The organism is Actinoallomurus oryzae, assembly GCF_039541955.1.
In the GTDB taxonomy this organism is placed as follows: Bacteria; Actinomycetota; Actinomycetes; order Streptosporangiales; family Streptosporangiaceae; genus Actinoallomurus; species Actinoallomurus oryzae.
In genome coordinates, this window is record NZ_BAABHF010000043.1 from 1 (window position 1) to 230,686 (window position 230,686).

At 69.8% G+C, this 230,686-nt stretch carries 206 protein-coding genes and 1 tRNA gene (1 of these 207 cut by a window edge); 94 read left to right on the top strand and 113 right to left on the bottom strand.

Annotation, left to right across the window (positions count from 1 at the left end; all coding sequences use genetic code 11):
* Positions 1-78: 78 nt before the first annotated feature.
* A complete protein-coding gene (locus ABEA10_RS33895) occupies positions 79-1,290 on the bottom strand; it encodes an FAD-dependent monooxygenase (protein WP_345470953.1) in 1,212 nt (403 codons plus the stop codon).
* Between the two features lie 75 nt (positions 1,291-1,365).
* Between ABEA10_RS33895 and ABEA10_RS33900 the strand changes: the two genes are divergently transcribed.
* Positions 1,366-1,920, top strand: a complete 555-nt coding sequence (locus ABEA10_RS33900; RefSeq protein WP_345470955.1) for a TetR/AcrR family transcriptional regulator — start codon at positions 1,366-1,368, stop codon at positions 1,918-1,920.
* A gap of 16 nt (positions 1,921-1,936) precedes the next feature.
* Here ABEA10_RS33900 and ABEA10_RS33905 read toward each other — a convergent pair whose 3' ends face one another.
* Positions 1,937-2,407 carry an MSMEG_6728 family protein gene (locus ABEA10_RS33905; protein WP_345470957.1) on the bottom strand — a complete coding sequence of 157 codons (471 nt, stop codon included), beginning with the start codon at positions 2,405-2,407 and terminating at the stop codon, positions 1,937-1,939.
* A 256-nt stretch (positions 2,408-2,663) separates the two neighbouring features.
* On the opposite strand from ABEA10_RS33905, the gene ABEA10_RS33910 reads away from it, so the two are divergent.
* The 4 genes from ABEA10_RS33910 (at position 2,664) to ABEA10_RS33925 (ending at position 7,248) form a co-directional block, all read left to right on the top strand.
* Positions 2,664-3,908: an RNA polymerase sigma factor gene (locus ABEA10_RS33910; protein WP_345470959.1), complete on the top strand. Its 1,245-nt coding sequence runs from the start codon at positions 2,664-2,666 to the stop codon at positions 3,906-3,908.
* Positions 3,909-3,969: 61 nt separating this feature from the next.
* Positions 3,970-4,809 (top strand): helix-turn-helix transcriptional regulator, encoded by an 840-nt coding sequence (locus ABEA10_RS33915; protein ID WP_345470960.1) that lies wholly within the window; start codon positions 3,970-3,972, stop codon positions 4,807-4,809.
* A gap of 311 nt (positions 4,810-5,120) precedes the next feature.
* Entirely contained in the window at positions 5,121-6,653 is a 1,533-nt protein-coding gene (locus ABEA10_RS33920) for a DHA2 family efflux MFS transporter permease subunit (protein ID WP_345470962.1), read from the top strand.
* Positions 6,637-7,248, top strand: coding sequence for a TetR/AcrR family transcriptional regulator (locus ABEA10_RS33925; RefSeq protein WP_345470964.1), 612 nt, complete (start codon positions 6,637-6,639; stop codon positions 7,246-7,248). The genes ABEA10_RS33920 and ABEA10_RS33925 overlap by 17 nt, the downstream gene beginning before the upstream one ends.
* A 52-nt stretch (positions 7,249-7,300) precedes the next feature.
* On the opposite strand, the gene ABEA10_RS33930 is transcribed toward ABEA10_RS33925, so the two are convergent.
* Together ABEA10_RS33930 and ABEA10_RS33935 are read right to left on the bottom strand one after the other, a co-directional pair.
* Positions 7,301-8,473: a S53 family peptidase gene (locus ABEA10_RS33930; RefSeq protein WP_345470966.1), complete on the bottom strand. Its 1,173-nt coding sequence runs from the start codon at positions 8,471-8,473 to the stop codon at positions 7,301-7,303.
* 176 nt (positions 8,474-8,649) lie between these two features.
* Entirely contained in the window at positions 8,650-9,897 is a 1,248-nt protein-coding gene (locus ABEA10_RS33935; RefSeq protein WP_345470968.1) for a S53 family peptidase, read from the bottom strand.
* A 267-nt stretch (positions 9,898-10,164) separates the two neighbouring features.
* Between ABEA10_RS33935 and ABEA10_RS33940 the strand changes: the two genes are divergently transcribed.
* Together ABEA10_RS33940 and ABEA10_RS33945 are read left to right on the top strand one after the other, a co-directional pair.
* Positions 10,165-10,716, top strand: a complete 552-nt coding sequence (locus tag ABEA10_RS33940) for an RNA polymerase sigma factor (protein ID WP_345470970.1) — start codon at positions 10,165-10,167, stop codon at positions 10,714-10,716.
* The gene (locus ABEA10_RS33945) at positions 10,713-11,831 is read left to right on the top strand and encodes a CU044_5270 family protein (RefSeq protein WP_345470972.1); all 1,119 of its coding nucleotides are present in this window, start codon (positions 10,713-10,715) and stop codon (positions 11,829-11,831) included. The genes ABEA10_RS33940 and ABEA10_RS33945 overlap by 4 nt, the downstream gene beginning before the upstream one ends.
* A gap of 49 nt (positions 11,832-11,880) precedes the next feature.
* On the opposite strand, the gene ABEA10_RS33950 is transcribed toward ABEA10_RS33945, so the two are convergent.
* Positions 11,881-12,708 carry an SDR family NAD(P)-dependent oxidoreductase gene (locus tag ABEA10_RS33950; protein ID WP_345470974.1) on the bottom strand — a complete coding sequence of 276 codons (828 nt, stop codon included), beginning with the start codon at positions 12,706-12,708 and terminating at the stop codon, positions 11,881-11,883.
* Positions 12,709-12,786: 78 nt separating this feature from the next.
* Here ABEA10_RS33950 and ABEA10_RS51360 point away from each other — a divergent pair, with 78 nt between their 5' ends.
* The 9 genes from ABEA10_RS51360 (at position 12,787) to ABEA10_RS33990 (ending at position 19,602) form a co-directional block, all read left to right on the top strand.
* Positions 12,787-12,870 carry a putative leader peptide gene (locus ABEA10_RS51360; protein ID WP_425551000.1) on the top strand — a complete coding sequence of 28 codons (84 nt, stop codon included), beginning with the start codon at positions 12,787-12,789 and terminating at the stop codon, positions 12,868-12,870.
* A 77-nt stretch (positions 12,871-12,947) separates the two neighbouring features.
* On the top strand, positions 12,948-13,772 hold the full coding sequence (locus ABEA10_RS33955) for an ABC transporter permease (RefSeq protein ID WP_345470976.1): 825 nt from the start codon (positions 12,948-12,950) through the stop codon (positions 13,770-13,772).
* Entirely contained in the window at positions 13,745-14,491 is a 747-nt protein-coding gene (locus ABEA10_RS33960; RefSeq protein ID WP_345470978.1) for an ABC transporter ATP-binding protein, read from the top strand. The genes ABEA10_RS33955 and ABEA10_RS33960 overlap by 28 nt, the downstream gene beginning before the upstream one ends.
* Entirely contained in the window at positions 14,488-15,483 is a 996-nt protein-coding gene (locus ABEA10_RS33965) for an ABC transporter substrate-binding protein (RefSeq protein WP_345470980.1), read from the top strand. The genes ABEA10_RS33960 and ABEA10_RS33965 overlap by 4 nt, the downstream gene beginning before the upstream one ends.
* A complete protein-coding gene (locus tag ABEA10_RS33970; protein ID WP_345470982.1) occupies positions 15,480-16,586 on the top strand; it encodes an LLM class flavin-dependent oxidoreductase in 1,107 nt (368 codons plus the stop codon). Before ABEA10_RS33965 ends, ABEA10_RS33970 begins: the two co-directional genes overlap by 4 nt.
* A gap of 64 nt (positions 16,587-16,650) precedes the next feature.
* On the top strand, positions 16,651-17,172 hold the full coding sequence (locus tag ABEA10_RS33975; protein ID WP_345470984.1) for an NADPH-dependent FMN reductase: 522 nt from the start codon (positions 16,651-16,653) through the stop codon (positions 17,170-17,172).
* The gene (locus ABEA10_RS33980) at positions 17,169-17,657 is read left to right on the top strand and encodes a flavin reductase family protein (protein ID WP_345470985.1); all 489 of its coding nucleotides are present in this window, start codon (positions 17,169-17,171) and stop codon (positions 17,655-17,657) included. The genes ABEA10_RS33975 and ABEA10_RS33980 overlap by 4 nt, the downstream gene beginning before the upstream one ends.
* An 81-nt stretch (positions 17,658-17,738) precedes the next feature.
* Complete coding sequence (locus ABEA10_RS33985; protein WP_345470986.1) at positions 17,739-18,620, top strand: MEDS domain-containing protein; 882 nt, start codon at positions 17,739-17,741, stop codon at positions 18,618-18,620.
* A 64-nt stretch (positions 18,621-18,684) separates the two neighbouring features.
* Entirely contained in the window at positions 18,685-19,602 is a 918-nt protein-coding gene (locus ABEA10_RS33990) for an anti-sigma factor RsbA family regulatory protein (RefSeq protein WP_345470988.1), read from the top strand.
* A gap of 37 nt (positions 19,603-19,639) precedes the next feature.
* Here ABEA10_RS33990 and ABEA10_RS33995 read toward each other — a convergent pair whose 3' ends face one another.
* The 5 genes from ABEA10_RS33995 to murI form a co-directional block, all read right to left on the bottom strand.
* On the bottom strand, positions 19,640-20,116 hold the full coding sequence (locus tag ABEA10_RS33995; RefSeq protein WP_345470990.1) for a hypothetical protein: 477 nt from the start codon (positions 20,114-20,116) through the stop codon (positions 19,640-19,642).
* 94 nt (positions 20,117-20,210) lie between these two features.
* Positions 20,211-20,789, bottom strand: coding sequence for an RdgB/HAM1 family non-canonical purine NTP pyrophosphatase (rdgB, locus tag ABEA10_RS34000; RefSeq protein ID WP_345470991.1), 579 nt, complete (start codon positions 20,787-20,789; stop codon positions 20,211-20,213).
* Positions 20,786-21,505: a ribonuclease PH gene (gene rph, locus ABEA10_RS34005; RefSeq protein ID WP_329253135.1), complete on the bottom strand. Its 720-nt coding sequence runs from the start codon at positions 21,503-21,505 to the stop codon at positions 20,786-20,788. Before rph ends, rdgB begins: the two co-directional genes overlap by 4 nt.
* Positions 21,506-21,619: 114 nt before the next feature.
* On the bottom strand, positions 21,620-22,369 hold the full coding sequence (locus ABEA10_RS34010) for an MBL fold metallo-hydrolase (protein WP_345470995.1): 750 nt from the start codon (positions 22,367-22,369) through the stop codon (positions 21,620-21,622).
* 111 nt (positions 22,370-22,480) lie between these two features.
* Positions 22,481-23,335 (bottom strand): glutamate racemase, encoded by an 855-nt coding sequence (murI, locus tag ABEA10_RS34015; RefSeq protein WP_425550996.1) that lies wholly within the window; start codon positions 23,333-23,335, stop codon positions 22,481-22,483.
* Positions 23,336-24,130: 795 nt separating this feature from the next.
* On the opposite strand from murI, the gene ABEA10_RS34020 reads away from it, so the two are divergent.
* The 4 genes from ABEA10_RS34020 (at position 24,131) to ABEA10_RS34035 (ending at position 28,935) form a co-directional block, all read left to right on the top strand.
* Positions 24,131-25,438, top strand: coding sequence for a helix-turn-helix domain-containing protein (locus tag ABEA10_RS34020; RefSeq protein ID WP_345470997.1), 1,308 nt, complete (start codon positions 24,131-24,133; stop codon positions 25,436-25,438).
* A 67-nt stretch (positions 25,439-25,505) separates the two neighbouring features.
* A complete protein-coding gene (locus ABEA10_RS34025) occupies positions 25,506-26,114 on the top strand; it encodes a toll/interleukin-1 receptor domain-containing protein (RefSeq protein WP_345470999.1) in 609 nt (202 codons plus the stop codon).
* Positions 26,111-28,207, top strand: coding sequence for a hypothetical protein (locus ABEA10_RS34030; protein ID WP_345471001.1), 2,097 nt, complete (start codon positions 26,111-26,113; stop codon positions 28,205-28,207). Before ABEA10_RS34025 ends, ABEA10_RS34030 begins: the two co-directional genes overlap by 4 nt.
* Before the next feature lie 11 nt (positions 28,208-28,218).
* Positions 28,219-28,935, top strand: coding sequence for a hypothetical protein (locus ABEA10_RS34035; protein WP_345471003.1), 717 nt, complete (start codon positions 28,219-28,221; stop codon positions 28,933-28,935).
* 7 nt (positions 28,936-28,942) lie between these two features.
* Here ABEA10_RS34035 and ABEA10_RS34040 read toward each other — a convergent pair whose 3' ends face one another.
* A complete protein-coding gene (locus tag ABEA10_RS34040) occupies positions 28,943-29,731 on the bottom strand; it encodes a thioesterase family protein (protein WP_345471005.1) in 789 nt (262 codons plus the stop codon).
* Positions 29,732-30,091: 360 nt separating this feature from the next.
* Here ABEA10_RS34040 and ABEA10_RS34045 point away from each other — a divergent pair, with 360 nt between their 5' ends.
* The gene (locus tag ABEA10_RS34045; RefSeq protein WP_345471006.1) at positions 30,092-30,790 is read left to right on the top strand and encodes a GAF and ANTAR domain-containing protein; all 699 of its coding nucleotides are present in this window, start codon (positions 30,092-30,094) and stop codon (positions 30,788-30,790) included.
* A 29-nt stretch (positions 30,791-30,819) separates the two neighbouring features.
* Here ABEA10_RS34045 and ABEA10_RS34050 read toward each other — a convergent pair whose 3' ends face one another.
* The 6 genes from ABEA10_RS34050 to clpS form a co-directional block, all read right to left on the bottom strand.
* A complete protein-coding gene (locus ABEA10_RS34050) occupies positions 30,820-31,548 on the bottom strand; it encodes a Clp protease N-terminal domain-containing protein (protein ID WP_345471008.1) in 729 nt (242 codons plus the stop codon).
* A gap of 75 nt (positions 31,549-31,623) precedes the next feature.
* Positions 31,624-32,571, bottom strand: coding sequence for a PLP-dependent cysteine synthase family protein (locus ABEA10_RS34055; RefSeq protein ID WP_345471303.1), 948 nt, complete (start codon positions 32,569-32,571; stop codon positions 31,624-31,626).
* A gap of 1 nt (position 32,572) precedes the next feature.
* Positions 32,573-32,845 (bottom strand): MoaD/ThiS family protein, encoded by a 273-nt coding sequence (locus tag ABEA10_RS34060; protein ID WP_329253107.1) that lies wholly within the window; start codon positions 32,843-32,845, stop codon positions 32,573-32,575.
* A gap of 204 nt (positions 32,846-33,049) precedes the next feature.
* A complete protein-coding gene (locus tag ABEA10_RS34065) occupies positions 33,050-33,481 on the bottom strand; it encodes a M67 family metallopeptidase (protein ID WP_329253104.1) in 432 nt (143 codons plus the stop codon).
* Between the two features lie 35 nt (positions 33,482-33,516).
* Entirely contained in the window at positions 33,517-34,065 is a 549-nt protein-coding gene (locus tag ABEA10_RS34070; RefSeq protein WP_345471013.1) for a DUF2017 domain-containing protein, read from the bottom strand.
* A complete protein-coding gene (gene clpS / locus ABEA10_RS34075; protein WP_345471014.1) occupies positions 34,065-34,355 on the bottom strand; it encodes an ATP-dependent Clp protease adapter ClpS in 291 nt (96 codons plus the stop codon). Before clpS ends, ABEA10_RS34070 begins: the two co-directional genes overlap by 1 nt.
* Before the next feature lie 57 nt (positions 34,356-34,412).
* On the opposite strand from clpS, the gene ABEA10_RS34080 reads away from it, so the two are divergent.
* The 3 genes from ABEA10_RS34080 (at position 34,413) to ABEA10_RS34090 (ending at position 36,971) form a co-directional block, all read left to right on the top strand.
* Positions 34,413-35,720, top strand: a complete 1,308-nt coding sequence (locus tag ABEA10_RS34080; RefSeq protein WP_425551001.1) for a nicotinate phosphoribosyltransferase — start codon at positions 34,413-34,415, stop codon at positions 35,718-35,720.
* A gap of 137 nt (positions 35,721-35,857) precedes the next feature.
* Positions 35,858-36,436 carry an isochorismatase family protein gene (locus ABEA10_RS34085; RefSeq protein ID WP_329253072.1) on the top strand — a complete coding sequence of 193 codons (579 nt, stop codon included), beginning with the start codon at positions 35,858-35,860 and terminating at the stop codon, positions 36,434-36,436.
* A gap of 28 nt (positions 36,437-36,464) precedes the next feature.
* A complete protein-coding gene (locus ABEA10_RS34090; RefSeq protein ID WP_345471017.1) occupies positions 36,465-36,971 on the top strand; it encodes a gluconokinase in 507 nt (168 codons plus the stop codon).
* 26 nt (positions 36,972-36,997) lie between these two features.
* On the opposite strand, the gene ABEA10_RS34095 is transcribed toward ABEA10_RS34090, so the two are convergent.
* The 6 genes from ABEA10_RS34095 to ABEA10_RS34120 all read right to left on the bottom strand — a co-directional run bounded on the left by ABEA10_RS34095 (position 36,998) and on the right by ABEA10_RS34120 (position 42,682).
* The gene (locus tag ABEA10_RS34095) at positions 36,998-38,410 is read right to left on the bottom strand and encodes a dihydrolipoyl dehydrogenase family protein (protein WP_345471018.1); all 1,413 of its coding nucleotides are present in this window, start codon (positions 38,408-38,410) and stop codon (positions 36,998-37,000) included.
* Between the two features lie 139 nt (positions 38,411-38,549).
* A complete protein-coding gene (locus tag ABEA10_RS34100) occupies positions 38,550-38,858 on the bottom strand; it encodes a GNAT family N-acetyltransferase (RefSeq protein ID WP_345471020.1) in 309 nt (102 codons plus the stop codon).
* A 43-nt stretch (positions 38,859-38,901) separates the two neighbouring features.
* On the bottom strand, positions 38,902-40,665 hold the full coding sequence (locus tag ABEA10_RS34105) for a DEAD/DEAH box helicase (protein ID WP_345471022.1): 1,764 nt from the start codon (positions 40,663-40,665) through the stop codon (positions 38,902-38,904).
* A gap of 131 nt (positions 40,666-40,796) precedes the next feature.
* Positions 40,797-41,777, bottom strand: a complete 981-nt coding sequence (locus tag ABEA10_RS34110; protein WP_345471024.1) for a zinc metalloprotease — start codon at positions 41,775-41,777, stop codon at positions 40,797-40,799.
* 82 nt (positions 41,778-41,859) lie between these two features.
* Positions 41,860-42,102: a DUF3039 domain-containing protein gene (locus ABEA10_RS34115; RefSeq protein WP_329253054.1), complete on the bottom strand. Its 243-nt coding sequence runs from the start codon at positions 42,100-42,102 to the stop codon at positions 41,860-41,862.
* 4 nt (positions 42,103-42,106) lie between these two features.
* Entirely contained in the window at positions 42,107-42,682 is a 576-nt protein-coding gene (locus ABEA10_RS34120) for a YqgE/AlgH family protein (protein ID WP_345471029.1), read from the bottom strand.
* A gap of 152 nt (positions 42,683-42,834) precedes the next feature.
* Between ABEA10_RS34120 and ABEA10_RS34125 the strand changes: the two genes are divergently transcribed.
* The 5 genes from ABEA10_RS34125 to ABEA10_RS34145 all read left to right on the top strand — a co-directional run bounded on the left by ABEA10_RS34125 (position 42,835) and on the right by ABEA10_RS34145 (position 47,308).
* Entirely contained in the window at positions 42,835-43,512 is a 678-nt protein-coding gene (locus ABEA10_RS34125) for a hypothetical protein (protein WP_329253049.1), read from the top strand.
* A gap of 199 nt (positions 43,513-43,711) precedes the next feature.
* On the top strand, positions 43,712-44,104 hold the full coding sequence (locus ABEA10_RS34130) for a GntR family transcriptional regulator (RefSeq protein ID WP_345471030.1): 393 nt from the start codon (positions 43,712-43,714) through the stop codon (positions 44,102-44,104).
* Positions 44,101-44,970, top strand: coding sequence for an ABC transporter ATP-binding protein (locus ABEA10_RS34135; protein WP_345471032.1), 870 nt, complete (start codon positions 44,101-44,103; stop codon positions 44,968-44,970). The genes ABEA10_RS34130 and ABEA10_RS34135 overlap by 4 nt, the downstream gene beginning before the upstream one ends.
* A complete protein-coding gene (locus ABEA10_RS34140) occupies positions 44,967-45,941 on the top strand; it encodes an ABC-2 transporter permease (protein WP_345471034.1) in 975 nt (324 codons plus the stop codon). Before ABEA10_RS34135 ends, ABEA10_RS34140 begins: the two co-directional genes overlap by 4 nt.
* An 11-nt stretch (positions 45,942-45,952) precedes the next feature.
* Positions 45,953-47,308 carry a S53 family peptidase gene (locus ABEA10_RS34145; RefSeq protein WP_345471036.1) on the top strand — a complete coding sequence of 452 codons (1,356 nt, stop codon included), beginning with the start codon at positions 45,953-45,955 and terminating at the stop codon, positions 47,306-47,308.
* A 24-nt stretch (positions 47,309-47,332) separates the two neighbouring features.
* On the opposite strand, the gene ABEA10_RS34150 is transcribed toward ABEA10_RS34145, so the two are convergent.
* Positions 47,333-47,752, bottom strand: coding sequence for a MarR family winged helix-turn-helix transcriptional regulator (locus tag ABEA10_RS34150; protein ID WP_345471038.1), 420 nt, complete (start codon positions 47,750-47,752; stop codon positions 47,333-47,335).
* Positions 47,753-47,850: 98 nt separating this feature from the next.
* Between ABEA10_RS34150 and ABEA10_RS34155 the strand changes: the two genes are divergently transcribed.
* A complete protein-coding gene (locus ABEA10_RS34155) occupies positions 47,851-48,705 on the top strand; it encodes an NAD(P)H-binding protein (protein ID WP_345471039.1) in 855 nt (284 codons plus the stop codon).
* On the opposite strand, the gene ABEA10_RS34160 is transcribed toward ABEA10_RS34155, so the two are convergent.
* The 5 genes from ABEA10_RS34160 to ABEA10_RS34180 form a co-directional block, all read right to left on the bottom strand.
* The gene (locus tag ABEA10_RS34160; RefSeq protein ID WP_345471041.1) at positions 48,702-50,093 is read right to left on the bottom strand and encodes an NAD-dependent malic enzyme; all 1,392 of its coding nucleotides are present in this window, start codon (positions 50,091-50,093) and stop codon (positions 48,702-48,704) included. The genes ABEA10_RS34155 and ABEA10_RS34160 overlap by 4 nt on opposite strands.
* 91 nt (positions 50,094-50,184) lie before the next feature.
* Positions 50,185-50,817, bottom strand: coding sequence for a cytidylate kinase-like family protein (locus ABEA10_RS34165; RefSeq protein WP_345471043.1), 633 nt, complete (start codon positions 50,815-50,817; stop codon positions 50,185-50,187).
* 27 nt (positions 50,818-50,844) lie between these two features.
* Positions 50,845-51,762: a tetratricopeptide repeat protein gene (locus tag ABEA10_RS34170; RefSeq protein ID WP_345471045.1), complete on the bottom strand. Its 918-nt coding sequence runs from the start codon at positions 51,760-51,762 to the stop codon at positions 50,845-50,847.
* 89 nt (positions 51,763-51,851) lie between these two features.
* Complete coding sequence (gene icmA, locus ABEA10_RS34175) at positions 51,852-53,519, bottom strand: coenzyme B12-dependent isobutyryl-CoA mutase large subunit (RefSeq protein ID WP_345471047.1); 1,668 nt, start codon at positions 53,517-53,519, stop codon at positions 51,852-51,854.
* A 138-nt stretch (positions 53,520-53,657) separates the two neighbouring features.
* A complete protein-coding gene (locus tag ABEA10_RS34180) occupies positions 53,658-54,164 on the bottom strand; it encodes a MarR family winged helix-turn-helix transcriptional regulator (protein ID WP_329253019.1) in 507 nt (168 codons plus the stop codon).
* A gap of 276 nt (positions 54,165-54,440) precedes the next feature.
* On the opposite strand from ABEA10_RS34180, the gene ABEA10_RS34185 reads away from it, so the two are divergent.
* The 5 genes from ABEA10_RS34185 to ABEA10_RS34205 all read left to right on the top strand — a co-directional run bounded on the left by ABEA10_RS34185 (position 54,441) and on the right by ABEA10_RS34205 (position 59,801).
* On the top strand, positions 54,441-55,124 hold the full coding sequence (locus ABEA10_RS34185; protein WP_345471050.1) for an ATP-binding cassette domain-containing protein: 684 nt from the start codon (positions 54,441-54,443) through the stop codon (positions 55,122-55,124).
* On the top strand, positions 55,117-56,364 hold the full coding sequence (locus ABEA10_RS34190) for a hypothetical protein (RefSeq protein ID WP_345471052.1): 1,248 nt from the start codon (positions 55,117-55,119) through the stop codon (positions 56,362-56,364). Before ABEA10_RS34185 ends, ABEA10_RS34190 begins: the two co-directional genes overlap by 8 nt.
* A 120-nt stretch (positions 56,365-56,484) precedes the next feature.
* Entirely contained in the window at positions 56,485-57,258 is a 774-nt protein-coding gene (locus tag ABEA10_RS34195) for a DUF2127 domain-containing protein (protein ID WP_345471053.1), read from the top strand.
* Positions 57,259-57,314: 56 nt separating this feature from the next.
* Entirely contained in the window at positions 57,315-58,001 is a 687-nt protein-coding gene (locus tag ABEA10_RS34200; RefSeq protein WP_329253005.1) for a DUF4230 domain-containing protein, read from the top strand.
* Between the two features lie 72 nt (positions 58,002-58,073).
* Positions 58,074-59,801, top strand: a complete 1,728-nt coding sequence (locus tag ABEA10_RS34205) for a bifunctional lysylphosphatidylglycerol flippase/synthetase MprF (RefSeq protein ID WP_345471056.1) — start codon at positions 58,074-58,076, stop codon at positions 59,799-59,801.
* A 74-nt stretch (positions 59,802-59,875) separates the two neighbouring features.
* Here the strand turns inward: ABEA10_RS34205 and meaB are convergent, their stop codons facing one another.
* A complete protein-coding gene (gene meaB / locus ABEA10_RS34210) occupies positions 59,876-60,835 on the bottom strand; it encodes a methylmalonyl Co-A mutase-associated GTPase MeaB (RefSeq protein ID WP_345471058.1) in 960 nt (319 codons plus the stop codon).
* Positions 60,836-60,840: 5 nt separating this feature from the next.
* Positions 60,841-62,019 (bottom strand): acetyl-CoA C-acetyltransferase, encoded by a 1,179-nt coding sequence (locus ABEA10_RS34215; RefSeq protein ID WP_345471060.1) that lies wholly within the window; start codon positions 62,017-62,019, stop codon positions 60,841-60,843.
* Between the two features lie 84 nt (positions 62,020-62,103).
* Between ABEA10_RS34215 and mce the strand changes: the two genes are divergently transcribed.
* The 3 genes from mce (at position 62,104) to ABEA10_RS34230 (ending at position 65,862) form a co-directional block, all read left to right on the top strand.
* Complete coding sequence (gene mce / locus ABEA10_RS34220; RefSeq protein WP_345471061.1) at positions 62,104-62,559, top strand: methylmalonyl-CoA epimerase; 456 nt, start codon at positions 62,104-62,106, stop codon at positions 62,557-62,559.
* Between the two features lie 192 nt (positions 62,560-62,751).
* A complete protein-coding gene (locus ABEA10_RS34225) occupies positions 62,752-64,035 on the top strand; it encodes a DivIVA domain-containing protein (RefSeq protein ID WP_345471062.1) in 1,284 nt (427 codons plus the stop codon).
* A 126-nt stretch (positions 64,036-64,161) separates the two neighbouring features.
* The gene (locus ABEA10_RS34230; RefSeq protein ID WP_345471064.1) at positions 64,162-65,862 is read left to right on the top strand and encodes an AI-2E family transporter; all 1,701 of its coding nucleotides are present in this window, start codon (positions 64,162-64,164) and stop codon (positions 65,860-65,862) included.
* Between the two features lie 68 nt (positions 65,863-65,930).
* Here ABEA10_RS34230 and ABEA10_RS34235 read toward each other — a convergent pair whose 3' ends face one another.
* Positions 65,931-66,557 carry an FMN-dependent NADH-azoreductase gene (locus ABEA10_RS34235; protein ID WP_345471066.1) on the bottom strand — a complete coding sequence of 209 codons (627 nt, stop codon included), beginning with the start codon at positions 66,555-66,557 and terminating at the stop codon, positions 65,931-65,933.
* A gap of 115 nt (positions 66,558-66,672) precedes the next feature.
* Here ABEA10_RS34235 and ABEA10_RS34240 point away from each other — a divergent pair, with 115 nt between their 5' ends.
* Positions 66,673-67,302: a TetR/AcrR family transcriptional regulator gene (locus tag ABEA10_RS34240; protein WP_345471068.1), complete on the top strand. Its 630-nt coding sequence runs from the start codon at positions 66,673-66,675 to the stop codon at positions 67,300-67,302.
* Between the two features lie 3 nt (positions 67,303-67,305).
* Here the strand turns inward: ABEA10_RS34240 and ABEA10_RS34245 are convergent, their stop codons facing one another.
* The 4 genes from ABEA10_RS34245 to ABEA10_RS34260 form a co-directional block, all read right to left on the bottom strand.
* Complete coding sequence (locus tag ABEA10_RS34245; protein ID WP_345471070.1) at positions 67,306-68,091, bottom strand: alpha/beta fold hydrolase; 786 nt, start codon at positions 68,089-68,091, stop codon at positions 67,306-67,308.
* A 394-nt stretch (positions 68,092-68,485) separates the two neighbouring features.
* Positions 68,486-69,196: an alpha/beta hydrolase gene (locus ABEA10_RS34250; protein WP_345471072.1), complete on the bottom strand. Its 711-nt coding sequence runs from the start codon at positions 69,194-69,196 to the stop codon at positions 68,486-68,488.
* A 10-nt stretch (positions 69,197-69,206) separates the two neighbouring features.
* Complete coding sequence (locus tag ABEA10_RS34255) at positions 69,207-69,518, bottom strand: ATP/GTP-binding protein (RefSeq protein WP_329252965.1); 312 nt, start codon at positions 69,516-69,518, stop codon at positions 69,207-69,209.
* Between the two features lie 83 nt (positions 69,519-69,601).
* A complete protein-coding gene (locus tag ABEA10_RS34260) occupies positions 69,602-71,236 on the bottom strand; it encodes a 3-hydroxyacyl-CoA dehydrogenase family protein (RefSeq protein ID WP_345471074.1) in 1,635 nt (544 codons plus the stop codon).
* A gap of 116 nt (positions 71,237-71,352) precedes the next feature.
* Between ABEA10_RS34260 and nucS the strand changes: the two genes are divergently transcribed.
* On the top strand, positions 71,353-72,012 hold the full coding sequence (gene nucS, locus ABEA10_RS34265; RefSeq protein WP_345471076.1) for an endonuclease NucS: 660 nt from the start codon (positions 71,353-71,355) through the stop codon (positions 72,010-72,012).
* A gap of 9 nt (positions 72,013-72,021) precedes the next feature.
* Here nucS and ABEA10_RS34270 read toward each other — a convergent pair whose 3' ends face one another.
* Positions 72,022-72,891, bottom strand: coding sequence for an NAD(P)H-binding protein (locus ABEA10_RS34270; protein WP_345471078.1), 870 nt, complete (start codon positions 72,889-72,891; stop codon positions 72,022-72,024).
* Between the two features lie 70 nt (positions 72,892-72,961).
* On the opposite strand from ABEA10_RS34270, the gene ABEA10_RS34275 reads away from it, so the two are divergent.
* The 10 genes from ABEA10_RS34275 to ABEA10_RS34320 all read left to right on the top strand — a co-directional run bounded on the left by ABEA10_RS34275 (position 72,962) and on the right by ABEA10_RS34320 (position 80,054).
* The gene (locus tag ABEA10_RS34275) at positions 72,962-73,759 is read left to right on the top strand and encodes a TetR/AcrR family transcriptional regulator (protein ID WP_345471081.1); all 798 of its coding nucleotides are present in this window, start codon (positions 72,962-72,964) and stop codon (positions 73,757-73,759) included.
* A 68-nt stretch (positions 73,760-73,827) separates the two neighbouring features.
* A complete protein-coding gene (locus ABEA10_RS34280) occupies positions 73,828-74,226 on the top strand; it encodes a DUF3224 domain-containing protein (protein WP_345471083.1) in 399 nt (132 codons plus the stop codon).
* Between the two features lie 27 nt (positions 74,227-74,253).
* Positions 74,254-74,826, top strand: coding sequence for a TetR/AcrR family transcriptional regulator (locus ABEA10_RS34285; protein WP_345471085.1), 573 nt, complete (start codon positions 74,254-74,256; stop codon positions 74,824-74,826).
* Positions 74,827-74,837: 11 nt separating this feature from the next.
* On the top strand, positions 74,838-75,632 hold the full coding sequence (locus ABEA10_RS34290; RefSeq protein WP_345471087.1) for a site-2 protease family protein: 795 nt from the start codon (positions 74,838-74,840) through the stop codon (positions 75,630-75,632).
* 97 nt (positions 75,633-75,729) lie between these two features.
* Positions 75,730-76,575, top strand: a complete 846-nt coding sequence (locus ABEA10_RS34295; protein WP_345471089.1) for an ABC transporter ATP-binding protein — start codon at positions 75,730-75,732, stop codon at positions 76,573-76,575.
* Positions 76,572-77,384, top strand: a complete 813-nt coding sequence (locus tag ABEA10_RS34300) for an ABC transporter permease (RefSeq protein WP_345471091.1) — start codon at positions 76,572-76,574, stop codon at positions 77,382-77,384. Before ABEA10_RS34295 ends, ABEA10_RS34300 begins: the two co-directional genes overlap by 4 nt.
* A complete protein-coding gene (locus ABEA10_RS34305) occupies positions 77,342-78,544 on the top strand; it encodes a sensor histidine kinase (RefSeq protein WP_345471093.1) in 1,203 nt (400 codons plus the stop codon). Before ABEA10_RS34300 ends, ABEA10_RS34305 begins: the two co-directional genes overlap by 43 nt.
* Positions 78,541-79,167 (top strand): response regulator, encoded by a 627-nt coding sequence (locus ABEA10_RS34310; protein ID WP_345471095.1) that lies wholly within the window; start codon positions 78,541-78,543, stop codon positions 79,165-79,167. The genes ABEA10_RS34305 and ABEA10_RS34310 overlap by 4 nt, the downstream gene beginning before the upstream one ends.
* A gap of 120 nt (positions 79,168-79,287) precedes the next feature.
* The gene (locus ABEA10_RS34315; protein WP_345471096.1) at positions 79,288-79,740 is read left to right on the top strand and encodes a hypothetical protein; all 453 of its coding nucleotides are present in this window, start codon (positions 79,288-79,290) and stop codon (positions 79,738-79,740) included.
* Complete coding sequence (locus ABEA10_RS34320) at positions 79,737-80,054, top strand: winged helix-turn-helix domain-containing protein (protein WP_329252918.1); 318 nt, start codon at positions 79,737-79,739, stop codon at positions 80,052-80,054. The genes ABEA10_RS34315 and ABEA10_RS34320 overlap by 4 nt, the downstream gene beginning before the upstream one ends.
* On the opposite strand, the gene ABEA10_RS34325 is transcribed toward ABEA10_RS34320, so the two are convergent.
* Positions 80,048-80,725: a CHAP domain-containing protein gene (locus ABEA10_RS34325; protein ID WP_345471099.1), complete on the bottom strand. Its 678-nt coding sequence runs from the start codon at positions 80,723-80,725 to the stop codon at positions 80,048-80,050. The two genes, ABEA10_RS34320 and ABEA10_RS34325, sit on opposite strands and share 7 nt — an antisense overlap.
* Positions 80,726-81,054: 329 nt before the next feature.
* On the opposite strand from ABEA10_RS34325, the gene ABEA10_RS34330 reads away from it, so the two are divergent.
* The 3 genes from ABEA10_RS34330 (at position 81,055) to ABEA10_RS34340 (ending at position 83,464) form a co-directional block, all read left to right on the top strand.
* Positions 81,055-82,554 carry an aldehyde dehydrogenase family protein gene (locus tag ABEA10_RS34330; RefSeq protein ID WP_345471101.1) on the top strand — a complete coding sequence of 500 codons (1,500 nt, stop codon included), beginning with the start codon at positions 81,055-81,057 and terminating at the stop codon, positions 82,552-82,554.
* A gap of 130 nt (positions 82,555-82,684) precedes the next feature.
* A complete protein-coding gene (locus tag ABEA10_RS34335) occupies positions 82,685-83,062 on the top strand; it encodes a VOC family protein (protein WP_345471103.1) in 378 nt (125 codons plus the stop codon).
* A 246-nt stretch (positions 83,063-83,308) separates the two neighbouring features.
* Entirely contained in the window at positions 83,309-83,464 is a 156-nt protein-coding gene (locus ABEA10_RS34340) for a hypothetical protein (RefSeq protein ID WP_345471105.1), read from the top strand.
* A gap of 10 nt (positions 83,465-83,474) precedes the next feature.
* On the opposite strand, the gene ABEA10_RS34345 is transcribed toward ABEA10_RS34340, so the two are convergent.
* The gene (locus ABEA10_RS34345; RefSeq protein WP_345471107.1) at positions 83,475-84,515 is read right to left on the bottom strand and encodes an SGNH/GDSL hydrolase family protein; all 1,041 of its coding nucleotides are present in this window, start codon (positions 84,513-84,515) and stop codon (positions 83,475-83,477) included.
* A 114-nt stretch (positions 84,516-84,629) separates the two neighbouring features.
* On the opposite strand from ABEA10_RS34345, the gene ABEA10_RS34350 reads away from it, so the two are divergent.
* Positions 84,630-85,220 (top strand): DUF4126 domain-containing protein, encoded by a 591-nt coding sequence (locus ABEA10_RS34350; protein WP_345471109.1) that lies wholly within the window; start codon positions 84,630-84,632, stop codon positions 85,218-85,220.
* Positions 85,221-85,545: 325 nt separating this feature from the next.
* On the opposite strand, the gene ABEA10_RS34355 is transcribed toward ABEA10_RS34350, so the two are convergent.
* Positions 85,546-87,456, bottom strand: coding sequence for a GMC family oxidoreductase N-terminal domain-containing protein (locus ABEA10_RS34355; protein WP_345471111.1), 1,911 nt, complete (start codon positions 87,454-87,456; stop codon positions 85,546-85,548).
* A gap of 195 nt (positions 87,457-87,651) precedes the next feature.
* Between ABEA10_RS34355 and ABEA10_RS34360 the strand changes: the two genes are divergently transcribed.
* Complete coding sequence (locus tag ABEA10_RS34360; protein ID WP_345471113.1) at positions 87,652-89,151, top strand: M20/M25/M40 family metallo-hydrolase; 1,500 nt, start codon at positions 87,652-87,654, stop codon at positions 89,149-89,151.
* A 241-nt stretch (positions 89,152-89,392) separates the two neighbouring features.
* Complete coding sequence (locus tag ABEA10_RS34365) at positions 89,393-89,986, top strand: cob(I)yrinic acid a,c-diamide adenosyltransferase (protein ID WP_345471115.1); 594 nt, start codon at positions 89,393-89,395, stop codon at positions 89,984-89,986.
* 1 nt (position 89,987) lies between these two features.
* On the opposite strand, the gene ABEA10_RS34370 is transcribed toward ABEA10_RS34365, so the two are convergent.
* On the bottom strand, positions 89,988-91,034 hold the full coding sequence (locus ABEA10_RS34370; protein ID WP_345471117.1) for a HEAT repeat domain-containing protein: 1,047 nt from the start codon (positions 91,032-91,034) through the stop codon (positions 89,988-89,990).
* Between the two features lie 10 nt (positions 91,035-91,044).
* Complete coding sequence (locus tag ABEA10_RS34375; protein WP_345471119.1) at positions 91,045-92,094, bottom strand: saccharopine dehydrogenase family protein; 1,050 nt, start codon at positions 92,092-92,094, stop codon at positions 91,045-91,047.
* A gap of 97 nt (positions 92,095-92,191) precedes the next feature.
* On the opposite strand from ABEA10_RS34375, the gene ABEA10_RS34380 reads away from it, so the two are divergent.
* Entirely contained in the window at positions 92,192-93,142 is a 951-nt protein-coding gene (locus tag ABEA10_RS34380; RefSeq protein ID WP_345471121.1) for a helix-turn-helix domain-containing protein, read from the top strand.
* Here ABEA10_RS34380 and ABEA10_RS34385 read toward each other — a convergent pair.
* From ABEA10_RS34385 to ABEA10_RS34445, 13 genes are all read right to left on the bottom strand, one after another.
* Positions 93,135-93,572 (bottom strand): DUF2550 domain-containing protein, encoded by a 438-nt coding sequence (locus tag ABEA10_RS34385; protein ID WP_345471123.1) that lies wholly within the window; start codon positions 93,570-93,572, stop codon positions 93,135-93,137. The genes ABEA10_RS34380 and ABEA10_RS34385 overlap by 8 nt on opposite strands.
* Positions 93,573-93,606: 34 nt before the next feature.
* On the bottom strand, positions 93,607-93,996 hold the full coding sequence (locus ABEA10_RS34390; protein ID WP_329252873.1) for a F0F1 ATP synthase subunit epsilon: 390 nt from the start codon (positions 93,994-93,996) through the stop codon (positions 93,607-93,609).
* A gap of 26 nt (positions 93,997-94,022) precedes the next feature.
* Positions 94,023-95,462 (bottom strand): F0F1 ATP synthase subunit beta, encoded by a 1,440-nt coding sequence (atpD, locus tag ABEA10_RS34395; protein ID WP_329252870.1) that lies wholly within the window; start codon positions 95,460-95,462, stop codon positions 94,023-94,025.
* Between the two features lie 8 nt (positions 95,463-95,470).
* A complete protein-coding gene (locus ABEA10_RS34400) occupies positions 95,471-96,394 on the bottom strand; it encodes a F0F1 ATP synthase subunit gamma (protein ID WP_345471126.1) in 924 nt (307 codons plus the stop codon).
* Between the two features lie 3 nt (positions 96,395-96,397).
* The gene (gene atpA, locus ABEA10_RS34405; RefSeq protein WP_345471128.1) at positions 96,398-98,035 is read right to left on the bottom strand and encodes a F0F1 ATP synthase subunit alpha; all 1,638 of its coding nucleotides are present in this window, start codon (positions 98,033-98,035) and stop codon (positions 96,398-96,400) included.
* 38 nt (positions 98,036-98,073) lie between these two features.
* The gene (locus ABEA10_RS34410; protein ID WP_345471130.1) at positions 98,074-98,889 is read right to left on the bottom strand and encodes a F0F1 ATP synthase subunit delta; all 816 of its coding nucleotides are present in this window, start codon (positions 98,887-98,889) and stop codon (positions 98,074-98,076) included.
* Positions 98,890-99,088: 199 nt separating this feature from the next.
* Positions 99,089-99,649 carry a F0F1 ATP synthase subunit B gene (locus ABEA10_RS34415; RefSeq protein WP_425551002.1) on the bottom strand — a complete coding sequence of 187 codons (561 nt, stop codon included), beginning with the start codon at positions 99,647-99,649 and terminating at the stop codon, positions 99,089-99,091.
* A 38-nt stretch (positions 99,650-99,687) separates the two neighbouring features.
* Entirely contained in the window at positions 99,688-99,927 is a 240-nt protein-coding gene (gene atpE / locus ABEA10_RS34420) for an ATP synthase F0 subunit C (RefSeq protein WP_285579650.1), read from the bottom strand.
* 68 nt (positions 99,928-99,995) lie between these two features.
* Positions 99,996-100,784 (bottom strand): F0F1 ATP synthase subunit A, encoded by a 789-nt coding sequence (gene atpB, locus ABEA10_RS34425; RefSeq protein ID WP_345471134.1) that lies wholly within the window; start codon positions 100,782-100,784, stop codon positions 99,996-99,998.
* 82 nt (positions 100,785-100,866) lie between these two features.
* A complete protein-coding gene (locus tag ABEA10_RS34430) occupies positions 100,867-101,085 on the bottom strand; it encodes a hypothetical protein (protein ID WP_329252853.1) in 219 nt (72 codons plus the stop codon).
* A 60-nt stretch (positions 101,086-101,145) separates the two neighbouring features.
* Complete coding sequence (locus tag ABEA10_RS34435) at positions 101,146-101,574, bottom strand: Cg1360 family ATP-synthase-associated protein (RefSeq protein ID WP_345471137.1); 429 nt, start codon at positions 101,572-101,574, stop codon at positions 101,146-101,148.
* 123 nt (positions 101,575-101,697) lie between these two features.
* Positions 101,698-102,846, bottom strand: coding sequence for a glycosyltransferase family 4 protein (locus ABEA10_RS34440; RefSeq protein ID WP_345471139.1), 1,149 nt, complete (start codon positions 102,844-102,846; stop codon positions 101,698-101,700).
* A gap of 155 nt (positions 102,847-103,001) precedes the next feature.
* Positions 103,002-103,262 (bottom strand): hypothetical protein, encoded by a 261-nt coding sequence (locus tag ABEA10_RS34445; protein ID WP_345471141.1) that lies wholly within the window; start codon positions 103,260-103,262, stop codon positions 103,002-103,004.
* A gap of 262 nt (positions 103,263-103,524) precedes the next feature.
* Between ABEA10_RS34445 and ABEA10_RS34450 the strand changes: the two genes are divergently transcribed.
* Positions 103,525-103,926 carry a hypothetical protein gene (locus ABEA10_RS34450; protein WP_345471143.1) on the top strand — a complete coding sequence of 134 codons (402 nt, stop codon included), beginning with the start codon at positions 103,525-103,527 and terminating at the stop codon, positions 103,924-103,926.
* A 153-nt stretch (positions 103,927-104,079) separates the two neighbouring features.
* On the opposite strand, the gene ABEA10_RS34455 is transcribed toward ABEA10_RS34450, so the two are convergent.
* The 5 genes from ABEA10_RS34455 to ABEA10_RS34475 form a co-directional block, all read right to left on the bottom strand.
* The gene (locus ABEA10_RS34455) at positions 104,080-105,045 is read right to left on the bottom strand and encodes an L-threonylcarbamoyladenylate synthase (RefSeq protein ID WP_345471145.1); all 966 of its coding nucleotides are present in this window, start codon (positions 105,043-105,045) and stop codon (positions 104,080-104,082) included.
* Positions 105,046-105,173: 128 nt separating this feature from the next.
* Positions 105,174-106,037 (bottom strand): peptide chain release factor N(5)-glutamine methyltransferase, encoded by an 864-nt coding sequence (prmC, locus tag ABEA10_RS34460; RefSeq protein WP_345471148.1) that lies wholly within the window; start codon positions 106,035-106,037, stop codon positions 105,174-105,176.
* An 80-nt stretch (positions 106,038-106,117) separates the two neighbouring features.
* The gene (gene prfA, locus ABEA10_RS34465; protein ID WP_345471150.1) at positions 106,118-107,173 is read right to left on the bottom strand and encodes a peptide chain release factor 1; all 1,056 of its coding nucleotides are present in this window, start codon (positions 107,171-107,173) and stop codon (positions 106,118-106,120) included.
* A 90-nt stretch (positions 107,174-107,263) separates the two neighbouring features.
* Positions 107,264-107,488, bottom strand: coding sequence for a 50S ribosomal protein L31 (gene rpmE, locus ABEA10_RS34470; protein ID WP_345471152.1), 225 nt, complete (start codon positions 107,486-107,488; stop codon positions 107,264-107,266).
* Between the two features lie 175 nt (positions 107,489-107,663).
* Positions 107,664-109,877 (bottom strand): MMPL family transporter, encoded by a 2,214-nt coding sequence (locus ABEA10_RS34475; protein ID WP_345471154.1) that lies wholly within the window; start codon positions 109,875-109,877, stop codon positions 107,664-107,666.
* Positions 109,878-110,086: 209 nt separating this feature from the next.
* Between ABEA10_RS34475 and ABEA10_RS34480 the strand changes: the two genes are divergently transcribed.
* A complete protein-coding gene (locus ABEA10_RS34480) occupies positions 110,087-111,355 on the top strand; it encodes a sensor histidine kinase (protein ID WP_345471156.1) in 1,269 nt (422 codons plus the stop codon).
* Positions 111,356-111,371: 16 nt separating this feature from the next.
* On the top strand, positions 111,372-112,019 hold the full coding sequence (locus ABEA10_RS34485) for a response regulator transcription factor (RefSeq protein ID WP_329252814.1): 648 nt from the start codon (positions 111,372-111,374) through the stop codon (positions 112,017-112,019).
* Positions 112,020-112,025: 6 nt separating this feature from the next.
* On the opposite strand, the gene ABEA10_RS34490 is transcribed toward ABEA10_RS34485, so the two are convergent.
* Both ABEA10_RS34490 and ABEA10_RS34495 read right to left on the bottom strand, forming a co-directional pair.
* Complete coding sequence (locus tag ABEA10_RS34490; protein WP_329252812.1) at positions 112,026-112,673, bottom strand: response regulator transcription factor; 648 nt, start codon at positions 112,671-112,673, stop codon at positions 112,026-112,028.
* 28 nt (positions 112,674-112,701) lie between these two features.
* On the bottom strand, positions 112,702-113,157 hold the full coding sequence (locus ABEA10_RS34495; RefSeq protein ID WP_345471159.1) for a winged helix-turn-helix transcriptional regulator: 456 nt from the start codon (positions 113,155-113,157) through the stop codon (positions 112,702-112,704).
* A 91-nt stretch (positions 113,158-113,248) separates the two neighbouring features.
* Here ABEA10_RS34495 and ABEA10_RS34500 point away from each other — a divergent pair, with 91 nt between their 5' ends.
* Both ABEA10_RS34500 and ABEA10_RS34505 read left to right on the top strand, forming a co-directional pair.
* Complete coding sequence (locus ABEA10_RS34500; RefSeq protein WP_345471161.1) at positions 113,249-113,842, top strand: dihydrofolate reductase family protein; 594 nt, start codon at positions 113,249-113,251, stop codon at positions 113,840-113,842.
* 14 nt (positions 113,843-113,856) lie between these two features.
* Positions 113,857-114,243 (top strand): PPOX class F420-dependent oxidoreductase, encoded by a 387-nt coding sequence (locus tag ABEA10_RS34505; RefSeq protein ID WP_329252801.1) that lies wholly within the window; start codon positions 113,857-113,859, stop codon positions 114,241-114,243.
* 43 nt (positions 114,244-114,286) lie between these two features.
* On the opposite strand, the gene ABEA10_RS34510 is transcribed toward ABEA10_RS34505, so the two are convergent.
* From ABEA10_RS34510 to thrC, 4 genes are all read right to left on the bottom strand, one after another.
* Complete coding sequence (locus ABEA10_RS34510; protein WP_345471164.1) at positions 114,287-115,588, bottom strand: sensor histidine kinase; 1,302 nt, start codon at positions 115,586-115,588, stop codon at positions 114,287-114,289.
* A gap of 174 nt (positions 115,589-115,762) precedes the next feature.
* Entirely contained in the window at positions 115,763-117,676 is a 1,914-nt protein-coding gene (gene rho, locus ABEA10_RS34515) for a transcription termination factor Rho (protein WP_345471166.1), read from the bottom strand.
* A 363-nt stretch (positions 117,677-118,039) separates the two neighbouring features.
* Positions 118,040-118,936, bottom strand: coding sequence for a homoserine kinase (gene thrB / locus ABEA10_RS34520; RefSeq protein WP_345471305.1), 897 nt, complete (start codon positions 118,934-118,936; stop codon positions 118,040-118,042).
* Entirely contained in the window at positions 118,936-119,976 is a 1,041-nt protein-coding gene (thrC, locus tag ABEA10_RS34525; protein ID WP_425550997.1) for a threonine synthase, read from the bottom strand. Before thrC ends, thrB begins: the two co-directional genes overlap by 1 nt.
* Before the next feature lie 114 nt (positions 119,977-120,090).
* Here thrC and ABEA10_RS34530 point away from each other — a divergent pair, with 114 nt between their 5' ends.
* From ABEA10_RS34530 to ABEA10_RS34540, 3 genes are read left to right on the top strand one after another with little or no spacing between them, the layout of a single operon-like run.
* Positions 120,091-120,738 (top strand): hypothetical protein, encoded by a 648-nt coding sequence (locus ABEA10_RS34530; protein WP_345471168.1) that lies wholly within the window; start codon positions 120,091-120,093, stop codon positions 120,736-120,738.
* On the top strand, positions 120,735-121,373 hold the full coding sequence (locus tag ABEA10_RS34535; protein WP_345471170.1) for a hypothetical protein: 639 nt from the start codon (positions 120,735-120,737) through the stop codon (positions 121,371-121,373). The genes ABEA10_RS34530 and ABEA10_RS34535 overlap by 4 nt, the downstream gene beginning before the upstream one ends.
* Positions 121,370-121,894 carry a hypothetical protein gene (locus ABEA10_RS34540; RefSeq protein ID WP_345471172.1) on the top strand — a complete coding sequence of 175 codons (525 nt, stop codon included), beginning with the start codon at positions 121,370-121,372 and terminating at the stop codon, positions 121,892-121,894. Before ABEA10_RS34535 ends, ABEA10_RS34540 begins: the two co-directional genes overlap by 4 nt.
* Here ABEA10_RS34540 and ABEA10_RS34545 read toward each other — a convergent pair.
* Positions 121,815-123,029: a hypothetical protein gene (locus ABEA10_RS34545; protein WP_345471173.1), complete on the bottom strand. Its 1,215-nt coding sequence runs from the start codon at positions 123,027-123,029 to the stop codon at positions 121,815-121,817. The two genes, ABEA10_RS34540 and ABEA10_RS34545, sit on opposite strands and share 80 nt — an antisense overlap.
* A gap of 274 nt (positions 123,030-123,303) precedes the next feature.
* Between ABEA10_RS34545 and ABEA10_RS34550 the strand changes: the two genes are divergently transcribed.
* Both ABEA10_RS34550 and ABEA10_RS34555 read left to right on the top strand, forming a co-directional pair.
* Complete coding sequence (locus tag ABEA10_RS34550) at positions 123,304-125,604, top strand: N-6 DNA methylase (protein WP_345471174.1); 2,301 nt, start codon at positions 123,304-123,306, stop codon at positions 125,602-125,604.
* A complete protein-coding gene (locus tag ABEA10_RS34555; protein WP_345471175.1) occupies positions 125,601-125,921 on the top strand; it encodes a hypothetical protein in 321 nt (106 codons plus the stop codon). The genes ABEA10_RS34550 and ABEA10_RS34555 overlap by 4 nt, the downstream gene beginning before the upstream one ends.
* A gap of 16 nt (positions 125,922-125,937) precedes the next feature.
* Here the strand turns inward: ABEA10_RS34555 and ABEA10_RS34560 are convergent, their stop codons facing one another.
* The 4 genes from ABEA10_RS34560 to ABEA10_RS34575 all read right to left on the bottom strand — a co-directional run bounded on the left by ABEA10_RS34560 (position 125,938) and on the right by ABEA10_RS34575 (position 129,884).
* A complete protein-coding gene (locus ABEA10_RS34560; RefSeq protein WP_345471177.1) occupies positions 125,938-127,236 on the bottom strand; it encodes a homoserine dehydrogenase in 1,299 nt (432 codons plus the stop codon).
* Complete coding sequence (gene lysA, locus ABEA10_RS34565) at positions 127,233-128,612, bottom strand: diaminopimelate decarboxylase (protein WP_345471179.1); 1,380 nt, start codon at positions 128,610-128,612, stop codon at positions 127,233-127,235. Before lysA ends, ABEA10_RS34560 begins: the two co-directional genes overlap by 4 nt.
* Positions 128,613-128,686: 74 nt before the next feature.
* Positions 128,687-129,445, bottom strand: a complete 759-nt coding sequence (locus ABEA10_RS34570; protein ID WP_345471181.1) for a DALR anticodon-binding domain-containing protein — start codon at positions 129,443-129,445, stop codon at positions 128,687-128,689.
* Positions 129,446-129,494: 49 nt separating this feature from the next.
* A complete protein-coding gene (locus ABEA10_RS34575; protein ID WP_329262207.1) occupies positions 129,495-129,884 on the bottom strand; it encodes a response regulator transcription factor in 390 nt (129 codons plus the stop codon).
* 218 nt (positions 129,885-130,102) lie between these two features.
* On the opposite strand from ABEA10_RS34575, the gene ABEA10_RS34580 reads away from it, so the two are divergent.
* Positions 130,103-130,174, top strand: a tRNA-Arg gene (locus ABEA10_RS34580).
* Between the two features lie 269 nt (positions 130,175-130,443).
* On the opposite strand, the gene ABEA10_RS34585 is transcribed toward ABEA10_RS34580, so the two are convergent.
* Complete coding sequence (locus ABEA10_RS34585) at positions 130,444-130,824, bottom strand: helix-turn-helix domain-containing protein (RefSeq protein ID WP_345471183.1); 381 nt, start codon at positions 130,822-130,824, stop codon at positions 130,444-130,446.
* A gap of 190 nt (positions 130,825-131,014) precedes the next feature.
* Entirely contained in the window at positions 131,015-131,545 is a 531-nt protein-coding gene (locus tag ABEA10_RS34590) for an ATP-binding protein (RefSeq protein ID WP_345471184.1), read from the bottom strand.
* 318 nt (positions 131,546-131,863) lie between these two features.
* Here ABEA10_RS34590 and ABEA10_RS34595 point away from each other — a divergent pair, with 318 nt between their 5' ends.
* Both ABEA10_RS34595 and ABEA10_RS51365 read left to right on the top strand, forming a co-directional pair.
* Positions 131,864-133,177, top strand: coding sequence for a helix-turn-helix transcriptional regulator (locus ABEA10_RS34595; protein ID WP_345471186.1), 1,314 nt, complete (start codon positions 131,864-131,866; stop codon positions 133,175-133,177).
* Positions 133,178-133,211: 34 nt separating this feature from the next.
* Positions 133,212-133,841, top strand: coding sequence for a 2'-5' RNA ligase family protein (locus ABEA10_RS51365; protein WP_425551003.1), 630 nt, complete (start codon positions 133,212-133,214; stop codon positions 133,839-133,841).
* A gap of 137 nt (positions 133,842-133,978) precedes the next feature.
* On the opposite strand, the gene ABEA10_RS34600 is transcribed toward ABEA10_RS51365, so the two are convergent.
* From ABEA10_RS34600 to ABEA10_RS34630, 8 genes are all read right to left on the bottom strand, one after another.
* Positions 133,979-135,547: a hypothetical protein gene (locus ABEA10_RS34600; RefSeq protein ID WP_345471188.1), complete on the bottom strand. Its 1,569-nt coding sequence runs from the start codon at positions 135,545-135,547 to the stop codon at positions 133,979-133,981.
* A gap of 116 nt (positions 135,548-135,663) precedes the next feature.
* Positions 135,664-136,209, bottom strand: coding sequence for a HEPN domain-containing protein (locus ABEA10_RS34605; protein WP_345471190.1), 546 nt, complete (start codon positions 136,207-136,209; stop codon positions 135,664-135,666).
* 852 nt (positions 136,210-137,061) lie between these two features.
* Positions 137,062-137,514 (bottom strand): DUF4282 domain-containing protein, encoded by a 453-nt coding sequence (locus ABEA10_RS51370; protein ID WP_425550998.1) that lies wholly within the window; start codon positions 137,512-137,514, stop codon positions 137,062-137,064.
* A 474-nt stretch (positions 137,515-137,988) separates the two neighbouring features.
* Complete coding sequence (locus ABEA10_RS34610) at positions 137,989-138,171, bottom strand: hypothetical protein (RefSeq protein WP_345471192.1); 183 nt, start codon at positions 138,169-138,171, stop codon at positions 137,989-137,991.
* Positions 138,172-139,384: 1,213 nt separating this feature from the next.
* Positions 139,385-147,949 (bottom strand): golvesin C-terminal-like domain-containing protein, encoded by an 8,565-nt coding sequence (locus ABEA10_RS34615; protein WP_345471194.1) that lies wholly within the window; start codon positions 147,947-147,949, stop codon positions 139,385-139,387.
* 675 nt (positions 147,950-148,624) lie between these two features.
* Entirely contained in the window at positions 148,625-148,921 is a 297-nt protein-coding gene (locus ABEA10_RS34620) for a hypothetical protein (RefSeq protein WP_345471197.1), read from the bottom strand.
* 222 nt (positions 148,922-149,143) lie between these two features.
* On the bottom strand, positions 149,144-149,377 hold the full coding sequence (locus ABEA10_RS34625; RefSeq protein WP_345471199.1) for a helix-turn-helix domain-containing protein: 234 nt from the start codon (positions 149,375-149,377) through the stop codon (positions 149,144-149,146).
* A 293-nt stretch (positions 149,378-149,670) separates the two neighbouring features.
* Complete coding sequence (locus ABEA10_RS34630) at positions 149,671-149,973, bottom strand: ATP-binding protein (protein ID WP_345471201.1); 303 nt, start codon at positions 149,971-149,973, stop codon at positions 149,671-149,673.
* Positions 149,974-150,026: 53 nt separating this feature from the next.
* Between ABEA10_RS34630 and ABEA10_RS34635 the strand changes: the two genes are divergently transcribed.
* The 3 genes from ABEA10_RS34635 to ABEA10_RS34645 all read left to right on the top strand — a co-directional run bounded on the left by ABEA10_RS34635 (position 150,027) and on the right by ABEA10_RS34645 (position 156,618).
* Entirely contained in the window at positions 150,027-152,186 is a 2,160-nt protein-coding gene (locus ABEA10_RS34635) for a hypothetical protein (RefSeq protein ID WP_345471203.1), read from the top strand.
* 470 nt (positions 152,187-152,656) lie between these two features.
* A complete protein-coding gene (locus ABEA10_RS34640) occupies positions 152,657-152,911 on the top strand; it encodes a hypothetical protein (protein WP_345471205.1) in 255 nt (84 codons plus the stop codon).
* Positions 152,908-156,618 carry a protein kinase domain-containing protein gene (locus ABEA10_RS34645; RefSeq protein WP_345471207.1) on the top strand — a complete coding sequence of 1,237 codons (3,711 nt, stop codon included), beginning with the start codon at positions 152,908-152,910 and terminating at the stop codon, positions 156,616-156,618. The genes ABEA10_RS34640 and ABEA10_RS34645 overlap by 4 nt, the downstream gene beginning before the upstream one ends.
* On the opposite strand, the gene ABEA10_RS51375 is transcribed toward ABEA10_RS34645, so the two are convergent.
* Positions 156,594-156,986 carry a dihydropteroate synthase gene (locus ABEA10_RS51375; protein ID WP_425550999.1) on the bottom strand — a complete coding sequence of 131 codons (393 nt, stop codon included), beginning with the start codon at positions 156,984-156,986 and terminating at the stop codon, positions 156,594-156,596. The two genes, ABEA10_RS34645 and ABEA10_RS51375, sit on opposite strands and share 25 nt — an antisense overlap.
* Positions 156,987-157,140: 154 nt before the next feature.
* Between ABEA10_RS51375 and ABEA10_RS34650 the strand changes: the two genes are divergently transcribed.
* Positions 157,141-157,782, top strand: a complete 642-nt coding sequence (locus ABEA10_RS34650) for a hypothetical protein (protein WP_345471209.1) — start codon at positions 157,141-157,143, stop codon at positions 157,780-157,782.
* A 126-nt stretch (positions 157,783-157,908) separates the two neighbouring features.
* Here ABEA10_RS34650 and ABEA10_RS34655 read toward each other — a convergent pair whose 3' ends face one another.
* A complete protein-coding gene (locus ABEA10_RS34655) occupies positions 157,909-158,703 on the bottom strand; it encodes a GH25 family lysozyme (protein ID WP_345471211.1) in 795 nt (264 codons plus the stop codon).
* 440 nt (positions 158,704-159,143) lie between these two features.
* On the opposite strand from ABEA10_RS34655, the gene nadE reads away from it, so the two are divergent.
* The gene (gene nadE / locus ABEA10_RS34660) at positions 159,144-159,995 is read left to right on the top strand and encodes an ammonia-dependent NAD(+) synthetase (protein WP_425551004.1); all 852 of its coding nucleotides are present in this window, start codon (positions 159,144-159,146) and stop codon (positions 159,993-159,995) included.
* On the opposite strand, the gene ABEA10_RS34665 is transcribed toward nadE, so the two are convergent.
* Both ABEA10_RS34665 and ABEA10_RS34670 read right to left on the bottom strand, forming a co-directional pair.
* A complete protein-coding gene (locus ABEA10_RS34665) occupies positions 159,983-160,339 on the bottom strand; it encodes a DoxX family protein (protein ID WP_345471214.1) in 357 nt (118 codons plus the stop codon). The two genes, nadE and ABEA10_RS34665, sit on opposite strands and share 13 nt — an antisense overlap.
* The gene (locus tag ABEA10_RS34670) at positions 160,336-160,950 is read right to left on the bottom strand and encodes a TetR/AcrR family transcriptional regulator (RefSeq protein ID WP_345471215.1); all 615 of its coding nucleotides are present in this window, start codon (positions 160,948-160,950) and stop codon (positions 160,336-160,338) included. Before ABEA10_RS34670 ends, ABEA10_RS34665 begins: the two co-directional genes overlap by 4 nt.
* A gap of 435 nt (positions 160,951-161,385) precedes the next feature.
* Between ABEA10_RS34670 and ABEA10_RS34675 the strand changes: the two genes are divergently transcribed.
* The gene (locus ABEA10_RS34675) at positions 161,386-162,141 is read left to right on the top strand and encodes an EamA family transporter (protein ID WP_345471216.1); all 756 of its coding nucleotides are present in this window, start codon (positions 161,386-161,388) and stop codon (positions 162,139-162,141) included.
* A gap of 74 nt (positions 162,142-162,215) precedes the next feature.
* On the opposite strand, the gene ABEA10_RS34680 is transcribed toward ABEA10_RS34675, so the two are convergent.
* From ABEA10_RS34680 to ABEA10_RS34740, 13 genes are all read right to left on the bottom strand, one after another.
* On the bottom strand, positions 162,216-163,055 hold the full coding sequence (locus ABEA10_RS34680) for an RICIN domain-containing protein (RefSeq protein ID WP_345471217.1): 840 nt from the start codon (positions 163,053-163,055) through the stop codon (positions 162,216-162,218).
* 57 nt (positions 163,056-163,112) lie between these two features.
* Positions 163,113-163,901 (bottom strand): carbohydrate-binding protein, encoded by a 789-nt coding sequence (locus tag ABEA10_RS34685; RefSeq protein ID WP_345471218.1) that lies wholly within the window; start codon positions 163,899-163,901, stop codon positions 163,113-163,115.
* 132 nt (positions 163,902-164,033) lie between these two features.
* Positions 164,034-185,354: a scabin-related ADP-ribosyltransferase gene (locus ABEA10_RS34690; protein WP_345471219.1), complete on the bottom strand. Its 21,321-nt coding sequence runs from the start codon at positions 185,352-185,354 to the stop codon at positions 164,034-164,036.
* Entirely contained in the window at positions 185,351-189,469 is a 4,119-nt protein-coding gene (eccCa, locus tag ABEA10_RS34695) for a type VII secretion protein EccCa (protein WP_345471221.1), read from the bottom strand. Before eccCa ends, ABEA10_RS34690 begins: the two co-directional genes overlap by 4 nt.
* Before the next feature lie 75 nt (positions 189,470-189,544).
* Positions 189,545-190,027 (bottom strand): WXG100 family type VII secretion target, encoded by a 483-nt coding sequence (locus tag ABEA10_RS34700; RefSeq protein ID WP_345471223.1) that lies wholly within the window; start codon positions 190,025-190,027, stop codon positions 189,545-189,547.
* A 30-nt stretch (positions 190,028-190,057) separates the two neighbouring features.
* On the bottom strand, positions 190,058-190,387 hold the full coding sequence (locus tag ABEA10_RS34705; RefSeq protein ID WP_345471225.1) for a WXG100 family type VII secretion target: 330 nt from the start codon (positions 190,385-190,387) through the stop codon (positions 190,058-190,060).
* A 70-nt stretch (positions 190,388-190,457) separates the two neighbouring features.
* Positions 190,458-191,087 carry a hypothetical protein gene (locus ABEA10_RS34710; RefSeq protein WP_345471227.1) on the bottom strand — a complete coding sequence of 210 codons (630 nt, stop codon included), beginning with the start codon at positions 191,085-191,087 and terminating at the stop codon, positions 190,458-190,460.
* Between the two features lie 40 nt (positions 191,088-191,127).
* On the bottom strand, positions 191,128-193,860 hold the full coding sequence (locus tag ABEA10_RS34715; RefSeq protein WP_345471229.1) for a right-handed parallel beta-helix repeat-containing protein: 2,733 nt from the start codon (positions 193,858-193,860) through the stop codon (positions 191,128-191,130).
* A 4-nt stretch (positions 193,861-193,864) separates the two neighbouring features.
* Complete coding sequence (locus ABEA10_RS34720; protein WP_345471231.1) at positions 193,865-195,223, bottom strand: EsaB/YukD family protein; 1,359 nt, start codon at positions 195,221-195,223, stop codon at positions 193,865-193,867.
* Positions 195,224-195,287: 64 nt separating this feature from the next.
* Entirely contained in the window at positions 195,288-195,602 is a 315-nt protein-coding gene (locus tag ABEA10_RS34725) for a WXG100 family type VII secretion target (RefSeq protein ID WP_345471233.1), read from the bottom strand.
* Positions 195,603-195,634: 32 nt separating this feature from the next.
* On the bottom strand, positions 195,635-196,003 hold the full coding sequence (locus ABEA10_RS34730) for a WXG100 family type VII secretion target (RefSeq protein WP_329252663.1): 369 nt from the start codon (positions 196,001-196,003) through the stop codon (positions 195,635-195,637).
* 257 nt (positions 196,004-196,260) lie between these two features.
* The gene (locus ABEA10_RS34735; RefSeq protein ID WP_345471237.1) at positions 196,261-199,098 is read right to left on the bottom strand and encodes an ATP-binding protein; all 2,838 of its coding nucleotides are present in this window, start codon (positions 199,096-199,098) and stop codon (positions 196,261-196,263) included.
* Between the two features lie 173 nt (positions 199,099-199,271).
* A complete protein-coding gene (locus tag ABEA10_RS34740) occupies positions 199,272-199,679 on the bottom strand; it encodes a winged helix-turn-helix transcriptional regulator (protein ID WP_345471239.1) in 408 nt (135 codons plus the stop codon).
* Between the two features lie 123 nt (positions 199,680-199,802).
* Between ABEA10_RS34740 and ABEA10_RS34745 the strand changes: the two genes are divergently transcribed.
* From ABEA10_RS34745 to ABEA10_RS34765, 5 genes are all read left to right on the top strand, one after another.
* Positions 199,803-200,630, top strand: a complete 828-nt coding sequence (locus tag ABEA10_RS34745; RefSeq protein ID WP_345471242.1) for an enoyl-CoA hydratase/isomerase family protein — start codon at positions 199,803-199,805, stop codon at positions 200,628-200,630.
* Positions 200,631-200,801: 171 nt separating this feature from the next.
* Positions 200,802-201,773 (top strand): trimeric intracellular cation channel family protein, encoded by a 972-nt coding sequence (locus tag ABEA10_RS34750; protein WP_345471244.1) that lies wholly within the window; start codon positions 200,802-200,804, stop codon positions 201,771-201,773.
* Positions 201,774-202,032: 259 nt separating this feature from the next.
* Entirely contained in the window at positions 202,033-202,479 is a 447-nt protein-coding gene (locus ABEA10_RS34755; protein ID WP_345471246.1) for a hypothetical protein, read from the top strand.
* A gap of 83 nt (positions 202,480-202,562) precedes the next feature.
* The gene (locus ABEA10_RS34760; protein WP_345471248.1) at positions 202,563-203,150 is read left to right on the top strand and encodes a DUF4240 domain-containing protein; all 588 of its coding nucleotides are present in this window, start codon (positions 202,563-202,565) and stop codon (positions 203,148-203,150) included.
* Between the two features lie 529 nt (positions 203,151-203,679).
* The gene (locus ABEA10_RS34765; protein WP_486303804.1) at positions 203,680-204,987 is read left to right on the top strand and encodes a PQQ-binding-like beta-propeller repeat protein; all 1,308 of its coding nucleotides are present in this window, start codon (positions 203,680-203,682) and stop codon (positions 204,985-204,987) included.
* A 125-nt stretch (positions 204,988-205,112) separates the two neighbouring features.
* Here ABEA10_RS34765 and ABEA10_RS34770 read toward each other — a convergent pair whose 3' ends face one another.
* The 3 genes from ABEA10_RS34770 to ABEA10_RS34780 all read right to left on the bottom strand — a co-directional run bounded on the left by ABEA10_RS34770 (position 205,113) and on the right by ABEA10_RS34780 (position 208,245).
* Entirely contained in the window at positions 205,113-205,997 is an 885-nt protein-coding gene (locus ABEA10_RS34770) for a sigma-70 family RNA polymerase sigma factor (protein WP_345471250.1), read from the bottom strand.
* A 121-nt stretch (positions 205,998-206,118) separates the two neighbouring features.
* Positions 206,119-206,853: a hypothetical protein gene (locus tag ABEA10_RS34775; RefSeq protein WP_345471252.1), complete on the bottom strand. Its 735-nt coding sequence runs from the start codon at positions 206,851-206,853 to the stop codon at positions 206,119-206,121.
* Between the two features lie 156 nt (positions 206,854-207,009).
* Positions 207,010-208,245 (bottom strand): epoxide hydrolase family protein, encoded by a 1,236-nt coding sequence (locus ABEA10_RS34780; RefSeq protein WP_345471254.1) that lies wholly within the window; start codon positions 208,243-208,245, stop codon positions 207,010-207,012.
* Here ABEA10_RS34780 and ABEA10_RS34785 point away from each other — a divergent pair.
* From ABEA10_RS34785 to ABEA10_RS34795, 3 genes are all read left to right on the top strand, one after another.
* Positions 208,244-208,399: a hypothetical protein gene (locus ABEA10_RS34785; protein ID WP_345471256.1), complete on the top strand. Its 156-nt coding sequence runs from the start codon at positions 208,244-208,246 to the stop codon at positions 208,397-208,399. The genes ABEA10_RS34780 and ABEA10_RS34785 overlap by 2 nt on opposite strands.
* A gap of 76 nt (positions 208,400-208,475) precedes the next feature.
* Complete coding sequence (locus ABEA10_RS34790; RefSeq protein ID WP_345471258.1) at positions 208,476-209,285, top strand: NAD(P)H-dependent oxidoreductase; 810 nt, start codon at positions 208,476-208,478, stop codon at positions 209,283-209,285.
* Between the two features lie 83 nt (positions 209,286-209,368).
* On the top strand, positions 209,369-209,896 hold the full coding sequence (locus ABEA10_RS34795) for a PadR family transcriptional regulator (RefSeq protein ID WP_345471259.1): 528 nt from the start codon (positions 209,369-209,371) through the stop codon (positions 209,894-209,896).
* A gap of 43 nt (positions 209,897-209,939) precedes the next feature.
* Here ABEA10_RS34795 and ABEA10_RS34800 read toward each other — a convergent pair whose 3' ends face one another.
* From ABEA10_RS34800 to ABEA10_RS34835, 8 genes are all read right to left on the bottom strand, one after another.
* A complete protein-coding gene (locus ABEA10_RS34800) occupies positions 209,940-210,749 on the bottom strand; it encodes an FHA domain-containing protein (RefSeq protein WP_345471261.1) in 810 nt (269 codons plus the stop codon).
* A gap of 67 nt (positions 210,750-210,816) precedes the next feature.
* Positions 210,817-212,676 carry a serine/threonine-protein kinase gene (locus tag ABEA10_RS34805; protein ID WP_345471263.1) on the bottom strand — a complete coding sequence of 620 codons (1,860 nt, stop codon included), beginning with the start codon at positions 212,674-212,676 and terminating at the stop codon, positions 210,817-210,819.
* A gap of 168 nt (positions 212,677-212,844) precedes the next feature.
* A complete protein-coding gene (locus ABEA10_RS34810; protein WP_345471265.1) occupies positions 212,845-213,729 on the bottom strand; it encodes a right-handed parallel beta-helix repeat-containing protein in 885 nt (294 codons plus the stop codon).
* A gap of 15 nt (positions 213,730-213,744) precedes the next feature.
* Positions 213,745-215,220: a hypothetical protein gene (locus tag ABEA10_RS34815; protein WP_345471267.1), complete on the bottom strand. Its 1,476-nt coding sequence runs from the start codon at positions 215,218-215,220 to the stop codon at positions 213,745-213,747.
* 3 nt (positions 215,221-215,223) lie between these two features.
* On the bottom strand, positions 215,224-216,105 hold the full coding sequence (locus tag ABEA10_RS34820; protein ID WP_345471269.1) for an OmpA family protein: 882 nt from the start codon (positions 216,103-216,105) through the stop codon (positions 215,224-215,226).
* Positions 216,105-218,582, bottom strand: a complete 2,478-nt coding sequence (locus ABEA10_RS34825; RefSeq protein ID WP_345471271.1) for an Hsp70 family protein — start codon at positions 218,580-218,582, stop codon at positions 216,105-216,107. Before ABEA10_RS34825 ends, ABEA10_RS34820 begins: the two co-directional genes overlap by 1 nt.
* Positions 218,579-219,127, bottom strand: a complete 549-nt coding sequence (locus ABEA10_RS34830) for a nucleotide exchange factor GrpE (protein ID WP_345471273.1) — start codon at positions 219,125-219,127, stop codon at positions 218,579-218,581. The genes ABEA10_RS34825 and ABEA10_RS34830 overlap by 4 nt, the downstream gene beginning before the upstream one ends.
* Before the next feature lie 166 nt (positions 219,128-219,293).
* Entirely contained in the window at positions 219,294-219,857 is a 564-nt protein-coding gene (locus tag ABEA10_RS34835) for a TetR/AcrR family transcriptional regulator (protein WP_345471275.1), read from the bottom strand.
* A 215-nt stretch (positions 219,858-220,072) separates the two neighbouring features.
* Between ABEA10_RS34835 and ABEA10_RS34840 the strand changes: the two genes are divergently transcribed.
* The 5 genes from ABEA10_RS34840 to ABEA10_RS34860 all read left to right on the top strand — a co-directional run bounded on the left by ABEA10_RS34840 (position 220,073) and on the right by ABEA10_RS34860 (position 224,307).
* Positions 220,073-221,164: a nitroreductase family protein gene (locus ABEA10_RS34840; RefSeq protein WP_345471277.1), complete on the top strand. Its 1,092-nt coding sequence runs from the start codon at positions 220,073-220,075 to the stop codon at positions 221,162-221,164.
* Positions 221,165-221,329: 165 nt separating this feature from the next.
* Positions 221,330-221,929, top strand: a complete 600-nt coding sequence (locus ABEA10_RS34845; protein WP_345471279.1) for a dihydrofolate reductase family protein — start codon at positions 221,330-221,332, stop codon at positions 221,927-221,929.
* 120 nt (positions 221,930-222,049) lie between these two features.
* Positions 222,050-222,847 carry a helix-turn-helix domain-containing protein gene (locus tag ABEA10_RS34850; protein ID WP_345471312.1) on the top strand — a complete coding sequence of 266 codons (798 nt, stop codon included), beginning with the start codon at positions 222,050-222,052 and terminating at the stop codon, positions 222,845-222,847.
* Positions 222,848-222,858: 11 nt separating this feature from the next.
* Positions 222,859-223,578, top strand: a complete 720-nt coding sequence (locus ABEA10_RS34855) for an SDR family oxidoreductase (RefSeq protein WP_345471280.1) — start codon at positions 222,859-222,861, stop codon at positions 223,576-223,578.
* A 255-nt stretch (positions 223,579-223,833) separates the two neighbouring features.
* Positions 223,834-224,307, top strand: coding sequence for a MerR family transcriptional regulator (locus tag ABEA10_RS34860; protein ID WP_345471281.1), 474 nt, complete (start codon positions 223,834-223,836; stop codon positions 224,305-224,307).
* A 173-nt stretch (positions 224,308-224,480) separates the two neighbouring features.
* Here ABEA10_RS34860 and ABEA10_RS34865 read toward each other — a convergent pair whose 3' ends face one another.
* Complete coding sequence (locus ABEA10_RS34865) at positions 224,481-225,698, bottom strand: MFS transporter (protein ID WP_345471282.1); 1,218 nt, start codon at positions 225,696-225,698, stop codon at positions 224,481-224,483.
* A 61-nt stretch (positions 225,699-225,759) separates the two neighbouring features.
* On the opposite strand from ABEA10_RS34865, the gene ABEA10_RS34870 reads away from it, so the two are divergent.
* Together ABEA10_RS34870 and ABEA10_RS34875 are read left to right on the top strand one after the other, a co-directional pair.
* Positions 225,760-226,077 carry an ArsR/SmtB family transcription factor gene (locus ABEA10_RS34870; protein WP_345471284.1) on the top strand — a complete coding sequence of 106 codons (318 nt, stop codon included), beginning with the start codon at positions 225,760-225,762 and terminating at the stop codon, positions 226,075-226,077.
* 187 nt (positions 226,078-226,264) lie between these two features.
* Positions 226,265-227,470, top strand: coding sequence for an MFS transporter (locus ABEA10_RS34875; protein WP_345471286.1), 1,206 nt, complete (start codon positions 226,265-226,267; stop codon positions 227,468-227,470).
* Here ABEA10_RS34875 and ABEA10_RS34880 read toward each other — a convergent pair.
* On the bottom strand, positions 227,467-228,249 hold the full coding sequence (locus tag ABEA10_RS34880) for an SDR family oxidoreductase (RefSeq protein WP_345471288.1): 783 nt from the start codon (positions 228,247-228,249) through the stop codon (positions 227,467-227,469). The two genes, ABEA10_RS34875 and ABEA10_RS34880, sit on opposite strands and share 4 nt — an antisense overlap.
* Before the next feature lie 58 nt (positions 228,250-228,307).
* Complete coding sequence (locus ABEA10_RS34885) at positions 228,308-228,553, bottom strand: DoxX family protein (protein WP_345471290.1); 246 nt, start codon at positions 228,551-228,553, stop codon at positions 228,308-228,310.
* Between the two features lie 147 nt (positions 228,554-228,700).
* Here ABEA10_RS34885 and ABEA10_RS34890 point away from each other — a divergent pair, with 147 nt between their 5' ends.
* Positions 228,701-229,279 (top strand): TetR/AcrR family transcriptional regulator, encoded by a 579-nt coding sequence (locus tag ABEA10_RS34890; protein ID WP_345471292.1) that lies wholly within the window; start codon positions 228,701-228,703, stop codon positions 229,277-229,279.
* Positions 229,280-229,333: 54 nt separating this feature from the next.
* On the opposite strand, the gene ABEA10_RS34895 is transcribed toward ABEA10_RS34890, so the two are convergent.
* Positions 229,334-229,711 carry a hypothetical protein gene (locus ABEA10_RS34895; RefSeq protein ID WP_345471294.1) on the bottom strand — a complete coding sequence of 126 codons (378 nt, stop codon included), beginning with the start codon at positions 229,709-229,711 and terminating at the stop codon, positions 229,334-229,336.
* 117 nt (positions 229,712-229,828) lie between these two features.
* On the opposite strand from ABEA10_RS34895, the gene ABEA10_RS34900 reads away from it, so the two are divergent.
* Both ABEA10_RS34900 and ABEA10_RS34905 read left to right on the top strand, forming a co-directional pair.
* Positions 229,829-230,431, top strand: coding sequence for a DUF4291 domain-containing protein (locus tag ABEA10_RS34900; RefSeq protein WP_345471296.1), 603 nt, complete (start codon positions 229,829-229,831; stop codon positions 230,429-230,431).
* A gap of 129 nt (positions 230,432-230,560) precedes the next feature.
* Positions 230,561-230,686, top strand: the beginning of a protein-coding gene (locus tag ABEA10_RS34905) for an NAD(P)/FAD-dependent oxidoreductase (protein WP_345471297.1). Its footprint extends 966 nt past the window's final position; 126 of the gene's 1,092 nt are visible here — the first part of the coding sequence; the start codon lies at positions 230,561-230,563; its stop codon lies off the right edge, out of view.

Here is a 230,686-nt window from a genome sequence, read left to right on the forward strand (position 1 = left end):
AACGGCCAACCCGCCCACTCCGAACGCCTCACCCCAGAACTGATCATCCGCGCCTCCACCGACCCCGGATGACCGGGGTCAGCTGCCTCTCGTGGCCGTGTAGTCCTTGACGGTCATCGAGTCGTGCAGGCGCACACCCTTGGAGTTGAGGTGCGCCGCCGCGCGGCTGACTCCGGCGGGCAGGGCGGATACCAGCCGTACGCCCTGCGTCAGGGCCCAGAGGCCGGCGCGGGAGCCCGGGATGAGGCTCTTGGCCGCGGTCAGGGCGAACCTGCGGCTGCCCTGGACGAGATCCATGATCGCGTGCTCGTACGCGGGGAAGGCGCGTTCGTGGTCGCCTCGCGCCTCGGCCAGTTCGCCCGCGAGCACGTACGCGCCGAGGACGGCCAGGCTCGTGCTGCCACCGACGGCGGGCCCGGGGCAGTAGCCGGCGTCGCCCGCGAGCGTCACCCGCCCCCGCGACCAGGTGTCCATGCGGAGCTGGGTGATCGAGTCGAAGTAGAACGCCGGTGTGTCGTCGAGCAGGGCGAGCCAGCCGTCCACGTCGGCGTGCATCCCGGCGAACGCCTCGCGCAGGATCTCCTTCTGCCGCCGTGCGTCGTGATGGTGGTAGTCCAGTTCGCGGGCGCTCCGGAACAGGAAGCTCACCCGCGCGTCGTCCAGCTGCCGCGCGCCGTACATGCCGGCCATCCGGCCGACGTCGATGTGCCCGATCGACTCCCCGTCGAGATCCCGGTCGTTGGGCGCCGACATCACGGCCAGGTAGGCACCGATGAACCTGCTGAACCGGGACTCCTCGCCGAAGACCAGGCGCCGCACGTTGGAGTGGAGCCCGTCCGCGCCGATCACCAGGTCGAAGCGCCGCGGCGCGCCGTTCTCGAAGGTCACCTCGCCGTCGTCCGAGATGGAGGTGATGGAGTCGCCGAAGACGTACTCGGCGTCGTCGCGGGTGGCGTCGTAGTAGATCTCGCTCAGGTCGTCCCGCATGATCTCGACGTGCCGGTCGGAGGTGGCCTGGAACACCTTGGTGAGGTCCACGGTCACCGGCCGCCGGGCGCCCGGCCGGTGGACGGTCATCCGGTCCGTGCCGGTCTTCATCTCCTCGATGCGGGATATCACGCCCATCTTCTCGGAGATGTCCATGGCGGGTCTGAACAGGTCGACGGCGTGGCCGCCCGCCTTGCGCAGGCGGGGCGCGCGCTCGACCACCGTGACGGTGAAGCCGTACCTGGTCAGCCAGTAGGCCAGCACCGGCCCGGTGATGCTGGCGCCGGACACGAGGATGCGCATGAGACTCCTTACTTAACGATAGGTAAGGAGCCGCATCGTAGCTTACCTATCGTTAAGTCAGCTAGTGTGAGATCCGTGCCCAAGCCGTCCGACACCAAGCAGCGCATCCAGATGGTCGCGCGGGAGCTGTTCGCCGAGAAGGGCGTGCAGAAGACCAGCCTGCAGGAGATCGCGAACCGGCTCGGCATCACCAAACCGGCGCTGTACTACCACTTCGCCTCACGCGAGGACCTGGTGCGCAGCATCGTGCAACCGCTGATCGACGACGGCGAGGCGTTCGTCTCGCAGCAGGAGGCGCTGGACGAGGTGGAGCCGCGGGCTCTGCTCGAGGGCTACTTCGACTTCCACCACCGGCACCGCGACGGCATCGTGTTCGTCCTGACGGAGCTGACCACGCTGACCGAACTCGGCCTGACCGAGACGGTGCTGACCTGGCGCGAGCGGCTCGCGACCCTGCTGTTCGGCCCCGAGCCCACGCTCGACCAGGCGACCCGGGCCGCGCTGGCCCTGGGCGGGCTCCAGGACTGCACGATCCAGTTCCCGCACGTGCCGACCGAACCACTGCGCAAGGCCACCGTCGACGCCGCCTGCGCCGCACTCGGGCTCTGCGAGGACGGTCTGGCCGGGTGACCGCCGATCCGCCTGGTCAGGACGACACGCCGGCCGGGCCGGGCCACACGTACGGCAGGTCGGCGGGGACCCCGGGAAAGAGAGGGCCGTAGTAAGCCGGGTCCTTGCGCACCAGGGCCGACTGGTGGCTGCGGTGGAACTCCGGATCGCCCAGCCAGCGGGGCAGAGCGCCGGCCCGGCCGAGCGCGGCCTGGCTCCGGGGCGCGTCGAGATCGAACGTCGCGCGCAGCTCCGCCACCAGCGCGGCGGCGCACGTGTCACGCCGGCCCGCGCGGCACCACTGGCGGCAGATCTCCAGGCCGTAGCGGGTCAGCGCCTCCTCACAACCCGCCCACATCCGCACCGCCGGATGATGCCGCCAGCCGTAGCCCGGCACGGTTAGACCGCGCAACACCTGCAACGCCTCGACCCGCTGCTTGCCCAGCCGCCGCTGGTCGAGCACCCGAGCGCTGGCGGCGAAGCCGGCATACGGCAGAAATGTCTGCACGGCGCCTCCTGTCCCCATGGCGCCGGACACGCTCGGCGACGCAGAAGACGCGACGAAGACGTACGCCGCGCAGGCGACTCCGGCACCGACCACGCGCCCCCGACGGAACGCCGCCCGCCCCCGGCCGGCGGGCCGATCCTGTCCTCCGGCCAGGCTATCGTCCGACGCATACGGAACCGCCCAGGTCATCCGGCCGGGGCGACCCAAGCCGTCGGAAGGGAGCGCCGGTGAGCGCGATCTCAGGTAGGGCGGGGCGGTGAGTGAGGAGTCTCTGGAGGGCCTGCTGCGTCGCCTCGCGCCGCAGGTGCTCGGGGCGCTCATGCGGCGGCACGGGGCGCTGGATCCCTGTGAGGACGCCGCGCAGGAGGCGCTGCTCGCCGCCGCCACCCAGTGGCCGCAGGACGGTGTTCCGGACAATCCGTACGGCTGGCTGGTCACCGTCGCCACGCGGCGGCTCGTCGACTGGGTGCGCAGCGACAGCGCCCGGCGCCGGCGCGAGGACGCCGACCTGTTCACCACGCCGCCGTCGATGCGCGTCGCCCCGCCCGCCGACGAGCCGCCGGCGGGCCGGGACGACTCGCTCACGCTGCTGTTCCTGTGCTGCCACCCGGCGCTCTCCCCGCCCTCGCAGATCGCGCTCACCCTGCGCGCGGTCGGCGGTCTGACCACGGCCGAGATCGCCCGGGCGTTCCTCGTGCCCGAGGCGACGATGGCGCAGCGCATCAGCCGCGCCAAGCAGACCATCCGCAAGGCCGGGGCGACCTTCTCCCTGCCCCCGCCGAACGAGCGCGAGGAGCGGCTGCGGGCGGTGCTGCACGCGCTCTACCTCATGCTCACCGAGGGGCACACCACGACCGCCGGGCCGGTGTTGCAACGGCACGACCTCACCGGCGACGCCCTGCGCCTGACCCGCCTGCTGCACCGGCTGCTGCCGGACCACGGCGAGGTGGCGGGGCTGCTGGCGCTGATCCTGCTCACCGAGGCGCGCCGCGACGCGCGTACCCGCGAGGACGGTTCGCTGATCCCGCTGGCCGAGCAGGACCGCGGCGGGTGGGACCGCGCGCTCATCGAGGAGGGCGTCGCGATCGTCACCGCGGCGCTGTCGGGCGACGACCGGCTCGGGCCGTACCAGATCCAGGCGGCGATCGCCGCGGTGCACGACGAGGCCCCGAGCGCCGAGGAGACGGACTGGCCGCAGATCGTCGCGCTGTTCCGCCTGCTGGAGGGCATCGCACCGGGGCCGATGGTGACGTTGAACCGGGCCGTCGCCGTCGCGATGGTGGACGGGCCGGAGGCCGGGTTGAAGATCGTGGACCCGCTGGAGGCGGACGAGCGGATGGCCCGGCACCACCGGCTCCATGCCGTACGCGGCCACCTGCTGGAACGGGCCGGCCGGCCGGACGAGGCCCGCGAGAGCTACCGCACGGCCGCGCGGTACGCGGAGAGCGCGCCGGAGAAGCGTTACCTCCAGGACCGCGCGGAGGCCGTCACCAGCGGTTGAGCAGAAATGTCGGACTCCGTCCGTACGGTGGTGGGTCGGGGAACCGAGGTGAGGGGCCACCGTGACGACCGACGCCGCCATCCGACCGCGCCGTGCCGAGCTGGCCGGCTTCCTCAAGACTCGCCGGGCCCGGCTGAGCCCCGAGGAGGTCGGCCTGCCGCCGGCACCTCGCCGCCGCACACCGGGGCTGCGGCGCGAGGAGGTCGCGATGCTCGCCGGCGTCGGCGTCACGTGGTACACCTGGCTCGAGCAGGGCCGCCCGATCAACGCGAGCGGCCAGGTGCTCGACGCCGTGGCCCGCACGCTGCGGCTCGACCGGGCCGAGCGGGAGCATCTCTACCGCCTCGCCGAGGCCACCCCGCTGCGCGCCTGGGACGCCGCGACCGCCGTCTCCGACGCGGTGCGCGGCGTCCTCCACGGCCTCGACCCGATGCCCGCCACGCTGATCAACAGCCGCTTCGACATCATCGAGTCCAACACCGCGCACCTCTCCCTGTTCGCCGAGTGGCACGCCCTGCCGTGCGTCCACAAGAACCTCCTGTGGTGCTGCGTGACCGAGCCGCGGGCACGCGAGTGGTTCCTCGACTACGAGCGGGAGATCCCCTATCTCGTAGCGCGGCTGCGCTCGTCGTACGGCCGGCACATCGGCGACCCGTCGTGGGAGGAGGACCTCCGCCGTCTCCGGGAGATCAGCCCGGAATTCGCCGAGCTGTGGTCCCGGCACGAGGTGGCCGAGCCGAGGGATCGCGTGCTGCGGTTCCGGCACCCGGCCGCGGGCGAGCTGACCTTCAACCGGACCGAGCTGACCTTTCCGGCCGCCGCCGGTCTGTCCATCGCCGTCTACACGCCGCGGGACGGATCCACCCGCGAACGCCTCCGCCTCACGCGCACACCCGGCTAAGCCCCCATATAGAGCTTTCAACCGGGGGACGTCACGAGGTCGTGACTGAGCCGCCCGCCGCCACGGGCAACCTGCCGACCAGCGCGTTACTTCGGCAGCGCGGGCCGCCGATATGCGGATGGTGAAGGGCGACCGTGCGGGACACCGAGACCGGTGGCGCCACCGGCTCCTGACGAGGCAGCGTCGCCCCGTCCGCGTACCGCGCCGATCGTTCTGTCACACCCGCTCACAGGTCCGTGTCACCCAGTCGCATTTTCTGGGAGTAGCATACGATTTAGTAGTTGACTTTCAAAAGATGGCGAGGTGTCACGATGGCCTCAGGGATGCGGCGTTGGTGGGCGGTCGGGGCGATGGTGCTCGCGGTGCTGGCGGTCGGGTTCGACGTGACGATCCTCAGCCTGGCGCTGCCGGCCCTCGCGACCGGGCTCGATGCCTCCACCTCCGAGCTCCAGTGGTTCGTCGCCGCGTACACCCTGGTGTTCGCCGCCGCGATGATCCCCGGAGGCATGCTCGGCGACCGGTTCGGCCGTAAGAAGATGCTGGTCACCGCGCTGGTCGTGTTCGGCGTCAGTTCCCTGGCGGCGGCGTACGCCCCGTCGGCCGGAGCGTTCATCGCCGCGCGGGCCGTGCTGGGGCTCGGCGGCGCGGTGATCCTGCCGATGGTGCTCGGTGTCGTGCCGACGCTGTTCGACGCTCGCGAGCGGCGGCGGGCGATCGCCATGGTCATGACGGCGGCCATGGTCGGCTATCCGGTCGGGCCGATCCTCGGCGGCTGGCTGCTCGGCCACTTCTGGTGGGGGTCGGTCTTCCTCATCAACGTGCCCGTCGTCGTGCTGGCGGTGGCCGCCGTCCTCGCGTGGCTGCCCGAGTCGCGTGCGGCGCGGGCGCGGCGGCTCGACCTGCCCGGCATCGCGACCTCCAGCGTCGCCCTCGCCGCTCTCACGTACGGCGTGATCCAGGCCGGGCAGTACGGCTGGGGCGACGTGACGTCCGTCGTGCCGCTCGCCGGAGGCGTCGTGCTCATCGCCGTCTTCGTGCTGTGCGAGCGCCGGACCGGCGAACCGCTGGTCGACCTCCGCCTATTCCGCGAGACGGGGTTCACGGTGGGCACGCTGCTCAGCACGGCGGTGAACTTCGTCATGTTCGGGGTCCTGTTCGCGGTGCCGCAGTACTTCCAGGCGGTCCTCGGCACCGACGCGATGGGCGGCGGCGTACGGCTCCTCCCGCTGATCGGCGGGATGCTGGCGAGCGCGGTGGTGGCCGACCGGTTCGCGGCGCGGGCGGGCGCGCGGGGCGCGGTCTGCCTCGGGTTCGCGCTGCTGGCCGGCGCCATGTTCGGCGGAGCCACGACGGCCGCGGACAGCGGGTTCGGCCTGGCCGCCGCCTGGACGACCGTCGCGGGTCTCGGGCTCGGCTTCGTGATGCCGGTCGCCATGGACGCCGCCATCGGCACGCTGGACGAGGAGCGGAGCGGTGTGGGGTCGGCGCTCATCCAGGCCGTGCGCATGGTCGGCGGCAGCCTCGGCGCGGCGATCCTGGGTTCGGTCCTCAACGCCGGTTACCGCGGGCGCCTGGACCTCACCGGGCTCGCCCCGTCCGCGGCGCGGGCCGTACGCGAGGGCGTCTACGGCGGTCTGGAGGTGGCGCACCGCACCGGGCGGGAGGCGCTCGCCGGGCAGGTACGCGCGGCGTACACGCACGGCATGGACCTGTTGCTCGTCGTCTCCGCCGTCCTCGGCCTGCTCTGCGCGCTGGGCGCCCTGCTCCTGCCGTCGCGGCGTGCCGGTCGGGTTGGGCCGGCCGGCTCCGAACGGCCACAATCGGACCATGAGGCAGCCGTCTGAGTCCACGGGGCTACGGGAACGCAAGAAGGCACGGACCCGGGCCACGATCCAGGAGCACGCCCTGCGCCTGTTCCTCGCGCAGGGCTATGACGCCACCACCGTGGAGCAGATCGCCGAGGCGGCCGAGGTCTCCCCCAGCACGGTCTTCCGCTACTTCCCGACCAAGGAAGACCTGGTCATCACCGACGACTACGACCCGGTGCTGATCGCCGCCTTCGCCGCCCAGCCGGCCGGGCTGAGCCCGATCCAGGTGCTGCGGAACGCCATACGAATGACGTTGGACGACATGCCGGCCGCCGAGCTCGCCTTCCACCGCGAACGCATGATGCTCGCGATCTCCGTACCGGCGCTCTGGGGCGCCAGTCTCCGCAACGTCACCGACGCCCTGCGGTTGCTGACCGAGATGGTGGCCGCGCGGGAGGAGCTCCCGGTGGACGACGCGGCGGTCCGTACGTTCAGCGGCGCGGTGCTGGGCGTGTTCATCGACATCATGCTCCGCTGGCCGCGGGATCCGGACATGGATCTCGGCGCCACGATCGACCGCGCGCTCGCCCACGTCGAGGCCGGCCTGCCGTTTCCGCCGAAGAACGGTTGACGCGGAAACGGGCCCGGCGCCGTGGCGCCGGGCCCGTTTCCGTGTGCGTGTCTCAGAAGGCTCCGGTGCCGTTCGGCGTGCCGAGGCCGGTCGGGCCGTCCCAGCCGGCCCGCGCGGTGCAGAGCTGCGCGGTCGAGCAGGAGCCGTTGGACCCGGACGTCACGTCGAACAGGGCGTCCTTGTGGGCGTACGGCGTGTTGTTGTCGACGTCGGAGGCGTTGCCGGCGAGACCGTACACGCCGCCGATGATCGGCGCGGCGACGCTGGTGCCGCCGAAGACCATCCAGCCGCTCTGGCCCTGGTAGGCGGTGCTGTCGTAGACGGCGACGCCGGTGGCCGGGTCGGCCACGGCGGAGACGTCGGCGACGGCGCGCCCGGAGCAGCCGGTGTCGGCGTCCGCCTGGCCCGACAGCGCTGGGTTCTGGTCCGAGCAGCCGCTGCCCGCGCCGTCCCAGACGGTCTCGTCCCAGCCGCGGCTGTTGCTCGCCTTCTTCAGCGAGGTGCCGCCGACCGCCGTGACGTACTGCGAGGAGGCCGGGTACTCCACGCCGTAGCCCGAGTCACCGGAGCTGACCGTCATCGCGACGCCGGGGTGGTTGTAGTACGAGCCGTAGTCGTCGTCGGAGGCGTCCGAGCCGCCGTAGCTGTTGCTGACGACGTTCGCGAGCCCGGCGGCCGTGTTCACCGCCGTGCCGAGGTCGGCGAAGGACGCGGAGTCCGCCTCGACCAGGACGATCTTGCAGTTCGGGCAGACCGCGGAGACCATGTCCAGGTCCAGGGAGATCTCCTGCGCCCAGCCGCCATCCGTCTTCGGGTAGGACGTGCCGCCGTTCTGGTCGACCTTCTTGAAGCAGCCGTTCGCGGTCGTGCAGGCCGGCAGGCCGTACTGGCTGCGGTAGACACCGAGGTCGGCCTCTGCGGTCGGGGCGTCGTAGGCGTCGACGATCGCGACCGTCTGGCCCGAACCGGCGCTGGAGGACGGCAGCTTGTACGCGCCCTGCAGGTCGGCCGGGGCGAGCCCGGACGGGGCCGCGGCCTTCTCCCGCAGCGACCTGGCGCTCATGGCGATGTCGCTGCGGACGAGCGCCGTGCAGCTCGCCCGTCCCTTGTGCACGGTGGCGCACGCGTGGTGGTAGGGCACCGCCGCCTGGGCCGGTGCGGTGAGGAAGGGGACCAGGGCGAGGATCAGTCCGCCCAGCACGGTCCCGGTGATGCGTCGTCGCATGTGCTCTCCTTCTCAAGAGCGAGCGGGGGGTACGACGCGACGATCTTTACACGATCCTTACCAAGGACAACAGGGACGAATTACGGATTAGTGCTGTCAACATCCCCCTCGTCTAAAGAGAACGGCCGTACGCGGCTCTCCGGAAAGAGCCACGTACGGCCTGGTCAAACCGACTGTCAGAAGCCTCCGGTCCCATTGGGCGTGCCGAGCCCGGTGGGCCCGTCGTAACCGGTTCCGGCCGTGCACAGGTAGGTGCCGCCGCAGCTTCCGTTCGAGCCGGAGGTGACGTCGAACAGCGACGAGGTGTGCGCGTAGGGATACGACCCGTACGTCGTCGAGCCGGTGTTGCCCGCCAGCGCGTACACGCTCGCGACGATCGGCGACGATGCGCTCGTGCCACCGACGGCGGCCCAGCCGTCCAGGCCCTGGGCGAGCCCGAGCGAGATCAGCAGGTCGCAGAAGGAGCTGGTCCCGCAGCTGTTGTAGGTGTCGTAGACGCCCACGCCGGTGGCCGGGTCGGCCACCGCCGAGACGTCGGCGACCGTGCGCTTGGCGCAGGCGGTGTCGTGCTGCCACGACGGCTTGGGCTCGTACGCCGAGCAGCCCGACCCCGCACCCGACCAGGCCGTCTCGGTCCAGCCGCGGCTGTTGCTCGCCTTCTTCAGCGTCGTGCCGCCCACCGCGGTGACGTACTGCGACGAGGCGGGCCAGCTGACGCCGTAGCCGGAGTCACCGGAGCTCGCCGTGACGGCGATGCCGGGGTGGTTGAAGTGGGCGTCCGCGGCGAGGATCGTCGAGTCCTCCGCGCCGCCGTAGCTGTTGGAGATGGCCACGACGCCGCTCGTGGCGGCGGCGGTGTCCACCGCGGCGCCGAGCGACGCGTCGGTCGGCTCGTCGGCCTCGACCAGCAGGATGTGGCAGCCGGGGCAGATCGCCGAGACCATGTCCAGGTCGAGGCTGATCTCCTCCGCCCAGCCGTAGTCGGCGGCGGGCAGCGGCGAGGCCTGGCCGTTCTGGTTGACCTTCTTGAAGCAGCCGTTGGCGGTCGTGCAGGCGGGCAGCCCGAGCTGGGACCGGTAGTGGGCGAGGTCGGCCTCGGCGTTGGGGTCGTCCTGCGCGTCCACGATCGCGACCGTACGGCCGGCGCCGCTCAGGCCGGCCACCTTGTACGCCGACTGAAGGTCGGCCGGGAGCAGCCCGGTCGGGCTGGTGACGGTCAGCGGCGCGATCCTTCCGTTGCTCGCGCGGTGCGCCCGGATGCGTCCGAAGCAGTGCAGTCGCCCGGCGCCCGTCGCCGTGGCGCACCCGAACCCGACGCTGAGCTTCGACGTGCTCGTGGCGGCGTCGGCAGAGGAGACGGAGGACAGAGTAAGGGCCGTTGTGATCATGACCGTGAGGACGACGGCGAGTCTTCGGGGGTGCAAATCCGACCTCCTGGACAGGGACTGGTCTCTATCCCGAACGCGGAATACCGCGTCACGGTCAATAGCCGTAAAGCCCTTGAGCAAGCCGAAACTAACCCATACACGCGGAAGGTCCTACGGCTTGGCCGGAAGCGGAAAGTTCCGGCGCGGACACGGGCGGCGACGCCCCCGTACGGTCCACTCGCGAGGAATCCTCGGTCGCTCACGTAATCCGGTAGGGCGTATCGCGACTTCTCGACGTATGGCCCCGAGAAGAAAGGAGGTGGCGTGGACGAGCGAGAGGCCCGATTCACCCGCCTCTATGAGACGTACTACCGCAACGTCTTCGGCTACGTCGTCCTGCGGGTCGCGCCCCAGGCCGCCGAAGACGTGACCGGCGAGGTGTTCGCGATCGCGTGGCGAAAGATCGATGAGGTTCCCGAGCGTGCCCTGCCGTGGTTGCTGGGCGTGGCGAAGAACCTCGCCCGCCGGTCGCACGGCGCGGCCGGCCACCAGCGCGGCCTGGTCGACCGGCTGGCCGGCCTGACCACCGACGCCGACCGGCACGCCTGGGACGCCGCGGACCACGTCGTGGCCCGCGACCAGGCGCTCGCCGCCCTGCGCGCGCTGTCCCCCAAGGAGGTCGAGGCGGTGACGCTGACCGCCTGGTACGGGCTCGAGCCCGCCGAGGCGGCCAAGGTCGCCGGCTGCTCACGCACCGCCTTCACCGTCCGGCTGCACCGTGGCCGCCGCCGGCTGGCCAGGGCACTCGACGCGTCCCCCGACCCCGCCACGGAGGCACCCGCTCCGCGTTCCCGAGTCATTCAGGAGAAGCCGTGAAGCACGACGAACTCGACCGGGTGGTCAACGCCCTGCGGCCCGCGACGGTCGACGAACTCGCCGACGCCGCCTACGAACGGCGCCCCGACGCGGCGCTGGTCCGCGCGCGCGCCGGCACGTCCGCCCCGAGCCCGCATCCGGCACGGAGACGGCGGCCGGCCTACGCGCTCGGCGCGACCGCGGTGGCGGCGGCCGCGGCGGTACTGGTCGCGGGCTCGCTGTCCGGCGGTCACGGTGGTGCCCGCAACGGACCGAACGGCACGGGCGGTGCCCGTACGTTCCTGCTGGCCAGCGCGGAGACGGCCGCCAGGCAGCCCGCCACCCACGGGACCTGCTGGTACTCCCGTACCCGCATGTGGCAGGACCTGGTGCCCTTCAAGCTCGGCCCCGGCGTCCCGACTCCCAAGGTGGAGCGCCGCCGCACGTTCCAGGCACGGACCGCGAGCAGCACCGAGGACTGGAGGTGCACCCTGCCGGGCGGGACCGGCATGCGGTTCCGTACACACCTGCCGCTGGACGTCCGGGTCACCTTCCCCACCAAGAAGGACGAGGCGGCCTGGAAGGCCGCGGGCTCTCCGCCACTCGACGTCAACGGCGGCACGACGGCCACCAAGCCGCACACGGTCACGTACGACAAGGGCTCCCACCTGGTGAACCCCGAGATCGGCTCCCACGAGATCGAGTGGCGTACCGTGCCGAAGCTGCCGGCGACCAAGAGCGGCCTGGAGGCCTACCTGCGGAGGCTGTGGCAGCAGGACCGCGAGGGCGGCGCGCACGGCTACACGGCCCCCGCCGACTTCGGCCAGTACGTCTTCGTCAGCGCCTGGGACCTGTTCATGGCCCCGACCACCCCCGGCACACGCGCGGCCCTCTACCGGATCCTCGCGGACTCCTCCTCCGTCCACCTCACCGGCCGGATCCGCGACCGTGAGGGCAGGTCCGGCGTGGGAATCACCGCCCAGGGAACGGACGTACGGCTCGTGGTGGATCCGGCGACCGGCCGGCTCCTCGACTACGAGCAGCTGCCCGACCTCGCGCGGGGGGCCGCCGGCGAGTACCTGGCCTTCGAACGCCAGGGCTGGGTGGACCGGATCGGCACCGTTCCCTCCTCCTGAGAAGCGATGGCGGCGGGCGCGCACCGCGACTCGATGGCGCGCCCGCCGTCTACGGGTTCGCCCGGAAGAACCGCCCGGCGAAGCGCTCCGCCAGGCGGAAGGGATCGTCGCCGCCGAGGCGGGCCAGCCGTCGCATCGCCGCGGGTGACAGGCGGGACAGGGCGTACGCGCCCCACGCGCCCGCGGTGACCGGCACCAGCGGGCGGTCGCGTTCGATGGCCCGCACGATCGCCCTCGCGACGGTCTCCGGGCCCGGCGCCCAGCGGCCCGCGAGGCGCCCGGCCAGCTCTCCCCGGCGCGTCCCCTCCGCCGGGTCGACGCCCGCGTAACGGGCCGCGCGGTAGATGCCGGTCGCGATGAACCCGGGGCACACCGCGCTGACGCCCACGCCCGTGCCGGACAGCTCGGCCCGCAGGCTCTCGCTGAGCATCAGCACGCCGGCCTTCGTCGCGCCGTACGCCGGCAGGACCCGCGTCGGTGTGTACGCCGCCGCGGAGGCGACGTTGACGATGTGCCCGCGCCCGCGTTCGAGCAGTTGCGGGCCGAAGAACAGGCACCCGTGCACGACGCCCATGAGGTTGACGTCGACGATCCGCCGCCAGTCCGCGACCGTGTGGTCGAAGAACGATCCGCCGATGCCGATGCCCGCGTTGTTGACGAGGACGGCCGGCGGGCCGTGCTCCTCGCGCACCCACACCGCGAACCGCTCCATCGCCGCCGCGTCGCTCACGTCGACCCGGTACGGGACGCCCACCTCGGCGGCGCGCTCCTCGTCCACGTCGGCGCAGATCACGGTGAGCCCGCGGGCGCCCAGGGCCAGCGCCGTCGCCCGTCCGATACCGCTCGCCGCCCCGGTGACGACCGCCACGACTGCCATGCCGTCGATCGTACCGAGCGGGCGATATTCCCTATATTGCAGGTTGACTTTGTCGGATTACTCGCTCACGATGGGCGCGTGAGTACAGGTCAGCTCCTCGTGACGCGCCCGCACGTCGATCTCCGGCGGCAGGCCAGCGCACTCTGTGCGCCGTCCTCCTGATCCCCGCAGCCAACGATCCTCGGCTTCCGGAGCGCCTTCCGCTCCGCACAACTCACGCTCAAAGGGTTCTGTCTCTCATGTCCTCACCTGCCCTCGGCCTCGGGCCGGCCCGGCGGGCCGTCCGAGAACGCGTCCGCGTTCCGCGGTCGCCCGGCCTCCAACGGCTCATCAGCCCGATCGTCCTTCTCCTCCTCTGGCAGGCCGCCAGTTCCTCCGGCCTGCTGCCCGAACGCCTCATCGCCGCGCCCGTGAAGATCGTCCGTACCGCGGTCGACCTGACCACCGACGGCACCCTCCCGAACGCGATCGGGGTGTCGCTCCAGCGAGTCGTCGAAGGCTTCGTGATCGGGACGGTGGCCGCGGTAGCGCTGGCCCTGGCCGCCGGCCTCAGCCGCGTCGGCGAGAACGCCATCGACCCGCCCATGCAGATGCTGCGCGCGCTGCCGTTCTACGGGCTCATCCCGCTGTTCATCCTCTGGTTCGGGATCGGCGAGACGCCCAAGGTCGCGCTCGTCGCGCTCGGCGTCGCGTTCCCGCTCTACCTCAACACCTACGCCGGCATCAGGGGCGCCGACGGCCGGCTCATCGAGGCGGGGCGGACGCTGCGGCTCGGCCGCACCGCGCTCGTCCGGCACGTCATCCTGCCGGGCGCGCTCCCCCAGACGCTGGTCGGGCTGCGGCAGAGCCTCGGCGTCGCCTGGCTCGCGCTGATCGTCGCCGAGCAGGTCAACGCCGACGCGGGCCTCGGCTACATGATCAACGACGCCCGCGAGTTCATGCGCACGGACGTGATCGTCGTGGGGCTGGTCATCTACAGCTCCCTCGGGCTGCTCACCGACGCCCTCGTACGCCTCATCGAGAGAAGGGCACTGGCATGGCGACGCGCCTTCCAACCCGCGTAGCGACCGAGCACGAAGCACCCGGGCACACCGCGCGGGTCCGCGGGCTCAGCCGCGCCTTCGGCGGACGCACCGTCCTCGACCGGCTCGACCTGGACATCGAGCGCGGGGAGTTCGTCGCGCTGCTCGGCCGCAGCGGCTCGGGCAAGTCGACGCTCCTTCGCGCGCTGGCCGGCCTCGACCGGGACACCACCGGCCAGCTCGCCGTCGACGGCACCGTGGCGGTGGCCTTCCAGGAGCCGCGCCTCCTGCCGTGGAAACGGGTGATCGACAACGTCGCCCTCGGCCTGCCGCCCGGCGGCCGGGCACGGGCCCGCGACGCGTTGGACGAGGTCGGCCTCACCGCCCGCGCCGACGCGTGGCCGCTCACCCTGTCCGGCGGCGAGGCGCAGCGCGCCTCCCTGGCCCGCGCCCTGGTGCGCGAGCCCGGCCTGCTGCTGCTCGACGAGCCGTTCAGCGCGCTCGACGCCCTGACCCGCATCACCATGCACCGGCTCGTCCTCGACCTGTGGGACCGCCACGCGCGCGACACCAGCGTGCTGCTGGTCACCCACGACGTGGACGAGGCGCTGCTCCTGGCCGACCGGGTCCTCGTACTCGGCGAGGGACGCATCGCGCACGAGTCACGGATCGAGGCCGAGCGGCCGCGCCGGATCACCGACCTGACCGCTCTGCGCGCCCGGCTGCTCGGGCAGCTCGGCGTCGAGGAGGGGACCCGATGAGACGGTTGCTTCCCCTGCTCGGCGCGTTCCTCGTCCTCGTGGGCTGCGGCGGTACGGACGGCGCCGAGAACGCCGCGATCCGCAAGGACGGCTCGGTCGACCTGAGCAAGGTGACGCTGCACGTCGGCGACCAGAAGGCGGGGTCGCAGGCGCTGCTCCAGGCCGCCGGCGGGCTCACCGGCGTCAAGTACCGGATCGCCTGGTCGCCGTTCACGTCCGGACCGCCGCTGCTCGAGGCCGCGAACGCCGGCGCCATCGACATCGGCGCCGTCGGCAACACTCCGCCGATCTTCGCCGCCGCCGCCGGATCCAAGATCAAGATCGTCGCGGCGGGCGCCCAGAACCTCGCGGCGCAGGCGATCCTGGTGCCGAAGAACTCCCCGATCCGTACCATCGCGGACCTCCGGGGCAAGAAGATCGCACTGGCCAAGGGCAGCTCCGCGCACGCGCTCCTGCTCGGCGTGCTGAAGAAGGCCGGCATCGCCTTCGGCGACGTCCGGCCGGAGTACCTCCAGCCCGCCGACGCCCTCTCGGCGTTCAGCGGCGGCAAGGTCGACGCCTGGTCCATCTGGGACCCCTACACCGCGCAGGCCCAGGCCCGGACCGGCGCCCGCATCCTGGTCTGGGGCAACGGGTTCGGCACCAACTACAACTTCAACGTCGCGGCCGCCAAGGCGCTGAAGGACAAGGCCAAGGTCGCGGCGATCCACGACTATCTGAGCCGTCTCGAACGCGCCACCCTGTGGGCCTCCACCCACCCGGACGAGTGGGCCAAGACGTGGTCGGCGCAGATCGGCCTGCCCCTGGCGGTCGCCAAGGTCGCCGCGCACCGGCGGATCACCAAGCCCGTGCCGGTCGACGACACCATGATCGCCGGCGAGCAGCCGCTCGCCGACGCCTTCGCCGACGCCAAGCTCATCCCCGGCCGCTTGAAGATCGCCGACTTCGTCGACCGGCGCTTCAACGACATCGTTCCCGGAGGCTCGTCATGACGACTTTTCACTGGTTCCTTCCTACGGGTGGTGACGGCCGCAACCTCGTCGGCGGGGGGCACGGCGCCGCGCGGCGCGGGGTGCAGCGGCCGCCGGACATCGAGTACCTCGCGCAGATCGCCCGCTCGGCCGAGCAGCTCGGCTTCGAGGGCGTGCTCACGCCCACCGGCACCCAGTGCGAGGACGCCTGGCTCACCACCGCCGCGCTCACCCGCGAGACCGAACGCCTGAAGTTCCTCGTGGCCTTCCGCCCCGGCGTGCTGTCGCCCACGCTCGCCGCGCAGATGGCGGCGACCTACCAGCGCCTGTCGCGCGGGAGGCTGCTGCTCAACATCGTCACCGGCGGCGAGACGGCCGAGCAGGCGCGCTTCGGCGACCACCTCTCCCACGACGAGCGGTACGCCCGTACGGATGAGTTCCTGGCCATCCTGCGCGGCGCGTGGAGCGGACGGCCGTACGACTTGGGCGGCGACTACTACGACGTGGAGGGCGCGACGGTCTCCAGGCCGCCGGACCCGCTGCCCCGGCTGTACTTCGGCGGATCCTCGGCGGCGGCCGGGCCGGTCGCCGCCCGGCACGTGGACGTCTACCTGACCTGGGGCGAGCCGCCCGTCCAGGTGAAACGCAAGATCGAGTGGATCCGCGAGCTCGCCGCTCGCGAGGGCCGTGAGATCAGGTTCGGCATCCGGTTGCACGTCGTGACCCGCGACTCGGCCAAGGAGGCGTGGCGGGCGGCGGAACGGCTGCTGGACGAGCTAGATCCGGCCGAGGTCGCCGCCGCCCAGGAGGGCCTGGCGCGCAGCGAGTCGGTCGGCCAGGCGCGGATGCGCGCGCTGCACGAGGAGTACCGGACCGGCGGGTCCGCCCACGACCTGGAGATCTACCCGAACCTGTGGGCCGGCGTCGGGCTGGTGCGCGGCGGCGCGGGCACCGCGCTCGTCGGCAGCCACGCCCAGGTGGCCGAGCGCATCGCGGAGTACGCCTCGCTCGGGCTGGAGGAGTTCATCCTGTCCGGCTACCCGCACCTGGAGGAGGCGTACTGGTTCGGCGAGGGCGTGCTGCCGGAGCTGGGCCGCCTCGGCCTGCTGAAGGAGGCCGCGTGAGATCGTCCCCGCTCGCACCCGCCGCGTCAGGCCGTACCGGTGCCGGCCGGGAAGGCGGGACCGCGTGAGCGCCCCGGGGCCGGCCCGGCACGGCGGAGGCGTCGTCGCGCTGGTCGGGAACCCGCGCCCGGCGTCGCGTACGCACGAGGTCGCCGTACGTGCGGCGCGCGCCCTCGCGCCGGGCACGACGCCCGAGGTCATCGACCTGACCGCGCTCGCCCCGGTCCTGCTGGGCCCCGCGCCCTCGGCCGCGGTCGAGGACGCCGTCGAGCGCGCCGGTTCGGCCGGGCTCCTGGTCGTGGCGAGCCCGACGTACAAGGGCACGTACACCGGCCTGCTCAAGGCGTTCCTCGACCGGGTGCGCTCGCTCGCCGGGGTCACCGCGGTTCCGCTGCTCGTGATGGGCTCCCCGCGCCACGCGCTCGCCGTCGAGGTGCACCTGCGCCCGCTCCTGGTCGAGCTCGGCGCGACCGTGCCCACCCCCGGCCTCGCGGTCGTCGAGTCGGACCTGGGACGCATCGACGAGCTCCTAGCGGAATGGGCGGCCGCGCTGCGGATACCGGGGGCGGTATGGGCTCGCGATTGAGTCAGACCCCGATCGTGGACGCGGGGCGGTTCCGCCGCGCGCTCGGCCGGCACGCCGCCGGGGTGGTCGTGGTGACGGGCCCGGGCCCGGTCGGGATGACGGCCACCTCGCTGACCTCGGTCAGCCTCGACCCGCCGCTGGTGTCGTTCTGCGTGAACCGCGACTCGGCCACCTGGCCGGACCTGCGCCAGGCGCCGTACTTCGCGGTCAACGTGCTCGGGAGCGGCCAGGCCGCGCTCGCGGCGCGGTTCGCCGGGCGTGGCATCGACCGGTTCGCGGCCCCGACGCGCTGGCGCGCGGGCCCGTACGACGTGCCGATCCTGTCCGGAGTGACGGCCCACCTCGTCTGCGAGCCGTACGACACCATCGCGCTGGGCGACCACTGGCTCGTCGTCGGCCTCGCCGTGGGCTCCGAACTCGGCGATTCGGGTGAACCGCTCCTGTACCACCATGGTCGGTATGGGCGCTTCGATCCGCATACGTAAGCAGTACGAGTGAAAGAGTCGTCACGGTGAGTCGTTGGCTCTAAGCTATGGTCACTGCCGGAGCCCGCCGGGGTGGAGCCCATGGAGACCTGGTTCGCCGAACGATCCGTTGGGCAGATGCTGCCCGGAGACCACGCCTGGTTCTCCTACTCCAGCCAGGAGGAGCAGGACCACGTCATCGGCACCTTCCTACGCGACGGGCTCCTGACGGCGGACAAGGTCATCTACGTGGCCGACGCCGACCCGCACGAGCTTCCCGGCCTGCGCCGGGGTGACGGCCTCGACCTCGACGGCTACGTCCGCACCGGACAGCTCACCGTCCTCCCCCGCGCGGAGACCTGTCTGACGGCCGGGGTCCTCGACCCCGGCCGGATGGCCGCCTCGTTCGAAGACGCGCTGGCCAGTGCGGCGCGCGACCGGTTCCGCGGCGTCCGCATCACCGCCGACATGACCTGGGCGATCCGGCAGCGCAGCGGCCGCATGCGCGTGCTCGACTGCGAGGCCGGCGTCGACGCGGCCATCGCCCCCAGCACCACCGCGATGGCGATCTGCCAGGTCGACCGGCGCTCCTGCACACGTGACGAGCTCGCCGCACTCAAAGAGACACACGAGGTTCTCGTGGGCGCCGATCCGGAATTCGACGATGGAGTCCTCACCATCACCCGCATGTTCGCGCCGCGCGGGCTCCGCCTGAAGGGTGAGCTCGACGGCGCGCGGCACACGGTGTTCGCCGAGGCCCTGCACGCCGTGACGGCCCAGGGCGGCGACATCCACCTCAACCTTCGCGACCTGCGCTTCATCGACCTGGGCGCGCTGAACATGATGGCCGGCGCGGCGATCCGCATGGCCAGCCGCGGCAGCCTGACCCTCGACGAGCCGCCACCCGACCTCACCGAGGTCGTCCGGCTCGTGGGCGGGCCGATGCTTCCCTGGCTGAAGATCGGCACGGGTGAGCGGCCATGACCGAGCGAAGCGAGGGAATCAAAGACGCGCCCCTGTGGTCACGCCCTCCGACGAAGGAGGGCCCATGACGAGGTTCACCCACCGGGCCATGATCTACGCCGACGAGCGGACCTTCCTCGACGCCGCGGCCCCGTTTCTCCGCGACGGGCTGGCCGCCGACGAGGTGGTGCTCGCCGTCGCGCCCGGCTCCTCCCTCGACCTTCTGCGCGAGGCCCTCGGCGCCTCGGGCGTGCAGTTCCGCGACGCCGTGCACTGGTACTCCCAGCCGACGCGCACCATCGCGGCGTACAGCGCCGTCATCGACCAGAACCCCGGCCGGCGCATCCGCGTCCTCGCCGAGCCCGGCTGGGCGGGCGGCTCACCGGCCGAGATCGCCGAGTGGGTCCGCTACGAGTCGATCGTCAACCAGGCGTTCGCGCAGATCGGCGCGTCCGTGCTGTGCCTGTACGACGCACGCACCACGGCCGCCGAGGTGCTCCACGGCGCGCTGCGCACCCACCCGGAGCTGCTCGGCGAGTCCGGCCCGCACGCCAACGAGGCCTACGCCGAGCCCGCCACGATCTACGCCGAGATCGACCGGCGGCCGCTGCCGCCCGTCCCCCCGGACGCGCAGGAGATGCCGGTCGACGACATCGACCTGCGGCGCCTGCGCGCCTTCGTCGGTGACCACGCCGAGCGCCACGGCATCTCCTCCGCCCGCCTGCACGACCTGCTCGTGGCGACGACGGAGGTCGCCACGAACGCGATCCGGCACGGCCTGCCCCCGGTCACCTGCCGCACGTGGACGGACGACGGCGACGTGGTGGTCGACGTGACGGACGGCGGCCACTGGCAGCCGGAGGGCCTGCCGGGTTTTCTGCCGCCGGACCCGTTGGTCCGCGCGGGCTTCGGCCTGTGGGGAGTCCGCATGCTGTGCCCGCTGGTCCAGCTGCGTACGGGCCCGGACGGCACCGACGTCCGCCTGCGCGTCCGCACCCGCTGAGTGCCGGCCCGGCGAGCAGCCGTGCGCGCGGAGGCGTCTAGATGTGGGCGCAGAGCATCTCCGCCCGTCCCCCGACCGCCTTCTGCAGGCGCTTGGCGGTACGCGCGGTGTCCGGCGTGACGTCCCACCGCCGGTTGTCGGAGACGGACGCGAGCTTGACGCCCGTGCCGCAGACGGCCTTCATCACCTGCTTGAAGACCTGCTCCGACGGATAGACCTCGATGTTGACCTGCTCGCCGTTGACCGTGCAGGTCACCTTCTTGCCTCCCGCCACTTCGGCCGGGCGGGGCTTCGCACAGCCCAGACCGGCATTCTTGATCTTCTGGGCGATCTGCATGGGCGTCGTGTAGCCGGTCTTCGCGGCACCGGCCGCGGCGGACTGGGTCTCGGCCGGTTGCGCCGGGGCGCCGGAGCCGCCGCCGTGCGGGTCGCCGGAGGACGAGCCACCGCAGCCCGCGACGAGGATCGGCAGGGCGAGGAGGAACGCCGTCCGGCGCATGATCAGTTTGAGCACGGTGTATTGACGTGCGGAGCGCCGTCGTGGTTGTCATTCCTCGACGTCACGACGGCGCCCGGCGCTCCGAGCCGGCGGGAGGCCGGGGGCAGGGTCAGGCGAGCAGGCGTTCGGCCAGGGCGCGGAACGCCTTGCCGCGGTGGCTGATGGCGTCCTTCTCCTCCGGGGAGAGCTCCGCGGTCGTACGGGTCTCGTCGTCCGGGACGAAGATCGGGTCGTAGCCGAAGCCGTGCGTGCCGCGGCGTTCGCCGATGAGGTGGCCGGACAGCTGGCCTTCGACCGTGTCCTCCTCGCCCGACGGCCAGGCGACGGCGGCCACGCAGACGAAGCGGGCGCCCCGCAGCTCCGGCGCGACGTCCGACAGCTGCCCCAGCAGCAGGTCGATGTTGGCCTCGTCGTCGCCGTGCCGGCCCGACCAGCGGGCGGAGAAGACCCCCGGCATGCCGTTCAGCGCGTCGACGCACAGACCGGAGTCGTCGGCGACGGCGGGCAGACCGGTGTGCGCGGCGATCGCCCGCGCTTTGAGCAGGGCGTTGCCCTGGAACGTCAGCTCGGTCTCCGGGACGTCGGGCGCGTCCGGGTACTCGTCGAGGCCGACCACGTCGACGCCGTCGAGGATCCGGCGCAGTTCGACGATCTTGCCCTGGTTACGGGTGGCGAGGACGACCTTCACGACGCCAGGACCTCCTGCTGGATGCGGGTGAGCTCGGCGCAGCCGCCGGCCGCCAGGTCGAGCAGCGTGTCGAGCTCCGTACGGTCGAAGGGCTGGCCCTCGGCCGTGCCCTGGACCTCGACGAAGCGGCCGTCGCCGGTGCAGACGACGTTCATGTCGGTCTCGGCCCTGACGTCCTCTTCGTAGCACAGGTCGAGGCGGGGCTCGCCGTCGATGATGCCGACGCTCACCGCGGCGACGGAACCGACGAGCGGACTGGACTTGAGCATCTTGCGGTCGCGCATCCAGGCGACCGCGTCGGCCAGGGCGACGTACGCCCCGGTGATCGCGGCCGTGCGGGTGCCGCCGTCGGCCTCCAGCACGTCGCAGTCGAGCAGGATGGTGTTCTCGCCGAGCGCCTTGAAGTCGACGCAGGCCCGCAGCGACCGGCCGACGAGCCGGGAGATCTCGTGCGTACGGCCGCCGATCTTCCCCTTGACCGACTCGCGGTCGTTGCGCGTCGTGGTGGCGCGCGGCAGCATCGCGTACTCGGCGGTGACCCAGCCGAGTCCGGAGTCGCGGCGCCAGCGGGGCACCGAGCCCTGCACCGTGGCGGCGCACAGGACACGGGTGCCGCCGAACTCCACGAGGACCGAGCCCTCCGCGTGGGTGAGCCATCCGCGACGGATGGTGACGGGGCGGAGCTGGTCGGCTGAACGATCGTCGGGACGAGCCATGTCGTTCACCCTATCGAGACCGGACCGCCGGTCGCGGCGGCCCGGCGCGATCTCCGGCACCCGTCTCGGAGCCCCCCGCCGCGCGGTGGGACGGCAGGGGCGTCGGGTCGGAGCCTAAAGCTCGTAAACGGCTCCTTGGCTGGCCAGTTCGATGTGACCTCGGTATCCGCTGGACTTCGCCTCGGCCAGGGTGTGGCCGGGGTCGTTCCACGGGACGAGGTGGGTGAGGACGAGCCGCCCGGCGTCCGCCCGCGTGGCGTACACACCCGCCTGCCGGGCGGTGAGGTGCAGGTCGTCCGGCAGCCCCTCCCGCTCGACGAAGGACGCCTCGGCGAGCAGCAGGTCGACGCCGCTCGCCAGGTCCACGAGCGCCTCGCACTCGCCGGTGTCGCCGGTGTAGGCGAGCGCCGCGCCCCCGTGCTCCACGCGGAAGCCGTACGCCTCGACCGGATGGTTCATCGTGGCGGCCGTCACGATGAAGGGCCCGACCTCGAACGTCCCCGGCGCCAGGGTGCGGAAGTCGAACGCCTCCGACATGCCCGGCTCGGGGTCCAGGTCGTACGCGCGCGCCATCCGCTCGGCCACTCCGTCCGGCCCGTAGACCGGGATGCGTGGTTTCAGGCCGTCCGGTGCGTACTTGCGCGCCACCCAGTAACCGCAGAGGTCCAGGCAGTGGTCCGCGTGCAGATGAGTGAACAGAATCGCATCGATGTCATAGAGGCCGATGTGGTTCTGCAGGGCGCCGAGGGCGCCGCTGCCGAGGTCGAGCAGCAGCGCGAAGCCGCCGGCCTGGACCAGATAGCACGAGGCCGGGCTGTCCGGCCCCGGAAAGCTCCCCGAACAGCCGATCACCGTAATCCGCACGTTGCCGGCCTCCTCACGTCGCCCGAAAGCAGGACGATCGGTTCCGCTGTCGCCTTCGTGCGTCATCCACCTGGATCGACGCTCCCCTCTCCAGTGTCCCGCGGGCCGTTCTCACGCCGAGAACGTGATGCCCACCGGTGCGGATTCGACAAGCCCGATCTCCGGGCCGAGGAAGCGGCGGCCGAGTGCGCCGAACGGCGCGGGATCCCCCGTCGCGAGGAACCGGTGGCTCGGTTCCGGGGAGCCCTCCGCTCTGGCCAGGCGGCGGTCGTGGAGTACCCGGTAGACGTCTTTGGCGGTCTCCTCGGCGCTGGAGACGAGGGTCACTCCGTCTCCGGCGACGTAGGAGATCACTCCGGTCAGCAAGGGATAATGCGTGCAACCGAGGATGAGCGTGTCACAGCCCGCTTCGACAATCGGTGCCAAATACTCTCGTGCGACGTCGAGTAGTTCGTCGCCCATGGTGATGCCCCGCTCCACGAACTCCACAAAACGCGGGCAGTCGACGCTTGTCAGTGTCACATGAGGCGCAGCGGCGAACGCATCGTCATAAGCGCGACTGGTCACCGTCGCATGAGTAGCGACCAATCCCACGTTTCCCGTACTCGTCGCGCTGACCGCCGCCCGCACCGCGGGCTGGATGACCTCGATCACCGGCACCTGATAACGCTCCCGCGCGTCGCGCAGCACCGCGGAGCTCGCGCTGTTGCAGGCGATCACGAGCATTTTCACGCCTTGTTCGACAAGGTGGTCCAGCACCTCGAGGGCGTTCGCGCGCACCTCGGCGATCGGCTTCGGCCCGTACGGGAAACGCGCCGTGTCCGCGACGTACAGGAGCGGCTCGTCCGGGAGCTGGTCGAGGATCGCGCGGGCGACGGTCAGCCCGCCGACGCCGCTGTCGAAGATTCCGATCGAAGCGTCAGACATGACCCCACAGGCTAGAGAACGCCGTGAGGAACACGGCATCAATGCGCTGCATGTCACACGGGTATTTCGACGACCTCACGACGACGCGCGCCCGGTCAGTGGCAGTTACGGCCCGCTCGGGCGGTCTGACGGGATCAGACCGCGGCCCGTACGGGAGGACGGCCGGGCACGGCCCCGTCCGACGGTCAGGCACGGCCCCGTCCAGCGGTCAGGCACAGCCACGTCCAGCAGCGGTCCCGTCCGGCAGCGGTCCCGTCCGGCGGCCGGGAGGGCCGCGGCGAGTGGAGCGCCGCTCGGGCCCGGGCATTCCATGATCGATAATTCCATGATCAATAATGGACCCCTCCGCGGAAATCGCTTGCCCGAATGCGCCATATTTCACATAGCGGAAATATCGCACGGCAGACACCGCCGGCCCGTACCGCCAAGGCGCCTTGTCCGGGTCCGGCCGCCACGCCCGCGGCGAGGGTTTTCCGGTCACCTCCTGCAGAAGGAAACGGGAAACCCACCCCGGCGACTCACTTTTCAGCGAGTCCTTCGACATGATTTGTCGCAGTGTTACCATCATTGACACTGCACGGGGGTCCGGAGTTCTTGCCACGAATCCACCACAGGGATGCGCCCCGCCGGGAGCGCCGAAACGCCCCGGGGGATTCCGTCGCCGTGGACTCCGGCTCGCCGGCCGCAGCCGCCCCTCCCCGCCGTGGATCACCGTCCCGGTCGCGACGACGCCGCGCCCAGCCCCACCGGCGTCCGGCCCGGCCCACCGGTCCGATCCCCGAACGAACTTTCCGGTACGCCCCGTTGATTCGGCAACGGGAAACGGAGGCCATTATGACGGAATCGCTGAAATTATTCGGTTCCGAGCTTCGGCGAATGCGAATGGAGGCCGGCCTCTCACTGGCACAGTTCGGTGAGCGCCTGCATTACAGCAAGGGCTATCTCAGCAAGATCGAGACCGGACGCAAATCACCTTCGGCGGAGTTGGCACGAATGTGCGACACCGAACTCCACGCCGACGGGGCGCTCCTTTCTCTTGTCGCCGAACGGCCGACCGAGGTCACGTCTTCCGAAATGCCGTCGCTCGAAATGGTCACCGACGATGGCGAGGTATGGCTGATGAATCTCGGGCCGGACGGGGCGGGCTGGTTCCGCCCGATCAGCCGACGGGACGCGCTCGCGGTGAGCGCGTCATCGATGGCTGGTCTCACCCTCAGCGCGCACGGCATCTCCGCGACCGCCAAGGAGCCGACGGCGCTCACGGCGTTCCGATCACTGTTCGACCACTACCGGACCCTCGGCCAGACGGCCAGCCCGGGCGTCGTGCTGCCGCCGGTCATCGCGCAGACCCGCATCCTGAGCGTCCTCGCGTCCGAGGCGCCGGCGGGCCACCGCGACGACCTGCTGACACTCGGGGCGCGCTTCGCCGAGTACGCCGGCTGGATGGCCCAGGAGTCCGGAGAGGAGAAGGCCGCTCTCTGGCTGACCGCCCGCGCGGTCAGCATGGCGGAGGCGGGCGACGACCACGACCTGGCGGTCTACGCGCTGATCCGCCGCGCCCTCGTGACGCTCTACCGCGGCGACGCCAGGCAGACCGTCGCGCTGGCGCGCCAGGCGCAGGCCCACTCGGAAACACCGCCCCGCATCCGCGGGCTGGCCGCGCAGCGCGAGGCCCAGGGCCACGCGCTCGCCGGCGACTACGACGCCTGCATGCGCAGCCTCGACCGGGCCCGCGAGCTCCTCGCCGCGCCCGCCGGGAGCACGGAAGCGCCGGTGCTCGGGTCGACGAACGTGCCCGACACCGTCATGACGGTCACCGGCTGGTGCCTCTACGAGCTGGGCCGGCCGAAGGAGGCGAGCGAGATCCTCGACGCCCAGGTCGCCCGCATCCGGCCCGAGGCGCTCCGCTCCCGCGCCAGGTACGGCGTGCGCCAGGCACTGGCGCACGCCGCCGCGGGCGAGATCGAGCACGCGTGCGCGCTGACGACGCGCCTCCTCGGCATCACCTCCGTCGTCAGCTCGGCGACGATCACCTCCGACCTGCGCCGCCTGGCCCGGACGCTGTCGCGCCGGCACTCGAATCCCACGGTGCGCGAGCTCTATCCCGCGCTCACCGCGGCGCTGGAGACCTCGGCGGTGTGAACACCACCCTGCGGGCGACCCACCAGAGACACGACTTCGGCCAGGCCGGCGATCAAGGGAGAGAGCCATGACCACCGTCTTCGTCAACTACCGTACGAGCGACGAGGAGAACGTCGCCGCACTGCTCGAGCACGCGCTGTCCGAGCGGTTCGCCTCCGACGTCTTCTTCCGCGCCGCCAAATCGATCAAGCCGGGCGACGACTTCGAAGAAGCGCTGCTGAGGGGCGTGCGCCGAAGCTCCGCCCTCCTCGCCGTCATCGGTCCCCGCTGGCTCGAGGTCCGCGACGAGCACGACGTCCGCAAGATCGACAAAGCGTCCGACTGGGTGCGGCGCGAGATCGTCGAGGCCTTCGACCTCGGCATCCGCGTGGTGCCCGTGCTGATCGGCGAGGCGGAACCCCTGCGGAAGGACGCTCTCCCCGCCGGGCTCGAACGCCTCGCCACGTGCCAGTACGTCCGGCTCCGCAGCCGCGACATGGAGGCCGACCTCGACCGGCTCGCCACCACGCTCATCGAGCTGGTGCCCGAGCTCCGCGACGCGAACGTGGTCCCGCCGGCGGGGAGCACGGTGAACAACGCCTACGGCAACGCACGGGTCGGCATGCAGGCGGGCACCATTGTCGGCGACATCAACTTCGGCGACTTCCTCGCGCGGGACGAACGGGACGGCCGATGAGCCCGGCTCGGGAACGGCGACGGCCCCGGCCGTCCACGGTCAACACCGCGTCGGACAACGCGCGCATCGGCATCCAGGGCACGGTCATCGGCGACGTCCGGTACGAGATCAAGGACGGCGACCCGCCCGAGAAGAAGTTCGCGGTCGCCAAGCGCTGCCTCGCCGGCAAGATGCCGCCCCAGGCGAGACGGCTCATCGAGGAGGCCGTCCAGGAGGCGCTCGTCACCCCGGAGTCGACCGGCTCTCTGGTGAACGAGGTCGCCTACTACTGGACCATCGCGGTGCTGAGCGACCAGCCCTTCGAGGTGCTCGAGCGGGAGGAGTTCGCCGCGCTCGACCGGGCGCGGTGGCTCTGCCAGAAGGGCCCCGCCGACGAGTGGCGCGACGCGCACCGCGCGGTCACCGGGCTCATCGCGTGCCTCCAGGGGCAGGAGCAGACCGGCACCTTCGACTCGGGCGCGCTCGACGCCTTCCTGTCCGCCTTCGACCGGCTCCCGGACGACCGCCGCCGTGAGATCTACCGCCACCTGGATCCCATCCTGTCCAACGTGCTGCGGGACCGGCGGGAGGCCGACCTTCTCGACATCGCCCGCAGGCAGCGCACGGCGGACGACCGCGAGGAACGGGTGTGGAAGTTCTTCGAGCCGGACCCGGAACCACCGCGGCCGAAGCCGTTACGACGGCCCGGCTTCGGGCCGTTCGAGCAGGCGGCGGCCGTCTGCGGAGCCGCGCTGGTCGCGGGCGGGCTCGCCCTGGCGTTCACGCTCGTCGCCCTCGGCAGCGCCGACACGGCCGTGATCACCGGAGGCGTCGTCCTCGCCGGCGCCTGGATCCTGCTGCTCTGGGGGCCCGGCCAGCTGCCCGGCCGGTACTCGGCGCTGTATCCCCGGCGGCCACGGCCCGCGTCGACCGACTTCAGCGTTCACGTGGAGCGGACCGTCCGGCAGCAGTTCGACAAGCACGCGCCGACGTCGGCCGCGCAGCGATCGCGGTGGGCGGTCGCGACCATGAGGGCCCGTACGCTGCTGGCGCAGGACATCGCCGACCGGTACGCCGAGCCGGAGGTGTCGCCCGGCGCGGTCGACTGGCTGATCGCCTGGTACGCCGAGAACACCGCACGCCGGTGGACCGCCCGCGAGCCGGAGGACCCCGACCGCCTGCTGAGGCTCTCGATGCTGGTCGTGGGGCTCGCCACGTTCGTCGGCGGCTGGTACTACGCGCTGGACGAGATGACCAAGGTCCAGAAGACGGTCGCGTTCGTGGCGGTGCTGTGGCTGGTGGCCGGTGCCGTCCTCCTGGCGCGGAGCCGGGCCGACGTGTACGTCGCGCGGCGGCACAGCGCCGCCGCCGACCAGGCCGAGGCCGACCGGATCCTGGAGGAGGAGACGTTCGCCCACGAGGAGCGGGTCGAGCTCCTCGCCGACCGGCCGGACGACGACGAGATGGCCCAGTGGCTGGACTACGACAAGATCTATCTCAAGACGCTGGCCATGAACCAGTACGGGCTGACGAACCGCGACCTGATCACCCACGCCGTCCTCCCCGAGGGCACCGAGACCGCGCGCCGCTCCCGCGTCAAGGGCGGGCAGCCGCGCTTCTCCGCATACGTCGTCTGGGTGTTCCTGCTCACCGTGTCCGGCGTACGCCAGGTGAAGATGCACCTGGACTTCCCGACCGGCGTCGCGAGCGACCAGCAGCGCACGGCCTTCCGCTATGACGCGATCGCCTCGGCCCAGGTGGAGGAGGTCGGCATCCGGTTCGACGACGGCCACCGCGAGGTCGTCCTCCCACGTACCGACGAGGAGAAGGACCGGATCAGGAAGTCCGCCGTGCCCATCTACCAGGAGTTCCGGCTGGAGCTCGTCAACCGGCACACCATCGGCATCACGGTGGACACGTTCAACGCGGTGCTGCTCGAACAGTTGCTGGAGGAGCAGCAGGCGCCGCCGTCGCCCGACCTGGCCGACCTCACCGGTGCGCTGAGCCTGCTGGAGACGGTCGCCGCGGACGGCCGGAAGTGGCTCGAACAGACGAGGATCCGGCGCGGCTACAAGCCGCTCGACACCGAGCCGGACTTTCCGGCCACTGCGTAAGGAGCCCGATCATGCAGTGCCCCTGGTGCTCCAACACGAACTTCCTGCCCCGCGTCCTCTGCGCGCACTGCAACGAGGAACTCTTCCCCAAACCGGTGACCGACGAGCAGACCGCACGGCACGAGAAGCCACCGGACGACGGCGAACGCACCCGGGCCGGCGCGGCGCAGTGGAAGAGCCTCGCCGTGTCGCTGTGCACGGCCGCGGGGCTCGGCCTCGGCGGCGTGACCTCCTACCACCACTGGCCCGTGAAGCCCGCTCCGGCGCAGGCCGTCCAGAATTCCGCGCCGCTGCCCGACCCGGCCGAAGAGCTGACGGCGATGAACACCTTCCTGCAGACCGTGCAGTCGACCCGGACGGAGATGCCCGACACTCTCGGCGCGTGCGAGTACGCCGCCTCGGACGTCGAGCTGCTCGCCGAGGTCGTCCAGGAGCGAACCCAGCAGGTGAGCGAGGCGACCGCCCTGCGGGTCGACGACATCGTCGACGGAGGCGGGCTCCGGCAGGCACTGATCTCGATGACCGTCGCGACGCTGACCGCGGACAAGAGGTACCTCACCTGGGCCCGCCGCGCCGGGTCGAGCAGCGTGTGCAGTGACGCCGGCGGGAACGACGCGATCAACAAGGCCAACCAGACGGCCGCCGACGCCAAACGCGCCTTCGTCCGGGTGTGGAACGCCGACGCCTCCAGGTACGGCCAGCCGACCTACGAGTGGAACGACTTCTAGCGGAGGTTCAGGAGGGGCGGCGGCCCGCGCGGGCGATCTGACGGCTCTGGGCGACCAGACGGCCGGCCGCGTCCCAGACCTCGACGTCCTCGTCGAACCAGCCGTCGCTGACGAGGCGGCCGCTGCCGTACAGGGCGAGCGGTCCGGGCGCCGGTACCGCCCGCATGTGCCAGGTCAGCTCGACCGTGGGCGACCAGCCGTACCGTCCGGTGTTGAGCACGACCGGCGGGAGCGCGTCGACGGCGAGCGCCAGCAGGACGCCGTCGGGCTCGTACGCCTCCCGGAGCCGGAAGTAGGAGCGCATCTCCGGCCGGCCGCCCGGGCGGCCGTCGAGCCAGCCCATGGTGGCCGGGTCGTACCGCATGTCGACCCGGGCGGTGAACCCGTCCTCCTTGTCGCCGCCGAAGGTGACGCACTCCTCGATCGCCGGGAGACGGCCGGGGTCCTCGGAGAAGAGAGGCTCGGCGTCGCCGTCGAGGGTTCCGGTGGTGATCAGGGCGTCGACGACCGGGGCGTCGTCCTGGACGAGGGAGACGCGGGCGACCTCGGCCGTACGCCCGGACTTGCGCGTCTCGACCAGCACCTCGGCGGGGCCGGGCTTGGCGACCCGCAGGAAGCTCGCGGCGGTGGAGATCGGGTGCGGACGGCCGGAGGCGTCCAGGGCGGCCCGCGCGAGGACGGCCATCAGGTAGCCGCCGTTGAGCGCCTGTTCGAACCCGAAGTCGCCGTCGAGCGCGACGGCGTAACGCCCCTCGCCCGTACGCCGTACCGCCGTCGCCTCGCCGAAGCCGTTCATGGGCCCTCCTTCGTCGGGGGAGTGACCAGGCGCGCGTGTTGATTGATTCGCTCGCTCCGCTCGCTCATGCGCCCTCCTTCGTCGGAAGAGCGACCATGCGCGCGTGTTCTTTGACTCGCTCACTCCGTTCGCCCATGCCAGCCCCCACCTAAAATTAGAACGACATTCGGCATGAACCATACCGGCATGCTCCAGAGCGGTCACTCGTGCGAGGGGTCCTTCGCTCTCCGGATAGTACGAGGCGGTCCGTTCGCGTCCTGGCTTTCCGGTCGGCCGCCCCGTTGGGATCGTTGGCTTGGAGAATGTCCGGGCGGTGTGCCCGGCCCGGATCAGAACCGCGAGGCGATGCCGTCTGACGAGATGACGCCGGTTGATGGAGTGAGCCATCACCTGGCGGGGCTGGCGCGGCTCTTGGAGGCTGAGGACGACGCAGCCCTCGTCGTCCAGCAGATCCTGCGGTTGGCCGAGAACGAGGTCCCCGGCGCCGTCCACGCGGGCGCGACCATGCTGGGCCAGGACGGTGCGCCGACGCCCGTGTACACCGGCGATCTTGCGGCGCGGCTGGACGCCCTGCAGTACGACGTCGGCCAGGGCCCCTGCCTGGATGCGCTGCTCGCCGACACCGTACGCGCCGACGACCTGGCCTACGAGTCGCGGTGGCCGCGGTTCGCCCCGGTCGCGGTCGCCCGGGGCGTGCGTTCGGTCCTGGCGTTCCGCCTGTCCGTACGGATCGGCACGGTGGGCGCCCTGAGCCTGTACTCGCCGAAGCCGTACGCCTTCACCGCGGGCGCCGAGCGGGTGGGCCGCTCGGTCGCGGCGTGCGCCGCCATCGCGATGGCCACTGTCGGCGAGCGGAGCCAGCTGCGGAACGCGCTGGAGAGCCGCGATGTCATCGGGCAGGCGAAGGGCATCTTGATGGAGCGCTACCGGATCGACGCCCAGGAGGCGTTCGCGCTGCTCAGCGCCTCGTCCCAGCACACGAACGTCAAACTGCGCGACGTCGCCGAACGGCTGGCCAAGACCGGCGAGTTCACACCCCCGCCGACCGACCGCGACTGACCCACGGACGGCCCGGACAGGCGCCCTCTCTACGGCCGCTCGCCGTCGCTCGTGCCGCCGGTCTCCGCCAGGGCGGCCCGCAGCGAGTCATAGCCCAGACCGAGGTTGACCATGACGTCGTGGGCCAGCCCGTCGCCGACGGTGAGCAGGCCCAGGGCGAGATGTCCGGTGTCGACGCTTTCGGTGCCGGCGCGCAGCGCCTCGCGCAGCGCGTGGCGCAGGACGGTCAGCGACAGCCGGGTGAAGGGCGTCTCGTCGGGCAGCGGATCACCGGTGGGTATGCCGACGCGGCCGTCGACCGCCGCGCGCAGGGCGGCCGGACCGGCGCCGCAGGCGGCCAACGCCCGGGTGGCGGGGTCGTCTTCGCGGGAGATCAGGGCGAGCAGGAGGTGTTCGGTGCCGAGGTAGGTCTTGCGACGGCGGCGCGCCTCCTCGCGGGCCTCACCGACGACCGCGCGCAGCCCATCGGTGGTCCGGCTCCAGAATCCCTCCCGGTCACCCTGGCGCGCGTCGCCGGCCGGGATGAACCTCTTCTGCACGGCCTGCCGGCTCACGCCGAGCCGGGTGCCGATGTCGGCCCAGGAGACGCCCTCCCGACGGGCCTCGTCGACGTAGTACCCGATGAGGTTCTCACCGAGCTCGCTGACTCGCGCCGCGACGTCGACGGCGCGGGTGAGCCGATCGAGAACGGGCGCCGCCTCCAACCCGGTGCGGACCTGATCGATCAGCGTGTCCAGGGTCACCACGGAATCACTCATGAGGCAACCATAGATTGCTTCATGAGTGGGTGCAACCACAGGTTGCCTATCCGTTGGAAGGCAACCCGTGGGCACCTACGCCCAGAGCTGGCCTTCCAGGCGTTTCTCCGCCTCGTCCAGCGTGCCGTCGTACGCACCCGTGGACAGGTACTTCCAGCCGGCGTCGGCGACCACGAAGGCGATGTCCGCGCGCTCTCCCGCCTTGACCGCCTTGGCCGCCATGCCCAGCGCCGCGTGGAGCGCGCAGCCCGTCGAGATGCCCGCGAAGATGCCCTCCGCCGCCAGCAGCTCGCGCGTGCGCCGCAGGGCGTCCTCCGACGTCACGGAGTAGCGCGTGGTCAGCACCGACTCGTCGTACAGCTCCGGCACGAACCCCTCGTCGATGTTGCGCAGGCCGTACACCAGCTCGCCGTAGCGCGGCTCGGCCGCGACGATCGCGACGCCGGGCACCCGCTCGCGCAGGAACCGGCCCACGCCCATCAGCGTGCCCGTCGTGCCGAGACCGGCGACGAAGTGAGTGATCGTCGGGAGGTCCTCCAGCAGCTCGGGCCCGGTGGACTCGTAGTGGGACCGCGCGTTCGCCTCGTTGCCGTACTGGTAGAGCATCACCCAGTCGGGGTGCTCGGCGGCGAGCCCCTTGGCGACGCGTACGGCCTCGTTGGAACCGCCCGCCGCCGGTGAGGGGATGATCTCGGCGCCCCACATCTTCAGCAGCTGGGTGCGCTCGGCGGAGGTGTTCTCCGGCATGACGCACACCATGCGGTAGCCGCGTAGGCGGGCGACCATGGCCAGGGAGATGCCGGTGTTGCCGGACGTGGGCTCCAGGATCGTGCAGCCGGGCGTCAGCAGGCCTTCCTTCTCGGCCTTACTGATCATCCAGTGCGCCGGCCGGTCCTTGATGGAGCCGGTGGGGTTCCGGTCCTCCAGCTTGGCCCACAGGCGTACGTCGGGCGACGGCGACAGACTCGGCAGGCCGACCAGAGGCGTGTGGCCCAGCGAGTCGAGCAGCGAGTCGTAGCGCACGTCAGCCGCCCGCGACGGCGGGCAGCACGGTGACGGTGTCACCGTCGGACACCTTGGTCTCCAGCCCGCCCAGGAAGCGCACGTCCTCGTCGTTCAGGTAGACGTTGACGAACCGGCGCAGGCCCTTGTCGTCGACCAGCCGGTCGCGCAGGCCCGGGTGCCGCCCTTCCAGGTCGGTGAACAGCTCGTCGAGCGTGGACCCACCACCCTCGACGGCCTTCGCGCCGTCGGTGTAGTTGCGAAGAATCGTCGGGATGCGAACCTCGATCGCCATGGCGATGTGCTCCTTCGTCGTACGGTCCCCGGCAACGCACGCCAACACATGGCATCGCCCGGGGATTCCAGGCCTCGGGGGAAATGCCTCAGTGACAGTCGTAGACGATCTCGGCCCGGCTGTGGCCGAACAGGAAGTTCTGCACGGGTGCGACGACACGCCCGCGTCCGCGGCGCTTCACCATCGTCGTCGTCATCACGTTGGTCAGTTTACCGAGTCGGATTCGCCGGCCTCCACGACGGAGACCTCCTCCTCGGTGACCTCGCCGTCGATGATCCGGTACGAGCGGAACTCGGTCTCGTCGGCCTCGCGCGTGGAGACCAGCACGTAGTGGGCGTTCGGCTCGGAGGCGTAGGAGATGTCGGTGCGGGAGGGGTACGCCTCCGTGGCGGTGTGGGAGTGGTAGATCACGACCGGTTCCTCGTCGCGGTCGTCCATCTCCTTCCACACCTGGAACTGCTCCATCGAGTCGAACCGGTAGAAGGTCGGCGAGCGCTCGGCGTTCGCCATCCGGACGAAGCGCGTGGGCCGGTCGGAGCCGATCGGGCCGGCCACGACGCCGCACGCCTCGTCGGGGTGGTCGGCACGCGCGTGCGCGATGATCTGGTCAACGATGGCGCGCTCGATCGTCAGCATGGGCACAGCGTAGCGACGGCCCCTCGGCGGCCGGATCACCAGAGGGCGCGTACGAGGCTCTCCTGGAGGTAGGTCAGCCAGTCGTACGCGGCGTACCCGGCATTGCGCGGATCGTCCCAGTCGAACGTCCGCATCTGGTCAAGCGTCTCCTCGGTGATGTCGAGGCGTACGCCGAGCGCCAGGCGAAGATCGTTGAGGGCCCGCAGCCACGCCTGCGCCTCGTCGGGGTCGAGGACGACCTCGCCGCCCTCGCCGAGCGTCGCGAGCACCGTCTTGGCCGCGGCGCGCTTGCCCTCGCGCAGCCCGGCCTCGGTGTAGCGCCGGAACTCGGCGGAGGCGTTCTGGTCCTCGCGGTAGGCGTCCGGGAAGAGCCGGGCCAGCACCGGATCGTCGGAGACGGCGGTGTTCTCCGACAACTGCAGGTCGGGCATGCCGACGTCGGCCCCGGACCCGGACTCCGGCTCGTCGCCCTCGCCGAGAAGGTCGAGCAGCTGGCCCATGAGCAGGCGCACGACGGCGGCCTCCTCCGATCCGATGCGCAGGCGCACACGTCCGCCGCGGGCGCTGGTGAAGCCGCCGTTCATCAGATGTCCTGCTTGACGGTCGCCCACAGCCCGTAGGAGTGCAGGATCTCGCAGTCGCGCTCCATCTCCTCGCGGGTGCCGCTCGAGACGACCGCGCGTCCCTTGTGGTGCACGTCGAGCATGAGCTTCTCGGCCTTCCGCTTGGAGTAGCCGAACACGGCCTGGAACACGTAGGTCACGTAGGACATGAGGTTGATGGGATCGTTCCACACGATCGCCACCCACGGACGGTCCGGTCGCACGTCATCGGCGGCGTCCGGTCGATCGAGCTCGACGGGAGCCGTGGTCACTTTGGTGCCTCCTTAACGGGAGCTCCCCTCAATCATCGTGCACACCTTCACCGTAATCTGCCATTCGTGGATCTTTCGACGACGGCTCTGCTGACCGACCGCTACGAACTCACCATGCTGCGCGGTGCGCTCGCCGGCGGCACCGCGGCACGCCGGGCGGTGTTCGAAGTTTTCGCGCGCCACCTGCCGGCCGGCCGGCGCTACGGCGTCGTGGCCGGGATCGGCCGCTTCCTGGACGCCCTGGAGGCCTTCCGGTTCGACGGGCCCGCGCTGGACTTCCTCACCTCCCAGGGCATCGTGGACGAGCCGACGGCCGCGTGGCTGTCCTCCTACCGGTTCTCCGGGAACATCTGGGGTTACTCCGAGGGCGACCTGTACTTCCCCGGGTCGCCGATCCTCGTCGTCGAGGCGGACTTCGCCGAGGCGGTCATCCTCGAGACGCTCGCGCTGTCGATCCTCAACCACGACGCCGCGATCGCCTCGGCCGCCTCCCGCATGGTGCACGCCGCGGGCGGCCGGCCCATCATCGAGATGGGCTCCCGCCGTACGCACGAGATGGCCGGCGTCGCCTCGGCGCGTGCCGCCTACCTCGCCGGGTTCACCTCGACCTCGAACCTGGAGGCCGGCCGGTCCTACGGCGTGCCGACGGCCGGCACCAGCGCCCACGCGTTCACCCTCCTGCACGACAACGAACGGCACGCCTTCCGCGCCCAGCTCGACGCGCTCGGCCGCGACACCACCCTGCTGGTCGACACGTACGACGTGGCCCGAGCGGTCGCCGTGGCGGTCGACCTGGCCGGGCCGGAGCTGGGCGCCGTACGGCTCGACAGCGGCGACCTGGCCGAGACCGCGCACGAGGTGCGCGCCCAGCTCGACTCCCTGGGCGCCTCGAAGACCCGGATCATCGTGACCGGCGACCTGGACGAGTACGCGATCGCGGGCCTGTCCGCCGCGCCCGTCGACGGGTACGGGGTCGGGACGTCGCTGGTGACGGGCTCGGGCGCGCCGACGGCGGCCCTGGTGTACAAGCTGGTGGCACGGGCGGAGTCCGACGAGGGCCCGCTGCGTCCGGTGGCCAAGCGCTCGGTCGGCAAGCCGAGCCGGGGCGGCCGCAAGTGGGCGGTCCGCCACATCGGCGACGACGGGAAGGCCATCGCGGAGATGGTCGCGACCGCCGAACCCGCGCCGGGCCCGTACGACCGGCCGCTGCTGACCGAGCTCGTACGGGACGGGGAGATCGTCGGCCGCGAGCCCCTGGCCGAAGCCCGCGCCCGCCACGAACGCGCCCTGTCCGAACTCCCACCCCGCGCCTTCCAGCTCTCCCGCGGCGACCCGGCCATCCCCACGGAGTTCCGCGATGCCTGACGGACGCCGCAGCGGATCTGGAACCCGGCCGCGGCGAGGTCGCGCGGGTCGCGCAAAGCTCGGCGGACGTTCGCTGATGTTCCGGCCCGCTGCCGGGGTAGCTTTCCCCGTGGGGGATCACTCTGGGGAGGGCAGTCATGAGTCGAGCGTTGATCATCGTTGATGTGCAGAACGACTTCTGCGAGGGGGGTTCGCTGGCCGTCGCGGGCGGCGCGGACGTGGCCGCGGCGATCTCCTCGTTCGTCTCCGCGCACCGCGGCGAGTACGACCACGTCGTCGCGACCCGGGACTTCCATCTCGATCCCGGCGATCACTTCGACGAGCACCCGGACTACGCCGACTCCTGGCCGCCGCACTGCGTGATCGGCACGCCCGGGGCCGACTTTCACCCGAACCTTGACCTGGCGCCGATCGAGGCCGTGTTCAGCAAGGGGGAGCACGAGGCGGCCTACAGCGGCTTCGAGGGCGTCGCCGACGACGGCACGCCGCTCGCCGAGTGGCTGCGCAAGCATGAGGTCGACAGCGTCGACGTCGTCGGGATCGCCACCGACCACTGCGTACGGGCGACCGCGCTGGACGCCCGGGGCGCGGGGCTGTCCACCCGTGTGCTGCTCAGAATGACCGCCGGTGTGGCCCTGCCGACCACCGAGCGCGCGCTGCAGGAGATGAGCGACGCCGGGGTCCGGCTCACCGGAGAGCCGGTCATCGCACGCTGATCACTTGCCGCCCGATACGTTGCGATCCATGTCTAATCCGATTTTGCTGCTGATGGGCGTTTCCGGCAGCGGAAAGACCACGATCGGCGCGCTGCTGGCCGGCCGCCTCGGCTGGACCTACGCCGAGGCCGACGACTTTCACCCGCGGGCGAACGTCGAGAAGATGCACGCCGGGATTCCGCTGAACGACGACGACCGCCGGCCCTGGTTGCAGGCCACCGCGAAGTGGATGAGGGAGCAGACCGCGCCCGCCGTCGTGACCTCCTCCGCCCTCAAGCGCAAGTACCGCGACGTGCTGCGGGAGGGCCGGCCGGACCTGCGCCTGATCTATCTCGAAGGCAGCAAGAACCTGATCGGAGAACGCCTGGCCGCCCGGCACGGGCACTTCTTCCCCAAGGAGCTGCTGGACAGCCAGTTCGCCGACCTCGAAGCCCCGGGCCCCGATGAGGACCCGGTCGTCGTGTCCATCGACGGCCCGCCGGACCAGGTCGTCCAGCGGATCATCGACCGCACGGGGCTGGTTCCGCGCGCCTGACCTCGGTGGTGCCGTACGTCACGGCCTCACAGGCCGTACTCCTCCAGCAGGCGGAGCCAGATCTCGCTCACCGTCGGGAACGCTGGAACGGCGTGCCACAGCCGGTCGAGGGGGACCTCCCCGACGACCGCGATCGTCGCGCTGTGCAGGAGGTCGACCACTCCCGGACCGGCGAACGTGACCCCGACGAGCACCCGCCGGTCCTCGTCGACGACCATCTTCGCCCGGCCGGTGTAGTGCTCGCCCCGCAGGTACGCGCCCGTGACCTCGCCCATGTCGTACTCGACGGCCCGTACGTTGAAGCCGTCGGCGCGTGCCTGCGACTCCGTCCGCCCGACCGCGCAGATCTGCGGGTCGGTGAAGATCACCTGCGGCGCGCCCTGGTCGTCCGCGGTGTCGCGGAGGTCCGGCCGGTCGTCGGGGGTGCCGGTGGCGCGGGCGACGATCACGTCGCCGCACACCCGTGCCTGGTACTTGCCCATGTGGGTGAGCAGGTTGCGCCCGTTGACGTCACCGACGGCGTACAGCCACGGCACCCCGGTCGCCCGCATGTCGGCGTCCACCTCGATCGGACGGTCCGCCGGCAGGCCGACCGTGTCCAGGCCGAGCTCGCGTACGGCCGGCCGCCGCCCGGTGGCGACGAGGATCTCGTCGGCCTCGACCGTCGCGCCGTCGTCGGTGCGGACGGTCACCGGGCCGTCCGGCACCGGCCGCCGGACCTCGGTGGTCGAACGGCCGAAGCGCACGTCGATCCCCGACTCCTGGAGCGAGGCCGCCAGCAGTCCGCCGGCGAACGGTTCGGTACGGGTCAGCAGCCGGTCACCGCGTACGAGCACGGTCGTCTCGTGAGCGCCGAGCGAGTGCAGGGCCTGGGACATCTCGCAGCCGACCGGCCCGCCTCCGATCACCACCAGCCGCTTCGGCACCTGCTGGACGCTGGTCGCCTCGCGGTTCGTCCACGGACGCGCCTCCAGCAGGCCGGGCACGCCCGGGACCAGCGGATCGCTGCCGGTCGCGATCACCACGGCGTGCCGCGCCCGCAGTGAACGGATGCCGTCCGGCGCGGTCACCTCGACGTGCAGCGGCCCGGCCAGCCGCCCCCGGCCCCGGACGAACGTCGCCGGCAGCCCCTCGATCCAGCTCACCTGGCCGCGATCGTCGAGGTGCGACACGGTCTTGTCGCGACGTGCCAGCACCGCGGGGGCGTCGATCGGCCCGCGCAGCTCCAGCCCCGGCATCCGGCCCACGTCGGCCGCCAGCTCCACGGGCCGCAGCAGGGCCTTGCTCGGAACGCAGGCGTAGTACGCGCACTCACCGCCCGCCAGGCGTTCTTCGACGACCGCCGCCGTCAGCCCGCCCCGCACGACACGTCCGGCGACGTTCTCCCCCACCGGCCCCGCACCGATCACCACCACGTCGAAGACGTCCTCGCCCGCCATCGCATCCCCCGGAGTCGTCCCAGGTCACCTTCTGTGACCGGGCACACACTTCAGTGTTTCCCGCCTGGCCGGGCGGGATGCGGCCGACTCCCGCCCGTCGATCCCCGCGTCGCTCCGCGAGGTGAGCGCCCGCGCCCACCTATCGGACGTGGTGCGCCATGATGACGAGGTCCATGAGAGCGCCGTCGGCCTCGGTGACCGCCCCGGTCAGCGTCTCGGTGACGGTGAAGCCCTCGGCCTCGTACAGCGCGCGGGCGCGGTGGTTGTGCGCCTTCACGTCCAGCCAGACGCTTCGCGCGCGGTGATGCCCGTAGGCGCGTGCGAGAACGCTCGTCAGCAGCGAGCGGCCCAGGCCCGTACGCCGATGTGCCGGGGAGATCACCATCCTGCGCAGTTCGACCCGCCAGGCCCCGCCGTCTTCCAGACAGGTCCCAGAGCCTGTCCTCAAAGCCCCGCTGTTCTACTGCGCGGCGCGGACTTTGAGACGGACCCTAGTCCTTTGTGCGCGGGGTCGGTCGGGCGGCCCATTCGCGGATCTTGGCGATGCGCTTGCGGACGTCCTCGGTGCTCGCCTGGGCCGACGGGGGGCCGCCGCAGGTGCGGCGGAGCTCGGCGTGGATCACGCCGTGGGGCTGGCCGGTGCGGTGGTGCCAGGCGCCGACCAGGTTGTTCAGCTCCTTGCGCAGCGCGTGGAGGTCCTCGGCGGCCGTACGGTCGTCCTGTTTCGCCGCCTTCCCGCCCTTCTTTCGCTGGGCGGCCAGTTGCTCGGCCTGCCGCTGCTTCAGCAGGCTCGCGACCTGGTCGGGCTCCAGCAGGCCCGGGATGCCCAGGAAGTCTTCTTCTTCGGCCGAGCCCGGCGCACCCCCCATGCCGAACTCGCCGCCGTCGAAGACGACCCGGTCGAAGTGGGCCGACGCCTCGACGGTCTCGAAGGGGAGCTCTTCGCCGACGTCGGGGTTGTCGCGCCTGCGGTTGGCCTCGGCGAGCAGGTCGTCGTCCAGGCCGTCCTCACGCTTGGGGCGGTCGAGGACGTGGTCGCGCTCGGTCTCCATCTCTGCGGCGTGGCCCATGAGGGTCGGCACCGACGGCAGGAACACCGACGCGGTCTCACCGCGCCGCCGCGCACGGACGAAGCGGCCGACCGCCTGGGCGAAGAACAGCGGGGTCGAGGTCGAGGTGGCGTAGACGCCGACGGCGAGCCGCGGGATGTCGACGCCCTCGGAGACCATGCGCACGGCGACCATCCAGCGGTCCTCGGACTCGCTGAACTGCTTGATCTTCCGGCTCGCCGACGGGTCGTCGGACAGGACGACGGTCGCCCCGGCGCCGGTCACGTTGCGGATCATCTTGGCGTACGCCCGCGCGGCCTCGTGGTCGCTGGCGATGACCAGGCCGCCCGCGTCGGGCACGCCGCGGCGCACCTCGGTCAGCCGGCGGTCGGCGGCGGCGATCACCTGCTGGATCCACTCGCCCTTGGGGTCGAGCGCGGCGCGCCATGCCTGGGACATCTGGTCCTGCGTGAGCGGCTCGCCGAGCGTCGCGGTGATCTCGTCGCCGGCGCGGGTGCGCCAGCGCATCTCCCCCGCGTACGCCAGGAAGATCACCGGCCGGACCACCCCGTCGGCCAGCGCCGGGCCGTAGCCGTAGGTGTAGTCGGCGCGGCTGCGGCGGACGCCGGCGACCTCCTCGTACGTGACGAAGGGGATCGGGTTGATGTCGGTGCGGAACGGCGTGCCGCTGAGCGCCAGCCGCCGCGTGGCCGGGTCGAACGACTCGCGGATCGCGTCGCCCCAGGACTTGCCGTCGCCCGCGTGGTGGACCTCGTCCATGATCACGAGGGTGCGGCGGTCCTCCGTGCGGTTGCGGTGCAGCGCCGGGTGGGCGGCGACCTGGGCATAGGTGACGGCGACGCCGACGAAGTCCTTGGCCGTACGGCCGTGCGCGTTCTTGAACTCCGGGTCGATCTTGATGCCGACGCGCCCGGCGGACTCGGCCCACTGGCGCTTCAGGTGCTCGGTCGGGCAGACGACGGTGATCCGGTCGACCACCCGGCGCCCCATGAGCTCGGCCGCCAGCCGCAGCGCGAAGGTCGTCTTGCCCGCGCCGGGCGTCGCGACGGCGAGGTAGTCACGGGGCTCGGTCCGGAAGTATTCCTCCAGCGCGGCCTGCTGCCAGGCACGAAGCGCCGGGGCGGTGCCCCAGGGCGCCCGCCCGGGCAGCGCGGGAGGGGTGTCGGATGCGGCGAACGTGCTCACGGTGAAGAGAGGCTACCCGTAAGCACCGACAGGACATGCCGAGCGTGATGTGATCCATGGCAACCCCGGCGGCTCGTGTTAGGGGTTCCCCAGGGTTTTCCGCGGCCCGGCGGCGGCCCGAAACCCAGCCCCTACCGCTGCCGGCGGACCTGGCCGAGCGAGAGGCGGGCGCCGCTCCCGCCCGCGCGGTAGGCCGCCCACATCGCGCGGATGCGCAGGCCCTGGCCCGGCGTGAACGAGGTCATGCACGGGTCCCAGGCGTAGTCCATGAAGTTGTGCACCAGATCCGTGCCCGGCTGCGGACAGGAGTCCTTCGCCGAGGGGCAGTTGGTGGTCGGCGTGCTCTCGTACGGGGTGTCGTCCACGCCGTCGCCGGGCGGGACGCAGCCGTTCTCGAACGGGTGGAACAGGCCGAGCCAGTGCCCGGTCTCGTGCACCGCCGTGTAGCCCCGGTTGAAGTGGGCGAACGATCCGCCGGGGACGCTGCGGTAGTCGACGACCACGGCGTCCAGCGTGGGGTGCAGGCGGTACGCCTGCGGGAACGCGGAGAAGCCGAGCACCTGCGAGCCGACCGCGGCGGTGAAGAGGTTCAGCGTGCCGGGGCCGCCTCTGACGAGGGCGCCGAGCATCGGGCCCTGGAGCTCGTGCGGGCGCTCGAACCAGTCGGTGTTGCGGACGACGTCGGCGCTGACGAGCCGGAACGACACCCCCGTGTCGGCGCCGCCCGTGGTGCCGCCGTAGGCGGCGTTGAGGCTGCGGATCTGCTGGTCGATGGTCGCCGTGGTCAGCCGGCCGCTCCGCCCGTCGGTGATGACGTGGAAGCGGACCGGGACGACGATGCGGCCCGCGAGCCGCCGGCTCGACTCCAGTTGCCGCTCGTCGGCGACTCCGTAGCGGCGGCGCAGGGTCTGGGTGAAGTCACGCAGCATCGCTTTGACCTGCGCCGGCGACAGGCCGTCGGAGTCACGCGGACGGCCGGTGCGGACCGCGGCGGCGGAGGCGCGCCGCAGGCAGGCCACTCCGCGAGGGGCCGGCGCGCAGGTGCTCGCCGGCACCGTGGCGCACGACGCGAGAACGACTCCGAACAGGCCCCACAGGACTCTCCGTCTCATGGATTCCCCCCGGGACGGAGAGGTTAGACCTCAGCGCCGCGCGGAGCGCCCGACGCGCGGGTCCGTCAAGCCGATTTGACGCTCACTCGTCGTCGCCGCCGGACATCGACTCGTAGATCTCCTTGCATTCCGGGCAGACCGGGTACTTCTTCGGGTCGCGGTTCGGCACCCACACCTTGCCGCAGAGCGCGATCACGGGCGTGCCGCTGACGGCACTCTCCATGATCTTGTCCTTCTGCACATAGTGCGCGAAACGCTCGTGACCGCCGTCGCCGTGGGAGAGGTCCGGCCGGGTGTCGCTCTCAGGAAGGATCTTCGTACTCACGGGCTCAGTTTAGTGACGGATCCTCGGGAAACGTTGCGACGAACGCCAGATCGCCGCCCTGACGCCGCAGGACGTCCTGCCACAGGCGCCCCGGGTCGTCGCGGAAGGCATCATCGGACTCGGCCGGCACGACGTACCAGGCGCCGTCTTCGACCTCTGACCGGAGCTGGCCAACCCCCCATCCGGCATACCCGGCGAAAACTCGCAGCTTCGCGACCTCGGTGGCGAGCAGCTCCGGCGGCGCGTCGAGATCGACGAGGCCGATGCGGGCCACCGCGGGGCTGCCGTTCAGCGCCCGCCAGCCCAGCGGCTCGTCGGTGCCGGGCACGTGTGCGAGCGCCAGCGCGCTGTCGAGCGCGACAGGACCGCCCTGGAACACCACGGACGGGCCCGTCACCAACTCCGACCAGGGCGGGAGCACCTGTTCGACGGGCACCTCGGTGGGCCTGTTGAGCACGACTCCCAGCGTGCCGCCCTCCTCCTCGTGCTCCACGAGAAGGACCACGCTGCGCCGGAAGTTCGGGTCGGCCAGCCGTGGGGTAGCGACGAGCAGCCGGCCCGCGATTATCCCGTCGTCCATGACTCAATCATCCTGTGCCGGGGCCCGCATGCGAACAGTGCACGGCCGAGTACGTCGGTTACGCGCCCTCGGCCCTTGGGTAATCGGCAGAATACGGGCCTAGATCACAAACTAGATCACGAAGGTGTGCCCCCCACCTACGGAGGACCCCGATGCAGGTTTCCCGGGTCGTCATCGCGGCCGTGTTCTTTGTCGTCGGGGCGCTCATCGTCATCCCGATGCTGTTCAACGGCTCCTCCCCCTCACAGCTGACGAGCGCCACGCCCTCACCCAACGTCTCGGCGTCGCCTTCGGCCTCTCACTCCAGGTCCGCCAAGCCGTCCCACACGCCCACGCACCGGCCCTCGCCGACGCGGTCGAGCCGGACACCGAGCAAGAACCCGGTCACGCCCCCGGCGCCGTCGGTGACGCCGAACGCGCCGCTGAAGGTCGCCATCGGCACCGTGCGGTGCCCCGGCCGCAGCGTGCTGGTGTCGGTCACCAACCGCGGCAGGTCGACCGAGGACTACACCATCACCACGGACGGCTCGATCTCGGTGGCCGACCGCATCCCGGCGGGCGCCACCCGCAAGTCCACCTTGACCATCAAGGAGGACCACGCGACCACGATCGCCGTGACCTGGCACAACGTCCCGGTCAAGAGCCTTGACCGTACGGCGCACTGCGCCCGCAAGGCACCGGGCCACACGCTGCCGCACACGGGCCCGAACAGCGGGATGATCGTCGCCAGGGTGGCCACGGGCATCGCCGCGATGCTGACCGGCCTGATCGTCTTCTGGTACGGCCGCCAGTGGCCGGGCCGCAAGGAGAAGATGTTCGGCGACAAGTGACCTCATCCCGGCCCTGAAGGGCCGGGATTCCTCCCCCCGGAGCCGTACGGGTCCGGGGGGTTACTCATGTGTCTCCGCCTGCCGGCGCCACCGGTCCGGCGGCCTTGCCGTTGATGACCGCAGATGAGCTCCCCCGCCTTGACGTGACCTCCGGGAGCTCACTACCGTTCTACTAACATCATAGTGAAAGGGAATGAGCATGTTCCAGTTTCGATTGGACGGCTCGAGCGGCGTCCCGCCCTACCTCCAGCTCGTGCAGCAGGTACGGCAGGCACTGCTGCTGGGATATCTGCGCTCCGGGGACCAACTGCCCACCGTGAAGGAGGTGGTCGCCTCCCTGGCGATCAATCCGAACACCGCGGTGAAGGCCTATCGCCAGTTGGAGCACGAGGGGATGGTGAGCGCCCGGCCGGGACAGGGCACGTTCATCACCGCCTCGGTCGAGCCGGTCGCCCCGGGACCGTACGCCCGGTTGCGCCGCTCGCTCGAACAGTGGGTCCGCGACGCCTACGCCGCCGGGCTGGACGACGAGACGGTCACCGCCATGTTCGCCACCATCCACAACGACCTGCGGGCGGAAGGGGTGGCATGAGCACGGCGCTGGAGACCAAGGGCCTCGGCATGCGCTACGGCAGGACCTGGGCGTTGCGGGGCTGCTCCCTGCGGCTGCCCACCGGCTCGGTGATCGCCCTGGTCGGCCCGAACGGCGCCGGGAAGACCACGCTGCTGCAACTGATCACCGGTCTGCTGCGCCCGGCGGAGGGAACGGTCGAGGTCCTCGGCCGGGACGCCCGCACCGGCTCGGCCGAGGCACTGGCCCGGGTCGGCTTCGTCGCCCAGGAGCACCCGCTCTACCGGGGCATGTCGGTGGCGGACCTGCTGCGGATGGGACGCTCACTCAACCTGCGCTGGGACCAGCCGATGGCCGAACGGCGGCTGGCCGACCTCGGCATTCCCCTGACCGCACGCGCCGGAGCGCTGTCCGGGGGCCAGCAGGCCCAGGTCGCCCTGGCACTGGCCCTGGCCAAGCGTCCCGCGCTCCTGGTGCTGGACGAGCCGCTGGCCAACCTCGACCCGATCGCTCGCCGCGACTTCATGCGCACGGTGATGACCGCCGTCGCCGAGGACGAGATCACCGTCCTGCTTTCCTCTCATGTGATCGCCGATCTGGAGAACGTCTGTGACCGGCTGGTGCTCCTCAGGGGCGGCAGGGTTCGACTCGCCGGCGCTATCGACGACGTCCTGGCCGGTCACCGGAGGCTGACCGGACCGCGCACCGGCGCCGAGCCACCGGTGCCCGGGCTCGTACGCGCCACCCACAGCGACCGTCACACCGACCTGCTGGTCCGCACCGGGACCGAGCGGCCCGACCTGCATCCGGCCTGGCGCTCTCACCCTGTCGGTCTGGAAGAACTCATCCTCGCCTACCTCGAAGCACCGACGGAGATCGCCCGATGATCTGGGTCACCTGGCGGCAGCACCGCGCCCAGGCGTTCGCCGGCCTGGCGTTGATCGCCCTTGCCGCCCTGGTCTTCCTGCCCTACGGCCGGGCGATCCGCGACGCCTACGCCCAGCACGGCGTCGGACCGTGCCTGGTCCGGGGCACCGGCGGGGACGGCTGTCAGTCGGCCATGACCACGTTCATGGAGCAGTTCAACGGTGTCGCGAACCACCTGCTGACCTGGTTCACTCCGATACCCGGCCTGATCGGCGCGATCGTCGGCGCGAGCCTGCTCGGCCGCGAGTACGAGCACGGCACCTGGCGCCTGGCCTGGACCCAGGCAGTGCCCCGTACCCGATGGCTGACGGCCAAGGTCCTGCTGGTCGGTCTCGGGATCATGGTGATCACCGGGAGCCTCAGCGCCGTCTTCGGCTGGTTCCGCAGCCCGGTGGACCACGTGTCCGGCAGGTTCTCCCCCGGGGCGTTCGACCTCGAAGGGCTCTCCCTCACCGGATACACGCTCTTCGCCTTCGCGGCGGGCGTCCTGGCCGGGCTGCTGATCCGCCGCACCGTCCCGGCGATCGTCGCGGCGTTCGCCGCCTTCATGGCGGTGCGTCTTCCGGTGGAGTACTGGCTGCGGCAGCGGTACCGGCCGCCGGTGACCCGCCTGCTCTCCCCCACCGGCCACTGGGGCGGCATCGGCCCAATGGCCGTACCCACCACGCCCGGCACGCCGGGCTGGATCCTCGACCAGGGACTGGTCGACAAGACCGGCCACCCCATCTCCGCGGTCCTCCAGACCCAGATCTCCCAGCGAGGCTCGGCCGCCGACGCCTACCTCCGCGGACTCGGACTCCACCTCAAGGTCGTCTACCAGCCCGCGAACCGGTTCTGGACGTTCCAGATCATCGAGGCGTCGCTGTTCGTCGGTCTCGCCGCAGCCCTCATCGGCGTCGGCATCGGGCTCCTACACCGCCGGAGCGCCTGATGAGGAGCAGCATGGTCAAGTTTCGAACGAGCGCCCGTCCCGGCTCGCCGAACCCTCGGCCACGGATCGCGACGGGTCTCGGCGCGGCGGGGATACTCTTCGCGGCGGCCGCATGCGCGCCCACCGGCGCCCAGACCGTCCGAGCGGTATCCGCCACTCCGCCCGAAAGCGCGGCGACGGACTGCGACTCCCTGACCACCTGCTACACCCCGCGCCAGATCCGAGTGGCCTACGGCATCCAGCCGCTGCTGGACCGCGGGATCGACGGCCGCGGCCAGACCATCGTGGTGCCCGCGCTCGCCGCCCAGCGGCCGCCGCCGCCGAAGGTCGGCGACATCCGCCAGGACCTGAAACGGTTCGACGGCCTGTTCGGACTGCCCGCCGCGCGGTTGAAGGTCGACACGGCACTGGCCGGGGAGGTCTCGCCCTGGCTCGCCAACCAGGAAGAGGTACAGGACGTCGAGATCCTGCACGCGGTCGCCCCCGCCGCGACCATCCGTGTCGTCCTGGTCGAGCCGACCGCCCTGAGCAGTCCGGCGAACGCCATGGCCGCCCTGACCGGTGCGCTGCGACGCGGCCTCTCCCACGCCGACGTGATCTCGATCAGCGCCGGCTGGGGCGAACACTGCCTCACCCGCGCCCAGGTCGCCCGGCAGCACGCGGTGCTGCGGTCGGCGCGGGACCGTCATGTCACGGTCGTCGCCGGCTCCGGTGACACCGGCGCCGTGAGCAGGCCCTGCCCGGGATCGACGTCCCAGGACGCCTGGACCCCGGTCAACGAGGTCAGTGCCCCGGCCTCGGACCCGCTCGTCCTCGCAGTCGGCGGCACCATCCTCACCGGCGACCGCAGGACGGGCGCCTACGTCGGCGAGACCACCTGGAGCGTCCCCTCGCACTCCCAGGGCACGGGTGGAGGGTTCAGCCACCTGTTCTCCCGGCCCGGCTACCAGGACGGTGTCGCCGACGCCGCACGGGCCGTGCCCGACGTGGCCGCGGACGCCGCTCCCGGCACCGGCATGGCGATGGTCGTCAGCGGCAGCGGCAGCGGCAGCGGCAGCGAAGACACCATCTTCGGAGCGAGCGGCACCAGCGCCAGTGCCCCGCTGTGGGCCGCGCTGATCGCCCTGGCCGACCAGGCCGCCGGACACGACCTGGGCTTCGTCAACCCCGCGATCTACCGCATCGGCCACAGCGGCGGCCGGCACACCGCCTTCCACGACGTGACCACGGGGAACAACACCGTGACGGCCTCCGGCGAAACGATCAGCGGCTACGGGGCGAGACCCGGTTACGACCCCGTCACCGGCTGGGGCGGCCCTGACGCGCGTGTGCTGGTTCCCCTGCTCACGCGCTACGCCGGAGGCTGAACAAGCCGACGCTCCGCGCTCCGGTCACAGCAGGTCGGTCGCCGACTTGTGGACCTTCGCCAGCGCGGTCATAAGACAGCGGCGCTCTGCCTCGGTGAGATCGGCGGTGACCTTCTCCTCCAGGCTGCGGCGCTCGGCCTCCACCGGCTCCTGAAGCGCCCGGCCCGCGTCGGTCAGCCAGAGCCTGACCAGCCTGCTGTCGCGTTCGTCGCGGCGGCGGGTGAGCAGACCGACGGCGCTCATCCGCGTGGCCATCTTGACGACCGTGGGCGTGGTGACGTGCAGCGCGGCGGCGATCTCGCCGGGCGTGCGGCCGTCGCGCTCCCACAGCGCGGCCAGGAGGTGATTCTGCCCCTGGTGCAGGCCGTGGCGGCGCATGGCGGTCTCGGCCAGCGCCCGCAGTACCTTCGTCGTCTTGCTGTGCAGGTCGAGGAACTCGGCCATCGCCGCCTCCGTACGAGCAGATCGATTGACGGCTAATCATTTGCCGGTTAACGTACTCCTCGCGTCAGTCGTTAGACGGCAAATGACTAGGAGCATCGATGATACTGATCACAGGAGCCACCGGCAGAATCGGCCGTGAGCTGGTGCGAGAGCTCGACGCGGCGAAGGCGGACGCCCGCATCCTCGTCCGCGATCCGGCCCGCGCGGCCGGCCTGCCCGCGAGCGCCGAGCGCGTGGTCGGCGACCTGGACGACCCCGCGACACTCGCCCCCGCCCTCGACGGCGTCGACCGGCTCTTCCTGCTCACCCCGGGCATCGGGGTCGACCAGGCCGCGAACGCCATCACCGCGGCCCGCGACGCGGGCGTGCGGCACATCGTGCTGCTGTCATCCATCTGGGCCGACGGAGACCCGGTGCCCGCGATGGGCCGCTGGCACCGCGAACGCGAGCGCCTCCTGGAGGCGTCCGGCGTGCCCGCGACGATCCTGCGCCCCGGCGGCTTCGCCACCAACGCCCTCGAATGGGTGCCCTCCATCCACGAGAACGGGTACGTCGTGGACGCGATCGGGCCCGGCCGGGCCGCGGCCATCGACCCGGCCGACATCGCCGCCGTCGCCGCCGCCGTCCTCACCCAGGACGGGCACGAGGGCCGGACCTACGTCCTCACCGGCGACGAGGCTCTCACCACGGTCGAGCAGGTTCAGATCATCGCCGACACGATCGGCCGCGACATCGAAGTCCGCGCCGCGACCACCCCGGAAGAGATCGTCCGGTCCCGCTATCCCGGCGGCGCTCCGAAGCCGCTCGCCGACGCCGTCCTCGAGGCCGCGGCGGTCATGCGCGCCGACATCACCGGAGTCCGGACCGACACCGTGGAACGCCTGCTCGGCCGCCGCCCCCGCACCTTCGCCGACTGGTGCGCGCGGAACCGCGACGCCCTGCTGAACCTCTAGCGCCCGGCGGTGGCGGCCTCCTGCACGGCCGCCGCCACCGCGTGCGCCACGTCCGCGTGGAACACGCTCGGCACGATGTAGTTCGGACCGAGCTCCTTGTCGGTGACGACCTCGGCGAGAGCGCGGGCCGCGGCGAGCAGCATGTCCTGGGTGACCGTACGGCTCTGGGCGTCGAGCAGGCCGCGGAAGACGCCCGGGAAGGCCAGCACGTTGTTGATCTGGTTCGGGTAGTCGCTTCGGCCGGTGGCGACCACGGCCGCGTGCTCGCGCGCCTCCGCCGGGTCGACCTCGGGGTCGGGGTTGGCCAGGGCGAACACCACCGAGCCCTCGTTCATCGTGGCGATGTCCTCACCGGTGAGGATGCCGGGCGCCGAGACGCCGATGAACACGTCGGCGCCCCGCACCGCGCCGCGCAGGTCGCCGGAGTAGCCGTCGTGGTTGGTGTTCTCGGCGATCCAGCGCAGCGACTCGTCCAGGTCGTCGCGGCCGGTGTGCACCGCGCCGCGGTAGTCGCAAACGACGATGTTCTTGGCTCCCGCGTGCATCAGCAGCTTGAGCACGGCCGTGCCGGCGGCGCCCGCGCCCGCCATCGCCACGCGCACGTCGGCGAGGTCCTTGCCCACCACGCGCATGGCGTTCATGAGCGCGGACAGCACGACGATCGCCGTGCCGTGCTGGTCGTCGTGGAAGACCGGGATGTCGAGCAGGTCGCGCAGCCGGCGCTCCACCTCGAAGCAGCGCGGCGCGGAGATGTCCTCCAGGTTGATGCCGCCGAACGCCGGCGCGAGGATCTGCACCGTACGGACCAGCTCGTCGGTGTCCTGGGTGTCGAGGCAGATCGGCCAGGCGTCGATGCCGGCGAACCGCTTGAACAGCGCCGCCTTGCCCTCCATGACCGGGAGGGCTGCCTCCGGGCCGATGTTGCCGAGGCCGAGCACGGCCGAGCCGTCGGTGACCACGGCGACGCTGTTGCGCTTGACGGTCAGGCGCCGCACGTCGTCGGGGTTGCGGGCGATCGCCAGCGAGACCCGCGCGACACCCGGGGTGTAGGCCATGGACAGCTCGTCGCGGTTGCGCAGCGGGACCTTCGACTGCATCTCGATCTTGCCGCCGAGGTGCATGAGGAACGTACGGTCACTGACCTTGTGGATGGTGACGCCGTCGACCTGCTCCAGCGCGTCGACGATCTCCTGGGCGTGCTCGGTGTCCCGGGTGGCGCAGGTGACGTCGATGCGGAGCCGGTCGTGGCCGGCCGGGGTGAGGTCGAGCGCGGTGACGATGCCACCGGCCTGCTCCACCGCACCGGTGAGCTGGCTCACCGCTTTGCCGCCGGCCGCCACCTCGAGGCGGACGGTGATCGAGTAGGACACGCTGGGCACGGTCGCCACGTCAACTGCTCCTTTTGCCTGGTCAGGGCTTCGCCTCGCGATGATTACACGCGTCCGGCGGGGTCCGGGCCTCGGGCGTCGGCTTTGTTGTTCAGAGGATGGCGAGCGCGGCCGTCACGATGATGTCGGCACAGGCCGGCGCCGCCAGCCGCGTACTGTCGATGACCAGATCATAGAGCGCCGGGTCGGCCGGGTCGGCCCGGTAGAAGTGCTTGACGTACGCGGTCCGCGCCCGGTCGTTGTCGTCCAGGAGCCGCTCGGCCTCCCGCTCGGACAGGTCCAGCGACTCCTGGACGCTCGCCAGCCGCCGCCTCCGCGGCCCGTCGAGGCGTACGTGCAGGGCGCCCGGGAGGCCGGCGAGCACGAGCTGGGAGGCGCGGCCGAGGATGACCCCGCCCCCGTGCTCGGCGATCTGTTTGATCACGTTCTCGGTGCGGACGAGGAACTCCTCCTCCGGCACGAAGCCGCGCTCCGGAAGGGTGGTGTCCATCCCGCCGAGGGTGACGTTGGGCAGCCGGGCGGCGCTGGACAGGAGGCGGCCGAGGCCGTGCTCGGTACGGTCGTCGTGGTCGAGGGCCTCTTCGAGCGAGCAGCCGATCTCCGCGGCGACGGTGTAGGGGATGGCGCGGTCGACGAAGGGCGCGCCGAGACGCTCGGCGACCGCGGGGCCGATGACGCTACCCCCCGCGCCGAACGCCGCGGAGATCGTCACGACGCCGGCCATGACCGGATGATTCCCGTCCGCGCGCGGTCAGAACAGCGCCGACGCGAGCCGGCGCCGTGCCTGTCCCACGCGGGGATCGTCGGGCGGCAGCACCTCGAACAGCGACAGCAGGTGCTTGCGCGCCAGGTCACGGTCGTCGCCGGAGGTACGGCGTACGGTGCCGATCAGCCGGTCGAACGCCTCTTCGACGCGCCCCTCGACGAGGTCGAGGTCGGCGACGCGGGTCTGGGCCTCGGCGTCGTCCGGGCGGTCGGCGGCGTCCTTGCGCGCCTGCTGCGGGTCGAGGTCGGTCACCCGGCGCTGCAGCTCGACCAGGGCCAGGCCGCTCTTGGCGTACGCGTCGCTCGGCTGCGACTCGAGGATCTTGCCGAACGCGCTCGCCGCCGCGTCGAGGTCGCCGCGCTGCAGCGCGGCCTCGGCCTCGTCCTGCAGAGGGTCGCCGGCGGGCTCCTGAGGCGCGGCGGGGGCGCCGGCGCCCTCGGGCATCAGACCCTGCTCGCGCAGCGCGTCGAACAGCTGGTCGAGGACCTGACGCACCTGCGGCTCGGGCGCCGCGCCGTTGAGCACGGGCAGCATCTGGCCGGCGACCACCGCGGCGACGAACGGGATGCCCTGCACGCCCATGCGGCTGAGCTGCTGGGCCAGGCCCGGATTCGCGTCGATGTCGACCTTGGCCAGCACCCAGCTCCCGGCCGCCTCGTTCGCGAGCTTCTCCAGGATCGGGCCGAGCTGCTTGCAGGGCTGGCACCAGTCGGCCCAGAAGTCGACGAGCACCGGAACCGTACGCGACCTGTCGATGACCTCGGCGTTGAACGTCGCATCGGTCACGTCGATGACGGAGGCGGAGCCACCCGCGGAGGCCGGACGCTGCTGCGCCCGCTTCGCCGCGGCCTGCCGGGCGCCCAGGTCGACGGCGCCGTGCAACGAGAAGTCCGATGACGTCATGACATCCATCCTGCCGCATACACCGGCGAATGCGTACGAGCGGCCTGCCGGTCGTCTCCCCCGGCCGGGCGCAGGGCCCGTCCGGGGGCTCAGAATCGGGCGGGCTCGGAGTAGCTCCCCCACTCGTCGCGCAGGGCGCCGCAGATCTCGCCCAGGGTGGCCTCGGCGCGGGCGGCGTCGAGCATGGCCGGGATGAGGTTGTGCTTCGTACGGGCGACCTCGACCATCCGGGCCAGTGCGGCGTCCACGGCGGCCTGGTCGCGCTCGGACCGCCGGGCGGCGAGGAGGCGGTTCTGCTCGCGCTCGACCTCGTGGCTGACCCGCAGGATCTCCAGCGGCTCCTCGATGCTCTGCGTGTGGCGGTTGACGCCGACGATGTGCTTGTCGCCCTTCTCCAGCTGCCGCTGGTAGGTGAAGGCGGCGTCGGCGATCTCGGCCATGAACCAGCCCTCCTCGATGCCGTGCAGGATGCCGCCGGTCATCGAGCCGTCCGGGCTCATGTCCTTGATGCGGGCGAAGATCTTCTCCGCGTCGGCCTCGATCCGGTCGGTGAGCGCCTCGACGTACCAGGAGCCGCCCAGCGGGTCGACGACGTTGACGACGCCGGTCTCCTCCATGATCACCTGCTGGGTGCGCAGGGCGATCTCGGCGGCCTTCTCGCTCGGCAGCGCCAGCACCTCGTCCAGGGCGTTGGTGTGCAGGGAGTTGGTGCCGCCGAGGACGGCGGCGAGCGCCTCCAGCGCGGTGCGCACGACGTTGTTGTCGGGCTGCTGCGCGGTCAGCGACACTCCGGCGGTCTGGGTGTGGAACCGCAGCCACTGGGCCTTCTCCGACGTCGCGCCGTACACGTCGCGCATCCAGCGCGCCCAGATGCGGCGTGCGGCGCGGAACTTGGCGATCTCCTCGAAGAAGTCGATATGGGAGTCGAAGAAGAACGACAGGCCGGGCGCGAAGACGTTGACGTCGAGCCCCCGCGACAGGCCAAGCTCGACGTACCCGAAGCCGTCGGCGAGCGTGAAGGCGAGCTCCTGGGCGGCCGTGGCCCCGGCCTCGCGGATGTGGTACCCCGAGACGCTCAGCGGCTTGTACGCCGGGATCTCGGCGGCGCAGTACTCCATCAGGTCGCCGATGAGGCGCAGGTGCGGCTCGGGCGCGAACAGCCACTCCTTCTGCGCGATGTACTCCTTGAAGATGTCGGTCTGCAGCGTGCCGTCCAGGCCGTGGATGTCGGCGCCCTGCCGCTCGGCCGCCACGAGGTACATGCAGAAGATCGGCACGGCCGGGCCGGAGATCGTCATGGAGGTCGTGGTCTCACCGAGCGGGATGCCGTCGAACAGCACGTCCATGTCGGCGGCCGAGTCGATCGCGACGCCGCAGTGGCCGACCTCGCCGAGGGAGCGGGCGTCGTCGGAGTCGCGGCCCATGAGGGTGGGCATGTCGAAGGCGACCGACAGCCCGCCGCCGCCGGCGGCGAGGATCATCTTGTAGCGCTCGTTGGTCTGGCGCGCGTTGCCGAAGCCGGCGAACTGCCGGATCGTCCAGGCCCGCCCGCGGTAGCCGGTGGCGTACAGGCCGCGGGTGTAGGGGAACTCCCCCGGCCAGCCGATGCGCTCGAACCTGGGGTCGGCGGCCGGCGGGCCGTAGACCGGCTCGACCTCGACGCCGGACAGGGTCGTGAAGTCGGCGTCCCGCCTGCGCGACGCGTCGAACCGCTCCTGCCAGCGCCGGCGGCCCTCCTCGATGTCCTGCATGTCCATGAGCGTTCCTCCGGGTTGCTCCTCACTCCAAAGGTACTAGGACGTCCTAGTAATTTGGGCCGCGGAGTCGGTGCGAGCCGGTCCGGAGGCTTTCCCGGGCCCGCGCGAATGGGTTCGCCGGCGGCGGGTGGAGCCCGATCAGTCCTGGAAGTCGCCCGCGGTCACCCGCAGCGACCGCAGCACATCGAAGATCCTTCCCTGCTCCTCCTCGTCGTACGCGCCGAGGCCGAAGTCGGCGGCCATGAGGTCGCGGGTGGCGCGCTCGACGGTGTCGCGGCCGCTCGGGGTGATCTCGGCGAGCACGCCGCGGCCGTCACGCGGATTCGGGCGGCGGAGGACGTACCCCTGTCTCTCCAGCCGGTCGATCGTGTTGGTCACGCTCGTCGGGTGCACCATCAGCCGTTCGCCGATCTTGGATAGCGGCAGGGCGCCTTTGCCGCTGAACGTCAGCAGGACAAGGGCCTCGTAGCGCGCGAAGGTCAGGTCGTACGGCTTGAGAAGGGCGTCGAGTTCGGCGATGAGGATCGCCTGGGCGCGCATGATCGACGTTACGGCGAGCATGGCGGGCGAGCGCCCCCAGCGGCGTTCCCAGAGGTCACCGGCGCGGGCGATGGGGTCGAAGGGGAGGTTGAGCGGCTTGGGCACCCGGACACGGTAGCGCCTGGGGAACGGCGGCCCCCGGCGGATCGGAGCAGACATCCGACATTTACTGAACTATGACAACAATTGTTTCCCGCATACTCCTCGAATCATTGCCGCCCACACCGGCGGACACAACAACGCTGACAGTCATCACCAAGGCAAGTTATAGTTCCGTTGTCGGTGCGTGCGGCGACGGCAAAGGGGGGCGTCGACGCGGCCGTTCATCGGGCTGATCCGCCTCAAGCCTCGAGCGCGCACCGAGATTTCGGGGGGTAGTAAATGATCGCGGATTTCTCCACGATCGTGGCACGGGACATGGGAATCCGCCGCGGGGGGCGGTGGATCCTTCGTCCCACCACGTTCGGCATCACCTCGGGGGTGGTGGGGCTCGCGGGTCCGCCCTGCTCGGGCAGGTCCGCCCTGTTGACGACGCTGGCCACGCTGCGCCGGCCCAGCGTGGGCGAGCTGGAGCTGCTGGGCCACGACGTGACCGGGCCGGCCGGGCAGCGCGCCGTGCGCCCGCGCCTCGGCCTGCTGCCGCACCGGTTCGGCTGGGCGGCCGGGGTCACCGCCCGCGAGTACGTCGCCTACGCCGCCTATTTCAAAGCCACGCCGAAGGACGCGGTCGAGGCGATTTTGGAGCGATTTGAATTGACCGATGCCGCGGAATTGGAGATGGACATGCTGCCCGCCGATCTGCGGTTGCGGGCGGGCCTCGCGGCGACCTGTGTGCACCGGCCGGATCTGGTGTTCCTGGACGAACCACTCGGGTCGGTCACCGATCCGGAGCGCGACGAGCTGATCGGCCTGCTGCGCGGGCTCGCGCCGGCCGTGGTCGTGACCGCGCCCGATCCGGCGGAGCTGACGGGGTGGTGCGACCGGGTCTTCACCATCGCCCGCGCGCGCCTCATCGAGTCCTTGGAGGTCTCCCGAACGTGGTCCCGGGTGCCGGCCGGTGTCTGACCTGGGGCGGGTGCTGCGGATCGACGCCCGCCGCACCGCCCCGTTCCTGGCCGTCCCCGCCCTGGCGCTGCTCGGCGGGGTCGCGGCCTGGCATGCCCTGCTGCCCGGGGTCGCGTACTGGGACGACGCCGTCGCGGCGCTGTTCGCCTCGGTGCGCGTGCTCGGGCCGGCCTCCGCGGCCCTCGCCGCCTGGGTGGCGCTGCGCGAACACCGGCTCGGCTACCTGCGGGGGCTGAGCGCCCGGTCGCCCGCGCTCGGGCCGCTGCTGGACCTGACCCTGCTCGGCGTCGTCTCGCTGAGCGCGTACGCGGTCGTGGCCGCGATCGTCGTGGTGAAGACCCTGCTGCACGTCGAGAGCGGGCATCCCCAGGTGGTCGGACTGCTGGCGGGCGCGCTCACGCTGCTCGACTACGCCGTGATCGGCTACCTCGCGGGCCGCGCGGTCCCCCGGCTGCCGACGGTCGCCGCCGCGGCGGCCGTCACCTGTCTGTGGGGGATCGTCCGCCCGGGCACGTGGACGTACCTGCTGCCGCCGCCGGGGGTCGAGCACATCCATCCGTTCGCCGGCCTGCGCACCGAGCTGCTCGCCGGGCAGGCCCTGTGGTCGCTCGGCATCGGCGGGCTCCTGGTCAGCGGCTACCTGTGGGTGCTCACGCGGCGGGCGCGGCTCGCCCTGCCTCTCGTGGCGGCGGCGGTCCTGATCACGGTCACCACCCTGTGGATCCACGCCCAGCAGCGCGCGCCGCTCGCGCCCCGCGCGTTCGAGTACTCCTGCCGCCAGTGGCCGCTGACCGTGTGCGTGCACCCGGCGTTGCGCTCGGCGCTCCCGTCGCTGGAGGCCGCCCTGACCCCCCTGGCCACACGCCTGAGCGGTACACCGGGCGGCTTCACCCGGGTCGAACACCGGCCCGACAACGACTTCCCGCGCCCCGGGCACGGCGTGGTCTACATCCACCTCAAGGACCTGTCCCCCGGGTACGAACACCGCGCGGAGCAGGAGATCCAGATCAGCCTCCTCGACGCCCGCACCTGCGCCAACCCCGCACACGCCGCCGGCGTGCGCTACACCGCGCTGGTGTCGGCCTGGCTGCTCGACGAGACCCCGCCCCGCATGCCCGACACGGCGGCCGCCCGCGCCTTCGGCCGCTGGGCCGAGTCGCGCCGCCGGCACTGGCTGCGCCTCCACTACGCGCGCTACCGCTCCTGCACGCTGCGCGGCCTCGACTTCCGCCTCCTCTGAGCGAACCCGCGGAGGCGGACCTCCGAGAGGGCGCGCACGGAGGCGGACCGCGCTCCTTCGGATGCGCCCGGTGATCGAAGAGCCCGCCGCCCGCGCGCAATGTTGACTATCGTCTGCGGCGTGGACTGGAGTTTGCTGACCTGCGCCCGCAAGGGCCACATCACGTACGCGCCGGACGAGACCGCCCTGCGCGACCGGCTGCACGTCGAGACGCCGGCCGGCGAGGCGTGGCGGTGCCTGCGCTGCGGCACATACGTCCACGGAAAGCCGCACGGCAAGGGTCCGGCCGACCGGGCGCCGCTCGTCATGCGCGGGCGCGAGCTGCGCGACGCGCTCGTCATGCGGTTCTTCGCACTGGAGCGGGTGATCCGCGGCCTGGTGATCGCCGCGGCGGCGTACGGCGTGTGGCGGTTCTCCGCCCACCGCGGATCCATCGAGAAGGTCTTCGAGAAGGAGATCCCGCTCCTCAAGCCCATCGCCCGTCAGGTCGGATGGGACCTGGACAACTCCCACGTCGTGGAGAGCATCCGCCACGTCTTCGTGCTCAAGTCCAGCACGCTGACCTGGTTCGCCCTCGGCCTGCTCGCCTACGGCCTCATCGAGCTGATCGAGGCGGTCGGCCTGTGGCTGCTCCAGCGCTGGGGCGAATACTTCGCCGTCGTCGCCACCGCCTGCGGGCTGCCACTGGAGATCTACGAGCTGACCGAGCGGATCACCGCCGTCCGCGCCGGCGCGCTGGTGATCAACGCCGGCCTCGTCGTGTATCTCCTGGTGTCCAAGCGACTGTTCGGGATCCGCGGTGGCAAGGAGGCGTACGAGGCCCGGCGGCGTGGTGAGTCGCTGATCGAGGTCGAACAGGCCGCCGTCACGTCACATGCGGAGCCGACTGGGTGACTTTCGCGTCTATCTGGGGAATAGCCGGGTTGAGCTGACCCCAGAGGTGATGCGAAATGGCGCACTCGGACACCACCGAGGACACCCAGATATCCGAGCGTCCCCGCAGGCCGGTCCTGCGTGCGGTCGCCGTCGTCGTCGTACTCGTCGCGCTGGTCTACGCCGGCCTGCAGGCGGCGCACAAGCTGCCGCACTGGCTCAACCCGTTCGGCGAGACGACCAAGGATCGCAGCGCGCCCGTCGTGCTGAACTCCATCCAGAACCTTTCCCGTTACGAGGCCGCGAGCGGTAACTTCCAGGTCGTCGTCGACCTGGAGAAAGACGCGAAGTTCCTGCCCAGCGCGCTGCGCGGAAAGCGCACGCTCTTCGTCGGGAACGGCACCGTCGACGCCTACGTCGACTTCTCCCACGTCGGCAACGGCGCCCTCACCGTCGACAAGGCGCGCGAGACGGTGACCGTCCGCATGCCCCACGCCCAGCTGGAGAAGACCAACCTCGACCCCAAGCACAGCTACGTCTTCGCCACCCAGCGCGGCCTGTTCGACCGTTTCGGCGACTTCTTCGGCTCCAACCCCAACCAGCAGCAGCAGCTTTACGTCCTGGCGGCACAGAAGATCCAGGACGCGGCGAACTCCAGCGGACTCGCGCAGCGTGCCGACGCGAACACGAAGCTGATGCTCACGAACATGTTGAAGGCTTTGGGCTTCAAAACCGTTACGGTGACTTTTGCCACAGCTTCCTGAATGAGGGCGAAGGATTACCGGGGGAATACCTCCTCATGAGGCGTGGTTGGTGACGAGTCGGGGTGATTCGCTGTGTCCATCGCAGCAGAAGCGGCAACGCTCGCGCATGACCCGGTGCGCCGGCCGACCTGGCCGTTCGCCGTACCCGTCGCGGCCGCCGCGGTCGCAGTGGGTCTCCCCGCGCTCGTCCCCTCCTTCTCCCCGCGGCCCGCGGAGCTTCTCGTGGGCGACCCGTTCCCCGGCGGGCAGGAGCTGCTCCTCGCGCTGATCCTGCTGGCCGCCGCCCGCGGTCTGCTGCTCCGCCGCCGTGTGGCGTACTACGTCGTCCTCGCGCTCACCATCCTGTCCATGCTCGACGCGGTCAACGTGCGCGACTTCGGCCGGCTGCTCATCCTCGGGGTGGCGGCGGCAGGCTTCGTCCGCTACCGCGGCGAGTTCGACACCACGCCGAGCCGGTTCCGTGCCGCGGTGCGCGCCGGCCTGGTCACGTACGGGGTGGCCGTCGCGTACGGGCTCGTCATCCTGATCGTCCAGCGGCACCACATCTCGCCGGGTCCCTCCGCGAGCGAGGCCGGGCGCGAGATCCTCGCCGGGCTGAGCGCCTCCGGTTCCGGGCCGCTGCACTTCGACGGCTCGGCCGACCACTGGTTCATGGCCAGCCTCGGCGTTCTGGGCGGCGGCGGCCTGCTCGCGATGTTCCTCACGCTGCTCTCACCCGCGCCCGCGCCGCCGCCCGGCACCGACGAGGAGCGCGCCGAGGCGGCGCGCCTGGTCGACGCCGACGGCTCCGACACCCTGGCGCCGTTCCTGCTGCGCGGCGACAAGTCCTACGTCTTCAGCCCCGACCGCCGCGCGGTGATCGGCTACCGCGTCCTGTTCGGCGTCGCCGCCGCGGGCGCCGACCCGGTGGGCGACCCGCACTCCTACCCCGACGCCGTGGCCGAGTTCGTCGCGCTGGCCCGCCGGTCCGGCTGGCGGATGGCCGTGCTCGGCGCCCGCGAGGACCTGCTGGACCTGTGGACCCCGTACGGCATGCGCGCGATCGGCATCGGCGACGAGGTGCTGCTCACGCCTGATGAGTTCGGGCTGAGCGGCCGGAGCATGCGCAACGTGCGCCAGGCGGTGCGCCGTACGCACAACGCCGGCGTGACCACCGAGGTGCTGCCCGAGGGCGCGCTGGCCGAGGACGACCGCGAACGGCTACGGGCACTCGCCACCGAGGCGCTCGGCGGCGTCGAGGAGCGCGGCTTCTCGATGAACATGGACGCGCTGCTCACCGGGCGGCACGCCTTCCCGGTGGTCGTGGTGGCCCGCGACGCCGACGGCACGCCGGTGGGCTTCCAGCGCTACCTGCCGAGCGCGTCGGCCCGCCGCCTGTCGCTCGATGTGATGCGCCGCGCGCCGGGCTCGCCGAACGGCCTCAACGAACGCATGATCGCCGACATCATGGAGTACGCCGCCGAGCACGGCGTGGAAGAGGTGTCGCTCAACTTCGCGGCGTTCCGCGAGCTGTTCGAGACCGAGGACCGCGGCGCGCTGGAGCAGGGCACGTACCACGTGATCCACCTGCTCGACCGGTTCGTGAAGGTCGAGTCGCTGTACCTGTTCAACCGCAAGTTCAAGCCGCGCTACGTCGGGCGCAAGGTGGTGTTCCCCTCGTGGGCGAGCCTGCTGCCGATCGCGGTCGCGCTGCTCACGCTGGAGTTCGGGCACTCGCGCACGGGCGGCGAGGGCGGCCGGCGGCACGCTGAGACCGCGCCCGACGACTCCTACGCGCTGCCGATCACCACGGGCTGGTGACGGCCCTCCCCCGACGGCCACTCAGCCGGACTCGGTAAGGCCTTCGGCCGGCCCGCCTCTTCCCCGACGGCCGCTCAGCCGGACTCGGTGAGGCCTTCGACCAACTCGTCGGCGGCGGCGTACGGGTCGCAGGTGCCGTCCAGCACCTTCTCGGCCAGTACGTCGAGGCGCTGGTGGCCGTGCAGGTCGCCCATGCGCTCGCGGAGCGCGGTGACGGCGATCGCCTCGATCTCGTCGCGCGCGCGGGCGTGGCGCCGCCGGCCCAGCTCACCGGACTCCTCCATCCACGCGAGGTGGTCGTTCAGCTTGCGTACGACGTCGGCGACGCCCTCGTCCTTGACCGCCACCGTCGGCACGATCGGCGGCTTCCAGCCCTCCGGCGCGGCCAGCGCGATCATGTTGCGCAGGTCGCGTACGGTCTGCTGCGCACCGTCGCGGTCGGCCTTGTTGACCACGAAGACGTCCGCGATCTCCAGGATGCCGGCCTTGGCCGCCTGGATGGAGTCGCCCATTCCGGGCGAGACCAGCACGATGGTCGAGTCGGCGAGCGAGGCGATCTCCACCTCCGCCTGGCCGACGCCGACCGTCTCGACCAGCACCACGTCGCAGCCGGCCGCGTCGAGCACCCGGATCGCCTGAGGCGCCGCCCACGCCAGCCCGCCGAGATGGCCACGGCTGGCCATCGAGCGGATGAAGACGCCCGCGTCGGAGGCGTGGTCCTGCATGCGCACGCGGTCGCCGAGCAGCGCGCCCCCGGTGAACGGCGAGGACGGGTCGACGGCGAGCACGCCGACCCGCAGGTCCTGACGGCGGAACGCGCGTACCAGCGCGTTGGTCGAGGTCGACTTGCCGACCCCCGGCGAACCGGTCAGGCCGATGACGCGTGCCCGGCCCGCGAGGGGGTTGAGCGCCGCCATGACCTCGCGGAGCTGCGGCGAGGCGTTCTCGATCAGGGTGATGAGCCGCGCGACCGCGCGAGGCTCGCCCTTACGCGCCCGCGCGACCAGATCGTCGACGTCGGCCGTACGCGCCACCGGGGTCAGACCTTCAGGATGAGAGCGTCACCCTGGCCGCCGCCGCCGCACAGCCCGGCCGCGCCCACGCCGCCGCCGCGACGGCGCAGCTCATGCGCCAGGTGCAGCACGATACGGGCGCCGGACATACCGATCGGGTGGCCGAGCGCGATCGCGCCGCCGTTGACGTTGACCTTGGTCTCGTCCACGCCGAGGTCGCGCATCGACTGGACGCCGACCGAGGCGAACGCCTCGTTGATCTCGATGAGGTCCAGGTCGCCGACGTCGAGGCCCTCCTTGCCGAGCGCGTGCTTGATCGCGTTGCTCGGCTGGGACTGCAGGGAGTTGTCCGGGCCCGCGACGTTGCCGTGCGCGCCGATCTCGGCGAGCCAAGTGAGGCCGAGCTCCTCGGCCTTGGCCTTGGACATGACGACGACCGCGCACGCGCCGTCGGAGATCTGCGAGGAGGACCCCGCGGTGATCGTGCCGTCCTTGCTGAAGGCGGGCCGCAGCCGTCCGAGCGACTCGGCGGTCGTGTCGGCGCGCACTCCCTCATCCTGCTTGAAGACGATCGGCTCGCCCTTGCGCTGCGGGATCTCGACGGGGACGATCTCGTCGTCGAACAGGCCGTTCTTGGCCGCCGCGGCGGCGCGCTGGTGCGAGCGCGCGGAGAACTCGTCCTGCTCCTCGCGGGTGATGCCCAGCTTGGCGTTGTAGCCCTCGGTCGACTCCCCCATCGAGATGCCGTCGAAGGCGTCGGTGAGCCCGTCGTGCGCGGTCGCGTCGAGCACCTCGATCGAGCCGTACTTGTAGCCGTGCCGCGCCTTGGGGAGCAGGTGCGGCGCGTTGGTCATCGACTCCATGCCGCCCGCCACGACGACGTCGAACTCGCCCGCCCGGATGAGCTGGTCGGCGAGGGCGATCGCGTCGAGCCCCGACAGGCAGACCTTGTTGATCGTCAGCGACGGGACGTTCATCGGAATTCCGGCCTTGACCGCGGCCTGACGGGAAGGGATCTGACCGGCTCCGGCCTGGAGCACGTGTCCCATGATCACGTACTCGACCTGGTCGCCGGTGACGCCCGCGCGGTCGAGCGCCGCCTTGATCGCGAGCGCGCCGAGATCGACGGCGGCGAAGCCCTTCAGCGAGCCGAGCAGACGGCCGATGGGCGTACGTGCCCCGGCGACGATGACAGATCCGGCCATGAACGAGACCTCCAGCACCCGATCGGTACGACGTTTGCCAACATACCCACACGGGGACAGTGCACTTCCTGGGAGGCCAACGCCATGTTCACCGGACTCACGCGCATCGATCACGTCGGGATCGCCTGTCACGACCTCGAGGAGAAGATCGCTTTCTACGAGTCGACGTTCGGCCTGGTCGTGGCCTCGCGCGAGGTCAACGAGGCGCAGGGCGTGAAGGAGGCGATGCTGCACGTCGCCGACGGCCCGTCCGGCTCCTCCTACGTCCAGCTGCTGGAGCCGCTGGGCCCGGACACGCCGGTGGGCAAGTTCCTCGCCAAGCGGGGCGAAGGCGTGCACCATGTCGGCTACGGTGTGGACGACGTCGCGGCCGCGCTCGAGGCGATCGGGGCGAAGCACGTGCGCCTGCTCGATGAGCGTCCCCGCCACGGGTCGATGGGAGCCTCCATCGCGTTCCTGCATCCGAAGGACGTCGGAGGGGTGCTGACCGAGCTGGTCCAGGCAGCGGAAGATCCTCGTAAGGGTCGACACAACGCCTGACTTCTCGTAACAACCAAGACATTTCACCCAGGGCGTCAAGTTGAGCCCCCAACACGGCAGTGTCCGGAGTACGCTGCTGTCGCCGGAAGTGGTCCAGCGCGTGCAATACCCCGTAACACGCAGTATTCGCGCGGCCATGATCCGACATCTCCACCCACCGGTAGCCGTCTCGTCACAGCAGGATTGAGCCTCATGCAGTCCGACATCGACGCCCAGCTCAGTAACTTCTTCGAAGACACGCCCCCACGCGAGTTCGACGTGGTGCTTCGCGGCTACGACCGGCACCAGGTCGAAGAGCACATCAAGCAGCTTGACAACGAGGTCCGCCAGAGCCGCGAGCAGGCCCAGGCGATGCAGCGCGAGCTGTCCGACGCGCATCGCCAGCTGCAGGAGCAGGAGCGGCCCACCTACTCCGGGCTCGGCGCGCGCATCGAGCAGCTGCTCCGCCTCGCCGAGGAGCAGGCCACCGAGCTCGTGCAGGCGGCACGGTCGGAGGCCAACGAGATCAAGGCCGCGGCCAAGGTCGACGCGGCCGAGCTCCGCGCCACCGCCGAGAATGAGGCCGCCGAGCTCCGCGCCACCGCCCAGCGCGAGGGCGAGGACATGCGCAACATGGCCGAGCGCGAGGCCGAGGAGGTGCGCACGTCCGCCCGTCGCGGGGCCGACGAGCTGACCTCCACGACCGAGCGCGAGGTGGCCAAGCTGCGCGCCACCGCCGACCACGAGGTCGCCGAGAAGCGCGCCGCCGCCGAGCGTGAGATCGCCAAGCTCCGCACCACGACCGAGCGCGAGGTCGCCCAGCTGCGGGCGTCCACCAAGCGCGAGCGCGACGAGATCCTCACCACGGCCAAGCGCCAGGCCGACGAGATGCGGGCCCAGGCCCAGCGCATCCTCGAGGAGAGCGAGGCCCAGCGCGCCCAGGCCGAGGGCGAGTTCGAGATCCAGCTCGCGGCCCGCCGCGAGGAGGCCGAACGCCAGGACGCCGAGCGTCACGCCGCCGCGCAGAGCGCGACGCAGAAGCTCGTCGCCGAGGCCGAGCAGCGCGCCGCCTCCGCCGAGCAGCGCGCCACCAAGGCGACCCAGCAGGCAGAGCAGACCCGCCGCGAGGCCGACAACCACGCCAAGCAGCTCGTCGCGAACGCCCGCAAGAACTCCGACTCGGTCATCGCCGAGGCGAAGGCCCAGGCCGAGCAGCTTCTGTCGGACACCAAGGCCGAGGCCGAGAAGATGCGCAGCACCGCGCAGCGCCAGGTCGACGAGCTCACCCGCCAGCGCGACAGCATCACCAGCCACCTCAACCAGCTGCGCCAGCTCATCGGCGGCGTCGCCACCCCGGGTGGCGACGAGGCCATCTCCGCGCCGCCGGAGAAGCCCGCGATCGCCGCTGCCGAGCCCAAGCCGGCCCCGGCGCCGAAGGCACAGCAGCAGTCCCAGCCGCGCAAGAAGGACGACGAGGACGACTGGTGGCAGGAGTGACCATCAGCGGTCGCGCCGAATAACGCGGCGAATCCCGCAACAGAACGCGAGACGGGCGGAAAGCCTAGAGGAGTTTTCCCTCTAGGCTTTTTGCCGTAATTTGGGGCACTCCACGGGAGGTGAAGGGTGCCTGAAGAACTCCCGGAGAGCGATCGGCGCGCGGACCGGGGCCTGCTGGCCCGGGCCCGCCGCCGTACGAAGGAGCCGGCCGATGAGGCCGGCTCCGATACGGCTAATTCCGAAACGCCGGAGACGGACGCGTCCGAAACCGGCGCGGCCGGAGCAGCCCATGAGGCCTCGTCCGAAACCGGCACGCCGCGCGAGGACGGTTGTGGTGCGTCCGATGAGACGGGAGACGGCCGGAGCAAGCCGGGCACCGCGGCGACGGACCAGGTGAAGCGCCTCGTGCTGTGGGGCCGCCGCATGTGGGCCCAGCGCCAGAAGATCTCCGGCACCACCGGCGGAACGACGGGAGGCGCGCAGCCCGGCGGCCTGGCCGCCACAGGCCGTCCAGGCCGGTCCACGGCGCCCGGCGCCGCGAGCACCACCACGGTCGCCGACGGCACGGCCGCCGCGACCACCACGGCCCCTGACGGCCCGGCCTCGACCGCCGCGGCGGACCAGACCATCGCGACACTCGCCGAAGGCACGGCCGCGATCCCCGAAGAGGACGGGGGGCTCGCGCGGCGGCGTAGCCGGGACGGCGAGGCGGATCCGATCACCGACATGAAGGCCCGTCAGCGCGAGGCGGGCGTGGACGAGCGGTTCCCGTTCGGGCGGCCCGGACGGCCGCTCACCCGGAACCATCCGTTCGTCTTCGGCTTCTACGGCGCGCTCGGCGTGCTCGCCGCGTACATCCTGGTCCAGGCGCTCACCAACGCCCGTTCGGTCATCATCCTGATCGTCGTCGCGCTGTTCCTGGCCGTCGGCCTCAACCCGGGCGTGGAGGCGCTCGAACGCATCGGCGTCGCACGCCGATGGTCGGTGCTGCTGGTGTTCCTGGCGCTGGTCGGGTTCTTCGTGGCGTTCGGGTTCGCCATCGTGCCGCCCCTGTCGGAGCAGACGACCGCGATCATCCACAACCTGACCAGCGGCCACGGCTACCTCGAACAGCTGCAGAACAACCCCAAGCTGCGGGACCTGGACCAGCGCTACCACCTCCTGGACAAGGCGCGGACGGCCCTGGAGAGCAAGGACCTGGGCACCCGGGCCGCGAACGGCGTCGTCGGCGTCGGCCAGGTCGTGGTCAGTGGCGTCTTCAGCACGCTGACCGTGCTGATCCTCACGCTGTACTTCCTGACCTCGCTGCCGAGCATCACCGGCTTCATGTACCGGCTGGCACCGCGGTCGCGGCGGGCGCGGGTGGCGCTGCTCGGCGACGAGATCCTCGCCCGGATCGGCGGGTACGTCGCGGGCAACCTGCTCATCTCGCTGATCGCCGGCGTGACGACGTACATCTTCCTGTTGATCGTCGGGGTGCCGTACGCTCTCGCGCTCGCGCTGCTCGTGGCGATCACCGACCTGATCCCGCTGGTCGGCGCCACGATCGGGGCGGTCTTCGTGACCGCCATATCGTTCTTCTCCGGCCTGTGGGTCGGCATCGCCACCGCGATCTTCTTCGTGATCTACCAGCAGGTCGAGAACTACGTCGTCCAGCCGAGAGTCATGAAGCGGTCCGTCGACGTACAGCCCGCGGTGACGATCATCGCCGCGCTGATCGGCGGCGCGCTGCTCGGCGTGATCGGCGCGCTCCTCGCGATCCCGGCCGCCGCGGCGGTGGCGCTGATCCTGCGCGAGGTCGTGATGCCACGCCAGGAGGAGTCGTAGGGCACGCCCACGCCGGCCCGCACAGCAGGCCGGCGTGGGCGGACGGAAGCGACATCGCCCCCGGGGCGTCAGAAGCCCTTCGCGATGTCGCGTGCCTGGGCGTCGGCCGCCCGCCGCGCCTCCTCGTAGTCGCCGGCGAGCGTGGGGTGGAACGGGATCTCGCTGATGTCGGTCAGCCCTGTCCAGCGCAGCCAGTCGTTGAAGAACGTCGACTGGAAGTCGCTGCCGAACTCCGGGCCGAGCGCCGGGCCCCACACGGCGCTGGTGTAGACGACGGCGACCCGCTTACCGCGCCCCGCCAGCAGGTGACCGTACCCGGTCGCCGGGTCGACGCTGAAGATCCAGCCGGGCTGGCTCACCACGTCGACGAACTGCTTCAGCACGTACGGCACTGACGCGTTCCACATCGGCACGCTGAACAGCAGCCGGTCGGCGGCGTCGAACCGCTCGAACGTGCGTCGTGCCGCGGCCCACGCCGCGGCCTCGGAGTCCTGCGGCTCGCCGCCGCCGAACACCGTCATCTTCGCCTTCGCGCCGACGGCGAAGTCCGGCAGCGTCCCGTCCCACAGGTCCCAGTGCTCCACCTCGTCGCCGGGGTGCGTCTCCCGGTACGCGTCCGTAAACACCTGTGCGATCCGCAGTGACTCCGAGGCGTCGTCGCGCGGCGAGGCGGAGATGTGCAGCAGCTTTCCCATGCGTTCGCTCCGATCGACCTTCCGGACTGTAGTCCGGTTACGTTGGCCGTGAATATACGGACTTTAGTCCGTATACGTCAAACCCCCGCGATCATCTGTACTAGAGTCCGGTTCCATGCACCGTGTCACCGCGGCCGACCGCAGAGACCTGCCGCTGCTGACGGGCGGCGCACCGCGGGAGCGAGCCGACGCGGCGCGCAACCGCACCAAGGTGCTCGCCGCCGCGGACGAGCTGTTCCGGCGCAACGGGGTGGCCGCCGTGAGCATGGACGATGTCGCCGCGGCCGCCGGCGTCGGCAAGGGCACGCTGTACCGCCGCTTCGGCGACAAGTCGGGCTTGGCGGCGGCCCTGCTCGACGAGCGCGAGTCCGAACTGCAGGCCGCGATCCTGTCCGGCCCACCGCCGCTCGGCCCGGGAGCGCCCCCGGCGGACCGGCTCGCCGCGTTCGTCTCCGCCTACCTGGCCTACGTCGACGCCCACCTCGATCTCGTGGCGCTGTCACAGACCGCCAGTCCGGGCGCGCGGCTGCGCACCGGCTCTCATGGGTTCTGGCGGCAGCACTGCGGGCTGCTGCTCACCGCCGCCGGCGTTCCCGACCCGGATCTCCGCGCCGACACGCTCCTCGCCGCGCTCACCGCCGAGCAGGTCCGCCACTGGCGCCGCGACGAGCGCCGTCCGCTGCCCGCGCTGATCGACGCGATCGACGCGATCGCCCGCCGCCTCGCCGTGCCGCCTTCTCCGTGACGCTCAGCGCACCGTACGGGTCAGGGCCGCGCCGAACTCGGTGACCGCGTCGTTGAACAGCTGTGGCTGCTCGACCGCGGTGAGATGGCCGGCCCCGGGGATCGTGATCAGTTCGGCGTTGGGCAGGGCCTCGGCCATGGTCCGGGCGTCGTCCTCGGTCATGATCACGTCCTCCGCCCCGTGCAGCACCAGGGTCGGCGCGCGGAACCCGGCGAGCGCGCCCACCGAGTCCGCGCGCGCGGCCATCGCCCGCTGCGCCCAGGCGGCGGCCTGCGGAGGCGTCGACTGCACCAGCCCCCGCACCCGGCCGTAGACCAGGGCGCGGCTGCGCATCGTCGTCGGGCCGACCAGCCGCGGCAGCAGGTCCTCCAAGAGCACGCTGACGTTCCCCTCGGCCTCAAGGCGCTCGGCGATCCGGATGCGGCCCTCGCGAGCGGCCGGGGTGTCCTCCGTGGCCTTGGTGTCGGCGAGGATGGCGCCGAGGACGCGGTCCGGATGGCGCCGGCAGAACGCGAGCGTGACGTACCCGCCCATCGACAGCCCGCCGACGATGGCGCGATCGATGTTCTTGGCGTCGAGCAGGGCCGCGACGTCGTCGGCCATGACGTCGATGGAGGGATCGTCGCCGCCGAGGGACGAACCACCGAATCCGCGCAGGTCAGGAGTCAACACCCGGAAACGCGTCGCTAAGCCCTCCCGCTGTGCCAGCCACATGGCCGACGACAGCGGAAACGCGTGCAACAGCACCAACGGCGTCCCGCCACCGATGTCGCGGGTGTACAACTGCACGGTGCCCCTCCCCGTTCGGCGACTCCCTGAGGCAGGGGAGCCCGCCCGCGGACGACGCTCACGCCCCACCCCGGCCCGGCACGCGCCGGACCCCGCTCATCGTCACCCGTGATTCCCGTCCTGCCGATAACCGTGGCCGTGATCGGTCTTCGACGTTTAGCGCCCGCGCGGACCGGGCTCGGCGGATCAGGCTGGTGACGATGGTGTCGGCGATTCGTCCGTGCCTGCGCTCAGGCGTCTTTCGATCGCGGTGACGATCAGGCACCAGACCGCGATCCCGGTCCTCTCCGGCCGGGCGGACTCGCCGAACCCTGATGTCGCGTCCTCGGCGATCACCAGCCGGTAGTCACGGGCGCTGGCGTCGTAGATCGTCGCCCGCCTGCACGGCCGGAGCCTAGGGGACCTCGGTGGGCAGCGGATACACCTCCGGCACCACGCGTTTCACGATCTCGTTCAGCACGATCCGGACGTACGGCTCGCCCACCCACAGGTGTTTGGCGCCGTCGACGCCCACCACCTCGGCCTGGGGCACCCGCTTGAACCTCTCCCGCGCCTCCGGCGGCCGCAGGTAGTCGTCGCGCTCGGGCACCAGCGCGACCAGCGGGCGGCCGAACTCCGCCCACGCGTCCAGGTCGGCGTCGGTGGCGCGGTGCAGCGGCGGCGACAGCAGGATCGCCCCCTCCACGAGCGGGTCGCGGCCCCACCGCAGCGCCAGCTCGGTGCCGAACGACCAGCCGAGCAGCCAGGTGCGCGGCAGGTCGTGGTACTCCGCCCACTCCAGGGCCGCCGCGACGTCGTACCGCTCGGCCTCGCCCTCGCCGAACTCCCCCTCACTCGTCCCGCGGTCGCTGCTCGTCCCGCGCGTGTTGAACCGCAGGACGGCCGGACCGGCGAGCGCGGGCAGCCGGTACGACGCCTTGCGCAGCACGTGGCTGTCCATCATGCCCTCGGCGGTGGGCAGCGGGTGCAGGCAGATGAGCGTCGCGACGGGCGGCCGGTCCTCCGGCACCGCGAGCTCGCCGACCAGTTTCAGCCCGTCGGCGGTCTGCAGTTCGATGTCCGTACGGCGCGCGGGCAGCACCGTGCTCGCCCGGATGTCCGGCATCAGTGTCCTCTCAGTAGCGCGGGCCGCGGCCGGACCGCTGGGTCTTGGGTGTGCGGTGCAGCCGGTGTTCCCAGCAGGGCCGGTGCCAGTGGCGCCGGTCCTCCGGGCCGCCGCCCTCGGCGGGCCACGCGACGACGTGCCCGACGCCCGGCGGGATCTCCTGGTCGCAGCCGGGGCAGCGGTAGGTCTTGGCGGCACCGGCCGCGGGCCGGACGATCCAGTCGCCGTCGGGCCCCTCTTCGATCCGCTGCGGACCGCCGAACGCGCCACGCCCGGTTTCCCGTGGCATGTCGCGTGTGCGGCGGTTTTTGCGCGGACTCATGCCGATCAGGGTACGGGCTGTGCCGGACGCGCCCGTGAGAGGCCGCCCGGAGTCTGTCGCCCGGCGCGCGGCACCGGGGCCTCTCAGCGGAAGGTCGCCCCGGCCGTACGGAGCCGGTCCAGCAGCGGCGCGGGCGCGAAGGCGGGCTCGCGGTACTCCGTGTACAGCGCGCGCAGCACCTCCACGGCCCGGTCGAGCCCGATGCGGTCGAGGTCGGCGATGGGGCCGATCGGGTACCCGCAGCCGTAGGTCATCGCGGCGTCGATCGCGTCCGCGTCGGCGTACCCGGACTCCAGCATCCGGACGGCGTCGTTGAGGTAGGGCACGCGCAGCGCGTCGACGATGAAGCCGGCCCGGTCCGCGGAGCGTACGGGACGTTTGCCGAGCCGGGTGAGGTACGCGGCGGCCCGCTCGGCGACGCCGGGGTCGGTCAGGACGGTGCTCACCAACTCTGCGAGCCCGCCCTCGGGGTCCGGCAGGTGCAGGCCCACGACGTCCTGCGGCCGGTCGGTGGCCATGGCCAGCTCGATGACCGGAACGGTCGCGCCGGTGGTGGCCAGCACCGCGCCCTCGCGCGCCACGTCGTCGACGGCGGCGAGCAGCGACCGCTTGACCGCGGTGTCCTCGGCCACCGCCTCGACGATCAGATCGCGGTCGGCGAGCAGCGACAGGTCGGTGCCGCCGGTGACCTCCTCACCGACGGCGTCCCGTACGGCGCGTGCCTTGTCGTCGTCGCCCGCGACGAAGCGGACGTCCGCCCCGGCGCGTACGGCGGCCTGGATCACGGCGACGGCGAGCGGCCCGGACCCGGCGACGCCGACGCTGGGCACGCCCTCCGTCTCCCGTTCTTCGGCCTGCTCGGCCCCGTCGTACGTGTAGAAGCCGCGGCCGGTCTTGCGGCCGAGCAGCCCGGCGGTGACGAGGCGCCGCAGGATCGGCGCGGGCGCGTGCCGCCGGTCGCGGGTCTCGCGGTAGATCGCCTCGCAGACCTCCAGCGACACGTCGAGGCCGATGAGGTCCATGAGCGTGAGCGGTCCCATCGGCAGGCCCGTGCTCGTCATCGCCGCGTCGATGTCCTCACGCGTGGCGTACCCGGCCTCGTACATCCCGGCGGCCTGGTTGAGATAGCCGAACAGCAGCCGGTTCGCGATGAAACCGGCCCGGTCGCCCACGGTGACGGCGACCTTGCCGAGGCCGCCGACCAGCTCCTGGACGGCCGTGAGCGCCTCGGGCCGGGTGAGGACGGTGTGGATCACCTCGACCAGCTTCATGACCGGCGCGGGGTTGAAGAAGTGCACGCCGACGATCTGCTCGGGCCGGCCGGTGGCCGCCGCGATCTCGGTGACCGACAGCGAAGAGGTGTTGGTGGCGAGCACCGCGTCGGGACGGCACACCTTGTCGAGCTCCTCGAACACCCGGCGCTTGAGGTCCAGCCGCTCGGGCACCGCCTCGATGACCAGGTCGCACTCGGCGAGCCCGGCGAAGGAGGTGCCGAGCTCCATCCGGCCGAGGATCGCCGCCTTGTCCTCCTCCGACAGCCGGCCCCGGCGTACGGCACGGCCGGTCGACCTCTCCAGGTGGTCGCGGCCACGCTGGAGCGCGTCGTCGTTCACCTCGACCCCGACGACGGAGTGGCCGCCGCGTGCCAGCACCTCGGCGATGCCCGCGCCCATCGTGCCCAGCCCGACGACTCCCACCCTGCTCACCGATGCGCTCATGCTCCGCAGTCTGGCACGCCCGCCACCGGCGAACACGAGGTGGTGGCGGCGCGGATCGCGGACGGATTGTCCGACGGGCCTGAGGGGTGGGCGCCGGACCACTAAGGTGGGCGACCGTGCGTCTCGTCATCGCCCGTTGCAGCGTCGACTATGTCGGCAAGCTCACCGCCCACCTGCCCATGGCCCCGCGGCTGGTCCTCATCAAGGCCGACGGGTCCGTCTCGATCCACGCCGACGACCGGGCGTACAAGCCGCTCAACTGGATGAACCCTCCCTGCACCCTCAGGGAAGAAGAGGGCAAGTGGACGGTCACGCACGGCAAGTCCGGTGAGCAGCTCATCCTGACGATCGAGGAGATCCTGCACGACTCCAGCCACGAGCTGGGCATCGACCCGGGGCTGCAGAAGGACGGCGTCGAGGCCCACCTGCAAGAACTGCTCGCCGAGCACATCACGACGCTGGGCGACGGGTGGAAGCTGATCCGCCGGGAGTACCCCACCGCGATCGGCCCGGTCGACATCCTGTGCCGCGACGAGGCGAACGCCACGGTCGCCATCGAGATCAAGCGCCGCGGCGAGATCGACGGCGTCGAGCAGCTGACCCGCTACCTCGAACTGCTCAACCGCGACCCGCTCCTGGCCCCGGTCCGCGGCGTGTTCGCCGCCCAGGAGATCAAGCCGCAGGCGCGCGTGCTGGCCGAGGACCGCGGCATCGGCTGCGTGACCCTCGACTACGACGCCCTGCGCGGCATCGAGCGCGACGACACCCTGTTCTGACCCGGGGCCCTATGCCGTGAGATCGGCCGCGTGGTCGCGGGCCCACTGGGCGAACGTGCGGGCGGGCCGTCCGGTGACCGCTTCGGCGGTCGGCATCGAAGACCAGCCGGACGCGCTGCTCGGCGGTGCCGCCTCGGGTTCGATCTCCCGGCCTCCGTAGTCGCGGAAGCCGAGCAGGAAGTCGGCGTTCGCCGCGGCGAACCCGCCCATCTTCCGGTAGATCTCCCGCGCCTCCTCCCGCCCGACCCGTTCGAAACGGACTTCCCGGCCGACGGCGGCGGCGATCGCGGCGACCTGCTCACGCCGAGTGATCCACTCCGGCCCGAGGAGCGTGTACGCGGCGCCGGCGTGGCCGTCGTGGAGCAGCGCTCGCACGGCGACGTCGGCGATGTCCCGCTCGTGCACCGGTATCCCGCCCTGGTCGGGATACGGGTCGCGGACGACGTCCTGCGCGCGGATCGACTCGCCCCACAGCCAGAGCCGGTTCAGCATGAACTCACCGGCCCGCACGTGAGTCCACTCCAATCCGGAGTCCTCCACGGCCCGCTCCACCGGCAGGTGGAAGTCCGTGTCCAGGCCGGCGGTCACCGCGCCCGACGACAGCACCACGATCCGCCGTACGCCCGCCCGCTTCGCCCGGTCGACCACCTCCCCGGCGGTCTCGGGGTGCGGGAACAGGTACAGGCGCTCGACCTCCGTCAGCGGCCCGGCCAGTGTCGCGGGGTCGGCGAGATCTCCGTAGCCGGCCTCCACGCCCGCGGGGAACACGGCCGTCTCCGGCCGCCGAGTGATCACTCGTACCCGCTCACCGGCCTCCACGAGTTGCTCGACCACGATCCGCCCGACGTTGCCGGTCGCCCCTGTCACCAGGATCGTCACGGTTCACTCCATTCTCGTATGCCCTACGGGAATATTAACCGTACGGCATACGAGAAAGTAGGATCAAGCCATGACGGTGGAGCGCAGCGGCGGTGGCGACCCGGAGCGGACGCTGGCGCTGCTGTGGCGCGACCATGCCGCCGGGCGGGCGGACGGCAGGCCGGCCCGCGGACGCCGGCCCAAGCTCACCGTCGACCGGATCGTCCGCGCCGCCCTGGCGGTGGCGGACCGCGAAGGCCTGGCGGCGATGTCGATGGTCCGGGTCGCGGAAGAGGCCGGCGCCGGCACCATGTCGCTCTACACGTACGTACCGGGCAAGGCCGAGCTGATCGACCTGATGGTCGACGCGGTGCTCGCCGAACGCGAGCTCCCCGGCCCGGGCGACCCACGGCCGGGGGGCTGGCGGGAGCAGATCGAGCTGTACGCGGAGCGCACGCGCGCCGCGTACCGGCGCCACCCCTGGCTACGGGAGATCTCCACCGTGCGGCCACCGCTCGGCCCCGGCCTGATGGCGCAGCAGGAGTACCTGCTGTCCGCGCTGTCCGGGATCGGCCTGTCGCCCCGGCAGATCACGGCGGCGGCGGGGACGGTCGTCACCTTCGTCCACGCGGCCGCGGCGACCGAGGCGGAGTACGAGCAGGCGGAGCGGGCGACCGGGGAGTCGGCGGACGCCTGGTGGGCGGCGCGCGGGTCGTTCTGGGAGGACTACTTCGACATGACCCGGCATCCGACGATCGCGAGGCTCTGGCGCGAGGGCGGCTTCGACGCCGGCACCTCGGGCGCGAACGCCGAGGCGTACGAGTTCGGCCTCCAGCGGATGCTGGCCGGCATCCAGACGGCCGTGGAGCGAGCCCGATCCACGCCTTAGGGCGCCCGTCTGACGCCGCACGGCAAAGCTGTCACGACGTGTCAGGTATCCCCGGCAGGATCGCCACCATGACAAAGCACGCAACCGGGACCTTCGTCCTTGACGTCTTCGACGCCGGCGAGCCGTACGACGTCCACCAGGAGACCAAGATCGCACGGGTGCACGTCGAGAAGACCTTCAGCGGCGATCTCACCGGCACCAGCACGGCCGAACTGCTCACGGTGGCCACCGGCGAGACGCCTCGCGCGTACGTGGCGATCGAACGCTTCGAGGGAACTCTGGACGGCCGCAGCGGAGGATTCGTACTCCAGCACAACGCCGGCGGGGAGAACGGCGACCCCTGGCTCTCCTGGAAGATCACCGAAGGCACGGGCACCGGCGACCTGACGGGCATCACCGGCGAGGGCCAGATCATCATCGGCCCCGACGGCGGCCACTCCTACACCCTCGACTACACGATCGCCTGACCCGGCCCGGCGGGTAGCCTGCGGGGCATGCCGCAGGCTACCGACGTCCGGACGAGGATCGTGAACGCCGCCGAAGAGTGCTTCGCGCGTTACGGCGTCGCCAAGACCACGGTCGAGGACATCGCGGCGTCCGCCGGGCTCTCGCGCGCCACCGTCTACCGTAGCTTCGCGGGCGGGCGGGACGAGGTGATCCTGGCCGTCGTCCTGCGCGACCTGCGGCGTTTCCTCGACCGGCTGTCGGGGCGGCTACGCCATGAGCGGTCGGTGCCGGACGCGATCGTCGAAGGGGTCGTGGACGCCGTCGCGTTCGTCCGCGGTGAGCCGCACGTCGCCGCGCTGATGGCGCCCGACGCGGCCGGGCACACCCAGGCCGCGGTCATCGGCGGCGCCGAGCGCCTGCTGCATCTCTGCGCCGACTACGTACGGCCGTACTTCGGCGCCGCTCAGCGGGCGGGAACCCTCCGGGCGGACATCACCGTTGAAGGAGCGGTGGAGTTCCTTTTCCGCATCATCTCCTCGATGATCGTCATGCCGCGCGAGGATGAGCCCCGCGAGTTCCTCCGCACCTACGTCGTCCCCGCCCTCGCAGAGAGCAGCTGAAGAGTTCACCGATGAGCAACGTCACCGCCCTGCGGTCCTCCGTGCGGCCCAGCCCCGTCTTCCTGTTCGTCCTCGGCCTGTTCGCCCTGTCCGGGCTGGCCGTGTGGCGGTACGGCACGGACGTGGGGCAGTCGGCCCGGATCCTGCTGTTCGTGTTCGTGGTCTCCGGCTGGATCGTGTCCCTGTGCCTGCACGAGTTCGGGCACGCGTTCTTCGCCTTTCGTTCGGGCGACCGCAGCATGGCCGCCAAGGGATACCTCACGCTCAACCCGCTGAAGTACACGGACATGGCGCTGAGCTTCCTGCTGCCGGTGCTGTTCCTGCTGCTCGGCGGCATCGGCCTGCCCGGCGGCGCGGTCTACATCAACCGGGGCGCGATCCGCGGCCGGCTGCGGCACAGCCTGATCTCGGCGGCCGGCCCGCTCGCCAACCTCGCCTTCGCGATCGTCCTGGGCGTCGTGCTGACGCAGCTCGCGACGAGCCTGGACCACGCCCTGTTCTGGAGTGCCCTGGCGTTCCTGGCGTTCTTGCAGGTCACCGCCGCGGTGCTCAACCTCCTGCCGGTGCCGGGACTGGACGGCTTCGGCATCGTCGAGCCGTACCTGCCGCGCTCGTGGGTGGCGCAGGCCAACCGGGTCGGGGGCTACGCGTTCATCGCCCTGATGGCGCTGCTGTGGATCGGCCCGATCAACCGCGGGTTCTTCTCGATCATTTACCACCTGACCGACCTGTTCGGCATCAACACCGACCTCACCACGGTCGGCCACGCCCTGTTCCAGTTCTGGCAGAAGGTCGGCCTCGGCTGATCATGTGAGCCGGGCCGCGCGTGTCCGTCGTTCGGTGGACACGGGAATGACCGGATCGCCGATCGCGTGAGGCGCCGGCCGCCGCGACGCTGTCGGTATGGACGAAACGGCGGTGCGCGTACGCGGCCTGCGCAAGCGGTACGGCGACGTCGACGCGGTGAACGGCGTCGACCTGGACATTCCCCGTGGTGAGGTGTTCGCCCTGCTCGGGCCGAACGGGGCGGGCAAGAGCACGACGGTCGAGATCCTCGAGGGACACCGGCGGCGGACCGGCGGGGAGGTCGCGGTGCTCGGCACCGACCCCGGGCGGCCCACGCGGCGCTGGCGGGCCCGCATCGGCATCGTGTCGCAGACCTCCGACGAGCGGCCCCAGCTCACCGTACGGGAGGCGGTGCGGCACTTCGCCGGCTACTACCCGGCCCCGCGCGATCCCGACGAGGTGATCGAGGCCGTCGGGCTGACCGAGAAGGCCGGGGCGCGCCTGTCGCAGCTTTCCGGTGGGCAGCGCCGGCGGGTCGACGTCGCGCTCGGCATCATCGGCGGCCCGGAGCTGGTCTTCCTGGACGAACCGACGACCGGCTTCGACCCGGACGCGCGGCGGCGGTTCTGGAAGCTGATCGAGAGCCTGGCGGGCGACGGCACGACGATCCTGCTGACCACCCACTACCTGGACGAGGCCGAGGCCCTCGCGAACCGGGTCGGCGTCATCGCGCGCGGACGGCTCGTCGAGGTCGCCACGCCGCGGGAGCTGGGCGGCCGGTCCGCGGCGAAGGCCCGCGTGAGCTGGACCGGCCCCGAAGGGCCGCAGACGATCGAGACCCACTCCCCCACCCAGGTCGTGGCCGAGCTGAGCCAGAAGTTCGGCGGCGAGGTCCCGGAGCTGACGGTCACCCGCCCCTCCCTCGAGGACGCCTACCTCACCATGATCGGAGCAGGCCGATGAGCAGCCTGGCGATGCCGTCCACCCTACGGATCGGGCTCTCGCGCGGTGCGCTGGAGCTGAAGGGCTTCGTACGCGAGCGGGAGGCGATGGCCTTCACCTTCGCGGTGCCGATCGTCCTCATGCTGATCTTCGGCACCATCTTCAAGGGCGAGATCCAGGGCACGGGCGTGGACTTCCGGCAGTACTTCGCCGCCGGGATCATCGCGAGCGGGATCGCGTCGACCACGTTCATCAGCCTCGGCGTCGGCATCGCGCAGGAGCGGGACGACGGCACGCTCAAACGTCTGTACGGCACGCCGATGCCGCCGTCCGCGTACTTCATCGGCAAGACGATCACCGCGCTGGTGCTGTCGGTGACCGAGACGGTGATCCTCTTCCTGCTCGGCCACCTGATGTTCGGGCTGAAGCCGCCGAGCACGCCCGAGCGCTGGCTCACCTTCGTCTGGGTGTTCGTCGCGGGCGTGGCCGTCTGCACGCTGCTCGGCATCGCGGTCAGCAGCGTGCCGCGTTCGGGCCGGGGCGCCGCGGCGGTGCTCAACGTGCCGTACATCGTGCTGCAGTTCCTCTCCGGCGTGTACCTCACCTTCACCGATCTACCGAAGGGCGTCCAGGAGGCCGGGGCGGTGTTCCCGCTGAAGTGGATCTGCCAGGGGCTGCGGTCGGCGCTACTACCCGACTCGCTGCTGTCCGCCGAGCCGGCCCACGCGTGGGAGCACGGCAGAACCGCTCTGGTGCTGGCGGCCTGGGGTGTAGCAGGCTTCGTCCTGTGCCTGACGACCTTCCGCTGGAAGCGACGCGACGACGGGTGAGCGGTGAAGACGCTTGGGAGCTGGGACTGGGACGATGGGAGGCGTACTTCGTCCTGGTCCTGGCCTGCACGGTCCTCTATGTGACGACGGAGAATTTCTCGTGGCCGAACGGCGCGGCCGCGGTCGTTCTCCTCCTCGCCATGGTCCCGTGGTACCTCCTCCTCGGCCGGCGGCTGCTCGGCGCGGGTCGGGGCGGACCGCTGCCCTATGTGTACGTCGCCGGGCTGCTCGTCCTGTCATTCGCGGCGTCGCTGGCCGCACCGCAGAGCGCGCTGATCCTGTTCGCGCTCTCCCCGCAGTGCTACATCATCACCGAGTGGTGGCGCGCGAGCATCGCGGTGGTGCTGCTCAACGCCGCCCCGGCCGTACGGTTCCTTCGGGGCGTGCACGACGGCGGTTCGGTCGCGTCGTTCGTGACCTGGACGATCGTGACCATCACCTTCTCGGTGTTCTTCGGGCTCTGGGTCGAGCGGATCATCCGGCAGAGCCGCGAACGCCGGGAGCTGATCGAGCAGCTGGAGGCGACCCGTGCGGAGCTGGCCGAGGTGAGCCGGGAGGCCGGGGCCATGGCCGAGCGCGAACGCCTCACCGCCGAGATCCACGACACGCTCGCGCAGGGCTTCACCAGCATCCTGATGCTGCTGCAGGCGGCCGAGCCGCGCATCGACTCCGATCCCGCGGAGGCACGGCGGCAGCTCGGCCTGGCCGTCCGTACCGCCCGGGAGAACCTCGCCGAGGCCCGCACCCTCGTGGCCGCCGTCCCGCCCGCCGCTCTCGGCGACTCATCGCTGGACGAGGCCGTACGCCGGCTGTCGGACCGTCTGGGAGAGGAGCTGGACGTGGACACCGAGTGCGTCGTCGCCGGCGAGCCGCGCCGGCTGGCCGCCCGGACGGAGGTGGTCCTGCTGCGCACCGCGCAGGAGGGGCTGGCGAACGTCCGCAAGCACGCCAAGGCCGGTCGCGTGGAGATCGCGCTCGACTACGGCGAGACGGCGGTGCGCCTGGAGGTAAGCGACGACGGCCGGGGCTTCGACCCGGCGACGGCGAGCGGCTTCGGCCTGCGCGGCATGCGTGATCGCGCCGGCCAGGTCGGCGGCACCCTTAAGATCGCCAGTCGGCCCGGCGAGGGCACCTCGATCATCGTGGAGGTACCGGCGTGATCAGGATCCTGCTGGTGGACGACCACCCGGTCGTACGCGAGGGGCTGCGCGGCATGCTCGCGGCCGAGGACGACCTGGAGGTGGTGGCCGAGGCGGGCGGCGCCGCCGAGGCGGTCGCGGCGGTGCGCGCGCACGAGCCCGACGTCGTGCTGATGGACCTGCGCATGCCCGGCGGCGACGGCGTGGAGGCGACCTCACGGGTGCTCGTCCAGCGGCCGGAGACCCGGGTCGTGGTGCTGACGACGTACGACACCGACGCGGACATCCTGCGCGCCGTCGAGGCGGGCGCGGCGGGCTACCTGCTCAAGGACGCGTCGCGGGCCGAGCTGGCCCAGGCGATCCGTGCGGCGGCGCGGGGTGAGACCGTGCTGGCGCCGTCGGTCGCGGCCAAGCTCGTGTCCCGCATGCGCTCGCCGGTGGAGCTGTCGCGGCGCGAGATCGAGGTGCTGCGGCTGGTCGCCCGCGGCCGTACGAACGCCGAGATCGGACGCGAGCTGCTGATCAGCGAGGCGACGGTCAAGACCCATCTCCTGCGGACGTTCGGCAAGCTGGACGTCTCCGACCGTACGGCCGCGGTCACCGCCGCGCTCGAACGCGGCATCCTGCCCCCTCCCGGCGGCTGAGCCACGATCGACCAGGCGGCCGGCGAGGCACTCCGGAAAAGTTTCCACCCTTTGACTTGCCTACCGGGAAAGTGAAGCGTTAACTTTCCTAGTAGGCAAGTCAAAGGGAAGGGGATCGACATGAACCACATCGAGGACGCCCAGGCCGGACTCGAGGAGATCGCCAAGCGCCGCAACCAGGTCATCGACGGCGCGACGCGCGGCCGGCACCGCGGCTGGGACGCCACCGGCATGGTCGTGATGCTCGCCGGCTTCGCGACACTGGATCTTCCCGGGCCCCTGGCCCTGCAGCTGAGCCTCTTCTTCGTCGCCGTGGTCGCCGCCCTGGCCTGCTTCACCCGTGCCGGTCGGCGCGCCAAGGCGGTCATGCACCGGTCCCAGCTGACCGGCCGGTTCTGGGCCGTCCTCGGCGGCGTCGCGGCCGTCAGCGGCGCCCTCGCCCTCGGCGGGCTCTGGCTGGTCGAGCGGATCGACGTGCCGATGGGGCACACCCTGATCGGCGTGCTGATCATCGCCTACGTCGCGGTCGCCCAGCCGGTGTACCGGGCGTTGCTGCACCGGAGGGCGGCGTGACCACCCCGGCGGGCTTCGACGAACTGATCCATCCGCCGACGCGGCTGAGCCTGATGGCGCTGCTCTCGGCGACCGAGTGGGCCGAGTTCGGCTTCCTCAAGGAAAGCCTCGAACTCTCCGACTCCGCACTCTCCAAACAGGTCTCCACCCTCGCCGAGGCCGGGTACGCCGAGGTCCGCAAGGAGGGCGCCGGCCGGCGACGGCGCACCCTGGTCACCCTGACCCCACGAGGCCGTACGGCCTTCGAGGGCCACGTCGAGGCCCTACGGCAACTGGTCGGCCGCGCGGCGCCGGCTCCCGCCGGAGATCAGTGACCGTAGTCGGGGTAGCCGTAGCCGACGACGCTGTCCGTGCTGCGGGTGCGGATCTTCACGGCGTCGTCCGTGTTGCCCTCGACGGTACGGATGGTGCCGTCGTGGTTGTCCCTGATGACCAGGCCGACGTGGTCGATGTCGTCGATGCCGCCGCCGCTCCAGGAGAAGAAGACGACCGCGCCGGGCTTGGGGACGGTCCCCCAGCGACCCTGGTCCTTGAACCACCTGGCGTGTGACGGGGTGAAGGCGTCGCCGCCCATCCCCTTGACGCCGGCCTTGTCGCCGACCCAGGTCACGAACATGTCGCACCAGCTGGCGTTCGCGTAGTCGCCGACCGATCCGCCGTCCCGCTCCACGCCGGCACGGGCGTACGGCGAGGACATGAACCACTGGTTGAACTTGCTGCCGCCGGCGGCGTCCTCCGTGGTACCGACCTGGGAGAGGGCGACCTTCAGCGCGTCGGCGGCGGTGGGGAGCGGGCGCTGGACCCCGACGAGCACCCCGATCACGATGGTCGCCGCCGCCACGACCGCCATGACGGCGGCGATGACGGCCGCGAGACGCCCCCGGATCGGGAGCGTGAGACGCCCGCGGAACGGGAGGCCCTCGCGGAACGGGAGCGTGAGACGCTCACGGAAGGGGATCGCTGTATATCGAGGGGAAAGGGACACGGGGGGACTCCTTGGCTTCCTGCCGCTCCGGAGCCGGCCGACGCGTGGAAGATGATCTAAGGCACGAGGGGCGCGCCGAACCGAGGACTTGCGGGGAGACTTAGGGGTGTACCACAAGATTTATCGCAACGTAGCAAGACAAAAGCCCAGGTCAGAAGCCATACGAGCGTGATCCGAGCCACATTGGCGCTCCTCGCTGTTACGGCGGGGAAAAGGGTGATCGCTGGTGCCTGCGTTGCTTCGACCGCAGGGCCGGAAACGTCCGGGCCGGGCTGGATCGGTTGCGGTAATTTACCTGCAACAGAATCCCCTTCTAGTGGGTGGTGGCGATGACAGCGACCATGGACGCCGAGACCACGGAGAGCTTCCAGTCCCTCGACCCGGCCACCGGCGAGATCGTCGGCGAGCATCCGGTCCACGGGAAGGAAGCGGTCGACGCCGCGATCGAACGCGCCCGCGGCGCGGCGGCGTGGTGGGCCGATCTGGGATGGAAAGAACGCCGGATCCGGCTGCTGAACATCAAGGGCGCGCTCACGCGGTCGCTCAACCGGGTCGCCACCCTCATCCACCGGGAGACCGGCAAGCCGATCGAGGACGCCCAGCTCGAGGTCGTCCTGGCCATCACCCACCTCGACTGGGCCGCGCGGAAGGCGGAGAAGGTCCTCGGGCCGCGCCGGGTGCCCTCCGGCCTGCTGTCGGTCAACCAGAAGGCCATCCTGGAGTACCAGCCGCTCGGTGTGGTCGGCGTCATCGGGCCGTGGAACTATCCGCTGTTCACGCCCGTGGGCTCGATCGGGTACGCCCTGGCGGCGGGCAACGCCGTGGTGTGCAAGCCGTCGGAGTACACCCCGGGCGTCGCGACGCTGTTCGCCGAGATGGTCGCGAGCGTCGTGCCCGAGCAGCCGATCCTGCAGGTCGTGACCGGCTTCGGCGAGACCGGCGCGGCACTGGCCGGCGGCGCCGTGGACAAGATCGCCTTCACCGGCTCGACGCCGACCGCCCGCAAGGTGATGGCCGCCTGCGCCGAGCGCCTCACCCCGATCGTGGCCGAGTGCGGAGGCAAGGACGCCTTCATCGTCGACGCCGACGCGGACGTGGAGGCCGCCGCCGAGGCCGCGCTGTGGGGCGCCATGTCGAACGCCGGCCAGACCTGCACGGGAGTCGAGCGCGTCTACGTGGTGGACAGCGTGTACGAGACGTTCGTCGACAGGCTGGCCGAGCAGGCGCGCGTCCTGCGCCCGGGCGAGGACCGCGGCGCGTCGTACGGGCCGATCACCATGCCGGGACAGCTCGACATCATCAAGCGCCACATCGACGACGCGGTCGCCCAGGGCGGCAGGGCGATCGTCGGCGGCCCCGCGTCGGTGAAGGAGCCGTACGTGGAGCCGGTGATCCTCCTCGACGTGCCGGAGGACTCGTCGGCGGTGTGCGAGGAGACGTTCGGCCCGACCATCACCGTGCACCGCGTGCAGAGCCTGGAGGAGGCCGTCACCCGCGCCAACGCGAGCCGGTACGCCCTGGCGGGCGCGATCTTCTCGGGCAGCAGGTCGGCCGCGATGAACGCCGCACGCCGTCTGCGCGGCGGCATGACCTCGATCAACGCGGTGATCGCGTTCGCGGCCGTCCCCTCGTTGCCGTTCGGCGGGGTGGGCGACTCGGGCTTCGGCCGCATCCACGGCGCGGACGGCCTCCGTGAGTTCGCCCGCGCCAAGTCGATCACGCGGCAGCGGTTCTCGGCGATGAACCTGACGTCGTTCAAGCGCACCGACAAGGACATGGCCCGGGCACTGCAACTGGTCAACCTGCTGCACGGACGACGCTACAAGTAGGCGCCGGCCGCTCCCCATCGACGAAGTCCATCGAGCGCGCGCCGCGCATCGGCGCCGCGCCATGTGACGTCGTGCATTTACTCTGTACGATGCACATTGTACGAAGTACAGAGATAAGGGAGTCGCCGCCTTGCGCATCACCGCATCCGCCGTGTCACTGAACGTCGACGACGTCGCGGCGTCCAGCGTGTTCCTCGCCGAGCACTTCGGGTTCCGAACCGAGATGTCCGCCGACGGCTTCGCGTCGCTGACGCGCGACGACGCCGGCCTGAACGTCGTCTTCCTGCGGCGCGGCCTCGCCACGCTGCCCGCCGACCAGCGGGACGACCACGCGTCCGGCCTGATCCTCGCGTTCGTGGTCGACGACCTCGAAGGCGAGCTGGAACGGCTGAGGTCCGAGGGCGTACCGATCACCATGCCGTTGACCGTGGACGAGTGGGGCGAGCGTTCCTTCCAGGTGCGCGATCCCAACGGCGTGATCGTCCAACTCGTCGACTGGAACGCCTGACACGGCCACGTGAAGGTCGGGCGCCGGCCGCCACCGTCAAATCCGGGCATGTCTTCGTCTAAGGCGTCACCTGAGACGCCGGGATAGTGCATAGTCCCCATGTGGGAGTGGCCTCCTTAGCCCGATCATCAGATGGGCAGGGGCCGGACGAGGTCTGCGCACCGCCGTCGAATCCCGCTCTGGCTGGGACGCCCTCCGGCCGGAACGGGGTTCGTCGCCGGTGCGCAGGTCCGTACCCGGGCTCGATTGATCGCGTCGCGAAGCACGCCGATCATCGCCTGGTGCATCCGGTCGATCGGCTCGAAGACGGGCCTTCTGCCCCACGTCCCCCAGACCGAGGTCGTGTACGTTCCGGACGTCCCCGGCGAGCTCGCGGCGTTCGCCGCGGCAGCCCGCTCGTGAGCCGGCGGAGTCACCGACCCCACTGGTAGATCTGCCGCCCCGGGCCGGCCTGGATCTGGCGGTTCATCAGCTCCCCGAACTTCTGGTATCCGAGTGAGTTCGGATGGAAGCTGCGGGCCGCCACGAGCTCGCTGATGCTGAGGTCGAGGGCGTTGAGGTACGGCTGCGCGGTGCCGAGCTCATGGCCGGTGAACGCCTGATACGTGTCGACGAACTCCACGCTGCCCGGCTTCCGCGCCGCGGCGAGACGCCGGTCCGCGTCCCGTGCGGCGAGGTAGATCGTGTAGTCGAGATCGTGCACGATCCCGTTGAGAAACCCCTGGTCGGCGGTGCCGATGTTGTCGATGGACCGCTGTGGCCGCACCGGGAACGGCCGCGGGTAGCCGAGCACGAGGACCCGCGCGTACGGCGCCCGCCGCGCGATCCCGTCGAGCACCGAGCGGAGCGACCCGGGCAACGCGGCCATCCGCGCGCGGATGTCGGTGTTCTGGTCGCGGCACGCCGACGACCAGGGCAGCTTCACGACGCACTTCTGGACGATCTGCGAGAAGCCGATGTCGTTGCCGCCGATGCTGAGCGTCACGAGGCTGGTGTCGGCCGCCAGCCGGTCGATCTGCGGTGGCTCGCCGCGCTCCCCGGTGTTCAGCAGGTTCTCGGTACGCGCGCCGCTGCACGCCCAGAAGCCGCCTGCCTTGGCGAACCGGTACGCCTGCGACACCGTCGGGAAGTAGGACTGCCGTGATCGGTGGCAGTCCTCCGCACCGCCGTTGGCGTACGCGCGGTCGGCGCTGGGACTCCAGGCTCCCTCGCCGGAGGAATACGAGTCGCCGAGGGCGACGTACCCGCCGCGCGTGGCGGCCTCCAGCGGGGTGAGTGCCCTGGGCGGCGGCTTGAGCCGGATGTGCGGCGCCCGGCAGCCCTGCCCGAAGATCCGGCACCGCCGCGACACCCCGATCGGCACGGCGACGACCGCGGCCAGCAGCACCAACGCGAGAGGAAGGGCGATCAGGGCGCCACGCCGCGTACGAATCCGGCGCCACACCACTGCCATACCTCCGCCTTCCCGACGCAAAGACTGTCACATAGGCCCGTAAAATCGACGCTCGCGACAGGGCGCGGGGTTCCCGGAGGAACCTTCCTTCGTATCGAAGACGTCTTACCTGGCATGTTCGCGACCCTGACCGGGCTCGGCCTGTCCGCATCGGCCGGTCTGAACGCCTACATCCCGATCCTGGTGGTCGGCCTGCTCGCCCGCTTCACCGACGCGGTCACGCTGCCGCACCAGTTCGCGTGGATGAGCAACGGATGGGCGCTCCTCGCCGTGGCGGCCCTGCTCGCCGTGGAGGTCGTCCTCGACAAGGTCGCCGTCGTCGACCACGTCAACGACGCGATCCAGACGTTCGTACGGCCCGCGGCCGGCGGTGCCGTCTTCGCCGCCTCGGACGCGGCCGCGCGGATCGACCACTCCGCGTGGATGGCCGGCCATCCCTGGGTCGGCTGGGTACTCGGCATCGTCGTCGCACTGTGCGTGCACCTCACCAAGGCCGGCGCGCGTCCCGTCATCAACGCCGGCACGGTCGGCCTCGGAACGCCCTTCGTGAGCGCAGCCGAAGACGCGATGTCGCTGACGGTGAGCCTCGTCGCGGTGCTGATCCCGGCGCTCGTCATCCTGTTCCTAATCGTGTTCGTCCTGATCGCATGGCGACTGATCCGCATGATTCGCAAGCGACGTCTAAGACGGTCTAAGGCGGTCTAAGGCCCGCTGAGTCCTTCTGAGGCCGCGCAAGGCCCGTCGGGAGGCGGAGATAGTGCATCGTCCCGATGCGGGGGCACCCCGCTTAGAACGAACCTTATGAGTGCGAGGCCGGACCGACCGGTCCGCACCACGAGGAGCCACGATGCACCCCGACATCATCCAGGCACTAATGAACGAGCACGTCCGTGAGCTCAGCGCGGACGTACGGGCCACCCGCCGGGCCCGTAAGGACCGGGCGCGGTGACGCCGCGGCCGTCTGAGCGCCGAGTCCCGCCCAGTCCGGAGTTTCTCCGGCCGGGCGGGACTTCTCGTATGGGGCCCGGGTTCAGTCCTCGTCGGCCACGGGCTTCGCCGGCGCGGCCGGCCGCGGCTCCCCGTCGGTCCGCTCGACGGGCTCGGCGTCGACCGGTTCGAGCACGGTGGTCTCCTCGGTGTCCGCCTCGTCCGGCTCGATCACCCTGGTCCGCTCGGCACCCGTCTCGACCGGCTCGATCACCGTCGGGGGCGCCGCGTCCGTTTCGACGCGATCGAGCACCGTGGTCGGCTCCACGTCCGCCTCGGGCCGGTCGAGGACCGTCGTCGGCTCCGCGGCCGCCCCGGGCAGGTCGAGCAGCGTGGTCGCCTCCGCCGGCCCGGCCGCTCCGGGCGCACCGGCCGTCAGATCGGCGGAAGGTAGGAGTGGACCACCGATGATCAGGTCGGCGGCACGCTCGGCGATCGCGATGGTCGGGGCGTTCGTGTTGCCGCGGGGTACGGCCGGCATCACCGAGGCGTCCACGACGCGCAGGCCGTCGACGCCGCGGACGCGCAGCTCCGGGTCGCACACCGCGTCGTCGGTCCCGCCCATCGCGCACGTGCTGGTCGGGTGGTACAGCGTCACGACCTCGTGCCGGATCCAGTCGGTCACGTCGGTGTCCTCGCCCGGACGCGCCTCACCGCCACTGATCCGCGCGAACGGGCGGTTCCCCGCGATCTCCCGCGCCTGACGGACGCCGGCCAGGAGCACCTCCAGGTCGGCGCGCTCCCGCAGGTACGCCGGATCGATCAGGGGCTTCCAGCGCGGGTCGGCCGAGCTCAGCCTGATCGTGCCGCGGCTCGCCACGGCGACCGCCGTCACGAACACCGAGATCATGCGTTCCGCCACGTCGACCAGGCCCTGTCCCACGTACGGGGTGCCGAGCACGTGGTACTGCAGGTCCGGTGCCGGCAGGCTCGGCGACGTCCGTACGAAACCGCCCGCCTCCGCGACGTTGGAGGCGTACGGCCCGCGGCCCAGCGCCTGCCAGAGCAGGAGGCTCCGCAGGTTCACGCCCTCCCAGATCGCCTTCGTGCCCGGCGTGTGCCACATGACCGGGACGATCGGGTGGTCCTGCAGACCGGTGCCGACGGCGGGCAGGTCGGCCACGACGTCGATGTCCATGGACCGAAGGTGGTCGGCCGGGCCGAGGCCGGACAGCATCAGCAGCTGCGGCGAGTTGACCGCGCCGCCGCACAGGATGACCTCGCTCTGGGCGCGCGCGTCCTCCGCACGACCGCCGGTCACGTACCGTACGCCGACCGCCCGGCCCTTCTCGACCAGCACCTTCGTGGCGAGCGCGTCGGTCGTCACGGTGAGGTTCGGGCGGTCGAGGGCGGGCCGCAGGTACGCGTCGGCGGCCGACCAGCGCCGGCCGCGCCGCTGGGTCACCTGGTAGTAGCCGACGCCGTCCTGCTCGGCGCCGTTGAAGTCGTCGTTGGCCGGCAGGCCGAAGGCCTTCGCGGACTCGACCCACGAGCGCGTCAGCGGATGCTTGTACCGCAGGTCCTCCACCCGCAGCGGCCCGCCGACGCCGTGGTACGCGGACTCGCCGCGCTGCTGGTCCTCGGCACGGCGGAAGTAGGGCAGCACGTCGGCGTACCCCCAGCCCTTGCAGCCGTACTCGTCGCGCCACGTGTCGTAGTCGTGCCGGTGGCCACGGATGTAGATCATCGCGTTCATCGACGAGCTGCCGCCGAGGGTGCGGCCGCGCGGCCAGTAGACGCCGCGCCCGTGCGCGTTCTCCTGCGGCGTCGTCGTGAAGTCCCAGTCGTACGGGCCTTTGAACAGTGCCTGCAACCCGGCCGGGATGTGGATCTCGGGAGCGTCGTCCGGCGGGCCGGCCTCCAGGAGCAGCACGCGCGTGCTGGAGTCCGCGCTCAGCCGGTTGGCGAGCACGCAACCCGCGCTGCCGGCACCGACGATGATGTAGTCGTACACGGCCGCCTCCGGGGCTTGGGGGAACCTCGGCAAACCATACCGATATCGGGACGTACGGGGTCAGTGCACCGAACGCGATTCTAGGGAAACAAATTTAGATCTGCGCAACGAGTAGGTCTCAGCATCTGGTCGGGGGATGACTGCGGTGTCAATCTCAGGTGCGTTACCTCCGCTTTACTGTTAGAAGGGGCGCTCGTGCGCAGAATCGCCATCGGTACCCTCGTCGGCCTCGCCGCCGTCTCGGTCGCCACCGCGGCTCCCGCGGACGCGGCCGGGCATCCTCGCCTGGACAAGCTGGTCAAGCTGCAGGACATCCGCAGACACCAGCACGACCTGCAGACCATCGCCACTTACAACGGCGGCACCCGCGCCGCCGGCGAACCCGGTTTCGAGGTCTCGACCCAGTACGTCGTCAGGCAGCTCAAGAAGGCCGGCTACCACCCCACCGTGCAGGACTTCCCGTTCGCGTACTACAAGGAGAAGACCCCCGCGGTCTTCGAGCGCTCCGGCGGGCCGTCCTACACGTACGGCACCGACTTCGAGACGCTGGACTACTCCGGTTCGGGCGATGTCACCGCGACGGCCCGCGCGATCGACCCGGACGGCGCCGGGGTGGGCAGTGGCTGTGAGCCCGCCGACTTCACCGGACTCGCCAAGGGCGAGATCGCGCTGGTCAAGCGGGGCGGCTGCACGTTCTCCGACAAGGCGAGCAACGCGCAGACCGCCGGTGCCGCCGCCATCGCGATCTACAACGACGGCACCGCGCCGGACCGGATGGGGCCGGTCTCCGGCACGGCGGGGCAGGCCTGGCGGATCCCGGTCATCGGCCCGAGCTACCAGCTCGGCACCGACCTGGTGAAGGCCGCGACCTCGGGCACGCTGACGCTGCACGTCAAGACCAGCACCATCAACGAGCAGCGCACCGCGCACAACGTGATCGCCGACACCGAGCGCGGGCGCGCCGACAACGTCGTCGTCATGGGCGCCCACCTCGACAGCGTCACCAAGGGCCCCGGCATCAACGACAACGGCAGCGGCACCGCGACGGTCCTCACCGTCGCCGAGCAGATCGCCCGGCTCGGTGACCAGATCAAGAACAAGGTCCGGTTCGCCTTCTGGGGAGCCGAGGAGGAGGGTCTGCTCGGTTCGACCTACTACGTGACGCACCTCAGTGCCGCGCAGCGGGCCACGATCGCGCTGAACCTCAACTTCGACATGCTGGGCTCGCCCAACGGCCGGCGCGGCGTCTACGACGGTGACGACTCCGAGGGCGCGGGCACCAACCCGCCCGCCGGTTCGGGCGCGATCGAAAAGGTCTTCCTCAACTACTACGGCGCGCGCAAGCTGCAGACCTCCCCGAGCACGTTCGACGGGCGCTCGGACTACGGGCCGTTCATCGACAACGGGATCCCGGCCGGCGGCCTGGACTCCGGCGCCGAGAAGCTCAAGACCGCCGAGGAGGCCAAGATCTACGGCGGCGAGGCCGGCAAGCCGTACGACGGCTGCTACCACCAGGCCTGCGACACCTACGCCAACAACAACTCCACGATCCTGGACCAGCTCGCCGACGGCGCCGCGCACGCCGTCCAGGTGTTCGCCAAGAGCACGCTGCCGGTCAACGGCGACCACGCCACGGCCCGTACGGCCCTGCTGCCGCAGGTGAAGCACGCGCCCGCGAACCTGGTCACCAGCTGAGACGGACGCCTCGGAGCGTCGGGCTCCGGGCCGCATCGTCAGGGCGTACCCCGGCCGCTCCGCGCGGTGCGGCCGGGGGTACGCGATATCGTGGCGCCCGGCACGCCCCCGAGGTCCGCCGGGCGCCACTTGTCAGGCCGGCCCGCACGAACGGCCACGGAACGGCTGTCACCTGGGAAGACGCACCAGACACCATCCGACGTTGCCTACGTCGGCGAATCCGTCTCGTAGGGTTGGTGCCATGGCGAAGGAGCGCGACGACCAGCCGGTCGTGCTGTCGAAGATCTACACCCGCACCGGTGACGACGGCACGACCAACCTCGGCGACATGAGCCGTACCGGCAAGACCGACCCACGACTGGTCGCGTACGCGGACGTCGACGAGGCCAACAGCGCCATCGGCGCGGCCATCGCGCTCGGCCACCTCCCCGACGCGGTCGCCGCCGTCCTCCGGCGGGTCCAGAACGAACTGTTCGACGTCGGCGCGGACCTGTGCACGCCGGTCGTGGAGAACCCGGAGTTCCCGCCGCTGCGCGTCACCGAGGAGTACGTCACGCGGCTGGAGGCCGCCTGCGACGAGCACAACGAGGGCCTGCCGACCCTGCGCAGCTTCATCCTGCCGGGCGGCACACCCGGCGGCGCGCTGCTCCACGTGGCCCGCACGGTCGTACGCCGCGCGGAGCGCTCGACCTGGGCGGCCCTGGAGACCCACGCGGACATGAACCCGCTGACCGCCCGCTACCTCAACCGCCTGTCCGACCTGCTGTTCATCCTCGGCCGCATCGCCAACATCGAGACCGGCGACATCCTGTGGAAGCCCGGCGGCGAGCGCTGAATCAACCGGCCGGCGGGCGCACCGCGCGGGCCGAAGGTCCGGCGCACTCTCGCGCGACGACGCCGGCCGCCCGGCGCGGGTCACCTCCGGCCCGTTCCATCAGGGCCTCCACCGACCAGTCGCCCGTGCCTCCGGCACCGGTCGTCCGCAGGGTGAGCCCCGTCTCGAGGAGCGTGGAGAACACCGCGGCGTCCGCGGCCGGGCTCCGGTCGTACACGGCCTGGAGAAGCGCCGCGGCGAAGTCGTCACGCTGCAGCCGCGCCGCGGGGTCGCACTCGCGCAACGCCGCCGCGACCGCTGGGGAGGTCGCGTCGTACCCGGCCAGGTACGGGAGAAGCGCCGGGTCGCGCAGGCACGCGACGGCTTCGAGCCCCCAGGAGTAGATGCCCTGCTCCGCCTCCAGAAGCTCGATGGCGAGGGGGGTGGCCCGGGGATCGCGCCGCCGCGCCAGGCCGAAGACCGCCTCGGCGTGCACGTCCTCCTCCTCGTCGCCGACCCGTGCCCAGAGCGCCTCCCGTACGGCGGGCGCGTCGGCCTCGGCCTGGCTGCCCAGGCCGAACGTCGCCCAGTTCCGTACCGGCGGATCCTGATCGGCGGTGAGCCGGATCAGCACGCCGATCACCGCCTCTTCCGGCGGCATGAAGGGCAGGGCCTGAGCCGCCTGGAGGCGGACGTCGGGGTCCGGATGCGCGGCCAGCGAGACCAGGAGGGGCACGGCTCGCCGGTCGTGCGTGCTGCCGAGGGCGTGCGCGATCGACCAGCTCAGGTCGCCGTCGGTATCCGGCGGCGCGAGCCTCAGCAGCGCGGACGCGGCGTCCGCGCGGACCGCTTCGTGCAGCTCACTGGCGCAGCCCAGCAGGTCGCAGCCGACCGCGCGGACCACCGGATCGGACGAGGCGAGCAGGTCCGTGCCGGCCAGGAGTGACGCCGGCCCGTCCGCCGCGAACTCGCGGAGGATCTCCCAGACGGCCTCGTAGTCGTCGGCGTCCCGGGCCTGTCGAGCCAGCTCGACGGCCCGGTCGAGCAGATCTTCCGCAGCGGGTTCCACACGGGCATCCTCACCCGGCCGGGGGCGAGGGTGCCAGCGAATTCTCGGGCGCGAGTTCGAACGAGAGGTGGGGCGCCAGCGCACGGAGGAAGTCGGGCGCGTCGAAGATCTCGCCGGCCGAGGCCACCCCGACCGTGCCGGCCCGCCCGGTCAGGATGCGGTGGACGGCCTCCACGGCGAGCGGAGCGCTGACCGCGTAGATGTCCCGGCCGCGTGCGACCGCACGCCGTCGCACTCCGCCGGAGCGGACGACGACGTCGACCAGGAACGTCTGTGCGGACCGGCCGCGCTCGTCGACCGCAGCCGGTGCCGGTGTGTCCGGGGACATCACGTCCCTGGCCGCCTCGACGGTCATGTACGTCCGCACCTCGGGGATGCGCAGGTGACTGGGGATGGTGACGACGTCGGCCATGGTGAACTCCCCGATGACCGCACGCGTGCCCACCGGCTCCGGGAAGGGCCACTCAAGCGTCGGCGGGTCGTCGTCGTGGTACTCCACCCGGCCGCCGGTATAGCGCACGCCCCGGCCGTCCCGCCGCCGCCCGGAGACCCTGCTCGCCGCCCTGGTACCGGCGGTCGGGTGCCAGCTGCTCAGCCCGTAGGCGATGTGCGCCTCGTCGGCCGCCGTCCAGTCGCCCATGGCCGCCGTCGCCAGCAGGTCGCCCAGCCCGCCGTAGAAGGCCATCGCGGGGACCACCACGACCCCTGCCGCGCGGGCCCGGTCCGCGAAGTGCGCGAACGTGTCGAGGTCGGCCTCGATCTCGGCCGAGACGTCCACATAGGGAATCCCGGCGCGCAACGCCGCCTCGATGACCGGGGCGGCCGTCGCGGCGAAGGGCCCAGCACAGTTGATCACGGCGTCCGCTCCGGCCAGCGCGCGGTCGAGCGAAGCGGGGTCGTCGACCGACGCTGGGCGGGCGTCGAGTCCAGGGCCCAGCGCGCGTAGCCTCTCGGCGTCCCGGCCGGCGACGATCGGAACGAGCCCGCGATCTCGCAGTTCTTCAACCACGAAGCGCCCGGTGTGCCCGTAGGCGCCGTACACCGCCACGATGTGACCCATCGGTTCTCCCGCACTCGAGTCATCCACGGGACCATCGTGCCGACAGCGACGATCCCGCACGAGTGTCCGGAACGCCACTATGCATACAATTTCGGACATGAGCACGATCGCGCTGGCCGTCGCCGACGGGATACTGCACTTCGAGCTGGCCGTGGCGTATGAGGTCTTCGGCGCCGACCGCTCCGATCTGGCCGACCCCTGGTACGAGACGGTCATCTGCGGGCGGGGGCCCGTACGGACCGGCGGCCCGTTCCGGCTCGAGCCCGATGACGACCTGGACCGGCTCGCGCGGGCCGACACCGTGATCGTTCCCGCGTGGGCCGACGTCGACGAGGATCCACCCGCCGACCTCGTCGACGCCGTGCGCACGGCGTACGAGGCCGGCGTGCGCGTGGCCTCCCTGTGCACGGGCGCGTTCGTACTCGCCGCCGCCGGCCTGCTGGACGGACGGCGCGCCACCACACACTGGGCTCACGCCGAGGCGCTCGCCGCCCGCTACCCCCGGGTAGAGGTCGACCCGGGGGTGCTCTACGTCGACGACGACCGCGTCCTCACCTCCGCCGGCAAGGCGGCCGCGATGGACCTGTGCCTGCACCTGGTACGCCGCGACCACGGCTCGGCGATCGCCAACGCGGTCGCCCGGCGGCTGGTCGTACCACCCCACCGGGCCGGTGGCCAGGCACAGTTCGTCACCATGCCAATGCCCGACCAGCGCAACCACCCTCTCGGCGCGCTGTTCCCCTGGGCGCTCGAACGACTGCACCTGCCGCTCACAGTGGAGGATCTGGCCCGCCAGGCGAACATGAGCTCACGCAACCTGAGCCGCCACTTCCGGTCGACGACGGGGACCACACCGTTGCGATGGCTGCTCACCCAGCGGATCCGCCGCGCCCAGGAGCTTTTGGAGACCACCGGCGACAGCGTGGACGCCATCGCGGAGGCCACCGGCATGGGCACGGGCACCACACTCCGCCGGCACTTCAACCGCACCGTCGGCGTATCCCCGGACGGCTACCGCCGCGCCTTCCGCCGCCAGAACGTCAGTTGAGTGAGGAGCCGGGCGGGGAGGCCTCCAGCCAGGCCAGGAAGCCGGTCAGCGCGGCGCCGCTCATGGCCAGCTCGACCGTGTGGCCGTCGTCGCGCACCTCGACGATGCCGGTGTCCGGGTGGAGGGCGGCCTGTTCTTCGGCCTTCGGCGTGCGGCGGCCGGAAACGACGAGGCCCCGGCGGTGAACCACCCGCCGGGGCCTGAACCGAAACCCGAAAATCGCGAACCAGAGCAGCTCGTCACCGTGGTAGCGGCCGATGCCCAGCCGCCACACGCCGCGGCCGTCCGGCTCGCGCAGGCTGCACTCCACCGTGCCGCCGCGGCGTTCGAGTAGCCAGCGCCTCACCGAGAGCATGGCGAACACGACGATGACCGCCAGCAGGACGGCGGCAAGGACCGCCCCTACGTCGAGTGCCAGGTGCCCGCCCACTCCCCCCTGCTTCCCCCGCGGAGACCGGTGCCGATCAGACTTCTTGGCCGGCGGCCCTCAGTCGTGCCCGCGCGCGGCGCTGTGCCGCGGCGGCCTCATCGCCCTCCTGCGCCGACACGCGTTCGTACTCCTCGCGGGCGGCGCGGACGTCGACCTCGCCGCCCAGCTCGGCGTACTCCGCGAGCACCGACACCTCGTTCGAGGCGACCGAGAAGAATCCGCCGGAGACCATCGCCGCGACGGGCTCGCCGCCGTCGGACGGATGGATGCGGACCACGCTGCCGTCCACCATCACGCCGAGGACCGGCGCGTGGCCGGGCAGGATGCCCATCTCACCCTCGATGGTCTTGGCCACGACCATATCGGCTTCGCCGGCCCAGATCTCGCGCTCCGGCGAGACCAGCTCCACGCGTAGCTTTGCCACTTCGTTCTCCTCCGAACGGCTCTGGGCTACTTCTGGAGCTCCTGGGCCTTCTTCTCGGCCTGCTCGATGCTGCCGACCATGAAGAACGCCTGTTCCGGAAGGTGGTCGTACTTGCCCTCGGTGATCGCCTTGAAGGACGCGATCGTGTCGCTGAGCGGCACGTCCTCGCCCTTCTGACCGGTGAACGCCTCGGCCATGTGCATCGGGTGGGACAGGAACCGCTCGATGCGGCGCGCCCGCTCCACCGTGATCTTGTCCTCTTCGGAGAGCTCGTCGATGCCGAGGAGGGAGATGATGTCCTGCAGCTCCTTGTAGCGCTGGAGGATCCGCTTCACTTCCTGGGCGACGTCGTAGTGCTCCCGGCCGAGGATGACCGGGTCCATGATCCGCGAGGTGGAGTCGAGCGGGTCCACCGCCGGGTAGATGCCCTTCTCCGTGATCGCACGCGAGAGCACCGTCGTGGCGTCGAGGTGGGCGAAGGTGGTGTGCGGCGCGGGGTCGGTGATGTCGTCCGCGGGCACGTAGATCGCCTGCATCGAGGTGATCGAGTGGCCGCGGGTCGAGGTGATCCGCTCCTGCAGCTCGCCCATCTCGTCGGCGAGGGTCGGCTGGTAACCCACCGCGGAGGGCATGCGGCCCAGCAGCGTGGAGACCTCCGAACCCGCCTGGGTGAACCGGAAGATGTTGTCGATGAACAGCAGCACGTCCTGGTTCTGGACGTCGCGGAAGTACTCCGCCATGGTCAGCGCCGACAGCGCGACCCGCAGACGGGTGCCCGGCGGCTCGTCCATCTGGCCGAAGACGAGGGCGGTGTCCTTGAGGACGTTCGCCTCCTTCATCTCCAGCAGCAGGTCGGTGCCCTCACGGGTGCGCTCGCCGACGCCCGCGAACACCGAGGTGCCCCGGTGGTTACGGGCGACACGGGTGATCATCTCCTGGATGAGCACCGTCTTGCCCACACCCGCGCCGCCGAACAGGCCGATCTTTCCGCCCTTGACGTACGGGGTGAGCAGGTCGATGACCTTGATGCCGGTCTCGAGGATCTCGGTCTTGCTCTCGAGCTGGTCGAACGCCGGCGCGTGCCGGTGGATCGGCCAGCGCTCGCTGACCTCCAGCGAGGCGGTCGGCACGTCGAGGGCCTCACCGATCGTGTTGAACACGTGGCCCTTGACCCCGTCGCCGACCGGCACCGAGATGGCCGCACCCGTGTCGAACACCGGGGCGCCGCGGACGACGCCGTCGGTCGGCTGCAGCGAGATGGCGCGGACCATGTTGTCGCCGATGTGCTGGGCGACCTCAAGGGTCAGCCGGCGCTCGACGTCGCCGAGCGTGACGTCGATGTGGAGCGCGTTGTAGATGTCGGGCATCGTCTCGACGGAGAACTCGACGTCGACGACGGCGCCCGTGACACGAGCGACGCGACCCGTCGCCGTGGAGGTGGCGGTCTCTTCTACCGAAGCAGTCATGGTGGCTCTCACTCACTCCCCGCGGACGTCTCGGCCAGCGCGTTCGCGCCACCGACGATCTCGCTGATTTCCTGCGTGATCTCGGCCTGGCGGGCCTGGTTGGCCACCCGCGTCAGGTTCTGGATCACATCATTGGCGTTGTCGGTCGCCGACTTCATCGCCCGCCGGCGCTGGGCGTGCTCGGACGCGGCCGCCTGGAGCAGCATGTGCCAGATCCGGCTCTCGATGTAGTTCGGCAGGAGCGCGTCGAGGACCGCCTGGGCCGACGGCTCGAAGTCGTACGCCGGCAGCGCGCCCTGGGAGCGCTGCTCCTCGGGAAGCTCCTCGGCCTCTTCGATCTCCAGGGGGAGCAGACGGTGCACCTGGGCGGTCTGCGTCAGCATGGAGACGAACTCGGTGTAGACGACGTGGATCTCGCCCACACCGCCCTCCTCGGCCGGCTTGTTGAACTCCTCGACGAGCGCGCGCCCGATCGTCTCGGCGTGTTCGAAGCGCGGGTTGTCGCTGAATCCGGTCCACTCGTCGCCGTAGTCGCGCTCGCGGAAGCGGTACCAGCCGACGCCCTTGCGGCCGACGATGTACGGGACGGGCTCCTTGCCCTCCTCGCGCAGCAGGGTCATCAGGCCCTCGGCCTCACGGATGACGTTGGCGTTGTAGCCGCCGGCGAAGCCGCGGTCGCTGGTGATCAGCAGCACCGCGACCCGCTTGCTGTCGGCCCGCTTCTCCAGAAGCGGGTGGCTGACGCCGACGTTGTGGCTGACCAGCGCGGAGATGGCCCGCGTGATCTGCCGGGCGTACGGCCCCGACTCCCGCACCCGCTGCTGCGCCTTGACGATCCGCGACGAGGCGATGAGCTCCTGCGCACGCGTGATCTTCGCCATCGACTTCGTCGAGGCGATGCGGCGTCGTACGACCCGAAGCTGGGCACCCATCGGCTACTTCTTCCTCACGCGGGTGATCTTCTCCTGCTCCACGTCATCCGCGTCGATGGCCTCGACCGTCTCCTCCTGCAGCAGGAGGCCGTGGCTGGTCGTCTCGAAGCCCTTCTTGAACTCGGTGATGAGGTCCTTGAGCTTCGTGACGGTGTCGTCCTCGAACTTGCCGGTCTCCCGGATCGTCTCGAGCAGACCCCCGTCGGTGCGCTTGATGTAGTCGAGGAACTCGGCCTCGAACCGGCGGATGTCCTCGATCGGCACCTCGTCCAGCTCACCGTTGGTGCCGGCCCAGATCGAGACGACCTGCTCCTCCATCGGGAACGGGTCGTTCTGCGGCTGCTTGAGCAGCTCGACCAGGCGGGCGCCGCGGTCGAGCTGGGCGCGCGAGGCCGCGTCGAGGTCGGACGCGAACGCCGCGAAGGCCTCCAGGTCGCGGAACTGCGACAGGAACAGCTTCAGGTTGCTCGTGGCCTTCTTCATCGCCTTGGTCATCGCGGCGCCGCCGACGCGGGACACCGAGATACCGACGTTGATGGCCGGGCGAACACCCTGGTTGAACAGGTCGGTCTCCAGGAAGACCTGCCCGTCGGTGATCGAGATGACGTTGGTGGGGATGTAGGCGGAGACGTCGTTGCCCTTGGTCTCGATGATCGGCAGGCCGGTCATCGAGCCGGCGCCGAGGTCGTCCGAGAGCTTCGCGCAGCGCTCCAGGAGACGCGAGTGGAGGTAGAAGACGTCACCGGGGTACGCCTCGCGGCCCGGCGGGCGGCGCAGCAGCAGCGAGATCGCGCGGTAGGACTCCGCCTGCTTGGACAGGTCGTCGAACACGATCAGGACGTGCTTGCCCTGGTACATCCAGTGCTGGCCGATGGCCGAACCGGTGTAGGGGGCGATGTACTTGTAGCCCGCGGGCTCGGAGGCCGGGGCCGCCACGATCGTGGTGTACTCCAGCGCGCCCGCCTCCTGCAGCGTGGCCCGCACCTGCGCGATCGTCGAGCCCTTCTGGCCGACGGCGACGTAGATGCAGCGCACCTGCTTGTTCGGGTCGCCGCTGTCCCACGCCTGCTTCTGGTTCAGGATCGTGTCGATCGCGACGGTGGTCTTGCCGGTCTGCCGGTCACCGATGATCAGCTGGCGCTGACCGCGGCCGATCGGCGTGAGGGCGTCGATCGCCTTGATGCCCGTCTGGAGCGGCTCGCTCACGGGCTGGCGCTGCATGACGCCGGGCGCCTGGAGCTCGAGCTCGCGGCGGCCGGTCGTCTCGATCGCGCCCTTGCCATCGATGGGGTTGCCGAGGGAGTCCACGACGCGGCCGAGGTAGCCGTCGCCGACCGGGACCGACAGCACCTCGCCGGTGCGGCGGACCTGCTGGCCCTCTTCAATAGTGGAGAAATCGCCCAGGATGACGACACCGATCTGCCGAACGTCAAGGTTCAGCGCGATGCCGCGCGTGCCGTCCTCGAACTCAAGGAGTTCGTTCGCCATGGCCGAGGGAAGACCCTCGACGAAGGCGATACCGTCGAAGCACTCGACGACGGTCCCGACCTCCTCGCTCGCGGCGGCCTCCGGCTCGTACGCCTGGACGAAGCGCTCGAGCGCACTCCGGATCTCCTCCGGCCGGATCGTCAGCTCCGCCATTCTTCTTCGTCTCTCTCCGTGAGTTCGATGCTTGGGGTTCAGCTCGCCCGCTCGATACGCCGGCGGATGTCGTTCAGCCTGCGCACGATGGTGCCGTCGATTTCCTCATCCCCCACTCGGATGGACATTCCACCCAAAACAGCGGGATCAACCTCAATGTTCACATGAACATCGCGGCCGTACTGCGCCGAGAGCGCGGCGGTGAGCCGCGTCTTCTGCTGTTCGCTCAGGTCCACCGCGGTGCGGACCACCGCGACCAGCCGATTGCGACGCTCGGCGGCGATGCGGCCGAACTCCGCGAGCACACGCTCCAGACTACGTCCTCGCGGGTGCGTCACGGCCTCAGTGACCAGCCGCAGCGTCGCCGGAGTCGTCTTGCCCTCCAGCAGCTCGCTCACCAGCACTGCCTTGCGCTCGCCCGCCACGCGGTGGTCGACGAGAACGCCGCGCAGCTCCGGCTGCGCCTCGACGATGCGGTCGAAGCGGAACAGCTCGTCCTCGAGGTCGTCGAGCCGACCCGACGCCTCGACGCTCGCCACCTCCGCGATCACGGCGAACCGCTCGACCGCGTCGGTGAGGTCGGTCGAGCGCGCCCACCGCAGCCGTACGACCTCGGCGACGAACTCGGCGGCCGCCGGCGAGACCTTGCCGTCGAGCACGGCCGAGGCGAGCCCGGACCGCTGGTCGGCCGGCCGGGCCGGGTCCGCGAGCGCCCGCCGGAGCACGTGCTCACGGTCGAGCAGCCGCAGCACCGCGAACAGCTCGTCGCCGATCGCAGCGGGGTCACCCGCCGACAGCACGGCCTCGAGCCGCTCGGCGGCCTCGGCCAGCGAAGCCCTACTGGCGCCTCTCATGGTCGCGCTCCCCTCCTCGCTCGCTCCGCGGACGGCGCGAGACGCTTCGCGACACGAACACCGTCCACTGCGCTCACTCGTCGGCTCGCCGCTGCGTTCATGGTCGCGCTCGCCTCCTCGTTCGCTCCGCGGACGGCATGAGACGCTCCGCGACAGATGCCGTCCACTCCGCTCACTCGTCGGCTCGCCGCTCCGGTCACTACGCCTCCGCCCGTGCCGTCCGGTCCTCGAGCTGGTCGAGGAACCTGTCGACGGTGCCGCGGCGGCGGGCCTCGTCCTCGAGGGACTCGCCCACGATGCGGCTCGCCAGGTCGACGGCCAGCTCGCCGATCTCCGTGCGCAGCCGCGTGAAGGCCTGCTGGCGGTCGGCCTCGATCTGGGCGTGCGCCTGGTCGATGACGCGCTGCGCCTCGGTCTGCGCCTGCTCGCGCATCTCCGCGATGATCTGCGCGCCCTGCTCACGGGCCTCCTCGCGGAGACGAGCGGCCTCGTGCCGTGCCTCGGCGAGCTGCTCCTTGTACTGCTCGAGCACCCGCTGGGCCTCGTCCTGCGCTTCTTCGGCCCGCTTGATGCCGCCCTCGATCGCGTCGGTGCGCTCGGCGAGGGTCTGCTGGATCCGCGGGATCAGCATCTTGCCGAGAACGAAGAGCACGATGAGGAACGAGATCGTGCCGAAGATCAGCTCAGCCGCGTCGGGGAGCAGAGGGTTGGGGTTCTTCTCCGCGGCGGCGACGAACCCGGCGGCGTGTTCGGCCAACATCATGGCGTGCACAGCCTTCCGTCAGAGTCGGACCTCGGTCAGGAGGTGTAGATGAACGGCGCGACCAGGCCGATCAGGGCGAGCGCCTCACTGAAGGCGAAGCCCAGCAGCATGTTCGTGCGGATGGTGCTCGTCAGTTCGGGCTGGCGCGCGATGGCGTTCACGCCCTGACCGAAGACGATGCCGACGCCGATGCCCGGACCGATGGCGGACAGGCCGTACCCCATCGCCTTGAGGCCGGGGTTGATGTTGGTGCTAGCGGCGGCGAGGAAAGACATTCGGATTCCTTTTCGCTAGGCCGGCGGTCGTCTCCGCCGGTCACGTGTTGACGTTCTGCGGACGGGTCTCAGTGGTCGGAGTAGAGTCCGGCGCTTATGTAGAAGGCGGCGAGCAGCGTGAAGACGTATGCCTGCACCGCCTGGATGAACAACTCGAACGCGGTCATGACGACCGTCAGGACCGCACCCAGGACGCCCACCCCGAAGCCGAGCGGCGTGACCTTCTCCCAGAGGAAGTGGAAGCCGACGGTCGCGAAGAGCGCGATCAGGAGGTGGCCCGCGAACATGTTCGCGAAGAGCCGCACGGCGTGGGTGAACGGCCGGATGAAGAACGTCGAGACGAACTCGATGGGGATGACGATGATGTAGAGCGCCCAGGGCAGGTCGGGCGGCATCGTCGCGTTCTTCAGCAGACCGAAGAATCCTTGGTGCTTGATGCCCACGGCCCAGAAGGTCAGGTAGATCAGGACCGCCAGGACGAACGGGAACGCGATGCGGGAGTTCACCGGGAACTGCGCCACCGGTACCACCGACATCAGGTTGCCGAGCCACACGAAGAAGAACACCGGGATCAGCAGGCGCAGCCACTTTTCGGCGTCCTTGCCCAGGAACGGCCGGCCGATCTCGTCGCGGACGAACATGTACGCGACCTCACCGACGTTCTGCCAGCCGCGCGGGACGAGCTTCGGCTTGGAGAAGGCCGCCCAGAAGAAGGCGATGACGACGATCATCACCACGGCGCAGAGGACGATCGGCTTCGCGACGGCGAAGGGACCTATGTGGAAGAGGGGCTTCCACTCGAACAGGCCGAGTCCCGGGGCTTCGAAGTCTTTGGCGAGGATGTGCGGGGCGCTCACCCGGTGTTCCTTTCGCGGTCGTAGCTCATCAAGGCGGCAACCTTGCTGTCGTCTCGGTGGGCCACGGCTCCGCCCGGCGCGCTCAGCGGCCGTAGCGGACGTAGACCAGGTAGCCAGCGAAGACCAGGCCCAGCACCAGGAAGATAGGTAGCAGCGCCGTGACGTCCAGCCAGCGAGCGAGGAGCCAGCCCACACCGCCGAAGACCAGCATCCCAGCCAGAATGGTGGCGGGGGCGGCCGACACGGCGTTGGCGAACTCGCGGTCCTGCGACTCGTCGGGCAGACGCCCATTTCCAGTCATCGCGCTCCGGACGATAGCAGGCTACCTGCCGCATAGTCATATTGGAGTAGTCCAATGTCATCATGTGCCCGGTTTGCCGAGGTCACGGGATGTGCGGCCGGATTCGACATACGGCTGGCGGGCGCTGATCGTGGCATTCACCTCTGCGGCGAGCCAGACGATCGTGAGCGACAGCACAGTCCAGCCGAAGACGTGGGCGTTCCATGCCGTCACATGGTTCAGGGCGGCCACGAGGGCGAACACCGCGATCAGTTTGATGAGATAACCCAGCAGACCGGCCATCATCACAAGTTGTTGCGACAATCTCGAGACATAGCTGACGACGAGCATGCCGAGGGTGAAGAATACGAGAACGAGGACAGCCCCGATGGCCGCGCCCAGCACGCCCTTGCCTCCCGCGAACAGGAGGCCGGCGATGATCGCGACTAGCCCTGCCAGGCCTGTGGGGATCGCGGCGCCACGGAGGATCCGGGCGTCGGTGGACTGCATGAGTGCTCCGGGGTGTTCACACTGTGTTAACTACGTGCCGTGTTGGCTACTTGCCGCTCGTGAAAGATATCACAAGCTTCTCAGACTCCGGTTTGCGCGTCAAGTTATGGCAAAGTGCGCAGTTCAGGCGGGTTGTCGCGGTCGGTGATCGGACTGCGGCTCCGTGGCCCCGCGGTGCCGTCGCCCGTGCGGGCGGAGCTGCGGGAACGCCATCACGACCAGCGCCGCGATCGCCACCAGGCTCGCCACGCTGAGGACGATCAGCGGTGACTTGACCGCCGAGAGCGCCACTACGCCGAACGAGAACAGCGCCGTCCACAGGTACATGACCAGGGCCGCGCCCCGGTGCGAGTGGCCGAGGTCCAGGAGACGGTGGTGCAGGTGCTTCTTGTCCGGCGCGAACGGCGACCGCCCGTCGTAGGAGCGCCGGACCACGGCCATCAGCATGTCGGCGTACGGCACGACCAGGATCGCGATCGGGATCAGCGGCAGCAGCGTCGGGAACCGGTTGATCGATCCGCGCAGCGCGACCGGGTCGAACCCGGAGACGGTGATCATCGAGGTGGCGAGCAGCAGCCCGATCAGCATCGAGCCCGTGTCGCCCATGAAGATTCGAGCGGGACTGAAGTTGTGCGGGAGGAATCCGGTGCACATCCCGGCGAGGACCGCCGCGATGAGGGCCGGCGCCGACTGGTGGTCGAGGTGGACGACGACCGTGACCAGGAAGGAATAGAGGAAGAAGGCCAGGGCCGACACGCCGACGATGCCGGCGGCCAGGCCGTCGAGGCCGTCGATGAAGTTCACCGCGTTGATCGTGGCGACCACGACGATGATGGTCAGCGGCACGCCGTACGACGGGGGCAGCACGAAGGTCGCGCCGGGGAGCGGGATCCAGGAGATCTGGACGCCGTTCATGATGAGCAGGCCGGCCGCCGCGACCTGACCCGCCATCTTGGTCAGCGCGTCGATCTCCCACCGGTCGTCGGCGATGCCGACCACGACGAGCAGGCCGCCGGCCGACAGCAGGCCGATCCACGTCGGGCTCTCGGTGAAGACCTTGTGCAGGTGGGGCAGGCGTGAGGCCATGAGCAGGGCGGCCAGCATCCCCACGAACATCGCCAGGCCGCCCATCCGGGGCGTCGGGATCGCGTGGACGTCACGGTCGCGCACCGGGGTCATGGCCTTGAACCAGATGGCGACCTTCAACACCAGGGGCACGAGGAGGTACGTGACGATCGCGCCCGTCAGGAAGGTGAGGATGTACTCCCTCACTCGTCCACCTCCCTGCGACGCGCGCTACCGCATACCCGTTACGAACCGGGCACCAACTCTATTGCTCCCGGCCCACCAGGAGGCGCCGTCCCGCGGGTATCACCGTGCGCGATCATCACATCACGTTTCGACGATGTCTCAGATGACGTCGCAGCTCAGCAGGAGTGCTCGCCCGAGTGCCGCCGGGAATCCGGCAGGTCCGCGCGTGCGTCCCCGCGCGCGGCACCGCCGCGCTCCGCGGCGAGACCGATCCACTCGTCGATCTGGGCGATGCGGCCGATGTCCCGGCCGGCCTCGCGCGGGCGCGCGGCCACCGGCGCGGACGCCCACCGGCAGTCACGGACCGTCTCCCCTGCTTCGCGGTGGCGCGCGAGGGCACCGTCGCCCGGATGGTCGTTCGGCTCCACGGTGGACATCGCTCCTCCAGCGCGTCGACGCCTCCAGTCCGTGCCTTCCCGCGACGGGGACCCCCGGAGGCGGGGAGAGGTACCGTCCTGACCGGTTAGACCCGTGAACGACCCCATTGGTTTGGTGCATCCTGGTCACGAATGAGTCACGCGCCGCCCAGCCGTGTCCGTACGGCCGCTGACCGGCGCCCTTCGCGGGAAGGGACCGGAGTGTCCGGGCCGCTGCCTGCGCCGTTCCGCCCGGAGGAGACGACCATGGGGGGCCTGGCCGATGCGGCGTGTCGCGGTGACTCTCGTGGCCGGCGTGCTGATGACCGTGCTCTCGCCGGTCGCGCCCGCGGCCCACGCCGACACCGGCTTCTGGCGCTCGACCGGCCTGCGCGGCGTGGACGCCTTCGGCGTCTACCGCAGGCGCCCGGCGAAGGTGACGCTGTCGTTCTTCCTCAGGGACACCAGGAAGGACGGCCGGAGCCCCGCCGTCCGCCTCACCTTCACCGGGCGGCACGGCGCCGTCGTACGGGTCGTGGCGCTGGGCCCCGGCGGGCGGAGACGGCGATGGCGCACCGTCAGCGCGCCGAACACCGGCCACCTGTACGCCCAGGAGTGCGTCGGCGGGTGGCGGAAGAAGAAGTTCCGGATCAGGAAGTGCGGCGGCTGGCGCCGGCGCTATTAGGGCTTGGCCGGAAGCCCCCGTCCGTGCCGAGCGGCGTCCAGGCGGGGCGCCGCAGGACGGGGTAGGAGTCAGCCCGGTCCGGCCGGGCGAGCCCACGACAGCGCGCCGAGGCGCCGCCTGGACCCCACGCAGCCGGACGGCGGGTTCGGGAGCCTAAGCGCTCCCGTCCGCGTCGCCGGACCGCTCCGCCTTCGCCGCCTCTTTCTCGACCGTCTCGCCCGCCTTGACGGACGCCTCGGCCTTCGCGGGCTCGTCGGGCTTGGCGGGCTCGTCGGGCTTGGCGGGCTCGTCGGGCTTGGCGGGCTCGTCGGCGTCGGCGGGCTCATCCGCCTTGGCGGGCTCCTCCGCGTCGGCGGCTTCCTCGGCCTTGACAGACTCGTCCGCCTTGGCGGGTTCCTCGGCGTCGGCGGGCTCGTCGGCCTTGGCGGGCTCATCCGTCTTGCCGGGCTCGTCGGCGTCGGCGGTGGGCTCGTCCTCGTCGCTGAGCAGCACTCCGCACACCTCGCGGAGGCGCGCTTCGGAGATCGCGCCGGCGCGCAGGAGGCGCGGCACCGCCCCGGTCAGGTCGACGATCGACGAGGGGGCGCCATCGCCGCTCGGCCCGTCGTCGAGGTAGACCTCGACCGCGTCGCCGAGCTGTGCCTCCGCGTCGTCGGCGGCGCGGGCCGGCGGGGCGCCGGCGCGGTTGGCGCTGCTCACCGCCATCGGCCCGGTCTCCTTGAGCAGCTCCAGCGTGAGCTGGTGCAGCGGCATGCGGATCGCGACCGTGCCCTTGGCGTCGCCGAGGTCCCAGGCGAGCGTGCTGTTGGCCCGGCAGACGAGGGTGAGCGCGCCCGGCCAGAACTCGTCCACGAGGTCCTGCCCGTACGTGCCGAAGTCCTCGACGAGCGCCTGGGCCGCGCGTACGGAACCGACCAGCACCGGGGCGGGCATGTCACGACCATGCCCCTTGGCCTCCAGCAACGCGGTCACCGCCGCGGGCGTGAAGGCGTCGGCGCCGATGCCGTAGACCGTGTCGGTGGGCAGGACGATCAGCTCGCCGCGGCGTACGGCCGAGACGGCCTCGGCGATCCCCCGGGTGCGCTCCATGGGCTCTGAGCAGTCATAGCGTCGGCTCACGGCGGCCATTCTCCCACCGCCACGAAGCCCTCCGCGCACAGGACCGCACGGGACCGCCCCCGAGAGGGACTCTTCACGAGCAGAACATTCGCACGATGGGTTCCGCGCGCGTTGTGCGTGAAGGCCGTTTATTCGGTGCCCAGGCGGGCGGTGACGAAGCGGTCGCGGCCGGTGAGGTCCTTGTGGTTGCGCATGTCGCGCCAGCCGTGCTCTTCGGCGAAGATCCAGTAGACGGGGTTGCCCTGGAGGTCGCTGTGCTCGACCGCGGCCCAGCCGCCGGGGCGCAGCAGCCGCCGCGCGGTGCGTTCGACCACGCGGATCGCGTCGAGGCCGTCGTCGCCGCCTCCCCACAGCGCGGACGGCGGGTCGAAGTCGCGGACGTCCTCCGCGACGTACTCCCACTCCGACATCGGGATGTACGGCGGGTTGCTGACGACCAGGTCGACGGTGCCGTCGAGATCGTGCAGCACGTCGGCGAAGTCACCGAGGTGCAGCCGGACCCGGCCGCGCTCGTCCAGCTCCTCGATGTTACGGGTCGCGTGGACATAGGCCTTCGGGTCCTTCTCGACCGCGTGGACGCGCGCTCGCGGGACCTCCTGGGCGATGGACAGAGCGATGGCTCCCGAGCCCGTACCGAGGTCCACGACGAGCGGATCGCCGACGTCCATCGTGCGCAGCGTGTCGATCGCCCAGCCGGCAACGACCTCGGTCTCCGGCCGGGGGACGAACACGCCCGGCCCCACCCGCAGCTCCAGATAGCGGAAGAACGCCCGGCCCGTGATGTGCTGGAGCGGCTCACCGGCCTCGCGCCGGGCGATGCCCGCCCAGAACCGCGCGTCGAACGCGGAGTCCGGCACCGTGTGCAGCTCGGCGCGCTTGACGCCGTGCACGAAGGCCGCCAGCTCCTCGGCGTCGGCCCGGGGCGACGGAATCCCCGCGGCGGCCAGGCGCGCCGTCGCGCGGGCGATCTCGTCGGAGAGCAGATGGGTCATGAACCCTCCTTCGTCGGAGGGCGTGACCACAGGGGCGTGTCTTCGATTCCCTCGCTACGCTCGGTCATGGGTCATTCAGGTCAGGTCGCTTGGGCGAGCTTGTGCTCCATGTCGGCGTCCACCAGCGCCTGGATGACATTGTGCAGGTCACCGTCGAGCACGTGGTCGAGGTTGTAGGCCTTGTAGCCCACGCGATGGTCGGAGATGCGGTTCTCCGGGAAGTTGTAGGTGCGGACCCGTTCGGACCGGTCGACCGTGCGCACCTGGCTCTTGCGCTCGGCCGCCGCGGCGGCGTCGGCCTCCTCCTGCGCGGCGGCGAGCAGCCGGGCCCGCAGGATGCGCAGGGCCTGCTCCTTGTTCTGGAGCTGGCTCTTCTCGTTCTGGCACGACACGACGATGCCGGTCGGCAGGTGGGTGATGCGGACCGCGGAGTCGGTGGTGTTGACGCTCTGGCCGCCGGGGCCGCTGGAGCGGAACACGTCGACGCGCAGGTCGTTCGGGTCGATCTGGACGTCGATGTCCTCGGCCTCGGGCATGACGAACACGCCCGCCGCACTGGTGTGGATGCGGCCCTGGGACTCGGTCGCGGGGACGCGCTGAACGCGGTGCACTCCGCCTTCATACTTCAGGCGGGCCCACACACCATCGGTGGACGGGCGTGACTTGACCGCCACGGTGACGTCTTTGTAACCACCGAGATCGGAGGGCTGGGCGTCGATGATCTCGGTCTTCCAGCCGATGCGCTCGGCGTGGCGGAGGTACATCCGCAGGAGGTCGCCGGCGAACAGCGCGGACTCCTCACCGCCCTCACCGGCCTTGATCTCGAGGATGACGTCCTTGTCGTCATTGGGGTCGCGTGGGACGAGCAGCCGCCGCAGCGTCTCCTCCAGCTCCTCGATGCGCCCGTCGAGCTGGGTCGCCTCCTCGGCGAACGCCGGGTCCTCGGCCGCCAGCTCACGCGCGGTCTCCGCGTCGGCGCGGGCCGCCGTCAGGTCACGCGCCGCCTCGACGACCGGCCGCAGCTCCGCGTAGCGCTTGCCGAGGCGGCGCGCCTCGGCCTGGTCCGCATGGACGGCCGGGTCGGAGAGCCGCTTTTCGATGTCGGCGTATTCGCTGGTCAGATCGTCGAGGTTCACGTCATGTCCTGGTTTGGCGCTGGACGAGCACGGTCAGACAGGCTGACGCCGACCGGAGAAATGCCTCTCCGGTCGGCGTGAGACGTCTGGCTACTTCTTGTTGCCCGTGGCCTTCTTGCCGAACCGCCGCTCGAACCGGGCCACGCGGCCACCGGTGTCGAGGATCTTCTGCTTGCCCGTGTAGAAGGGGTGGCAGTTCGAGCACACGTCGGCGTGGATCGCGCCGTTCTCCGCGGTGCTCCGGGTCTGGAAGGTGTTCCCGCACGTGCACGTCACGGTGGTGACGCCGTAGCTCGGGTGGATGTCAGGCTTCACTACTTCTCCTCGCTTCAGGCGGTCGCCGGGTCATCGCCCGGGGGATCCGGGGATGTGAACCGGTACCGCAGCGCGTACCAGTGTGCCAGATAGCACAACATGCCGAGGCCACCACGCATTCCCCGCGCGTGAAGGGCCCGGCCGGCGCCCCCGCGCCCGGCCGGGCCCCTTCCGTTCAGCGCGCCACCGGCACCGGGCCGCCCTCGGCGTGGGCCGGCACCGGCTCCTCGCCGTGGGACACCCGGGGCAGCCAGCCGAGCCAGCGCGGCAGGTACCAGTTGCGCTCGCCGAGCAGGACCATCACCGACGGCAGCAGCACCGCCCGTACGACGGTCGCGTCCAGCAGCACGGCCACCGCCAGGCCCACGCCCATCTGCTTCATGTCCTGCATCGACAGCGTCGCGAAGACCGCGAAGACGGCCACCATGATCACCGCCGCGGAGGTGACGACGCCCGCGCTGGAGCGCACCCCGTGCGCCACGGCGTCACGCGTCCTCAGGCCCCGGTCGCGCGCCTCCCGGATCCGCGACACGACGAACACGTGGTAGTCCATCGACAGGCCGAACAGCACCACGAAGACGAACAGCGGCATCCAGCCCTCGATCGCCCCGACCGCGTCCGTGCCGAACAGCCCCGCGCCCCAGCCGTGCTGGAAGACCGCGACCATGACGCCGTACGCCGCCGCGACCGACAGCAGGTTGAGCAGGATCGAGGTGATCGCGACCGTCAGGGACCGGAAGGAGACCAGCATCAGGACGAACGTCACGACCATCACGAAGATGAAGACCGGTGCGATGTCGGCGTGAAGCTGGTCGTTGAAGTCGACCGAGTCCGCGAGCTCACCGGTCACGTACGCGGTCCCGGCGGCCCCGACCGTCTCGGGCACGATCCGCTCCTGCAGCGTCCGCAGAGCGTGCTTTGAGGTCGCGTCCCTGCCGTCGCCGGCGAGCGGCACGGCGATCTCGGCGACGTTCTGCCGTGCGTGGGTGGTCACGGTGACCGGTGTGCCGAACTCCCCGCCCCGGCCGGTCCGGCTCTTCAGCTCGGTGATGGCCTTCCGGACCTCCGGCGAGCCGATGTCGGTGGCCTTGAGCACCACCTTGGCGGGCGCCGGCCCGCCGGGGAACGTCGTGGAGATCCGCTGGTAGGCCTCGAGCATCGGGGTGCCCTTGGGCATCTCCTGGTCCAGGCCGAGCTCCTGGGTGTGCATGCCGGCGGTCGGCGCGGCCAGGAGGAGCATGACGCCCGCCGCCAGCACCGCGAAGATCGCCGGACGGGCGAGCACGGGCCGCAGGATGGCGGCGGACACACGTCCGCCGGCGGTGCGGCGGCCACGGCGGCGGCCCAGGAACGGGATGCGGCCGAGCTCGATCTTGTCACCGAGCAGCGACAGCAGCGCCGGCAGCACGGTGACCGAGCCGAGCATCGCGATGAAGACGACCAGGATCGTGGCCAGCGCGAAGCCCTTGAACAGCAGGAGCCCGGACAGGAACATGCCCGCCATCGCCAGCATCACCGTGAGGCCGGAGATCAGCACCGACCGGCCGGACGTCGCGGCGGCGATCCGCAGCGCGGTCTCCTTGTCGTGACCCGCGGCGCGCTCGTCACGCTCGCGGCGGATGTAGAACAGGCAGTAGTCCACGCCGACCGCGAGCCCCATGAGCAGCATCACCGAGCTGGTCGTGTCGAACAGGTGCAGCGCGTGACTGGCCACGGCCAGCAGCCCGTTCGCCGCGACGAACGCGGTGAGCGCGAGCCCGACCGGCAGCAGGGCGGCCAGCGGCGCGCCGAACGCCACGAGCAGGATGCCGAGGGCGAGCGGCACCCCGGTCCACTCCGCGCGGGCGAAGTCCTTACCGAGGACGTCGTTCAGCCACTTGCCCGCGCTGGCGTCGCCGAACTGGCCGATCGTCACCTCCGGGTGCGCCGCCTTCACCCGCGCGACGGCGTCCAGGACGGGCTGGACCCGGTCGGCCGCCGTGTCCGGATCGCCGGTCATGGTGAACCGCACGAGACCGTCGCGACCGTCCGCGGAGGCGACGGTGGGCGCGACCTCACCCACGCGGCCCGTGGCCCGTACCGCGGCGGAGACGTCCGTCGCCGCGTCGCGCCAGGCTCCGGGCGTACCGCTGTGCACGATCACCATCTCTCCGGCCGGATCCTTGATCCCGGCGTCGGACAGGATCTTCTGGGCGCGGGCGGAGTCGCCCGCGGCGTTCTCGTACGGCTTCATCGTGACCTGGCCGGCCATTCCGCCGATCACGCTGGCGGCGATGACGAACACCAGCCAGCCGATGATCGCCGTCTTGCGGTGCCGCACGCTCCAGCCCCCGATCCGGGCGGCGAAAGACGACGGAGGTGCGGGGCGTCCGCGAACGTTGCTTCTCATGAGCGTCTCCTGACCTCTGGGCTCTGACGGAGACGCTAGGAATTCGCGGTGGCCCACCCCAGCCGCTCAGCACCCCTCACGCGGTGGCCTCGTCCCCCTCACGGGGGTGGTGCCAGTGACACCCCCGCGAGGTCCCTGAGCCCAGTGACCGCGAAGGTCCCGCTCGCGAGACTCGACACGGCAAGATAAGGACGGAGTCGGGAGGAATGATGAACATTGGGAAGGCGGCGCTCGCCGCCGTACGCGGACTGGGCCTGGGCCTGCTGGCGATGCTCGGATCGCTGGTGTTCTTCATCTTCTCGGTCGTGTTCATGGCGTTGTCACTGGTCGGCGTCGGCCTGTTCGTGACTCCGGTCGTCACGGCCGCCGCGCGCTCCTACATGGGCATGCGCCGGCGGCTCGCGCACCAGTGGTTCGGCGTGGAGATCAAGACGCCGTACAAGCCGAAGCCGGAGTTCCAGGGCGGCGTGCTCGGCGTGCTGGAGCGGTACCGGTGGATCATGAAGGACCCGGCGACGTACCGGGACCTGCTGTGGATGATCACCGACGCCACCGCCGGGTTCACCCTGGCGATTCTCGCCTTCACGCTCCTCTTCTACGGCCCGTACGGCTGGGTGCTGGCGGCCGGGGTCTGGTACCCGATCGTGCACTCGGGCGGCGGCGACTGGTACACCTTCGTGCACGTCACCGGCTTCGGCAGCGCGATGCTCGCCGGCCTGATGGGGTTCGTGTACGCGGGCCTGGGCGTCTGGCTGACCCCGCAGATCATGAAGGTGCACGCGCGGCTGGACGCCTCGATGCTGGGCCCCACGCACGAGCGCGAGTTGCAGATGCGTGTGGAGCGCCTCACCGAGACCCGCTCCGACGCGCTCGACACGCAGGCGGCCGAGCTGCGCCGGATCGAACGCGACCTGCACGACGGCGCGCAGGCCCGGCTGGTGGCCATGGGCATGAGCCTCGGTGCGGTCGAGCACCTGCTCGAACGCGACCCGGAGAAGGCCAAGAAGCTGCTGTCCGAGGCGCGCGAGTCCTCCTCCAAGGCCCTCACCGAGCTGCGCGACCTGGTCCGCGGCATCCACCCGCCGGTCCTGGCCGAACGCGGGCTCGGCGACGCCGTACGCGCCCTGGCCATGGCGCTCCCCCTCACCGCCGAGGTCGAGGTCGACCTTCCCGGCACCCTGGACGCGCCGGTCGAGTCGGCGGCCTACTTCGCCGTCTCGGAGGTGCTCACCAACGCGGCCAAGCACTCCGGCGCGCGCCGCGTCTGGCTGGACCTCCGGCACGAGAACGGCATGCTCCGCATCATGATCACCGACGACGGCCAGGGCGGCGCGGACATGTCCGCCGGCACCGGACTTCGCGGAATCGAGCGGCGGCTCGGTACATTCGACGGTGTCCTCGCGCTGAACAGTCCGGCGGGAGGCCCCACGATCGTGACCATCGAACTGCCGTGCGCGCTGACCGCGCCCCGGCCCTGACGCTGGAGGAGCCGGGATGCGCGTCGTCCTCGCCGAGGATCTGTTCCTGCTGCGAGACGGCCTCGTCCGGCTCCTCGAGGCGTACGACTTCGAGATCGCGGCCGCGGTCGACAACGGCCCGGAGCTGAACCGCGCGCTGCTCACGATCAAGCCGGACGTGGCCGTGGTCGACGTACGCCTCCCCCCGACGTTCACCGACGAGGGCCTGCAGGCCGCCCTGCAGGCCCGGCGCGAGGTTCCCGGCCTGCCCGTGCTGGTGCTGTCGCAGCACGTCGAGCAGCTGTACGCCCGCGAGCTGCTCGCCGACGGCAGCGGCGGCATCGGCTACCTGCTCAAGGACCGGGTGTTCGACGCGGACCAGTTCATCGACGCGGTGCGCCGGGTGGCCGCCGGCGGCACGGCGATGGACCCGCAGGTGATCTCCCAGCTCCTCGTCCGCAAATCCCGCGACGAGCCGCTGGGCGACCTGACGCCGCGCGAACGCGAGGTGCTCGCGCTGATGGCCGAGGGCCGCTCCAACCTGGCGATCGCCCAGCGCCTCGTGGTGACCGAGCGGGCCATCGCCAAGCACACGTCGAACATCTTCTTGAAGCTGGACCTGCCGGTTTCCGACGACGACAACCGCCGTGTCCTCGCGGTGCTGGCCTACCTCAACGGCTCCTGAGCGGGGTCAGCCCTGGCCGAGGTAGGCGAGGACCGCCATGACCCGGCGATGGGTGCTGGTCGTGTGCTGGAGGCCGAGCTTGAGGAAGATGTTGGAGATGTGCTTTTCCACCGCGCCGTCCGTGACGACGAGCTTGCGGGCGATCGCCGCGTTGGACATGCCCTCGGCCATGAGGCCGAGCACCTCGCGTTCGCGCGGGGTCAGCACCTCCAGCCGGTCGCCCCGGCGCCGGCGGCCGAGGAGCTGCGCGATGACCTCGGGGTCGATGACCGTGCCGCCCTCGGCGACCCGCTTGACCGCGCCGAGGAACTCCGCGACGTCGGCGACACGCTCTTTCAGCAGGTAACCGACGCCCTCGGCGCCGCCGCCGATCAGGTCGGTGGCGTAGCGCTCCTCGACGTACTGGGAGAAGACGAGGATGGGCGTGCCGGGCATCCGCTCGCGCACCTTCAGGGCGGCGCGCAGCCCTTCGTCGGTGAACGTCGGGGGCATGCGGACGTCGACGATGACGAGATCCGGCCGGTGCTCCTCGACGATCGCCAGGAGCCCGGCGCCGTCGCCGGAGGTGGCCACCGTCTCGATGCCCTCGTCGGCGAGAAGGCGGATCAGGCCTTCGCGCAGCATCACAGCGTCTTCCGCGATCACGACCCGCACGGTCGCCCAGCTTAGAGGAATTCCGGCCTCAGCTCGCCGCCGCGCCGGGGCCGGGCAGCAGGTCGACGTCGCCCGCGTGCATCGGCTCGCCGCAGTGGGCGCAGCGCAGGTCGACGCCGCTGATCTCACCGCACGCGTGATGGCGGTAGAGGACCGGCGGGCCGGCCTCGCCCGCGAGCCACCGGTCCCCCCAGCCGACCATGACCATGAGCAGGTCGACGAGCTCGGCGCCCTTCTCCGTCAGGACGTACTCATGCCGCGGCCGCCGGTCGTAGGGCCGGCGTTCGAGCACTCCCTGCTCGACGAGGTGGTTCAGCCGCTCGGTGAGGACCTTGCGCGAGATGCCGAGGTCCGCCTGGATCTGCTCGAACCGGCGGAACCCCGCGAACACGTCACGCAGGATCAGCGGCGACCAGGGCTCCCCGATGACGTCGAGCGTGCGCGCGATCGAGCACGCCATCTCCGCGAAGTTCGTGCGCTGCATGGAACCCAGTTTAGCAATCTGGGTTCCCTCAAGGAACTCCGACTGCTACGGTCATGGAGTCTCTTAAAGGAACTCGGAACGGATGGCGAGCATGAGCAAGGTCTTCAGCGCCCACGCGGTGTCGGTCGACGGTTACATCACCGGGCGCGACCCCGGCGCCGGCCGCGGGCTCGGCGACGGGGCGACGCTCTTCGACTGGTACTTCGACGGCGACACGCCCAGCCGGGTGTTCGACGGGTTCAGGCTGAGTGAGCCCAGCGCCCGGGTCTTCGACGCCTTCGCCGGACGTGTGGGCGCGGTCGTGGCGGGGCGCAACACCTACGACGACTCCGACGGCTTCGGAGGCGGTAGCCCCCACCCGAACGCCCGCCTGTTCGTGCTCAGCCACCGGCCGGCCCCGGAGATGTCCGAGCGGCAGACCCTCGTCACCACCGGCATCGAGGACGCGGTCGCGGCGGCCCGCGAGGCCGCCGGCGACGGCGACGTCGGCCTCATGGGCGGCGGCGTCCTGACCGAGGCGCTGAAGGCGGGGCTCGTCGACGAGGTGATCCTCCACCAGGTGCCGGTCCTGCTCGGCGGCGGCCGTCCTTTCTTCCAGACCCTCCCCGGGCACGTACGGCTCCGCCTCATCGAGGCCGTCCCCGCCCCGGGCGTCACCCACCTCCACTACGAAGTCGAACGCTGACCCACACCCAGGAGATGACCACGATGCTCGATCCCGACGTACGCCGCGTGCTCGACGGCACCCCGATCGCCCACCTCGCCAGCGTCCTGCCCGACGGCGCTCCCCACTCCGTGCCGGTCTGGATCGGCACGCACGGCGACCACGTCGCCATCCTCACCGGGCCGGGCTCCCGCAAGGCCCGCAACCTGCGGCGCGATCCGCGGATCGCGCTCTCCCTGACACCGGACGGCAACCCGTTCCAGCCGGTCATCATCCGCGGCAGGGTCGTCGAGTGGCTGGACGGCGACGCGGCCTGGGAGGTCGTCGACCGGATCGCGGCGAAGTACATCGGTGGCCCCTACTCGCGCGCCGAGGAGCGGGTCGTCGCGCTCATCGAGCCCGATCGCCAGAGCCTGGGGTGAGACGCGGGTGAAACCCCTGCCCGCGGGCCTCCGCGCGGACCGGCTACCAGACCGCCGGGAGGTCCGCGCGGATGACCGTGGGGCCGCCGGGAGGGCTGTTGACGGTGAGGATGCCGTCGATGCCGGCCGCGCGGTCGGCCAGGCCCGCCAGGCCGCCGCCCGGTGTGGCCTCCGCGCCGCCGACGCCGTTGTCGGACACCTCCACCACGATCCAGTTCTGGTCGCGGCTGATGCGTACGGCGGCGCGGGTCGCGCGGGCGTACTTGGAGACGTTGGTGAGGGCCTCGGAGACGATGAAGTAGGCGATGCTCTCGACGGCCGCGGGCGGGCGGGTGGGCAGGTCGACCTCGACCGCCACGGGCACCTCGGTGCGTGCGGCGACCGCGGAGATCGCGGCGTCCAGGCCGCGGTCGGTGAGGATCGCGGGGTAGATGCCGCGGGCGAGGTTGCGCAGCTCCGCGATGGCCTCCTTCGCGCCGGCGTGGGCCTGCTGGATCAGCTCCTGGGCGCCGGCCGGGTCGGTCTCCAGCTTGGCCCGGGCCCGGCCGAGGTCCATCGCCACGGCGAGGAGCTGCTGCTGGGCGCCGTCGTGCAGGTCGCGTTCGATGCGGCGGCGCTCGGCCTCCGCGGCGTCGACGCCACGCGCCCGGCTGGCCTGGAGCTGGGCAGTACGGGCCCGCAGCGCCTGGGTCTCGTTCGGGCCGAGCAGGTAGCGAGCGAGCGCGCCGTGGGCGTAGCCGACGCCTCGGACGACGTACATGGTCACGAACGCCAGCGCGATGCCGAGCGGGATCGCCGGCAGGGTCGTCAGCGTGTTGTCGAACCAGATCTCGTGGCTGCCGACGGTGAGATAGAGATAGCCGTCGTTCTTCCAGTTGATCGTCAACGGCGTCGCGATGAGCCCGGCGGCGGCGGACCACAACGCCACCGACAGGACGAACTCGACGACGCCGAGCGGGAAGGCCAGGAGCAGATAGAGGAGGTCCTTCCAGGTCGCCGGGTCGGTCGCCATGGCCTTCCACTTGGCGAACAGGTTGACGCCCCGCGGCAGCGGACGGTGCGGGTCGGGGATGTCGACGCCGAAGGCCGCCTTCGCCAGGTGACGCTCGAGCTTCGCGGCGGTCCGCCAGAGGATCATGCTGAGGGCGAGCCCGAGCACGCCCACCCAGATGATCACCGTGCCCGCGGACACCGACAGCAGCACGGTCAGCCCGACGAAGTACGCCAGTCCGAGCGGGAAGTGCAGCAGCAGGTAGGCGGCCGACCGCCACGTCAACGATTCCCTCGCCAGCCGCAGCGGACCGGACCGCCGCCGGGAGGGTGTCATCTCGAGCGTGCTGTTCACCGCGGGTCCCTTTCGCGCCGCATCCACCGTACGGCCCAAGCCTCACGGACGGGAGCCCCGCGCGCCATGGAGCGTCCCAGCCTCATGGGGGTGGGGCTAGCCCCACCCCGGGGCCCGGACAAGGAAGAACGCCCCGGGGCACGGGGCCACGGGGCGTCCTTGACGAGAATGGGGTCAGTCGTTCAGCGTCGTCTTCTGCACCTGGAGCAGGAACTCCGCGTTCGACTTGGTCTCCTTCATCTTCTCCAGGAGAAGCTCCAGCGCCTGCTGCATCTCAAGAGCGTGCAGCACCCGGCGCAGCTGCCAGACGATGCGCAGCTCCTCCGCGGACATGAGGATCTCTTCCTTACGCGTGCCGGAGCCGTCGACGTCGATCGCCGGGAACACGCGCTTGTCGGCGAGCTCGCGGCGCAGCCGCAGCTCCATGTTGCCCGTGCCCTTGAACTCCTCGAAGATCACCTCGTCCATGCGCGAGCCGGTCTCGACCAGCGCGGTGGCGAGGATCGTCAGCGAGCCGCCGTTCTCGATGTTGCGGGCGGCGCCGAAGAACCGCTTCGGCGGGTACAGCGCCGTCGAGTCGACACCACCGGACAGGATGCGGCCGCTGGCCGGAGCGGCCAGGTTGTACGCGCGGCCGAGACGGGTGATCGAGTCGAGCAGCACGACGACGTCGTGGCCGAGCTCGACGAGGCGCTTGGCGCGCTCGATCGCCAGCTCCGCGACCATCGTGTGGTCGTCGGCGGGCCGGTCGAAGGTCGAGTGGATGACCTCGCCCTTCACCGACCGCTGCATGTCGGTGACCTCTTCGGGACGCTCGTCCACGAGCACGACCATCAGGTGGCACTCGGGGTTGTTCTTGGTGATGGCGTTGGCGATCGCCTGCAGCACCATCGTCTTGCCGGCCTTCGGCGGTGACACGATCAGACCGCGCTGGCCCTTGCCGATGGGGCTGACCAGGTCGATGATCCGCGTGGTGAGCTGGCCCGGGTCGGACTCCAGGCGCAGCCGCTCCTGCGGGTACAGCGGGGTGAGCTTGGAGAAGTCGACGCGGCCCTTGGCCTGCTCGGGCTCCATGCCGTTGACCGTGTCGAGGCGAACCAGCGCGTTGAACTTCTCGCGCCGCTCGCCCTCGCGCGGCTGCCGGACGGCACCGGTGATGACGTCGCCCTTGCGCAGGCCGTACTTGCGGACCTGGGCGAGGGAGACGTAGACGTCCTGCGGACCAGGGAGGTAACCCGTGGTGCGGACGAAAGCGTAATTGTCGCGAATGTCGAGAATGCCGGAGACCGGGATCAGGACGTCGTCCTCGTTGATCACCGGGTCGGCGTCGCCGTAGCGCTCCCGGCCGCCGCGTCCGCGGTTGCGCTCCCGGAACCGGCCGCGCCGGCGCCGGCCGCCGCCGTCCTCGCCGTCGTCGTCGCTCTGCCGCTGGCCCTGGCCGCCGCGCTGGCCCTGGTTGCCGCCACGGCCGTCCTGGCCGCCCCGACCCTCGTCGCGCTGGCCGTCACGCTGGCCGTCACGGTTGCGGTTGCCGCGCTGCCGCTGGCGCTGGCCGCCGCCCTCGCGACCGCCCCCCTCACGGCCGCCGCTCTCCCGGCCGGCGCTCTCCCGGCCGCCGTCACGGCCGTCGCGGCCACCCTCGGACTCGGCCGTCTCCGTCTTGATCTCCTGCTGCTGACCCTGCTGCTGCGGGGCGGCGTCGTCGCGCCGGGACGCCCGCTCACGCCGGGGCTGCTGGGTCTCGCCGCGCTCCGTCTCGGTGGCGGCGGGAGCCGTCTTGGCCTGGCCGGCGGCCTCACCTGCCTCACCCTCGGTCTTCGGGGCCGCCTTGGGCGCCGTCGCCTGGTCACCGCTGCCGGCGTTCTGCGCCTGCTTCTCCTGGATGGCAGCGATGAGCTGGCTCTTGCGCATGCCGCCCGTGCCGCTGATGCCGAGGCTGGAGGCGAGCGCCTTCAGCTCGGGGAGCACCATGGCCGACAGGCCCGTGCCGCTGCGGCGGCGCCGCGGAGCGGGAGCCGTCTGCTCGGCAGGGGTGGCGTCAGGCGCTGTGGTGGCTGCGTCCGTGAGGAGTTCGGTGGATTCGCTCACTAAGGGTCCTTCCCAGGGAGCGGGTGTGGCCGCCGTCGGCCAGGCAACCCGGTAGTGCGAGCCGGCGGGGGCGCCGGATCAGTCGAGCTCTGCTGATCTGAAGTTGATCGGCGAAGAGTTCTGGCCACAGCCAGATGGTGGAGGCAGGTCGCCGGATCTGATCCCCGATCCCGTTACGTCCGAAGCTTTGCCGGAACAATGAACGACGAGCGGTTTCGGTGCCGGGGAACCACATCCGCGTCACGCGGCCGGCATAAGCCGGAGTGGCCGACGAGCCCACGCCCCCGAGCGGGGCATCTGGTGCGGCACTTAGCCTAACATCACCTGGGCACACTGCTATTCCCCAGAGGTCGATGTCGCGTGTCACTGATGGATCGGCTGAACGCGTGCGCCATGGGGGGCCACATTCAGCGGGTGTATGTGCCACGAAGTACCCACTTCCGCGCTGATTGAATCAACTTCGCCGTCGCGGAAGGTGAGTGCGAGGACCGTGGGCCCGGCCCCGGAGATCACGGCCGCCACGCCCTTCGCGCGCAGCCGTTCGACCAGGTCGAGCGAGGCGGGCATCGCGGGCTCGCGGTAGGACTGGTGCAGCCGGTCCTCGGTCGCGTCGAGGAGGAGTTCGGGGGTCGCGGTCAGGGCCGCGACGAGCAGCGCCGCGCGGCCGGCGTTCGCGGCGGCGTCGGCGTGCGGCACGGTGTCCGGCAGCAGCCCCCGCGCGCGTTCGGTGGCGAGGCGCTCGTCGGGCACGAATGCCACCGGCCGTACGCGCGATGACACGTCCATCCTGGTCAGCCGGGCTCCACCAGGGGCCTGCCAGGCGATGGTGAGGCCGCCGGCGAGGCAGGGTGCGACGTTGTCGGGGTGCCCCTCGATGCGCGTCGCGAGCGCCAGGACGTCGTCGTCGGTGAACGTCTCGCCCGCGGGATGCAGGGCGCGCGCGGCGACGATGCCGGCGATCGTGGCCGCCGAGGACGAGCCGAGCCCGCGCGCGTGCGGGATGCGGTTGACGCAGCGGATCCGCAGCCCGGTGAGTTCGCCGCCGAGCCGTTCGTACGTCGCGCGGAACGTTCGCGCGATCAGATGGTCGGCGCCGCGTCCGGCGGTGTCCTCCCCCTCGCCGCTGACCTCGATCGACAGGCCGGATCCGGCCACCTCCACCTCGACGTCGTCGTACAGGCCGAGGGCCAGCCCGAGCGCGTCGAAGCCCGGCCCGAGGTTGGCGCTGGTGGCCGGCACCCGGACCCGTACGGCACGGATCACGTGAGTTCCAGCGCCGAGGCCGCGGCGTGGGCGTCGACCGGCACGGTCATCGGCGCGGGCGCGCCCGAGATCGCCCAGTCGGGGTCCTTCAGGCCGTTGCCGGTCACCGTGCAGACGACCCGCTGCCCGGCGGACACGAGCTCCTCCTCGCGGGCCTGCAGCAGGCCGGCGACGCTGGCCGCCGAGGCGGGCTCGACGAAGACGCCCTCCTCGCGGGCGAGCAGGCGGTAGGCGGCGAGGATCTTCCGGTCGGTCACGGCCTCGATCGCGCCGCCCGACTCGTCGCGTGCGCGTACGGCAAGGTCCCACGAGGCGGGATGGCCGATGCGGATCGCGGTGGCGATCGTCTGCGGCTTGAGCACCGGCTCGCCGCGCACGATCGGCGCGGCGCCCGCGGCCTGGAAGCCGAGCATGCGCGGACGCGTGTCGGCCTCCTGGTATCCCATCCAGTACGCGGAGATGTTCCCGGCGTTGCCGACGGGCAGGCAGTGCACGTCGGGGGCGGCGCCGAGCGTGTCGACGATCTCGAACGCGGCGGTCTTCTGCCCTTCGAGCCGGTAGCGGTTCACCGAGTTGACCAGGGCGACCGGGTAGTCGGCGGACAGCTTGCGCGCGAGCTCCAGGCAGTCGTCGAAGTTGCCGTCGATCTGCAGGAGCCGGGCGCCGTGCACGAGCGCCTGGGCCAGCTTGCCCATCGCGATCTTGCCCTGGGGCACCAGCACCGCGCACACCATGCCGGCGCGCACCGCGTACGCGGCGGCCGAGGCGGAGGTGTTGCCCGTCGAGGCACAGATGATCGCCTTGGCGCCGTCCTGGGCCGCCCGGCTGATCGCCACCGTCATGCCCCGGTCCTTGAAGGAGCCGGTCGGGTTGGCGCCCTCGACCTTGAGATGGACGTCGCAGCCGGTGAGCTGGGACAGCCGTGGTGCGGGCAGCAGCGGCGTGCCGCCCTCGAACAGGGTGATGACGGGCGTGTCGGCCGTCACCGGAAGCCGATCACGGTACTCCTCGATGATCCCCCGCCATGCCTTGGTCACGGTGATCCCTCCTGACCTGCGATGACCGTACGCCGAGTGTAGAGGCGGCGGAGCCTCGCGTCTCACGTCGTTCCACATGCTGGGATCAACAGGGGATATCTATCATTGTGCCCCGTGCGTCCCCGAGCGCTCGTCGCCGCCTCCGCCACTACGGCCGTCGTCGTGGCGGCCGGCGTCCTCTGGCTGACCGGCGGCCTGCGCGCGGCCGACACGCCCGCGACCGTACGCCCCGGGCAGGAGGTCGACCAGCATCTGTTCCGCACCCGGCTCGTCGGCGCGCACGTCACGACGGTCCCGAAGACCAAGTTCGCCGCCGCCCGCCGGTTACTGGTGATCAACGCCTGGGTCGTCAACCCCACGCGGGAGACGACGGGCACGATGGCCGGGGCGGACGACGACGTCTTCGCGCACGGCATCTTCCTCTACTGGAACACGCGTAACGGCCCCCGGCCCACGTTGAAGGACGCGCAGGGCATCGCGGGCGACACGCTGTTCCGCTCGCTCCAGCCGCGGCTGCCGACGTACGTCGCCGTGCAGTACGAGCTGAGCGCCACGACGGTGATGCCCGATCACATCAGGGTCGCGCTGGCCGCCTACCGGCGCACCGCCGCGGGCGTCCTCGACCCGCGCGGTTACTGGGGCTACCAGCCACGGCGCTACACGACGAGGGTCGAACACGACCCGTTCACGCACCGATCGGGCCGTGTCACGCAGATCATTCCGGTCCTGGTCGCCAACGTCACGCTGCCGGTGAAGCGATGAAGCGACGGTGGTCGATCCCGCTCACCCTCGTGCTGGCCGGCGCGGCGGTGGGACTGCAGGCCGGACACTGGAGCTACGAGCGGGCGTACGGGCCGTTCGTGCGGAACGGCGAGCTCGGGCGGACGGTCACCGAGCCGCGCTTCACCGTCCAGGTGGAGCAGGTGGTCACCGCACGCACCATCCGGGTGCCGGAGGGCCCGTACGGCGCCAAGCCGCAGATCATCCCGGCGAACGGTGTCTTCGTCGTCGTGATCGCCACGGTCGCGGCGCGGCGTTCGCCGGAGTTCGTCGCGGCGGCCCGGCTCGACACGCGGTACGGCCACTACTACCCGACCGACAAGCTGGGATCCAGCGGACTTCTCGGGCCGCCGGTGACCACGCTGGGGTTCGTACGGCTCCAGCCCGGGATGCCGCGCCGGGGCTGTTATGTCTTCGATGTGCCGCCGGGCGCGCTGGAGGGGGCCCGCTTCGCGCTGTCCGACCGCGACACCGAGGAGGCGGCGTTCGGCCACTACCGCGACGACCCGGTGCGCTTCAGCGCCGAGGTCCACGTCGACCTCGGCATCTCCGCCGGCGACGCCGCCGAGCTGACCCGTACGGCGGCCACCGGGTACGGCCTGCCGGAGCCGTCGTGAAGCGCGCGGCGCGGATCCTGGCCCTGCCGGCCGTGACGACGGTCGCGATCTACCTGCCGTTCCGGGCGGAGTGGCGGCACTACCGCCAGGACGTCCCCGGCGGCCACACCCGTACGGTCGCCCCCGGACGGCCCGCCGTCTTCCAGCGGATCCGCTGGACGCTGGTCTCGTACGGACCGGCGGTACTCAAACCCGGAGATCTCCCCCCGGACGGCATCGACGCCCCGGCCCGGCCGGGCGAGACCCTCGTCCTCGTCACGCTCAAGGCCGAACCACTCACGAAGAACCCCGCCGACTCGAACATCGACTTCGCGCTGCGCGACCGCGCGGGAAACCGCTGGACGGCGCGCGAGTGGCACACGGTGATCTACTACGGCACCCACGAGCCCGCGTACGTCATGGGGCTGGTGCCGAGCCGGGCGGCCGGCTCGATCGAGCTCGTCATGCGGCACCGGCACCAGGACCTGTCACCGGCGCTGGGCGGTCCGGAGCTGGTGTTCCTCCACCGGCCCTCCGCATGACCAGGTCGAACATCGCGGCCAGCAGGGCGAGCCGGAGGATTTCGTACACCAGCCGGTGGCCGTACTCCACCGGCGCGAGCACGAGGTTCCAGAACCGTACGGTGTGGTCGGTGCCGATGAGCGCGATCACACCGCGCTGGACGCGGTCCATGAGCGCGCCGATCGCCACGTAGCAGAGGCAGAACCACGCGAACACCGGCGCGCCCGCACGGAACACCAGCCGCACCGCGTGTGCCACCGGCACGTACTTCTCCCGCGCGCCACGGCCGGCCAGCTCCGCGAGCCGGCGCGGGCGCCCGGTGAGGCGGGCGGCGAGACGCTCCAGCGGCGTTCCCTCGATCGCCTCGCGATCGTGCCGTTCGAGGCCGTACACGACGGCCGCGATGGCGAGCCAGACCAGCGGCAGGACGAGGGCCTGCTCGACCGGCCCGGCGTCCGGCGGGCTCAGGCGGCCGGTGAGCGCGTGCCAGAAGACGCGGCCGGTGACCCAGCGCTGGGCCGCCCGTACGAGCTGGACGATCGAGTACAGCGCGTAGAGCGTGAAGTTGACCTCCAGGAACGCGACGAGCACGGCGAGGACGCGGCCCGGCCTGGCCTCGTGCCGGCGTTCGGCGAGGACGCGCAGTCCCCACGCGACGACGGCCACCACGAGCGCCACGGGGATCGACACGTTGAGGATCTTGCCGACGTCGAGGTAGTCGCCCGCGTCGGCGAGCCGCTGGGCGTCCGCCCGCAGCACCTCGCGCAGGTCGTCGGTGTAGAGGTTCCAGCCGAGATAGATCAGCACGAACGGGAACAGCGTGCGGCCGATCGCCGCGGCGTACGGCTCGTCGGGGTCCTTGATCGCATCGAGGCGCCGGCCCAGCGTGAACATCATCCCGATCGTGACGACCAGCGAGATCAGCACGACCACGCTGAGCAGCACGAGAACGAGTACGCGCCGGAGCCCCGGCTCGCTGCCGTGGCCGAGCTCGGAGATCGCCTGGATCAGCACGTAACGCGGGATCGCCCCGGCGCCGAACCAGAGGGCAAGCGGCACGAACGACCCCGCCGCGAGGCGCAACGCCGCGACCGGAAGCGCCAGGACGGACAGTAGCCCGGTAGGCCTCGCCGCAGTCCCGGCATTCTCCGCCATCGTCGAGCATCCTAGCCACCGATGGAAACCACCGTCGGCCAACGGACAAGAGACTGACGGCCGCAACAGGGTTGCCATCACGGAGGAGGCCTTCGGCGGACCTGTTCTCCCGATCCACCAGGCACTGGACCTTACTCAAGAGAACATCGCTCAGCCAGGAGTACCCACGCACCTGATGTGGCAAGAGTGAGTACCTGAGGTACTCACTTGCTGGGGCAGCTCCTCGCGCTCTACGGTCGAGCTCGCAGTGCCGCAAGATCTCTAAGGAGCCCCCGTGCGGGATGAACAGGGCAACGCTGATCGACTGCTCTCCAGAAACGAGTTCGCCCGGCTGGCGGGGGTGAAGCGACCCACCATCACGAAGTGGGCGAGGCTTCAAGGCTTCCCAAAGGTTCTCCACCTGGCCGACGGAGAATACTTCACGCTCGCGAGCGTCCTCGAGTGGCTCGACCGTCGCCCGATCCCGGCGAAGAATCGTGCGGCCGATGAGCCGGCCGACGCCACTTACGGCCGACGGGCGCGCCGCAGGAGCGTACATGCCCCTGAGACGCCCGCGCGTCGGACGACGCGCACTGGCGCCGGCAGTTCCGACCTGGCCCACGACCACCTGCTCGGACCGCTGGCGGAAAGTGTTCGCGGGGGCGCCGGTTCCCAGGCCGACTACCTCTCTCTTCTGCTCTGCCTCATCTTCGTGCGCGTTACCGCCCGCGACGAATGGATGAGACTCATGGAGGTCACCGAAACAGATTCGGACCGGATTCGCCCCGATGGTCTTGTCCGTCACGTCAGCGAGCGCGTGGACCAGGTGCTCCGGTCGCGCGGAGTCCCGTCCGGCGTTTACTCCGTCCTCGAGCGGCTGCGTCCGCGCGCCGCTGAGGACCTCATTGAAGTGATCCGCGCCTGCGACCAGCTCGGCGACGACGACTTCGACGCGCTGCTGAGTCGTTTTTCCACCGAAAGGCGGCTGGGGAGCGCGGACTACTTCACGCCTGCGGAAGTGGCGCGTCTGATGGCAGGCCTGGTCATCGCCGAAGATGCCGAGGGTGGCACGGTCTACGACCCGTACCTTCGCGGAGGAGAACTGCTGCGCGCCGCGAGCCGAACGCGCCAGGTCCAGACGGTAGGCGGTGAGAGCCCGAATCGGGAGACTTTGCGCCTCGCCGGTATGAACCTGGCTGTCCATGGTTTGACGGCCCGGCTCCGCCCAGGAAGAGACACGCCATGGGATGAACCGGATGAGCATCGTTCGCCGGCCGACGCCGTACTGCTCAACCCGCCGTTCAATCGGCAGCGCCCGATGGCGCGAAGGCGTTCGGACAGCGAATGGCCGTTCGGCCCGCCTCCGCGGCACAACGACAACTACGCGTGGGTCCAACATGCGGTCTCATCACTCACATCCGGGGGCAGGGCCGCCGTGCTGATGACGTCTCAGGCCGGTGTCAGCTCCGACGAGGAGGAACGCCGGATCCGCAAGGAGATGGTGGAGAAGGGCGCGATTGAAGCCGTTGTCGCGCTGCCCGCACACATTTTCCCGCTGAGCGACGCCGCCGTGATGTTGTGGGTGGTTCGTCGCCCCGCCCCTGGCCCCCGCCGAATCCTGTTCGTCGACGCCAGAGCCATGAGCGGCAAGGACCAGGCCGGCCCGGTCTTGTCCAGGGAAGCCGTTGAGTCGATTCCAGAGCTGTTCACCGACCGGCTCCGCCTGCCCGAAGGTGAGCGGATCGAGTTGGCGGGCGGCGGCAGCGCGACCGTGGCAGGTGCGGACGCGCTCCGCGACACGGGTCATTCGCTGCACCCGTCGGACTACCTGAAGGGCACGCGCGGGGCCGCGCGCTCCATGCGGTCGGAGGACACCGCAGTCAGCCTCGCCGAGCTGGCTGACATCCGATCGCGGGTGAGCACGGCCGACTCCCGAGTCGAGGAGCTGCGGACTCTGCCCCTTACCAGGGCCTCAAGCGGTTTGCCCTCGGGCTGGCGGCGGCTCGCGCTGGAAGACATCTGCCTGATCCAGGCCGGGCCGTCCTATTCACGGCTCGGAACAGACGATCGCACCAAGGACGGCCCGGTACCTGTCGTGATGCCACGGCATCTACGCGACCGTCGCATCGTCGCCACCGGAGCGGAATGCGTCAGCGAGGAACTCGCGCGAAAGCTCGCGAAGTTCCGGCTCTCCCCGTACGACATCCTCTGCGTCCGATCAGGGGCCATGACCGAACCGGCACTCGTCGAAACGAACCAGGACGGCTGGCTCTTCGGAGCCAACCTCTTCCGGCTGCGCCGGATTGGCGCTGAGACGGTGGACCCGTGGTACCTGCTGGGTTTCCTGTCACTGGCCACCGTGCGGGAGTGGATCGAGGACAGATCGACCGGCACGGCCGTCCCTTTCATCACCGGCCAGACCCTCGGCCGGCTCATGGTGAGCATTCCTCCGATCGACGAGCAACGCGGGATCGGCGCAAGCCTCCGGGCGTTGGACGATCAAATCGCGGCGCATCGAAACTTCGCGCGCGCCTCCGAACAAGCGCGGGCAACGCTGGCAGAACAGTTGATGGAAGGCGTCGTGACTCTTCCATGACCGCCGACGAGACCAGAGACGACACGACGAACGGCAAGGTCGGCGCTCCGGCAACGGGCCTGGGCACAGCACTCAGAGGGCTCGTCCCCCCAGTGTCGGGATTCGGCCTCCCCATCGGTTGCGGCTTGTTCGGCGCGCCATCGTGGGTCGTGTGCGTTCTGGGCGCACTCGGGCTCGCTGTCTTCGCCCTGCAGATCGTCTTCCCCCAGGAATCCGCCGACCGCTTGGCCTGGTGGCGCGACCGTCGCCGCTCACGTGAGCGCATCGCCGCCCGGCGGGCGGAGGGGGCCAGGAGTGAAGACGACCGACCGTGGTGAGCCAGGTCCCACTCCGCTAGTCGTCGCCCTCGACGCGCATCACGCTGGCGACCGCGCGGACGATCTCCAGGTCGCGAAGGCGCTCGATGGTGGCCGACAGCGCGCCGTCGGGCGCCCGGTGGGTGACGATGACGAGCTGCGCCTCCTCGCCGTGCCCCTCCTGGCGCACGGCCTGGATCGACACGTCGTTCTCGGCGAACTCGTCGGCGACGCGGGCCAGCACGCCGGAGCGGTCGGCGACGTCCAGCGCCACGTGGTAGCGGGTGATCGTGTCGGCCATCGGGAGCACGGGCAGCTCGGCGTAGGTCGACTCCGCCGGCCCGCGGGTGCCGTGCACGCGGTTGCGGGCGACCGCGACGATGTCGCCGAGCACGGCGCTCGCGGTCGGCGCCCCGCCGGCGCCCGCGCCGTAGAACATCAGCGAACCGGCCGACTCTGCCTCCACGAAAACGGCGTTGTACGCCTCGCGGACGCTCGCCAGCGGATGCGAGCGCGGGATCATCACGGGGTGCACGCGGACCGACACGCCGCGACCGGCGCGGTGCTCCGCCGACGGCACGCGCTCGCAGATCGCCAGGAGCTTGACCACGCAGTTCATCGCCTTGGCGCTGGCGATGTCGGCGGAGGTCACGTCGGCGATGCCCTCGCGGTGCACCCCGGCGGCGGTGACACGTGTGTGGAAGGCGAGCTGGGCCAGGATCGCGGCCTTGGCCGCCGCGTCGAAGCCCTCGACGTCGGCGGTCGGGTCCGCCTCGGCGTAGCCGAGCGCCTGCGCCTCGTTCAGGGCCTCGGCGAACCCGGCCCCGGAGGTGTCCATCTGGTCGAGGATGTAGTTGGTCGTGCCGTTGACGATGCCCATGACCCGGTGGACGTGATCGCCGACCAGCGACTCGCGCAGCGGGCGCAGCAGCGGGATCGCCCCGGCGACGGACGCCTCGTAGTAGATGTCAGCGCCGTACTCCCGCGCCGCGCCGAACAGCGTGGCGCCGTCCTCGGCCAGCAGCGCCTTGTTCGCCGTGACGACCGACTTTCCGGCCTTCATGGCCGCGAGGAGGAGCCCGCGCGCGGGCTCGAGCCCGCCGATCACCTCCACCACGATGTCGACGTCGTCGCTGGTCACCAGGCTCATGGCGTCGGTGGTTAGCAGCTCGGCCGGGACACTCTCACGGCGCTTGTCGAGCCGCCGCACCGCGATCCCGGCCAGCTCCAGCGGGACGCCGACACGGGCGGCGAGGTCGTCGGCCTGCTCACGCAGCAGCCGCACGACCTCGGTACCGACGGTGCCGCACCCCAGCAGTGCGATCCTCAATGTCACGGCGAGACCTCCAGGCGCAACAGATCCTCCTCGGTCTCGCGGCGGAGGATGAGCCGGGACCGTCCGTCGCGTACGGCCGCGACCGCCGGCTTCGGCACGTGGTTGTAGTTGTTGGCGAGTGAACGGCAGTACGCGCCGGTGGCCGCCACCGCGACGAGGTCGCCGGGGGCGAGGTCCTCCGGCAGCCACAGGTCGCGCACGACCATGTCGCCGCTCTCGCAGTGCTTGCCGACGAGGCGGCTGAGCATCGGGGCCGCGTCGGAGCGCCGCGAGGCGAGCACGCTGGTGTACTCCGCGCCGTACAGCGCGGTGCGGATGTTGTCACTCATGCCGCCGTCGACCGAGACGTACGTGCGGAGCCCGTCGAGCGGCTTGACCGTGCCGACCTCGTACAGCGTGATGCCCCCGGGCCCGGCGATCGTACGGCCCGGCTCGACGGTCAGCCGCGGCACCGTCAGGCCCCGCTCCCGGCAGTTACGGTCGATGATGCCGCGCAGGTTGTCGGCGATGTGCTTGGGGTCGAGAGGGTCGTCACCCTCCAGGTAGGCGATGCCGTAACCGCCGCCGAGGTCCAGCTCGGGCAGCTCGGCGCCGTGCTCGTCGCGGATCGCGACCAGGAGGTCCACGACGCGGTGGGCGGCCAGTTCGAAGCCGTCGGTGTCGAAGATCTGCGAGCCGATGTGGGAGTGCAGGCCGACGAGCTCCAGGGAGTCGATGTCCTGGACGCGGCGGGCCGCCTCCAGCGCGGTCTCCCGGGCGAACCCGAACTTCTGGTCGTCGTGCGCGGTGGCGATGAACTCGTGCGTGTGCGCCTCGACCCCCGTCGTGACGCGGATCATCACCTTGGGCCGTACGTGCCGCTCCTTGGCGAGGTAGCCCAGCCGCGCGATCTCCTCGTAGGAGTCGACCACGATGTGCCCCACACCGGCGTCGAGGGCACGCGTGAGCTCGCCGGTGGACTTGTTGTTGCCGTGAAAGGTGATGCGCTCGACCGGGAACCCGGCGTGCAGCGCGATCGCGAGCTCGCCCCCCGTGCAGACGTCCAGGCCCAGCCCCTCTTCGGCCACCCAGCGGGCGATCTCCGTGCTCAGGAAGGCCTTGCCGGCGTAGTAGACGTCGCCGTCGCTGAAGGCGCCGGCGAACTCGCGGCACCGGGACCGGAAGTCCTCTTCGTCGTAGACGTAGAGCGGGGTGCCGTACTCCCCCGCGAGGTCACGGACGTCCACCCCGCCGATCGTCAGGGCGCCGTCCTCGCGCCGCGCGTTGCGCGGCCAGACACCGGCCGCGAGCGCGTTGAGGTCGCGCGGCGGGGGCAGCGGGTGGTCCTCGGGCAGCACGTCGGCATGCCGTGGACCGGCCGGGTGCACTCGACTCATGATCTCTCCGTAACGCTCACAGGCGGGCGGTCGTTCATCGGCAGGCGGGCGGTCGTCCATCGGCGGGTGGCCGCTCACAGGCGGTCGTCCGGCATTTCCCCGAGCATCCGCAGGCCGTTTCCCAGCACGATCCGCACCGCACGGGCCAGACCCAGCCGCGCGGTGTGCCGGGTGCCGATGGGCTCGTCACCCCTGGGCAGCGCGGGACACTGCTCATGGACGTCGTGGTAGGCGTCGGCGATCCGTTCGAGGTGCCGGGTGAAGGGGCGCGGGTCGTCCTGCCGCGCCGCCTGCTCCGCCCGTCCGGGAAAGTCGGCGAGAAGCCCGATCAGCAGCCGCTCGCGAGGGTCGTCCAGCGGACCTTCCGCCTCACGCAGCCCGAGGTCGGCGGCGTGCCGCCGGATCCCGCAGGCACGCGCGTACGCGAACCGTACGCGGAAGCCGGGGTTGTCGAAGGTCAGCGGCCGCGTGGGCCAGCGTTCGGCCCGCGGAACGGCCATCAGACCGTACGACTCATCGATCCGGGTGGTGAGCGGCGTGTCCATGGTGATCGTGAGAAAGCCGGGGCCGGTCGTCCTGGCGGTACGGACCCCCGGCCGCTTGGCGAGATGCTTGGCGAGGACCGCCGCCACCTCAGGTGCGGACCGCCCCGCGGCCCTGGCGAGCCGTAGCGGAAGCGGCGTGGCGTAGTCCCCCGTGGCGGTCGCCTCGACCGGCGCCTTCTCCGGAATGGGCACGCTGATGTCGCCATCGGCGACCGCGTCACGTACGGCGGCGATGACGGCACTGCTCAACTCACCCGGGTTCACGTGCGCGAGGCTACCCGGGGTCACGCGTACGAGACTATCTGACCAGCATGTGGACTGGAGAGGGCCGGAAAGATCAACCGGCGTCATTCGCGTCGTCCGGGCTGGGACCGGCGCCGGCCAGCTCACGAACGGTACGGATCAGCTCGGACGGATCGAACGGCTTGGTGACGTAGGCGTCCACCCCGATCTCGTGCCCCCGGCGAATGTCATGCTCCTGCGCCCGCGCCGTGATCATCACGACCCTGATGCCCCGCGTACCGGGATCCTCCCGAAGCTTCACCGCGGTGACCCAGCCGTCGAGCCGGGGCATCATGATGTCGAGCGTGATCACGTCGGGATCGACCTCGCGCACCTTATCCAAGCAGTCCTGACCGTCGACAGCCGTCGCCACCTCGAACCCCTCCAGTTGGAGGTTCACGGCGATGAGCTGCCGGATCACCTCGTCGTCATCGACGACCAGCACGCGTCCAAGGGTCACGGCCGCAAAGCTAGCGGTTCGACCACCCGGGACACGCGGAGAACGACAACGTGCGGCATCATCGTTATCGGGGGGACGACCGACCGAAACCACCGCGTAGCCAACGACCACCCCACCGACCCGGCGGCCTGGCATCGAACCGGGCCTCACGCCGGGACCGGCGCGAGCGGTACCGGGATGCTGGTAATCTCTAGGCGTCTTGAGCCCCCTTAGCTCAGGGGATAGAGCACCGGCCTCCGGAGCCGGGTGCGCAGGTTCGAATCCTGCAGGGGGCGCCGTTTGACCCAGGGGGGCGACCCCCTGGAACCCCCGCTGTGAGGGGCTCCGCCCCCCACGCCCCCCACGGGTTGCTGCCGGAAGAGGGTTTACGCTCCCGATCGGCACACACTCGGTCATCCGCAGCAAGTCGTTCGCTGCTGGGCGGACACGCTCGTCACTAGAAACCCTTACACCACTTCCGCCGACGCAATCCCCGTTCGTCGTGGCCGTCGAGGCACTGGGCGTACAGGTATTACAGGATCCCGGTCGCGTGCCCGCGACTTTCCTACAGGCCAGGACCATCAACCATCTGCCCGCCTCGGTTCCTCAGTCGTACCTGGCTCATCAGGAGGCGGCGCATGGCGCCATAGCTGCATTCGAACCGGTCGGCGACCTGCCGAATGCTCCACCCTTGCTCGTACAGCCGTACCGCGTCCTCGACTAGGACCTCATGGTCGTTCGATGCTTCGCTGTGGAGGATCTTGCGAATGTCGGCGGGGTGGTAGCGCCGATGACCGCCAGGGGTGAAGACCGGTGCGAGCCTGCCTTCACGTGCCCATCGGGCGATGGTCGTGGTCCGGACACCGAACAGCTCCGCGACCTCGCGCGGGCGCAAGAGCGGTTCGTCGTTGAGACGCTGCTGGCTGAGGGGATTGGGAGAAGACATCGTGATATGCCGATCCTGTTTCTCGGTGTGGGGAGAGAGGGGGGAGTCTCGGTCCTGAGGGCGCCGCATCGCCGCGGCCATCGACACCGGTTCGGAAGGGTTACCGGTGGAGGCCGCAGCGCACTCAGGACCGAGACATCTATCGGGGGGCCGCCATCACGGATGCGCCGGCGGATGATCGAGGGCCCGTTCAGGGCATGAGGGTCTGTCTGTCCTCGGGCGTCAGCTCGACGCCGGTGCGGGTCATGAGGACGTGAATGGTCTTGCCGTGCTCGGCCTGTTCGACCCACGTCATCGCGGCCAGAGCCTTGATGATCGGGATGCCCCGGCCCGAACCCGCCAACGGCCCGCGGTGAGCCTCTTTGGGCATCGCCGGAGCAGTATCGACCGCATACAGGTGCGTCCACCGGTCATGAACGCCAACGCCGAGGTGAACCGGCCGTGCGCCATCGGAGGCGGGGGCGAGTTTGGCGACCTCCCGGACGGCGTTGGTGATCAGCTCTGAGACCACCAGCACCACATCACCGACATGCTCGGCATCGACGTCGGCGACCTCGGCGAGCACACTCTCGGTGAACCGACGCGCCCACGCCACTGACTCCGCAGCCGCCGGGAACGACCGCCAACACGGACCCGCCACGGTGCCGACGGCCAATCGCCCCGTCTCCAGTGCCGCCGCGAGAACCGACGCAATCGACGTCTCGCGCGAATTGTCGGTCATGACCGCCGAACCCCCGAACACGAACCCGGCTCGGCGATGACCTCGAACACAGAGAAGGCTCGGCCTGTACCCGCGCACCGCCAGCAATCAACCGGAGCAGACCCGGCTGCAGCGTCACCGACCCTGATCAAGACCGCCCGTCGGACCGACCGCAGACGCCAGCCACGCCCACCGCACGACCGACACCGCCCAACGGCTTCCACGTCACTCATGACGAATACGATCTGTCACGAGCCACGCGCAAAACACTCCCGGCGGTTATCCCCATCGGGGATAAGATGCGAAGCCCTGGTCGTGCGGGGAGGAGGCTACGGCTCGATGTACCAGTCGCCATTTGAGCCGATCGACATTCCGGACCATGCCTGGCAACAGGAATCAATCCGGCAAATTCTCCGGAATCGCCTCGCCGGCCCCCTGTTCGCCTTCGCGCAGAAGTACGGCATCAGCCAGACGCGGTTAGCAGTAGCAACCGGCGTGTCCCAGGGCCGTATCAACGACCTCATCCACGAACGGCGCAGCAACATCACCGCCATCGAGGTATGGATACGCATCGCGGACGGCCTCAACATGCCCGACCACGCCCGCACGACGATGGGCCTCGCGCCCGCCGTCCCCGCGCGTGCAACATCCTCTGGCAGGCCTGCAGCCGAGCCAAGAGCGCTCTCAGCACCGCAGGAAATCTCCAGCCTCTTGTCCGAGGTCATCTCGACCGAAACGAACGATGAGGCAATCGATCAGCTTTCCCGCGCGGCCAACTCCCTTGCGGAGTCTCATACGCAGGTTCCAGCGCAGAAGGCCCTCGCTCAAGTCTTGCGCCTCCACAGGGAGACACAGACTCTTCTCCGGCGGCAACAGAGCCTTCGCCAGAAACGCGAGCTGTACCGAATCGAGTCACATCTACTCGCACATGCCTGCCTGCTCTTCGGAGACCTCGACAAGAACGCAGCAGCAGACGAGTACGGCGAAGCCTCACTCGTCTTCGCTCAGGAGGCAGGCGCCAACGAGGCCATCGCATGGACCGTCCGCGCAAAGACCTTGAGGTGGCAAGAGAGATTCATCGAATCAGCCGACATGGCACGACGAGGCTATGACTGCAGCCCCGCTACTCCGCTGAGAGTGCAACTGGCCAGCCAGGAGGCCAACGCCGCAGCACTCCTCGGCGATGCCAAGAGAGCACGCGAGGCGATGAAGAGAGCGGAAGCCGCCGCCGAGTCCATAGAGCCGGACTCCGGCCTGTCCGCCTGGTCATTCCCCGCCGCACGCCAGGCGATCTTCGCCCTATCTGTCGCCATCCACACCGACGACCCCGACGCAGCCTTGCGGGCCTCAGCGATGGCGCACCGCGCGTGGGAATCCGGGGTCCCGAGGGTCCCCGCGACCTGGGCGCAGATCCAGGCCGGCACCGGCATCGCACATCTAATGAAAGACTCGCTCGATGAAGCCGTACGGGAAGTCACCCCAATCTTGGCGCTACCTCCAGAGTTCCGCGTCGCTACCGTGACCGCATACCTCAAGAACCTTGATCGCCGTCTAGGCGATCCTCGCTTCCGACGCGACAAGAACGCACTCGCCCTGAGGCGAGACATCCGAGACTTCATCACCGCCGCCCCCGTCCTGCCCGAGGCAGGCTGATGACGAGAAGCAGATGAGCCCTCTCCCAGAACGCATGCGAGACCGTTGGCGCAACAGAGCCGAGACCGAGCCTGGCCAGGGCACCATCTACTGGCACATACTTCTCCAAGACAAGCCTAATGCGCTCGCCTTGGCAAGAGAAGCACAAGAAAGGCTATCTAGCGTCCCTGGTCTACACATGACCCCACGGGAGCGGCTTCATATAACGACGCTCCTCGTTGGATCGGCGGATTCAAGCTCATCAGAGCAGACCGCTCGGATGCTAGAGGAGACGAGACGCACTCTTGCGGGGGTCCAGCCAGTTGGCATTACCCTTGGCCATATTCTCTACCATCCCGAAGCCATCATGCTCGGAGTTCATCCGCAGCGAGCTCTCGACCCGATACTCAACGGGGTTCGAGCTGGGATGCGACATGCGCTCGGAGAAGAAGGAACTATTAACGGGGCATTTCCTTCTTGGACGCCGCACATAACCGTAGCGTACAGCACAACTGACCAAGCGGCAGCACCGATAATTGACATCCTCGGTCGGGAGCTACCAACTTGCACTGTTCTCATTGATGCCGTGAGCCTTGTCGTCCAATGGGGCCCAGAACGACTCTGGGACTGGCAAACTATCGGGACTATTCGGCTGACACCTAGAACAAGTTACCCCAAAACATAAGTTAAGGCTTTGCATGCGAAATGGATCTATACTCACTAACCTCTAGTGTTGCTACTATCCATTTGTTTTCGTCTAACGGCGGCGCGCCAAAATGCAACACATATGAAAGCGGCACAAGAAGCCAAGGGCCACCGAGACTACATGCCAACTTCATCTGCGAGATCGGCGAACTGGTCCAGTGAAAATGTTGGGGCGGTCCTGAGAATAGCGATGATTTTAAGAGGCGTATCTCCAGTTCGATCTGAACCGGAAACGGATGCACCCTTTGTTTTTCTGGATAGAATTCTACCGCCCGAGAAGTCAAGAACCCGAATGCCCTGCTTAAGTCTCGATCCCGAAAATTGGCTCAGGTCAAGCATAAACGCCTCGGAACGATGACCGGCAGAGTGCGCATCCGAAACACCACTGTCTACCAGATGTATGAGACGAAGGTCCAGCAAGTCCGTCAGAATATTGTACCTCTGCGGGTAATTTTCCTTGTCTTGGTATCGAACGAGGAAGTAAGTATGACTTTTCTCTTCCAAACAGAAGGTGCGAACTCGCTTTAGCGCTTCGAGTGTGCGGGTCGCCGAAGTGACATTGGAGGCCATATCGTCCTCGAGTTCCTGCACCTTAACTTGCGCCGCATCGCCGGCCGCCTGGTTGACGTCCTGGACCCCAACCAGCCTCGCGTTTGAACGGCGCTGAGCCTTCGCGATAGAACTGGCTGCGAGGACTAGATAGTCGCGTGGAACCGCACCGGAAGCCAGCACTAGTCGGTCGAGAGCGGCACCATGAAACAATCTCGTTAGAGCGGGAACGCCCACATGTCGAGCATATTGCAAGAAGATATTTTCCAGGAACTCTTTTGCGCGCGCAGGATCTTGCAGGGTGACGTCCAGATCCAAGAGATCCGCGTCGTGAATTGTCTGCAGCCCGAGTGGAGGAGATGATTGAAACCATCTCGTGAGATGACGAATCGAAGCGATCTTTAGCCAAGCATTAGCGTCACGAACGCACCCGTGAAGCATGTCCAAGACGCGAGGCTGTTGGGCACGCGACAAATAGTAAAAGTCATCAATAAAAACAAAAAGCTGCAAGCCAGCAGTGTCAAGGAACCGCTTCAACACTCGCTGGATTCTCGGAATTAGAGCTGTAATTTCATTCGTTGAAGGAGCAGCCCGCCCCAATAGCTCTTGTATATTTTCGTACAATGTTGCAGACAATACAGAGACGGCAGCCTCTGGCCGAAGATTCTGTTGCCGAGTGACGACCGCAGTAAGGATCTCTTCGATTACGTAAAGAAACACCCTGTCGGGAGTTTCATTACGAAGCGTCTGCATATTCACCCAACAGGAGATGGCTTCATCATCCTTAAGGGTGCGTCGCGCTTCGACCAGCAACGCCGATTTTCCGGCACCGCGACGGCCGAAGATGAGATTTTGCCGAGGTGCACTTACTGCAGATAGATTTACCTGAGCGTCCCGCACATAGGAAAGACTCGGCTGCGCTTCAGAGACTCTCGATCGGGCACTGATCAGTCTCGTCAACTGTATAGCCCGATCGTCCTGGACACCTTCCTTCATCGGCCGTGCGTTGCGCTCGTGGAGTTCTTTCGGCGCCTTTCGAGCGATGACAAAAGCGCGTCGCTCCGACGTCGAAATTTCTTCGTCGAGTTCGTTGCCGACACTCGCAGCAACAGGGAGGTCCAGCTCGTCGACGAGCACGATATAGTTCGTCTCGTCAGGGTATGCACGTACCGTAATGTCAATGACACGAATATTTCCGCGTCGCATAAACTGCTCGCGAATGAACTGAGGTATATCGGCCACTGATGGTCCAGTCATAGGTAGGCGCAACCTTTCGCCTTCAAATACTGTCTAGACAAGCTAATAAGGTTCGGAGCCTCGACAGCTAGGCTATGGGCCGTTGCCCGCCAACTGGCGACATCCACAGGATACGGATCGTAGTCGGCAGCATTTCGGTGAGCTCGGGCATCTTTTAGGGCGTTTTGCCAGATAGCTGCGTCGATGAAGTCATTGGGTATTTTGCCGGGAAGAACCGAGTGGGACTCATGGTCGTCCCCTCCGTAAGCGAAGTAAACAACCGCCCGCACAGCATGATACATCGAATAGTAAAAGCGGCTGATCGATGTTCGGTACTCAGGCGGTCTTGTCCTAAGTGTCTTGTTCCCGGCCGCCAAAAAGTGCGAAGCAAGATCTAAACGGTCAGCGCATACTTGCTGTCTCAAATCATCAATGGGTCGCGAGGTCTGCGCGGCCAGGTGGACGCCCTCACCAAACAGATCCAGAGTCTTCTTGCTGGCCTTGCTGACCCTGAGCAGCGCTGCGTCATGTGCTGCACCTGAAACAGAAGCACCGCCTGCCATAGTTCGTCAGCATATCGCCGGAGCGTGCGGTTGGTAGGGTTTGAGCCCTGAGTGATCCGTTGCCGAATCTAGCTGTATTGGATCAAGGCGGCGGCGCTGCGCGTCGCCGCTGGCCGCCCGCTCCGGCACGCCCTACGGGCGTGCGGCGTGGGCGCCGGTCCCTACGGCCGTGCCGATCGGGCGGCTGGCTCACGTGTAGCGCAAACTCGCCTATGAGCCTCCGCAGCTTCGTAGAACCACACAGCCGCGGTAACTGATCACTCTGGTCGGTCGCCGGCGAACTGTAGCCCGTCCTCCGCGTATCGCCAGTGGGCGTCACGGCTGCGCGAGGTCCATGTCTCGGCCGCGGTCTGTGTCCGTTCCACCCACTCGCGAAGCTGTGGCAGTCCACGTGAGCGTAGGAGCGAACGCACGGCAACCCGATCGACAGATCGCACCGGACGGACGGTGACATGGATCCCGACCATGTCCGGATGGACACCGCCCATGCCGTAGTTGAACGACTGGGCTGGAGTCCAACGCACCACCAACACGACGTCGGAGATCATCCCCGTGTGGAAGCGAGGCCGTTTCACGAGGGAATACGCGTCACCCAGCCCCTTGATCAGGTCGGTGAGGGTCAGCGGCCACGACTGCCCTCGGGGGAGATGACGGTTACGCGACGGCATGCGGCCCATGATGCAGACCTGAAGGATCGTCCGGCATCCGAATATCCGCCCAGCGAGCGCCTCCGGCGGGGGCCTCAGACTCGGGGATGGCAGAGGTCAGGCGCCGGGATGGAGGTGATCACTGGGGTGGAAGCCTGGTCATCCCCTCCGTCGACGTCCCAGGGCAAGCCGAGCAGACCAGGTCCTACCGGCGAAGGTCGTTCGTCCGGTGGGGCGCTCCACCTTCACCGGTAGGACCTGGCCCGCTCCCCCATGGGTGGGCCGACGACGGAGGGGATGACCAGGCCGCGGGAGCTGTGGCGTACGCACGCCGACGAGGCGGCTCATGGCCTGTCCAGTGGATCAGTTGCTCGCACACCAGCCGGACACCGACCGCCCACACGAGACCCGTTGCGATCGAGATGGGAACGCCCAGCCAGAAGCCCCAACCCGCCCAGCTCGCCAGCCACCACGACATCAGCATGCTGAACACGGTCACGGCCGCGACCATCACGAGCGCCGATAGGTACAGCCAGCGCACCAGCGCCGGGCCGGCCCGACGTTCGAACCGGACGTCGAGGAAGCCGAGCAGAGAACGACGCTCAGGCGCAGGCGAGGCGTACGGACTAGGGGGAGGAACGAGCGGAGAAGAAGCCACCAGCAGTCACCCCCTGCAATCGTCTAGACGTCCTGCCGTGCCGTTAGCGTGCCAGCAAGAGCAGTGGCCAAGCGGGAAACACGGGCAAGCTCGGATCATGAAACGACCAAGGTCCACTACCTCGTTCGCACGGCGTGATCGATGGTCAGCGTCGAAGTCGACCCGCGTACTATCCGCGTACTCGCCGCCCGTCCAGCCACCCAGTCGCCACGGTTCCGCCGCAGGTCAGATAGGTAATCGGCCTTAGCTGCGCTACCGCCCTCCGGAGCCGGGTGCGCAGGTTCGAATCCTGCAGGGGGCGCGTTGTGATCCAGGGGGCGATCCCCTGGAACCCCCGCTGTGAGGGGCTCCGCTCCCCACGCCCCCCACGGTCGCTGCCGGAAGAGGGTTCACGCTTCTCGGGCCCCGTTGAGTCAGCCGCACACTCGGTCATCCTCGGCAAGTCGTTCACCCTTGAGCTGCGGACGCTTGACACTAGAAACCCTTACACCGCTTTCGCGGACGCAACCCCTCGTTGGACTCAGTCTGCAGCGCCTCGACGACGAGCCGCTCTTGCGTCCGCGTGAGGTCGCGGAGCTGTTCGGCCGTCCGGGCCACGACGATCACCCGGTGGGCACGCGAAGGCAGGCTCGCGCCGGTCTTCACCCTGAGGGTCATCGGCACTACCGTGCACCAGCCGAAGTGGCCTCGCCGGAGCGCCACCCTGATCGGGCCTCAGCAAGCCCAGCGGCGGCGCCGATAACCATTATCGGCCAGTCTGGGCATAATACCGATATCTTGCCCTCAGGAGGGGAACGCTTCCGGCATCCTCAGAAATAAAGATCACATATTACGTGCGTCTTTATAAATTATTCGATGCAGCTCCGTGCCTACGTATGGCTCTGGCCGTCCAGGCGGAAGCACTGGAGCAAGTACGCGAAATACCCTTCTCAATGCCTCCCCCTCATAGTCTTCGATTCTCTCCGTGGCTTGCAACCACAGTCCGCCCGCACGAAGGCTACTCACCTCATAAAATGCCCCGGTGGCGCGTATAGCCGCCAATCCGCCGAGCCTCTCAGCGAGCCCCGGAGGGCAGATAGTGATCCACGGATAGCCACGAAGTATTTCGGGGCTTGACTGAATTCCGGCCTCAGCCGATATGTACAGCCGATCCTCGAGCCCAGTAGTACCGTGCGCACCTCCGTCGTCCGTGACGCAACCGAAGGTCGCCGGAATATCCGCCGAGCAGTCGCGAAGCAGACCGACCATATCGTTAGCTCCAAATTTGGCCACCCGGTTCTTTGGACCCAACGGGCCGGCTGTGACCACACAACGCGCCCTGAACCATTGCCCATCGGGGCTTACTCGCTGCATCGAAACTGTCACTTTGTCTTGCGTCCAAATACCGTTTTCGTCGAGCTCAAATATGCGAAGCTCCACACCAAGCGGCAGGTCATCGAGCGCGGCGATGAACTCGTCCCAGGCCCGGGGCGACCAGACTCGCTTGCCGGTCGCCTTTCCGTGACTCTGGTTAAATCGCAGCAGCGACGCCCACAAGCCGCCAGGCTCCCCCCACGGCTTACCGCTTGCGCCCGAGCCAAAAATATGACGCGACAGCTTCGGCCCTCTCTGGAGATCGGAAAAGAGGTCCTTCAACGGTCCTTTAGAGGCGGCAACAAACCACCGACGAGCGTACCGTGACAGATCTTTCGAGGCAGCCCGACCATCCAACTCGACCGTTAGGCGGGTCCATCCATCGGGCGTTCCTGGTATCTCCATAATAACCAAGTATACCGTTGAATCGGTTCACGATATCAACCGCGCCACTCCTCCGTTGGCCGCTTGCGCCGGCACCCCATTGGGTCAAGGCCGGCGCAAGCGACCGTCGCCATTACTCCCAGACCGGCATAGGGAACGGAACCGGATACGGCGCTGGCTGCCTATCCGGTGCACGCAGATTGTCATGCAACCAATCGTGAACCTTACCCCAGAACTTTACCCAGCCAGGTTCGTCATCCGGTTGATCTTGGGTTTGCGGCTGAGGGACGACCCTCGGCTTTGGCGTATAGTCTCGGTCGTACAGTCGGATTCCCGAACCCGGAGAGTCGGTGTAGACCCGCAGCGATCCACCGGTTCGCGGCACTGGGACTGGATAAGCCTCGGGCAGATCCCAACCGAAGTCCGCCTTGTCGCCTCGTTCCCGCAGTTTATTTACGTACAGATCAATCTGCGGAACCGCGTCGGCAGCCGAATTCTTCGCTTTGACCTCCCATACATAGATAATGCCGTTCTTGGCATGCAACATGATATCCGCATAGCCACAGATATTTTTGTCTCCGGCATGCTTGAGACTTCCACCCTTGATGCAGTTGAACTTTTGCCGGGTAGTGATCGTTCCGCCACCAACCTGCTGAAACTGCTGACTCGCCTTAATTTGCGTGATCGTAGCGAGTATCGCAGCCTTATGTTCGGCGTTGTAATCACGCCACTGGCTAACCCAACGCTTCCTTATGTACTTCCGCAGGGCATCGACGAACTTTGCGCATGCATCCGCGTTCCCGTCCGCACCGCCGCCACAGACGTCGGGCTTGTGTCCGTCGAGTTCAATGCTGGTGATAGGGTTTCCGCCGCCGAACGCGTAACGATCTGCGGTAAATGGGTCAGTCGCTAGGTCTTGATCATCCAAAGCGCCACTGTAGGTATCCCTCGTCAGGAAGCTATTGAGGCTGGGATCGTAGTCACGGAATCCCATGTCGTAGGTGCCCGAGCTTTCGTCCCAGCGCTTGGCCTCATACCGGTAGGTGTTGTACGGCTCTTTGGTGGGGTCGGTGGGGTCAGGTTTGTCGATGCCAGTGGATTCGGCGTCGTCATCCTGGCCGTAGGCGGTGTAGCCGTAGGTGGCCTTGGTATCGCCGGATGAGTCGGTGATGTCTTCGACGTCGGTGTGGTCGTTGTAGCCGTAGTAGGCGTCTTCGGTCGACCCGTCAGTATTCGTCTTGACCTGAGAGAGCCGTTCGCCCCAAGGCGAGTATTGATAGGACTTGGTGATCTTCCCCGCGAGGTCTTCATCCAGCACCTGGTCTGATAGGCCAAGGTAGCTGTAGTCGGTGGTTTTCTCGTTCGCTCCGCCGGGGTCGGTGGTTTTGGAACTGGTGCGATCGAGGGGATCGTAGGTGTATTTCGTCGACACCAGCGCGCCGGCGGAATTCTCTTGCTGGTGTTCGGCGATGCGGTCGAAGCCGTCGTAGGTGTTGCGTTCGATGACCTTGCCAGCGGAGGTGACGGTGTCCAGGCGGCCGAACGGGTCGTAGTTATAGTCCGCCGTCGCCCCACCGGATGCGGATGTGAGGAGCCGGTTACGGTCGTAGTTGAACGTCGTCGTAGTGCCCTTGATGGTCTGAGAGACGACGTTGTTGTTGGCGTCGTGGAGGTATGTTTCGGTTTCGGTGTCGTCGCCGGTTTTGCTGACCTGGGCGATGCGGTCGAGGGGGTCGTAGGTGTAGGTCGTGGTGGTGTTGAGGTACGCCGCGTGGTTGTCGGCGTTCATCTTCTTGGCGACGTCTTGGGTCTTGTTGCCGTTCGGGTCGTAGCTGTAGGTGTGCTCCGAGACGATCGTGCCGTTGGGCTTCTTCTCGACTTGGTGTTGGAGTGATCCGTCGAGGTAGTAGTCGTCGTCGACGGTGTTTCCGTTGCCTTTGGTCTCGACGTCCTGCTGGCCGCGCGGGGTGTAGGTGAAGGTGGTCACCTTCGGCGATGTGTCGGACGGCGTGGCCTTGTCGGTGATCTTGGAGACGAAGTCACGGACGTCGTAGTTGTAGGTGGCGGACTCGTCGTCGTGGGTGCGGCTGGTCGGCTCGTTGTTGGCGTTGTAGCCGAAGGTCGTGGTGTGTTTGACGACTCCGGCGGCTTTCTCCTCGACCTTGGAGACCGAGTTCATCGTGCTGTAGCTGATGGCGTACGAGTCGATCGTCGCGCCGGGGCTGTTGTCGGTGATGTCGGTCAGGTTGCCGTTCGCGTCGTAGGCGTAGGCGAAGTCGGTCTTCTCGTTATCGGCCTCGCCGGAGTTGTCGCGTACCAGCTTGACCGCATCGGCGACGAGAGTTCCGTCGGCGGCATCGGACAGGGTGACCTGCTGGCCGCTGCCATCCCGCTTGAAGGTGTAGGACCCCAAGGAGACCCAGGTGCCGCCGCCCGTACTCTGGTCGACGGTCTTTGAAGCCGTCGCACCGGTGCCGTCTCGTACGGTGTAGGAGGCGTTGGTGGCGGCACCGGACACCGTGGGATATTCGGCGTAGACCTGGTAGGTGCCGTCCTGCGGGATGGTCAGGTTCCAGACGAAGGAGTTCACTCCCGTGCCGGCCGCGTGGGTGGCGTAGTCGTAGCCCTGGAAGCCCGAGCCGGTCGAGCTGGTGGTCCAGGCGGTGCCGTTGTAGCCGGCGTTCTGGATGTCGGAGTCGTCGACGAGGACGACCTGTTGTCCGACCGGCACTCCGTCGTCGCTGCGGCCCTTGAGTTTGCCGTCGGGGTAGTAGGTCCAGCCCATGGTTCGGGAGGAGGAGCCACCGGCGGAGGTGAGGGTGCGGGAGGTCTGCTGGCCGAGGTCGTTGTAGTCGTAGCTGGTGACGATGTCCCACGGGTCGGTGCTGGTTTTGGTCCAGCCGTTGTCGAAGTAGCTGTAGGTGGTGTCGTTGCGAACCGTCTGCCCGTTGGATGGCGGCGCGCTGACTTTCGCCAGGCGGCCGGCGGCGTCGTAGCTGTAGATGGTGGCGTCGGCGTGGTTGTAGCGGGCGTCGTTCGGGTCGTAGGGGGTGAGTTTTTCTTTGACCCGGTTGAGTTCGTCGTAGGTGGTCTGCTGGACGAAGTCGTCCGCGGTGGAGGTGGCGACGCCGCGGGGGGTGATGACCTTGGTCTGGTTGCCGACCTGGTCGTACTCGTACTGGACGATGTTGTCGGCACCGTCGGCGTGCGGGACCTTGACCTGATACGGCTTACCGCGGGCGTCCAGGGAGATGGTCGTGGTGGTGTTGTCCTGGTCGGTGGTCGCGGTCGTCAGCCCATCCCGGTCATAGGTCGTTGACGTGCTGTAACCGGCGGCATCGATGGTGGTCTTGACCCGGTGATCAAGGTCGTAGTTGTACTTGGTGGTGTAGTCGGTGGTGTCGGCGGTGGCGTTCTTGCGGGGGTCGATGACGGTGGTGACGTTGCCGACGTCGTCGTAGGCGTAGGTGGTCGGGCCCTTCGCCGTGGTCATCGAGGTCTGTTCGTAGATCTCGTCGTAGCCGTAGGTGGTGACGTAGTCGGTGTCGTTGGTGGTGGTGAGCGTGCCGTTGGGTTCGGTGATCTTGGTGACGTTGCCCGCCTTGTCATAGGCGTAGCTGGCCGTGCGGTCGGGTCCGGTGTCGGTGTCCTTGGGCGCGCTGACGGCGGTGACCTGGTCCGCGTCGTCGTAGGTGGCCGTGGTCACCGCGCCGTTCGGGGCGGTGGACTGCACGACGTTGTCGTTGGCGTCGTACGTCGGTGCGGGGGTCGTGATGTAGGTGCCGGCGGACTGGTCCTTCGGCTCGGTCTTGTCCGTGGGCCGGCCGAACACGTCATAGTTCTGGGTGGCGTCGTGGCCGAGCGGGTCGGAGACCTTGGTGACCTCACCGCGGACGTCGTAGACGTAGCTGGTGGACTTGTTCAGCGGGTCGGTGATGGTCTGCGGATAGCCGTTGTCGTCGTAGTCGAGGTACTGGGTGGCGTTCCCGTTCGCATCAGTGGCCTTGGCCAACAGCCCGTAGTCGCCGTAGTCGTTGTGCGTGGTGTAGTCGCCGTCGGTGGAGGTTGCGTTGCCGGCCGGGTCGGTGATCGAGGTGAGGTTGCCCACCGTGTCATAGCCGAAGGTGTAGACGCGGCCTTCCGGGCTGGTCTTGGAGATCAGGTCGGCGAAGTGACCGCCCAGTCCGGTCTCGTAGCCGAAGGTGGTGCCGGCGGTGCCGTTCTTGTTCGCCTCGGCGTCCTTCTGGGTGAGCGGATAGCCGGTCAGCGGGTCATACGTCCAGGTCGAAACGGCGCCGTTGTCCTCTTCGAGGCGGGTGACGTTGTGGTCGGTGTCCCAGCCGAGCTTGGTCACCTGGTTCTTGGCGTTCGTCGTCTGGATCGGCCGCCCGAACCCGTCCATCAGGTCCGTGGTGGTGTGGGTTTCGGGGTCGGTGACCACCGTCTGGATGTTGGACCCGTCGTTGCCGTCGGGGTCGGTGTAGGCGAACCCGGTGGTGCCGTTCAGCCGGTCGGTGATGGTCTTCAGATCCCAGTGGAACTTCGGGTCGTCCCCGGTCTGCGGGTAGTAGTAATCAAGCTTGGTGTCGTTCCCGCGCGGGTCGGTGACCTTCACGAGCTTGACGTTCTTGTTGCCCTGGGTGGCGTCGTAGGTGAACCGGAACGTCTTGGCCTGGGAGTCGCCGGAGCCGTCGACCATCTTGGCCATCAGGCCCTTGTCGGTGTAGGTGAAGGTGATCTTCCGGCCGGAGATGTCGGTGATCGACTTGACCTGGTCGATGATGTGCGGGTTGGTGAGGTTGGTGTCGGAGACCTCGTTGCCGCTGTCGTCGATGTAGGTGTAGTCGTCGCCCTTGGCGTAGTAGTCCAGGGTGAGCGACTGCCGGCCGGCCGGGTCGGTGATGTAGGACAGGAACTTGATCGGCTCGTTGTTCGACTTACGCGATGCGTAGGTGAAGTCCTGGGTGTTGCCGTTCTTATCCACGACCGCCGACAGGTAGCCGTCGCAGTCGTAGAAGAACTGGGTGCGGTCCGGGCGGGTCATCACCCACGCGCGGGCCTCTTCGGTCTTGTTGCTGCACACCACCTGGCGTTGCAGGTAGTAGTGCACGCCGTGTGGGGACTTCCACTCGTTCGCGGTGTCGTCCCAGGTGAAGGTGTGGCTGGTGCCGTCCCCGTCGGTCATCGTGACCGTGGTCGGGTTCGGGTTGGGGTGGAAGTCCAGCGGCGAGCCCAACCGGGTCGGCCCGGCGGCCTGGAGGGACCAGCCGTATCCCATGGCCGAATCAGAGGTGTCGAGGGAGTTGTAGGCCATGCGCACGAACGTGGACAGGCCGCGGCCGGGGTTGTTGATCGGGTTGTAGGACCAGACCGCGTTCCCGGCGTACAGGTTGTTCATCACCGTGCCGCCGGCGCCGGTGTTCTTGCCGGCGTACTGGTAGAACTTCTCCAGCCCCAGCTGGTCAGAGGTGGGTTCCTCCACGGCGACGGCCTGGTCCAGGGACGCGATGCCGTCCGAGGCCGGCAGCGACTGCCCGGTGGTCTTGTTGTAGATGTTCCAGTGCAGGACGTAGTCGGTGCGCTTGTTGTCCGGATCGGCTTGCACTGGGGCCTTCACCTGCGCCGCGACCGTGGCGGTGTCACCGGGGGCGATGTCTTCGGGCAGTGGTGTCTGCAGCTGGCTGGCGCCGGTGACGTCGGTGCCGTCCGGCAGCGTCCACTGATACGTCAGGACGTTGTCGGCTTTGGTCAGCGTCCGGTTGACGGTGCCGGAGACATCGACGTTGACGGTGTACTGGCCACCGGAGTTCATCAGCGCCGGTGTGTCCGGCGCGTAGTACGTCGAGTCGGTGGTCTTGTCCAGATAGGTGACGAACAGCTGCGGCCGCAGATCCGGCTCATCCGCCTCCGACGACAGGAACGTGGTGTGCTCCCCCGGCGTGGTCTCGTTCGCCAGCCGGAACAGCACCCCGTGATTCGACGACGGCGTGCTCACCCAGTTCTGGGCGAGTGAGGTGATCGGGAAGGTCCGCCGCGCTGGGTCGTTGGTGATCGGGCCGAAGCTGCCCGCGACGGTGGAGGTGTAGTCACCGCCCGCGGTGGTCCAGGAGGTGGCCGAGGTCGCCTTGGCCCAGGTCGCGGCGGTCTCGTCGAAGTCACGGGTCAGCCCGTGCACGTCATAGGTCGCCTGGGCGTCCCCGGTCATCCCCGCCGACCACAACGCGACGCGCCCGTCGACGACTTGGGCGCTGGTGGGGATGTCGGTCATCGCCGGGAACTTGATGACCGAATGGGTGATCCCGTAGGTGCCCGAGTTGTTCCCGACCGACAGCCACGCCTGCCCCTGGAGCTGGTCCTCGTTCGTCGTCGACTGGGTCGAGGACAACGTCGTGTCGCTGCTCGCCTGATACACCTTCACGGTGCGGCCCGCCTTGGGCAGCCGGACGATCTGCGTCGGCCCGGGGACGAGCTGCCCGTCGGCGGTCTTGACCGCGACCATGTAGTAGTACAGGTTCCCGTACGGGTCTGATGAGTCCGCCGGTGTCGGCGTCGCCGTGGTGTCGCTGAAGGTGGTGGTGTCCTTCGAGACCGGCGCCACCAAGGTGGCCGCAGTCGGGGTGAAGTCCTGGTAGATGCTGCGGTGCACCTGGTACTCGACGATGTCGTCCTTCGAAGAGGTGGACGGGTCCTGGTACGCCGGCCAGGTCAGGTCCGCGCCGGTGGCGTGGATGGTCGTCGGCTCGTCCACCGCCACGCCGGGCTTGCCGTAGGTGATGACCAGACGCGGGTACTGGACGGTCTCGCCGTTGTAGGCGTACACGCTGCCCTCATAGCGCGGGCCGCCCATCCCGAGGGTGGCCTCATCGGCGGCTTTGAGCACGAACCCGTAGTTCGGCGTGCCGTCCACCCACGACTGGACGATGTTCTTGACCGCGAAGCTGTGCCAGTGGCTGCCCTGGTCCCCCGTCGGCCGCACCACCGATCCGTCCTTGGTGAAGCGGGTCGCGTCCGCGACCACCGCGGTGGAGGTCGAGGCGGGGCCGTCGCCGAGGGTGACCTTGCCGGTGGTGCCCGCGACGAACGGGTGGGTGCCCAGGCTCGCCCACACACCGTTCGTCCCGGACTGCTGGTTCACCGTGTACGGGGCGGAACCGCCGTTGTAGGTCACCGTGTACGGCGCGTTGCTCGCCTGGCCGTCCGCGGCGACGTAGTGTGCTTCGACCTTGTAGTCGCCGTCCTCGGCCAGCTTCGGCGTCCAGGTGTAGGTGTCCCCGGACACCGAGTCCTTGTTGTACAGGTAGTCGCCGTTGGTCGCATACGTGCTCGTGGCGGTGGGCCACGCACCCTTCTGACTGGTGGTCCCCACATCGCCGTCGTCGACGGTCACCCGATAGTTGCCGAGCTCACCGACGTTGTTATTGGCGTTGTTCCACGTCGCGGTCGTCTCGTCCCACGGCGCGGTGGCCCGGTGCGCCTCGATCGTGACGTCCTTGCTGTTGTCGGTGTGGGTCTGGTCGTAATACATCTGCAGATCCGCCGAGGAGATCTTCGTCCCGGCCGGGATGTCCACCGGGAACTTCACCAGCGCCCGCGCCACACCACCGGTGGTCGTACCGACCGACAACCGCCACGAACTCTCATAGTTCGAATCCGGGACATCGGAGGCGATCATCGTGTCCTGGGAGTTCTCCGGCAGCGGCTGCAACTTGATCGTCGGATCGACCACCACCGGATACACGCGCTTGGGGTCGTTCAGCCACTTCTGGTCCGCTGACACGGTGATGTGCAGCAGCCCGGCCTTGGCGTCCCAGCGCATCGACTGGGACACCTTCGGGCTCCACGCCTTGCCGTACGGGGAGGAGGCATCGGACTTCGCGTCGCTCATGTACGGCTTGGGCATCACCAGCACCGGTGGCCCGTCGAACCCGCCCCGGTAGAACGCGATCGACCCGTCCGGCCGCTGCCAGGCCCGCAACCCCTTCGCCTGGACCGCGAACGACCACGACGCCGTCGCCGGGGCCTTGGCCAAGACGATGGACTCCTTCAGCGCATCCGGCTGCAGCGCGTACGACAGGTCCGCACCCGCCACCGCGCCCGGATAGGTGACCGTGTTCCCGTGCACCGTCGGCTTCGCCGCACCCTTGGCCTCCGGGCCGAACGTCAACGACGCGCCGCCACCGGCATCGAACCGGACCAGCCGCCCCGACCCCGTACCGAACAAAGTACGGAAGCTGTTGGTCTGGTTGCCGTAGGAGAACCCGCTCGCCTTGCTCTTGGTGACCCGCAGATCGATCGGCTTCCAGCCACCACCACTGCGATAGTTCACCGGCTGCGGCGAGACCTCCGCCTGAACCTGCCCATTCGACAGCTTGAAATAGCGGGCGTTGGCCGTACGGCGACTCCTCAACTCCCCGACCCGCTTCGCCGGCGCCGACCTGCTGCCCTTGACCACCGGATCCTGCCGCGGCACCGCGTCGACCTTCAGATCACGGCCCTTCGGCGCCTTCTTACTGCCGTGCAGCCCCCACAGCCGATCCCACCAGTTCCGCTTACTCGCCGGCTTCCACCCACTGCCCGCCTGCGCACTTGAGGGCCGCGCCGCCTCCGCCGACGCCGGCATGACCGGAAGCACCGTCATCGTCAACGCGACGACCAGCAGGCACGCCGACCATTTCTTCTTCTTCAGCCACCGGCTCACCGAAACTCCACTCCCACGAGGGCAGGCGAAAACAGGCACGCCAAAAAGACGCACCGAACTACAGGACAGAACAGGAGAAAGACTGGAAGAATTACGGAATGCGCGAGGTGACGCTCAACGCCACCGGATCACGTCGGCCCCCGAGCAGGCGGAACAACCCTCGTCACCGAACCTCCCCGTCCGGCCGATCCGCCCGGAACAAAGACCAAGCGGCGCTGAACAAACGAACGGATCATCACCCGGCAACACGAGCGCGTCAATACCAGTCAAATCCGACAACGCACACGAAAATAACCATCACAGAAAAGGCATAGAAGCCCCCGACTTATAGCGCCGGAGCCATCTATAACGTCACACGCAAAGCGGTGAATGGCCCGAACCGGCCAGACGTCGCCCCGGATATCAGCAGTGCGTACGCGAATCAGTGCGCTTCGTCACGGCAGACCCCAGCGAACTCCCCGAGGCGGCCAGATACGGCCGGTGAAGCCGGTAACACTTCCCCGAGCACCGGCGCTGGGTTCAGCGGGCGCTTCGTAGGCACCGCCGGCTCAGGGACTTCATCACTGTCGGCCGAGGAAGCGACGGTATTCCGTCAAGACCTGCGCCACACATGATGCCGCTAGCGACCGCCATGACCGTTCCGTACCTGATAGCCACCGCGACCGCAGTCCGAGGTCACCCAGCTCCTCTGATGAGGTCGTCTATGGCATCCCTGATGTCGTTAAGCCAGGCGATACGGTCCTCGTAGCGGGAGATCATCCCCACGCAAACACGATCAAGCACAGAACTCATCAGGTAGCCCTGCCCAGCGAGGTAGTCCTGATTACCCAGCACGAGGGCGACGGCGAGCTGCTCTTTAGTCGACCACTCCGGGGATGGGAAGCCATCGTTGCGCTCCTTCGCCCAACGGACACGGCCGACGAGGCCTCGCACGAACTCGACCTCAACGTCGGTCAGACGGACGATGCTCACGGTCTCCTCCTCATAGCCCTACCTGCTTCCACCGCCGCCCCACACCCGAGTCGGTGGACATGTGCTGCTGAAAGGGGACCGGCTGCCACCGGCTGAGCAAAAGCCCGCATCGGTTAACACACCTACGTTGACCGAAGACATCCTCAGCAAGTCGTTAGCTGTTGGCTGCGGGCACGCTTGTCACTAGAAATCCTCACGCCACTTCCGACGGGGGCAACCCTCTCATCGCGGCCCGACCTCATGTTCGTCCGCTGCTTCGCTGTCGAGGATCTTGCGGATGTCGGCGGGGTGGTAGCGCCGGTGACCGCCGGGGGTGAAGACCGGTGCGAGTCTGCCTTCACGTGCCCATCGGGTGATCGCCGTCGTCCGGACACCGAACGGCTCCGCGACCTCGCGCGGGCACAAGAGCGGTTCGTCGTTGAGGCGCTGCCGGCTAAGGGGGTGGGGAGAAGACATCGTGACACGCTGATCCTGTTTTTCGGTGTGGGAAGAGAGAGGGAGTCTCGGTCCTGAGGGCGCCGCATCGCCGCGGCCATCGACACCGGTTCGGAGGGGTTACCGGTGGAGGCCGCAGCGCACTCAGGACCGAGACATCTATCCGGAGGCCGCCATCACGCGATGTGCCAGCGGATGATCAAGCGCCCTCGTTCAGGGCATCAGGGTCTGCCTGTCCTCGGGCCTCAACTCGACGCCCGTACGGGTTATGACGACGTGAATGGTCTTGCCGTGCTCGGCCTGTTCGGCCCAGGTCATCGCGGCCAGAGCTTGATGATCGGGATGCCTCGGCCCGAACCTGCCAACGGCCCGCGATGAGCCTCCCGGGGTAGAGCCGGAGCGGTATCGACCGCATACAGGTACATCCACCGGTCACGGATGTCGACGGCGAGGCGAACCGGCCGTGCACCACCGCAGGCGGGGCCGAGTTTGGCGACCTCGCGGACGGCGTTGGTGATCAGCTCTGAGACCACCAGCACCACATCAGCGACATGCTCGGCATCGACGTCGACGACCACGCTCTCGGTGACGCGACGCGCCCCCGCCGAGATGATCAACTGGAGATTTCAGGTGACCAGGTGGCTGCGCGCCCAGCCGCGTCACGCCCCGTGTGCCGGAACTGCGTGGTCCGAAATCGGCTCGGCAAGAATCGGCGCCACTTAACGACGCGGTGTGTGCGACGAAGATCAGTGTTCAGAAGGCCACCGGTTCGTGTCAGGTGCCGCGTTGTGCAATGAGCGTCCGGGTGCAAGATGTAACCGTGATGCCTGAAGATTTGAACGCAGCGGAGAAAAGGCTTTGGACGGCGTTTCCTCGTGGGCAGTGGGTGGACCTGCGAGGCGAGCCAGAGCGGGTTGTTCGTGCCGCAGTGATCCAGGCAGCATTGCTTGGCGCGTGCGAGACCGAGCCCGGTCACACTCCGGGCGTCAGGTTGCGTGGGGCGATGGTCACTGGTCGCCTAGACCTGATCGGTGCCACGGTTGAATCGGCTCTGGTGTGTGAATACTGCCGGTTTGACGAGCCGCTGCGCCTGGTAGAAGCCACTACTCGAACGGTGCGGCTGGTGCACAGTCGACTCGCGGGTTTCAACGGCGTCCGAATGCAGGTCGTAGGCATCCTGAACCTGAACGGCACGCTGATCGAGCGTGGGCTCTGGCTGGATCAGGCGAGGGTGACCGGACAGGTCTCGCTGCGTGCCGCCACTACGCGGGCGGACGCGGAGGGCATCGCCATCGCGGCTCGCGGACTTACCGTCGACGGAGATGTGGCGATGTGCGACGGTTTCCTCGCCACCGGCTCTGTCCTGCTTCATCGTGCGCAGATCGACGGCGGGCTGGATTGTTTCAATGCCCGATTCTCGTACCCTGGAGCGGTTGCACTTGACCTAAGCCGCACTGTGATTGGTGCTGGAATTGGCGCGAACGAGCTGATCACAGAAGGTGAGCTCCGAATGCGCGGCACGAGGGTCATGGCCAGTGTGCAACTCGCTGGAGCCCTCTTACAGAATCCCGGCGGCGACGCCTTAGGCGCCGGCGGACTTGAGGTACGCGGCGGTTTATGGTGCCGTGAAGGTTTCAGCGCTGTCGGCGGCGTACGCCTGGTCGGTTCGCAACTGGGAGCGAATGTGACCTTCACGGATGCGAAGCTGAGTCATCCGGGCGGCGTAGCGCTCAATCTCGACCACGCCGCCTTCGGCGATTTCGATGGCGCACGGCTAGAGGTCTCCGGTGGCACGATCAGCGTCAGCGGCGCGCGCGCAGCAGCTGGCATAAACTTGGAAAAAGCCCAGCTTAATAGCGGCGCCGACAAATCATTGGTGGTCGAGAGCGCCGAGGTTGGTGGCGGGTTGTCCTTCCGGCGACTACATGCCACTGGCGAGGTATGTGTCCAGACCAGCCGGATCAGCGGCCGAATCCTGCTGGAAGAAGCCAGGTTGGACAACCCATCTGCTACGGCCCTTCGGTTCTCAGGCATCCACGCTGACGCAAGCCTGTCCTGTGCCGGCATGCGCGTGCATGGCGGCGTAGAGCTGACCGGCTCTCGCTGCGACCAGGGCATCGACCTCGACGGCGCCATCCTGGCGAGCGAACACCAGCCCGCTCTCGACGCCACCGCGATCACGACTACTCTCCTCTCACTGCGGCCTGCGGCACCAATCCGCGGCGAGGTCATCTTCCGACACGCTCACATCGATCTGCTCCGTGATGACCCCACATACTGGCCCGAACGCCTCAGACTCGAAGAACTCACATACCAGGCCCTCGACCCGCGCCTTCCTGCACGGGAGCGGCTGGGCTGGCTTGCTCGCGACCCGGACGGCCCACAGCCCCAGCCGTACGAGCAACTCGCCGCGCTTTACACGCGCCTGGGCCAGCCCGCCGAGGCAAGCAAGGTGATGTACGCAAGGGAACGCGATCAGCGCGCCGCCGAATCCGCGCTCAACCGGGTCTGGAGCATTCTGCAGGACGTTACCGTTGCCTACGGATACCATCCATGGCGCGCCCTCGCATGGCTGGCCGCGTTACTGACCGTAGGTAGCATTCTGTACGGCCTGGTGCCCCCGGTACCGCTCAAACCTGGCGAGGCACCCCACTTCAACCCGGTGATCTATACCCTCGATCTTCTGCTACCCATCGTTGACATGGGACAGCAAAACGCCTTCAACCCCAGCGGCGCAGAGCAATGGTTCTCCTATGTCCTCATCACGGCGGGCTGGATCCTTGCTACCACCGTCGCCGCCGGCGTCGCTCGAGTCACCAGCCGTCGATGAATCCAGGCAGATTTAGCAGGCCTCGGGTCTGTCCAACGTTCGGCTCCGGCGCTCTTTCGGTGGTAACCGAGGGTGAGCTATTGGAGGAGCGAGTGATTCTGCGCATCGCTCCCGGAAACGCGGCCAGCGAGGCCGTCGCCCGAGCCTCGGGGTTCCACCTCACCGACGAGGAACCCGTCATCCGAGAACGTCCCAACGGCCGAAGCCTGCGCCTGCACACATGGGCCTACCGGCCGGGCGCTTAGGGCTCCACACTCGACCGAAGCGCCGAGCCGCGGCCGGCTCATGCCGTTACCGCATCCATGCCGTTACCTGCGAGATCGCTTTCGCCGCATCCATGCGTCCGGGGAAGGCTCCCGCGGCTCGGCAGCCATGCTCCCCTTGGGGTATGGCAGCGCTCGGCGGCCGGGACTGGTCCCAAGGCCGGAGAGATACTGTGCGATCGTCCAGTCGGGCGGGAGGGACCGCGGGTGACGGTTGATGAGTTCATTCCGCAGGTGTTGCCGGGTTCCATGCGCAGCCCGGCGAATGGAGTGTCGCTGGCACTACCTCGCGGCAAACCGCCGATCCGGCTGCCGGGCGAGGCGATGCTGTTGTCCGGCCACGAACTGCCGACCGCAGCCGGTTACACGCCGATGTTCATCGGCTCCTCAAAGGGCCGGTCACATCTGCTGGAACGCCCTGACGCCGGTAGAGCGCAGGGACCAATTGCGAGGTTATGTTGACGTGGCGTGTTGGCGAGGTGACCGACGGCCGGTACGCGGTGACCGGGGTGCACGAGCAGGGCGGTATGGGCGTGGTGTATCGGGTCCGGCACCTAGTGTGGGACATCGATCTTGCGGTCAAGAGTCCGCGACCGGACCTGTTCCGTAGTACGGAGGATCAACGGCTGTTCGTCGCCGAGGCGGAGACGTGGGTGTCGCTGGGGCTTCATCCGTACGTGTGCAACTGTTATTACGTCCGCGTTCTCGACGGGGTGCCCCGGGTGTTCGCCGAGTACGTCCCGGGCGGCAGCCTGCATGAGTGGATCCGCGACCGGCGCCTGTACGACGGCGCCCCGGCAGAGGCGCTGACCCGGATCCTGGACATTGCGATCCAGACCGCATGGGGCCTCGACCATGCCCACAGCCACGGCCTGGTGCACCGGGATGTCAAGCCCGCCAACGTGTTGCTCGACCTCGAGGACGGCGAGCAGGGCACGGTCACCGCGAAAATCACCGACTTCGGCCTTGCCCGAGCCCGGGCGATGGTGTCCGCCATCAGCCCCGACGCGCCGCCCGGCGTCAGCGTTCCGGTATCCGGCGGCGATGGGATGACCCCGCGTTACGCCTCTCCCGAACAGGCGGCGGGTGAACGGGTCGGCCGCCGTACGGACATCTACAGCTTCGCGGTATCGGTTCTGGAGATGTGCGCCGGCGAGGTGACCTGGATGGCCGGGCCCGCCGCAGGCGCCGCGCTGGCCCGCTACCGCGCCGCCGGCGCGGCAGGCGCCGTTGCCGTCCCGACGGCCCTCGGCGACCTGCTTGAGCGGTGCCTCCGGCAGGATTCCGCCGACAGGCCGGGTTCCATGGCCGGCGTCGCCGCCGAGTTGATCGCTATCTACCAGAGCGTCACGGGCCGCACCTACCCACGCCCGCCGGCCGGCGCGGCCGACCTGCTCACCGACGAACTCAACAACCGGGCGGTGTCGCTGCTCGACCTCGACCGGCAGGCCGAGGCCGACCGTGCGTTCGCCCAGGCGCTGGCCGCCGATCCTCAGAACGCCCGGGCCATCTACAACGCCGGACTGGCCCGGTGGCGCCGCGGCGCCGTCACCGACGAAGCGCTCATCACCGAGATCGAGGCGATCCGCGCGGACACCGGCGATCCGTGGGAGGTGCGGTACGCGCTCGCCCAGATCCACCTGGAGCGCGGCGACCTCGGCGCCGCCCGCGCGTTGCTCGACGCGCTGGCCGGGGAACGGCCGGATGAGCCGGAGGTGCTCCCCGCGCTGCGCATGATCCGGTCCGGTGAGATCGTCGACGCCCGCTCCGATCGCGGATGGCCGGTGCCCTGGCCGCTGCGCCCGCCCCCTGACGATCTCTGGCACGTCGACGAGCAGGAGGAACAGGTCGCGCTCGCCCTCACCCCCGACGGCCGGTTCATCGCGGCCGGCGGCTGGGACGGCCAGGTCCGCGTGTGGGACGTCCACAGCGGGCAGTGCATGTGGACGCTCAAGGGACACCACCGACCGGTGCACGCCGTCGACCTCACACCGGACGGGCGCTTCGCCGTCTCCGTCTGCGCGGACGAGAGTGTGCGCTTCTGGGCACTGGGCAAGAGCCGGTGGGGTGGTTCGCCCAAGGGCCGCCTCCTGTACGCCAGCCCCAATCCGCCGTCCTGGGACGGCAGCGACGGGCTCGGTGAGCTGGCGCTGCGCGTCGAGCACACGGCGATCCAGCTCACCGCCGATGGACGCTTCGCCCTTTATGCGGGCCTGGACCGCGCGTTCCAGGTCTGGGATGTCCACAGCGGACAGGTGAGGACGCTCGACGAGGCCGCGGCCGGGCGGTTGGTGGCGGTCAGTGCCGACGGCCGCCGGGCGCTGTCCATCGGCTGGCGCGGACGCGGAGACGTCCAGGAACGCCTTACACGACTGTCCAATCTGTCCGGCGGGCGCGGAGTCGAGGGGGAACGCGTCGTACGCGTGTGGGATCTGGCCGACGGCCGGTGCCGGTGGGAGCTGACCGGCGACGAGTCGGCGGTGACCGCCCTGTGCCTCAGCGCCGACGGCCGTTTCGCGGCCACCGGATGCCACGGCGGGACGATTCGTGTCTGGGACCTCGACGATGGTCGCTGCGTGCACGTCCTGACGGGCGGGACCACGCCCGGCACCCTGTCCCTCGACGCCGACGCGCGGCTCCTGCTGTCCGGCACTCGCTACTCCGACGGCGTCCAGGTGTGGGAGCTGGACCACGGCCGATGCCTGCGGACCTTCCAGGCTCATCCGGGCGGAACGACCGTGGTCCGGCTGGACGCCGACACCCGGTCCGCGCTGTCGGCCGGCCAGGACCGTACGGTCCGGCGGTGGCGGCTGCCCGACGGGTATCGCGCCGCGCCGATGCTGAGCCGGCCACGCCGGCACGTCGAGCTGAGCCGGCTGGGCGGGCAGGTGGACGCGCTGATCGGCGAGGCGGACCGGGCCATGGCGGCCGAGCGTTTCCCGGCGGCGCTCGAGCTGCTCCGGCAGGCGCGCGCGGTCGAGGCGCACGAGCGGGCGCCACGCGTCATGTCCGCTTGGTGGCGGCTGGGCCGCCGCGCCGTACGTACGGGTCTGCGGGCGGCCTGGTCGTCGCGGGCCTGGCACGTGGGCGAGACGAGCGCGGTCGACCTGTCCGGCGACGGCCGGATCGCGGTGTCCGGCGGCCGCGACGGGACGGTCCGGCTGTGGGACGTCGAGAGCGGCGATGGTCTGCGGGTTCTCGAGGGCCACGAGGGCGCGGTGCGGTCGGTCCGCCTGAGCGCCGACGGACGGCGGCTGCTGTCCTCGAGCCAGGACGGTGAGGTCCGGCTGTGGGAGGTCGACACCGGCGCCTGCCGGCAGGTCCTGACCGTCGACGCCCGTGTGTTCTCAGGCGACGCGTTGTCGGTACGGTTCGGTGCGGACGACCGGCGGGTCGTGGTCGCGGGCCCGGACGCCACGATCCGGATGTGGGATCCGCCCACCGGTGGCCCGCCGCGAGTGGTGCGGACCCTGTACGGCGCTCACATCAAGGAGATGGACCTCGGTGACGATGGCGGCCTCGCCGCGGTCCGCATGAGCAGTCAGGTGGTGTTGTGGGACCTGAACCGCGGCCACGTCGTGCACCACCTCAAAGGCAGGTCCGTACTCACGGACCGGGCGGCGGCGCTCAGCGCCGACGGACGTCTCGCCCTGGTTGGTGACTTCAATGGGGGCATCCGGGTGCATGACACCTCGAGCGGAGGGGTCATACGGACCTTCGACGGGCCGGCGCAGGGCGGGTTCCACACCGTCCGGATGACCGCTGACGGGCGCTTCGCGGTCTCCGGCGGCTACCGGTCGTACATGGCGCTGTGGGACGTCCGCAGCGGCCGATGTCTCCGGGTCCTCGACGGCCACGAGCGGGGCGTGCATCGCGTCGTGCTCACCCCCGACGGCCGCTTCGTCCTGGCCGGACACGAGGATGGGCTGCGACTGTGGGAGCTGGACTGGGAGCTCGCCGCCCACGAAGCGGCCGACTGGGACGACGGCGCGGCACCGTATCTCGACGCGTTTCTGCGCCGTCATGGTCCGCGGTGGACGGACACGGACGTCGACGGCCTGGTGCGCCGGCTCCAGGACGTCGGCTACGGCTGGCTGCGCGCCGACGGGGTGCGAGCCCACCTCGACCGCCGCGCCTCGGCCCGTCAGCGCGACGACAGGGCACGATGACGGTCGGCGTCACGCTTGCTCGTCGGACCCAGCGGTTCAGCGTGGCCACTGCCACTTGTGTCTTGTGGACATCGTGGACACGGATGGCGTTGACGTAGTTCGGCGAGCATGCGTTTGCGGGAGACGCCCACCATGCCGGGCAGGCCGAAACACGTCAGCTCATCGAGGTCGCGCGAGATGGTCCAGCTGTGCTCAGGCGTCTTCGCGAAGCCGAGGCCGGGGGCGATGACGCTTCGGTCAGCGTGGATTCCGGCGTCGCATGCGGCCTGCACGCGCCGCAGGTTCTTTTCGAAGCCGTGCGCTTGGAAAAGGCATCCTGGCGGGAGCCGAATTCGACCGAATAGAAGGCTGGCCAAACTCGACCACACTTCTCTTTATTAGTACGACGCACCGCCCGCCTTCCGGGTTCGTGTGACACCCATCACGTACAAAAATCAAGAAATCCGTCTTTCTCTTCGAACCTCCACACCCTTACCGAACATCGAACCAGCCGAGTCAGTAAGCAACCAGGAGGTTTTAATCATGCAGTTCACGAACCTGCGCAGGGCCGCCGCTATCGCTTGTGGCGGTGGGATGATTGCTCTCGCCATGACCGCCTGCAACGCCGACAATAATGCGTCGAAGGCATCTAATTCGTCGGGTGCGGCGGGGAAGGCGTCGTCGGTCGCCAATAGCACCCACGACAAGGGTCCGGGGGCGGCGTACGCCGGTCAGGACGACACGCCGGCTTGCGGGGCGTCCGAGCTCAGGGGGTATCTGCAGCTTCAGGATTCCGGCTCCGAGCAAGGGGATGAAGCGATCGCCACCCTGACCCTCACCCACGCCGACTGGGCGTCGGAAAGCTGCTATCTGCCGGCCGGCTGGGTCCCGATCGGGAAAGGCGGGCCGCACGACTACACCGCCGTCCCCTCGACCCGGGTGAACTATCCCGGTCCCGGAATGACCATCACACTGAGGCCCGGAGGTTCGGCCTTCGCCGGAATCAAGTGGCACACCGAAAAGGGCTGCCCGGGCGGCGCCACCAGCGATCTCGGCTTCGCCTGGGGCGCCACCTGGGTCCCGCTCACCTACAGCGGCCTCGACGACGGCTACCAGCCACCGATCTGCGACGACGTCACCCTCGGCACGCTCCAGCCCACCATGAACGGCGTCAATTTCACCTGACCCACCCGGAGAGGCAACGACCAGGACGCGGGGCGGGGCCGGCCGAAACAGTGCCGCCCGCGCACGGCTTCACCGATGCCATGCGCGGGCGGCACTGCATTACTGAGACGACCAGTGAACGTGTGCTCAGTCGTGTGGGTGGAGTAGTTGCTTGAGGACCTGAGGGTTCATGACGTCCTGGTCGCCGGGGAAGACGCCCGTGTCGGCCCACTGCCAGACGAAGTAGGTTTTCCAGCCTGCGGGAAGCGTGCCCGGGGAGGTGCCGTGGTTGTTGATCCACAGTGCGTCCTTCGCGGCGAACTCGGTGGAGCCGCCGGTGCAGTCGTTCCACCATTCGGTGAAGGTGTTGATGGTGGCCCACCAGCCCGTACGGGCGTGGTACTCGTTGATGAAGTCGTGGATCCAGCTCACCATCTGGTCCGGGGTGAAGCCGTAGCACTTGTCCGGGCCGTACACGTTGTCCTCGATGTCGAGGACGCCGGGCAGCGTCCGGCCGTCGCCGGTCCGCCCACCGCCGTTGTCGACGAAATAGTCCGCCTGGGCCTTACCGCTCGCGCTGTCCGGAGTGGCGTAATGGTAGGCCGCGTGAATCAGGCCGACGCGGTAGGAGCCGTTCCATTGCTGGTCGAACTCACCGCTGTGGTAGTCGGTGCTCTCGGTCGCCTTGATGAAGGCGAACTTGGCGCCGTTGGCCTTGACGGCGTCCCAGTCGACGTTCTCCTGCCAGCCGCTGACGTCCAGGCCCGGGATTCCCGGTGGAACCTCGGTCATGACGCTGCTGCGGGGCGCGGCCGATCCGGCGTGGGCCTGCCCATGCCGGGGGGACGGCGAGGCCTGGGCGGGGCCGGCCATCAGTGTGCCGCAGGCCGCCGCGGTGACAACGGCCGCGGCCACGCGCCGCGCATGCTTGAAGGTCTGCAAGTCCTGCTCCTTCGTAAAAGGTGACGGGCGCCAAGGGTCGATCGTCCGAAAGGTTCGTAATCCGCAAACTTGACGATGATCTCATGTGAGGTCGATGGATATCGCTGATGTCCGTTCGCGATGGGAGAAATTCGTGGCCGAGGTGTTCCGCGAGATCACTCCGGTAGGAGGCACTACCCCGCCACAACCGGCCCGGGCGACGGCACCGAAAATGTCCGACCCCCGTCGCGCCTGAGGCGAACAAAGGGAAACGTATGGTGCCGGCGGCCGGCACGACACCGGTAAGTGTGACGAGGGCCAGGGGTGAGAATGCGGCGGGGCAGCCGTCGATCTGGTCGGCGAGCAGGGCGCCGGTCACGGGGGCGACGGCGACGGTGAGGGTGACCGTGGTGGCGAGGGCGCCGGGCTTCCTACCGCTTCCGGCAAAGTACGGTACGTGGATGGTGAACGTACGGGAGCGGATTCTCGCGGAGCTTGGCGTCAAGACGACCATTGTCCCCAAGGCCGAAATCCGGCAACGGGTCGACTTCCTCAAGGAATACTTGCGGTCGACCTCGGCCAAGGGCTATGTGCTCGGAATCAGCGGCGGCCAGGACAGCACGCTGGCCGGTAAGTTGTGCCAGCTCGCCGCCGAGGAGCTGCGGGCCGAGGGTCACGAGGCCACCTTCGTCGCGGTGCGGCTGCCGTACGGCGTGCAGGCCGACGAGCACGATGCGCAGATCGCGTTGGCGTTCATCCGGCCCGATCGATCGATCACGGTGAACATCAAGCCGAGCGCGGACGCCGCTGCCGCCGAGGCGGCGCTCGGCATGCGGGAGTTGCTGGGCGACGAGCCGAAGCTACGGGACTTCGTGCGCGGCAACATCAAGGCTCGTGAACGCATGGTGATCCAGTACGCGATCGCCGGGCAGTTGGGCCTGCTCGTCGTGGGCACCGACCACGCGGCCGAGGCGGTGGCCGGCTTCTTCACCAAGTACGGCGACGGCGGTGTCGACATCACCCCGCTGACCGGACTGACCAAGCGCCAGGGCGCCGCCCTGCTGCAGGAGTTGGGCGCACCATCGAGTGTCTGGGAAAAGGTCCCGACCGCCGACCTCGAGGACGACCGGCCCGCCCTGCCCGACGAGGTGGCACTCGGCCTGAAATACGCCCAGATCGACGACTATCTGGAAGGTGCCGACGTCACGACGGACGTGGCGGCGAAGGTGGAGTCGCTCTACCTCAAGACCCGGCACAAGCGAGCCCTTCCGGTCACTCCCCTCGACGACTGGTGGAGGGCTCACACCACATAGGGGATCGCCGCCGCAACCGACAGCGTGAGCATGCCCAGGCAGTTGAGCCAGAACTCCTGTTTGAGGAACCGCGCGCGGTAGTGGGCGTACGCCGCGCACACGAAATAGGCGATGACCCCGACCGTGGTGGCCAGACCGACGCCGGGGTATTTCAGCCCAGCGACGAGACCGGCCGTGGCCAACAGCTTGATGGCGATGAGCGTCCACCACCAGTCACGCGGAAAACGGACTCCTTCAAGGCATCTTTGGATGAACGTCGGCGGGCGGATGGACATCAGTGCGTCGGAGAACAGGGCGAGCGCGAGCAGCGCCGTGAGCCACCATGGATGAGGAACGTGGATCATTCTTCTCCCCCTGAATGTGACACGACGAAACTGACCACTTGCCGTAGTTCGTCGATCGCGTCTTGTGTCTCGATGGCGCCATTCGCAGCGGTCATCAGCAGGCCGAGGTAGGCGAAGTACACGGCCCGCGCGCCGCAGCCGGCGTCGGCGCGGGTGAACGCGGATCGGGAGAGGACGGCCTCGAGCTCCGCTATCAGCGCCAGGGCGAGGTTCTGGAAAATCGCCGATTCATGGTTCCCGCGGACGATGACCGCCGCGTACTCACGCGAAAGCTCAGGGTCGACGGCGAAGTACCTGATGAAAGGCTCGAAGAGGTCCATGACCTCCCCAACGGTGGCAGTCGCCGGCAGGGACGTACGGTCGGCGTCATGGCCGGTGTCCCGGCCGCGATGCACGGAGGCGATCCAGCCATCGAAGATGGCGACAAGCAGCGCGTCCTTCTCTCCGACCGCCATGACGGTCCCGGTGCTCACGCCCGCGTCGGCGGCGATCTGCCGAATCGTCGTCACCCTGAAGCCCTGCGTGCGAAAGAGCCGCTCGGCCGCCGCCAGCACCTTCTGCCGTGTCGCCTCCCGCTTCGCCGATCGAGAATGAACGCGTTCAGTGAACATGTTCAGAACACTACGGCGCGGTGGCCCCGGGCACAAGTCGGCTCGCCACCGACCCATGCCGAGCCGTCGGCGGGCCGGGTGCCGGCCGATGCGTGGCCGAACCTCGGCTCCGGCCCTCCAGGACCGGGAAAACAATGGGCATTGTGCCGATAGGGAAAAATAGGCAACGTTACCGATATCGCATTTCCTAATCGCGATGCCACACTCGATCTATGCTGCCCCGCATCTTGGCAATTTCGCATGCACAGACCGTACACATGCCGCTACCGCGCCACCGTCTGCACGCCACGCTCGGCCACTAGCCGCGCTGATCAAACGCGATATCCCCCGCTTCATAGCGTTGTGCAATATCGGCATGTCCGTCCGTTCGCACGCCGACACTCAAACTTTACGGTCTTTCCAGATATGAAATCGAGAACCGATCCACTGTACGCAATGGCGATGGTCATTGCCGTCTGCGCCGTTTCGGCCACCGCTCCTTTAACGGCCTTCGCGTCGGCGCCCGCCCTTGCCCTGGCGTTCTGGAGAAACGGGCTGGGCTTCGCGACGAACGGTGCGATCGTCACCGCGCTCTTGACCGTGGCCGTGATCGGGGCCGCCGCCGCGAGCGGGATCGACATCCGGTCAGGCGGGAACGCGCTGCTCGGGGATCTCCTCGCCCTGGTGGGAGCCGTGGCGCAGGCCGGTTACACCGCCCTCAGCGAGCGCGCGCGAAGCGGGCTGAGCACACCCTTGTACTCCGCCCTGAGTTCCTGCGTCTGCGCGGTCGGACTCCTGGTCGCCTGCCTGGCCACCGGTACACCGCTCATGCGTTTCGACCGGAACACCGAGCTCGCACTCCTCGGCCTGCTCATCCTGCCGCAGCTCCTCGGCCTGGGCTCGCTGAACTTCGCGCTCGGCAGGGGATCGGCGACCACGACAAGCGTGCTGCTTCTCCTGGAATCACCGGTGGCCGCGGCCATCGCGTGGCTGTGGATGGGCCAGACGCCGGAGCCGTCGACTCTGCCCGGCCTCCTGCTCATCATCGTCGGTGTCGCCGTGGTGGTCTCCAGCAGCACCACACAGAGCGAGAGATTCATCGGCCGACACCGAGCAGAAGGCTCACGCTCCAGACCGCGCCGTACCGGCGCCCCCGAACCGAGCGAGAACCCCGTAGGCCGGCATCGGGCAGAGCGCTCCCGCGTGGGGTGACGAGCGCCGGTCGCCGGCGCTGGGACGGTGGCCCGCGGCGATATGACACCGTCGTCTTCAGCCGCGTCAGCATGTCAGGAGAAGGACCACAGGTGGTCGGCCTGGAGGCTGCACGGGTAGATCGTCAGCTTGGCGTCCTGACCACCCGACCCGCGGACGCCGGCCACATCCAGGCACTGATGGCCCACGGAGTCGTAGCTGCGGATCCAGTATCGGCCGCTCGCCTTCCGTTCGAGGTACCACATCTGGTTGTCGCCGGCGCCCGGAAGGCACCGGTACTCCGTGACGTCGGCCTCGCGCACGGTGTCGTAACCGGGGAGGTCGAGGCAGAGTCCGTCCTTCGAATTGCGGATCGTGAACAGGGTGGCGCCGCGCGGACCGCTGTTCTTGCCGACCACGAGATCCCACAGCTGGTTGTCGCTACCGGACCCGTGGCAGGTGTGCTGCTCGACCTTGCCGTTCAGCTGTCCGTCGCCGTATCCCGGCACGTCAACGCACATGCCGGTCATCACGTTGCGGATCAGCAAGCGCCTCTTGCCGGAGATTCGCACGCCGTGGGCCGACCGCGATCCGGCCTTGTCGTCGGAAGCCGGACGGTGCGACGAAGGGTGCCGCGTGCCGGGCGATTTCGGCTTCGGACTCGGTGTGGCCGGGGTGGGAACGAGCGTCGGCAGAGCGGTTCCGGTCATCGCCGCCGGTCTCGCCCGCTCATCGGTGGGCCGGTCGTGGCGATGGGAGGTCACCGCGCCGACGGCCAGCGCCGCTCCCGCGACGACGATCAGCGCGGCCCCGCCCGCGAGGATCCGTGGGCCCACCTTGGACCGTTCGGTCGGCTGCCAGGCACGGCGGCTGAACGCGTCGACGAGGTCCGCACGTTGCCGGCGTTGCTGTTCAGTCGTGTTCTGCTCGTCCATGTGCGCTTCCTTGTTCCTTCCTTCCTGCCGGCTCGTTCCCTCACCATCGGCCCGCGGTCAGTGGCCGAAGCGGAACCAGTTGATGTTGATGAAGTCCCAGAGCTGGTCGCTTTTGAACGTCAGGTACACGTTGTGCACGCCCGTCAGCCCGTTCGCACCGACCGAGACCGTCGACCAGTTCTGCCACCCCCCGGTATTGATGTTGTAGAGGGTGGCGATGGGTGTGCTTCCCGGACGGTCCAGCCGCACCTCGACCCGCCCGTATCCCTGGTCCTTGTCGCTCGCGACGCGGGCGTAGAACCGCGTCGCGGCCGTGGAGCCGAAGTCGATCCTCGTGTAATACGCCCAGTCACCGTTGGCGGCCGAGGCGATGTTCCGGCCGCCGCCGGTGTCATTCGAGTTCTCGGTGCTCAGGTGCTTCGACCGCCGGGCGAACGACTCGGCCTGGAGCGCACGGTAGGCGTCGCGTCCGCCCCGTGCGGAGGAGACGGACCTGGGGCTCCTGGCCGGCCGCACGCTACGGACGTGGCGACGGGTCGGCAAGGGTGTCGGCGTCGGTGACGCGGTCGGTGAGGCCGGCACCTGCAGGGACGGGGTCGTACGGCGATTCTGCGCGGCCAGGGCCAGCTGACGCGCACGCTCGGAGGCCGCCTGCTTGTGGCGGTTCGAGACCACCGCGCCGAGGCCGAAGGTCGCTCCGGCGACCAGGACCAACGCGGCCCCGCCCGCCAGGACTCGCGGGCCCACCCGCGGCTGCGAACTCGACTGCCAGGCGGTCCGGGTGAAGGCGTTGACGAGGTCCGCGCGTTCCTGACGCTGGCGTTCGTTCTCCTTACGGTCGCTCAACTGCTGTACTCCTCAATGTGCTGAAGCGGCGATAGGGGACGGGCGATACCGACGGCCGGCCGGCGGACCTGCGGCGGGCGGTGACGGTGTTCCGCCACCGCACCGCCGTCGGCCTGCCGCCGCGTATCGGGTTCATCCGAGCGGTCCGTGTCGGCGGCCGTACGACGCATCTCCCGCGCTCCCCTGGAAGGGGTCGGCGCCGAGGTTCGCGAGCGGCGTCCGGGCCGCGGGCTCCGCCGAGGCGGCGTTCCGCGCCGACGGTGGTGCCGCGCCCGCGTCGTCGCCGGTGGGCGGCGCGGGTCGTACCGGTGGGCGCGGCGCGGGAGGTGCGGGCGGGGTCACCGGCGATACGCCGTCCGCGATCGGCTCGGTACCGGCCCAGGCGGCGGTGTACGGGCCGGGCGCGAGCAGCCGCACCAGCACGACCGGCCGGCCGGACGGTGATCCGAACTCGACGGTGCCGCCGTCGGGTTGCAGGACGGCGACCCGCAGTCCCAGGACGGCGGCCGCGGCCAGGAAGACCTCGTCCGCCTCGGTCCCGCCATTCGACGATCTCAGCGCGGCGACGAAGGAACGCCTCTGGTCGTCCGTGGCGCCGACGGGCATGCGCACGGCCGGCCAGAACCGCCGTGCGCCGCTGTTCAGGTCGGCGGCGAGCGCGTCCGCGAGGTACCCCCGCAGCTCCGCCGGAGATGCCGGCCGGCCGCGAGCGGCCACGGACGTCTCGGCCGGCGCCACCGCCTGCAAGGCGTGTACGACACCGTCGCCGGTCGCGAGAACCCGCACCGGGCGCAGCGCCATCCGCCCGATCGCCGCCGACTGCCGCCGCGTGAGCCCGCTGTCGTCGACGCCGCCGGCATCCGCTGCGGCCCCCGAGCCGCCCTCCATCTCCGGCGGGTACGGCGTCGAGTCCGGGGATCCGGCGGGCACGTCCTCGCTCTGATCGGTCACGTGGTCCGGCGCGGCACCGCCTTCCAGGGAGCCGGCCACGATGCCGGTCGTCTCTGTGGGCGAGGGGTTGAAGTAGGGGTTGTGAACGTATTCGCCGTCAGGTGAGCCGTCTCGCAACGGCTGCACGCCACGGATGAACCGCACGTGGATGCCGCCGGGGAAGGCGACTTCCTCCTGGTCGGGGAACGGCGACGCGATATCGAGCGTCGCGTTGACATCGATCCCGCCTGGCAGGACCACGTCATAGCGGTATCGGTAGTGGTCGAACAGCAGGGAGGCCGAAACCGGGTCGTTCTGGGCGGAGTCCCGTAGATACCGCCGACTCCTCGACGTGCTCACATACCCTGTGTCTTCGGGGTTGTTGTACACATGGTCGATCAGATGCCCCAGTCGATGACCCCTGGGGAACAGGCCGCCGTCGGCGCGAAAGACCATCTCCGGCGTCTTTTGGCTGAATTTGTACAGCGGGGCATCGTCGGTGCGCCACTTCATCACGTGCGGCAGGCCGGCGGCGAGCGTCCCGGGCCGCGCGGCGGTGAAGGCCGGATCGGCGGAAGGCCGGTCGGTGACGGGATACCGGCTCGTGCGCCTGAGAGGCACCCCGGCGGCTTGCGGGTCACTCGGGTGCTCATCGGTGCTCGGCCGGGAAGAGGCCACCGCGGCCGAGCGACCCGGCAGATACCAATTCCAGGCGGGTCCCTCGGCGTAGAGCCGGCCCTGATCGTCGCTGACCCGGCCCGCCTTCGGCGACTCGGCGTCGTACTGCCCGCGCAACCCACCCAGCGCCCGGCTCTTCGCGACGAAGACCCGCAGGTCCGGATCCTCGGCCCCTGCGCCCCACACCGTCCACCACTCGTCACGGACCACGATGGGGAACTCTTCGGTGGTGGCGGTGTAGTCGGCCTCGAAGCCCGATACGCCGACCGCGTCGTCCGGGAACTCCCGCTCGGTCTCCTCGGCGCCGAGCCTGGTCGGCGACCACCCCCGCGGCCCGGACCGTCGCGAGCCCTCCGCGGGGGATTCGCCCGTCGTCCGTCGACGGTCCACCACGGAGTCCAGCTCCCGCCTGATGCCGGCCTCCAGCCGGTCCACGGCCTTGCTCCGTTTGCCGGACTGCCCGTACTCGATGTCCCGCCACCGGTCGATCGCCCGCAGGACGTCCTTGAGCTGCCGTTCGTTCTGGTCCAGCCAGGACGGGTCCAGGCGCCCTCCCTGCTTCCAACGGTCGAGCGCCTGGTCGATCGCGTTCAGGACCGCTGAACGCGGGTATCGCATTCCCAGGCTCGATTCGGCCTTCCAGTCCTCGACGATGTCCCGGTGGAAATCCGTGGCGTGCGGCCCCGCGTAGCGCCACAGCTTGCCCCAGTAGTTGGTGACAATGTCCTGGACGGCCTCACCCTCGATGAGGTAACCGAACTCCGCGAGCTTGTGCGGATACAGATTGTCCGATCCGACGTAGTAAAGGGCATCATCGGCGATGTAGACCTTCGCGTGGTTCGCCGGCTCCGGAAGGGTCTTCTTCGAGATCGCGATCTTCGCGTCCGGCTTGTACCGCCGTGCGATGGTGCTCGCGGGCGGATCCGGCCACGCGAATCCACTCTCGCTTCCATCACGATCGGTGAAGACGAAGGGCGCGACCTTCACCCTCCGCAGGGCGCTCTCGATGACCTCATCACGGTCTCCCCGCGCCTGGGGATCGGCCACCCTCCGAACAAAACGCTTGATCATCGCATACGTGCCAGGCGCGCCGAACCCCCAGGTGTACGCGCCGTTCACCGCGCCGGCCCTGGCCGATGACACAACGATGTCGACCGTGAGCTCCGGCTTGTCCACGAGCGCCTCGGCGATCCACCGGACGACCTGATGATCTTTCTCCGCGGTGAATCCGGTGAACGCCAGATCCTGCTGGCTGATCTTCAAGCTGCGACGCGCGTTCTTGATCACCTCTTCCTTGGCGGTATCACTGGCCTGGTCGCCGAGGAACGCCGCCCGGCCGAGGGACAGAGCCCGGCCACTGTGCCACTGCTCTGGAGCACCACGGCTCGGTTCCGGCTTGGTGCGAGGCAGTTTCGCCAGGTCGACCAGGGCGATCTTGTCCCGGGCCGGGCCCGGAGACAAGGTCTTCACCTCATAATCCTCGGTGATCTGCTCGACCTTGAGATCGCGGCCGCCCCTCGTCCACAAATAGTCGGCGAATTCGTGTGCGTGCCGGACACCATCACCGACCATCTCGATGGAGACGTCGTGGACCGGAGGATAACCGCCGTACGTCTCCGTCCAGAGGTTGTGACCACCGACCAGGGCCACCGCGCCATCGGCTGCAACGATCTTCGAATGGTTCCAAGAACCCTTGGCGATGTTGGACAACTGCCCGGCCAGGACGGTCATCCGGCCCTGTCCCAACGGCACCTCGTTGTCCTTGAGGAACTTCGTCAGATCCTTGACGAACCCGGACAGGAACGTGTCACGCAGCGAGATGTTCGCGAACAGGAAACGCACGAGAACAGGCCCGGAGCCCTCTCGTGAGGCGACGTCGAGAAGCGCGTTCTTCACCTCTTCGCGGATCCGGCCGGTCGGCGGCGAGAGGCTGAGGACGTCGATCAGCCGCGTACCACCGCCGATGATCCCGCGCACGGTGCCGGCCAGTTGCCCCACGGCCCGGTCGCCGAAGGCCGAGACGTCCTCCCTCGTCATGGGCTGGCCCCACATGTCGGGGGTCTGCACAAGCCGGATCAGGTTGCCGGTACTCAGGGCGTGCACGCGCCGGTCGACGCCCATCTCCGTGAGCCTCCGCTCGAGCCGATCGGGCAGACTCCTCACCGGGTCTGCCGGGCCCGCCCGGTCGATGGGCCGGCTCCCGAGGCCGTGGTCACGCACCGCGCCGAGCCTGGCCGGCGACCGCCCATCCAGGTGCGGCGGCACCAGGTCGGCGAGCAGGTCCGGATCGTTGGTCAAACCACGTGGGTCGAAGGTCTCGAGCAAGTCGTACAGGCCGGCCGCCTCACCCTTGAGGGTCTCCTCGGGCACCGGATGGGCGGGATCATCACCGAACCCGGCGAACCGCCACGCGGCAAGCGTCTCGAACAAATTCCTCGAGGCGGCAAGCGCCGCCCGCAGGAACAGGGCGCGGTCCTCCGGCCCGAACCCGAGGTGACGGTAGACCAGGAACATGAGCTCCAGTTCCACGTCCCTGCGATGGTCGGGCCGATAGCCACGGTCGTGCATCTCATCGGCCCAGCGCTTCTCGCGAGGGGACGGATACCGGATCAAATTCCCGCCGAACCCGTCGCGGTTGGACTCGATGACCGACTCGATGACCGACCCGGCGACCGACTCGACGACCGAACCGTACGCGGACATGAGGTCGGCGAGATCCCATTCGCCGTCCTCGATCCGCTGTTCGAACTCGGCGTCGGGCAATTCGCTCTCGACGCCCAGCAGATCTCGGATGACCGACCTGCCCGAGGGGGAGACCGTAAGCCTGCGGTCCAGCTCACGAAGAGCCCGGCCGACCGCACCGGCCAGACGCCGATCACCGGCCAGCGCGGCCGTGAAAGCGGTCTGGTAACGGCTGACGACGTCGTCCCACCACGGCTTGGCATAGGTTTCGGCGAACCGGATCTCGACCAACCGCTGGAGAGAACGAAACCCGTCGAGAACGTCGTCATCGTCCTCCTGGGCCGGCTTGGACGAACCGCCCTCAGGCTCACCCGCCGACCCGAAATACTTCTCGATGAGCCCAACGATCTCCGGAACACGCTCCCGAAACTCGACCGCGTCGTCGCGCGAGCGGGCCGCCACCGGCGGAGCCGGGGACTCGTCGGCCGCTCCCGCCGACGGCGCGGGGAACAGCGGGGCGTCGTTCGGCGAGCCCACCACCGGATAGTCGGGTGAAGAAGAGGTCCCGGGTGTGCTCTCCGTCCCCGGGCCGGAAGCCGCGCCGCTCGAGGTGCTCAGCGGGTGGTCGCGCAGGACGGCGGTGGCGTCGACGACGTTCTCGATGATCCGCGCATAGCGCGCCGGCATCTCCTGGGAGGGGTCCCAGTCCGCCGCCGACATGATCCCGTCCGACCGGACCGTGCTCACCGCCTCATCGGAGACGGACGAACGGCGCCTCTTGCGGAAGACGAACTTCCCGTTCTCGTACTCGTCCGGCAGGCCGAGGTAGTGCAGCAACTCGTGCAGCAGGTCGCGCAGCGGATCCCCCAGACCCCATTGACGGGCGTCGGGTCCCTTCTCCTCCTCGCCGGTCCGCTTCCGGACCGTCGTACCGGTCCCGATCCGGACAGCCTGCCGATGTCCCGGGTCGATCCGCAGAATTGCCTGGATGCTGAGCTGATCCTTCGACTTCGGAAGCTCATACCCCCGGTCGTTGACATGCTCATGGAGGAGGTCGTTCAGCACCTCCTCCAGCTTCTTCACGTCGCTCTCGGTCACGCCCGGCCTCGGATCGACCGCGAGCGCGATGACGTGATGCCGCACCCACGTGCCGTTCGCCGCCTGGATCCGCTGCACATTCGCCCGGACCTGAACGCCCGCCCCCTGCGCCTCGAACTCCTCTCGCGAGTTCACGCCAGAGGTAACGAAGCTGAACTTCGGATCCAGGCGTTCCGTCTCCACCGGCACCACGGGGGCCTTGGGCAGTTCGTTCCGCCAGTCGTCCGGGCTCGCCGGCCTGGCGACCTTCTTGGCCGGCTCCTTCACCGGCTTCACCGGCCCCGCCGGCCGATGAGCCCATGTCCCCAACGTCACCGAATCGAACCCGGACGCGGTCGAGGCGCCGGCCGACCGCCGGCGCGGCGGCGCACCCGGCGCCGGGAACGTCCAGTCCGGTGCTTGCCACGGCTGGGCCACCGGGCCACCGACCGGCGCCAGCCCGCGCAGTTCCCGACCCTGGTTGAACAGCCGAAGCGAGACCCTCGCCAGTCTTTCGGCGTCGTGTCGAATCGTCGCCAGGTTCTGGCTCGTCGACGCATATGGCCGAGTCTCTATCCGGACGACGGCCGGGTTGATCAGCGGTATGCCGTTGACAGGGTTGGCATCGAGCTCGTTGTAATTGGTCCGGACCGCCAGCGCCTCATGCTGATCGATCGGGCGCTCCGGGCTCGCTGTCAGCAGGTTGTCGAGGTACTGGCCGATCGTCGCCCTCGGCTGCCCCCAGTCGTGCGGCAGCAACCGGGACAGCGGATCTGAACCGAAAACGTGGGTGAAGCCGTCGCGAAGATACTGCGCCTGATCCTCCAGGAACGCTCGAGGAGCCGCCCCTAGTGCGGACCGTATCGCTGCCAACGAGTCACGCGAGGTGACCGCCGAGTAGTCCTTCGGCAGGGTCCCCGTCGACCTCCCTCGTGCGGTGGCCGCGACCTGGGTGAATCCGAACGCGAGAGCACCCTCCAGGTCCGCGCGGTCCGCCGGATCGGACACCGCTTCATACTCCGGGTGGTCCGCCAGCCACCCGTCGTAGAGGGACGCCGCCCACCCGCCGTATCTCACCGCTGCCCACAGGTCGGCGTGAGCGGCCTGAACCGGAGGCGACTCACGGCGCATCTGCCCGGCCACGTGCTTCATGAGCTCGACCAACCCGCTCAGCGGGGCGGTCGCCGTGTGATGGACGAGCATGATGCCGGCGCTGTCCGGATTACGCCCGGCCGGATTACGCCGTACGGGAAGATGCTCCGCCAGCGGGTCGACCTCATACCCGTCTTCCTCCCGGAAGATCCTGGAGAGCCGCGCGCCGTCCCGAGCCGCCATCAGCCTCCGCAGCACGTCCGCGAACGCCTCCAGCACCTCGGATCGCTCCGCCCGGCCATCGTCCTGTCCCCCGGCCAGGTTGCGGGCCGCCTTGGTGACGACCTCCAGGATGGGCACGCCACCCGCCGTGTCCAGGACGATGTCCAACAGACCCGGCCTGGTGACGAGGATCCCGTACTCTTGCGGATCCTCGCCGGGGGGCAGAACCACGCGAAATCCGTGCAGCTCAACCTCGAACCCGCTCGCCGGCGCGAAACCCTCCACGGTGACCGGACGCTCTTGCGGCACCGCGGCCGGGCTCTGGTATGCCGCCGCCGGTTGCTGGTAGGCACCCGAACCGGACGCCTCCGGCTGGTCGTACACATCGCCATAAGCCTGACCGGACCCGTACCCGGCCGCCTCCGGCTGGTCGTACGACGCGCCGGGCTCGGGCAGCTCCGGCTGGGCGTAGGGCTCCTGCCAAGCCGCGCTCGACGGACCGGCTTGCGCAGAAGACGCCCGCAGCTCATCCCTCCGCTCACGGATCCTCTCCTCCAGCCGGCTCACCACGTCCCAGCGGCTGCTCTGCGGAGTCTTGTCCTCCTTCCACTCCGAGATCGCCCGCAGCACCCGACGCAGGTCACGGTCACTCGGAGGCGACCCCAGCCGGCGGACCGCCCGGTCGATCTCCTGCAGAGCAGCGGAGCGCGTCTGAAAGCGCACCGCGGACAATGTCTCCCAGTCCCTGATGATTCGATCCCGACGATGCCCGGACGGCGGCGCGGACGGCGCGGGGAACAACGGTTCCTCGTCCCGGTCACCGACCACCGGATACAGCCCTGGAGATCCCGTTGCTTCGGCCTCTCCGGAATCGGCGTCCAGCGGCGATCCGGTGGCGGACACAGCGGCCGTGTCCCCATCGGCCGGCTGGTGGCCTACGTCGCCTTCGTCCCCGGGAGCCGGCGGAGCGGCGCTCGCGCTCGGAATGCTCCCGGGCAGTGCGGCCGGGGGGGACGCTTTCGTGGCGCCGCCGGGTACCGGCTCCGTCCCGGAGGCTCCCGCGTCCGCCACAGCGGGGGCCTGGTCTTGGCCGGTGTCGGGTGTGATGGTCTGCTCACCCGGGCCGACTTGCCCGCCGAGGTCCGCGGAGTTGCTGTTTTGGACGGGGCCGTAGATGTAGACGTCCCCAAGATCTGAGATTTCGTCGAAGGGTGGCCGGAGGACCTCATCCTCTAGGCGAGTCAGTCCTTCACCGCTTTCTGCGACCACATCCTCGAAATTTTTAATATTCATAGGGTCTAGACCATAGAAGATCACCTTTCCTTCAGATTTATTAAGAACGCGCAGTATTTCTCTCGCAGTCCCCTTGCTTATCGGCGCGCCCATCAGCGTGACGACAAGGACACTGCCATCCGAGAGCGGGAATACCGGGTTCTCGTAATCTTCTACCGGAACGAGGTTGGGGATCGGTTTTCCCCTATTCGGGCCGTTGCTGACCTTTTGTTCACGCTCCCTGTTCTTCAGGTTTAGGTTATACACCTCCTCGAATCCTGTTACCAGATTTTCCTTTTCAAGGATAATTCTTCCCTCGCCCCATACGTCCAAGTGGGGAATGACGTCGAGCTTCCGATAGTCCTTCGCAGGGGCAATGTGCGGCTTAGCCGCGGGGTGAGCAAGGCCCAAGCCGGTTGTCAGCGGATTGTCGGCCGGTCGGCCGGTCAACTGGCCGCTGGTCAGATCTCGCGAGCCGAATGGCACCGGCGGCTTAACGTAATCGGCTGGCACTAGCTCGGCAGACTGGACCAGCAACAAGCCGACCATCATTCCCATGACGCCCCGGAGCCGAAGCGGTCCCGCCTGATAAGTGCCCGGTAGGGCGGTATCGCCGCTGGTGCCGCCAGCAGCGTGGATGTCCGGCCCCGCCCCGGTGACCGCCCCGGAAGGGGTGGTGGAAGGGGCGAAGTAAATGGTTCGTTCATGCCGAGGCATGCCGGTGCCGGAGTGGGCGGCCTTGGCGGGGGGCCGGTGCTCGGTCTGTGCTCCGGTGAACGGGTCGATTACCAGGACGGTGACGCCGAGGAGCGCCGCGAGTTGGTCGGCGAAGGAGGCTTCGCCCGTCGGGCCGGGCGTTCCCGGCCCGACGGTCACCGGGCCCGGGTCCTTCCGGGTGGGCACCAGCCTGACCGGTTCATTCGTCAGGGTGTAGTGACGGGTGATCCAGCGCGCGGTCTGCTCCACGTCGTGCGGATACGCGCCTGAGTCGCGGTCATGGGGACGCCTGGCGATGGAGATCGTTTGCGTTACGGGATCGTACTCGCCGGCGACGACCGGAGGATCCGTGTGCGGAGGTGCCGACGTGCGCTCGGTGCCGGCACCGGACGACGGGTCGGTCTGGGCGGATTGCCGGTCGTCCCCGGTCCGCTCGGCGAGGGCGTCCGGCTCGAGGGCTCGGACGCTCGTCATGAACATCCGGAAGCCCTGGTAGAGCGACTCCTCCGCGCGGGTCTGACGGACGGGGTTGGCGTTCTCGATACCTCCCGGCGGGCCGTAGATCCGCTCAAGGAGATCGAGCATCGGCCCTTCGTGGTCCTTGAGCCACTGGAGCGTGTTGTTGCGCGGAAGACCGGTGGAGTGGTCCAAGCCGGCGTTCGTTCCCAGATAGACGGCGGTCAGCTGGGCCCAGTACTCCCGTGCGTTCAGCGCCGAGTAGTTCCTGCTGCCGGACCGCTCCGGATTGGTGAGCGGGCCGTCCGGCCACTGCACGGCCCCTCCGGCCTGGGTCTTCTCCGCGAAGCGCCGCTCGATGAGCTCTCGATCCGCGGCATCGAGGTATTCGTACAGGAGGTGCGCGACCTCATGCAGCGCGGACGAGTATCCGCTGCTGTAAGCGGCGCCCCCCGGACCCGGCTCGCCGAGGAGGTTCTCCTCCGCGATCGCGACGACACCACCATCGTGGTGACCGCGGACCTTCTCCCACGGTCTGCCGTCCTCGGTCGTGCGTCCCTGGTAGTGGCGGAAACGGGACAGAGCCGTCAACGCGACGCTGCGCGGGATGATCACCGCGGTCGCGCCCTCGTGGACCGCCCGTTCCGTGAGAGCCCGGTTCTCGGCGAACACCCGCGTCAAGATCTGGTGGAGAACCTGCCGACTCGGCGCGGGTCGCCCGACGCCCGGCGGCACTTCGATGATCCGGTGCGCCGCCATGGCCGCGAAGCGCGCATCGGACATGAGGCGATCGATCGTCTCGGTACGGTCCGCGGCGGGAAGGCCGGAGGCGCGCTCGCGTTCGGCCGGCGGCCGCGCGACGTCCGCATCGCCGGCACGTCCTGGCGATCCGGTGGCGGACACAGCGGCCGTGTCTCCATCGGTCGGCTCGTGGCCTATGTCGCCTTCGTCCCCGGGAACCGGAGGAGCGGCGCTCACGCTCGGAATGGTCACGGACAGTGCGGCCGGGGCGGACGCTCTCGTGTCGCCCGCGCCGCCGGGTACCGACTCCGTCCCGGAGGCTCCCGCGTCCGCCGGTTGGACGTACGCGTCCGACGACGTCCCGGTCTCCGGCTGCTCACCATCGACCACCCGCGCGGGCGGCTCGTCGAGCCGAGCGGGCGGTCCGAGGCCGTCGAGCCGATCGACGTCGGCCGCTGCCGACCGCAGGTCCTGCGCCCTCCAGTCCGGGGTACCGGGGCCGCCGCGCGCCATGGCCCGCAGGTCGTCCAGCAGCCGGCGCGCGGCCTCGGTGTTGTCCTGCGCCGCGTGGAGCCGCTCGGACAGGGACACGGCCGTGGCGGAGGTGTCCAGTGGGGGGAGCTGCCGCCGCTCCAGCCGGCCCTCTTCGTCCTGCCAGTGGGCGTGGGCGGCGGCGGCGCGGGCCAGCAGCACCGGCAGTACGGGGTGCTGTTCGGACAGCCGTCGCGTACGGTCGCCGAGTTCGGCGCGTACGGCCTGTTCGAACGTCTGCTGCCGGACCTGCGCGCTCAGGTAGAGGCGCCCCATCTCCTGGTACCCGAGGCCGTAGAGGTCAAGCTCCGCGCGCAGCTCAGGCGACACCAGCCCCTGCTGTTCGGCCATGGCCGAAGTGAACATCCGGCGCCGGGAGGCGGCCTTGTCGAAGACCCACAGGCCGGCGCCGGGGTCCCAGCTCGTCGTGGCCGGGTCGTGGAAGTAGGTGCTGCCGCCGGGCGAGCTCCAGTTCTGGCGCACGGTGGCGTCGGAGTGGATGACGTCCACTCGCAGGTGCGCTCCCAGCGTGTGCGCGACGTCACGGCCCAGCTCGGCGAGGTCGAGCTGCGAGATCGCCGCCAGTGGTGGCAGCGCCGCGGGCGCACCGGCCGGGTTGTCCGGCCGGAGGGCGTGCACCTCGTTGACGGCGTTGATGATGTCGCTCATGGCCGCGCGGATGGTCTCGGCCGAGCCACCGGGAGTCCGCGGCAGCGGCTCGGACCGCCGCAGCGCGTCCGGTGTCTCGACGGCCGGGTCGGCCTCCCGTGCCGCCGCGAGGTCGGCCCGCATGGTGCGCAGCCCCCAGTCGAGCACGGCCTGGTAGGCCTGCAGGGCGATGGCCTTCTCGTCGGCGGTCAGCACCACCGGCCGGTAGCCGCCGATCTGCCGCCGGATGTACTTTGCGATGTCCTGGTACGCCTCCTGTGCCGTGCTCTCCTTCTGCGCCGCTCGGGCCAGGAGCGGTGCCAGGTCGAAGCTCGGCGCCTCGTCCATCGCGGGCCAGGACTCCGGCCTCGGCGGGGTCTCGGCGTTGTCCTTGACGATCTTGGCTTGTATCTCGTGGACCTCGGCCTGGTACAGCTCCGCGTACACGTAGCCGGTGATCGGGTCGCTGTAGAACCGGCCCTTCGGCTTGGGAGAGCCGAACAGATGATGGTGGAACAGGTCGGCGCGCAGGCGGCCGTGGAAACGCATCCGGACCAGGTAGAGCGGGCCCTTCTCCTTGGGGTGCTGCTCTCGGCGGTAGTTCTCGGTACCGGCCGAGGCGTCGCCGAACGACGTGCTACGGCCGTTGCTGGTGCCGAGGTCCCACGAGTGGCCGGGCGTGTGCTCGCCCATCGGGCCGTGGGCGCTCCCCGCGATGTCCACCGCACCGCGCACGTGATCGGTGCTCGCGTTGACCGTGGTGCCGCTCTGGTGCTTGGTGTACCGGCCGACGCCGGCGCCCGCCTTCAGCGGGGCGAGCACCTCCAGCGCGCTGAGGTCGCCCTTGAGCGACAGCGTCGCCCGGCTACGGTCGGCGCCGGGCCTGAAGATGTTGTCACCCAGTTTGTAGGTGTCCCCACCGGTCGCGTCCCGCAGGTGGCCGGCCAGGTGCATCCGCGACAACAGCGTCGGCATGGACAGGCTGGACCGGAGATCCGGATCCCCGGGCCGCTCGCCGAGCAGCTTGCTGAACCAGCCAGGGGGGAACATCCGCGCCAGGAGGTCACGGCCGATCCGCACCGTGTCGTCGAAGACCACGCCGGTGATGACGGCGTCCTCCGGCAGCTTGGGCAGTGGGGTGAGATTCGGCCGCGGGTGCGCGGTGTCCGCCGCACCCGACTCGGCGAGCGCGCGCGGCAACTGGATCTCCAGGGTGCCGTCGATCGTGGCGGTCCTGGTGGCACTGTGGTGGGTCCAGCCGTCGAACGTTCTGTTCAGCAGGTTGTTCAGCGGGCGGTGGGGCATGCCGAGCCGCCGTACCTCCGCCGTCAGCTCGGTGTCGAAGCCGAGGATGTAGTGGTCGAATCCGTACTCCGTCTGCTCGACGACGTTGTTCTCGGCGCGGGTGACCCCTCGGTGGTCGCCCACCGAGGCCTTCAGCGCACCGGATCCGCCCCCGGAGACGCTCTGCCGGCCACCGGGAGAGATCTGGGGGAAGGTCGCGCCCTGCGAGACGTCGCGCGAGGTCGACGTGGCCGTGCCCTGATAGCCGTGCAGGTAGACCTCGTTGTTCTCGCCCGGCGCGAAGTCGCGTACCTCCGGCTTGCCCAGAGCGAGGCGCAGCCTCACCTCGACGACGTCCGCCAGCAGCCACCCGTTCGGGTGGACCAGGTAGAGGGACAGACCCTCCTCGCCGAGGAGCTCATCGATCATGGTCTGGTCACGGCGTTTGGCCAGCAAGGCCTGCAGGGCGTCCACGCCGCCCTGCAGGCGGCCGATGACCCGGCCCTCGCGGTCCCAGACCTCCGCACCGGCCGAGAGCAGGCCCGGCGCGACCTCGTCGACCTGCTCCTTGACGAACCGGTACGTCGACCTGCCGTCCCGGTGCTCCCACGTGCGCAGGCCGCTGTGGCCGGTGAACGGACTCTTGCCCGTGAGGTACTCCGGCAGCCGGAGCTCCTCGAAGGGGAGCGGTGGTTCGGGCAGGCTCTTGCCGAAGGCCGCGTTGAACGCCGCCCGGACCGCCTCGTCCCGTACCGGGGAGACCTCCTGGGTGTGCCGGCCGGCCAGGGTCGTTGCCATGGCCGCGCGGTCGGCCGGCAGGCCGTCCGGCAGGACGGGCACCTCGGTTTTCCACCGGTGCAGGATTCCGGCCGCGACGTCGCCGGTCAGCTCCAGGTCACCGGCCTGCCACGCGGTCATCGCCTCCGCCAGCCGCGTGTCCGGCAGCCTCCGCTCGCCCGTGGCGTAGTCGACCAGGTCCTGCGGCATGTCGACCTGCCGGCCGGTGGCGGGCGGGTCGGTCAGCGGCAGGTCGAAGGCCGTGCCGAACCTCTCCCGGGTGGCGGGGTCCATCACTCGCAGGCCGCCCTTGCCGTGCATCCGTGCCAGGTCGCGGGCCAGCCCGGTGACGAGTTCCGGCTCCGCCACCCCGGGGTTGGGCCGTCCGGTCAGGTCCGTGTGCCACCGGGTGAGGACCCCGGCCACGACGTCCCCGTTCAGCCGCAGGTCACCGTCGCGCCAGCGGGTCAGCGACTTGGTGAGCTCGGCGTCCGACACCGGCAGCGTCCCGTTCGCGTACCACTTCAGCGCTTCGGGCTCGGTCAGGACGTACAGCAGCGTGCGGTCGTTCACCTGCCGCGGCTCGTGCTTCGTGTGCGAAGACGGCAGCAGTTTCGCGTGTTTCTCCATCCGGCCGGAGACCGTGAAGTGCGCGGGGGCCTGGTACAGGAACGCCCGCTTGACGGCGACCTGGATGTACTCCTTGCCGCCGACCCGCGATCCGGTCTGCGACGCGTTCGCCTGCCAGTGCCTGTTGACGTCGCTCGCGCCGGTGAGCGCGGCCACGTCATCGAGGTTGCCACCGAAGGCGGCGTTCAGCTGGTCCCAGGTGACCCCCTTCGAGCTGTTGGCGCTGAGCTTGCTCTCCAGCAGCAGCAGCTTGATGATGCCGAGCACGAAGTTGTCGGAGGTCGCGCCCACGAACGTGGACGGGCCCAGGTCACCGGCGATGTCCAGCGCCGCGAACCTGTTGCGGAAGAGGCCGGGGTCGACCAGCTGGTCGGTGGTGTACTCCTTGTTGAAGATCTCCTTCAGATGCGCTCGCACATCGGTCAGCCCGGCGAACGCGTTCACGTTCTGGTTCGCCGCTCCCGCCGGTCCGACCAGGTCCCCCAGCATGGAGGCCGCGGCGTCGGTGAGGCCGGTGGTGTCGGTGTGGAAGACGACCCCCTGGTCCAGGACCTCGGCCGGCGTCCACTTTTCGGCGTTCACCAGCTCGGGCACCGACATCTGGTCCGGTGCCGGCTGCTCGGCCAGGTCGATCGGCATCAGGTGCGCGATCGCCTTCTGCCCCTCCAGCGTGGGCAGGGTCAGGTCACGACCGCCCTTGTTGATCTTTCCGGTCTGTCCGGAGTGCTGGAAGCGCAGGGTGACCCGGTAGTCGTTGGTCAGCTCGACCTCGAGCGCGTCACCCGGATGTTCGAGCAGGTCGGGCTGGTTGTTGATGAAGGTCACCGCGTCGGTGGCGCCGACGATCCGCTGCGCCTCGACGCCGAAGCCCGCGCCCTGGAGGAACCGGTACAGGAATTTGAACTTGAAGCCGCCGGCGAGCTTGCGGGAGTGACCCGTGGACATCCCCGCGGTGTCCATGCCCATCGGCAGATTGACGAGGTGGTACTCGTCCGTGGTCCGCAGGTACTTCGGCGGCGTGTCCGCTCGCTGCGTCGCCTTGATCTCCACCTCGACGGAGTCGACGTCCAGGTCGACGCCCGTGGTGCCCCGGCGCTTCTTGAGCGTGAACCGCATGCCGTCCTGGAGCATCCGGTCGTAGTGGGAGGCGAAGCCCCACACCGAGACCATCTTGTCCAGGAGTTCCTCGTTGTCCAGCCGGCTGATGATCTTGTTGCCGTGGGTGTACCAGTACTCGCCGGCGAACGGGTCCTCCTCGTCCTCCGGCAGGAAGCCCATCGGCCGCAGCTTCGACGCGATCATCTCCCTGATCGCGTCGACGGTCGCCTCGTCGGGCCTGACGGTGCCGAACCCGATGCCCTTGCCCTCGAACAGGTACTCCGGCAGCTCGACACGCTGCTCCACCTTGGGGGTCTTCGCGTCCTTGCCGCGGGGACCGGTGGTGAGCGCGTCCGGGGCGTACGGAACGGTGTCGCCGGTGGGGCGAGACCCTGGCTTCAGCCCGTCGCGGTCGACCGGGAGCCCATGCCTGAACGCCTCGGGCTCGGGCAGCCGCACCAGCCCACGGCTCCGCACCGGATTCGTCGCCGTCCGGGGGTTCGCCGTCTTGCCGTGATGACGGACCATCACCTTCGCCTGCAGCGCGAACTCCATGGCGTACGCGGCGGTGTGGCCCGTATAGCGCGGCACCATCACCCACAGGCCCGTCTTGCCCGCCGACACCGAGTCGGTGTTGCTGGAGGTGTAACCGACGGAGAAGTTGGCCGAGATCCCGAGATCTGGTAGGTTCGGCGGAACGAACCCGACATCGACGCTCGGCAGCGTGACCGTGCTGGAGTGCGAGACGGTGTGGCCGCCGCTGGTCCCGTCGATGCCGGTCCGGGGGACCTCCACGTGCACCTTGTCGCTGGTGGCTCCCACGCGCTGGACGCCCTCCATCAGCCGCACAGCGTGAAGCTGCACCGTGGCGAGGGGATCGCCGTACTTGTCATGCAGCGTAAAGCGGTAGCCCCTCTTGTCGTTGACCGCCTTGTCCAGGTGGGTGTTCAAGTTGTCCAGCTTCTGCAGCAGTTCGTCGCGCGTGACGCTGCCGATCTCCAGGTTCTGGCCCTGGGAGGCCAGCGTGCCGAGGATCTCGTCGAACAGCTCCGGCAGGTTCGTGAGGCCCGAGGCGTAGAAATGCCGCGGAAGCCGTCGAGTATCGACGTCCTCTCCGGTCGCGGTGACGGGATCGGCCGACGGTTCCTTCGTGTACGGCTCGGGCGCCCACAGCAGGAGCTCCTCCGTACCCGGATCCGCGATCCGGGTCGGCTTGATCTGCGCCCAGCCCGGCGTCTTCACACCCTTGCGCTCGGTGCGCAGCTTGAACGAGATGTTGGGGCGGAACGCCAGCAGCGTCGATTCGCCCCGGTAGTCCTCGACGTGACCGCCCTCGGCGTCCTCGACATGGCTCATGCTGCGGTTCGACTGGTTCGCCGTCCCACTGACCGAACCGCCGATCCGCACGATGTTCAGGGGGCCCACTCCCACGCCGATTCCGAACGTCGGCGCGAACGCACCGTGGGTCTGCTCCGTCTGGCCGCTGGTCGTCTGGACGTGCGCGCCGGTGGCGTACGAGGAGTTGATCGTCTCGTTGCCGACGAAATCCCCGTCCGGGGCCGGCAGGGTGGCGGGGCGCCCGTCCATCGCACCCGCGGGGTTGTCGAGAGTGTGCGGATCCGCCGGATCGAAGGTGACCAGCAACTCGGCCTCACCGAGCGGAACGATCAGGCCGCTGGTGTTCGCGTCGTTCTCGCCGTCACCCAGCGCGTACGCATAGTTGCTGACCAGCCGCTTCACGAAGGTGAGCATCCGGTCCTCGGGCAGCGTGACGCCCTGTGCGGCGGCCTCCTGCCGGATCGCCGCGATCAGCTGCCGCATGTACGGCAGCCCGAGCCGGGGCGTCAGCGCCGACAGCGCCCTCCGGTCGACCTTGATCGGCTGCGACTGCGCCGGTGGCTGCGGTGGCACCGGTGGTGCCGGCGGCTGTGGCGGCGCCGGCGGTTCCGGCGTACCCCCGTCCGTCATCGGCGCAGCGGTCCCGGCGTTCGGCACGACCGGCTTCGTGTTCGTCTCGTCGGCACTCGTCGTTCCGGCGGTCGACGGAACGTCGGCGGGAGCGGTCAGCACCGAATAATTCATCGGCAGCGCGGCGTACGCGGACGATGATTCCGATCCTTCGTGCTGTTCCTGGGGGAGATATACCTCGAAGCGCGCCTCATTCGGCCGCCCGACCGGGGCCTTGCCGCTGTCGGCGGCGGTCATCGTTCCCTTGCCGACATCGATGAGCACGCCGTGCGGAGCGATCTGCACCGGGCCGCCGGTCGCGGTCGCGAGCGGCCCGGCGATCTTCCTCGACCCCGGCATCAGGAGGAAGGGCTGGTGCCCGGGCGCCCAGAACTCGATCAGGGCGGCCAGTACGGCCGGGTCCACCGGTACGTCACCGACCATCAACCGGCCATCGCGTACCCGCCCCGTGACGAACACCGTCTGGGGCGGCGCGATCCTCGCGAGCAGCTCGGCGGTCTGCCCATCGAGCCGCAGGCCGTCCTCGGCGGACCCCGACAGATCGAGCACCACCGGACGGGCCTCCGCCGTGGCGTACAGCCTCGCCGCCCCGAGCACGTCCTCGACCTTCGCCGACGGGACGGTCTCATCGAACACGCCGCCGGATACCGGACCGGTCTCGTCCTGACCGCCGGCCGGAGACGCGGGAACCTCCTGGGCTCCACCGGCCTCCAGGTCCGCCCAGCGGACGCGTTTGCCTCCGGACGCGGCTCGGGACGAGGTCGGGGCGTCACCCGGATGGACGTGCCGGGACTCGTCAGCACCGGTTCCCTCGGCGGCGGAGCCGTCGCTCACGCCGGCCGACTCGGCCGGCGATCGCCGGGTACGCGGCCCGCCGTCCTCCGTCGGTGCCGGCGGTCGGTGCTCCACCCAGTCGCGGGTGCCGGACGGACTCTCCTGAGGGGTCAGGACGCGGCCGCCGAGACGCTCCGCGAGGGCTTCGGCGAACGACGGCTTGCCGTCGGGCCCACGAACCCCGGCACCGGGCACGTTCAGGAGCAGCGGGTCGCTCGGCTCGTACGGCGTGTTCTTGCCGATCCACCGTACGAGCTGGTCCAGATCCCGGGCGCGATCGCCCATGGAGACCGTGGACGAACTCGGGTCGAACTCACCGTCGATCCACACCGCGCCCGACACACTGCGGAAACCGTTGGTTCCGCGCGCGGGCCCGGAGGTGGCGGGTTCGCCGGTGACTCGGGTGTCCGCCCGGGTCTCGGCCGCCCCCGACACCGGCACATCCTCGGCCGAAGGATTCCCGGCCGAAGGTCCGGCTGTCTTCGGTACGGAGCCCCGCCGATCGATGGCCTGGAAGAAGAGCCTCTCGTCCTCCAGGCGCCGGCCGAAGGCAACCTTCACCTGTTTGACGGCCGCCGGGTCACCCGCCCTCTGGGCGACATAGAACCGGTGGCCCCATGTACGCGCTTCTTCAGGCGACAAGCCCCCGGCCACGGCCATACGCTCGTAGCTTTCCGCGGTCCGCGTCGACGAAAGGGCTCTTTTCTCCGCCGCCTTCAGGCCGTCTCGGATCGCCTGTTCGGTCCGCGCGTTCTCGATCCGGACCCGCAACTCCCCGTGCAGCCGCGTGACGTCCGGACGCCCACCGCTCGCATGGGCCTGCGTGAACCGGTCCGCCCAGTCCGCCGCCTCCTTCTCGCTCAGCCCACCGTCCAACGCCGCCCGGCGGGCGGTCTCCCCGACCCCCACCTGCTCCGACGCCGGGGCCGGACGGGAAGCAGCGGACGCACCATCCAGCGGCTCGGCGCGAGCCGAGCCGGCGGAACCACGAGCCGCGCCCGACCGGGTGCCGTCACGGCCCATGAGCTGCGAGAACGCGCGCTCGTCCTGCAGACGTTGGTCGAACGCGTTCTTCAGGTCCTGAAGGGCCCCACGGTCACCCCGCGCCTGGGCGTCGAAGAACCGGTTACTCCACGAAAGCGCCTCATCAGCGGACAGCCCGCGAGCAATCGCCAACTGCTCATAACTCCGTGCCGTCTGTGCCGCGGAGTAGTCTCTGTTGCTCTGCCCGTCCGAAGCGGTTTCGGCCGTCGACACATTCTCGTCCCGAGGCCGGGCAGGGCCGGAGGAGGTGTCGGCACCCCGCCGCTTCGGCGGGGGCGTCGCCCCTCCATCATGACTCGACGACGAAACGCCGTCCCGTACCCCGCCGCCCTCATGACCCGCGCCATCGCGAGAAGCGACGGGGGAACCGTCACGAGAACTCGTAGGGAAGTCGGCGCTGGGGGTTTTCTTTGGCTCGAATTTCGCCAGCCCCTTGTAAAGCCAGTCGAGACCTTTGTCGGGCGTCGTCGGCCGATCGATCACCATCGTCCCGCCACTACCGGGCCCAGACCGGTCAGACGCGTTTGAATCACTCCAGAACGGCTGGCGTCCACCGTCGTTGGAGCCGGTGTCGTGCCCAGGTGAATGTCCGGCGGCATCCGATCCGGGCTCTTCCGGCTTCGGCCCCTTCTCACCCGGGCCACCATCCGCCGGCCCACCGTCCCGGCCACCCGACACAGGCTTATCCGAAGAGCCCGGATCCGCAGGCTTGGCGGCAGGACCACCGCCCTTGGACCGCCCACCGAAAATGTTGCCCAGCGCCTTTTCGAGCTGCGTGTTCGGATCCGAGATCCGCGCAGTCAGTTCCTCATGCAACTTGGTGACGGCACTACGCCCACCACTGTCATGAGCCTGCGCGAACCGGCTCCCCCAGTCCGCCGCCTCCTTCTCACCCAGACCACCGTCCAAGGCGACCCGCCGGGCACTGTCCCCCACCTGATCCGCCTCGGGAGAATGCTTGGACCCACCGCTGTTCGAACCGGTGCCGTGCTCGGATGGAGGTTGGGTGACATCCGGTCCAGGCTCTTCCGGCTTCGGCCCCTTCTCACCCGGGCCACCATCCGCCGGCCCACCGTCCCGGCCACCCGACACAGGCTTATCCGAAGGACCCGAATCCGCAGGCTTGACGGCAGGACCACCGCCCTTGGACCGCCCACCGAAAATGTTGCCCAGCGCCTTTTCGAGCTGCGTATTCGGATCCGAGATCCGCGCAGTCAGCTCCTCATGCAACTTGGTGACGGCACTACGCCCACCACTGTCATGAGCCTGCGCGAACCGGCTCCCCCAGTCCGCCGCCTCCTTCTCACCCAGACCACCGTCCAAGGCGACCCGCCGGGCGGTGTCCCCCACCTGATCCGCCTCGGGAGTCCGGCTTGGCCGGGAAACGGTCGGCGGTCCTTCCTGCCCATCGCCCTTACCCGGGCCACCGGACCCGGATTCGCCCGAGTTCTTCGCGGAAGCCTGACCACCGGGAGACTTGGATGCCGGACCTGACGAGGTCGACGCGTGATTCGAGGAACCCGTGGTCGTCGACGGCCCGTCGCCGCCCACTCCCTTTGAGCCGCTGCTCTCCCCACCGGAACGCACGACCGGCGGGGCGGCACCGTTACCCCCATCCGAACGCACCACCGGCGGAGCAGCACCGCTATCACCATCCGAACGCACCACCGGCGGAGCAGCACCGCTATCACCATCCGAACGCACCACCGGCGGAGCCGCACTGTCATCCGCACCACTCGCGTGTCCGGTGCTTCGGGAACCGGGATTCGAATAGGCGTTCTGCGTGGGACTGAAGTTCGTGGTGGGAGGCGGTTGGTCCAAACGCGTACCAGGCCCGGACGACGTGGTCGTGACCACGTCATCGCCGGTTCGCCCGGTGGCGCCGTTCGTCCCCGACGCATGGTCACCGCCTTCGCCCGGACCGCTGAACGAGGTGTCCCCGGGCCTGACCACCGGTGGCACGCGACTCCCCGCGCCGGCTCCGCCGCTGCCCGCGCCGTCGAACGAGGTCCTTCCGGAATCACCGTTCGGCGACACCCGGCCGCCCCCGGTACCCGTTCCCGCGGTCGGCGTGGGGCCGATCTTGGGGACCGGGGTCTTGGGCACCGTCGGGGTGTCCGGGCCACCTTTGGAGCCACCGAACCTGCCCCCCGCAATGCCGGCGGCGCCGAAACCACCGGCGATGGCGCCGCCCAGACCGATGTTCTTACCCTCCTCGTTCCAGTCGATGGTGACCGCCGTGTGAGTGGCGGCCGACGCCAGTGCGTTGGCGGTGATATCGATGAGGAAGGTCGAGGCGGCCCCTACGGTGACGTCAAGGGCGATGGTAAGCAGATTTCCGATGATCTTCGAAAGCATTCCGAGCACAGCCCCGATCGCGAAGTTCACCGGAGCCGTCAGCACGCTGAGGAAGAAGCTGAAGATGGTTATCAGATAGTTCTTATTGTTCTCCTCGGCCATCTTCTGCGCTTGGTCATAGATGCTCTGGGCATAGGCGTGAATGGTCTCGCCCATTTTCCAGGCCCCGTCGGCGGCATTCTGCAACACCACCGACAGATGGCTGTGCCAGGCCTCCTGAGCGACGGTGTAGGCACCGCCCCGCCAGCCCATCACCGCGACGAGATTGGTGTTGCTCCGCTCCTCGGTGTAAAGGGCATCGCCCATCCTGATCCACTCGTTGCCGAGTTGGATGATGGCGTTCAGATCCAGGTTGCCGACGTAATCGGTCCAGTCGGTCCAGCCATCCATGTTGGTCTCCCACTCACCGCTCATGGCTGAACCTCCCTTCCGGCTTCGGCCGGCCGGGCGTCGTACGTCACCGGCTCGGTCTCGTCATCGACGACGGCATGGATCAACGTCGGTTCCTGTCTCCGGCGGATCAGCAGGCCGCGTCCGGGGATGCGCTGTGCGGCGCGTTGGTCCCCGAGGAGGACGCCTTCGCGCGGATCGCCGGACAGGATGAGCCCGTCGGCGCCGAACTCCCGTAGCCGCCCCACCATCGGGTCCGACATCAGGGACCGCGAGGCCCCGCTGACGCGGCGGGCGAGCACGACGTGGAAGCCGAGTTCCTCGCCCTGGGTGACGAAGGAGGCCAGCGGCGCGAGCGGGCCGCGGTCCGTGCCGCTCGCCACCAGGTCGTAGTCGTCGACGACCAGGTAGAACTCCGGTCCCTCCCACCAGTCACGCTCACGCAGCCGGTCGACGGTCAGGCCGGGCGGCGGCATCCGTTCCTTCAGTTTTTCGGCCACCTGGGCGACGAAGGCCGCTGCCAGCTCGGGATTACCCGCGTGCGCGCCGATGTACGGCTCGGGCAGGACGTCCAGGAGGCTGCGGCGGTAGTCGATGACGATGAAGCGCACGTCCCACGGTGAGTGCCGGCGGCCGATGCCGCGCATCCAGGCCCGCAGGAACGAGGTCCGGCCCGAGCCGGAGTCGCCGAAGACGAGGAAGTGCGGTTGGCCCTGGGTGAGGTCCAGGCCCACCGGGCGCAGATCGGACTGGGCCACTCCGATGGGGACCTCGGTCGGGGACAGTCCTCGTCCGGCGTCCTCCCACGGGTTCCCGACGGCCGACGTGTCGGCGAGGATCTCCTCCAGTTCCTTCACGCTGATCCGCTCCGGCAGCACCTTCAACCGCGGCGCCGGGGAGCCCTGCCACGAACCGGTGATCGCGTCGATGGCTTCGTGTTGCGCCTCGGCGAGGCCGTCGAGGTCGTCGGCACCGTCCATGCGGGGCAGGGCGACGTGGAAGGGGAGCCCGGGCGGCATCAGGCCCCGGCCGGCCGGCACCCGGCCCAGCCGCCGCGTCTCCTGACGGTTGATCTCCGACTCCGCCGGGTCGTTCATCCGGAGTTCGAGACGCCCGGGGATGCTGTCGCGCAGCGCCAGCCGGATCTCGGCCCAGCGGTTGGCGGTCAGGATCAGGTGCACCCCGACGCCCAGACCGCGGGTGGCGATGTCGGTGGCGACCATGGTGGCGTCTTCCATCTCCGCCTGCAGCGCGCCCCAGTTGTCCACGACCAGGACGACGTCGGCGGCGCGTACGCCCGGCGGCAGTTCACCGTCGTCGCGCCGCCGGCGGAAGTCGGCGGCGGACTGGATGCCCAGGTCCTGGAACATCCGCTCGCGTACCGCGATCAGGCGGCTCACCTCGGCGAGTACGCGCTGGACCCGTTCGGTGTCCCGCCGCCCGGCCACGCCTGACACGTGCGGGGCGCCTTGCAGGGCGTGCAGCGCGCCACCGCCGTGGTCGATGCAGTAGAACTGCAGCTCCTCGGGCGTATGGGTCAGCATCGCGCTGATCAGGGCCGTGCGCAGGAACGTGCTCTTGCCGCTCTGCGGCGCACCGACCAGGGCCAGGTGCCCGTGGATCCCGGTCAGGTCCAGCACGACGGGCCGCTGCTCCTGCTGGGCGGGCAGGTCCGCGACGGCGACGGGGAACTTCAGCTCTCCGCCCGACGGCCACGCCTGGCTCTGCAGGCCCCGCTCCGGCACGACCTCCACCGGGGCGAGCAGCGGGTCGAGGGGGAAGCGCGGCGGCAACGGCATCAGCCACACCTGATGGGTCGGCGCGCTGCTCGCCGCGAGGCGCTCGACGACGACCTCCAGCTCGGTCGTCCCGGATCCCGGCACGGGGCTGACCGCGGGCTCGGGCGCCGTGTCCTCCGGTGTGGGCGGGGTGCGCAACCCGAACGGGACCGGTGCGATCGGTTTCCGCCGGCCCGCCTGCGCGGCGGGGTCCTCATAGAGCCGGGAGACGTGCGCCACCCGGAACCGCTCGTAGATCGACTCGTCCACCTTCAGGTAGGCGGAGCCGGGGATGGGCGGCAGCTTGTACGCGTCCGCCGAACCGATCACCGTACGGCTCTCGGCCGCGCTGAACGTGCGCAGGGCGATGCGGTAGGACAGGTGGGACTCCAGGCCGCGCAGCCGGCCCTCCTCCAGCCGCTGGGTGGCCAGCAACAGATGCATGCCCAAGCTGCGGCCGACCCGGCCGATCTGCACGAACAGGTCGATGAAGTCCGACCGCTGCGACAACAGCTCCCCGAACTCGTCCACCACGATCATCAGGTACGGCAGCGGCGGCAACGGCGCGCCGTCCACGTCCGTACCGCCGGCCGCCTGCTTGAGCTGGTAGTCGCGGATCGAGTCGATGTTGCCCGCCTGCCGCAGCAGCCGCTGCCGCCGCTGCTGCTCCCCCACCAGCGCGTCCCGTACGCGCTCGACCAGGGACAGGTCGTCGGCCAGGTTCGTGATCAGACCCGCCACGTGCGGCAACCTCGTCAGGCCCGCGAACGTCGCGCCGCCCTTGAAGTCCACCAGCACGAAGCCCAGATGCTCCGGTGAGTGCGTCAGCGACAGGCCGGTGACCAGCGTCCGCAGCAGCTCGCTCTTGCCCGAACCGGTCGCGCCCACCACCAGCCCGTGCGGCCCGATCCCGCCCTGCGCCGACTCCTTCAAGTCCAGGACGAGGGCCTCACCGTCGGCGGTCACGCCGACCGGCACCCGCAGGAGCTCCTCGTCGTCCGGCGCGCGCCAGGCGGCGGTCGGATCCAGCGACGTGACGTCGATGCCGAGCATGCCCGGCAGTGACACGGACTGGGACAGAACCTGCTCCTGCTCGCCCGTCAGCCGCAGCGGCGCGAGCGAGCGGGCGATCCGGGACCGCAGGGCGGGCGCGATCCGGTCGACGGTCGCGTCCTGCACGGCGCTGTGCAGCCCGGCGTTCGCGCCCTCCAGGGTGAGGCGGCCGGACGGTTCGAGGCGCACGCGCACGTCGACGCGCTCCGGCTCGTGCGCCTCGGCCGTGACCAGGCACACCACCGTGATGCCCAGGTGCGGGCCCGCCTCCGCGATCAGGCGGAGGACGAGAGGGGATCGGGTCCAGGACGCGCGCGGATCGTAGTCGTTCAGCACGACGACGAGCCGCCGCCGCGGCCCTTCCTGGGCGGTCATGGAAACCAGTCGCGTTCCCCGCTCCGCGCGGGCCGCCACGGCCCGGTCGAGCTCGGCCTCGAGGTAGTCAGCCAGGCCCACCAGGTCCTCGGCGACCAGCGGGACGACCTCGATCCCGCGCTCGCGGGTGTCCTGTTCGTGCGCGTGCGGAAGCCACTTGACCCACTCCCCCTGCGCGTTCCCCGACGTCACCACGGCGACCTGCACGTCGTCCGGCGCGTGCAGCGTGGCGAGCTGACACAGCATCGCGGTGGCCGCCGCCTCGGTCTCCGCGGCCGGACCCAGCAGGCTCACCACGCCGGCCCGCCCGACGTCGATCCACGCCGGCTGCCGTTCGACCGTCTTGTGGGCCTGAACGAGTTCCTCGGCGGCGTGCAGGGAACGGGCGTCGTACTCGACGGTCGGATCGGGTCGCCGGGTGGTCGTGAGGGTGATGGCCAGCGGCCCGCCTCCCACGCCGATGCGCAGTTTGAGGAAGTCGGGGTCCTCGGGGCGCCTCTCCCAGACGCGGCGCCGGCGGACCGCGATCGCCCACAACCGCTCCGGGCTCGGATGCACCCAGGCCGCGGCGAAGCGCTGCACCTGGGCCACCTCTCTCGCCTGCCGGCGGATTCCCGCCAGGTATTCCAGGTAACGCTCGCGCTGGTGCTCTCTGGCCTGGCGGCTCTTCCCGCGCATCTGCATCCGGAAGCCGATGCTCAACCCCGCCGACGTGACGATGAACACGACGCCCAGCAGGATCATCCACTGCCGGCCGGTCGAGATCAGGTACGCCGCCATGCTGACGCTGGTCAACAACGGCAGGAGGAGCGTGAGCATGGTCGACATCCCGCTCGGCGGCGGCAACTGCGGCGGTGCCGCGATGGAGACCTTGTCCTCCGGCACGGGCGGCGGTGCCATCCGGGCGGGGCGGTGGAAGGCGATCCTGCTCATCGGTTGGGCTGCCTCAGGGTGAGATCGTCGCGGCGGCGGACGCGGACGTGGTCCGCCGCGCGCCGGCGACCGCGATCAGGACTTGAACGGCGGGTAGTCGGCCGTGATGGCGGTCTTGTTCGTGTCCATCACGTCCGGCGGAGCGGGAGGATTGCTGTCACGGAGGGGTTGGGTGCGGCGCCATGGGTGGCCTGACCCGTCGGTGAACTTGCCGGCGAACTTGTTCCAGGCATCGACGAGGCCGAACTCGGCCTGGTCGTAGTTGTAGACCGCGGTGGCGATCCCGCCGGCCATGGCGGGCAGCACGCCGTTCTCCGGCTTTTCCTCGCTACCGAACATCTGGCCCATGACCGTGTGCCACTGGTTGTTGAAGTCAGCCGCCTCCTGCTGGGTCTTGCCCACCCAGTCGTTGAGTGTCAGCGACTCCAGGGTGGTTTTGATCCGGCTGACGGAGTCCGCGACATTCTGCGCGAGATCGTGCAGTGCGGTCGCCGTGTCGTGCATTCCCCACGGCCCGATCGCCATGTTCTTCAGGTGGTCGTAGTCGGTGGTGGCCATTGATGGCACCTCCTCGTTCGGATTCGCGGCTTAGGCGGGCGTCACGTTAGCGGCGTTCACAGACTCGGCTCGATGGTAGTTGTCGTAGACCTTTTGCATCCGGGCGATTATCTCGTCAAGGAGGCCCATCAGATCGAAGGTGGCACTGGTGTACCAAGTTTCGATCGGGTCGAATGAGTCGTAGGCAGGCCCCTTCCAGTAGAAGGCCAGGTGACTCATCCTGGTTTCGATCTGCTCGAGGGTCTTGGAGATGTTGTCCCTCTCCCGCTGGACGGTGGCGATGGCGTTCAGCAACGCCTGCAGAGCGACCATGAATTCGGTGTCGCCCCGGGCCTGTCCTCCTCCGCCGGTGTCCGCCACGATGTTCTCCTTATTCCGATGGTCTGAACGGTCCGGGCCCGGACCCGGGCGACGCGGTGCCGCCGGCGTATCAGCCGGTGACCCCGTTGGCCGGCGGCGCGGGGAACAGCGAATGCCGGTCGGCGGCGGCGTAGACCTGACCCGAGTGGTTCACGAGGGCGATGTACTCACCGAAGAGCTCGAGCGCGGCGCCGATGGACTGCAGCGTCTTCTGCTGGGCGGGATTCATTTGCGCGGCGAATTCCTGCGCCGGCTTCTGAAATACCGTGGGAGCCGGGTCATGGCCCTTGCCCCACGAATGCGAGTACGAGTCGTACACCCCACTGCTGCCCGGCAGCATGGAGGTCTGCCCGAAAACGGTTCCCTCCGAAGACAGAACATGCGAACGCAGGTTCTCGTACTGGGTGACCAGCGCCCGGGACTTGGTCAGCATCGTGTTGACCGAGCTGCCGAGCTTATCGAAATCGACCGAGAAATCCTCCGCGTCGTGGTCATAGGTGGGGGGCGGGTTCCCACTTCCCCCATCATCTTGGGAGAACTTCGGGTCGGTGTTGAAGGACGGGCGGTTCTTCCAGGCGACCTTGAGCTCAGGAGAATCGGTGTTCCCCAGGTCAAGCGAAGTGGTGGTGTCGTTATCGTGGCTGTGGTCGTTCGGATCGAACGGGTGGTTGTCGTATTTCGAGGTGATCGGTTTTTCCACGGGTCCTCCTTCTCACTGGCGAAGTTCTCGGAGTCGGGCCTCACACCGCCTGTGCCGGCGGCAGATCCTCCGGGAGAAGGGTCGTCAGGTCGCGGGCGTCTTCGGCCGTCAGGTCGTCGGCGATCCGCATCGCATGGCGCTCGGTCATCAGCTGGAAGACCTGCCGGGCGGTGCGGCCGTTGCCGAACTGCTCGCCCCGGGGCAGGTCCTCGAAGAACCGGTGCAGCGCCTCGACGGTCCCCTCGGGACACTCGTACTCGTGTTGGTCGGCGTGGTAGCGCACGATCCGCACGAGCTCGTCGGACGCGTAGTCGTCGAACGTCAGAGTGCGGGTGAACCGCGAGCCCAGCCCCGCGTTGGAGGCCAGGAAGCGCCGCATCTCCTCCGGATAACCGGCGACGATCACCACGACGTCGTCGCGGTGGTCCTCCATCAGCTTCACCAGCGTGGAGATCGCCTCCTGCCCGAAGTCGTTGCTCTGCCCGTACGGCACCAGCGAGTACGCCTCGTCGATGAACAGCACCCCGCCCAGCGCCCGGCGGAACACCGCCTGCGTCTTGGGCGCGGTGTGCCCGACGTACTCCCCCACCAGGTCACCCCGGTCGGCCTCCACCAGGTGACCGCGTTCCAGCAGGCCGAGCGCGTGCAGGAACCCCCCGTACAGCCGCGCGACCGTGGTCTTGCCCGTGCCCGGGTTCCCGGCGAAGACGAGGTGACGCGACAGCGGCGGCGGTGGCAGCCCCGCCTCCTGGCGGACCTTCACCATCTGCATCAGCTTGGTCAGGCCGACGATGTCGCGCTTGACCCCGTCCAGGCCCACCAGCCGGTCCAGCTCGGCGCGCAGCTCCGCGAGCCGTTCCTCGGGCGCCTTGTCCGTCTCGTCCTCTGCCGCGGCTTCGGAACCACTTCCCATGGCCGGCCCGCGGACGGCCGTCGCCGTACGCGCGGACGGCGCGGCGCCGTCGCCCTGCGGCAGGGCGGCGTCACGGACCCCGTCCGACCGGCAGTCCTCGATGACGGGCTCGGCCCCGTCGCACACCACCAGGTCGTGGTCGCCACCGGACACGTGGCAGCGGCGCAGCACCGGGGCGGCCTCCGCCTCCAGGTAGATCGCCGGATACCCGGCGTCGGAGATCCGGCAGTCCTCGAACAGACCCGACGCCTTCCCCCCGACGAACACGCCGTTGCGAGCGGGCCGCTCGACGGTCAGACCGCGAACGCGCGGCCGGGCGTCGGCACCGGCGTACAGGCCGGTGCCCTCGACACCGGTCATCGTGCAGTCGTCGATCCGTACGACGCTGCCGGCGTCCAGGAACACGCCCGTCGACCCGGTGCGCTGGATGCGTGTGGCCTCGATGACGGCTCCGCCGCCGGGACCGACCTGAATCCCGATCTCGGCGACGTCGCAGATCTCGCAGCCGGCCACGAACGGCCGGTGGGTCGTCCGCAGGTCGAGGCCGGTCTGAGCGCGTGACACCCGGCAGCCGCGAAGGACCGCGTCGCCGCCGTCCACGAACACGCCCGTCATCCCGGCGTCCTGGATCCGCGTATCCTCCAGGGTCGCCTCGGTCCGCTCGCATACCCGGACGCCGTACTCGGGGGTGTCACGGATCCGGCATTCGGTCAGCGCGGCACGCGCCCCGCCGGCGAGGTGGACGGCCGTGTACGCGGTGTCGTGGACCTCGTGGTCGGTCAGTGCGATGTCCGCCTCACCGGCCGCGTACAGGCCGTTGGCCCCGATACGGGCGATCTCGCCGCCCCGGACGCGGACGGTGGCCCCGCCGGTCACCGCGAGCCCGCTGTCGGCGACGTCGACGATGCGAACGGCGTCCAGCTCCAGCGCTCCGGTCCCGGTCACGAGGATGCCCGCCCGCCGCGTGTCGTGGATGTGGCAGTCGTCGAAAACCGCCGCCGCCTCGTCCTCGGCGAGCACGCCAGCACCCGCCGTACGGAAGATCTCGCACCGCCCGAGCAGGATCGCGTGCGAACGGGACATATCGGGTTCCTCGGCGGACGCGGCGTCGCGCGGGCGCGCACGGTCGCCGTCGGCCGGCGCGCGGCTCCCGGCCGTACCGCTCAGCCGCAGGCCCTGGGCGCCCGTGTCGTACAGACGGCAGTCGCGCACCACCAGCGCGGACCGGCCCTCGGCGTGGATGGCGGCGGCCCCTGTATCGCGCGCCTCGCAGCGGGTGAACCGGCCACGGGCGGCTCCGGACAGGTGGGCACCGCGGCCGGCGGTGTGCTCGATGAGCGTCCCGGCGCATTCGACGCGGGCCTCGTCGTCCGCCGCGACGCCGTCGCCGCCGGCGGACCGTACGACGCAGTCCTCCAGCACCGTACGGCTCGTCCCGGTCAGCCGGACCGCCGCTCCGTCGGTGCCGTGGACGGCGCAGTCCTTGAGCGAGGCCACGGCGTCGCCGGTGACCTCGACCCGGCCGCCGTCGATCTCGCATCCGTGCAGCGCCGGCGTCCCACCGCGGATGAGGATCGCCGTGTCGGAGGACGTGGCGGGCGCGATGGTCAGGTCGCGGAGTACGACCTGGCCGCCGTGCAGGGTGACGGCGGGGCCGTGGGGTGCGGTGATCCGCACCGTGCCCGGCCCCTTCTCCGCGACGACGGTGACGTTCCGGTCCAGGACGAGGCTCTCCCGGTAGTCACCCGGGTGCACCGATACGACGGCGCCCTCGGCGGCGGCGCGCACGGCCGCGCCGATCGTGCTGTGCGCGCCCCATCCGGGGGCGACCCGCTCCCGGAGGGGCCTTTTCGTCAGCACGGCGTCACATCCTTCCGCCGGCCTTCATCAGCGCGTCGAAGACGCCGAACACACCGACGGCCAGCGGAATGCTCAGTGCGCCCAGGAAGCCTGCGAGCGGTCCCGGCCAGCTCCGGCGCTCGGCGAGGTCGGCGCTCTGCAACGAGCTGCGGAAGCACAGCACCAGGCCCCACCACACCACCACGACGCCGGCCGCGAGCGTCACCGACGGAGCCGACCAGCCGGGGACGTGCGCGGTGGTCAGGTGACCCCGCGGCCCGAAGAGGTGGCCGGACGACCGCAGCGCGAGTGCCGTCAGGCCGATCGCGCCACTGGCCAGGACGGCCGCCACGACCCCGCGCAGCCGTGACGAGCTCGCGCGGCACAGCAGTGCCAGGCCCAGGCACAGCACGAGCCCGAGCGCGAACCAGTCACCGGAACCGCTCAGGACCACGAGGCAGACGCCCATCGCCACGCAGCACACAGCGTTCAGAAAGACCAGCAGCCGCTGGATCCGCCGTACCGAGGCCTCGACGTCCTCCGTCTGCACGGTGCCGGGCGGCACGGCCGCCGCCTGCGCCGCGATCCTGGGCAGCACGCCGAGGAGGAAGAACACCACCACCGCGACCACGGCCGCGGCCTCGACCTGATCGGCGCGCAGGGCCGCGAGCGAGATCGCCAGAACCATCGCCGGCCCGCAGATCATCTGCAGGACCAGCGTGGTGATCGCCGGGACGGCCAGATAGGCCGCGAACGCTCCGAGGGACGCGGTGACCGAGACGGCGACCAGCGACGTCGTGCCCGACAGCGGCAGCGCCAGGGCCGCGAACGCCAGGAACGGGCAGGCGGCCGTGGCCAGAGCCAGCCGCAGTCCCCTCGGCACCGGCCACACCTTCGCCCCGGCCACCCGGGCGAGCACCGCTGAGGCCACACCGGTCGCGAACAGCACCGGCGCGAGCACGGGCACGTCGTACGCGCCGAAGCCGAGCGTGCCGGCCCCGGCCAGCGCGACCAGGAGCCCGAGAGCGAGCGTGGTGTACGCGCGCGTCCGGGCGTTCCACTCGATGCCGTCATCGTCGAGTTCGGCGACCTGCTCGGCGATGTCGGCGACGACCGGGCCGTCGAGCTCGCCTTGGAGCACGTCCCGCAGGTACAGCGTCTCGCCGTCCAGTACGCCGACGGCGCCGAGTGACTGGCCCGGTTCGAACGGAGCGCCCCCGGCCGGCGCGAGCGACCAGGCCGCGGGCATGGCGTCCGAGTCCGGCTGCCCGCACATGTCGGCCAGCATCGGGGCGTACTCCGCGATCGGTGCGTCCGCCGACACCGCCAGGTCCACGCTCCGGCGCTCGCCCACGACGGTGATCCGGCACCGCTCATCGGCCACCGGAAGATCCTCGCTTCCTCGTGTTCATCGCCCTACGCGCTCAAGTGAAGGTCCGTGGCCGTGGTCAGTGCTTCCACGTCTGGATGTTCGACCACTCGGCCTCGGTGTAGTTGCCCCAGTTGACGTTCATGGCATGGGCGATCTGGCCCAGGACTCCCTCCGGGCCGAAGAGCCCCTCGGCGGCGATGTTCCACTCCTGCTGCAGGTCCTGGTAGTACGTTGCCGCCTGGCTCTGCGTCCACGCCTCCTGCAACGGCGAGAGCTTGCTCTTCAAGGTCTCCAGCTCGTCCGCGATCTCCCCGGCGCGCCCGTTGAGCCAGCCGCCGGCGGCACCCAGCCCCTCGCCGACGTAGATGTCGCTGCCGTCGATGTCGGCCATGATCCGCTCTCCTCAGGTTGCGCAGGGCGCCGTCAGCTCAGGTTGGCCACGGCGGTATGGCCGCCCGGCATGCCCGCCTCGATGTTCTGCAGGTTGGTGATGTTCTGCTGCTCGGAGTCGCGGTAGTTGACGTAGTTGCCGTGCAGCCCGCTCGCGATGCCCGTCAGGGCGTCGTGCAGCATGGTCGCGAGGATGTCGTACTCGGCCATCAGCGCCACGAAGCGGTCGTGCGCGATGCCCCTCCAGACCTCCTCGAGGCTGTTGACGTAGGTCTTGATCTCCGCCAGTTCCCCTCTGATCTCTTCCGCCACGCTTCTCGTGTCCGATGCCGCAGTGGCCAGATACTCCGGAGTGACGTGGTACGTCACGCCACCCACGGTCACCGACGGTTCGTTCGCCATGACGGCTCGCCTTTCACGGAGAAGGTGTTCGTGGAAGCAAATCGGCCGCTCGGCCGCTCGGCCTTTCGAGAAGCCGCGGCTCGTCCGGTCGTGCGCTCGCGCGGTTCTCGTCCCGCCCGGCGATCTTCGGCAGTGGGACGGCACCGCCGGTGCGCGCACACTCGCCGGGCCGTGGGGCGGGCACAGATCGAGTATGGCTTCGCCCGAGGAGGCGGGGATATCGGCAACGTTGCCTATTCGGCCCTCATCGGCAATGCCTACCCTCCGTCAGCGAGATGGTCCGCCTCGTGAGAGTCATCTGGTTCCTCCGGGCCGTCGCCGGGAATCGGGTCCGGGGCCGGGCGGGGCTCCTCTGGCAGGTCCAGCGGCAGGTCGCGCAGTTGCAGGCGGGAGGTGATCCCGAGTTTCTTGAAGATGTTGCGCAGGTGGGCGTGGACGGTTCGCGGGCTCAGGAAGAGCTGTTCGGCGGCCTCCTTGGAGGTCGCGCCGCCGGCGACGAGGCGGGCGATCTGGAGTTCCTGCGGGGTGAGCAGGTCGCGCGGCGGGGCGGCCGGCCGGTGCGGGCGCTCACCGCAGGCGGACAGTTCACGCGCGGCGCGTTCGGCGAACCCGGCGGCGCCCATCCCGGACAGTTTCTCGTAGGCGATGCGCAGCTGGGCCCGGGCGTCACCGCGTCTCGCCTCACGGCGCAGCCACTCTCCATAGACCAGGTGGGCCCGGGCGAGATAGACCGCCGCGCGGGTACGGGACAGCCGGTCGATCGCCTTCCGGTAGAGGTCCTCGGCGCCGGGCCCGTCGGCGAGCAGGGCACGCGCGTACATCTGCAGGCCGATGGCCAGGTCGGTGCCGCTCGCCTCGGTCCGTTCGGCGAAGTTCTCCAGCACCGGCTTGGCGAGCCGGTGCCGCCCGCTGCGTGCGGCGGCCTCTATCAGCTCGGGCGAGATGAACGCCGAGAATCCCAGCTCGTCGTGCCGGCAGACCTCCGCTGCCGCCTCGGAGGCGGCGTCGTACCGGCCGAGGCCGTTGTAGAGCACCGCGTTCGCACCATCGATCACCGACAGGCTGTGGCCCTCGCCGCCTTCACGAGCCGGGCCGATCAACTGCTCGACCAACGCGGCGGTTCCCTCCTGGTCACCGCGCCAGGCGCGGAGCGCCAGGTCCGCGAACGGCGGGCCGCTCGGGTTTCCGGTGGGGTCGATCGTGACGGCCTCGGCGATCAGCGCCTCGGCGTCCTGGAACTCACCGGCGAGGACGTGCGCGTAGGCGAGGTAGTGCAATGCGCTCGGCAGCGCGAGGAGCATGCCGGTACGGCGGATGAACCGCACCTGGCGTTCGGAGAGCGTGCGCCAGGCGTCGTGCTCCCACAGGTCCATCGCCGTCGCGCCGGCCAGCGCCACCCAGTGGTAGAAGTCATCCCCCTGCTCGGTCTCGGACAAGAAGGCACCGACGGCCCTCCGCAGTGACGGAATGGCCGCCGTAGAGCCCTCGATCGCCCGCGTGATCAGCGCCTTCAGCAAGAGGTCCGGCGGTTCCGAGGACTCGCTCGCACCTTCCTCCAGCGCTTTCGCCAGCTGACGTGCGGTGTCGGTCAACAGTCCCGGGGGGCCGAGACGGCCGGCGCGCATCGCCGTGACGAACGCACCGATATAGGTCTGGCGGGCCATCGGCCGGTCATGGGCCTCCAGCTTCCGCGCCGCGTCCAGCAGCGGGGCTGGATCCTTGCTCCGGGGCCCATGGTTGACGGAGATCCGCGCGGCCAGCAGTTCGACGAGCGCCTGATGCCGTTCGTCCCCCGGACCCGTCTTCCCGATCGCCAGCAGGCCGGTCGCGGCTTCGTTGTCTCCGGCCCAGTACTTGAGACCCGCCGCGTTCAGGGCACGTACGGCCCGCCTACCCGGGTCGGGGGTCAGCGCGGTGGCGCGTTCGAGGAACCCGGCCGCGGCGGCGACGCCACCGCGGCCGGACGCGCGATCGGCGGCGCGTTCGAGTTCGGCCGCGATGTCCTCATCGGGCAGGAGCACCGACTGGGCGCGGTGCCACGCCCGGTGGTCCGGGTCCACGAGCGGGTCGATGACGTGGGCCAGCGCACGGTGCACCGTACGGCGGTCGTCCGGCGAAGCCGCCCGGTAGATGGCCGACCGGACCAGCGGATGCCGGAACCGTACGCGGACGCCGATGTCCAGCAGGCCGGCGGCCTCGGCTGGGTCGGCCGCCTCGCTTCCGACGCCGAGTTGCTCGGCCGCGCGCCACAGCAACACCGGATCGCCGAGAGGCTCGGCCGCCGCCAGCAAGAGCAGCCACCGGGTGTCCTGCGGGAGGGCGGCCTGGCGCTCGCGGTACGCGGCCTCGATGCGCGCGGGCACCGGGAGCGCTCTGGGCAGGCCGAAGCCGCCGGCCAGTTCCCCCGTGCCCACGCTCCGTGACAGCTCGAGCAGGGCCAGGGGGTTGCCACGTGCCTCGGCCATGATCTGGTCGCGGATCCGCTCGTCCAACGGTGTGTGCAGCTGGGAGGCCAGCAGCGCGAGCGCGTCGTCATTGCCGAGCCCGGTGAGGGTGAGCTCGGGCAGCCCGTCGAGCAGGTTCGGCACTCCGGGCTCGCGGACGGCGAACAGGAGCGCGATCGGGTCGTGCTCGATCCGGCGCGCCACGAACGCGAGGGCCTCCGCCGAGGCGTGGTCGAGCCACTGCGCGTCATCCACCACGCAGACGATCGGCTGCTCACGGGCGGCGGCCGACAGCAGGCCGAGCACCGCCAGGCCGACCCGGAAGCGGTCGGGCATCGTGCCCTCCCGCAGTGCGAACGCCACTTCCAGAGCGGTTCGCTGCGGGCCGGGCAGCGTCTCCAGCCACGGGAGCAGCGGCCGGCACAGATCGTGCAGCCCGGTGAACGGGAGTTCGGTCTCGAACTCCCTCCCGCCGGTGCGGAGCCGCCACAGACCCGCCGCCCGGTCCAGCGCCCGTTCGATGAGTTCCGTCTTGCCGATGCCCGCCTCGCCGCGGATCAGGACCGTGCCGCCCTGCCCGGACGCCGCAGCACGCAGCGTCCGGCCGACCGCCGCGAGCTCCGCCGCCCGAGAATATTTCAACAGTCGCATGCCGACCCCTTGCGAGATTCCGCGGCCGGAGGCCGCACGTACGACCACGCTACGAATCCGACCGCCTCGAAAACGTCACCTTGTGGTGCGCACTCGGGGTAGCTCGCACGGGGGACGAACCCACCGCGGAAGTCACGCGTGGGCGCCTTCCTGCTCGCGACCGCGTCGAACGCTCACTTCCGGCTGCGTCTGTCGTAGTCGCTCTGGCGTGCTCGGATCTCCTCGGCGTGGTCGACCGTCCAGTCGTAGAGCCGGCCGAACGGCTCGCGCAGGGATTCGCCGAGCGGGGTCAGGGAGTATTCGACCCCGACCGGTGAGGTCGGCAGGACACGGCGCTCGATCATGCCGTTGCGTTCGAGGCGGCGCAGGGTCTGCGTCAGGACTCGCTGGGTCACGCCTTCGAGGCGGCGCTTGATCTCGTTGAACCGGCATGGTCTCTCGAGCACGGCCATGACCATCATCGACCATTTGTCGGCGATCTGGTCGAGAATCGGGCGGCTCGGGCAGTCAGCCCGGAAAGCGATGTCGCTGCCCGCGACGGTTCGGTAGATGGCGCCGGCGCCGGTCTCGGAAGCGGCCATAACGGTATCCTCCAGGATCCCTGGGATGCTCAAAGTGCGTTATTGACGCAGGTGACGGCCCGAATCACCCTAGGTATACATCAGGAACCAAGATGCCTGCCAGATACGTACAGGAGCTCTCTCGTGGTCTATGGCGGTTACCAGACTCTTCGTGTCGCCGACGAAGCCGGCATCGCCCGCGTCACGATCGACAACCCGCCGGTGAATGTGCTGGACGTCGCGCTCATGACCGACCTGCGGGACCTGCTGACCGCATTGCGCGACGACGGGTCGGTGCGGGTGATCGTGTTCGACAGCGCCGACCCGGAGTTCTTCATCGCGCACGTCGACATGACCTCCACGCCGGACGCGCTGGCCGGGCTCGCGGCCGCCGCCCCGGACGGTGTGAACGTTTTCCAGGCCGTCGGGGAGATGCTGCGGCGCCAGCCGCAGGTGACCATCGTCAAGCTCGCCGGGAAGGCGCGCGGCGGCGGAGCGGAGTTCGTCGCCGCCGCGGACCTGGCCTTCGCGGCGATCGGCCGCGCCGGGCTCGGCCAGATCGAGGCGCTCATGGGCATCGTCCCGGGTGGCGGAGGCACGCAGTACCTCGCCGCCAAGGTCGGGCGCAGTCGTGCGCTGGAGGCGGTGCTCGGCGCCGAGCTGTTCGACGCGGAGCTCGCCGAGCGCTACGGCTGGATCAACCGGGCCCTGCCCGCCGACGAACTGGACGCGTTCGTCGACCGAATCGCCCGGAACATCGCGGCCCTGCCGGAGGGCGTGATCGCCGCGGCCAAGCGGGCGATCGCCCCCGACGACCTGGCCGCGGGCCTGGTACGGGAGAACGACGCCTGGGCCGGCCTCATCGTCCGTCCCGTGGCGGGGCAGTTGATCAGCGGCGGCCTGGCCGCGGGCGCCCAAACCCGCGACGGCGAACGCGATTTGGAGGCCCTGATGCGAAACCTGGCCGGATAGAGCCCTGGGAACGTCAAGGAACACAACCTTTTCGGCTGATGATCGCCAACCGTGCTCCTGCTGTACCGAAACGACGATCGAGCCCCATCGGAAAGCTCCCGGGGTGCCGCGGAGGAACATCCGTGGCGAATGGCCGTCCGACAGTGATGACTTCGCAGGAGAAAGCTTTTCATGGCTACCGGGGACCTGTGGCAGACGGTCCAGTACTTCATGGATTGGATCGGCATTTTCGCGTTCGCGTTGTCCGGGGCGCTGCTCGCCGTCAGCAAGGACTTCAATATCTTCGGCGCCGCCCTCTTGGCGGAAGCGGCGGGCCTTGGTGGTGGCTTGTTCAGGGACCTGGTGATCCGTACGACTCCGGTGGCCTTCACCGATGTCGGCTATTACCTTGCTCCGTTGGCCGCCGCGTTCATCGTCTTCTTCACCGCGCGAGCGCATCGCGGTGAGCTGCTCTTCCGCGCGTACGATCTGCTCGACGCGGCCGCTCTGGCCCTCTTCAGCGTTACCGGTACGACGAAGGCGCTCAGCTTCGGTCTCAACCTGTTCGCCGCCACGACCCTCGGCGTGGGCAGCGCTGTGGGCGGTGGAATCCTCGCCAATGTCATCGCGAACGAACCGCCGCCCGCACTTCGGTGGAACCGTGACCTTTATGTTCTGCCGGCTCTGGTCGGTGCCGGGACGGTCGCCCTGCTGTCCGCCATCGGGGAACTGAACGCGGTCACCGCGGGCGCCGCCGCGGTCGTGGCCTTCGCCGTCCGGCTGATGGCACTGCGCTACCGGTGGCACACCTTGCGCGCCTACGTCTGGCGCAACCCGTTCGCGGGCATGCGCCAGGTGCCCACACCGCAGGGACCCGTTCCCGCCCCCGGCACCTGGCCGGCGCATGCGGAGCATGCGACGCTTCAGTTCCGTTCTCCGGAGCCATCGGCACGGCCACGGTTTCCCGAGCCACGACCGACGCACGGGGCGCCTCCGGTGGTTCCGTTCCCTGCGCCGCCCCCACCCGCCCGGGCACAGGTCCCCGGTCTGCACAAGACGCCTTACGGACTGCCGGGTGTCCAGTTCGACGCCGCTACCGACACGCCCCTCACCGGCAGGATTTCCTCTTCTACGCGAGCCCAGCATCCTCCGCCGGCCTGCTGACCCGTAGGTAGCACCGCCATCCGCCGCTACATGGGCCTGGGCTTCCTCGCCGAACCTGTCTGCGGCTACTGCCTGGCGAGACATCGGACCGGAATGCTGTCCGCACTCGATGACGCAGTAGCCGCGCGGTCAACGACATGATCACCGTGCTCGCCCAAGAGATAGACCGCCAGCGGCCCGACCCGGGAAACCCTTCACTCTCTGGAAGGTGAGCTCCCGGCGATGGGCACCGCGGCATGCGGAATCTACGCTGACGGTCATGGGAGGAAATAGCCTCGAGGTGGCCGACCATCCAGCCAACCGCGTGCTGCTCGGCTATCTGCGAGCGCAAGCCCGCCGCCCCACATCGCCGGTCGACTCCACCTACGCCATCGACGAATGGCAACTTCACACCCATCCCGACCTGCTGGAACGGCTCGGGGAACTCGCACCGGACGGCATCCCGGTCATTCCGCTGTTCGGCGTTCCCGCCCTGGCGACCAACGGAATCGTCGCCGCCGTCGCCCTCGGAACCAGCTGGCTGATGGTCAGACTGCCGCAACTCCCCGACGGCCTCGAAACGCAGGACCCCATACCCCCGCTCTCCGATCACGGCTGGCAGTCCGTCAGCGCCTGGCAGAGCGAAATCCCCGCGGCTGAGGGGAAGGAGCGCCTTACCCGACTCATCAACGACGCTCTCCACCACGCACGGAGTCTCGATCAGTAGCCGAAATCTGAGCCCTTTCGCAGAACCGGGGCTGACGGCCTTGACGCGGATCTCGTGCGGGAGCAGTCGTTACCGTCGTCGGCATGGACATCGAGGAGTTCTGGCGGTTTCTCGAACGATCAGGCCGCGAGACGACTGACCGCGACCAACGCACCCGCTGGTTGGAGTACCGGCTCAGCCGCATCCCGCGAACCCACATCGTGGACTTCCAGATCCAGCTGGACACCGCGCGCCGCCCGCTCGACACCCATGCCATGTGGGGCGCCGCCCACCAGATCATGGACGGCCTGTGCAGCGGCGACGGGTTCTGGTATTTCCAGCCGTGGTTGATCGGCCAGGGCCGACAGTCGTGGCAGCACGCCGCCGAGGACCCCGACAACCTCGTCGACATTCCCGCTGTGCGTACTCTGGCGGGCCGCAGCCCCGGCGAATGGGCCGGCGCCGAGTGGCCGCAATGGGAAGAACTCGCCTACGTAGCCGGCCGCGCCTACGACCGGATCAGCGGTCGGGAGGACAGCGTCGACGAGGCACTGGCCGCACGCGGCCATCACCGACCCTCCGGCCCTCACCCCCTCGACCCTCGATGGGACCCCGATAGCCTTGCCGAAATCCAACAACGCCTACCACGACTCACCAGCCTTTTCCCGCGCCGGCAACGCCTGAAGGCCTGACCTTCCGGTCCCGCCCCACCCCGGCCGGGTGATCGGCTCTGGTTGCGCTTGTGTGTCGGCGCCGGACTCTTCCAGGTGACCACGATCGGGAGCCGTGGGCCTGGTGCCGCGGAATCCGATCTCAACGGAGACCCAGGAGACCGGGTCGATGCCGACGCACTGAAATTCGAGCATGGAATTGATTCGGTCTCCTCGCGCACCTGTCGTGTTGGGAGGCTTTTCGCCCGTGACGTCATCCGAGCCGCGACCTTCGAACAGCGGCCCCGACAGCCGTCGGCGGTTCCCTTCTCCGGCGCCCGCGCCGGGGTACGAGACGACACAAACCTGGAGCCCGTCCGAGGAAGCGACCGGGCAGCCGTCCGGCACCCCACCGGGCCACAGCCCGCAACAGCCCGGCTGGTACAGCCCGGGCGCACCGCCCCAGGGACCGCAAGGGACGCCTGGACCGGGCGGCCCCAGCGGGCCAGGTCCCCGTGGCCAGAAGGGCGGGGCCGGGCGACTCATCCCGGTCGTCATCGCCGTCCTCGTCTTGGTGGTGATCGGGGCCGCCGGATACGCGATCTTCGGCGACGGCGGAGACGGCGGAACGACCGCGCGGGGCGGGCTGTCGGAAGGCGCTCAACGGAAGAGCGGCCAGCTGAAGGGCAAGGTGCTCTGGCAGAGCGGGCATGCCTCGCAGGACCTGTCCAGTTACAGCTTGAGCGGCTGGCACACCGCCGACCTGACGGTCGCCGTCGCGCCTCAGGGGCTCGTCGCGTACGACTCCCGCACCGGACGGCAACGCTGGCAGATGTCGTCCCCGCCGCTCCCTGGCGGAGGCCCGTCGCTGATCTGCGGGGTGAGCACGGAGACCGGTGGCAACGTCGGCGTGATCGGGTTCGGTCCCGACGGCGGCGACACCGTCACGAAGTGCAAGGAGTTCGCGCTGGTCGACCTGGCCACCGGCCGGGCGCGCGGGCAGGGCACGCTCCCGTCCGGCATCGGCCTCGGGTCCAAGACCATGAGTGCCGAGGTCATCGACGGCACCGCGGTGATCGAGTACGACGGCGGCCTCACCGGCTTCGACCTGTCCGGGCACCAGCGCTGGCGGCTCGATGTGAAGGCGGCCGTCGGTGACCGCCACGTCGTCAGCGACCTGCTGCCGGGCGCGAATGCCGCGATGGTGCTCTTCGACGGCCTGGACTCGGACGACACGGTGACCGTGGCACAGGTGTCGCCCAAAGACGGAACGGTCACCAAGAAGGCACCGGTCACCCTCCCCTCGGACGTCCGCAGCGCCAACGTCCAGTTCCTGTCCACCCGGCCTGTCGTGCTGAGCGGCAGCAGCGGCGACCACGGCGCGTTCATCTCCCTCGACGACGCGTTCCGCGTGAAGGCGACGATCGCGCAGACGGGTGCCTGGGGCACGCTCGACATGAGCGGCTACTCCCACGCCGGCCACGATCTCATCCATGCGGCCGTCTCCTCCGACACACTCGTGGTCGGCACGTCGGCGGAGACCGTCAGCAGCACACGCGAGACGAACAAGATCATGGCCTTCGACCTCGCGACCGGCCGGCAGCGCTGGGCCACATCGCTCGGCCCGGAGGTGACGAGCGTTCCGGTGGCCTTCGACGGCGACGCAGTGCTCGCGATGCTCAATGGCACGTACGAGAACCCGCCGCAGGTGTTCCGGCTCGCCGTCACCGACGGCAAGGCGACCCCGATCGGACCCGCGTACTCCAAGGATTTCATCCTCGCGCCAGAGACAAGCCGCATGTACTGGGACGGCTCGCGGATCTTCGGCGTCTCGCTGTCGGCCATGACGGAAACCCCGAGCGCGTACGCCCTGGGTTAGCTCGCGACCGGGCTTCCGGTCACCAACCGGAAGAGGCGGTGCTGTTCGGAGTGCGCGGAAGGTCCTCTGCGCCCGAGAGGCCCGCCCCCGTCACTGGGGCGCATCGCCCCAGTGACGGGTCGCGGTCAGCTCGCGTCGGCGATGGGCCCGCTCAGCTTGGCGAGCGCCTTCTGGTGAATCTGCCGTACGCCCTCGCGGGAGAGACCGATCTGCTCGCCGATGACGCGGAACGACTGCTCGGGCATGTTGTCCAGGCCGAACCGCCGCGTGAGCACGTACCGCTCGCGGGCGTCGAGGGTCGGCCATCCCCGGTCGACCAGGGCGCGCAGCTGGGAGTGCAGCAGCACCTCGTCTTCCAGACTCAGCGACAGGTCCGCGACCTGCTCCTCAAGGGCGATCATGCCCTCGCTCTGGACGGCGGCCGACGCCTGCAGGCTGTCCAGCCGGGGTGCCTCCAGAACGCGACGGACCTGAGCCTCGGTCAGCCCTGCACGCCGGGCGATATCGGCGTGGTCCAGCGCGGCCTCGGCCCCGAACTCCTCCAAGAAGGACTGCTTGGCGGCCAGGACGATCGGGCGTTTCTCGAAGTCGCCGAGGTTGAGGTTGGGATGGTCGGCGTCCCGCACCGCGCGCAGGACCTCCCGCTGGATCGGCTTGAACGCCCAGTTCGCGAATGGGCCGCGGTCTGGGTCGTAGGATGAGATGGCACACAGCAATCCGACATTGCCGGCACTTTCGAAATCCTCGCTGTGCCCGGTGGAACGTGACGCGAAAGCGGCGACGTATCGGCGTACCAGCCCACAGTTCGCGGTCATTATCTCGTAGGTGAGATCGTCGAGTTCGCGCTCGGCGCGGCGCAACGCCACCTCAGATGTCACGTCCCGCTCGTCCGCTCGCAGGCCGGCGATCCGAGCCTGCAGTTCTTTGCGCCGGACGAAGAGATCGTCGTTGCGGGCCTGAAACCGGTCAGCGGCGGAGCGCTTTTTACCGCTTGACTGCACGATATTCATCTCGCCTCCCCGACTTGCTCTTTCACGCAGACTTCGACGAACGCGGTTGCCGAGACAAGTCCGACCGGAAAATGGACGTGGGCTTGCCGCTGTGTGGGGGCTCCGCCGAAGTGAGAACGGGTCAGTAGCGGTTCGGCCGCGGGTGTTGCGGGTTCGGGTAGGCCTGCGGGTGGTGCTGTGCGCGGGGCGCGCCCGGGTGAGGCATCGGCTGGTGGGGCACCTGCTGGTGCGGCATCGCCTGGTGAGGCATCTGCTGAGGCGTCGGCGCCGCGGGTGCGGGCGGGTCGTCGATGCCGAGTTCGGCGAAGTAGCGCTTCTGGGCGACCTCGGGGTAGCGGGCGGTGAAGACGGCGGGGATCGTGAAGCCGCAGATCTTCGCGATGACCAGTAGCAGTGTGTTGTCCGGGGCCGCGTGCTGGATGAAGGTGAGGACGATCGCGGTGCCGGTGAAGCCGGCGGCCCAGACGATCGCGATGGTCCGGGTGATGCGTTTGAAGAGGTCTGTCGCCGCGATGTCGGCCGAGACCCCGCGGCGGGCGATGCCCTCGGTGAAGGGGCGGCCGGCGAGCACGGTGCCCCAGGCGGTGAGGGCGAGCCAGCCGATCGCCATGGACGCGCCGTAGTTCATCACGGCCGAGTCGGGAGCGGCCAGGGCGAGTGCGGTGAGCAGGACCATGAAGACCGTGGTGGACATCTCGAGCATCAATGAGTCGGCCCGGTGACCGCGGCGGAGGTCCTGGACGAGGAACAAGGCGGCCGCGACCAGGCCGGTGATGGCACCGGCCCGGTCGTTCCAGCCGCTCACGACCGCGAGCAGGATCCAGGGCGCGTACATACGGACGTAGCGCAACAGCATGAAAGGGCCTTCCCGTCTCGAGAGCCACACGACATTCCTAAACAGACATGTGGAAACTAAACCCTTCACTCACGAGATGTCAACATAGACATGTGAGACCTGAGCTATGAAGCCGCGATACGCGTCACCCGTCGCCAGACGAGCCCGCAGGGTCGTTCAGGGCCTGCGGTCGTGGAAGGTGCGGCGCAGGTCGCTCACCCAGGCGTCGGGGTTCTCCCAGGGGATGAAGTGGCCGCCGCGGGGGTGGGCGTTGACGTTGACGTGGTTGAACCAATCGGCCTGCGGGCCGGCCTTGAACGCCCGGACGCGCTCGTCGACGGTGTGGATGCCGGGCGGGTTCTCGTACGCGACGAAGGTGAGGCCGACCGGGGCCTGCACGACCGGGGTGCGGTCGTGGGCGGGGGCCCAGGGGTAGCGGTTGGCGTTGGCGTAGTAGCGCATCGACGTGGCGATGGAGTTGTTCACCCAGTAGATCGTGGCGTGGGTGAGCAGGTCGTCCTTGGTGAAGACGGACTCGAGGTCGCCGCCGTTGTCGCTCCAGGCGTTCCAGCGCTCCAGCAGCCAGGCGAGCAGTCCGGCGGGTGAGTCGCTCAGCCCGTGGGCCAGGGTGGCGCCGTCGAGCATGTGTACGGCGAGGTGGGACGCCGAGCGGTGGTCCAGCTCGATGATGCGGGCGCGGACGTCGGCGGGCTGATCGTCGGTGAGGGGCCGGTTCCGGGCGAAGTCCCAGGCGCGGGGGCCGGTGAAGAAGTCGAGCGGCAGCCCGGAGCCGATGTGGATACCGTACAGCTCGTCGGCGTACTTGTGGCCGAGCTGGCTGGAGACGATCCCGCCGATGTCGCAGCCCCCGGCGGCGTACTTCTCATATCCCAGGGTCTCGGTCATCAGAGCGTGCCAGAGGTCGGCGACCTTCCAGAAGTTGACGTCCGGAAAGCCGGTGAGCGGGCCGGGGAAACCGAAGCCGGGCAGGGACGGCACGATGACGTCGAACGCGTCGGCGGGGTCACCGCCGAACGCGGCCGGGTCGGCGAGCGGGTCGATCACCTTCGACCAGTGCCAGAACGTCCACGGCCAGCCGTGGGTGAGGATCAGCGGGATCGGGCGGGGGCCGCGGCCGGGCTTGTGCATGAAGTGCACCGGGACATCGGCCACGCTCACCTCGTAGTGCTCGTACGCGTTGATCGCGGCCTCGGCCCTGCGCCAGTCGTAGCCGTCCCTCCAGTAGGCGACCAGCTCACGGAGATAGCCGTCCGGGACGCCGTAGGACCAGTCCTCATTCCCCTCGTCCAGCGGCGGACGGGTCAGCGCGAGACGGACGCGCAGGTCATCGAGGACCTCGTCCGACACATGGATCCGGGTGGGCTCCAAAGGGACGGCGTGCGGGGTGGTCATGGCGTGGTTCCTTATCGGGTGGGGGAAGCGGTGCCGTCGGCCTGTTCGGCGGTCGTTCAACGCCGTCACCGACGACGACATGCTGTCCGTGGCCCGGCACCCCCGCAACCAGGAGATGAGCCTGCGCGACATCGCGGGAGGGACCGCCGGCTGACTTGTTGCGTTTCGGGGCGTTTCTCGGACCGTTCACCGCAAAGGTCGCCACTCCTCGTTCGAGAAAGGACCTCTGCGTGCAGGTGTTGTGGGTATCCGCTCATCCCGACCCGCGCTCGCTCAACGGTGCACTCCGCGACGACGGAGTCGCCGTTCTGCGGGAAAACGGCCACGAGGTGGTGGAGTCGGACCTGTATGCCATGGGATGGAACCCGGTGGTCGACCATGGCGACTTCGGCCACGACCCCGGTGAACGACTCGACGTCCTCAACGAATCCCAGCGTGCGCTGGAGACCGGAACTCTCAGCGACGACATCCGCCGCGAACAGGACAAGCTGCGCCAGGCCGACACGTTGATCGTGCAGTTCCCGCTGTGGTGGTTCGGCCCGCCGGCCATCCTCAAAGGCTGGTTCGACCGGCTGTTCGTCCAGGGCTTCGCCCAGGGCGTCCTCGACCCCGGAACCGGGCGGGCACTACGGTACGGCAGCGGCGGCCTGGTCGGCCGACGCGCGATGGTGGTGACCACCGTCGGAGCCAACGCCGCCACGACCGGACCGCGCGGAATCCACGGCGACATCAACGACGTGCTCTTCCCGGTCCTCCACGGCACCCTCTGGTACACCGGGATGACGGTGGTCCCGCCGGTGGTCGTCAATGACGCGGTCCGGCTCTCCGCCGCCGAGTACGAGGTGGCGGCCGAGCGCCTGCGGAACCGGCTGCTCGCCCTCCCCGGCACCGAGCCGATTCCGTTCCGCTACCAGAACGGCGGGGACTACGACGAACACCTTGTCCTGAGCCCGGCCCACGCTCCGGGCGAGGAAGGCATCCGCATCCACTACACGACACCGAACCCCGGCACGCACCGCGAGCAACCACCATATTCCTAAACAGACATGTGAAAGCTAAAACTTTCACTCGCGAGATGTCAACATAGACATGTAGGATCCAGGTCATGAGTCTGCGATACGCGATGCTGGGGCTGATCGCCGAGCTGGACGGCGCCAGCGGCTACGACCTGTTGAAGGTGTTCGAGATCTCGCTCGGGACGGTGTGGCAGGCGACCCAGAGCCAGTTGTACGGCGAGCTCGCCCGGCTCACCGAGGCCGGCCTGATCGAGGTCTCCGCCGAAGGCGCCCGCCGCCGTAAGGAGTATGCGATCACCGAAGCCGGACGAGCCGAACTGCGTCACTGGCTGATCGATGTCCCGCCGAAGCCGAACCCACGGGACGAACCACTGCTGCGTATCTTCTTCCTCAACCAGATCGAGCCCGACGAAGCCCTGGACTACCTCAACCGGATGGCCGACGCGCTTACCGAGCGCACGAAGGAACTCCAAAACCTGGAGAACACCGTGCCGTGGGAGGAAGGCGGCGCGCTCGCCGACAACGGACGGTTGACCATGGAATACGGCAAACGCTTCCTCGCGATGCGCCGTGACTGGTACATCTGGGCCCGCGAACAGTTCCAGGCGCGTGTCGAGGCGGCGAAGGCCGAGTGAGAACGTGAACCTGCCGTGCCGCGCCGGGTCGGCCCCATCTGCCCTACGCCGCGGAGCCGCCGGGGTCATCGAGCAGCGAGAGATCCCGCGGGACGATGGCGGTGCTCTCCATCAGCTCATGGATGAGGTTCTCGTTCAGCTTGTTGCCGACGGGCTCGCCGACCTCTTCCCGGGTGAGCCCGGGCACGCCGCCTTTGGACAGCCGGGTGCGGACGGTCGTGACCCTGTGGGCGACGCTCTTGGCCGTCCAGTCGGCGTCCGGCTGTAGTTCCTTGAGGTGCTCCGCCGCCTGCTGCCAGGCCATCGGCTGCGGGTTCGGGGCGTGGAGCAGGTACCGCTGAGCGAGGACGACGAGGATCAGGCGCTCGGTGGGCGTGAGCCGCCAGGTCCGCGGTGGCTGGGTGGGGTCACGGTGCCGAGACGTCGACCGCTGCTCGTCCGATCCCGCCACGTACAGCTCCAGCAGGTGCTCACGACCGCTGGCCCCGCGGACGAACAACGGCGTGTATCCCTCGGCGAGCGGGATGGGTTCGTCCCCGGCGAACAGCAGTCGCGCGTCGGGGAACCGCACGGGCAGGCGGCCCGTGGTCCGTACCCACCATTGGCGATCGCGGCAGGTCAGCAGCCCGTGACTGCGGCTGACCCGCAGGTCGTTCTCCCCGATGCAGACATGCACGTCCGGACGGTTGCGACCGAAGACGACGGTGCGTCCCTCATGCGGCCGGACCGTGATGCCACCGCTGATCGCCAGCGCGTACAGATCGCCCGGCTTCGGCGAAGATACGCCGAACGCCAGGCTGGCGTGCCCGGCCTCGAGCGGTCGGCCGTACGGAATCCCCTGTCCGTTGCTCACTTCGACCTCCGTCAATGGGTTTCCGGAAGCATGCCCCCTGACTTCCGGGACCCCTCCCGGGACCGGGTCAGGCGTGAGGGAGATTGGCGACGATGGGTCCGGCGACGTTGGTGACCACGCGGCAGCGCCAGGCCGCGCTTCCCGCGCCCCCGATGACGACGAGTAGCAACTCTGTTTTCTCGCTCCCATCCGCGGTGGTGAAAGTGCGATAAGGCACCCGGACGGCACATGTCTTTTCGCCGTAACCGTTCGGCTGAACGTATGCCAGGTGCCCACCGAGCTTCGTAAGGCGGCCGTCATCCGCGGTCATTGGACCGTACTGATCGAACATGACCATGAGGTCGTCATGGCTGGTCGTGCTCCCCCAACGGCACATCCAGTTACCGAACCCGATCTCGGGATCTGTGGCGTCCACGCCGGGAAACCGGGAGAGCGCCTTGGCGTCCACGAGCGCGCAGGCGTCCGACCAGAACAGCGACGTCTTCACCGGAGGCGTGGTCCGCCGGGGAATCGGGCCGCGGGAGAGCACCGCGACCGCGCTTTCGACCGCGGTCTCGGTGATCGCACAGAGCTTCTTCGACGCCATCCTGCCGTCGAACTGCGAGCTGATGTCCACCCGGTTCTTGTCGGGGAGCAACAGCATCCGGGAGCACGAGCCGTCCGAGTCCGACTCTTTCAGCACCTGGATACCGTTCTTATCGGGTCGCCCGGAGGCCTCCATGCTCGGGTCCGGGTTGATCAGCTCCGCCTTCACGTCCACTTCACCGCCGCCGTGCGGATGCACGAGGAAATCGCACCGATTGAAATTGCCGTAGGCGGTGTCGACCTCCGTACGGCCGAACCGGCCGAGTTTCGCCTGTTTCAGAAGGGCGCAGGGATCGACCGTGTGCGGGTCGCCGAAGATCGATGCCGCAGCCGTCCGGGTCGGTTTCCGCGGCGTCTTGCCGGGCGGTTGGTCGAAGGCCGTCCAGGCCACGATGGCGGCCACCAGGCCCAGCGCCACCACGGACGCGATCCCGATGAGGGCGGCGCGGCGCGCGGACGACCATCGGGGCGACTCGGGATCCGGCTGATCGGTCCCGCCGGACTCGCTGTCCGATGGGATGGCACCGCCGCCCGATGGAGACACGCCGGCCACGTCCTGCAGAAGCCGGCGGGCCCGCGCGACGGTGGGACGGCCGGCGGGGCGGACCCGCATCAGTTCGGACAGCACCGGGGCCAGCGGGCCGCCCCGGCGCGAAGAGGCGATCTGCCCGTCGGCGGCCCTCCGGAGCAGCGCCATCGGGTTCTTCTCGCGCCCGTACGGGGATTCGCCCTCGACCGCGGCGAACAGCGTGGCGCCGAGGGCGAACACGTCGGAGGCCGGGGTCGGATCCTCTCCGTTCGCCACCTCGGGCGCCATGTACCCCGGGGTGCCCGCGGTCAGGCCGCCGGTCTCGGTGAGCGTCACTTCGGCGTGTACGGCCCGCGAGGCCCCGAAGTCGGCCAGCTTGGCCCGGCCGTCCTCGGTCACGAGCACGTTGCCGGGCTTGATGTCACCGTGGATGAGCCCGGCTTCGTGCACCGCCTTCAGCGCGTCGACGATCTGGACGCCGAGCCCCGCCGCCCGCTCGGGAGGCAGCATCCCCTGGTCGGCCAGGCTGCCGGAGGGGATGTACTCCATTACCAAGAACCACTCGGCGCCCTCCTGGACCACGTCGAAGAGCGTGACGACGTGGGGGTGGTTCAGCCGGGCCAGGAAATCGGCCTCGCGCCGCAGGCGTTCGACCCGCTCGGGACCATGCCCCCTGGCGGCGGACAGCACCTGCTTGACCGCGACGGGCCGGGGAAGCTCTTGGTCGGCCGCGCGCCAGACCGTACCCCCGCCACCCGCGCCGACCTGCTCCTCCAGCAGATAGCGGCCCGCGATCAACTGACCAGCCTGCACCTGGACTCCGCATGACCAATGCGTAACTCTCGCATCACCGAAAGCGAACGCGACCACTGTACGGCACAAGCTCTGACGCTTCCGGACTTCCGGCCAGATTTTCTGTCAAGGCCAACGGCAAAGGAATGGCGCCCGTATCGGTGATGCGCAGCCGGTCAGGCGGACGGCTCAGGGACGTCCGCCGGGCTCGGGACCCTCGTATCCGGGGCGGGAGGAGTCATCGATGCCGACCAGGTATCTGATCTTCGGCCCCGTGGTGTTGTGACGACCGACGTGTGCGCCGGTCGAACCGATGGCGAGGCCGATCGCCTTGTCCGGGTCGCCCTCGAAGGCATTTCCGTCGATGACGGTGTTCTGCACGTCCTCGAACATCAGATTCTGCGAGGCCTTCAGCGTTTCGCAGTAATTGTTCCTGATCGTGAAATCAGAGGTGTGCCCCACGCCGTCGCCCTCCCCGTCGTTCGGACCTTCCGCCATCAGGCACATGTTGTCGATGCCCGCGCAGCGGTTGCCCTCGATCAGCACGTTGTGGCTCGGCGGCGTGTCACTGGCGAAGGTCTGCATGCAGTCCGCGTGGCCGTACCTGTTGCTCGTTCCGCTGATCCTGTTGTTGAGGATCTTGAGGTCGTCGCCGAAGAAGCGCAGCCCGTCCCCGTCACCGCCGTGCGGCCTGGTGATGGTGGTGTTCCGCAAGGTGATGTTGTCGCCGGTCATCTCGACGCCCGGCGCTTCGGGGCGGTTCATCACATAGCCGTCGACGATCACGTTGTCGGCCTCGATCGTGATGCCTCCGACCGCCTGCCCACCGCCGGAATAGGTGATGGGCTTTCCGGGCGTACCGCCCTTGGTGATCACCAGTCTCCGGCCCGCCGCGGCCTTGTCGACGCAGACGACGTCGCCGGGCCGGACCGATCGCATCTGCCGCGGGCCGGCCACGTGTCGCGTGCATCGCACGCTCGCCGCGGCCGGAGACGACGTGATGCCGGCGCCGGCCGATGCCGAGCAGGAAGTGACCATGACCACGGCCGCGATCATCGTGCCGGTCTTTGCCATCGAACTCCTCATCAATCAGTTCACGCCCGGAGGCTTCGCACCGAACATCCAACCCTGGGCGCGTCGTTCTTGGACCGGAGGGAAATCCCGCACCGCTCTGCGGAATGGACCGCCCGTCACCCCGGCCACGACCGAGGTGACGAACACCATGCCGAAGAGGAAAAGGCCGGTCAGAGAATGGCCACCGGCGAAGGTGACGAACCCGGCGGCGATCAGAATGGCCAGACCTGCGGCGACCGCGCCATTGCGCCAGAACCGGTGGTTCTTGCACATGGCACAGCGGGGCACGTTGATCGTGAGGTTCTTCCACCGCACCCGGCCGTAGCCACGCTGGACGTCGCCGTACATCTTCAGGGCGTAGGCGCTCGGGTCGTGTGCCGGATTTTCCCGGCAGAACCAGCACGTGTCGTACAGGAGATTGCCGCGGGCGGTCTCGAGGTTCTCCTCCAGGCGGTCCCGCACCGCACCCGTCGCCGCGATGGCCGAGGCGCGTTCGAGCAGTTCGGTGGCGGTCTTCCAGTCGTCGGTCTCCTCGGCGTACGGCACGACGCAGGGCAGCACCCGGCCGGCGACCTCGTCGCGGGCGCCCAGCAGTACGGGGTGGTCCTCGGGGAGCAGCGACTCCAGCAGGTCCAGGATCGCCGTGGCCTGGCCCAGGAACCGCCAGGTCGGTTCGGCGCCGTGCCGCGGATCGGCGCGGACGGACTGCTTGGCCTTCTCTCCCAGCGCCCGGATCCGGGCGGTCTCGGGCGCGATCGCGTCGCGCAGCACCTCATCGACCGTTTCCGCGCGAAATCCGGATGAGCGCATCAGGGCGACGTGCTCGGCCGCGTCGCCGGAGCGACCATCGCCGGCCGTCCGGACCGCCAGCCGTGCGTTGACCGACAGCAGTGCCACGGGCAGCTCCGCGCGCAGCCGTTCGGCCGTGCCCGGAGTCAGCCGGGGATCGGCCATCTCCCGTACGCGCGACTCCAGCAGTTCCCAGAAACCGTCGTCGGAGACGACCCTGCGCCAGTACGCGAACGCCTCCTTCCACAGCTTCCGGCCGCGGGCGTCGAACCGGTCATGGTCGAGCGCCCGCGCGTGGTTCAGGACCGCCAGATTGTGCACGGCCACGGTCGTTCCCGTGTCCTGCCAGCTCTGGGACGCGGCGTCGAGGTCGCCACGCCGCAGGGCATCGATCCCGTCGTCCGCCTCGCCGTCCGTCGCGGGCCAGAACCAGAACAGCTCGTCCAGCAGCCGGCACACCGGATCCCGCAGACGCTGCGTGGCCTGCTGCGTCGCCGTGTCGTCGGGAGGCTCGCCGAGGGACGGGACCGCCGCCTCGGAGCCCGTCCCGAGCCGCGCCGCGACCCGCATCTTCTCGGCCTCCCGGCGAATGTCACGCGCCGTGGCGCGCACGCCGAGCCCGGTGATCCGGAAGGCGTTCCTCCGGTACAGCTCCGGGCCCGCGTGCTGGACGAGGGAGACCGGTTCGTACGCCGTCGCCATCGCTCACCCCTCCCCGAGCGCGCTGATACGCAGGCTCACCGTCCGGTTGCGTGCCTGGTCGGCGGCGCTGTGGCCGCGGAACAATGGCATCGCGTCACCCATGCTCGACACCGAGAACCGGGCCGTGGGGATGCCGGCCGCGCCGCGGAGGACCTCCCGGACGACCGTGGCCCGCAGGGTGCCGAGCTCCAGGTTGTCGGTGTAGTCGCCGCTGGGCGGCACCGCGAGGCCGTCGGTGTGGCCGATGACGGCGACGGAGATCCGCGTGCCGTACGGGCGCAGCCGCGCGCCGAGTGCTCGAAGGACCGTCCGTCCGCCGGGCGAGAGCGTCGCCCCTTCGCGGAACAGCCCCTTCGTGAAGGTGACCTCGACCTCACCGGACCGGCGCCGCTCGCGTACGCCGGGCAGCCGCAGATTCATCCCGGCCAGGGCGTCGGTCGCCGACGGAGCGGGCCGAGCCGGCGTACGGGACGGCTGGACGTACGGCACCGGCGCGGTCGCCTGCGGGTGCCTGCCGAGCTCGACCCTCGTGTCCACCAGCAAGGCGAGCGCGAGGACCAGCCCGGCTGCCGTTCCGGCGCGGAAGAGAAGGCGTCCACGGTACGGGTGCGAGCCGCCGCGCATTCGCGCGACGCGCCTGCGGCCCTCGGTGATCTCCGTGGCGCCGGGAGCCAGCCGTTCCGCCGCCGCCCAGCACTCGTCCGCCTGCTCGATCAGCCCCTGCTGTGCGTGGATTCGCGCGAGCAGGTCCAGGACGGGGACGTCGGGCTCCATCTCGCGGAGTATCTGCTCGGCCTCGCTGTAGCGGCCCTGCCGCGCCAGGGTCCGTGCCTGCGCCAGCGCCACCTCACGGGTCGCGAGCGTCAGTGCGGTCTGATCGGTCATCAGTGCTTCCGTACGGTGCTGAACGGGTCGATCGGGGGCGGTGGTTCGGGGAGCATGCGGACCAGCTGGTGGTTGACCGCGCGCAGAGTGGCGGGGTCGCGGTTGGCCACGGCACGTTCACCGGCGGCGATGAGCTGCGCGGCCTCGGCCGGGTCGCGCATCTCCGGCTGCTGCGGTTTGAGGTCCTCGAACACGAGGAACGGCAGCTCGCCGGAGTCGTCCAGCACCTCGGACGCCAGCCTGTGCAGGTCGTCCAGGCGCTGCCGGAGCAGGTTCGCGTCGTGGGCGGCGATCGCCTCGCGTACCGCGGCTTCGCCGGTGGCCAGGGAACGCCGGTGGCTCTCGTTGCCCTGCGCCATGACGAAGTCCCGCAGGGCCGGCATGAGGTCCCGCGACTCCTGGACGAGCTGCGGCCACTCCAGCGCGGCCTCCAGCTCGTCGATGGCGGCCTTGAGGTCCAGCAGGCGCTTTCCGCACGTCGTGGCCGCGTCGGGATCGACGCCGGCGGCTTCGACCATCGCGCTGACGTCCTGGACGATCTGTTCCTCGTCGATGCGCCGGAGGATCTCCGCCGCGCGCGGGTCGTCGGTCTCCTCCACCCGCCGCCGCGCCGTCTCCAGCCGGTGCTTCTCGGCCTTGGCGTCCCGGGCCAGATCGGCCTGCTCGGGGACGGTCACCGTCTGCAGGTTGATCACATGCTCGAACTCCTCGTCGAGGAGGGGCACGTACGCCCGCGCGACGATGATCCGGGACTCGTCGATCACGAGGGTCAGATCCACCTCGCTTCCCTCGGGGACGTCGCGCCGGACCTGGCTCGGCTCGACCTCCAGGCGGCCGGCCCGCCGGTTGCGGTCGGCCCGGTCGTGCTCGCCCTCCAGGACGGGGATGCGAAGGATGCCCTTGTTCTCTCCCCGGCTGATGGCGACCGTCGTCCGGAGGGCGACCTTCCGCCGTGCCGGGAGCGATGTGCCGCGCGTGAAGAGCCACTCGACCTCGTTGTTCTCCAGCCCCACACCGATCGCCTGCGTGAGCGGGGGCTGGGTGTCGACGAGGCCGATGGTGTAGGTCAGCCGGTCGGGCGTCGCCTGGCGTCGGGCCCCGGCCGCGTCGGTGAGCTCGATGAGGAAGGTGTTGGCGCGTCCCCTCTCGGCCCACAGCGTGGTGGTGAACGCTCCGTCGGCGGTCAGGGCGATCTTTCCGCTGCGCCACCGCACGGCCTGGTTGACGAACTCGACCGACCAGCCGGCGGTGTCCGCCCCGGTCACCCTTCCTCCGACGAACGGCTCGATGTCCGGACCCGTCGGGCTGTACTCCAGCTCGACGGCGCACGTGCCGGCGGTGGGCGCGGGCGGCGGCAGGACGGTGTCGAGACGCTTGGACCCGGCGAAGATCGCGGCACCCCGCGCGACCACGGTGATCGGGTCCTGGCTGTGGTCGATCGGGATGCCCAGCCCCTCGTGCGGGTCGGCGAGCCGCTCTCGCAGGTACGGCGACAGCGTGGGGCCGCCGACGAGCAGCACCTTCTCGATGTCGGCCGGGCCCAGGCCGCTCTCCTGAAGGGCCTGGCGGCAGTGGTTCACGGACCGGACGATGAACGGCTCGGCGAACCGCTCGACGTCGGCGCGTGTCAGGTCGTAATCGAACTCGAACTCCTGGCCGTCGCCGCTCTTGAGGTCGAGCGTCATCTCCGCGGTGTGCGCCTGCGACAACTGGATCTTGGCCACCTCGGCCGCGTGCTTGAGCTTGCTGATCGCCCCGATCCACCGGGGAGTGGCCCGGTGGAAGTCGGAGATTCCGTGCTTCCTCACCACCTCCGGGATGAGCAGTTCTTCGACGATCTTCCAGTCGATGAGCTTCCCGCCGAGGAAGTTGTCGCCCCGGTGGTTGACGATGGTGAACTCACCGTCGCGTACGTTGACCACCGCGGCGTCGAAGGTGCCTCCGCCGAAGTCGTACACGAGCCAGAACACGTTGTCGGCCTGGCTCTGGAACCCGTACGCCAGCGCCGCCGCGCTGGGCTCCTGCAGCAGCGGGGCGTGTCTCAGCCCGGCGAGTTCGGCCGCCCGCCTCGTGGCGTCGCAGGCGGCCAGCTCGAAGGCCGCCGGGACGGTGATCACCGCCGCCTGGAGGTCGTGTTCGAGCCGCTGCGCGACATCGCTCTTGAGGGACCTCAGGACCTCCGCCGACATCTCCACCGGTTCCATCGACCGGCCGCTCGCCTCGAAGGTCTTCGGCCGGCCGGTGGTGCCCATCCGGAGTTTGAACTCGACGCACGTGTTGGCGGGGTCCTCCTCGCTGCGTTCCTTGGCGGCCCGGCCGACGTGGAGCCGGTTCCGACGATCGATCCACAGCGTCGAAGGCGTCGTCTCGTGGCTGTCGTTGTTCTTGATGATCTCGGCGTCGACACCGTTCATCACGGCGATCGCGCTGTTCGTCGTGCCGAGGTCGATACCGAAGTCGATGGTGCTTCTCGTCATGAACGTGACTCCTTCTGCGCGTCGGGGGTCCCCACGATCACCTCGGCGATCTGGATCACTCGGTCGTTCAGGCGGACGGTCGGCCGGACCGCCTCGATCACCCGCTCGCGATCGAGCCCCGGCACCGGCTGGAAGGCGATGACCGTGAGGGAGAGCCCGGAGTCGTAGGGCTCGTTCAGGTGGTCACGTATCTCGACACCCGCTTCGGTGAGGGTGTCCCACGCCATCTCGAAATGGCGGGTGAGGGATCGCGTCCCGTCGGGCGGTTTCGCCAGCCGGCCGCGGAGCCGCCAGATGCTGGTCGCCACGTCCGCCACGGAGCGCTCGGAGAGGCCGGCCGTCTCTTTCGCCGAGTTCCCGCCCGCGGCCGGAGCCGTCGTGGCCGCCGCGGCGGCTGCGGCCTCGGCGAATTCGGCGAAGATCGCCAGGGCACCGGACGGCCAGGCGGTCGCCCGGATACGGAATTCGCGCGGCTGCCGCCACTGCCGGACCCCGGGTCCGATCCCGGCCAGTGGGCGTCGGATCGACTTCGCCGGAAACGTCACGTTCCCGTCCCCACGAACGCGCGCGACATGGCCGCTGTTGTCGGAAAACGCATGCGCGGAGATTAAGAGACCTACGCCGGGACCGGTCCCGCAGTCCGTGCGTCAGCCTCCCGGGGCCCTCGGTCAGCGTGTCACCGCGAGTCGCCGACCTCGCCGGCGGCGCCGATCAAAGGGCGCGGTGGCCGTCGAGGAAGGCGGTGACGACGGCGCTCAGGTCGTCGTCGGAGGCGAGCGCGATGACTCCGGCTCGTCGCCACAGGCCGGACGCCATGAACGGCGCGATCAACGTCGTCAGCAGCTGCATCGGGTCGCCCTGGGCCATGTGCCCTCGCTCCTGATGCGCCGCGATCACCTGGGCCGCGTTGCGCATGTTCGGTATGAGCGCGGCGAACGCGTCGCGCAACTCCGGGTGACGCGGCACCTCGGTGAGAAGGGTGAGTATCGCGCCGCCGTACTGCTGCACCGATTCGACGTACGCCCGGGCCAGCGCCAGTAGGTCGGCCTCGACATCGTCGGTGACCGTCAGCTGAGCGAACGCCGATCGAGCCAGGGCGTGCGCCAGCGCCGCGTTGATCAGCGCCGCCTTGTCACCGTAGCGACGGAACAGGGTCACCTCGTTGACACCGGATCTTCTCGCGATCTCCTGGGTGGTGGCGGCCTGGTAACCACGCTCGGCGAAGACGGTGACGGCCGTCTCGAACAGCCTGTCAACGTCGATCTGCCTGGGCATATGCCTCCAAGTTCGGAGTCTTCGCAAAGTCTAGATCGCGCTTAATGCAAGTGAGGACTTGCATTAAGCAGCACGCGCGGTTACCGTCTGGTCACATGAGTCCTGTGTGCAACGCCGAGCCGGGCGGAAGGCCGATGATGACTCAGCCGCGACTCCGGCAGCGGCACGACGCCACGCGTGCGCCGGGCAGGTCGCTCCGTTCCGTGGTGCTACGCGTGAAGGTACGGCTCCAGTGGACCGGCTGGCTCCAGTACCTGCCCACCGCGGTCGTCGCGGTCGCCTTCCTGGCCCTCTCGGCCATGGGGGCATTGATCGGCACGTGGCGCATACCGCTGTTCTGGCTGCCGTTCGGCATCGGCGCCCTGCTGCTCGCGGTGGCCGCGTTCGACCTGATCACCGTGAAGATGGGACTGCGGCCCCGCGAGCCGATGCCGCGCCGACGCGACGATCTCGACAGCTTCGACCTCATCCACTCCCGACGCTCCTGCCGCTCCTTCCAGCGCCGTGACCTGACCAGCGCGGACCGGGAGGAGCTCATGCGGGCGATCCGCGACCACACCCGGCCCGATCACCTGATAGGCACCAGCCCGATCCGGCTGGAGTACGTCGCCGCTCCGCTCACCGCGTGGCCGGCCGTGGGCGTGCACGAGTTCATCGTCGCGATCGCCCCTCGCGACTACGACCGCCTGGCGATCATCGACGTCGGCCGCAGCCTGCACAAGGTGGTGCTGCATGCCACGCGAATGGGAGTGGCCACCTGCTGGATCGGTCCGGGCGCCGACCAGACCGGCATCGTGACGCACCTGGACGGCCGCTTCGATCCCTGCGAGGACCACGTGGTCTGCGTCTGCGCCCTGGGATACCGATCACACTTCAAGCCGCTGACCGTCCGCGCGATCGAGCGGATGCAACATCGCCGTCTGCCCATGACGTCGCTGTTCTTCGCCGACTCCCGCCTCCGCCGGCCGCTGGCGGTCGACGCCCCTCCGTTCTCCCCGTTCGAACGTTGCTACGAGGCCTGCCGGTGGTCGCCCTCGACCCTCAACAGCCAGACCACGCGGTGCGCCGCGGTGACGGACGAGGCCGGACGGACGGTGACGCGCTTCGACTTCTACGCCGCCACGGCATCGCGGTACTACGCCCCGGTGGCACTGGGCATCTGGTGCGCGACCTGGGAGACCGGCTGCGACGCGCTCGGTATCAAGGGACACTTCCAGGTCCTGAGCCCCGATGATCGAGGGGCGCACGACGCGCCGGCGCTCCCCCGATACGACGTCAGCTGGATCGCCGACTCCGTCGTCGCCTGACGCGATGCCCACATCGCGATGTCACGTCGAGAGCCCCACCCGGTCGTGGTCGCGTACAGCCGGCACGTGGGGAGGTTTCCGCCTCGCGATGAGTTCTCGCTCCGGCGGCGGTCAGAAGAGGCGACCGGTATGACACGTCCCACCCGATGATCAAGGAGTGGCCCGATGCGGAGAATCACCGCGGGTCTGTTCATCTCGCTCGACGGCGTCGTCGAGAACCCCCAGGACTGGCACTTCCCGTACTTCAACCACGAGATGGGCGCCGCCGTCTCCGCCCAGTTCGCCGCCGCGGACACGGTCCTGCTCGGCCGCCGGACCTACGACAGCTTCGCCGGCGCGTGGCCGGACCGCGAGGCCGCGGGCGGCGAGGACGCCGCCATGGCGAAGGCGCTCGGCGACGCACGCAAGATCGTGGTCTCCGAACAGGAGCTGCGGTTCACCTGGCGCAACTCCGAGCAGCTACGAGGCGACCTCATCGAGGCGGTCACCGCGCTGAAGAACGAACCGGGTACGGCGGACATCGCGATGAGCGGTTCCGTCTCGATCGTCCGCCGGCTGCTGGCCGCCGGCCTCATCGACGAGCTGAACCTGCTGGTCCACCCGATCGCGCTCCGCGGCGGCATGCGGCTGTTCGACGACGGCGAGCCGATCCCGCTGCGGCTGGTCTCCTCGACGGCCTTCACCACCGGCGTCCTCCACCTCGTCTACGCCCCCGCCGAATCCGTCCCCACCGGCACGTACGAGGACGCCAAGGCGCACCTGTGAGCCGCCCCGGGGAATCGGGCAGGGACGCCCGCCTCACCCGGTGACATCGGCTCCGCACCCGGGCGGCGCGCGGCCCGGGGCTTTTTCACGCGGTGGCCGGCCGGAGAGGATGGGGGCGTGATGGTCCAGATCCACTCGGCGCTGGCGGACGCGGGAGCGGGACCGTGCCAGGCGGTCGCGCGCCTGCCGGAGCCGCGGCTGCGCCCCTTCGTCTCGGGATACTCCGGCTTCCGGGCCGCGGCCGGGCCGTCGCGGCGGCGGCTCTTCCCGCTGGCCCAGACGACGGTGATCATCGACTTCGCGGGCCCCGTACCACTGGTCACCGGTCCACGCGCCACGCCCACCGTGTACGAGGAAGGCTGGCGGCACGGAGTCGCGTTCGGGCTGACGCCCGCCGGCGTGTTCGCGCTGCTCGGCATGCCCATGAGCGAGCTGACCGGGGTCACCGGCCGGCTGGAGGACCTGCTCGGCCGCCGCGCCGGCCCGCTGGTGGACGAGCTGGGCGAGGCACCGGACCCCGCGGCGCGGTTCGCCGTCCTCGACCGCCGGCTGGGCGCCTGGCTGGAACGGGACCGGACGCCGGACGCGCTGGTGACCCGCGCGTGGTGGAGGCTGCAGGAGCCGGCCGGCCGCCTCACGATCGAGGCGCTCGCCGGCGAGCTCGGAGCCAGCCGCCGGTATCTGGAGCTCGGGTTCCGGCGCCAGATCGGTCTCCCGCCCAAGACGGTGGCTCGGATCGCGCGCTTCCAGCGCGCCATGTACGCGCTGACCAGGCCGTCCGCCACGCTCGCCACGGCGGTCGCCTCCGGCGGCTTCGCCGACCAGCCGCACTTCACGCGCGAGGTACGCGCGATGAGCGGCGTCACGCCCACCGAGTTGTTCGCATTCCTTCAAGACGTCGAGCAGCGTGCGCCCTAGCGTCCCGAGGCATGACGCTCACCGGGAAGACGGCGATCGTGACGGGCGGCTCGCGCGGAATCGGCCGGGCCATCGTGCGGCGCCTGGCACGCGACGGCGCCACCGTCGTGTTCAGCTACAGGGAGAACAAGGCCGAGGCCGACGAGCTCGCCGCCCGGCTCGACGGCGTCACCGCCGTACACGCCGACCAGGAGGACACCGCCGCGCTCGACGCGCTGTTCGCGCCGGTGGGCGACGGCCTGGACATCCTCGTCAACAACGCGGCCATCAACCCGCGCGCGCCGATCGCGGACATCACCGCCGAGGAGTTCGACCGGGTGATGACCGTCAACGCACTGTTCCCGCTGCTCGCCATGCGGCGGGCGGCGTCCGTGCTGCGCGACGGCGGCCGGATCATCAACCTCTCGACGCTCAACACCGCGCTGCCGGCGCCCGGCCACGCCCTGTACTGCGCGAGCAAGGCCGCGCTGGAGCAGTTCACCGCCGTGGCCGCACGGGAGTTCGGCGAACGCGGGATCACCGTCAACACGGTCTCCCCCGGCGCGACCGACACCGACCTGCTCCGCGCGTCGAACCCGCCCGAGGCCCTGGGACAGACCGCCGCCCTCACCGCCCTGCGGCGGCTGGGCCACCCCGACGACATCGCCGACGTCGTCGCCTTCCTCGCCGGACCGGACTCGCACTGGATCACCGGCCAGAACCTGCGCGCGACGGGCGGCCTCCTTCTGTGAGGGACGAAGCCGTCGCGACCGTCCGTACGGGCGCGCGGCTACCGTCTTCCCCGGACCCGTACGGCGCTCCAGCGGACGGCGGCGGCCAGCGCGCCGAGCGCGGCGGCGATCACGGCGAGGATCGCCACAGCGGCCCACAGGACCTTCTCGGCTTGACCTTGACGCCGGTGTGAAGGGGTAACGTCGGCTGACGCCATGAGCGAGCGCGACTGGGCGCTCCTCCGGCGAAAGAGGGCCCACGAGCGGGGAGGGCCGATGCGGATCGGTGAGCTGGCCGAGCGGGCCGGCGTGAGCGCACGCGCGTTGCGCTACTACGAGCAGCAGGGACTGCTCCCGGCTCGGCGCGCGGCCAACGGCTACCGGGAGTACGACGAGTCCGACCTGCGGCTGGTCGCCGAGATCCGCTCGCTGCTGGCGGTGGGCTTCACGCTGGAGGACGCCCGGCCGTTCGTCGACTGCCTGCGGGCGGGCCATGAAGCGGGAGCCTCGTGCCCGGAGTCGGTCGCCGTCTCGCGGCGCAAGCTCGCCGAGATCGACGCGGAGATCCGCGCTCTGATCCGGCGCCGGGCCGAGGTGGCCGCCCAGCTGACGTACACCTGCCCCGGCTGCGACCTGTTCCCGGCAGAGGCGGACGCCGCTCCTCCCCGAGCCGATACACCACGACGCCGGGCCGCCACCGGCCTGCTGCGGGGCGGAGCGAAGCTCTCCCCGCGCGACGACCGGCGGTAGAGGACCGGCGTCCCAGGGTTGGCGAGCGGCGGGACGGACACCCCGCCTGCAAGACCGGGCGGGAGAGCGCCTGGAACGACGCCAAGCAGACCGGCATCGACCTCATCAGTAGCAACAGGTGCCGTCGAGACCGGGACGAACGTCGCACGTTCTCAACCGGAGCCCCTGAGCCCCTATGGCCGGACGGCTTCGGAACGGGCGTGCGTCGCCGGTTCCTGGTCGCCGGCCGCCGTACGGCGCTCCGGTGCGGTCAGCCGGGTGACGGCGAGCACGACGGCGGCCAGGACGGCGGCGGCCGGGGCCAGCCAGAGCACGCCCGCGACCGAGAGCACCACGCCGCCGAGAGTCGCACCGATGGCCGTGCCCACGTAGGCCATCGCCCCGTTCAGGCTGAGCGCGACGGTGGCGACGTCGCCGCCCGCGACGAAGACCCGGTCCGCCTGGGGAATGAACAGGAAGGATCCGACCAGACCGAGGACGAACAGCGCGGCGAGGGTCGGCACGAACCAGTGCTGGACGACGCCCAGGACGACGTTCGCGAAGATCGCCACGGTCAGCGCCGCGGTGAGGGACGTGAGGGAGTCGAACCGGTCGGTGAACCGTCCGACCAGGCGGTTGCCGAGGAAGAAGCCCGTCCCGAAGACGAACAGCGCGGCCAGGACGGCGCCGTCGGCCGAGGTGCTCACCCCGACGACGACCGCGACGTACGACGACACCAGGTAGAGCGGCGCGAGCACGAGCGCGCTGACAACGAGCAGGATCAGGACGCGCGGGTCGACGAGCACCGCGAGCCTGCTGCGCAGTGACGTCGCGGGCAGGGTGACGGAGGGCAGGCCGGCCGCGGCGAGCACCGCGGCGGCGGCCGCCAGGGCGGCGATCGTCCACAGCGCCCCTCGCCAGCCCAGCCACTGGCCGACGAGCAGCCCGAAGGGCACGCCCACCACCGAGGCCAGGCTGGAACCCGCGCCGATCATCGCGAACGACCGGGCCCTGCGGTCCGGACGGGACAGCACCCCGGCGACGGCGAACGCGTTGGCCTGGAACGCCGCCGCACCGAGCCCGGCGACGACGCGGCCGGCCAGCACGACCGCGTACGAAGGGCCCGCGGCCTGCAGGACCATTCCGGCCAGGAAGGCGAACATGCCCGCGCCGATGACCACGCGACGGTCCATCCGGCCGGTCGCCGTGGCGATGATCGGCGATCCGACGGCGTAGGCGATCGCGAACGCGGTGGTCAGCTGGCCGGCGGTGGCGAGGCTCACCGACAGGTCCGCGGCGACGTGCGGCAGCAGCCCCGGCAGTACGAAGCCGTCGACGCCGAGCACGAACGTGCCGACGGCGAGGATGATCAGGCGCCCAACGCCCAGATCGTTCGATGGTTGTCGATTCATCACACGATGGGACGCTAGGCTACGATTCGATGTACGTCAAACAATTGAGAGGAGGCGACGGATGCCGCGCACGCTGCCCGAGCCCTCGGTCGACTCCTTCGACCTCACCGTCATCCTCAGCGCGCTCGCCGACCCCGGCAGGCGGGCGCTCATGACCGCGCTGTACCACAGCCAGGAACCCATCGACTGCTCGGTGCTCGCGGACAAGGCCGACCTCGGGCTGAGCAACCCGACCATCTCCCACCACTACCGCGTCCTCCGCGAGGCCGGCCTGACCAGGACGATCACCGAAGGACGCCAGAGGATCGTCCGAGTGCGCCGCGACGACATGGAGAAGCGGTTCCCCGGCCTCCTCCAGGCCGTACTCGGAAGCCGGTGAGACGGACTCCGATGCCGGGCTCACAGCCCCGCGGCCACCACGGATGAGGAGCCGGAGCCAGGTCCTGCCGCACTCGGCGCGGCGGCCGTCGCAGGAGCACCGCGCCTCGGCGTCACGTCCGGCCGAAAAATTCACTTCCCTCGCGCTGTGGCCACTGCGACAATCCGCAGGGAGGTAAGTAACCGCAGTGGCCTTTGAACCTTACCGACGCGTACTGGCGGTTCCGGGGGTCCGGCCGCTGTTGCTCGTCGGCATCCTCGCCCGCATCCCCGTCATCGCCATCGGGGTGACCCTGACCCTGCACGTGGTCACCGGCATGAAGCTCGGCTTCCTCCAGGCGGGCCTGGTCGGCGCGGCCTCGACGGGCGGCACGGCACTCGGCGCGCCGATCAGCGGGCGGTTCGTCGACCGGTACGGCCTCCGGCCGGTGGTGGCGGTCACCACGGTCGCCCAGCTGGTCTTCTGGTCCTCGGCCGCGTTCCTGCCGTACTGGCCGCTCGTCGTCAGCGCGTTCGCCGCCGGGGTGCTGGCGCTGCCGGTGTTCAACGTGATCCGCCAGTGCCTGGCCGCGGCCGTTCCGGTCGAACGGCGCCGTACGGCGTTCGCGCTCGACTCGATGCTCATCGAGGTGAGCTACATGGTCGGACCGGCCGTCGCGGTCGCCGCCACGACGGCGTTCGGCAGTGACCGGACCATGGCTCTCGTGGGCCTGGGCCTGGTCGGATCCGGTACGGCCCTGCTGGTGTTGAACCCCCGGACGCGCGACCGAGACGAGCCGGAGGCCGCCGAGACCGTCGTCCCTCGGCGGCAGTGGCTGACGCCCAGGCTGTTCGCCCTGCTGGGGATCACGTGCGCGGCGACCTTCGTGCTGACCGCGACGGAGCTCAACCTGGTCGCGGTGCTCAAGGCCGACGCCGCCACCCGCTGGACCGGCCTGGCCATCGCCCTGTGGAGCCTGTCGTCGCTGGCGGGCGGCTTCGCGTACGGCTCGCTGCCGCGGAGCCTGTCCCCGCTGGTGACGATCGGCGGCATGGCCGCGCTCACCGTACCGGTCGGCCTGGTCGGCCCGTGGCCGCTGCTGTGCCTGGCCCTGGTTCCGTCCGGGATGCTGTGCGCCCCCTCCCTCTCCACCACGGTGGACACCCTCAGCGGATGGGTGCCCGCCGGCGCCCGCGGCGAGGCCGTGGGCCTGCACAGCACCGCTCTGACCCTGGGGATCGCCCTGGCCAGCCCCATCACCGGCTTCCTCATCGACCATGCGGGCACCGGCTGGTCGTTCGCGGTCACGGGCACCGGCAGCCTCCTCGCGGTCACGCTGGCCGTCCCGCTGTGGCGGCGCGCTCCCCGGCCGGTGAGGCCCGAGGCCGCCGCCGCGACCGGCATGGCCGGCTAGGCTCCGCCCCTCGCGCACAGGCCGCCGTCCAGGGTCAGGATGACGCCGCTGGTGTAGCCGGATCGTTCGGAGGCCAGGAAGGCGATCGCGTCGGCGATCTCCCGTGGCTCGGCCGCCCGTCCGAGCGGCAGGCCGGCCATCAGCTCGCGGCAGCGCCCCTCGTCGCCGAGGCGCGCGAGGGCACGGGCCTTCATCAGCTCGACGATCCGCTCGGTCTCGACCGGGCCGGGGTTGACGCCGACCACGCGGATGTTGTCGTCGCGCAGGCTGCGCCCGCCGAGCGCGCGGGTGAAGGCCATCAGCGCGGCGTTGCCGGAACTGCCGGCGATGTAGTCGGCGTCGAATCCCTCGCCCGCCGCGCCGATGTCGTTGACGATGACCCCGCGCCCGCGGGCCTTCATCCGCGCGTAGACGAGCCGCGTCAGGTTGATGTAGCCGAACACCTTCAGCTCCCAGCCGTGCCGCCAGGCGTCCTCGTCGACCATGTCGAGCGATCCTCCCGGGATGTCGCCCGCGTTGTTGACGAGGATGTCGATGCCGTCGGTGGTCTCCGCTAGCCGGGCGAGGTCACCGGGATCGCGCAGGTCGGCCGGGTGGACGTCGATCTTCACCTGGTGCTCGGCGCGCAGGCGCTCGGCGAGCGTACGGAGTCCGGCCTCGCCGCGTGCGGCGAGGTGGAGGTGACAGCCCTCCTCGGCCAGCACCTCGGCGGTCGCCGCGCCGATGCCCTTGGAAGCGCCGGTGATCAGAACCTGCTTGCCGCGAAGGGCAAGATCCATGGTCGTACTCCTTTGGTCGGTCGTGCCGGGGAGACGTACGTCTCGGGCGGCGGGCAGGTCACAGAGGATGGGGACCGAAGCGACCCCAGGCCACGATGGCGGCCATCGCCGGCAGGGCGAGCGTGAGGACGACGCCCAGCGGTTCGCGGCGGCGGGCGTGGAAGACCGCCGCGAGCACCATGATGACGGCCAGGCCGAGGGCGGCCAGCGGGGTCAGCACGGTCGCGAGGTCCAGTGCGCCCGGAAGGAGCAGGCCCAGCACGGCGGTGAGCACGGCTTGCACGTTCCACAAGAAGACGTTCATCGCAGCGAAGAGTCCTTGTCGTCTCTCACCGCCGGGACGGAGCCGGCAACGGGCACACCTCGGTCACGGCCGCATTTACGATAACGGCCGTTATCGGTATAGCAGCCCCCAGATACGGAAGTCAACGTTTCCGTTAAGCTGGACGGAATGAGCACCGAGCGCACCCGGGGCCGGCCTCGTGACCCGGCCGTCGACCAGGCGGTCCTTCGCGAGACGTTGGCCCAGCTCGACGGCCGCGGCTACGACGGGCTACGCGTCGCCGAGGTCGCCCGCAACGCCGGAGTCGGCCTCGGCTCCCTCTATCGACGCTGGCCGACCAAGTACGCGCTGGTCGTCGACGCGCTGCGCAGCGCCGCGGCGGCGCGCGAGGTGGAACCCACCGACGATCCGCTGGCGGACCTGCTGACCGGCCTGGTCAAGATCGCTGAAGGGCTCGGCCAACGCGCCGCTCCCCTGCTCGCGGTCCTGCTGACCGACCCCACGTCGGAACTGGCCGCCGCCGTACGCGAGGCCAAGATCGACCCCGTACGGGCGGCCGGCCGTGAGCGCCTCCGCCGGGTCATCGGCCCGGTGCCCGACCTCGACACCCGGGCGGACGTGGGACCGGCGTTGGTCTTCCTGCACATGATGCTGCACGGCAGCCCGCCGGACGAACGGCAGCTGCGCGAGGACATCCTGCCCCTCATGACCGGATCCCCTCATCCGGCGAGCGACCTCGACGGGTGAGGACCGGTCGCGCGCCCCGGGATGCGACCGCCGCACCTCCGCTCACACGCACGCTCAGTCGGCGGTCGAGCCGCTGCCCCCGCTGTCGCAGCCGTCTCCCGCACAGCCCCCGCTGCTCATGCGCGCGCCGTCCAGATACACCTCGACGTAGACCGAGCCGGAGTCCAGTTTCGCGGTCAGGTCCCACTTATGCCCGCCCTTCCTCGCCGGCAGCCGGAAGGTCTGGTGCCACGGCAGCCCGACCGACTTCCGGCCCGTGGCCCGCCCGTCGATGGTGTAGGTGAGCGACGAGAGCGTGCCCTGTCCGGTCACGTCGAAGACCAGCGTGTGCGGGCGTGGGGATCTGTCGTGCCCACCGCACCCGGTCACCAGCAGCGCCCCCACCACGCCGAGCACCGGCCACCGTACGGATCGACCGCGCACACCTGGCATTCCACCCTCCTCGACCCCGTCCCCGGACGACATCGCCGGTGTACACCCTCGGTCTCGGGACGGGTCCCGGAACGACGCGCGAAATCGGGTTGATCCATCGTCTGCCCGGAGGACAGCATGCGTCCTGTGAGACCGCGCGAGATCCGAGCCGACTACGACCGTACGTCGATCGTCGTTTACCAGGCGTACGGGCCGCACATCGGGCGGCCGGCGGTCGAGCAGGGGAGTTTCGTGCCGCCGTTCTCCCGTACGCGGATGACCTGGATCAAGCCGTCCTTCCTGTGGCTGATGGAGCGGAGCGGCTGGGCGCGCAAGGCCGGGCAGGAGATGGTCCTCGCCGTACGGATCTCCCGTGAGGGCTGGGAGGAGGCGCTGTCCGAGGCCGTGCCCACGCACGCCGACCGGCGCGTGTACCGCGACGGCGACGAGTGGCGTGCGGAGTTCCGGCGCGCCCGGGTGCACGTCCAGTGGGATCCGGAGCGGACGCTGCGCGGGCGGTCGCTGGACGCGCGCAGCATTCAGGTGGGACTCAGCCGGCACGTCATCGACCGGTACGCCGATGAGTGGACCCTCGACATCCGCGACCTGACCCCGACGGTGCGCCGAATCCGCCGGCTGCTCGACGACGGCGACACCCGCAGGGCCTCCGCTCTACTCCCCCGCGAACGCGTCTATCCCCTCCCGCCGGAACTCGCCCGGCGCATCGGCGCCGACGTGTGACGCGCGGCCCGCCGGCCACCCGGTGCGCCGCCGGCTGGGAGCTCTTCGACGTACGACGGCAAGGCATTGAAGTTCGTGGAACGAACTAATACAGTTCGTTCCACGAACTGGTTGATCTCGGGGGGAACCATGGGCAGAACCGTCGTGGTCGTCGGCGGAGGCTATGGCGGCGCCGCGCTCGCCAAGGCGCTGGACCGGGAGGCCGACGTCGTACTCGTGGAGCCGAAGGACGCGTTCCTGCACGCCGCGGGATCG

Bases quoted from the DNA above. Each gene is read 5' to 3' on its own strand.
- ABEA10_RS33895 (WP_345470953.1), bottom strand. From the start codon at position 1,290: ATGCGCATCCTCGTGTCCGGCGCCAGCATCACCGGGCCGGTGCTGGCC.
- ABEA10_RS33920 (WP_345470962.1), top strand. From the start codon at position 5,121: ATGGCCTCAGGGATGCGGCGTTGGTGGGCGGTCGGGGCGATGGTGCTC.
- ABEA10_RS33925 (WP_345470964.1), top strand. From the start codon at position 6,637: ATGAGGCAGCCGTCTGAGTCCACGGGGCTACGGGAACGCAAGAAGGCA.
- ABEA10_RS33930 (WP_345470966.1), bottom strand. From the start codon at position 8,473: ATGCGACGACGCATCACCGGGACCGTGCTGGGCGGACTGATCCTCGCC.
- ABEA10_RS33950 (WP_345470974.1), bottom strand. From the start codon at position 12,708: ATGGCAGTCGTGGCGGTCGTCACCGGGGCGGCGAGCGGTATCGGACGG.
- ABEA10_RS33955 (WP_345470976.1), top strand. From the start codon at position 12,948: ATGTCCTCACCTGCCCTCGGCCTCGGGCCGGCCCGGCGGGCCGTCCGA.
- ABEA10_RS33960 (WP_345470978.1), top strand. From the start codon at position 13,745: ATGGCGACGCGCCTTCCAACCCGCGTAGCGACCGAGCACGAAGCACCC.
- ABEA10_RS33965 (WP_345470980.1), top strand. From the start codon at position 14,488: ATGAGACGGTTGCTTCCCCTGCTCGGCGCGTTCCTCGTCCTCGTGGGC.
- ABEA10_RS33970 (WP_345470982.1), top strand. From the start codon at position 15,480: ATGACGACTTTTCACTGGTTCCTTCCTACGGGTGGTGACGGCCGCAAC.
- ABEA10_RS33985 (WP_345470986.1), top strand. From the start codon at position 17,739: ATGGAGACCTGGTTCGCCGAACGATCCGTTGGGCAGATGCTGCCCGGA.
- ABEA10_RS33990 (WP_345470988.1), top strand. From the start codon at position 18,685: ATGACGAGGTTCACCCACCGGGCCATGATCTACGCCGACGAGCGGACC.
- rph (WP_329253135.1), bottom strand. From the start codon at position 21,505: ATGGCTCGTCCCGACGATCGTTCAGCCGACCAGCTCCGCCCCGTCACC.
- murI (WP_425550996.1), bottom strand. From the start codon at position 23,335: ATGCCGTGTTCCTCACGGCGTTCTCTAGCCTGTGGGGTCATGTCTGAC.
- ABEA10_RS34020 (WP_345470997.1), top strand. From the start codon at position 24,131: ATGACGGAATCGCTGAAATTATTCGGTTCCGAGCTTCGGCGAATGCGA.
- ABEA10_RS34025 (WP_345470999.1), top strand. From the start codon at position 25,506: ATGACCACCGTCTTCGTCAACTACCGTACGAGCGACGAGGAGAACGTC.
- ABEA10_RS34030 (WP_345471001.1), top strand. From the start codon at position 26,111: ATGAGCCCGGCTCGGGAACGGCGACGGCCCCGGCCGTCCACGGTCAAC.
- ABEA10_RS34035 (WP_345471003.1), top strand. From the start codon at position 28,219: ATGCAGTGCCCCTGGTGCTCCAACACGAACTTCCTGCCCCGCGTCCTC.
- ABEA10_RS34040 (WP_345471005.1), bottom strand. From the start codon at position 29,731: ATGAACGGCTTCGGCGAGGCGACGGCGGTACGGCGTACGGGCGAGGGG.
- ABEA10_RS34045 (WP_345471006.1), top strand. From the start codon at position 30,092: ATGACGCCGGTTGATGGAGTGAGCCATCACCTGGCGGGGCTGGCGCGG.
- ABEA10_RS34050 (WP_345471008.1), bottom strand. From the start codon at position 31,548: ATGAGTGATTCCGTGGTGACCCTGGACACGCTGATCGATCAGGTCCGC.
- ABEA10_RS34060 (WP_329253107.1), bottom strand. From the start codon at position 32,845: ATGGCGATCGAGGTTCGCATCCCGACGATTCTTCGCAACTACACCGAC.
- ABEA10_RS34065 (WP_329253104.1), bottom strand. From the start codon at position 33,481: ATGCTGACGATCGAGCGCGCCATCGTTGACCAGATCATCGCGCACGCG.
- ABEA10_RS34070 (WP_345471013.1), bottom strand. From the start codon at position 34,065: ATGAACGGCGGCTTCACCAGCGCCCGCGGCGGACGTGTGCGCCTGCGC.
- ABEA10_RS34085 (WP_329253072.1), top strand. From the start codon at position 35,858: ATGAGTCGAGCGTTGATCATCGTTGATGTGCAGAACGACTTCTGCGAG.
- ABEA10_RS34090 (WP_345471017.1), top strand. From the start codon at position 36,465: ATGTCTAATCCGATTTTGCTGCTGATGGGCGTTTCCGGCAGCGGAAAG.
- ABEA10_RS34095 (WP_345471018.1), bottom strand. From the start codon at position 38,410: ATGGCGGGCGAGGACGTCTTCGACGTGGTGGTGATCGGTGCGGGGCCG.
- ABEA10_RS34110 (WP_345471024.1), bottom strand. From the start codon at position 41,777: ATGAGACGGAGAGTCCTGTGGGGCCTGTTCGGAGTCGTTCTCGCGTCG.
- ABEA10_RS34120 (WP_345471029.1), bottom strand. From the start codon at position 42,682: ATGGACGACGGGATAATCGCGGGCCGGCTGCTCGTCGCTACCCCACGG.
- ABEA10_RS34125 (WP_329253049.1), top strand. From the start codon at position 42,835: ATGCAGGTTTCCCGGGTCGTCATCGCGGCCGTGTTCTTTGTCGTCGGG.
- ABEA10_RS34130 (WP_345471030.1), top strand. From the start codon at position 43,712: ATGTTCCAGTTTCGATTGGACGGCTCGAGCGGCGTCCCGCCCTACCTC.
- ABEA10_RS34135 (WP_345471032.1), top strand. From the start codon at position 44,101: ATGAGCACGGCGCTGGAGACCAAGGGCCTCGGCATGCGCTACGGCAGG.
- ABEA10_RS34140 (WP_345471034.1), top strand. From the start codon at position 44,967: ATGATCTGGGTCACCTGGCGGCAGCACCGCGCCCAGGCGTTCGCCGGC.
- ABEA10_RS34145 (WP_345471036.1), top strand. From the start codon at position 45,953: ATGGTCAAGTTTCGAACGAGCGCCCGTCCCGGCTCGCCGAACCCTCGG.
- ABEA10_RS34150 (WP_345471038.1), bottom strand. From the start codon at position 47,752: ATGGCCGAGTTCCTCGACCTGCACAGCAAGACGACGAAGGTACTGCGG.
- ABEA10_RS34155 (WP_345471039.1), top strand. From the start codon at position 47,851: ATGATACTGATCACAGGAGCCACCGGCAGAATCGGCCGTGAGCTGGTG.
- ABEA10_RS34165 (WP_345471043.1), bottom strand. From the start codon at position 50,817: ATGGCCGGCGTCGTGACGATCTCCGCGGCGTTCGGCGCGGGGGGTAGC.
- ABEA10_RS34170 (WP_345471045.1), bottom strand. From the start codon at position 51,762: ATGACGTCATCGGACTTCTCGTTGCACGGCGCCGTCGACCTGGGCGCC.
- icmA (WP_345471047.1), bottom strand. From the start codon at position 53,519: ATGGACATGCAGGACATCGAGGAGGGCCGCCGGCGCTGGCAGGAGCGG.
- ABEA10_RS34185 (WP_345471050.1), top strand. From the start codon at position 54,441: ATGATCGCGGATTTCTCCACGATCGTGGCACGGGACATGGGAATCCGC.
- ABEA10_RS34200 (WP_329253005.1), top strand. From the start codon at position 57,315: ATGGCGCACTCGGACACCACCGAGGACACCCAGATATCCGAGCGTCCC.
- ABEA10_RS34215 (WP_345471060.1), bottom strand. From the start codon at position 62,019: ATGGCCGGATCTGTCATCGTCGCCGGGGCACGTACGCCCATCGGCCGT.
- mce (WP_345471061.1), top strand. From the start codon at position 62,104: ATGTTCACCGGACTCACGCGCATCGATCACGTCGGGATCGCCTGTCAC.
- ABEA10_RS34225 (WP_345471062.1), top strand. From the start codon at position 62,752: ATGCAGTCCGACATCGACGCCCAGCTCAGTAACTTCTTCGAAGACACG.
- ABEA10_RS34235 (WP_345471066.1), bottom strand. From the start codon at position 66,557: ATGGGAAAGCTGCTGCACATCTCCGCCTCGCCGCGCGACGACGCCTCG.
- ABEA10_RS34240 (WP_345471068.1), top strand. From the start codon at position 66,673: ATGCACCGTGTCACCGCGGCCGACCGCAGAGACCTGCCGCTGCTGACG.
- ABEA10_RS34250 (WP_345471072.1), bottom strand. From the start codon at position 69,196: ATGCCGGACATCCGGGCGAGCACGGTGCTGCCCGCGCGCCGTACGGAC.
- ABEA10_RS34255 (WP_329252965.1), bottom strand. From the start codon at position 69,518: ATGAGTCCGCGCAAAAACCGCCGCACACGCGACATGCCACGGGAAACC.
- ABEA10_RS34260 (WP_345471074.1), bottom strand. From the start codon at position 71,236: ATGAGCGCATCGGTGAGCAGGGTGGGAGTCGTCGGGCTGGGCACGATG.
- ABEA10_RS34275 (WP_345471081.1), top strand. From the start codon at position 72,962: ATGACGGTGGAGCGCAGCGGCGGTGGCGACCCGGAGCGGACGCTGGCG.
- ABEA10_RS34280 (WP_345471083.1), top strand. From the start codon at position 73,828: ATGACAAAGCACGCAACCGGGACCTTCGTCCTTGACGTCTTCGACGCC.
- ABEA10_RS34285 (WP_345471085.1), top strand. From the start codon at position 74,254: ATGCCGCAGGCTACCGACGTCCGGACGAGGATCGTGAACGCCGCCGAA.
- ABEA10_RS34290 (WP_345471087.1), top strand. From the start codon at position 74,838: ATGAGCAACGTCACCGCCCTGCGGTCCTCCGTGCGGCCCAGCCCCGTC.
- ABEA10_RS34295 (WP_345471089.1), top strand. From the start codon at position 75,730: ATGGACGAAACGGCGGTGCGCGTACGCGGCCTGCGCAAGCGGTACGGC.
- ABEA10_RS34300 (WP_345471091.1), top strand. From the start codon at position 76,572: ATGAGCAGCCTGGCGATGCCGTCCACCCTACGGATCGGGCTCTCGCGC.
- ABEA10_RS34315 (WP_345471096.1), top strand. From the start codon at position 79,288: ATGAACCACATCGAGGACGCCCAGGCCGGACTCGAGGAGATCGCCAAG.
- ABEA10_RS34330 (WP_345471101.1), top strand. From the start codon at position 81,055: ATGACAGCGACCATGGACGCCGAGACCACGGAGAGCTTCCAGTCCCTC.
- ABEA10_RS34345 (WP_345471107.1), bottom strand. From the start codon at position 84,515: ATGGCAGTGGTGTGGCGCCGGATTCGTACGCGGCGTGGCGCCCTGATC.
- ABEA10_RS34350 (WP_345471109.1), top strand. From the start codon at position 84,630: ATGTTCGCGACCCTGACCGGGCTCGGCCTGTCCGCATCGGCCGGTCTG.
- ABEA10_RS34365 (WP_345471115.1), top strand. From the start codon at position 89,393: ATGGCGAAGGAGCGCGACGACCAGCCGGTCGTGCTGTCGAAGATCTAC.
- ABEA10_RS34375 (WP_345471119.1), bottom strand. From the start codon at position 92,094: ATGGGTCACATCGTGGCGGTGTACGGCGCCTACGGGCACACCGGGCGC.
- ABEA10_RS34380 (WP_345471121.1), top strand. From the start codon at position 92,192: ATGAGCACGATCGCGCTGGCCGTCGCCGACGGGATACTGCACTTCGAG.
- atpD (WP_329252870.1), bottom strand. From the start codon at position 95,462: ATGACTGCTTCGGTAGAAGAGACCGCCACCTCCACGGCGACGGGTCGC.
- ABEA10_RS34400 (WP_345471126.1), bottom strand. From the start codon at position 96,394: ATGGGTGCCCAGCTTCGGGTCGTACGACGCCGCATCGCCTCGACGAAG.
- atpA (WP_345471128.1), bottom strand. From the start codon at position 98,035: ATGGCGGAGCTGACGATCCGGCCGGAGGAGATCCGGAGTGCGCTCGAG.
- ABEA10_RS34410 (WP_345471130.1), bottom strand. From the start codon at position 98,889: ATGAGAGGCGCCAGTAGGGCTTCGCTGGCCGAGGCCGCCGAGCGGCTC.
- ABEA10_RS34415 (WP_425551002.1), bottom strand. From the start codon at position 99,649: ATGTTGGCCGAACACGCCGCCGGGTTCGTCGCCGCCGCGGAGAAGAAC.
- atpE (WP_285579650.1), bottom strand. From the start codon at position 99,927: ATGTCTTTCCTCGCCGCCGCTAGCACCAACATCAACCCCGGCCTCAAG.
- ABEA10_RS34430 (WP_329252853.1), bottom strand. From the start codon at position 101,085: ATGACTGGAAATGGGCGTCTGCCCGACGAGTCGCAGGACCGCGAGTTC.
- ABEA10_RS34435 (WP_345471137.1), bottom strand. From the start codon at position 101,574: ATGCAGTCCACCGACGCCCGGATCCTCCGTGGCGCCGCGATCCCCACA.
- ABEA10_RS34445 (WP_345471141.1), bottom strand. From the start codon at position 103,262: ATGTCCACCGTGGAGCCGAACGACCATCCGGGCGACGGTGCCCTCGCG.
- ABEA10_RS34450 (WP_345471143.1), top strand. From the start codon at position 103,525: ATGCGGCGTGTCGCGGTGACTCTCGTGGCCGGCGTGCTGATGACCGTG.
- prmC (WP_345471148.1), bottom strand. From the start codon at position 106,037: ATGACCCATCTGCTCTCCGACGAGATCGCCCGCGCGACGGCGCGCCTG.
- ABEA10_RS34475 (WP_345471154.1), bottom strand. From the start codon at position 109,877: ATGAGAAGCAACGTTCGCGGACGCCCCGCACCTCCGTCGTCTTTCGCC.
- ABEA10_RS34480 (WP_345471156.1), top strand. From the start codon at position 110,087: ATGAACATTGGGAAGGCGGCGCTCGCCGCCGTACGCGGACTGGGCCTG.
- ABEA10_RS34485 (WP_329252814.1), top strand. From the start codon at position 111,372: ATGCGCGTCGTCCTCGCCGAGGATCTGTTCCTGCTGCGAGACGGCCTC.
- ABEA10_RS34495 (WP_345471159.1), bottom strand. From the start codon at position 113,157: ATGCAGCGCACGAACTTCGCGGAGATGGCGTGCTCGATCGCGCGCACG.
- ABEA10_RS34500 (WP_345471161.1), top strand. From the start codon at position 113,249: ATGAGCAAGGTCTTCAGCGCCCACGCGGTGTCGGTCGACGGTTACATC.
- ABEA10_RS34505 (WP_329252801.1), top strand. From the start codon at position 113,857: ATGACCACGATGCTCGATCCCGACGTACGCCGCGTGCTCGACGGCACC.
- ABEA10_RS34535 (WP_345471170.1), top strand. From the start codon at position 120,735: ATGAAGCGACGGTGGTCGATCCCGCTCACCCTCGTGCTGGCCGGCGCG.
- ABEA10_RS34545 (WP_345471173.1), bottom strand. From the start codon at position 123,029: ATGGCGGAGAATGCCGGGACTGCGGCGAGGCCTACCGGGCTACTGTCC.
- ABEA10_RS34555 (WP_345471175.1), top strand. From the start codon at position 125,601: ATGACCGCCGACGAGACCAGAGACGACACGACGAACGGCAAGGTCGGC.
- lysA (WP_345471179.1), bottom strand. From the start codon at position 128,612: ATGAGTCGAGTGCACCCGGCCGGTCCACGGCATGCCGACGTGCTGCCC.
- ABEA10_RS34585 (WP_345471183.1), bottom strand. From the start codon at position 130,824: ATGTCTTCTCCCAATCCCCTCAGCCAGCAGCGTCTCAACGACGAACCG.
- ABEA10_RS34590 (WP_345471184.1), bottom strand. From the start codon at position 131,545: ATGACCGACAATTCGCGCGAGACGTCGATTGCGTCGGTTCTCGCGGCG.
- ABEA10_RS34595 (WP_345471186.1), top strand. From the start codon at position 131,864: ATGTACCAGTCGCCATTTGAGCCGATCGACATTCCGGACCATGCCTGG.
- ABEA10_RS51365 (WP_425551003.1), top strand. From the start codon at position 133,212: ATGCGAGACCGTTGGCGCAACAGAGCCGAGACCGAGCCTGGCCAGGGC.
- ABEA10_RS34605 (WP_345471190.1), bottom strand. From the start codon at position 136,209: ATGGCAGGCGGTGCTTCTGTTTCAGGTGCAGCACATGACGCAGCGCTG.
- ABEA10_RS34610 (WP_345471192.1), bottom strand. From the start codon at position 138,171: ATGACCCTCAGGGTGAAGACCGGCGCGAGCCTGCCTTCGCGTGCCCAC.
- ABEA10_RS34625 (WP_345471199.1), bottom strand. From the start codon at position 149,377: ATGTCTTCTCCCCACCCCCTTAGCCGGCAGCGCCTCAACGACGAACCG.
- ABEA10_RS34650 (WP_345471209.1), top strand. From the start codon at position 157,141: ATGCAGTTCACGAACCTGCGCAGGGCCGCCGCTATCGCTTGTGGCGGT.
- nadE (WP_425551004.1), top strand. From the start codon at position 159,144: ATGGTGAACGTACGGGAGCGGATTCTCGCGGAGCTTGGCGTCAAGACG.
- ABEA10_RS34665 (WP_345471214.1), bottom strand. From the start codon at position 160,339: ATGATCCACGTTCCTCATCCATGGTGGCTCACGGCGCTGCTCGCGCTC.
- ABEA10_RS34670 (WP_345471215.1), bottom strand. From the start codon at position 160,950: ATGTTCACTGAACGCGTTCATTCTCGATCGGCGAAGCGGGAGGCGACA.
- ABEA10_RS34675 (WP_345471216.1), top strand. From the start codon at position 161,386: ATGGCGATGGTCATTGCCGTCTGCGCCGTTTCGGCCACCGCTCCTTTA.
- ABEA10_RS34680 (WP_345471217.1), bottom strand. From the start codon at position 163,055: ATGGACGAGCAGAACACGACTGAACAGCAACGCCGGCAACGTGCGGAC.
- ABEA10_RS34690 (WP_345471219.1), bottom strand. From the start codon at position 185,354: ATGAGCGGTGAGTGGGAGACCAACATGGATGGCTGGACCGACTGGACC.
- eccCa (WP_345471221.1), bottom strand. From the start codon at position 189,469: ATGAGCAGGATCGCCTTCCACCGCCCCGCCCGGATGGCACCGCCGCCC.
- ABEA10_RS34700 (WP_345471223.1), bottom strand. From the start codon at position 190,027: ATGGCCACCACCGACTACGACCACCTGAAGAACATGGCGATCGGGCCG.
- ABEA10_RS34725 (WP_345471233.1), bottom strand. From the start codon at position 195,602: ATGGCCGACATCGACGGCAGCGACATCTACGTCGGCGAGGGGCTGGGT.
- ABEA10_RS34730 (WP_329252663.1), bottom strand. From the start codon at position 196,003: ATGGCGAACGAACCGTCGGTGACCGTGGGTGGCGTGACGTACCACGTC.
- ABEA10_RS34735 (WP_345471237.1), bottom strand. From the start codon at position 199,098: ATGCGACTGTTGAAATATTCTCGGGCGGCGGAGCTCGCGGCGGTCGGC.
- ABEA10_RS34740 (WP_345471239.1), bottom strand. From the start codon at position 199,679: ATGGCCGCTTCCGAGACCGGCGCCGGCGCCATCTACCGAACCGTCGCG.
- ABEA10_RS34750 (WP_345471244.1), top strand. From the start codon at position 200,802: ATGGCTACCGGGGACCTGTGGCAGACGGTCCAGTACTTCATGGATTGG.
- ABEA10_RS34755 (WP_345471246.1), top strand. From the start codon at position 202,033: ATGGGAGGAAATAGCCTCGAGGTGGCCGACCATCCAGCCAACCGCGTG.
- ABEA10_RS34760 (WP_345471248.1), top strand. From the start codon at position 202,563: ATGGACATCGAGGAGTTCTGGCGGTTTCTCGAACGATCAGGCCGCGAG.
- ABEA10_RS34770 (WP_345471250.1), bottom strand. From the start codon at position 205,997: ATGAATATCGTGCAGTCAAGCGGTAAAAAGCGCTCCGCCGCTGACCGG.
- ABEA10_RS34775 (WP_345471252.1), bottom strand. From the start codon at position 206,853: ATGCTGTTGCGCTACGTCCGTATGTACGCGCCCTGGATCCTGCTCGCG.
- ABEA10_RS34785 (WP_345471256.1), top strand. From the start codon at position 208,244: ATGGCGTGGTTCCTTATCGGGTGGGGGAAGCGGTGCCGTCGGCCTGTT.
- ABEA10_RS34780 (WP_345471254.1), bottom strand. From the start codon at position 208,245: ATGACCACCCCGCACGCCGTCCCTTTGGAGCCCACCCGGATCCATGTG.
- ABEA10_RS34795 (WP_345471259.1), top strand. From the start codon at position 209,369: ATGCTGGGGCTGATCGCCGAGCTGGACGGCGCCAGCGGCTACGACCTG.
- ABEA10_RS34810 (WP_345471265.1), bottom strand. From the start codon at position 213,729: ATGGCAAAGACCGGCACGATGATCGCGGCCGTGGTCATGGTCACTTCC.
- ABEA10_RS34815 (WP_345471267.1), bottom strand. From the start codon at position 215,220: ATGGCGACGGCGTACGAACCGGTCTCCCTCGTCCAGCACGCGGGCCCG.
- ABEA10_RS34820 (WP_345471269.1), bottom strand. From the start codon at position 216,105: ATGACCGATCAGACCGCACTGACGCTCGCGACCCGTGAGGTGGCGCTG.
- ABEA10_RS34825 (WP_345471271.1), bottom strand. From the start codon at position 218,582: ATGACGAGAAGCACCATCGACTTCGGTATCGACCTCGGCACGACGAAC.
- ABEA10_RS34835 (WP_345471275.1), bottom strand. From the start codon at position 219,857: ATGCCCAGGCAGATCGACGTTGACAGGCTGTTCGAGACGGCCGTCACC.
- ABEA10_RS34845 (WP_345471279.1), top strand. From the start codon at position 221,330: ATGCGGAGAATCACCGCGGGTCTGTTCATCTCGCTCGACGGCGTCGTC.
- ABEA10_RS34850 (WP_345471312.1), top strand. From the start codon at position 222,050: ATGGTCCAGATCCACTCGGCGCTGGCGGACGCGGGAGCGGGACCGTGC.
- ABEA10_RS34855 (WP_345471280.1), top strand. From the start codon at position 222,859: ATGACGCTCACCGGGAAGACGGCGATCGTGACGGGCGGCTCGCGCGGA.
- ABEA10_RS34860 (WP_345471281.1), top strand. From the start codon at position 223,834: ATGCGGATCGGTGAGCTGGCCGAGCGGGCCGGCGTGAGCGCACGCGCG.
- ABEA10_RS34865 (WP_345471282.1), bottom strand. From the start codon at position 225,698: ATGAATCGACAACCATCGAACGATCTGGGCGTTGGGCGCCTGATCATC.
- ABEA10_RS34870 (WP_345471284.1), top strand. From the start codon at position 225,760: ATGCCGCGCACGCTGCCCGAGCCCTCGGTCGACTCCTTCGACCTCACC.
- ABEA10_RS34880 (WP_345471288.1), bottom strand. From the start codon at position 228,249: ATGGATCTTGCCCTTCGCGGCAAGCAGGTTCTGATCACCGGCGCTTCC.
- ABEA10_RS34885 (WP_345471290.1), bottom strand. From the start codon at position 228,553: ATGAACGTCTTCTTGTGGAACGTGCAAGCCGTGCTCACCGCCGTGCTG.
- ABEA10_RS34890 (WP_345471292.1), top strand. From the start codon at position 228,701: ATGAGCACCGAGCGCACCCGGGGCCGGCCTCGTGACCCGGCCGTCGAC.
- ABEA10_RS34895 (WP_345471294.1), bottom strand. From the start codon at position 229,711: ATGCCAGGTGTGCGCGGTCGATCCGTACGGTGGCCGGTGCTCGGCGTG.
- ABEA10_RS34900 (WP_345471296.1), top strand. From the start codon at position 229,829: ATGCGTCCTGTGAGACCGCGCGAGATCCGAGCCGACTACGACCGTACG.